Consider the following 225,689-nt stretch of genomic DNA (forward strand, 5'->3'; position numbering starts at 1 on the left):
CCGTGGCCACCCGGCCGCCGCTGCTGCAGCTGGTCAAGACGGCCGTCGCGACCGTCGTCACCTGGGGCATCGCGGCCGCGGTGTTCCCCGGCACGCTGCCCGTGTTCGGCGCGATCGCGGCGCTGCTCGTCGTCGCGCCGAGCGTGAACCAGTCGTTCGCGAAGGCGCTCGAGCGCAGCGTCGGGGTGATCCTGGGTGTCGTGCTCGGCTCGGTGATCGGGACGCTGTTCGGCGGCGAGAGCGTGATCGTGCTGATCGCGATCGTGGCCGCGATCGCGGTGGGCTGGGCTGTGCGGCTGACGCCGGCCTCGGCGGTGCAGATCCCGATCAGCGCGATGCTCGTGCTCTCGGTCGGCGCGGTCACTCCGAACTACGCGTTCGACCGCATCGTCGAGACGCTGATCGGCGCGGCGGTCGGAGTCGTCGTCAACGGGCTCCTCGTGCCGCCGGTCGCGCTGGGGCCCGCCGAGAGGGCGGTCGGCGACCTCACCGCGCAGCTCGCCGCGGCGCTCGACGACCTGGCCGACGCCCTGCAGGCGCCGGTGCAGCGGCGGCGCCTCGACGAGCTGCTGATCAACGCGCGGCTGCTGCAGACCATGCAGGGGAAGGCCGAGGCGGCGATCGTCACGGGCGAGGAGTCGCTCCGCCTCAATCCGCGCCGCTCCGCCCACCGCGACCGTCTCGCGGCGCTCGACTCCGTCACTCCGCGGCTCGGCCGGATCGTCACACGAGTGCGCGGGATGACCCGCACCGTGCACGACCTCTACGACGTGGAGCTGGTGCGCGAGCCCACCATCGCCGACATCGCGGTGCAGCTGCACCGGGCGGCGCACGACCTGCGGCTGCTCGTGCAGTCGGCGGTCGACGTGCCGGAGCCGGAGGCGATCACCGACGAGCTGCCCGCGCTGACGGCGCCGCTGGTGATCGCGACGCCGCACCCCGAGCACTGGATCCTCGTGGGGGCGCTCGCCGAGGACCTGCGCCGGATCCGCGAGGAGATCGTGGGTGAGGAGTCCTGAGCGGCCCTAGGCGTCGTCGCGCAGCGCGGCCGGATCGGTCGCCTCGGCGTGCTGGGTCTTGCCCTCGGCGATGAGCGAGTCGTCGTCGGTGAGGATGCCGACGAGCTCGGTCACGCGGCCACGGGCGGCGCCGAGCGGATCGGCGATCGGAGCGTCCTCCTCGGAGCGGTCGATCTCGGCGTCGGGGTAGCGCTGGAGCTCGGCCTCGTCGCGATCGGGCTGCGGAGCGCGGGCGTGCTCGACGCAGAGCCTCGCCACCTCCTCGGCGTGCGCGTGCATGACGGAGTGGGCGGCGCCGGGGATCTCCCACGCGCGGGCGTGCGGCATCGACTCCGCCAGCTCCTCGATCCACTCCCGGGGCACGAGACGGTCGTGCTCGCCGCGGATGAGGAGGGCGGACGCGCGGATCCGCGGCACCGTGTCCTCGATCGGGTAGTGCATCATCTCGGGCAGCACGCGCGAGAACCAGCGCGGACCGCAGAGCAGGTAGGCGCCGACGGCGAGCAGGGCCACCCGGCGGGGCTCGCGCAGGCTCGACTGCGCGAAGCGGAGGCCCGCGATCGGGACGCGGCGCTCGTGCCGGTTCATCACGGGGCCCAGCAGCACGATCGTCGTGAGCTCGGGGCGCTGGGCGGCCAGCTCGGCGACGACCTGCGTGCCCATGGAGTGGCCGAGGACGACCGGGTCCACGAGGCCCAGCTCGTCGATCACGCGCCCGACGAGCGCGGCGTAGTCGGGGATGCTCATGTGCCGGGCGTGCGGCGGGTGCGGGACGCCGCCGAATCCGGGTAGATCGAGGGCGTGCACGGGGCCGAACTCGTTGAGCGCGGGCGCGAGGCGCTCGAAGTACGTGGCCGCGACTCCGATGCCGGGGACCAGCACGAAGGTGCGCTCGCCGGTGCGGCCGACGGTGCTGACCCGGGCCCAGACGTCCTCGTGGCGGACGCGCTGCACCGAGACGTCGGTGCGCTTGTAGCGGCGGCGCGGATCGCGGCGGCGGGACCGGGCGGTGGCGAACGCCTCGCGCACGCGGGTGCGGGCACCGAGGGCGAGTGAGCGGAGGCCTCGGGGCACGGAGCGCCTCCTTCGATCGGGGGTGAGTGGTCGGAGCGAGCCTAGAGGCTCGTCCGAGCGCTCAGATCAGCATGTCCTCCGAACGGTGGAGGATCAGCCGGGCCGGGCCGAGGTGGAGGACGCCGTTGCCCAGCGGTGCTGTCCGCACGCCGCCGCGCCGTCGCAGCGCCTTGTGAGCGCCGGGGGCGAGCGCGACGTCGAGCCACGCGCAGGGGTTCGCCGGACGGCCGCCCTGGAACTCGATCCGCTGGTCGTCCTGCTCGAGTGCGAAGGTGCGGCCGGCGAGCGCGTCGACGTCCGCTCCGCGCAGGGTGATGTTGCGGCGTGCATCCGCCGGATCGAACGGCGCCGCCCGCAGCTCGGCGGCCGCGTGCTCGAGCGACTCGATCGCGAACAGGGTGATCGCGGCGGTGCGATGGGCCCGCTGCGCGAAGTAGCGGTCGCCGACGATGCCGAGCCCGGCGCGGATCTCGATCCGATCGGGCTGCTCGTTGCCCTCGAACGGGATCGCCCCGTCGGCGGGCCGGCCCTCGTAGCGGTGGAGCGGCGACACGACGAACCGCACGATCTCGATCGAGGCGGCTTCCATGCGCTCCACGCTACGCGGGCTCGACCCGCCGGTGGCTCACGCGAGGTACACGCCGTCGACCCGACGGGGGACACCCAGCGGGTTGCCCTCGCGCAGGGCGAGCGGCAGCAGGCGCTCCGGAGCGTCCTGGAACGCGACCGGACGCTGGAAGCGGCGGACCGCCGTCGCTCCGACCGAGGTGTGCTGCGAGGTGGTCGCCGGCCACGGCCCTCCGTGCTGCTGCGCCCACGAGACGGCGACACCCGTCGGCCAGCCGGCGAAGAGCACCCGACCGCTGCGGTCGACGAGCGCGGCGAGCACGTCGTCGACGTCGTCGTCGGCCTCGGAGTGGAGGGTCGCCGTGAGCGAGCCCTCGAGTCCGTCGAGAGCGGCGAGCAGGTCGTCGCGCTCGCCGTAGCGCACGAGCAGCGTGGCCGGGCCGAAGACCTCGGCGCCGAGCACCTCGTGCTGCTCGACGAACACGGCGCTGTCGACGGCGTAGACACCGGGGCTGCCGGCGCCGGAGGAGGCGAGCAGCGTCTGCACGCCCTCGACCCCGGCCAGCGCGGTGGAGCCCTGGACGAACCCGTCGGCGATCGATCCGGTCAGCATGGTCGCGGCCGGCGTGGTGACGGCCGCGGGCAGTGCCTGCTCGAGAGCGGAGCCCTCCGGCACGAAGACGATGCCCGGCTTGGTGCAGAACTGGCCGACCCCGAGTGTGAAGGAGCCCGCGAGTCCAGCCGCGAGCTCGCCTCCGCGCGCCGCGTCGGCCGCCGCGGTCACGACGACCGGGTTCGCGCTGCCCAGCTCGCCGAAGAACGGGATCGGAGCCGGTCGCGCGGCGGCCCGGTCGGCCAGCGCGCGGCCTCCGCGGACGGAGCCCGTGAACGCCGCGGCGGTGATGCCGGGGTGCTCGACGAGGTCGATCCCCTCCTGGTACCCCTCGATCATGCCGAAGAGCCCGGCCGGAGCGCCCGCGGCGGCGAGCGCCTCCGTGACGATCGCGGCCGTGCGGAGGGACGTGCGCGGGTGGCCCGGGTGCGCCTTCACCACGACGGGGCAGCCGACGGCCAGGGCCGAGGCGGTGTCGCCGCCCGCCACCGAGAAGGCGAACGGGAAGTTCGACGCGGCGTACACCGCGACCGGACCCAGTGGCACGAGCACCCGTCGCAGGTCGGGGCGGGGCGGGGTGGTCGTGGCGTCGGCGTGGTCGACGACGGCCTCGAGGTACGAGCCCTCCTGGACGACCGACGCGAACAGCCGCAGCTGCGCGGTGGTGCGGGCGACCTCGCCGGGCAGGCGCGGCGAGCCCAGGTGGGTCTCGGCGTCGGCCAAGGCGACGAGCTCGGCCGAGGCGGCGTCGAGGGCGTCGGCGACAGCGACGAGCCAGCCCGCGCGCTCGGCGTCGGAGGCGCGGCGGGCCGCGGGGGCTGCAGCGACGGCCGCCCGGACGGCGGAGTCCACGGCGCTCACGCGACCATCTCCCGCGCGGTCTCGAGCAGCCCGGAGAGCACCGACAGCTGCGCCGGCGACGGATCCACGAGCGGCGCGCGCACGGAGCCGGCGTCGATCCCGCCGAGCCGGACTCCCGCCTTGATCAGCGAGACCGCGAAGCCCGGGGTGGTGTCGCGCAGCTGGATCAGGGGTGTGTAGAAGCCGTCGAGCAGGCGGCGCTGCACGGCGACGTCGCCGTCGCGGTAGGCGGCGTAGAAGGCGAGCGCGATGTCCGGCGCCATCGCGAACACGGCGGAGGAGTAGAGCGGCACGCCGATCGCGCGGTACGCGGCCTGGCTGGCCTCGGCCGTGAGCAGTCCGTTGAAGAACTGCACGTCCTCGCGGCCGACGCGGGCGGCCAGGTTCACGAACTGCTGGGCGAGCGCGATGTCGCCGACCCCGTCCTTGATGCCGACGAGGGTCGGCAGGGCGAGCAGGCGCTCGGCGGTGCGGAGGCTGAAGGCCGCGGTGCCGCGGTGGTACGCGATCAGCGGCAGCGAGGTGGATGCGGCGAGCTGCTCGACGTAGCGCGCGATGCCCTCCTGCGGCCCCCGCACCAGGTACGGCGGAAGGATCAGCAGGCCGTCGACGCCGCTCTCCTCGGCCGCGCGGATGCAGGCGCGGGCGTGGCCGAGCGGGCCGCCGACTCCGGCGATCACCGGCACGCGACCGGCGGTGGCCTCGACACCGGTGCGGACGGTCGTGGCGTACTCGTCGATGCCGAGCGCGTGGAACTCGCCCGTTCCGCAGGCGATGAAGACTCCGCCGGCTCCGGCCGAGACTCCTCCGCCCACGTGCGCGGCGAGCGCCTCGACGTCGACGCGGTCGTGCTCGTCGAACGCGGTGACGGGGAAGAAGAGGACGCCGTCCAGAGCGCGGACGCCCCCGGGTGCCTCGGTGGTCGCGTCGGTCATCGGGGTGCTCCTCGTGAGGGTGGTCATCAGAACCTCGGCAGGGTGGGGTCGTAGGTGGGATCGATGCGGCGCATGTAGCCGGTGTCGTCGCGGCGGCTGCGTCCGGACTCGAGGAAGACGCGGTGCTGGCGCTCGAGCGCCTCCTCGTCGAGCTCGACGCCGAGGCCGGGACCCCTGGGCACGACGATGTCGCCGTCGACGATCTCGAGGGCTCCGGGCCGGACGATGTCGTCGCCCCGGTTCCACGGGTAGTGGGTGTCGCAGGCGTAGCTGAGCTCGGGGCTCGCCGCGGCGACGTGCGTCATGGCGGCGAGCGAGATGCCGAGGTGCGAGTTCGAGTGCATCGACATGCCGATGCCGAACGTCTCGCAGATCGCGCCGAGCTCGCGGGTGTGCCGCAGTCCGCCCCAGTAGTGGTGGTCCGAGAGCACGATCTGCACCGCGCCCTTCGCCACCGCCTCGGGGATGTGCTCGAACGCGACGACGCACATGTTGGTCGCGAGCGGGAGGCCGGCGCCCGGGGCGACCGCGGCCATGCCGTCGATGCCGAGGACCGGGTCCTCGAAGTACTCGAGCACGTCGCGCAGCTCGTCGGCGACGTGGAGGGCGGTCTCGACGGTCCACGCGCCGTTGGGGTCGATGCGGAGCGGGTAGCCGGGGAACGCCTCGGCGAGCGCGCGGATCGCGGCGATCTCCTGCTCCGGGGCGAAGACGCCCGCCTTGAGCTTGATCGAGCGGAAGCCGTAGCGGTCGATCAGCTGCCGGGCCTGGCGGACGATGCCGTCGGGATCGAGCGCCTCGCCCCACTCGTCGGCCGGGACGTCCCTCCCGCCGTCGAGATCCGGATGCGCCGCCCACTTGTAGAAGAGGTACGCGCTGTAGGGCACGCGGTCGCGCGCCGCTCCGCCCAGGAGGTCGACGACGGGCAGGCCGACGAGGTGCCCCTGCGCGTCGTGGCAGGCCACCTCGACGATCGAGAAGACGGTGCGCTGCTCGCGCCGGGCGAGGTCGGGCTCGTCGTGCAGCAGGGCGGTGCTGATCGCGCGCTCGATGCCGACGAGGTCGAAGACGCTGCGGCCGATCACGGCGGAGCGCACGCGCTGGAGCCGGTCGAGGACGACCGCTCCGCCCGTGCCCTCGCCGAGGCCGATCACTCCGCCGTCGACGACGAGCTGGAGGATCGTCCGCAGCGCGAGCGGCTCGTGCACGCCGTCGGAGTTGAGGAGCGGAGGATCGCGGAAAGCGATGGGGGTGATGAGGAGATCGCGGATGATCACGGCGGACTAGCCCTTCGTTGCGCCGGAGGTGATGCCACGGATCAGCGACTTCTGCATGAGCAGGTAGATGACCAGGCTGGGGAGGAGTGCAAGGAGTGCGCCGACCAGGAGGACGCCCGTGCCGACCTGCGCATCGACGCGCAGGATGCTCAGGGCCACGGTGAGCGTGTAGTCGTCCGGGGAGTCGGCGGCGATGAGCGGGAGCAGGTACTGGTCCCAGATCATCATGAAGCCGAAGATCGTCACGACGCCGAGCACCGGCGTGCACAGCGGCAGGATGATCTGCCACAGCATCCGGAGCTCGCCGATGCCGTCCAGGCGGGCGGCCTCCTCGATCTCGTCGGGGATCTCCTTCATGAACTCGGTCATGAGCAGGATCGAGAAGCCCCAGACGGCGACAGGGAGGATCACGCCGAACGGAGTGCCGCGGAGGCTGATGCCGAGCAGCGGCACGTCACCGATGACCTGCGAGAGCGGCACGGCGATGACCTCCTCCGGCAGCATCATCGTGAGCAGGAAGAGCAGCAGCACGAACGACTGACCGCGGAAGCGGTGCCGGGCCAGCGCGTACGCGGCGAGGATCGACACGGCGATCTGCAGGACGAGGCCGCCGCCGACGATGACGAGCGAGTTGAGGAAGTAGCCCCACACGCCCTTCTCGGTCGCGACGCGGAACGGCTCGAGCGAGGGCGCGGCCGGGAACAGGCTGAGGCTCGTGGAGTCGGCGTTGGAGTCGAAGGCGCCCGACAGGATCGTGACGAACGGCACGGCGAAGATCACGACGACCAGCGCGCAGAGCACGAAGCGGACGACGTTCGAGACCGAGAAGCCCGGGCGCCAGCCGATCGCGCTGTCGAACTGGGTGTTCTGCGCGGTGCTGCGGGCACGGCGCGGCGAGAGGGCGGTCATGCGGACGCCTTCCGGTTCGAGAGGGTGCGGACCACGACGGTGAGCACGAGAGTGGCGACGAGGAGCAGGACGGAGGCCGCCGAGGCGACGCCGAGATCGTTCGCCTGGAAGCCGAGCGAGTAGACCCGGGTCATCCAGACCTCGGTGCTGCCGGCCGGACCGCCGCCGGTGAGCACGTAGACCTCGGTGAAGGTGCGCAGGCTCCGGATGGCCGCGAGGGTGAGCACCACCGAGACGGCGGGCCGCAGCGCCGGCAGCACGATGAAGCGCAGGCGCTGGCGCACGCTCACCCCGTCGAGGGCGGCGGACTCGTAGAGCGTCCGGTCGATGCCGGTGAGCCCGGCCAGGATGATGACCATGTTGTAGGGGGCGCCGGTCCAGATGCCGACGACCGCGATGTAGCCCAGCGCCGTGGACGGATCGCTGAGGAACTGCTGCGGCGGCACTCCGATGAGCCCGAGGGCCTGGTTCAGGAAGCCCGACTCCGTCGGGAAGTAGAGGATGCGCCAGATCTCGCCGACGACCGCGAGGGCCGTGACGACCGGGAGGAAGACCGCGGTGCGGACGAACCACAGGCGGCGGGCCTGGCCCTCGAGCAGGAGGGCGAGCACCGCTCCGAACACCAGCGCGCCGATCGTCTGCACGAGCCCGAGGACCACGGTGTGGCCGAGCGCATCGCGGAAGCGGCTGTCCGAGAGCACGCGGACGTAGTTGTCCGCGCCGACGAAGATGTCGCCGAGGAACGGCTGCACCTTCACGGTGCTCATCCGGAAGCCCTCGATCATCGGGTAGAACTTGAAGACCAGGCCCAGCAGCAGGCCCGGCGCCAGGAACGCCCAGGGGATCAGCGACCGGGCGGTCCAGGGGCGGCGGCGGGCCGCGGGCCGCCCGGCCCGGGAGCGCTGAGGCTCCCGAGCGGGCGGTCCCGTGACCGCGCCGGTGACGAGGGGGGCTGTCACTTCACGAGGTCCTGGGCCTCGAGCTGCGCCTGGAACTGCTCGTCGATGGTGGCGAGGCCCGCGGGGATGTCGCTGTCGCAGTCCGCGACCATCGCGTTCATGTTGTCGGCGAGGATCTGGCGGAACGCGGTGAAGTCGATGTTCCACGGGAACGTCTTCGAGTCGTTCGCGTAGTCCTCGGCCACGATGCTCCACCGGTCGTCACCGGTCACCGCCGCGACGTCGACCTGGTCGTTGACGGGGAGGCGGACGACCGGCTGGGAGGTGACTCCGGCCGCGTTCGTCTCGATCTTCATCGCGATCTCCTGCGCCTCGGGCGTGATCAGGAACTCGGCCAGCTGCTTCTGCAGGTCGGCCTTCTCGGAGCTGGCGCCGAAGTAGATGTTCTCGCCCTCGGCGAAGGTGGTGCTGCCCTCGGGGCCGGACGGCATCGGGATCACCTCGACGTTCTCGGCACCCACCGCGGCGTCGAACGAGCTGATGTTGTAGGGGCCGGTGAGGTAGATGCCGGCGGTGCCCTGCGCGAAGAACGGGGTCTCGGCGGTGGTCAGGTTGACGGAGCCGGGGACGATGTTGCCGGGGGTGCAGAACTGGTCGCGGATGAAGGTCATCGCCTCCTCGGCCTCGGGGGAGTCGATGACGGAGGCGTACGTGCCCTCGCCGTCCTCCTCGAGGATGTCGGCGCCGGCCTGCCAGAGGTAGGAGTTGCCCCAGCGGGCGATGTAGCCGTTCTTGGCGCTGCCGGGGACGACCATGCCGTAGGTGTCGGCCTGCCCGTTGCCGTCGGGATCCTGCGTCGCGAAGGCGTTCGCGAGGGCCGAGAGCTCGTCCCACGTGGTGGGGATCTCGAGCCCCAGCTTCTCGCGCCAGTCCTTCCGGATGATCGTGACGTTGGCCTGACGCGACCACGGCACTCCGTAGGTCGCGCCGTCCAGGCCGACGTTCTGCTCCCAGGTCTCGTCGGCTATGTCGCCCTGGCCCTCGATCGAGTCGCGCTCGATCGGGAGGATCAGGCCCTGCGCCACGTAGGTGCCGAGCGAGGACGCGTCGTTGATCAGCACGTCGGGGAGGTCCTTCTGCGAGGCGCGGGCCTGCAGCTGGGTGTCGAACTCGACGACGGGCTGGTAGTCGATCTCGACGCCCGTCTTCTCGGTGAAGGCGTCGAACACCATCTGGTAGGACGCGGCCGACTCCGCCGCGCTGCGGGTCCAGACCTCGAGGCTCTGCTCGCCCTCTGCGGCGTCGTCGGCGGGCTCGCTCGAGCAGCCGGCCACGGAGGCGACCAGGCCGGCCGCGAGGACCGCCCCGACGAGCCGCCGCGTTCGCATGGTGTTCTTCATCGAATCTCCATTCGCATATGCAAACCGTTCACATCCTTGTGAATGCGAGTGGTAGCGTATGTACGCATCGACGACGTTGTCAATGCGGAGCGGAGAGCCGCTCCCCGATCGAGACCAGGGAGTCAGGCGCATGCCGAACCGCATCCTCCTCACCGGCGCCGCGGGTGCCGCCGCCACGGGAATCCGGCCGCTGCTCGCCGCCCTCGGCCACCGCGTCGTGCTGCTCGACATCGCCCCGATCGCTGCTGCGGCGTTCAACGAGACCGTGGTGCAGGGCAGCATCACCGACGCCGCGGTCCTCGACGCGGCCCTCGCCGGTGTCGACCTCGTCGTCCACCTCGGCGGGTTCTCCCGCGAGCGGCCGTGGCCCGACATCGCCGAGGTCAACATCGGCGGCACGCAGCTCCTGCTCGAGCGGGCGCACCTCGCGGGGGTGACGCGCATCGTGCTCGCGAGCTCGACGCACGCCGTCGGCTTCCACCCCGTCGGCACGGCGGTCGACGTGATGCAGCCCCGTCCCGACACGTTCTACGGAGTGTCCAAGGCGGCGATGGAGTCGCTCGGCAGCGTCTACGCCGACCGCTTCGGCACGACCGTGGTCGCCGCGCGGATCGGCACGATCGAAAAGCGGCCCAGCGGGCGGCGCTCGCTCTCGACCTGGCTCTCGTTCGAGGACTTCGTGCGGCTGATCGGGGCGACGGCGACGACCGAGCGGAGCGGCTTCCACGTGGTCTGGGCCGTCTCGGCGAACACCCGCGGCTGGTTCCCGCTCGAAGCGGGCCTCGCGATCGGGTACCGTCCCGAGGACGACGCCGAGCGCTTCGCCCCGGAGATCGAGGCGTCGACGCAGGGGGAGCCGCCCGTGTCCCACGGACTGATCGGCGGCGCGTTCGCGGATGACGAGCATCCGCTGGGAGGAGTCTGGTGAGCGAGCGCGACGAGGCGGGGGCGGCCGCCGTCCGGGCGGTGAAGTCGTCGGAGCGCACGCTCCGCCTGCTCGAGGTGCTCGCCGCGCATCCGGGACCCCTCGCGATCACCGAGCTGCACCGGCTCACCGGCTATCCCCGCTCGAGCCTCCACCAGCTGCTGCACACCATGGCCGCGAGCGACTGGATCGCGATGACGGCCGACGGCGCGCACGCGGCCATCGGCTCCCGCGCCCTGATCGTCGGCACGTCGTACCTCGACCACGACCCCGCTCTGCCCTGGGCGGTCGCCGCCCTCGAACGGGTGCGCACGCAGGTCGGCTACACCGCGCACTACGCCCGGCTCACCGGCTCCGACGTGCTCTACCTCGCCACCCGCGAGGCCCAGGAGTCGCGTCGCCGGACCTCCCGCGTCGGCCGGTTCCTGCCCGCCCACGCCACCGCGCTCGGCAAGGCGCTGCTCAGCGAGCGCACGAGCGTCGAGCGGGCCGAGGCCCTCGGGCAGGGCGAGCTCGTGGCGCTCACTCCGCACACCATCACCGACCGCGCAGCGCTCGAGACGCAGCTCGACGAGGTGCACGCCCGCCGCTACGCCGTGGAGCGCGAGGAGAACACGCCCGGCGTCTGCTGCATCGGCGTCCCCGTGCGCTACCGGATCCCCGCGACCGACGCAATCAGCGTCTCGATCCCGCTCGACCGCGCGGGCGACGACGAGATCGCGCACGTCGCCGGGACGGTGCGCGACATCGCCGACGAGCTGGCGACGACCCTGCAGCGCTCGGGCGTGCGGTGAACCCGCTCACCCGCTTCTGCGCCTACTCGTGGGACCTCGCCGACGACCCGGCCGCCGCCGACCGGGCGCTCGCCGCGGGCGTCTCGGGCGTCGCGATCGCGGCCGCGTACCACTCCGTCCGCGCCGCGACTCCGCTGCATCCCCGTCACCGCGTCGTCGATGCGGCGACCGCGGCCTTCTACTTGCCGGTGCGCCCCGAGGCGTGGGGGAGGCTCGTGCCCCGATCGGCCGCACCGTGGGCGGGCGAGGACGCGTTCGAGCGCGCCGCCGCGACGGCCCGCCGCGCGGGACTCGACGTCGAGGCGTGGGTGGTGCTGACGCACTCGTCGGTCCTCGGCACCGCGCATCCCGAGCTCTGCGTGCGGAGCGCCGCCGGCGACGTCTACCCGTACGCGCTCTGCCCGTCCCACGAGGACGTGCGCGCCTACGCGGTGTCGGTCGTGACCGAGACGGTGCTGCTCGGCGGCGTCGACACCCTCATGATCGAGGCGTGCGGGCCGCTGGGACTCGGGCACCTCGGCCACCACGAGAAGACCGCGGGCGCCGACTGGTCCCGGGTCGACGAGGACCTGCTCTCGCTGTGCTTCTGCGCGGCGTGCCGAGCGTCGATACGCTCGCGCGGGGGCGACCCGGACGCGCTCGCCGCGACCGTGCTCGCCGCCGTCGGCACCGGAGCGACCCGGGTCGAGGACGCGCTGGGGGAGGCGGCGACGCTGCTGCTGGAGGTGCGCGACCGCTCCCGCCGACAGCTCACCGCCGAGGTGACGGCCGCGGCACGAGCGGCGGGCGCGCGCCGACTGCTGTTCCACGCGCAGGCGGACCCGTGGGCGACCGGGCCGTTCGCGGCGCTCCTGGACACGCCGGGCGCCGACGGCGTCGTGCTCCCGGTGACCGATCTCGCGCTCGACGGAGGGTGCCGTCCGGCGGTACCGCCCGGTGTCCGCGTCGGCGGCTACCTGCCCGCGCTCCCGCCCGTCGATCCGGAGGCGGTGCCCGGCTGGGCGGAGCGGCTCCGCGATCTCGACGACCTGTACCTCTATCACCTGGGGCTGCTGTCACGGCGGCGGCTCGACGCGGTGGGCGAGCTGGTGACGCGACTGCGCGCGTAGCCTGAACGCGACGCGGGAGGTGCCGGGCGGATGCACGACGAGACGGAGCGCGCCCGCGTCCAGCGCCGCACGCTGATCGTGGTCGTCGTCGGGCAGGTGCTCGGCGGGGCGGGCCTTGCGGCCGGAGCGACCGTCGGCGCGCTGCTCGCGCAGGACCTCTTCGGCGGCGAGGGGCTCGCAGGGCTGTCGACAGCGCTGCTCACGCTCGGATCGGCGCTCGCCGCGTTCCTCGTCGGGCGCACGGCGCAGCGCCGCGGCCGTCGGCTCGGGCTCGGACTCGGCTTCGCCGCGGGCGGGCTCGGCGCGGTGGGCGTGGTCGTCGCGGCGGCCACCGGCAGCGCCGCCCTGCTGTTCGCCTCGCTCGTCGTCTACGGCGCGGGCAGCGCCACCAACCTCCAGGCCCGCTACGCCGCGACCGACCTCGCCCTGCCCTCGCACCGCGGCCGCGCGATCAGCACCGCGCTGGTCTCGACGACGCTCGGAGCGGTCGCCGCCCCGGCCGTCGTCGAGCCCCTCGGCGTCGTCGCGACCGGCCTCGGGCTGCCGGCGCTCGCGGGGCCGTCCCTGCTCGCCGCGGCGGCCTACCTCTCGGCGGGAGCCGCCCTCCTCCTGCTCCTGCGGCCCGACCCGCTCCTGCTCGCCCGCCGCCTCGGCGCGACGGCGGCACCCGTCGCGGTGGCACCGGTGCGGCGAGGGGCGGCGCCCGTGGGGGCGACGGTGATGGTGCTCACGCAGATCGCCATGGTCGCGATCATGACGATGACCCCGGTGCACATGCTCGCCCACGATCACGACCTCGGCGACGTGGGGCTGGTCATCGGGATCCACATCGGAGCGATGTACCTGCCGTCGCTGGTCACCGGTCCGCTGGTCGACCGCGTCGGCCCCACGGCCGTGGCGGGCGCCTCGGGGATCGTGCTCCTCGGGGCCGGAGCGATCGCCGCCCTCGCGCCCGGCGACTCCCTGGCCCTGCTGATCGCCGCGCTCGCGCTGCTCGGGCTGGGCTGGAACCTCGGCTTGATCTCGGGCACCGCCCTCGTCGTCGAGGGCACCTCGCCGGCCGACCGCGCCCGGGTGCAGGGGTCGCTGGACGTGCTGGTCGCCCTGTCCGGGGCGGGCGCGGGAGCCGCCTCCGGAGTGGTCGTCGCGAGCTCGGACTTCGCGGTGCTGAGCCTGGGCGGGGGCCTGCTGGCGCTGCTGCTGATCCCGGTGCTGGTGGTGGCGCGGGTGCGGCGGAACGCGGTGTGAGGGAGGCGCTTTCTGTACAAAAGAATGTCGAGGACGTACGATCCGGGTATGTCGACCGTTTCCGTCTCCGAAGCACGCGCTCGTTTCTCCGAGGTCCTCGAGCAGTCCCGTCTCGAGGCCGTGATCCTCGCGCGGCACGGCCGGCCGGAGGCGGTGGTGGTCAGCCCGGAGCAGTACGAGCGGATGCGGGACGCGCTGGAGGAGCTCGAGGACGTCAGGGCCTTCGATGAGGCGCTCGCAGAGGAGGGCGAGAACATCCCCTGGGCCCAGGCCAAGGCCGACCTGGGCTGGGGATGAGCCGCTACCGGATCGAGCTGCGGCCGGCCGCAGTGAAGGCGTTGCGCCGGATCGACGCGAGGGACCGCACGCGGTTGCAGGGGGTGATCGCACTGCTCGGCGAGGATCCTCGACCGCCGGGTGCACGAGCGCTCCAGGGGCGTCCCGGCCTGCGGGTCCGCGTGGGTGACTACAGAATCCTCTACACGGTCGACGACGGCGTGCTCGTCGTCGTGGTCGTCACGGTCGGGCATCGCCGCGACGTGTACGAGCGCTGATCCTCGACGCGGAGCCTCTTCCCCTCCGGCGCACGGCGCCCCTACTCTGAGCGGCGAACCCGACCTCCGGAGGCTCCCGTGTCCCTCGTCCGCGTGCACAACTTCTCGATCTCGCTCGACGGCTTCGGCGCGGGGGAGGGCCAGACGCTCGAGGCCCCCTTCGGTCACGCCGGCCACCGGCTGATGGGCTGGGCGATGGGCACCCGGACCTTCCGCGATATGGGGCTGCCCGGCGACGGACCGGGCTCGCGCGGGGTGGACGACGCGTTCGCGAGCGCCTGGGGAGAGGGCATCGGCGCCGAGATCATGGGCCGGAACAAGTTCGGTCCCCAGCGCGGACCGTGGGAGGACGAGCAGTGGCGCGGCTGGTGGGGTGAGGATCCGGTCTTCCGCACGCCGGTCGTCGTCCTGACGCACCATCCGCGGCCGACCCTCGAGATGGCGGGCGGCACGAGCTTCCACTTCGTCGACGCCGATCCGGCGGCCGCTCTCGCGACGGCGCGGGAGCTGGCGGACGGCGGCGACGTGCGGATCGGCGGCGGCGTCGCGACGGTGCGGCAGTTCCTCGAGGCGGATCTGATCGACCACCTCCACGTGGTGGTCGTGCCGATCGTGCTCGGCCGGGGCGAGCGGCTCTGGGACGGGCTCGAGGGCCTGGAGGAGCGCTACTCACTCGAGGCGACGCCCTCGCCGTCCGGAGTGGTGCACCTGGTCCTGACGCGGCGGGCGCGCTAGCGGGACGGGCCGGATCCGACCCGCGCGACTACGCTGGGAAGCCACATGGCATCCGACAGCGAGTACCCCGTCACCCTGACCGACCCCCTCGAGGAGCGCCTGCGCGCCCAGGTCGCCCGACAGGGCGAGCAGACCGTGGCGCTGCGCTCCGCGTCGCTGCTGACGGGCGGCTACGAGGGCGAGTCGTTCCTCCTCACCGTCGGCGGCGAGCACGCCGACGGCGTTCTGAAGGGCGCGCCGTCGCTGTACTGGCCGGAGCTGTGGGGTGCTCGCGCCCTGCTCTACGTGTGGGACGAGCAGGCGGCCGACGCTGTCGTCGCGGGGCTCTCGAACGCGTCGTGGCGGGTCCGCGAGATGTGCGCGCGGGTCTGCGCCGAGCGGATCCTCGGCGGGCAGAAGAAGCTGTCGCGCCTCACCACCGACGAGCACGCCCGCGTGCGGAGCGCCGGGGCGCGGGCGCTGGTCGCCGTCGCGATCGCGGGCATCGGCTCCGGCCGGGACGAGAAGGGCGAGTTCGCGGCCAGCGTGGAGCAGACGCTGACCGCGATGCTGCGCGACCCCGACCGCGACGTCCGCCGCGCGGTGCAGCAGTCGCTCGAGACGCTGCGCGCAGCGCGCGCCTGACCAGCGGAGTCAGCTGACCCGCTCCGGCACCGCCTCGCTGACGACGGCCGCGGAGTCGGCGAGTAGCTGCTCCCCGCCCGCGACCTTCGTGAGGACGAGCGCCTCCGGAGCGACCGCCAGGAACTCCGCGAGGACCACGGGATCCAGCAGGCTCGCGCCGAAGCCCTCTCGGGCCGCGCGTGCGGTGTGGACGGGGAGGTGCGCGTCGCTGAACGCCGGGCCCAGTCGCGTGGCGACGTCCGACGCTCCGGACACCCCGAGGGCGACGAGGGTCCCGGAGTCCCGCGCGCGTCGTGCGTGCTCGAGCGGTCCGTCGAGGCGGCGGGTCTCGAGCCAGGAGCGGCCCCAGTTGATCGCGGTGCCGAGGCCGTGGCGGTCGGCCTCCTCGAGCTCGGTGCCGAGATCGAGGAAGCCCTTCACCGGGTCGGGTCCCTCGAGGGAGTCGCAGTGCTCGACGACGATCCGCACCCCGTCGGGGTTCCTCCGCGACACGTCGTCGAGACTCCGGGCGAAGGCGGCCCGCGCGGCGGAAGGGTCCGAAGTGCCGGCGGGCGCGGAGTGGACCAGCACGGAGTCGATCACGAAGCGCCCCTCGCGATCGTTCACCGCCGCCGCGGCCGCGAGCGCCCGGCGGGTCAGCGCGACGGCCGCGCCCCTCCGCCCCTCGTCCGCGCTCGCCAGGCCGACGCCGCGCTCGAGGACCGCCGGCAGCAGGGTGAGCACGTGCCTCCCCGAGCGCGCCAGCAGTCGCAGCATCGCCTCCTCCTCCGGGACGAAGGCGCTGCCGAACGGGATCTCGAACCCGGAGCACCCGGTGACGAGCGCGATCCGCTCGTGGAACGCGTCAAAGGCCGCCGCGTCGAGCCGGGCCCGCTCCGGCGCCGACGGGTAGGCCCCGACGATCACCTAGCGCGCGCCGTCCACCCGCGCCGACGCGGGCAGGGCGAGGTCGTGGATGTATGCGGCGAGGTCGAGCAGAGGCTGACCCTCGTGCGGTCCGATCCCCTCCGGCTTCCAGCGGCTGATCGGTTCGATCATGAGCCGAGAGCTGTGGCGGAGGTAGTACTTGGCCGACGTGGGGTAGCGCGAGTTGATCGTGTGCTCGGCCACCGTCAGGAGGCGCTGCACGGCGACGGCCTCCTCCGAAGGCTGGTCGTCGTAGTGCTCGCAGAGCCACGCCACGTGCTCGGGGTAGATGTTGGCGGCGTAGCCGCTGAGCCCCGCCGCGCCGAGGCGGAGGGACTCGGTCAGCGAGGAGATCTGCGCGTTGTAGAGCTTCATCGGCGTGCCCGCGATCGCCCTCAGCCGCTCCTGCATCGTCGCGAGCGAGTGCGAGGTGTCCTTGTAGAAGACGAAGCGCCCGGTGCCGGCCATCCAGGCCACGTTCTGGGTCGAGGGCAGCCGCTTGAAGGGCACCGGGCACTCGTAGACGCCGAACTTCGCCTCGGGAACGGCGTCGAGGATGTGCTGCACCATGGCGCGCCACTCCTCCTCGGTGGTGGTGAGCCCGCCGACGAGGGAGGAGATGAGGACGACCGCGTCGACCCCGGTCGCGGCCATCGCCGCCGCCGACGCCGCCTGCTCGTCGGGCGTCCCGGAGGAGACGGAGGAGGCGACGACGGGGACCCGGCCGGCCGACCGGTCGACGACGCGGCGCGCGAGGGCGAGCCGCTCCTCCTCGGTCAGGTCGTACATCTCGCTCGAGAGCGCGACGGTGAAGATGCCGGCGGCGCCGTTGTCGATGAGCCAGTCGGTCAGGGCGTCGACCTGCTCGAGATCCAGGGAGCGGTCGGGACGGAACGGGGTGAGCATGACGGGCCAGCCGCCGTCGGGCAGGGTCGCTCCGGCGGTCGTCGTGGTCGTCGGGGTGTCGGTGCTGGTCATGTCGGTCCTTGTCTGTCGAAGGGTCGGTGCGGAGGGGCGTCAGCCCTTGAGCGAGCCGCTCACCAGGTCCAGGCGCCAGTAGCGCTGCAGGAACAGGAAGAGCGCGATGAGGGGGATCGTCGAGATCAGGCAGCCCATGATCACGACGTTGTAGGTGTTGGGCTGGTCGTTCCCCTGGTTCATCAGCGAGTAGAAGCCCACCGTCAGAGGGAAGGTCTCGGTGCGCGAGAGCATGATGAACGGCAGAAGGAAGTTGTTCCAGATGCCGACGAAATGCAGCAGGAACACGGTGATCAGGCCCGGCACCATCGGGTAGACCGCGATCCGCGAGAAGATCCGCCACTCGCTCGCGCCGTCGATCCGGCCCGCCTCGAGCATCTCGGTGGGCACCACCGCGGTCGCGTAGATCCGGCACAGGTAGATGCTGAACGGGCTGATCATGCAGGGCAGCAGCACCGACCAGTACGTCCCGGCGATCCCGATCGAGGAGAGCAGCAGGTACTGCGGGATCGCGAGGATCACCCCGGGGATGAGGACGCCGATCAGCAGGAAGTCGAACACCAGCTTCTTGCCGCGGAACGAGTACTTCGCGAGGCCGTATCCGGCGAGGGCCGAGACGACGGTGCCGAGCAGCCCGCCGCCTCCGGCGAAGATCAGGCTGTTGAGGCACCACGACCAGAACGCGCCGTCGCCGACTCCGAGCAGCAGAGCGAAGTTCTCCTGGAACCCGCCGGTGAAGCTCGGCGCGAGCGAGAAGGTCGTGAACAGCTCGCCCGAGCGCTTCGTCGCGGCGGTGAAGAGCCAGACGACGGGGAGGAGGCAGTAGCCGGCTCCGATCAGCAGGACGGCGGTGGGCCAGAACGCGCCGCGCGGCCGGGTGACGGTCGGTCCGCGGCGGCGCGCGCGGACGGACTGCGCGGCGTGCCCGGGATCCTCGACGACGGGAGGCAGCTTCGTGAGGGTGTCGGTCATGATCAGTCTTCTCCGAAGGCGCGCGTCTGCAGGAACCGCAGCAGGCCGAGCGAGGCGATGAGGGTGAGGAGGGTGACCACGACCGAGGTCGCGGACGCCGAGAAGAGGTCGTTCGTGACGAAGGCGTCGCGGTAGATCAGCATCATCGGCACCCACTCCGAGCCGATCACCGTGGTGAGCGTCACGAGCGTGTTGGGCTCCGAGAACACCTGCAGCGCGCCGATGATCGAGAACAGGCCGGTCATGATGACGCCCGGGACGATCAGCGGCAGCTTGATGCGCAGGGCGAGCTGCCACTCCGAGCAGCCGTCGATCCGGGCGGCGTCGTAGATCTCGGACGGCAGTCCCCGGAGCGAGGTGTAGAGGATCACCATGTTGAAGCCGACCGAGCCCCAGATCGCGATGTTCGCGACCGAGAGGAAGACGGAGTCGGGGCCGAGGAAGACCGGCGCGGGAAGGCCGAGGGCGCTCGCCGCGTCGACGAAGGGGCTCACTCCCGGCAGGTAGAGGAACCCCCACATCAGCGCGGCGATCACGCCCGGCACCGCGTACGGCACGAAGATCGCGATCCGCGAGAAGCGGCCGAAGCGGGTCGAGAGGTTGTCGAGCAGGAGCGCGAAGGCGAGCGCGAGGATCATCGTGACCGGCACCGAGAGCAGCGCGTAGGTCAGCATCCGGCCGAAACCGGCCCACAGGGCCGGGTCCGACAGGGTGCGCGCGTAGTTGTCGAAGCCGACGAACGTCTCGCGCTTGACTCCGAGGCCGCTGCCGCTGACCGTGCTGCCGCGGAAGCTGAGCCAGACCGTGTAGAGCAGCGGGAGGGCGAGGAGCCCGACGGCGAGGAGCACCGCGGGGGCCACGAAGAGCCAGGGTGCGGCTCGCGGGGCGAGGGTCGAGGGGCGCCCGGGGGAGGGCGCGGTCGTGGTCGTCATGGGAACCTCACTGTTCGAGACGGACGGACGGGGCCCCGCGACGCGCGGGGCCCCGGGGCGCTACTCCGCGACGTCGTAGCCGGACTTCTCGAGGTCGGCGACGGTCGCCTCCTGGACGCTCGCGAGCGCCTCCGTGAAGTCGCCCTTCTCGTTGACCGCGGCGCTGAAGGCGTTGGTGAAGGCGTCGTAGGCGACCGAGACGTTGGGGCCCCAGGTCACCGACGCGGTCATCCGGTCGATCTCGTCCGCCGTCGCGTAGAAGTCGGTCTGCTCGGGCAGCAGGGCCGGGGCCTGCTGCAGCTCGGGGAGCTCGCGACCGGCGAGGGAGGCCGGCCAGATGCTGGCGTACTCGATGTACGCCTCGAGGGCCTCGGTCGAGGTGTTGAGCCAGAGCGCGAACTCGCGGGCCTGCTCCGGGTGGTCGGAGCCGGTGGTGACGATCGTGCCGCTGCCGCCCAGGACGCCCGAGCTCGGGTCCGACGGGGTCCACTGCGGGATCGGCACCGCGGCCCACTTCCCGATCGTGTCGGGCGCGTTGTTCTGCAGCAGCGGAGGGGTCCAGACCGCGCCGAGCCAGCTGGCCAGGGTGCCGTCGGCGAGGGCGGCCTGCCACTCCGGAGTGAAGGTCTTGAACGTCGCGAGACTGCCGTCGTCGACGAGGCCCTGCCAGTAGTCTGCGACCTTCTGCGAGGCGGGGTCGTCGATGGCGACGGTCCAGGTGCCGTCCTCCTGGCTCCACCACTCGGCGCCGGCCTGCTGGCTGAGACCGGCGAACAGCTGCGCGTCGTTCGCGGGGAACGTCGCGAGGTACTTCGTCGGATCGGCGGCGTGCAGCGCGCGGGCGGCGTCGGCGTACTCGTCCCAGGTGGTCGGGGCGGTGAGGCCGTTCGCCTCGAAGATGTCGGTGCGGTAGTAGAGGAACATCGGCGCGGTGCCCTGCGGGACGGCGTAGTTCACTCCGTCGAAGGTCGTGAGGTCCCAGGCAGGTCCGACGGTCTCGTCCTCGCGGTCGCCCATGGTCGAGGTGACGTCGGAGGCGATCTCGCTCGTGATCAGGTTCGGCAGGTTCTCGTAGGTGGTGTTCGAGAGGTCGGGCAGAGTGCCGGCCTGCTTCGCGGCGCTGAGCTTCGCGACGATCTCGGCGCCTCCGGTGGAGGTGTTGACCTTCACCTGGGTGTCGGGGTTGGCCTGGTTCCAGACGTCGACGATCTTCTCGATGTTGGGCGCCCACGACCAGTACTCGAGGGTGACGGGGCCGTCGGCGGAGGCGTCGCTCTCGGCGGCCGACTCGGTCGTGCCGGAGCAGCCGGCGAGGAGGGCGGCGGAGGCGAGGGCGGCCACTGCCGCGAGGGACCTGGGGAACTTCTTCGTTCTCATCGGAGTCTTCATCCTGACGTCGATCCTCCGCGGCTCTGCAGAGGGTGATCGGGTCGCCGTCCCGGGATTCGTTACCGGTAACGAAATGTGCGACAGCATCACAGTAGGGCGGGCGGGCATCCGCCGCAAGAGGTGTTTCGTTACCGCTCACTATTCGGGGACGGGTCGCTCCGATCCTGCGCCCGGATCGACGGCGGGGGACAGTGTCAGGCGGGAGGTGCCGTCGACGTCCGCACGACGAGCTCGGGCACCGGGTACTGCACGGTCTCGGTCGGAGCTGTCCCCTCGACCATCGCGATCAGCGAGAGGACCGCCGCGCGGCCCATGCCCTCGAAGTCCTGCCGGATCGTGGTGAGGGGCGGATGGAAGAACTCGGCTTCGGCGATGTCGTCGAACCCGACGACGCTGACGTCCTCCGGGATGCGCCGCCCTGTCTCGTGCAGGCGGAGGAGGAGCCCGAGCGCCATGCGGTCGTTCGCCGCGACGACCGCCGTGACCTCGGGATCGGCGACGAGAGCGGGCGCCGCGGAGTAGCCGGACCGGGACGACCAGTCGCCGTGCACCAGCGGCAGGGCGGGCAGGCCGGCCTCGGCCATCGACTCCTCGTAGGCGCGGGCGCGGTCCTGCGCCGAGATCCACCGCTCGGGGCCGGCGAGATGGGCGATGCGGCGGTGCCCGAGCTCGAGCAGGTGGGACACGGCGAGCCGGGTGCCGACGGCGGAGGCGCCGCTCGCGCGCGGACCGCCGCGGTCGATGTGCACCGGGATCGGCAGGTCGAGCGTGCGGAGGGCCTCGCCCACCTCGTCCGTGGGCGCCGTGGCGAGGATCCCCTCGAGGTCCCGGCTGCCGAGCGCGTCCAGTGCGTCGCGGAGCTCGGCAGGGTCGGCGGTGTCGACGCTGATGATGTCGAGGGAGTAGCCGACGCGGCGGGCGGCCTCGCTCGCTCCCTGCATCGTCTTGCCGGGAGCGGTTCCTGCTAGCTCGTGCACCAGGGCGCCGAGGCGGTGGGTGCGCCGGGTGGCGAGGGAGCGCGCGGTGGTGTTCGTCCGATAGTTCAGCGCATGCAGGGCCTCCTCGACCCGGATGCGGTTGGCGGGGCGGATGCCGCCCGTGCCGGTGAGGAATCGCGAGACGGTCTGGTGCGAGACCCCCGCCCTGCGAGCGACGTCGTAGATGGTGGCCGCTCGTGCAGGTCTGTCCGACATCCCCGCCTCCGTCCTCGTCGATCCGTCTGCGGCAACGATAGGGGAGCGTCGCAGTGGGGGCAGCGTGGGCCGGCGCCGCCCCTCGGCGAGCAGCCTCAAAAATAGAACTGTATGGTACAGTTCTGTTCGTGCAGCCTCCCGTGTCCGCCTACTCGCTCCGCCGCGCGGACGCGGTGCTCGAGGCGACGCTGGACGTGCTGGCCGAGGTCGGCTTCGCCCGCCTGACCGTCGACATGATCGCGACGAGGGCGCACGCGTCCAAGGCCACCATCTACCGGCGCTGGGCGACGAAGACCGAGCTAGTGCGCGCCGCCGCCGCGCTGGTCGAGGTCGAGACGGTCCCGGCCGAGGTCGACGCCGACGCCGCCGAGGCACTGCGCGCCGTCCTCGAGAGCCTGCGGTCCATGACCGTCGGCCGGCTGGGCCGCCTCGTCACCGCGCTGACCACCGCGGCGGTCGACGACCCCGACATCCGCGCGACGGTCCACGAGGAGCTCGTCGTGCCGCTGCACCGCGGCACCGCGGCCGCCCTCGACGAACTGCGCGACGCCGGAGTGATCGACGCGCACGCCGACACCGCGCTGGCCGCGCAGGCGCTGATCGCGCTGACGGTCGACCGCGCCGTCGCCACGGGCACCGCGGCGACCCCGGCCGAGCTCGAGGCGCTGCTCGCGGCGTGGGTGCTGCCGGTGCTGGCGCCGGCCGCGACGGGACGACGGACGAAGGGGCCGACGGCCGGACCCGGATAGCAGGAGCACCGCTCCCGCATCCCCGTCACCCTCTCCCGTCAGGAACACTCGTGCCCACGCCCTCCCGCGCGCCCGAAAGCGCGCGCCGCACTCCTCGTCGGGGCCGTCCCGGCCTCACCCTCGCCGCCGTCTCGTTCGGCCTCTTCATGGTCGGACTCGACGGCACCGTCGTCTCGATCGCCAACCCCGCCATCGCCGCCTCGCTCGGCACCTCGTTCGCCGAGCTGCAGTGGATCACCAACGCGTACCTGCTCGGCCTCGCGGTGTTCCTCATCCTGGGCGGCACGCTCGGCGACCGCTTCGGCCGCCGCCGCATGTACCTGATCGGCGTCGCCGCCTTCGCCGTCACCTCGGTCGCGATCGGCCTGGTCGGGTCCGCGGAGGGGGTCATCGCCTTCCGCGCCCTCCAGGGGCTGAGCGCCGCGCTGCTCATGCCGCAGACGCTCGCCCTGCTGCGCTCGACCTTCCCGAAGGAGAAGTTCGGCATGGCGGTGGGCATCTGGGGCGGCGTCTCGTCGGTCGCCATCGCGGCGGGCCCGATCGTCGGAGGGGCGCTCGTCGCGCTCTTCGGCTGGGAGTCGGTCTTCTTCATCAACGCCCCGATCGCCGTCGTCGGCCTGATCCTCGGCGGCAGCGTGCTGGCGGAGTCGACCGCTCCGACCCGCGGCCGCTTCGACGTCGCCGGCGTGGCCCTGCTCGCTCTCGGCCTCTTCGGCCTCGTGCTGGGCGTCGTCCAGTCGGAGTCGTGGGGCTGGACGAGTCCGCTGACGCTCGGCGCGATCGCGCTCGGCCTGGCGCTGCTCGCGGCCTTCGTCGTGGTCGAGAACCGCGTCGGGACGCCTCTGGTGCCGATGTCGCTGTTCCGCAACCCGACGCTCTCGGTCGGGGCCGTCGCCATCGCCGTCAACTTCTTCGCCCTGTTCGGAGCGACGTTCTTCCTGTCGCTGTTCCTGCTCAACCTGCGCGGCGTCGCGGGCGTGCAAGCCGGCGTGATGCTCCTGCCGCTCAGCGGGGTGTCGATCATCGCGTCGCCGCTCGGAGCGATGCTGGTCGCGAAGTGGGGCATCCGGCCCACGATGACGACGGGGCTCGGCCTGATCGCCGTCTCGATGCTCGGGCTGACCTTCCTCACGACCGACTCGGCCTACCTCGCGATGGCCGTGCCGTTCGTGCTGCTCGCCCTCGGGGTCGGCCTGGTCATGACCTCCGGAGCCGACGCGATCGTCGGCAGCGCACCCGTCCGCCTGGCCGGCGTCGCGGGCGGGCTCCAGGCCACGTCGCTGCAGCTCGGCGGCGCGCTCGGCACCTCCGTCTTCGCCGCGGTCGTCGCGGCGGCCGCGAGTGCCGGCACGAGCGGGCTCGGTCTCTCGGAGTCGGCCCGCGAGGGCGTCGCGCAGGGGCTCGTCCCCGCCGGCGCTGCACCGGACGTCGCGGCCGCGGCCGCCGACGCGTTCCTGAGCGGGCTGCACACCGCGTTCCTCGCCGCCGCGGTGGTCGCGGCGATCGCCGCGATGCTCGCCGTGGTGTTCGTCCGCTCCAGCACCCCGCATCACGACGGGGCGACGGTGCTCGAGGAGGTCGCCGCGGGCACGGCGGCCTGACGACGGCGAGGGCTCCCGTCGCGGGAGCCCGACGCTCAGCCGCCGACGCTCGAGCCGAAGCCCGACTTGCCCGTGCTGCCGAAGCCGCCCGAGAGGGTCTGCTTGGAGCCGACCGTCGCTCCGGCCGGCGCCTTCTGCACGACGTCGGGCTGCGTCGCTCCGCGCGCCGCGAATCCGCCGCTCTTGACGGGCGCCCAGCTGGTCGCGCGGGTCGAGTTCCACCGCGACGACGCGAAGATGAGCGGCCCGAGCCAGAAGCCGCCGGCGTAGTGGCCGCGGTACTCGTCGGTCGCCTCGCAGAGCTGCTCCGGATCGTCGGCCACGGTCTCGCCCTCGGCCTGCAGCTTCGCGATCTGCTCGCGGACGTCGGCCAGGCAGTCCTCGCGGCTGGCGTAGACCGGGCGCTCGGCGTTCTCGGGGATCACGTAGTCCTCGCCGTCGGCTCCGGTGGTCACGACGCCGTCGGACGACGGATCGCCCGCGCTCAGCGCGACGGCCAGGCCGATCGCCCCGACCGCGACGACTCCGCCGATGATCAGGCCGCGGCGCTTGGAGGCGATGCCGCTGATGCCCACGTCGGCGGAGCGGCGGCGGTCGGTGCGGACGGCGCTGTCGTCGTCCTCGGTGGCGGCGTCGCGGGGACGGTTCTCGGGGTCGGTCATCGGGTCTCCTCGTCCTGCGGGCGGTCGTCGCGGGCGTCCTGGGGGCGGGTCGGCTCGGGACTGCCGAAGGCGGGATCGCTCCGCCCGCCCTCGATGTAGTGGGGCACGAACTCGGCGAGATCGCCCGTGATCAGGCCGCTCGTCTCGCGCACATCGATCCCGGCGGGGGTCTCGCCGACGATCCAACTGCCGATCACGACCGTCTTGCCGTCGAGGCGGGCGAGCTCGGCGCGTGCCTGGTGGATGAAGCCCTCCTCGCCGTAGACGCCGCCGTTCTCGGCGACGACCGAGCCGTCGGCGTCGAGGACCGTGACGTTCGCGCCCTCCCGGCCGAGGCGGGGCTTGCGCACCTGGGCGGTGCCGACGAGCGGCTCGGCGGAGGCGGGGAGCAGGTTCGGGTGCCCGCGGAACATCTCCCAGAGCACGACGAGCAGCTGCTTGTTGCTGAGCAGGAGCTTCCACGCGGGCTCGACCCAGCGCGTGCGCTCGCGCCGGTCGAGCAGGAGCCCGCCGAACTGCTCGCCGAGCATCCACTCCCACGGGTAGAGCTTGAAGATGCGGCGGATCGGCTCGCCGTCGGCGTCGACGAAGCCCGCGCCGTCGAGCTCGTACCGGATGTCCTCGACGAAGATCAGCTTGGGGTCGAAGCCCGCCTGCGCCGCCGTCTCGGCCATGTAGGCGACGGTGTCGGCGTCCTCCACGATCAGCTCGCCGTCGCCGGAGTCGCGGAGCGACGCGAGGTGCAGCCGGGCCCCCTCGTCGAGTGTCCAGCGCTCGAGCCGGAGGTGGCGCCACTGCTCGACGAGCTGCTCGTGCAGGCTGTTGAACTGGTCGGCATCGGGCCCGTGCACGTCGATCAGCCACTGCCACTGGGCGGCGGCCGTCTCGACGAGCGAGGTCGGGGTGTCGGCGTTGAACTCGAGGAGCTTCACCGCGCCGCGGTCGTCGTAGGCGAGGTCGAAGCGGCCGTAGACGGTGGGGTCGTCCTCGTCCCAGGAGGTGCGCACCAGCTCGTGGAACCGCTCCGGGATGCCGAACTCGGCGAAGCGCCCCTCGCGCACGACCTTCTCGCACGCCTCCATGCAGAGGTCGAACAGCTCCTTGGTCACGCCCTCGAGCAGGTCGATCTCGGCCGGGGCGAAGCTGTAGGCCGCGAGCTCGTTCCAGTAGGGCCGGCCGCCCTCGGACGGCAGGTCGTAGAAGCTGAAACCGACCTCGTCGAGGCGGGCGCGCCACTCCGGACGCGGGGTCGAGGTGTGTCTGCGCATGGTGTCTCGTCAGTGTACGTCCGGGTTCCGACACCGGGCAGGGGGTTCCCGTGCGGTGCGGAGGCGCTCCACGCGGCAGACTCGACAGGAGAACGACGCAGGGGTGCGCAGGGCACCGCCCGAGCCTCCGAAGCCGTCGTCGGATCCGACCGGAAGGCAGTCCATGACCACCGCACCCCGCATCGCTCCGCTCGACGGGCTCCGCGTGCTCGAGCTGGGCAACTTCATCGCCGCTCCGACCGCGGGCCGCTTGCTGGCCGACTTCGGCGCCGAGGTGATCAAGGTCGAGCGGCCCGGCACCGGCGACGAGCTGCGCAAGTGGCGCCTGCACGCGGGCTCGACCACGTCGATGCTGTTCCACACCATCAACCGCAACAAGAAGTCGATCACCCTCGATCTGCGCACGGAGGAGGGCCGCGACGCCGTCCGCCGGCTGGCCGTCGAGTGCGACGTGGTGCTCGAGAACTTCCGGCCCGGCACCCTCGAGCGCTGGGGGATCGGGCCCGACGTGCTGAACGAGGCGAACCCCGACCTCGTGATCGGCCGGATCTCGGCGTTCGGGCAGACCGGCCCGCTGTCGGAGCGCCCCGGGTTCGCCGCGGTGGCGGAGGCGATGGGCGGGTTCCGCGAGCTCGTCGGCGACCCCGACCGGCCGCCCGTGCGCGTCGGCGTCTCGATCGGCGACTCCATCGCCGGCCTCTACGCGGGGTACGGAGTCATGATGGCGCTCTTCCAGCGCGAGACGCGGCGGGCGGCGGGCCTGGGCCCCGCACCGCTCGAGGAGCGGGTGATCGACGTGGCCCTGAACGAGGCGATGTTCTCGATGATGGAGTCGCTGATCCCCGACTACCAGGCCCACGGCGTCGTCCGCGAGCGCGTCGGCGGGCGGATGGAGGGCATCGCGCCCACCAACGCGTACACCTGCTCCGACGGGTCGAGCATCGTGATCGCCGGCAACGGCGACGCGATCTTCCAGCGCCTCATGGAGATCATCGGACGCGAGGATCTCGCCGCCGACGAGGGCCTGGCCTCGAACGACCTGCGCTGGCGGCGCCGCGACGAGCTCGACGCCGCGATCGGCGCGTGGACGGCGACCCAGACCTCTGCAGAGGCCCTCGCGGTCCTCGACGAGAGCGGCGTCCCCTCCGGCCCGATCTACACGGCGGCCGACATCAGCGCGAGCGAGCAGTACGCCGCGCGCGACATGATCCAGAAGTTCGACGTCGACACGGGCGCCGGCACGATCGAGGACGTCGGCTTCCCCGGCGTCGTCCCCGTGCTCGGCGGCCGATCGCTCCCGATCCGCACACTCGCCCCCGAGCTGGGGCACGACACCGAGGAGGTCCTGGCGATGCTCCAGGGCGCGACCCCCACCCCCCGCGCCGCCGAGGCGGACGCCCGATGACCGCGCGCCTGCGCGACGTGACCCTGCGCGACGGACTGCAGCTCACGGGCCGGATGCTGTCGACCGAGCGCAAGGTGGGCCTCGCCCGCGCGCTCCTCGCCGCCGGGGTGCCCGAGCTCGAGATCGGCTCGATGGCCCGCGGCGACGTGGTGCCTCCGATGGCGAACACGCTCGAGGTGATCGCGGCGCTGACGCCGGAGGAGCTCGAGCGGAGCTGGGTCTGGGTCGCGACTCCGCGGCACATCGAGAAGGCCGCGGCGGCCGGAGCGCGGAACTTCCAGTACTGCTTCTCGGCCTCCGACTCGCACAACCGCGCGAACATCGGCCGCCCCACCGAGGCGAGCCTGGACGCCATGCCGGAGGCGGTCGCGCTCGCCCACGGCGTCGGCGGGCGCATCCAGCTCTGCATCGCCACGTCCTTCACCTGCCCGTTCGAGGGGGCGGTGCCGGAGGAGCGCGTCCTCGCGATCGCGAACGACCCCCGGGCCGAGGGTGCCGAGGACGTCGTGATCTGCGACACCCTCGGTCAGGCGCATCCGGGGCAGGTCGCATCGCTCGTCGCGCGGGTCGCCGCCGAGACCCCGCCCCGCGAGATCGTGTTCCACGGCCACGACACCTGGGGCTCGGGCGTCGCGAACGCGCTGGCCGCCGTGCAGGCGGGCGCCTCGGTCGTCGACGGAGCGCTCGGCGGACTCGGGGGCTGCCCGTTCGCGCCGGGTGCGAGCGGCAACACCGCCTCCGAGGACCTGCTCTTCGCGATGCGACCGGAGTGGCTCGACACCGCGGCGTTCGCGGCGCTGGTCCGTCAGTCGGAGAGCCTGCTGGAGGAGCTCGGCGAGCCGAACCGGTCGAAGGCGCGGCAGGGTGCGCGGTCGCCCGCGAAGGCGTTCCCGTGGGTGCTGGCCGACTGAGGACCGCGAGCCCCGGTCCGTCGCAGCCAGAAGCGCGCTACTGTAAATAGTCAGCTAGCTGATCGATCGAGGAGCGACATGTCCGCCGCAGAGACCCCCACCCGCGCCGACCGGATCCGGCAGACGGTCGTCGCCGTCAGCGCCGTCCTGGCCCTCGTCGGCTCCTTCCTCGGCTCCGGCGCCGCCGGAGGCACGCAGATCGCCGACGCCGCCGGCGGCGCGCTCAGCGCCTCCTCGACCCCGGTCGCTCCGGACGGCCCCGCCTTCGCGATCTGGAGTGTCATCTACGCCGGACTGATCGCCTACGCGATCTGGCAGTTCCTCCCTTCCCAGGCCGCGCGGACCCGTCACCGCCGCCTCGGCTACTGGGCCGCGGCGAGCCTCCTCCTGAACGCCGCGTGGATCCTGGTCGTGCAGGCCGGACTGCTCGTGCTCAGCGTCGTCGTGATCGTCCTCCTGCTGGCGGTCCTCGCGCGGATCTTCGTCCTGCTGCGTACGACGCGCACCTCCGGGAAGGTCGACGCGGTCGTCACCGACGGCACCTTCGGCCTCTACCTCGGCTGGGTCTGCGTCGCGACCGTCGCCAACGTCACGGCGGCGCTCGTGGGCTCCGGCGTCGGAAGTGCGGACGGCCCGGGCGCGGACGTCTGGGCGGTCGTCGTGCTGGCCGTGGCCGCGGTGATCGGAGTGGCGCTCGCCGTGGCCGGACGCGGTCGCCTCGCTCCGATGCTCTCGCTGTGCTGGGGACTGGTCTGGGTGGCGGTCGGCCGGTTCGGCGGCGAGCTGATCTCGGTTCCGGCGGGGATCGCGGCGCTGGTCGCGGCGGTGGTGGTGCTCGTGGCGACGCTGGCGGTGCGCCTCGCGGCGGGGCGGCGCGTCCCCGCCTGACGCACCACCCGCCGCTCACTCCACGAGGTCCTTCAGGATCCGGAAGAACGCGCTCTTGCCCTCGAGGCCGATCCCCGGCAGCTCGCCCGGAGCGACCCGGCTGCCGTCGATCACGGCGTCGTCGGTGAAGCCTCCCGTCGGCTGGAACTCGCCCGGGTAGGACTCGTTGCCGCCCAGGTGCAGCGCGGCGGCGATGTGGAGGGAGAACTGGTGCCCGCCGTGAGGCACGCAGCGGCGCGAGGACCAGCCGTGCCGGGCGAGCTCCTCCTGCACGCGGAGGTACTCGACCAGCCCGTACGACAGCGCCGGGTCGACCTGGATGTAGTCGCGGTCGGGGCGCATGCCTCCGTGCCGGAGCAGGTTGCGGGCGTCCTGCATCGAGAAGAGGTTCTCGCCGGTGGCGATGGGCTTGGAGTAGTGCTCCGAGAGCGTGGCGTTCAGCGCGTAGTCCAGCGGGTCGCCCACCTCCTCGTACCAGAACAGGTCGTAGGGCTCGATCGCGCGGCCGTACTCGAGCGCGGTGGCGAGGTCGAACTTGCCGTTCACGTCGACGGCGAGGCGGGAGCCGTCTCCGCCCAGGACGTCGATGACCGCCTCGATGCGCTCGAGGTCGTCGGCGAGATCGGTGCCGCCGATCTTCATCTTCACGACCTCGTAGCCGGAGTCGAGGAAGCGGCGCATCTCGTCCTGCAGGTCGCGGGTGGTCTTACCCGGCGCGTAGTAGCCGCCGGCGGCGTAGACGAACACGTCGTCGTCGGGGGAGCCGTCGCCGTAGTGGTCCGAGATCCACCGGTAGAGGGGGACGCCCGCGACCTTCGCCACCAGGTCGTGCAGCGCCATGTCCACGACGCCGACCGCGACCGAGCGCTCGCCGTGACCGCCGGGCTTCTCGTTGGCCATCATCACGGTCCATGCCCTCGTCGGTGAGAACTCGCCGCTCTCGTCGTGCAGCTCGTCGTCCGAGGCGGCGAGGAGGCGGGGGAGCAGGCGCTCTCGGATGATCGGCGTGGCGTTGTAGCGGCCGTTCGAGCTGAATCCGTAGCCGACGAGCGGCTTCCCGTCGACGACGACGTCGCTCACCAGAGCGATGATCGAGCTGTCCATCTTCGAGAAGTCGATGTACGCGTTGCGCATCGACGAGCTGATGGGGATGGTTCCGACATGGGCGGCGACGATCTTCACGAGTTCTCCTCCAGTTGCTGGATGCATCTTATAAGATGCGAGCGCCACCGTATGCTGAGTGCCTCCGGACCGCAAGACAGGAAGCGAGAACCGTGACCGTCACCGTCTTCTCCAGCAAGGGCGACGTCGCCTACAGCGAGGTGCGCCGCCGCATCCTGATGGGCGATCTGGCCGCCGGGACCCGCGTGCCTCAGTACGAGCTCGCCGAGGACCTGAGCATGAGCATCACCCCCGTGCGCGAGGCGCTTCGGCGCCTCGCCAGCGAGGGCCTCGTGGAGCTCGACGCCCACCGCGACGTGCGGGTCGCCGGGCTCGGCGCGGAGGAGGGGCGCGAGCTGTTCGAGGTGCGCCTCGCCCTGGAGCCGGCCGCGACGGCGCTCGCCGCCGAGCGCCGCACCGAGGAGGACCTCGAGCGGATGCGCGAGGCCGCCGCCGCCCTCCGACCCGTCACGCGCGAGGAGGGGGAGGAGGCGATCCTCGCCCACTCCGCGTTCCACCGCGCCGTGTACCGGGCCTCGCACAACTCCGCGCTGGTGCGGCTCCTCGACGACCTCTGGGCGAAGTCCGACCGGTACCGGCGGAGGGGGCTCGAGCTGCCGTCGGGGGACGAGCCGCGCACCGTCGACCACCGCCAGCACGGCGAGCTGCTCGACCTGGTCGTCGCCGGCGACGTCGAGGGAGCCGCGGCCCTGGCGCGGGCGCACATCGAGGAGAGCCTGACCGGAGCGGTGCTCGAGGTCCTCGACGCGGACTGACTCCCGGCGCTCAGACCGAGCGCGACTCCACGCTCTCGCGGCTGCCCGAGAACCAGCGCGGCGCCTGGAAGCCGTACTTCAGCACCGGGAGGTCGCGGGTGAGGCGCCAGTAGCCGAGCGCCGCCGCGACCGCGACGCCGCAGACGATCAGGGGCACGGCCGGCCCGATGGCGTCCAGCCAGCGCTGCCCCTCGAAGAGCAGCAGGAAGCTCGTGGTCAGCGAGACGAACAGCACGTGCACCACGTAGACCGGCAGGGTGTTGCGGCCGATGTACGTGATCCAGTCGGCGGCGCGCACTCCCGAGAGGAAGCGCGCGAGGACGAGGCCGGCGAGGACCGCGAGCACGCTCACGAGCACGAGGCCCACGGTGAGCAGCGGGAACGGTCCGCGGGCGACGAGGATGCCGGCCGCGGCCACCAGGAAGAGCACGCCGAAGCCGATCCCGCTCAGCAGTCCGCGGCGCTCGACGAACGCGAGGATCGCCGTGCGCAGGTGCAGCCCGATCAGGAAGAACATCAGGTAGCGGGACATGCCGTCCCAGGCGATGTTGCCGGTCCCCTCCGACGTCGTGGAGCGGATCGCGTACCAGGCCACGGCGATCGCGGTCGCGATGCCCACCTGCACGCGCCAGTCGACGCGTCCGTCGGCCAGCTTCGCGAGCACGAAGAAGATGGTGAGGGCGTAGAGGAACCAGAGCCCGTTGTGCGGCATGAGCGGCGACAGCAGCAGGTCGATCGGGTTCGTCTCGTCGGTTCCTCCGGGGTTCGGGACCACGGTGAAGAAGAGGAAGCGCACGAGCGTCCACAGCAGGAACGCCCAGACGAGGAGGCTGAGGCGCGAGCGCCAGAGCTCGCGCCACGAGCGCTTGAGCACCGAGCCCGCGAAGAGCCCGGAGGCGAGGAAGAACAGCGGCATGCGGAAGACGATCAGCAGCAGGTTGATGTCGTCCCAGGCCCGCGGGGCGATGCCGGCCGAGATCGTCCACTGCACCGAGTGCGCGAGGGCGACCAGGATGATGGCGATCCCCTTCGCCGTATCCACCCAGGTGATGCGCGTGCGTGCCATGGTCCCTCGTCCGTCGTGATCTTCGATGACAGTGGCGTCGGTGCCGAGCAAGTGTTGCACGGCTGTGGGGCCCCTGAAAGTGGTTCAGCGGCTCGGTGCGTTACGGGCATGTGACAGTCGGGCCCGGTGCGGGGGAGTGCCGAGCACGCGCCCCCCGACGGGGGCGGAGGCGTCACCGGCCGACTCCCGTGCCCGATGATCGTCGTATGACTCGCGCGACGCCTCCGACCGGCGGCGGACGACGCCGACGTCCCGTCCTCCTCGTCCTGCTCGGCATCCTGCTGCTCGCCGTAGTCGCGGGGGTGGTCGTGGCCGTCACCGTGCCGAGGGACGGGGCGACCTCGTCGCGCTCGACGGTCGACATGGAGGAGCGCGTCGCCGCGATCGCGGAGCGCTTCCCCGACGGCTATCCGCAGCACAGCATCCTGCTCACGGGCAGCTCGTCGTTCGGCCGGTGGACGACGTCGAAGGAGGACCTGCGCCCCCTCGAGACCTACAACCTCGGCATCGGCGGCACCACCGTGGCCGATCACCTGGCCCACCTCGACAGCATGATCGCGCCGTTCGATCCGCGCGCGGTCCTCGTCTACGTCGGCGCGAACGACATCAGCGGCGACGCCGACGGGCTCTCCGGTGCCGAGACCGCCGATGCGGTCGTCGAGTACCTCGGCCGGCTGGAGGAGGTCGCGCGGGACGCCGAGGTCTTCTACGTCGAGATCGCCGAGACGCCGGCGCGCGAGGCCGTCCGGGAGGAGGTCGAGACCGCGAACGACCTGATCCGCGCGTACGCCGACACCGACGACCGGGTCGTCTTCGTGCCGACGGCCGAGGCTCTGCTCACCCCGGAGGGCGCGATCGATCCGTCGCTCTTCGTCGAGGACGGCCTGCACTTCGACGACGCCGGCTACGACCGCTTCGCGGAGGCGATCCGCTCGGTCGTGCTGCCCGCGCTGGAATAGTCGGATCCCTCCGCGGTCTTCGAGGGGCTACTCGTCGGCCTTGTAGACCTTCCGGAACGCGTCCTTGCGCGCGATCCTCCCGCCGCGGAACTCGTAGATGTCGCAGCCGCGCGTGACCTGGATCTCGCCGTCGGGCCCGGTCCCGGTGAAGGACCACGTGCCCGCACCGCGGGTGCCCGCGATGAGGGGCTGCGCGTCCTCGTGGCGCTCCTGCCCGGTGTCGAAGGCGAGCATGAGCGCGAAGCCCTCCCGCACCTGCTCCCGGCCGGTCCAGGTGCGGCCGGGCTCGGGACCGACGGACGCGCTGTAGACGCAGTCGTCGGTGATGTGGCTCATCAGAGCCTCGAGGTCGTGGCGGGCCCAGGCATCGCTGAACGCCGCGAGGATCTCGGGCGTCATCTCACTCGCGCTGGTCTCGGTCGAGGAGGAGTCGTTCATGAGCCGGTCCTTCGAGTCGGGGGACCGTCGTCGGTCGCTCTGCGAACCCTGGCAGGTGCGCGGTCGCGGTGGCAACAGCCTCTAGCGGTCATGTCCGGAAGCGGGCGGACGAGGGTCCCTCGCCCGCGACGCCCGGATCGCCCCTCGCGCACGGCCGCCGGGCGGCGAGGGAGTCCGTCCTCGCAGGTACCACCGCGGCGAGTGCCCCTCGGGTGGTGCTTGCGCGGTAGCCCTCGGACAGGAATACTCAAAACCGCATGTTGCTAGGTTTCACGCGTCGACGAGGCGCAGCGGCAGCACTCGAGGATGAGGGGAGTTGGACATGACCGGTCTTCAGGCGGCTCTCCGACCGCTCGACGAGACCGACGCCCTCCCGCGGATGCGCGCCACGCTGGTCGACGGCGTCGTCGCCTCCGCGAGCGTCCGAACCGGCGACGGATCGCGCTCCGCTGTCCGCCCGGCGGCGACGGTCCTCGGCGCCCCCGTCGTCCTCCCCTTCAGGAAAGTCCGATAGACCGGGTCGGTCCGCCTGATCCGGACCGGCTGCTCCACCCTACGAACGAAAGCGGTACCGACCATGACCCTTCCTCTGGCCTCCGTCCAGCTGTACACGCTGGCCAAGCAGTTCTCCGACGACCCGAACGGGTCGCTCGACAAGCTCGCCGCCATCGGCCTGAAGAACGTCGAGGCGTTCGACTTCGTGGGCCGCCCCGCCGAGATCCGCGCCGCCCTCGACGCGAGCGGCCTCGCCGCTCCGACCGGGCACGCCCCGCTGCTCTCGGACGAGCTGTGGACCCCGGACGGCTCCATCCCGACGCCCGCGCCCGAGGTCGTCTTCGAGGCCGCCGCGCAGATCGGCATCCGGACCGTCATCGACCCCTTCGTCCCGGTCGAGCGCTGGCTGACCGAGGACGGCGTCGCCGACATCGCCGACCGCCTGAACAAGGCCGCCGAGATCGCCGCGACCTTCGGCCTCACGGTCGGCTACCACAACCACGCGCAGGAGTTCATCGCCTCCTTCGACGGTCAGACCGCGTACGAGCGCTTCATCGCGAGCACCGACGAGCGCGTCGAGATCGAGCTCGACCTGTTCTGGGCGCTGACCGGCGGCCAGGACGCCGCGGCGCTCGTCTCGGCGCTGGGCTCGCGCCTGGTCGCCGTGCACGTCAAGGACGGCGTCGCTCCGGCCGAGAACCCGTTCGCTCCCGGCGCCGCCGCGTTCGGCTCCGACACCCTCGACCAGCGCCGCCCGGGCGAGGGCGACGTGCCGCTCGTCGAGGCGCTGAAGGCCGGCGAGGGTTCGATCAAGTACGCCGTCATCGAGTACGACAACGCCCCCGGCGACGTCTTCGCCGACATCCAAGCGAGCTACGACTTCCTCGTGAAGGGCGGGTACGCGGCATGAGCGGCCCCATCGGCATCGGCGTCATCGGCGTCGGAGTCATCAGCGACACGTACCTCGAGAACCTGGCCTCCTTCCCGGACGTCGAGGTGCTCGTCGTCGGCGACCTGATCCTCGACCGGGCGAAGAGCCAGGCCGAGAAGCACGGCATCCCCGCCTGGGGCTCGGCCGAGGACGTCCTCGCGCACCCCGACGTGCAGGTCGTCGTCAATCTGACGATCCCCGCCGCGCACATCGAGGTCTCGGCCGCCGCGATCGCCGCCGGCAAGCACGTCTGGAGCGAGAAGCCGCTCGGTCTCGACCGCGCCGGCGCCGCGCAGCTGCTGCAGGACGCCGCCGCGAAGGGTCTCCGGGTCGGCTCCGCGCCGGACACCGTCCTCGGCCCGGGCTTCCAGACCGCGAAGCGCGCGATCGCGGAGGGCGTCATCGGCGAGCCGATGTTCGCCTCCACCACGTTCCAGACCGTCGGACCGGACCTGTGGCACCCGAGCCCCGCGTTCCTCTTCGCCCAGGGCGCCGGCCCGCTGCTCGACATGGGCCCGTACTACTTCACCGGCCTCGTCAGCCTCTTCGGACCGGTCGAGCGGGTCGCGGCCCTCGGGCGCAAGAAGCTCGAGGAGCGGGTGATCCGCTCCGGCCCCGATGCCGGCACGACGTTCCCGGTCGAGGTCCCCACCTCGCTGCAGGTGCTGACCTCGTTCGCCGCGGGCCAGCAGGCGGCGAGCCTCCTGAGCTTCGACTCCGCTCTCGAGCGCCACGGCGTCTTCGAGATCCACGGCACGGAGGGGTCCCTCGTGATCCCGGACCCGAACCAGTTCGAGGGCCGCACGGCGTTCGTGAAGGCCCCGACCTCGATCGCCGACGGCGCGTGGGGCGAGCAGGAGTGGACCGAGATCGAGCAGAAGGGCACGGTCGTCGGCCGCGGTCTCGGGCTGCTCGACATGGTCCGCGCCATCGCCGAGGACCGTCCCCACGTGGCCACCGGCGAGCTCGGCTTCCACGTGCTCGACGTCATGCTCTCGGCGCAGGAGTCGGCCGAGAACGGCGGATTCGTCACGGTCGACAGCACGCTGTCGGCGCCGGTGCCGGCGGTGCCGGTCGACTTCGACCCGTTCGCGCAGACGCTCTGACGCACTCTCGACACCAACGGCCCGCGACTCCGCTCATCAGGAGTCGCGGGCCGTTCGCGCTCTCCCGTCCGCCGAGCATTCGGTGAGGGCGCGCTCGAGCAACGGCTCGCCGCCGTCGTCCGTCGTCGTGCAGGGTGTGCCGGCCCAGGTCCTGTGGCCGGTTCCGTCAGATCGACACGGTGAGGTCGTCGGGTTCTGCGCGCCAGCCGCATCCGGGTCCGTTGGGCTCGTCGGTGAGGGTCCAGTCGATCGTGTGCTGCTGCTGGTCGAGGGTGCTGCCCGCAGCGTCGAGGAAGGTGAGGTGCACGATGCCGGGGTGGTGGTCTCCGAGATCGTAGATCCAGAGGTCGGGGACGGCGGAGTGGTGCGTGACCCAGTAGCTGCGGCCGGTGGGCGGCGCGGCCTCGATCGAGGGGTAGGTGCAGATCTCGTCGGCGCACAGTCGCACCTCCGCGATCCGGGTGCGGTCGTCGCCTGTCGCCGTGACGCGCAACTCGTTGCGGTAGCCGATCTCGGTGCACCCGAAGCTGCAGCAGGAGAGCGCGATCGCCCCGGCGACGCCGAGCGTCGTCAACCCCAGCAGACGCAGGCGAACCCGGACGCGGCTCGGCACGGTCACGCGGTCCTGGTGTCGTGCTTCGGTCGCCGTCCCACGGCGCGGTCGGACTCCGTGCGGCCGTTCGTCGTGGCATCGTGCACGACCTGCTCGGGATCGGAGTCGGCCGTCAGGACCGGCATCATGCACCGCCGACGAGACGAACGGGAGCCCGAGCCGTGCTGGTCGTCTCGTAGTAGCGGTCGGCGGGAACCGTTCCCGTGCGCACCACGAGGATGCAGCACGCGAGGATCCCCACTCCCATGCCGGCGAGGAGGGCGTGTCTCGACCGCTGGTAGGTGCGCTCGGAGACCGCGGAGGTGGCGGCCGCCAGGGCGAGTGTCGCCAGCACCGCGACGGACAGGTCCGGCCAAGGGACGGCGAAGCCGGTGCACTGCGGCGGGATCGGCTCGTTGCACGCCAGCGCGACCCCGTCGAGAACGAACGCCAGCCCCACGACCGCGATCACCGCGGCGCCGACCATCAGCGCGGGCATCCTCGGAGACCATCGAGCAGACACGAGGAGATCGTCACCGATCAGGATGAACGATCGGTTTCACTGCGATCAGTCGTCACGTTCGCCCGCAACCACGGACGGCTCGCCGAAGGGGGCCCCGGAACCGTGGAGAACCCGCCGAAGTGGGCCCCTGGAACACGGAAGGCCCGCCGAGGCGGGCCTTCCGGCGCTCTCGCGAGTGGCACTTGCGTGCACTGCACTGTCTCGACCAGCACTCGTCGGCCCCGCCGTCTCGAGGCCGCCCTCTCGTCGACGACGGGCTCTCGTGGCGGTGACGTCAGGTGCGGACGCGCAGCGAGTCCATGCCGCCGTCGACGGCCAGCGCGGTGCCGGTGATCGACGACGCGGTGCGGCCGGCGAGGAAGAGGACTGCTTCGGCGACTTCGCGAACGGTGATCATCCGCCCGATCGGCTGGCGGCGGTTCAGCGCGTCCAGCTCCGCCTCGGGATCCGCGAACGCGCGCAGGTTCTTCTCGACGAAGCCTGTGTGCACGGTGCCGGGGTTCACGCAGTTCACGCGGACCCCGTCGGCGACGTGGTCGGTCGCCATCGCGAGGGTCAGCGCGTGCACGGCGCCCTTCGAGGCGGAGTAGACGGCGCGCTGGGGGAGTCCGCTGGTGGCGGCGACGGAGCAGAGGTTGACGATCGAGGCGGCTCCGGAGGTGCGGAGCGCGGGCAGAGCCGCCGCACTCACGCGCGCGATGCCGATCACGTTGACATCGAGGACGCTCCGCCAGGTCTCCTCGGTGCTCTCCTCGATGGTGCCCACCGCTCCGATGCCGGCGTTGTTCACGACGACGTCGAGGCGTCCGAAGTGCTCGAGGACGGCCTTCACCGCCGAATCGACCGAGTCGCGGTCGGTCACGTCGCAGGGCACCCCGAGCAGGTCCGCGGGCACACCCTCGACGCTCCGGTCGAGGACGGCGACCTGCGCGCCGCGGTCGGCGAGCAGGGCCGCGCACTCGGCGCCGATGCCCGAGGCTCCGCCCGTGACGATCGCGACGAGGCCCTCGACCCCGTCCGCGGCGATCATCGCTCCTCCGCCTGCGCGAACGTCTGCTCGGCCTCGCCGAGACCCTCGATCGAGAGGCGGACCACGTCGCCCGCGCGGAGGTAGGGGGTGCCGGGCAGGCCCAGGGCCACGCCGGACGGGGTGCCGGTGTTCACCAGATCGCCAGGGTGCAGCACCATGAAGCGGCTGAGGTACCAGACGATGAAGGCGGGATCGAAGACCATGTCGGCGGTCGTCCCGTTCTGCCGCGCGACGCCGTTCACCGAGAGGGTCAGCCGGAGGTCGGAGGTGTCGACCTCCTCGGCCGGGACGAACGACGGGCCGAGCGGGTTGAAAGTCTCGCAGCTCTTGCCCTTGTCCCACTGACCACCGCGCTCGAGCTGGAACTCGCGCTCGGAGACGTCGTGCGAGAGCACGTAGCCGGCGATGCAGGCGCGGGCCTCCTCGGGTGAGGCGAGGTAGCGCGCCTCGGCGCCGATGACGACGCCCAGCTCCACCTCCCAGTCGGTCTTCACAGAATCGACCGGGATGAGCACCTCGTCGAACGGACCGACGATCGTCGAGGGGTCCTTGAAGAAGACCACGGGCTCGTCGGGCACGGCGGCGCCGGTCTCGGCGGCGTGGTCGCGGTAGTTGAGCCCGATGCAGACGATCTTGCCGGGCCGCGCGATCGGCGCACCGACCCGCGCGCTCTCGGTGTCGATCCGCGGGAGGCTCCCGTCCGCGAGGGCGTCGCGGACGCGGTCGAGGCCGCCCGACGCGAGGAAGGGGCCGTCGATGTCCGTGGTGAGACTGCTGAGGTCGTAGGAGACGCCCTTCTCGACGACGAGCGGGCGCTCCTCGCCTCGAACGCCTGATCGTTGGATGTGCATCGTGTCCTCTTCTCGCCGTGACAGGGTCGCAGCGAGCGTACATCAGATGTTAATGGCCGCAAAGGGCGCCAAACAGCGTGTACCGCCCCACATGGTGCCGATACATCTGATGAAAAGAGGGAGCGTCAACCAGCACAGCTACCATCGGGACATGCCGCACTCCGAGACTCGCGCCCCGGCCGTCCGCTCGCAGACCGACGTCGTGGTGCACGGGATCCGCGAGCTCGTCGTCCGCGGAGCGCTGCGCCCCGGCGACCGCCTCCCCATCGAGAAGGAGCTCGCCGCCGAGCTCGGCGTGTCGCGAGGGTCGCTGCGGGAAGGCGTTCGTGCACTGGCTCTCATGGGAGTCCTCGAGACGCGGCAGGGCGACGGCACGTACGTGACCGCACTGGACGCGTCGCTGCTGATCGCGCCGATGGGCTTCGTCATCGACATGCAGGCCGATGGCCAGAGTGCGCACATCGCCTCGGTGCGACGGGTGCTGGAGGCGGAGGCCGCCGCGATCGCCGCCAGGTCGTTCGATGCCGAGGGGATCGCCGGCCTGCGGGAGATCCTCGCCCTCATCGCGCCCCTGCTCGAGGACCCGAGCGAGGAGGACCACGAGCGGATGCTCGAGGCGGACATCGCCCTGCACGCGGCGATCGCGCGCACGGCGGGGAACCCGGTGCTCGAGGCGTTGATCCAGGCGCTCTCGAGCCGGACGCTCCGCACTCGCCTCTGGCGCTCGGTCTCCGAGGAGGGCGCCATCGCGAGGACGTTCCAGCAGCACACCGCGATCGTCGACGCGCTGGAGACCGGGGATCCCGACCGCGCGCGGACCGCGATGAACGCGCACCTCTACGACGTGCAGGAGTTCGCGGCCTCGCGCTCCGTCGAGGACGCGCCCAGACCGTAGACGCGGGTCGCCGTCCCGGCGAGGACCGCGTGACGCTCGACGTCATCGAGCCCGGCGACGAGCTGCCGCACGGCCGAGAGCGCCCTGCCGTAGCCGCCGGCGAGCTCGCAGACCGGCCAGTCGCCGCCGAACATCAGGCGCTCGGGCCCGAGTGACTCGAGTGCGGCGTCGACGACGGGTCGCAGCTCCTCGACACTCCAGTCGGAGGCGTCCGCGCGCAGCGATCGGAAGCCCGAGAGCTTCGCGCTGACGGTGGGCAGCGGAGACATCCTCCTCAGCGCGGCTTCCCACTCGCCCTCCCGCCACGGCCCGAGCGCGCCGATGGGGGGCTTGCCCAGATGGTCGATGACGACGCGGAGCGAGGGGTGGCGCTCGACGAGCTCGGGGACGAGGGCCAGGTGCCGGGGCAGCACCGCGGGCACATCCAGCACCAGTCCGGCCCGCTCCACCAGATCGAGGCCGGCACGGACAGCCGGGCGGAGGAGCCAGTCGGCGTCGGCGCGGTCGTGCACGAGCACGCGCACGCCCACGACCAGCGGCTCCCCGCGCAGCTCCTCCAGACGCTGAGCGGTGCGCTCGGGGTCCTCGAGCGGGAGGTGCGCGACCACTCCGACCAGCTCCGGGTGCTCGCGCGCCGCGGCCAGCATCGCGTCGGTGTCCTCGGCGGTATCGGCCGCCTGCACCAGCACCGCTCGGTGCACTCCCTCGGACCGCAGGACGCCGAGGGCCTCCTGCGCCGTGACCACGCGGTCGATCGGAGCGTGCTGCGGACCCAGCCAGGCGTAGCGGTGCCGGACCGGGTCCCAGACGTGCAGGTGAGCGTCGACGATCACAGGGTCAGACCGCGGCGCTCGAGGCGCCCGCCCAGTACGACCCGTCCGGGAAGCGGAACTCCTCGATCGTCGTCTCGTGGATCTGGGCGGAATAGCCGGGCTGAGAGGGCACGACGTAGGCGCCGTCGCGCACGACGCACGGATCGACGAAGTGCTCGTGCAGGTGGTCGACGAACTCCGTGACGCGGCCCTCGAGAGATCCCGAGACGGCGACGTAGTCGAACACGGACAGGTGCTGGACGAGCTCGCAGAGTCCGACTCCGCCGGCATGCGGGCACACCGGCACATCGAACTTCTGCGCCATCAGGTAGACGGCGAGGATCTCGTTCACGCTGCCCAGTCTCGCGGAATCGAGCTGGCAGTAGTCGATCGCCTCGGCCTGGAACATCTGCTTGAAGAGCACCCGGTTCATCCCGTGCTCTCCTGTCGCGACGCCGATCGGCGCGACCGCCGCGCGCACGGCGGCGTGGCCGAGCACGTCGTCCGGGCTGGTGGGCTCCTCGATCCAGAGGGGGCGGAACTGCGCGAGCGCCTTCGTGTGGTCGATCGCCTCGGGCACGTCCCAGACCTGGTTCGCATCGATCATCAGGGCGACGTCCCAGCCGATCACGTCCCGCGCGATGCCCAGGCGGCGCACGTCGTCCTCGAGCGAGCCGCCGACCTTCAGCTTCACGTGCCGGTACCCGGCATCGACGGCCTCCTGGCAGAGGCGGCGCAGCTTCTCGTCGGAGTAGCCGAGCCAGCCGGCGCTCGTGGTGTAGCAGGGGTAGCCGGAGCCTTCGAGCTCGGCGATCCGCGCGCTCCGCGTCGGCTGCTTCTCGGCGAGGATCGCGAGCGCCTCGTCCCGGGTGAGCGCATCGGACAGGTACCGGAGGTCGGCGGCCGCGACCAGCTCCTCGGGCGACATCTCGGCGAGCAGGCGCCAGAGGGGCTTCCCTGCGCGGCGGGCCGCGAGGTCCCAGACCGCGTTCATCACCGCGGCCAGTGCGAGGTGCACGACGCCCTTGTCCGGTCCCAGCCAGCGGACCTGGGAGTCGGACTGCAGCTCGCGGTAGAGGCCGCCGAGGTCGGAGACGATCTCCTCGACGTCGCGGCCCACGAGAGCGGCGCCGCGGAGGCGCGCCGCGAGCACGCAGAGCTCGTTGCCGCGCCCGATCGTGAAGGTGAAACCGTAACCGCTGAGCGCGGGGTCGTCGGTGTCGAGGCGCACGTAGGCGGCGGAGTAGTCCGCATCCTTGTTCATCGCGTCCGAACCGTCGGCGCTGAGCGAGGTCGGGAAGCGGAGGTCGGTGACGGTCACGGCCGTGATCCGGGTCATGAGGAGAGCCTTTCGGAGTCGGGACCCTGGAGGTCCCGGATCGGGGTCCCGCTCTCGAGCAGACCGAGCTCGAGGAGCTCGGTCCAGAGGGCGGCCGGGGGAGCGGCCCGGAAGCGGGCGACGTTAGAGGAGACCTGCTCGGCCGTGCGCATGCCGAGGACGACCGAGGCGACGGCGGGGTGGGTCAGGGGGAAGGCGGCGGCGGCGTCCGGCAGTGTCGATCCGTGCCGCTCGCAGACCTCGGCGATCGCGGTCGCCCGCGCGATCATCGCGGCGGGGGCCGGGGCGTAGTCGAACCGGGCATCCACTGCCGGGCGCCGGCGCGAGAGCAGCCCGGAGTTGTAGACGCCGGCGGCGATGATCCCGACACCGCGCTCGAGCGCCGCGGGGAGCAGATCCTGCAGGGCGCCCTGGTCGAGCAGCGTGTACCGGCCGGCGAGCATGACCAGGTCGAGGTCGCTCTCGCGGACGAAGCGGGTGGGAACGGCCGACTGGTTCATCCCGACCCCGACGGCGGTGATCACTCCTTGCTCGCGCAGCTCGATCAGGGCGGGCAGAGCGGAGTCGAGGGTCTGCTCGACGTGGTCGTCGGGGTCGTGCACGTAGACGATGTCGAGCCGGTCGAGTCCGAGGCGGTCGAGACTGGCCTCGATCGAGCGCAGGACGCCGTCCCGTGAGTAGTCGAGCCGCCGTCGCACGGTCGCGGGGACGGCGAAGCCCTCGTCGTCGAGGGCGCCCTCGGCAGCGTCGACGGGTTCGAGGAGACGGCCGACCTTGGTCGACACGACGACCGAGCCGCGGTCCACTCCCGCGAGGGCGGCGCCCAGTCGTCGCTCCGAGAGGCCGAGGCCGTAGTGCGGCGCCGTGTCGTACATCCGGATGCCGCACTCGAGGGCGCGTGCGACGGCCCCCGACGACTCCTCCTCGGTCGTCTCGCGGTACAGATTCCCGATCTGCGCCCCGCCGAAGGCGAGTGCGCCCGCTCGGAGCGCCGTGACGGTGCTTCTCATGCTGTTCTCCCTGGGGTCTGCCTGGTCGTGCTCTCCGCGGCGCCGACGATCCGATCGACCGCTCGGGCCGCACGCTCCACCGAGATACCGGTGTCCGCTCCCTCGTGCACGACGCTCTGGACCAGTCGGCCGAGGACGGCGGTCAGTTCGGGCAGTCGGGGGTGCACGGGGAGCGGGCGCGAGCGGCGGTACGCCTGCTCGAAGATCCGGAGTGCGGGGTTCCGCTGCAGGAGGGCGGGGTGGCACCACGTGCTGCGACGGACCCCCGTCGATCCCGCGTCCGTCGTCGCACGGTCTCCCGCGGCCGTGGCGCACTGCTGGAGGAAACGCCATGCCGCTTGGGGTCTCGACGAACCGGCCGTGATCGCCAGGGCCCAGAAGGCGTTGACCGTCTCGACTCCCGGCACCGCGACCGCGCCGATGCGCTCGTCGCCCAGCGCCGCGTAACCGGCCCAGTTGACCATCAGGGCGACACGGCCCTCGGCGAACGCACGCCCGGAGTGGACCGAGTCCCAGTTCCTGGCCGCCGGGTCGACAACGGTGTCGAAGCTGTGGCGGAGACTCCGGAGGGCCGCGGCCCCCGCCTCGTCCTCGAAGCCGTTCGAGCGGCCGTCCGCGGTGAGCACATCGCCGCCGGCCAGCCGCATCCTCAGGACGAGGTCGTAGACGTTGCTGTGCCCGTCCGGGGCGCCGGCGAGCACCGTGCCGTACAGACCTTCCTCGGGTCGGGTGAACCAGGCGGCGTGGTCGTCGATGTCGGCCCAGGTCGACGGGGGGAGCAGGGGTCGGCCGTGCACGGCGGCGAAGCGCTCGCGTTCCTGGGGGTCCTCGTAGAGGTCGCGTCGGTAGAGGACGAGCTGGGGCCCGCAGTGGAAGGCCGAGCCCCAGAGGCGGGCGCCTCCCCCGGCGTCGAAGACGAGGGAGTCGTCGAACGCGCTCGTCCGCTCCGTGCTCCCGCCCGGCAGGGGAGAGCGCGTCGCCAGGTCGTCGAGGGGGCGGATCGCTCCCGCTGCGGCGAGGCTCGGCAGGAGATCGGCGGGGACCAGCACCAAGTCGACGGATCCGTCGGTGCACGCGGGCGTGTGCAGGAGCGCCTGCTCGAGTGCGGGCAGGGGCAGCCAGCGGCCCAGGACCTGGGCGTCCTGTGCCTCCACCGAGGCCTCGAAGGCGTCCCCGGCTCGTCCGAGCAGCGTGATCCGGTGCACGGCGGCTCCCTTCGTCGGTCAGCGGAGACTGAGGTATTCGTCGGACCATACCAGAGGGTGGAGGCTCCCGATCGGGCCGAAGCGAGGCTATGGAGTCGCGGCGGCGACTATTGATCCGATCAATCCGTAACAAAACGGTTACATGCAATCACCGCTCCGACCTTGTGCCGGGGTTAGTTAGTTCCACATACTTTCGAAACCGCACCGCTGCCGTCGACCGAGAGGAGAGCACGTGCCGAACCACTCCCGTTCCCGCCGCCGCTCCACCCTGATCGCCGCCGGCGTACTCGGCTTGGCCGTGCTCGGCGCCGGAACCGTCGCGCTCGCCGTCGACCACGCCGACCGTCCCGTCTCCGTGGTCGACGGCCGGGCGATCTCGGCCGACGAGATCCGCTTCCAGATGGCGCTGCTCGACGACGCCGTGTCGAACGCCGTCCGGACCGGCGCTGTTCCCGCCGCCGACGCGGACGACGAGCTCCGGGAGCGCGCACTCGAGCAGTCGCTCCGCGATGCGCAGCTGTTCGGCCTCGCCCGCGACCGCGGTCTGATCGGCTTCGACGACTTCGACGGCTTCCTCCGCTCGCTGGAGGAGGAGAACGACTCGCGCGCTGCCGCACTGGCCGCCGGTGAGATCGTCTACGGGACCACCGAGTTCTCGGCTCCGGAGTACTACTCCCGGACGACCACGCTGCTGCGCACCGAGCTCACCGACGTGCTGTCGGAGGAGGGCGGACCGCTGCACGTCACGGACGCCGACGTCCGCGCCTACTACGACGCGAACGCGGCCGACTGGGCAGCGGAGGCGAGCACCTGGAGCGTCCGCTCGCTCAGCCTCCCCGCCACCGCGGCCGAAGACGCGGTCTGCGCTGCAGCGCTCGCCGCAGCACCGCCCTCGCTCGGGGCCGTCGAGACCGCCTGCGGAGCGACCGCGACGGACTCGACCCTCGACGGAGCCGCTGATCTCCCCGCCGGCTCACCCGCAGCCGAGGCGCTCGCCTCGGTCCAGGGTCTCGAGGCGGGAGGCACCTCCGCCCCCGTCGTCGCCGACGGAGAAGTCCACCTGTACCAGCTCGTCTCGATGTCGGTCGACTCCGACGCCGCCTACGAGCTCTACGCCGACCGCATCCGGTCGGTGGTCGTCTCGGACCGTCTCGACGGGTACCTCGACGACCTCATCTCCACCGCCTCACCCGTCACGGACGAGGCGCTCCTCTCGACGATCGAACCGAAGGACTAGAAGATGACCCGACACTCCGGAACGACGAGGCGGCTCCCGCTCTCCCTCGCCGCCCTCGGCACCGCCGCGCTGGTAGCCCTCGGCTGCCTCGCAGGCGCACCCGCGGCGACCGCCGCGGAGCCCTCGACGGGCTGGGCGGGCAACACCGCGAACAGCCTCGGCGGCACCGACTACTTCGTCGACGCCACGGCCGGCGACGACGCCGCCGCCGGCACCTCGCGCGCTACCGCATGGAAGTCGCTCACCAAGGCCAGCACGATGACGTACTCCGCCGGCGACCGGATCCTCCTCAAGGCGGGCGAGACCTGGAACGGTCAGCAGCTGCTGCCCAAGGGCTCCGGCGCCGCGGGCCGCCCGATCGTGATCGACGCCTACGGCGACTCCGCGACGAAGCCGTCCATCGCCACCGACGGCCGGGTCGCCAGCCCCTTCCTCCCCGGCACGCAGACCAAGAACCCCGAGACGGTGGGCATGACCGGAGCGATCAGCCTGCGCAACCAGCAGTACTGGGAGATCCACGACCTCTCGCTCAGCAACGACGACGACTTCGCGACCGACATCACGACCGGATCCATCGTCCGCGACGGGGTCAGCATCTCGATCAACGCCGACAAGCTCACGGGCGACGACTCGGTGATGGACTACTTCCGCATCTCCGGGCTCGACATCCACGACATCGACGGCCCGAGCACGTGGCAGCGGATCCACTACGGCGGCATCAACTTCCAGGTCTTCGGCTCGAAGCAGTACACGGAGTACGGCACGGGCGGGCACCACTTCGAGGACGTCCGCATCGAGGACAACACCTTCACCAAGGTCGAGCTGCACGCCGTGCAGTTCGCGTTCAACTGGTTCGGCGACGCCCAGGGCCAGACGGACGAGACCGGGAAGTTCCACGAGGGGTGGGAGCAGGCCTGGGTCCGCGACCGCGACCTCTACAGCCGCAACGTCTACATCGGCCACAACTACGCCTCCGACACCGGTCAGGGTGCGATCCAGCTCGCCGACACCAAGGACATGGTCGTCGAGTACAACGAGGTCAACGGCTTCCTCCGCCGCTACAACCAGGTCTCGGCCGGGCTCTACCTCTGGGCCGGGGCCGACTCGGTGATGCGCTTCAACGAGGTCTACGACGGGCCGGCGAACGAGTACGACGCCACTCCGCTGGACCTCGAGTTCACCAACTTCGACGTCACCTACGAGTACAACTACACGCACGACAACAAGGGCGGGTGGATGTCCTACATGGGCAACAGCTCGAACTCCGTCGCGCGCTACAACCTCAGCGTCAACGACAACGGCGTGCTCGTGAAGAACATGCTCTCGACGAACTACTCGCCGACGTACTTCACCAACAATATCTTCGTCTACGACGGAGCCGCGCTGCACCAGGTCCACGACGAGGTCTTCAAGAGCCCCGTCTACTTCCTCAACAACGTGTTCTACAACACGTCGACGACGACCCCGACGACGTGGTTCCGGAAGCCCGGCGCGCTCGACAACGCGCGCTTCTCGAACAACGCCATGTTCGAGGCCTCCGGCACGCACTCGCCGCAGGAGCCCGCCGATGCGGGCAAGGTGACGGCGGACCCGCAGTTCGTCTCTCCCGTCTCGTCCTACTCGACTCGCGCCGGAGTGGAGAACATCCTCACCTCCGCCGCGAAGTTCCAGGTCTCGGACACCTCGCCGTTGATCGACGCGGGACGCTACAACGTCCATGTCGGGCAGAAGGACTTCTTCGGCACCGACCTCTACTACGGCGCCGGCATGGACATCGGCATCCAGGAGAAGCGGATCGGCGCTCAGGTCGCGAACCCCGTCGACACCGACCCGATCGAGCTGGAGGGGATCGACACCCGGACCAACCTCGCGATCGGCTCCACGGCGACTGCGAGCTCCACCCACCCGCACCAGAACTTCTCGCTGAACGCGTCCAAGCTGGTCGACGGCGACGCGACCACCCGCTGGGCCGCCGCCGACGACGCGACCTACCCGCTGACCGTCGACCTCGACTTCGGGAAGACCGTCGTCTTCTCCGAGGTGCAGCTCTCGGAGTTCCTCGACTCGGGCACCGGCCCGCGCATCCAGGACTACGACCTGCAGAAGTGGGACGCGGCGACCTCCTCGTGGAGCACTTTCGCCTCGCACACCGACGGAATCGGCTCCTCGAAGACGATCACCGGATTCGGCGACATCACCTCCAGCAGGCTGCGCCTCTCCATCACGGCGAAGGTGGCGGGGGAGGCGTACTCGCCCTCGATGACCGAGATCCGGGTGTTCGGCCCGACCTCTCCGATCGCCGCCGACCCGCAGGTGACCCCCGCAGCCGGCGCCTTCGACAAGAACGCCTCGGCCGCCGCCCTCCCCGGCAACTCCGTCTCGTACGACGTCGCGCTCGACGGCGACACCCTGTCGACCGTCCGGTACGTCGGACCGGAGGGCAACGTGCTCGGCAGCCTGACCCAGGGCACCGACTACACCGCCACGACGACCGACGGCAGCACCCGGATCGCCCTCTCGAGTTCCTTCCTCTCGGGACGGATCGTCGGCGAGTCGGGACTGCGCTTCGAGTTCGCCTCCGGCGCCACTCGCGACGTCGATCTGACGATCGTCGACACGACCGACCTCGAGGCGGCACTCGTCCGCGCTCGGGCGGTCCCCGTCGCCGCCACCCCCGGGTACACGGCGCTGAAGACCGAGATCGACGAGGCCCAGGCCGTGCTCGACTCCGCCAACCGCACCGTCACCGGCACCGGCAACGCGACCGTCACGCCTGCCACGGTGCAGACCGCGACGAGCGAGCTGACCGCGGCGACCGCGGCCTACACCCCGCCCGTGCAGCAGGCGATCACCTCGGTGACCGCCCCTGCGATCACCGGCACGGCGAAGGTCGGCTCGACTCTGCGGGCGAGCGCCGGCACCTGGAGCGAGGCGGGCGTCACGCTCTCCTACTCCTGGCACCGCAACGGCACGGCGATCCCGACCGCGACGACGTCCTCGTACCGCCTCGTGAAGGCGGATGCGGGAGCGTCGATCACGGTCGTGGTCACTGCGTCGAAGACCGGCCTCACGAGCGCCTCGGCGACGAGCAGCCCGGTGGCCGTCCCCGCGACCGTTGCGAAGACCGCGACGACGACGAAGGCGACCGCCACCGTTCGCGGATCGACCATCACCTACACGGTGCGCGTCACCGCGAAGAACGGCTCCGCGATCACCGGCGGGACGGTCACCGTCCGGGACTGGGGCACCACGACCGTGACGAAGGCGATCACCTCCGCCGATGGAACGGTCACGATCACGCTGCCCCGATCGGCCAAGGGCCTCCACCTCCTCACGGCGTCGTACTCCGGCACGCTGAGCGCGGCGGGCTCGAAGAGCGCGACGTCGGCCGCGTACGTGCGCTGACCGACACCCCACACCGACCGGCCCTGCGACCTCGGAGGAGGACACGATGAACACCGAGCTCACCCTCGCCCCCGGCGAGCCCGACGGGTCCTCGTCGACGTCGCAGGGCCGGAAGGCCAGCCAGCGCGACACCCGTCACCACAACCGCGGCCTCGTGCTCCGGACGCTGTTCGCGCAGGACGGACTGTCCCGGGCGGACATCGGCCGGCTGACCGGGCTGACCAAGGTGACCGTCTCGGACCTGATCGCCGATCTCATCGAGGACGGCATCGTCGAGGAGGTCGGCCAGCGTCCCGGCTCCAGGCCCGGCAAGCCGGCCACGGTCCTCGGAGTGGTCGCCGCAGGACGCTGCGTCGTGGCTCTCGACCTCTCCTCCTCGACCCACGTCCGAGCCGCGCTCGTCGATCTCCGCGGCGAGGTCGGCGCGGTCGTCCTCAGCGAGCTGGGCACGCCCGCGGAGTCGGTGGACCGCGTGATCGCAGCGGCCCTCGAGGTCGTCGCGTCGGCGACCACGGTGGTCGTCGGGATCGCGGTCGGCACGCAGGGCACAGTCCTCCCCGACGGGACCGTCGCCGAGGCGCCGCGTCTCGGCTGGCGCTCCGTCCCCCTCCGGGCACTGCTCGAGAAGGCTTCCGGGCTGCCGGTCGTCGTCCAGAACGACGCCGACAGCTCGGCCCTCGCCGAGCAGCGCTACGGCGGTGGCGACGACACTCTCGTCCTGCTCCAGATCTCGAGCGGAGTCGGTGCGGGCGTGCTGATCGAGGGCCGCGTCTACTCGGGGCGCTCCAGCGCCGCGGGCGAGATCGGCCACGTCGTCGTCGAGGACGGCGGACGCGCCTGCACCTGCGGGAAGAACGGCTGCCTCGAGACCTACGCGGCGGCGATCGTCCTGGAGGAGCAGATCACCCGTGATCCGGCCAGGACGGCCGAGATCCTCGGCGAGGCCGGCGGGCGCATCGGATCGGCGCTCGCTCCGATCGTCGGCATGCTCGACCTCTCCGAGATCGTGATCGCCGGCCCCGCCGCACTCGTCGCGGGTCCGCTCCTCGCGGCGGCGGCCGCGACCGTTCATTCCCGGACCCGCTCCTCCTTCAGACCCGACGTCCGCCTGCGCGTCTCCCGCCTCGGCGAGGAGGCCGTGCTGCTGGGCGCCGGCGCGCAGCTGCTCCGCGAGCAGCTCGCCCTCTACTGACCCACCGGTCCGTCCCCTCGGACCCTTCCCCTCCCGAATCACCCACCCTGCACAGAAGGACACCTGACAATGACGAAACGAGCCCTGAGCCTCGCTGCCCTGGTCGCCGCCTCCGCGATCGCCCTGAGCGGCTGCAGCGCCGGCACCTCCGGATCCACCTCCGGTGGCGACTCCGGAGGCGTGCTGAAGATCGCCGCCCTCGAGGGCGGCTACGGCGCCGACATGTACGACGAGGTCGCCGCGGCCTACGAGAAGCTCAACCCGGACATCGACGTCCAGGTGCAGACCAGCAAGAGCATCGAGGACGAGCTGACCCCGAACCTCCAGGCGGGCGACTACCCCGACCTGGTCGTGCTCGGCCAGGGCCGCCAGGCCGGACTCACCGAGACGCTGATCAAGGACAAGGCTCTCGAGGACGTCTCCGACGTGCTCACCACGACGGTCCCCGGAGAGGACGTGACCGTCGGCGACAAGCTCGTCGACGGCGTCGTCGGCAACCTCAACACCGACCCCTACGGCGACGGCAAGACCTACCTGATGCCGATGTACTACTCGCCGACCGGCCTCTTCTACGACACCAACCTCCTGGAGTCCAAGGGCTGGGCCGTTCCGACCACCTGGGACGAGCTCTTCGCGCTCGGCGACAAGGCCAAGGCGGAGGGCCTGTCGCTCTTCACCTACCCGACGGCGGGCTACCTCGACGGCTACTTCTTCTCCCTCCTGGCCGACGTCGGGGGAGAGGACTTCTACACCGACGTCATGACGTACAAGGAGGACGTCTGGGAGACGCCCGAGGCCCGCGAGGCGCTCGAGCTCACCGCGAAGCTGCTGTCCTACGCCGCACCGACCACCGTCGGCTACGCCAACCAGCAGGACTTCACCAAGAACCAGCAGTCGATCCTCGACGGCACCACCCTCTTCATGCCCAACGGCACCTGGATCGTCGGCGAGATGGCCGATGCGCCCCGCACCGACGGCTTCGCCTGGGGCCTGACCCCGCTGCCCGCCGTCGAGGCGGGGGACGAGCGCTACATCACGACGTCCGTCGAGTCGGCCTGGATCCCCGCGGCCGCCGAGAACAAGGACACCGCGAAGGACTTCATGGCGTACCTGTACTCCGACGAGGCAGCGAAGATCTTCGCCGCTTCCGACGCGATCCAGCCGATCACCGGCCTCGCCGACTCGCTCGACGGCGACACGAAGGAGTTCTACTCCGTCTACTCCGATGAGGGCACGAAGGCCCTGGTCGGCGGATTCGCCAGCACCGCGCCCGTCGAGGGCGTCGACATCAAGACGACGCTGCTGAACTCGGCCGACTCGATCATCTCGGGCGACCTGAGCGTCGACGAGTGGCAGGCCGAGCTCAACGAGGCCAGCAACCGCCTGGGCGCTGCGAGCTGATGACCGAGAGCTCGACGGTCCTGCCCGTCACCCCCCAGACCACGCACGCGGGCGGGTCCGTCGAGACCGCGGCCGCCGTTCCGGGACTCCGGTCCCGGCGGCGGCCGCCCCGGCGGGCCGGGCACCAGAAGGGGCTGCGGCGCTTCCTCGTCGCCTGCCTCGCCCCCGCGTTCCTGCTGTACATCCTCTTCATGATCGTGCCGACGATCGACGTGTTCCGCATGTCGCTGTTCCGCACGAGCAGCCTCTCGAACACCTCGACCTTCATCGGCTTCGAGAACTTCGTGCTGCTGGCGTCCGATCCGGCGTTCCTCCGAGCGTTCCAGAACACCGTGCTGATGCTCGTCGTCGTGACGATCGTCACGATGGGCTCCGCGCTGGTGCTCGCGGCCGTGATGACCCGGCAGAACCTGCCCGGCCGCAACGTCTACCGCTTCGTGCTGTACGTGCCCAGCGTGCTGTCGATCGTCGTGATCGCAGCGATCTTCTCCGCCGTCTACGACCAGTCGAACGGGCTGCTCAACTCCGCTCTGGGCCTCCTCGGCGGCGGTCAGGGCCCGGTCTGGCTCGGCGACCAGTCGCTCGTGATGTTCAGCATCGCGATCGCAATGGTCTGGCAGTCGGTCGGCTACTACCTCGTCCTCTACATGGCCTCGATGTCGGCCGTGCCCGAGGACCTCTACGAGGCGTCCTCCCTCGACGGAGCGAGTCCGGTGCGGCAGTTCCTCGAGGTCACCCTGCCGATGATCTGGCCGAGCATCCGCACCAGCCTGACCTTCTTCATCATCAGCTCGGTCAACCTCAGCTTCGTGCTGGTGCGGGCGATGACGGGCGGCGGTCCGGACGGCGCCTCGGAGGTGCTGCTGAGCTACATGTACCAGCAGGCCTACACGAACTCGTCCTACGGCTACGGCATGGCCATCGGAGTCGTCATCTTCGTGTTCTCGTTCACGCTCGCGCTGATCGTCAACCGCGTCACCAAGAGAGAGGATGTGGAGTTCTGATGGCTCTCACCATCGCTTCCCCCCGCCGCGGCGACGCCCGTCGCGCCAGGCGCCTCGGGAAGGTGCTCACCAGCGTCGTGCTGGTGGCCGCCTCCCTCGCGATCGCGATCCCGGTCGTCTGGGTGCTCGTCGCCTCGCTCAAGCAGAAGGGCGAGTTCTACGGGAGCCCGTGGACCCTGCCGGAGACGGCGTTCTGGCAGAACTTCGCCGACGCCTTCATCGACGCCGAGATGGGCCGCTACTTCCTGACGTCGATCCTCGTCGTCGCCCTCGCGCTCGTGCTGTGCCTGGTGATCTCCGTCCCCGCGGCCTACGCTCTCGCCCGGTTCGACTTCCGCGGCAAGGCGATCCTCGAGACGCTGCTGCTCGGCGGGCTCTTCGTCAACGTCAACTACATCGTCGTGCCGATCTTCCTGATGCTCATCGGGTGGGACCGCGCTCTGCGCGGGATGCTGCCGGGCGGCTTCTTCATCAACAACCCGGTGATGCTCGCCGTCGTCTACGCCGCGACGTCGATCCCGTTCACCGTGTACCTGCTCGCGACCTACCTCCGGACGGTGCCGGTCGTATACCAGGAGGCCGCGGTGCTCGACGGTGCGTCGCGACTGCGGATCATGGTGTCGGTCATCATCCCGATGGCCCTGCCGGCCATCAACACGGCGATCCTCTTCAACTTCCTGTCGTTCTGGAACGACTTCATCATCTCCCTCACCCTGATGCCGGGCGAGAACAAGACGATCCAGGTCGGACTGCTGAACCTCTTCACGGCGCAGAAGGCCGCTGCCGACTACGGCCGCCTCTACGCGGGCATGGTGATCGTGATGGTCCCCGCCCTGATCCTCTACGCCCTCGTGCAGAAGCGCCTTCTCCAGGGCGTCTCGACGGCGGCCGACAAATGAACGGAGCATCTCGCATGACCCCCCGGACCCCCGGACGCTTCACGATCCCCAGCGAAGAGGACTTCGCCGACGAGACCGCGCGCCTCGCGCGCCTGTGGGGAGCCGACGCGATCCGCAACAGCGACGGCACCCGACTCGACGACGCGGTGGTCGACCTCGGTCTCGCCGTCTACGGCGCCTACTTCCCTGTGCGGGGCGACAACGCCTTCATCCGGGAGCACCTCGAGGAGCGACCGCAGATGTTCCTGCAGTCGGACCGCGTCCTCGCGCGCACGGCCGAGATCTCCCTCGGCTACGCCGACGGCTACTTCGCCCAGCAGCTCGAGCCGAACCGCGACGAGGAGGCGCTGCCCTACTGGGAGGTCGTCGACCGGACGACGGGAGCGCTCGTCCCGCGCGAGCAGTGGACGCTGAGCGCGGACGGCTCGGCCGTCGTGCTCACGGGCGCAGAGCTCTGGCACGAGTACACCGTCGCGTTCCTGGCCTACGTGGCCTGGGATCCGGTGGAGATGTACAACCACCTCACCAACGGCTGGGGCGACCGCGAGCACGAGATCCCCTACGACCCGCGGCACCCGGCGACGGCCGCTCACCTCCGCTCGGCGATGACCCGATGGCTCGAGGAGAACCCGAAGGTGGACGTCGTCCGCTTCACCACGTTCTTCTACCAGTTCTCGCTCGTGTTCGACGAGCAGGGCCGCGAGAAGTTCGTCGACTGGTTCGGCTACGGCGCCACGGTCTCACCGCGCGCGCTGCGGGACTTCGAGTCCGAGAAGGGCTTCGCGCTGCGCGCCGAGGACTTCGTCGACGAGGGCTACTACAACTCGTCGTTCCGCGTGCCCTCCGAGAACTACCGTGCCTGGACCGCGTTCGTCCGCGCCTTCGTGCAGTCGACCGCGGCCGAGCTCGTCGCCCAGGTGAAGGCCGACGGGCGCGAGGCGATGATGTTCCTCGGCGACCAGTGGATCGGCATGGAGCCCTACAGCGAGGGGTTCGCCGACATCGGCCTCGACGCGGTCGTCGGCAGCGTCGGCGACGGCACGACCCTGCGCATGATCTCCGACATCCCGGGCCTGCGCTACACGGAGGGCCGGTTCCTGCCCTACTTCTTCCCCGACACCTTCTACGAGGGCAACGACCCCCGCGACGAGGCCCTCGACAACTGGCTCCAGGCCCGACGGGCGATCCTCCGCTCGCCGATCGACCGCATGGGCTACGGCGGCTACCTCAGCCTCGCGGCGAAGGCGCCCGAGTTCGTGCGCACCGTGGAGGAGATCGCGGAGGAGTTCCGCGGACTGCACGAGCGGATCGCCGGCACCGCGCCGCGCAGCTCCCTCGTCGTGGCGGTGCTCAACCACTGGGGGGCACTGCGCTCCTGGCAGGCCTTCACGGTCGCGCACGCGCTGCACTCCAAGCAGGCGTACTCGTACTACGGCGTGCTCGAGGCGCTCAGCGGCATGCCCGTCGAGGTCCGCTTCCTCTCCTTCGACGACGTCCTCGAACGGGGGATCGACGCTGACATCGACGTGATCATCACGGCGGGTGCCGCCGACACCGCCTTCTCAGGCGGAGACGTCTGGCGGAAGCCCGAGCTGGTCGCCCGCCTGCGCTCCTGGGTCGACGCGGGCGGCGGACTCGTCGGAGTCGGCGAGCCGACCGCCACGAGCCACCAGGGCCGCTTCTTCCAGCTCGCCGACTGCTTCGGAGTGGACCGGGAGCGCGGTTTCAGCCTCTCCTCGGACAAGCACGACTGGTCGGTGACCGGCGAGCACTTCATCACCGAGGGCATCGACCTCGGCTCCTTCTCCTTCGGCGAGCCGCTGCCGGACGTCTACGCGATCTCGCCCGAGACCGAGATCCTGCACCTCTCGGACTCCCGAGACGTGCACCTCTCGGCGCACGCGTCGGGCGGAGGCCGCGCGGTCTACGCGACGGGCCTGCCGTACAGCCCGATCGCCGCACGCCTGCTCTCGCGCGCCCTGCACTGGGCAGCCGGGAAGGAGGAGGAGCTCGACCGCTTCACGAGCAGCAATCCGGTCTGCGAGGTCAACGTCTACCCCGACTCCGGCGTGTACTGCGTCGTCAACAACACGCGCGATCCGCAGAGCACCACCGTCGTCCTCGAGGACGGCACGACGGTTCCGCTCGACATCGAGGCCGCCGGTCTCGTCTGGAAGGAGCTCCGATGAGCGCCGTCGTCCGATCGACCCTGACCACCGCCGTGGTCCTCGGCGTCCTCGCGGGCGCGATCGTCCTGGTGGTCGTCGGCCACGCCGCCGACGGCTGGGGTGCCCTGGGCCTGATGCTCGCGGGTCTCGCGCTGCTGCTCGTCCTGCTCGCCGGCTACAACCGGAGCAGGCGATGATCCCGGCGCCGGCGCAGGATCCGCGCTATCTCGCCCACGTCGCCCCCTCCGCGAGGCAGCTCGCCTGGCAGCGCCTCGAGTTCTACGGCTTCCTCCACTTCGGCATGAACACGATGACCGACCGCGAGTGGGGCGACGGCACCGAGTCGCCCGCCCTGTTCGATCCGGCCGACGTCGATGCGGACGAGTGGGTGCGCACCTGCCGCGACGCGGGGATGAGCGCGGTGATCCTCACCTGCAAGCACCACGACGGCTTCGCCCTCTGGCCGACGGCGGTCAGCGAGCATTCCGTCGCCTCGAGCCCCTGGCGCGACGGAGCCGGCGACCTCGTCGCCGAGGTGGCCGAGGCCTGCCGTCGGCACGGGCTCGCGTTCGGCGTCTACCTCTCGCCCTGGGACCGCGCCGAAGCCTCCTACGGCTCGGGCCGCGCCTACGACGACTTCTACGTCGCCCAGCTCACCGAGCTGCTGACCGGCTACGGAGAGATCTTCTGCGTCTGGCTCGACGGGGCGAACGGCGAGGGGCCGGACGGCCGCAGGCAGCTCTACGACTGGGACCGCTACTACCGGGTCGTCCGGGCCCTGCAGCCCGAAGCCGTGATCAGCGTCTGCGGGCCCGATGTCCGCTGGTGCGGCAACGAGGCGGGTGAGACGCGGAGCGACGAGTGGAGCGTCGTGCCGTGGGAGCTCCGCGACGCGGAGGGCACCGCGTCCCGCTCGCAGCAGGTCGACGACGGCGAGTTCTCGCGGGCGGCGGCCCGGAGCGACGAGGACGACCTCGGCAGCAGGGCGGCCCTCGCCGACTACCGCGGCGAGCCCGTCTGGTACCCGGCCGAGGTGAACACCTCGACCCGCCCCGGCTGGTTCCACCACGACGCGGAGGACGACCAGGTGCGCAGCGCCGAGGAGCTCTTCGCGATCCACCAGCGCGCCGTCGGTGGCAACTCGACCTTCCTGCTCAACATCCCGCCGCGGCGCGACGGCCGGCTGAGCCCGGCCGACATCCACTCCCTGCGTGGTCTCGGCGAGCTCCTCCGGAAGTGGAACGCGGCCGACATCGCCGCGGAGGCGGAGATGGTCTGCTCGTCCGGCGTCGCGGGTGAGATGCGCGCCGGCGGCACCTGGTCTCCGGACGTCACCGACACCGCTCCCTCCGTGCTGCTGCGCTTCGACCGTCCCCGGACGGTCCGCGCGGTGGTGCTGGAGGAGGAGATCGCCCTCGGCCAGCGGATCGAGAGCGTCGAGGCGGCGGTGATCGTCGACGGCCGACGGACCGTGATCGCCCGCGCGTCGAGCGTCGGCTACCGCCGGGTCCTCGCCTTCCCACCCGTCGTCGTCGAGGCGATCGAGATCGTCGTGACCGCGTCGCGTGCTCGACCCGTGCTCGCGGCGCTGCGCGTGATCCGCGCGCACGAGGGGGAGGAGCTCGCGTGAGGGTCGGCATCGACATCGGCGGGACGAAGACGCACGCGATCCTCCTCGAGGAGGGCGAGATCGTCGACGAGCTCGTCACCGTCTCCGGCCGAGGTGAGGAGGGAGTGGTGCGCGGCACCCTCGACGTCCTCCGGGCCCTCGCGCAGCGGCACGGTTCCGCGCTGGACGGCTCCGCCTTCCGCACGATCGGCATCGGAATCCCCGGAACCGTCGACGTGGGCACCGGTGTCATCACCCACGCGGTGAACCTCGGGATCCGCGGGGCCGGTCTGCCCCTGCGCCAGCGCCTGCGCGAGGCCACCGGGATCGAGGTCTCGGTGGACAACGACGTGAAGGCGACCGCGCTGGGGGCTGCGAGCACCCTCGGGCTGCTCGCCCACCACGACGTGACCTACCTGAACGTCGGCACCGGAGTCGCCGCGGCGACGACCCTCGACGGCGCGATCCTGCGGGGAGTCGGCTCCATGGCCGGTGAGATCGGTCATCTGTCCGTCGACCCCCAGGGCGAGAAGTGCATCTGCGGTCAGACGGGCTGCCTCGAGACGATCCTCGGCGGCGGGAGCATCGAGCGGCGCCTGCGCGCGGTGGACGAGGACCTGACCCCCACCGACCTCTTCCTCGACCGCCCCCGCATCCCGGGGCTCGCGCGTGAGCGCGAACGCGTCGTCGGAGCGCTCGCGCACGCCTGCACGCTGCTGGCGACCACCTACGGAGCCGACACGATCGTGCTCGGCGGCGGAGTCATCCGGCACGTCGACGGTCTCGTCGAGGCAGCCGTCTCGCTGCTCGAGCGCCGGGCGGAGCAGTCGCCCTTCCTGGCGGCCCTCGCGGTGGCCGAGCGCCTCGTCACCGTCCCGTCCTCCCTCCCGATCGCCGCGCTCGGCGCCGCGGTCGTGGGGATCCCCGAGGGTGAGCGCCGCCGGACGGCCCTCCCCTCCGCCCAGACCAGGAGTCGTCCATGACCGTCACCGTCCACATCGAGACCGACGCGCAGGCTGTCGCCCGCCGCGCGGCGCTCGTCGTCCTCGACGACCGAGCCGGACGAGAGCGCTACACCCTCGGGGTGGCGACAGGGTCGAGCCCTTCGGGTCTCTACCGCGAACTCGCCGAGGCCGTCGCACGCGAGCCGAGGCTCCTGGCGGACATCCGCGCCGTCGCCCTGGACGAGTACGTCGGCCTGTCCCCGGAGGACCCGCGCAGCTACCACGCGACCGTCCGGAAGGAGGTCGTGGAGCCCCTCGGGCTCGATCCGGATCTCGTGAGGGTGCCGACCGCGCTCGGCGCCGAGGAGTACGACGCGACGATCGCTCGGGACGGCGGTGTCGACCTGCAGATCCTCGGCATCGGGTCCAACGGCCACATCGCGTTCAACGAGCCGGGCTCGTCGCACGACTCGGCGACGAGGATCGTCGCCTTGACGGAGGCCACCCGACGCGACAACGCCCGCTTCTTCGGCAGCATCGAGGAGGTGCCGACGCATGCGGTCACGCAGGGCATCGGCACGGTGCTGCGCGCGCGCAAGCTCCTGCTGATCGCCCAGGGTGCGGTCAAGGCCGCCGCGGTCGCCGCGGCCCTCGAGGGACCCGTCAGCGAGGATCTCCCCGGAAGCGCGCTCCAGCGTCACGGCGATGTGACGGTGGTGCTCGACTCCGCCGCGGCCGGCCTGCTCGGAGAGAGCCGGTCGTGAGCGGGGCCGACTCCTTCGTTCTGCACAGTGCGAGGAGGGTCGACGCGTCGGGGATCGAGACGGACGTCTGGCTCCTCGTCGAAGGCGGCGTCGTCGCGGCGGCGGGCCGCGGAGGGGACTGGCCGCGGCGGTCCGACCTCGCCGTCGTCGACGCGCGCGGCCTCACGGCGACCCCCGGATTCGTCGATCTCCACGTTCACGGGGGAGCGGGCGAGTCCTTCGAGGACGGAGCTGACGCGATCCGCGACGCGCTCCGTCTGCACCGGTCGAGGGGCACGACCCGGTCGCTCGTGAGCCTCGTCTCGCAGCCGCTCGAGGCCCTCGAGGAGTCGCTCGCCACCGTCGCCGCCCTCGCCGCCGAGGACCCGCTCCTGCTCGGAGCGCACCTGGAGGGACCCTTCCTCGCGCCGTCGCGGCGCGGCGCCCACGACCCGTCCGCTCTCACGGTGCCCGACGACGAGTCCGTCTCCCGCCTCCTCGAGGCGGCGGACGGCACGCTCCGCCAGATCACGCTCGCTCCCGAGCTCCCGGGGGCAGCGGCGGCGATCGAGCGCTTCACCGCGGCCGGCGTCGTCGTGGCCGTCGGCCACACGGCCACCGACGCCGAGGGGGCGCGGGCGGCCTTCGACCGCGGCGCCACGCTGCTCACCCACGCCTTCAACGCGATGCCCGGGATCCACCATCGCGACCCGGGGCCCGTCGTCGCCGCCTTCGAGGACGAGCGGATCACTCTGGAGATCGTCCTCGACGGCGAGCACGTCGATCCGCGCGTCGCCGCCCTCGCCTTCCGTGAGGCTCCTGGCCGGATCGCACTGGTGACCGACGCGATGGCTGCGGCCGGCTCGCCCGACGGCGCCTACCGCCTCGGCGCACTGGACATCGACGTGTCCGGGGGCAGGGCCGTCGTCCGCGGCTCGAGCACCCTTGCAGGATCCACACTGACGCAGGACCGAGCCCTTCGGATCGGTCTCGCCGCAGGCCTGGACGAACGAACCCTCGTCGAGGCGATGACCGCGACGCCGGCACGGGTGATGGGCCGCGCTGATCTCGGCTTCCTGGCGCCCGGGTACCGTGCCGACATCGTGCTGCTGGATGCGGCGTCCGAGGTCCGCGCGGTGTGGGCGGAGGGGCGACGCGTGGCGGATCGATGACACCGCCGTCTGCACCCTCCACCCGCTCGTCGACACTCTCGCGCCCTCGCCCCGACGGAGGGAACGCGCGTCCGGGATTCGCGTGTCAGCGGGTCCAGTCCGGCTCGGGGTTCCGCTTCTGGAGCTCGGCCGCCCGCGCCCGGGTCAGGTGGACGGAGTCGCGCACGCGCGTGGGCATCGGTACGAGGTGCTCTCCGGGCTCGTGCTGGTCGTCGAGGAGCAGGCGGACGGCCAGGGCGCCCATCTCCTCGAACGGCGCGGCGGCCGTGGTGAGCATCGGGTGCAGGTACACGGCGATGTCGTCGTCGTCGAAGGAGACGGCGGCGACGTCCCGGCCGACGGTGAGGCCCGCTTCGGCCAGCGCGCGGTAGGCCCCGAAGGAGAGCCGGTCGTTCAGGCAGACGAGTGCGTGAGGGGTGACGCCGGCGGCGAGGAGGTCGCGCACCGCCTCGTATCCCGCCTTGACGGACCACGGCTGACAGGGCAGCTGCGCGATCGGACGGACGTCGTGCGCACGCAGCGACTCCCAGATCCCGTCGAGACGACGCCTCACGGCGAGGGTGAGCCACTCGTCGTCCGGCTGATCGACGGAGCGGCCGACGACGACGACTCCCTCCGAGTGCCCCGCGTCCAGCAGGAGGTCGACGATGTCCTTCGCTCCGGCGTGCTCGTCGGGGAGCACGCAGTCGAGCGCGCTCTCGGCGACGGCGTTGAGCATGATGACGGGCGTGCTGCCCACGCGGGGCGTCAGCTGCAGAGCGTGCGGTCGGGTCGCGGCGTAGATGATGCCGTCGACCTGCCGGTCGGTGAGCGCGTCGACCGCCTCGTCGAGGGCGTCGGCCTCGCCCTCGGTCTCGGCGATGAAGAGCACGTGGTTCTGCTTCTTCGCCTCGCGGAGGGCGCCGCGGATGAGGCCGCTCGCGAGACGGTCGACGGTGACCGGCGTGCAGGTTCGGTCGATCTCCGACGGCATCGACCCGTCGACGTCGACCGGCCGGCTGATGCTGAACATGCTCGCCACGCTCGCGGAGTACGAGCGGGAGCTGATTGTCGAGCGGGTCAACGCCGGTATTGCCGCTGCCCGTGCGAGTGGGACTCGTTTCGGCCGGCCTCTCTCGGATCCGGCGGTGATCGCCGAGAAGCTTGCGATCGTCACCGATGCCCGAGCTCGAGGACGAACCGCTGTGGACGCTGCTCGTCTCGTCGGCTGGAGCCGAGCAACGCTGTACCGTCACCAGGCCGAGGCTGCACGTCGAGCGCAGACCGCTCCGTAGCCTCCGGCCGTCCCTGCGGTCGTGCTTCGCGGATGGTGCTCGTGGCACATAGCTCGCGGACACGGGCGGTGGAACTTAGCTCGGCGGCCGGAGAGTGGATCAGCGCGGGTATCGCATGAACCTTCGTCTGCGGACATCGGGTGAAGGCGCCGGTGCACGGCCTCGATTCCCGGCGCCAGATCACTCAGCAGAGCATGAGATGACCGGCGGTTCAGGGGGAGGGCGTCGTCTCCGTGTACCGTGCTCCGCAGGTCAGGTTCCCGCGCGTACGTCTGAGTGTGCTCGCTCGGTGTTCTGTGTGGAAGGAACTGGCTCGATGGCTGTTGGACGAACGAAGGCCGCGGTGAAAATCGATGCGCGAAAGAGGGCGCGCGAGCGGGCCGCCGCCTTTCGCGAGCGGAACGAGAAGCTCGAGAGCCTCGCGGCCGACTACTTCACTGCCTCTGAACGTGAGGACGAGGTCCTTGCCGAGCTCAACGAGGAGATCCGGAAGCTTCAGGCGCGTGCAGATGAGCGCACCGCCAGTGCTCGGGAAGATGCAGCCGCCGCGATCGTGAGCATGTCGGCGCAGGCGTCACAGGCGGAGATCGCGGAACGGCTCGGCGTGGCCACGGCGGTCGTTCGTCAGGCGCTTCGGGCGCCGGGGAATGCTGACACGACTCCTGTGGTCGGCTCCACCGACCTTGGTGGAGAGCCGGGGGCTGGCGGGTTAGAGGTGAGTGACGAATCCGATGACCGTCTCATCGAGCACGATGGCGAGACGATGAAGCAGTAGGTCGCCCTGCCGTCTTCGTGGTCTCCGACGGAGCTCCGTCCTCAGAACGTGAGGCCGCGTCGATGCTCGGGCGAGTCGGTCTGGTCAAAATGGAGGTCGCGACGGATGCGAGCCGCCCACTGCTGGAAGCGGGCCTGTATGCCTTCCAGTTCCGTCTCGTTCACTCCGTACTCGGCGACACGATCGGGCGTGAGTCGCACTGCGCGGTCGAGCTGCTGAGCGAACATCGCGGCGTCGAATCCGGGGTCGCGCTCGCGTGCCGCGACGAGGAGTCGCTGGTCGGTGAAGTGCCCGGATGCGCGGATGGAATCGACATCGAGGAAGTCACGGGCTTCGGCACGGCTGTAGAGGGCGCTGACCTTGTTGCCGATCGCGTCGTCGAGGCTGAGGACGGGGCCGACCTGAAGACGAACCGGCTCGGTGTCGCGCCAGTCCATGCCGAGGTCGACGTCGACCTGTTCGCCGGTCGAGGTGCGAACGTGAAGGCGGGCGAACTGCTCCGTGACGCGGACTCGACGAGCGAGTACCCGTGATCGCGCAGCCCGGCGCGCACCAGGTCGAGGGAACGGCGGAACTCTCCGGGGTCGGTGTTCGAGGTGAACAGGTCGACGTCCTCGGTCACTCGGTCGATGACGCCGTGCTCTCGGATGGCACCGGAGCCGGCGAGAGCGAATGCGGTGCCCTCGAGTGCGTCGAGCGCCGCGCGGGTGATCTCGCGCTGAAGGTCTTCGTTCCGGCTGCCCATGTCAGGTTCGATCCTTGCCGACGTGAGGGGACGCGGTCGACGCTGTCGCAGAATCGGCATCTACCGCCCGCGCCGAGCGAGGAGCAGTTCACCCGGCGCTGCTCACCGGTCCGGCCCCGATCGGAAGCACGCTGCGCTCCCGGCCCTCGCCGAGGAGCTCGGGGAATCGGTCCTCCCACAGGAGCCGAACCCGGTCGGGGAGAGTCAGGACGGGCCAGACGGCGAGGAGGATCTCGCGATTCAGCAGTGCGGTTTGGTCCGTCGCAGTGCCCTCGTTGAGCAGCGCTTGGTAGGCCTTCGTCACGCCGCCCGTTGTGTCGAGATCGACGGTCGAGTCGGGTCCCCAGTAGATGTGATGGGGCAGTTCGAGGAGCCCTGTCGATGGGCCGATCAGCTCATCCAGCGTGCCGGGGATCTCGTACGGCTTGACGTCACGGAAGAAGACCCGCCGCTCGGGCTCGGCCGTCTGCGGCGTCTCCTTGCCGAGCGCGCGGGCGACGGAGGACTTGCCGACTCCGAGGACCTCGGCGATCTGGGCGAAGCTGCGACCGGCCTCGCGCATCCGTCGCGCTTCGCGCAGACGAGCGGAGGTCATCACCGACGGGCGGCCACCGACGCGGCCCTGAGAGCGTGCATGATCTAGACCGAGCCGAGTGTTCTGTCGGATCGTGTCCACTCGCAGTTGTGCGAAGACGGCAACGATGCCGAACAGTGACCGTCCCATCGACGTCGTCGTGTCGATCAGCGGCTCGGTGAGGCTCCGTATGTTCACGCCCCGGCGTTCGAGGTCGTTGATCGTCTCGATCACGATCCGCTCGGTTCCGCCGAGTCGATCGAGACGGCGAAGGAGCAGAATGTCTCCTTCGCGCAGGAAGTCAAGGCACGCGAGCCACTGCGGCCGATCAGCAATCCGGCTCGACTCCCCGTGATCGACGAAGACCCGGACCGCACCTGCGGCGTGGAGTTCAGCTTCCTGAGCCGCCGGGTTCTGGTCGCGGCGGGAGACACGGGCGTAGCCCACGATGCTGCTCAACATGATCCCTTCCCGCCGTGGCCAGCGTATCCCGAGAACGGGTGTGAAAGCGTTCTGGCACGATTTGGTTGCGGGTCGGGGTTTCGGGACGCAAGCGAACGGCGTGTCCGGTTCACCTGGCGCCTCTGCCTCTAGCGTCCCGGAAACGGTTGTTGCCGGTTCCTCTGGCCTCGCTGGTCCCTGAGCAGGGACGGCGTCGCGAAAGCGCGTCGCTCCTCGTTCGCCTTGGTGAGAACAGACGGATAGCTGGAAGCCTCGGGCGCACGAGGTCACTGGCGCCGCGACCCGTCCGGGCTCGGGAGCCCAACTGGTGGGACTGATTCGCATCCGTTGCGCACGGAAGCGTCACACTCACTCTCAGCTGCGGCGGTCGACACGACGGGGGCTGCCATCAGCGATTCCGCTTCATCCTCATCGAGCATCACGCTCGAACGCTCCACTGGGACCTCCGGCTCGAAGGCGAAGGGGTCCTGCTCAGCTGGGCGCTCCCCAAGGGGGTACCCGTGCAGCTCGGTGAGAAGCGATTGGCGGTGCGGACAGAGGACCACCAGGTCGCGGTCCTCGATTTTGAGGCGGTGAGAGCACAAGCAGGGGCGGCTGGGTTCTCAGTAGTGCTGAGGGACAGCGGCGGATTCGAGCGAGCGACCTGGCTCCCCGACTCCCGCATCGTCGTCACGTTGCACGGCAGATATTGGGGACTCGACGTATCCGTCTGATCCGCACGTCGAGGGCCGGACGGAACGGCGCGTGGCTGGCGCAGCGGCTTGATTCGATGGACTGAGGACCCCTTCGGCCGCGACCGTGTTCCGCGTGTCGCGGGCCATCTGCTTCGCGCGCAGCGAGTGACGGCAATCAAGCTCGGTCCGACCGCAGTACGGAAAGGAGTCGGATCCCATCCGGAGCGTCGTCGCCCGCTTCGCCCGAGCACTTCCGCCGGTCCTGTGCGCTGGAATGCGAGGGGTCGGGCTCCCTCACGAAGCCGGAACGCGGCTACGCCGATTCCCGGAGCACGAGCGAGATCTGCGGCCCCGACTTGCGGGCAGGCGGAGGTGTTCCGGCCGCCGCGCTGAGGGCGAGTTCCGCGAAGTATCGGCCCAGGCCTGCGTCGTCGACGTGGACCGACGTCAGCGAGGGGACGAACATCTGCGCGAGGGGGGAGTCATCGTGTCCGATGACTGCGAGGTCGTCGGGGAGGGCGAGCCCGCTCCTGATCGCGGCTCCGGCGACCAGGGCTGCGATGTCGTCGTTGTACGCGATCACGCCCGTCACTCCCGCTCGATGCCACTCAGACACGAGCTCGGCGACCGGGGTGGACTCCACCTCTGCTTGGTCGAGGAGGTCGAGGCCGTGCTCGCGGGCTGCTCGAGCGGCCACCGCGTACCGCGAGGACACCAGGTCGACGAGTCGAGGGTCGGGGGAGGACGCGAAGACGAGGCGTCGGTGCCCCTGGGCGACCAGGTGCTCGACCTGGAGCCGGGGACCGTCGCTGAACGAGAGGTCGTCGTTCCGGGGTGCGTCGTCGGGGGAGGGGATGACGGCGGGGACGCCGGCGGCGCGGATCTCCTCGTAGCGCTCCCGGGAGAACGGCGTCATGCCCATCACGACGTCCGGCTGCAGAGTCTCCCAGAGCGGTCGTGCGCGGCCGCCCGCATGGGGGGTCATCGTGACGAGGGAGTAGCCGGCCTCGTCGAGAGCTGTCGACGCCTCGTCGACATGGCGGCGCATGCTGTACTCCATCGGCCAGTCGGGGAGAACGAGAAGGACGATCCTGCTCCGTCCGCTAGCGAGAGCCTGGGCGGCGAGGTGTGGGCGATAGCCCAGGCGCCGAGCGGCTTCCAGGACCTTCGTGCGGGTCGCCTCCGAGATCGTCTGCCCGGCGGTGTCGTTCAGCACGAAGCCGACCGTGGCGCGCGAGACGCCGACCTCGCGGGCGATGTCGACCGCGGTCACGCGCCGTGCGGGTGCTGTGCTCGTCATGCTGCGGTCTGCCTCCGTCTCGCTGACGAGGGTATCGCTTGTGCGCGCTAGCCCTCGTCCAGTGAGTGTTCGCGAGTCGCTTGCGCGCGCTAGCAACGCTCAGCTACTCTCTCGTCAGCTAGCTCGCGCTAGTGCTACCTTCGCGGCATTTCTCGACAATGGAGTCCTTCATGGCCACACATCCCGGCGATCTTCCCGCCGCCCCGCCCCCGGCCCCGCAGCCGATCCCTCCGGTCCCGGCGGCCTCGGACGAGGTGCTGCGCACCGAGGCCCCGGTCGAGGGGAAGGCCAGCACCTCCTACATCTGGTTCCAGGTGCTCGGCCAGTTCGGCGTCTTCGTCGCCTTCATCACCCCTCTGGCGATCTCGCTCTCGATCCGCCTGTCGACGCTCGCCCCCGGCCGCGAGGAGTACCTCGGGTACATCACCGGCTCGGGAGCGCTCGTGGTGATGCTGACGGCTCCGCTCTTCGGCGTGCTGAGCGATCGCATGCGGACGAGGATCGGGCGCCGCCGCCCGATCATGATCGTCGGCATGCTCGTCGGCGTCGTCTCGCTGCTCGTCATGGCCACGGCGCCCACCGTGCTCCTGCTCGGCCTCGGCTGGATCCTCGCCCAGGTCGGCTGGGGCCAGGTGCTGCAGAACCTGCAGACGTCGATGGCCGACAAGCTGTCCGAGACGCAGCGCGGCAAGGTCGCCGGTCTGACCGGCTTCGCGACCCAGGTCGCCCCCGTCTTCGGAGTCGTGATCGCGGGCAGCGTCGCGGGCGACCCGCTCCTGCTCTTCCTGCTCCCCGGAGTGGTCGGCGTCGTCTTCGTGACGCTCTTCGTGCTCTTCACGAGAGAGGCGGACACCCGCGGCGTGCGGTTCGACGAGCGCCTCTCGCTGGGCACCCTGTTCAGCAAGTACCTCTACGACCCGCGCAGCCACCCCGACTTCTCGTGGGTGTGGCTCGGGCGCTTCCTCTTCTACTTCGGCCTCACGCTGAACACCACTTTCACGGCGTTCTTCTTCGCCTCGCGGCTCGGCGTCGACGTGACCGAGGTCGCGCCGATCATCGCGACGCTGGGACTGTTCGGCATCCTCGCCACCACGCTCGGCGCCATCGGCGGCGGGTTCCTCTCGGACCGCCTCCGACGCCGACGCACCTTCGTCCTCGGCGGCGCGGTCCTCTTCGCGATCGGCGCCGTCGTGATGGCTCTCGCGTCGGACGTTCCGGTCCTCATTGCCGGATCGCTCATCACTTCGGTCGGTATCGGCATGTTCGCCGCGGTCGACCAGGCGCTGATCCTCGACGTGCTTCCCGAGAAGGCGACCGCCGCCGGTCGGTTCATGGGGATCATCGGCTTCGCCGTCTCGATCCCGCAGGCCGTCGCTCCCTTCGTCGCGCCGCTCTTCCTGGCGATCGGGGCCGCAGGGGATGACGAGAAGAACTACACGCTCCTGTACATCATCGCCGCCGCCTTCACCGTCTTCGGCGGGCTCGTCGTGATGCGCGTCCGCTCCGTCCGCTGATCCCGTTCCTCACTTCACAGGAGTCCTCCGTGACCGCAGTCCTCATCACCCCCGTCGCCTCGACCGGGGACGCCGGCGAGCCCGCCGCCTACCTCCGCCGCTCGTTCGACGTCGCCGAGCGGCCCGTTCGCGCGACGCTCCGCTCCACCGCCGTGGGACTCGTCGAGCCGCACCTCAACGGCGCGGTGGTCGGCGACGAAGTGCTGGCGCCGGGCTGGACCTCGTACCGCCACCGCCTCGTGGTGAGCAGCCACGACGTCACGGACCGGATCGAGGTCGGCGCCAACGCTCTCGGCGCGGTCCTCGGAGAGGGGTGGGCGGTGGGGCGCCTGGGCTGGGAGGAGAAGCGTCGGCACTACTCCGCCCGGCCCGCCGCGTGGCTCGAGCTCGAGCTCGAGTACGCCGACGGCCGCCTCGAGACGATCGCGAGCGGGAACGGCTTCCGCGCCGCCCAGGGCGGGGTGCGGGCGAACAGCATCTACGACGGCGAGGAATTCGACGCCCGGCTCGAACCGCTCGGCTGGGACGGCCCCGGCTTCGACGACTCCTCGTGGAGCGCGGTCGAGGTCCTGGACTGGCCCACCGAGGCGCTGGTCGACCCGATCGCACCCCCGATTCGGCGGATTGAGGAGCTGGCTCCGGTCGAGGTCCTGACGACTCCGGCGGGGCGCACGGTCGTCGACTTCGGTCAGAACATCTCCGGCTGGGTGCGCGTGAGTGTCTCCGGGCCGGCCGGCACGACCGTCGTACTGCGCCACTCCGAGGTTGTGATCGATGGAGAGGCCGACTTCGAGACGACCCGCACCGCGGCGGCGACCGATCGGTACACCCTCCGCGGAGGGGAGGTCGAGACGTGGGAGCCGCGCTTCACGTTCCACGGGTTCCGGTACGTCGAGGTCGACGGCTGGCCCGGAGAGCTCACCGCCGAGTCCCTCCGCGCCGTCGTGATCCACTCCGACATGATCCGCACCGGCTGGCTCGAGACGTCGGACCCACTTCTGAACCGGCTGCACTCGAACGCCGTCTGGTCGATGCGGGACAACTTCGTGGGCGTGCCCACCGACTGCCCGCAGCGCGACGAGCGGCTCGGCTGGACCGGCGACATCAACGCCTTCGCGCCGACCGCCGCGTTCCTCTACGACGTGCGCGGCGTCCTCGGATCGTGGCTGCGCGACCTCGCGGTGGAGCAGCAGGAGAAGGGGTACGTGCCGTGGGTCGTCCCGGACGTGCTCTCGACGCCGTCCTCGCCGACGGCGCTCTGGAGCGACGTCGCCGTGAGCCTGCCCTGGGCGCTCTACCGCGAGTACGGAGACGAGCGGATCCTAGCCGAGGCGTACGACTCGATGACCGCCTTCCTCCGCCAGGTCGCCGACCTGCTCGATGAGAACGGGCTCTGGAGCAGCGGATTCCAGTACGGCGACTGGCTCGATCCCGACGCCCCTGACGACAACCCCGCCGGCGGCAAGACCGACCGGCACCTGGTGGCCGCCGCCTACCTCTGCCGCACCACCCGCGAGACCGCCGACACCGCGCGGATCCTCGGGCGCACGGAGGACGCGGAGGACTTCTCGCGCCTGGCCGAGCGGGTGCGCACGGCGTTCCTCGACGAGTACGTCTCCCAGCGCGGCCGGGTCGTGAACGAGACCGCGACCGCGTACGCGCTCGCGATCACGTTCGGGATCCTCGACGACGACCAGCGGCAGCACGCGGGCGACCGGCTCGCGGCGATCGTCGCGCGATCCGGGTACCGCATCTCGACCGGGTTCGCCGGGACTCCGCTCGTCACCGACGCTCTGTCGTCCACGGGACACCTCGCCGAGGCGTACCTGATGCTGCTGGAGAAGGGCTGCCCGTCCTTCCTCTATCCCGTCACGCAGGGCGCCACCACGATCTGGGAGCGCTGGGACTCGATCCGACCCGACGGCACGCTCAATCCCTCCGGGATGACCTCGCTCAACCACTACGCCCTCGGCGCCGTCGTCGACTGGATGCACCGCACCATAGGCGGACTCAGCGCGATCGAGCCCGGGTACCGGAGGATGCGCATCGCGCCGCAGCCGGGAGGGGGTCTGACCTCGGCGACTCTGCGTCACACGACCGTGCACGGGGAGGTCCTCGTCGCCTGGAGCCTCGCGGACGACGAGATGGACGTCACCGTGCGGGTGCCGGGCGGCACCTCGGCCGAGGTCGTTCTCCCGCTGCATCCTGGATCCGCCGCGCTGCACGTCGAGCCGGGGGAGCACCGCTGGACCTACGCCGTCGAGCGTCCCGCCGGCCCGACGTCGTTCGATCTGAGCTCGACACTCGGCGAGGTCGCCGCCGACCCCTCGGCCTGGCGCCGCTTCCTGGACGTCTTCGGCCGCAACTACCCCGGCGTCCCGCTCGACGGCGCCTCGCCCGAAGCGGCCGCGATGCCCATCACCACCCTGCTCGACTACATCCCCGGTGCCTCCGCCGAGTTCCGCGTCGAGCTCGCCGGCGCCCTCACCGCCGACACCGACGGAGCCTCCGCATGAGCCACGACATCAGCACCCTCACTCTCGAGCAGAAGGCGTCCCTGCTGTCGGGCGGTGGCTTCTGGACGACGAAGGCCCTTGACGAGGCCGGGATCCCCTCGATCCTTCTCACCGACGGCCCTCACGGCATCCGCCGGCAGGACGGCCCCGCCGATCACCTCGGCATCAACGACGCGCTCCCGTCCACGTGCTTCCCGCCCGCGGTCGCCGTCGGCTCGAGCTGGGATCCCGAGATCGCAGCGCAGGTCGGCGCCGCGGTGGGTCGGGAGGCTCTCGCTGCGGGCGTGGCCGTCGTGCTCGGCCCGGGCGTGAACATCAAGCGCTCCCCGCTCTGCGGCCGCAACTTCGAGTACTACTCCGAGGATCCGCTCCTGTCGGGAGTGCTCGGTGCCGCGCACGTCTCGGCGATGCAGGAGGTCGGCCCCGGAGCGTCCGTGAAGCACTTCGCGGCCAACAACCAGGAGACGGAGCGGATGCGCATCAGCGCCGACGTCGACGAGCGCACGCTGCGCGAGATCTACCTCCCCGCCTTCGAGCGGGTGGTGAAGGAGGCCGCGCCGGCGACCGTGATGGCCTCGTACAACAAGGTCAACGGCACCTACGCCTCCCAGAACCGCTGGCTGCTCACCGACGTGCTGCGCACCGAATGGGGCTTCGAGGGCGCGGTCGTCTCGGACTGGGGCGCGGTCAGCGACCGCGTCGCCGGCGTCGAGTCGGGCATGGATCTCGAGATGCCGGCGAGCGGCGGTGCCACCGATCAGCGGATCGTCGACGCCGTCCGCTCCGGGCGGCTGTCGGAGGAGGCCGTCGACACGGTGGTGCGCCGCGTGCTCGCACTCACCGAGCTACCCCACGAGCCCAGCGGAGGGGTGGACGTCGACGGCCATCACGCACTCGCGCGCCGTCTGGCCGCGGACTCGGCCGTGCTGCTCAAGAACGACGCCGGTGTCCTGCCGCTGCACTCCGCTCCCCGCCTGGCGGTCATCGGCGCCTTCGCCGCCGAGCCGCGCTTCCAGGGTGGGGGGAGTTCGCATCTGACCCCGACCCGGGTCGACACGGCGCTCGACGCGATCCGCGAACTGGCCCATGAGCGCGGCACCACCGTCGAGTACGCCGACGGCTTCCTCGTCGGGGCCGACGATCCGGACGAGGCCGAGCGTCGCACGCGCGCGGTCGAGGTCGCCGCTCGCGCCGACATCGCGATCGTGTTCGCGGGACTCGGCGACAGGGAGGAGTCCGAGGGCTTCGACCGCAGCTCCCTCGAGCTCCCGGCTGCGCAGGTCGAGCTGCTGGGCGCGGTCGCCGCGGCGGCCCCTCGCACCGTCGTCGTGCTCTCGAACGGCGGAGTCGTGTCGCTCGAGGGCTGGCACGACGACGTCGACGCGATCCTCGAGGGCTGGCTGCTCGGCCAGGCCGGCGGATCCGCGATCGCCGATCTCCTCTTCGGAGTGGTGAACCCGTCCGGGCGCCTCGCCGAGACGATCCCGCTGAGGCTGCAGGACACCCCTAGCGTGCACACCTTCCCCGGGGAGCAGGGCCACGTCCGCTACGGCGAGGGCGTGATGGTCGGCTACCGCCACTACGAGACGGCCGCCGCTCCCGTCCGCTACCCGTTCGGCCACGGCCTCGGCTACACGGCCTTCGCCACGTCTGACCTCCTGGTCGAGAAGACGGGAGACGACTCCGCCCGGGTCGAGCTCGTCGTCACCAACACCGGAGCCGTCGCCGGCCGGCACGTCGTGCAGGTCTACGTCTCCACCGACGCCGGACCGGTGCGCCGACCGAGACGGGAGCTGCGCGCCTTCGCGAAGATCGGCCTCCGGCCGGGCGAGTCCCGGACGGTGTCGCTGGAGCTCGACCGGCGCGCGTTCGCGTACTGGGACATCGAGCAGTCGGATTGGATCGTGCCCGGAGGCGAGTACGCGGTCCAGATCGGCGAGAACGCCTCGCGGATCGTGGCTGAGAAGGCGATCGTGCTCGCCGGAGACGTGCTGGTGCGTCCGCTGACCCTTGACTCGACGGTCGGAGAGTGGTTCGCGCACCCGGTCGTCGGACCCGCCCTGCGGCAGGGCCTGGCGGCGGGAATGAGCGAGGAGCAGGCCCGCGAGGCGGAGGCGAACGAGGACGGCCTGAAGATGGTCGAGTCGATGCCGATGCAGCAGTTCGTCGCGTTCACGGGCGGCGCGTTCCCGCCCGAGGCGCTCGAGCAGCTCATGGCGCTGAGCACGGCGGACCCGGTGCCTGCGTGAGCGCCGCGTTCGAGGTGCCCGCCTCCGTCGAGGTGACGGAGGACGAGGTCATCGGCCGGCACGGGAGCATCCCCGTGCGGCGCTACCGCGGGCGCGTGGCGCGGGGCGACTCCGCTCTGCTCGTCTGGGCGCACGGCGGAGCGTTCGCCTGGGGCGGTCTCGACCAGCTGGAGGCCCACGCCGTCGCGGCAAGCACGGCGGCGGCGGGTCATGAGGTGGTCTCGGTCGACTATCGCCTGGCGCCTCGTTTCTCATGGTTCCTCCCGCCGTCCCGCCGCGCATCGGCCCGGGGGCACCGCGCTCCGGTGCCGATGGAGGACCTCGTCGACTCCTTCTCGAGCATCGCCGCCTCGGCCGCGCAGCCCGTGGTCCTCGGCGGTGCGAGCGCGGGCGCCTGCCTCGCCGCGGCCGCCGCGATGCGGCTCCGGGACGAGGACGCCACGCCGCCCGCCCGGCTGGTGCTCGCCTACGGCACCTTCCACGCCGAGCTGCCCCCGATCGACGCCGCCCTGCGCTCCCGCACCCGGGGACGCCACTCCTTCACCCAGTTCAGTCCGAGGCTGGTCAGGCGCATGAACGCGAACTACGCCGGTGACGCACCGCGCCCGGTCTTCCCCGGCGACGGCCGCCTGGCCGGTCTGCCGCCGACGACGATGATCGACGCCGACCGCGACACGCTCCGCGCCTCGGGCGCCGCGTTCGCCCGCGGACTCCGCGACACGGGAGTGACCGTCGACTACTCCGTCGTGCCGGAGGCACCGCACGGGTTCCTCGATCGGCCTGATACCCCCTTCTTCGCGGACGGCGTCGACCTGCTCCTCGGTGCGCTCGACCGAGCGGCCGCCCCTCGCTCAGGATCGGACACTCGATGACCCGCAGGACTACCGCCCGCCGACGTGTGTTCCTGACCGGAGCCGCGGGCAACTGGGGGCGCCGCGTCCTCGACGCCTTCCGCGAGCGGGCGGACGACTTCGAGGTCGTCGCGCTCGTCCTCCCGACGCCCAAGGACCTCGCTGTGATCCGGAGGTACGAGGACATGGAGAACCTCGAGGTCGTCTTCGGCGACATGACCGACTACCCCGCCGTCGAGCGCTGCGTTCGCGGAGCGGACGTCGTGCTGCACATCGGCGCTGTCGTCTCGCCTTTCGCCGATGACCACCCCGAGCTGGCGCACCGGATCAACGTCGGCAGCATCCGCACGATCATCCGCGCGGTCCGGGCTCAGGCCGACCCCTCGAGTATCGCCGTCGTCGGAGTCGGCACGGTCGCGCAGACGGGCGACCGCACGCCCCCGCACCACTGGGGCCGGGTCGGGGATCCGCTGCGGGTCTCGCACTACGACGAGTACGGGCAGAGCAAGGTGATCGCCGAGAAGGAGCTCGTCGACTCCGGGCTCCCGAAGTGGGTGCAGCTGCGCCAGACAGGCATCCTCCACCCCGGCATGCTCGAGATCCGGGACCCGATCATGACCCACTCCACGCTCGGCGGGGTCATGGAGTGGGTCTCGGCAGAGGACGCCGCGCGACTCGCGATCGCGGTCTCCGAGCGCGACGTTCCGGACGAGCTGTGGGGCGGGATCCACAACATCGGGGGAGGGGACGCCTGGCGCCTGACCAACTGGGACATGCAGCTGCGCATCTCGCGTGCCCTCGGGGTCCGCGATGTGCGCGGCTGGTACGAGCGCGACTGGTTCGCGACCCGCAACTTCCACGGGCACTGGTACACCGACTCCGACCGCCTGCACGAGCTCGTGCCGTTCCGGCAGGACACGCCGGAGGACGCCCTGCGGCGCGCAGTCGCGGCGAATCCGGCCCTGCGGGTAGCCGGCCGGCTGCCGGCGGGCCTCGTCAAGAACCTCGTGATGAAGCCGCTCACCCTGCGGCACCGCGGAACGATGGACTACGTCCGGCGCGGCGACCTCGAGGCGGTGGCGGCCTACTTCGGCTCGCCCGCTGATCGCGAGGCGATCGGAGGCTGGGACACGTTCTGGCCGCCGCGCCCGGGCCGCGTCCCGACGCTCCTCGACCACGGCTACGACGAGTCGCTCCCGACCGCGGAGTGGGACGGACCGCTGCTCGGAGAGGTCGCCCGCCACCGCGGAGGACGACTGCTCACCGACGTCGTCGTCACCGGGGACGTCACGACCGCGCTCTCATGGGAGTGCGCGTTCGGGCACCGGTTCGCAGGCAGCCCGCGCCTGATCCTCCGAGCGGGACACTGGTGCCCGGAGTGCGTGCGCGACGTCGCCGGGTACCCGGCGCAGGCCGAGCGCAGCCCGTTCCTGGCGCAGCTCGAGCCCGCGCCGATCACGGCCTGATCGTTGCGGAAGAGGGCTGGCCTAGCGCCTTCTCAAAGAAACCGCTGATCGTGTCGAACGGGATCAGATCGGTCCGGTCGTAGAGGTCGATGTGACGGGCCCCGGGGACCACGACCAGCGACGTCGGCCCGGTCGCCTGCGCCAGGGCGTCGTCCGTGAAGTATCGGGAGTGCGCCCGGTCTCCCGTGATGAACAGGATCGGGCGCGGTGCGACGTCCGCGAGATGACGCAGCGCACCGAAGTTCACGTGCGCGACGCTGCTGGTGATCGTGAACGCGCCGATCGATCTCTCGTGGTGCCCTCGATCGGTGACGTAGAACTCCTGGAACTCCGCCGTGATCGGATCGAGTGCGTCCGGTTCGTAGGCGTCGGGGAAAGCAGGGGAGAGTGCGGCCGAGCCGCTGTCGACGTCGCGCCAGCGCTGCTCCGCGAGCGACTCGAGGGCTTCGCGCCGATCGTCGTCGGTGGACGAGCTCTGCCAGCCGTCGCGTGAGATCCCGCTGATGTCGTACATGGCCGAAGTCACGACGGCCTTGATGCGGGTGTCGACCTGAGCGGCGCTGAGGGCGAATCCGCCGCTCCCGCAGATCCCGAGAACCCCGATCCGGTCGCGGTCGACGTAGGGAAGGGCTCCCAGGTGATCGACGCCGGCGCTGAAGTCTTCGGCGAACAGCTCGGGAGAGGTGAGGTGCCGGGGCTCGCCGCTGCTCTCGCCGTTGTACGAGGGATCGAAGGCGAGGGCGACGAGGCCGCGCTGCGCGAGCTGCTGCGCGTAGACGCTCGGACCCTGCTCCTTGACCCCGCCGTGCGGTGGGCCGATGACGACGCCAGCCCGCTGGATCGTCAAATCGAGTTCGGTGGAGACGTAGAGGTCGGCCGCGATCTCGATGCCGTACCGGTTCCGGTAGCGGACAGGAGTGCGCCTCACGTCCGGCGCGAGCACGGAGATGTAGCCGTTGGAGTGGTGGGGCAAGGTTCCTCTTCTCGTGGGTTCGGGGGCTCAATGGACGGTATGCGGCTGCGGATACGGCGTGAAGGGTTCTGACAGCACCTCCCTCGTCGTCGATGGAGAGGCGGAGACGACACAGGTCTCCGCGGTGGACTCGATGCCCGTCCAGCGCTGCTGTCGGCGCGGTCGGGGCGGACCGCCGCTCGCAGGGCGGCCCACCCCGGCGTCGGGAAGGCAGCCGAAGGAAGAGGGCCTACTCGGCGTTCGAGCGCTCGTACGTCACGCGCCATCCCTCGGAGGGGTCCGCAGGAGTGAGGACCAGCGTGTCCCCGTCGACCTCGAACCTGCGTTCCAGGGTTTGTCCGACGAGGTCGCGGGCGAGGGCGTTCTCCACTTCGACGGTGAAGCTTCCCTCGTCCTCGTCGACGTCCACAAGGCCGTAGTAGGCCTCGTAGCCGCTGACCGTGTATGAGGTGTCCGGCGCCGCGACGTCCGGGTTCGAGGCTTGCACCGAGAAGAGTTCGCCGTCGAAGATCACCTGTCCGGAGTACGGGACTTCGAGATAGTTCCCCTCTCCTCCTGCTTCAAGCGACGTCATGCGCCACTGGCCGTCAATCGGGGCGAGTTCGTCGCCGGCCGGCTCTGCTGAGCAAGCGGAAAGGGCGAGTAGCAGGCCTGCGCCGAGAGCGACGGCACTGCTGGAGGTCTTGATCGTCATGGTTCACCTAGGGATAGGAGCGGGCGGTAGGGGAGCTCGGAGCGTATGTCCGCATCGGAGGAATCAAGGAGGTCCTGTCCGAGCCCCCCAGCGAGGTCGATCAGGTAGGTACGACGGCAGGGCTGAACGTGCCCTGGGAATACGCGGCAGCGATCATGTCTGGGCAGGCGCCCTCCGTGTCGCCCGTAGCGCCGCTATTGCCGCGATCGGCGGGTCGGCGACGAGAGGGGTCCTGTCGGAACCCGTTTCGACGGACCCCTCGCTGGCGTCCGTCATTGCGACTTCGGTGGGCTCCGTGCAGCCGATGCTCTCGGCCGCCCGGCACGACCGGTACCTCCCCCCCACTGCCCGTCCCGACGATCTCCGAGGAGACACCATGACCGACACCACGACCACCGGCACTTCCCCCGATCCCGACCGGGATGAGACGCGGGGCCTGAGGCGGCGGCACCTGCTCGCTCTGGCCGGCGCGGGCGGTGCCGCCGCTGTCGGTGCCGTCGCGCTCGGGAACCTGTTCAGCGAGGACGCCGGCGAGGCGGACGAGCGCACCGCCACCGGCGAATGGGACAAGACCTTCCCTCGCGATCCGACCGTCGATCACGAGAAGATCACGTTCACGAATCGGCTCGGCCTCACCCTCGTCGGCGACCTCTACTCGCCTGCCGAGGCCAGGCGGTCCCTCCCGTCCCGCGCCCTGATCGTGGGTCATCCGTTCGGCGGCGTGAAGGAGCAGACCTCCGGCCTCTACGCCCAGACGATGGCGGCTCGCGGTTTCGTCACCCTGGCCTTCGACGCCTCCTACAACGGCGAGAGCGGAGGAGAGCCCCACTTCATCGCGTCCCCCGAGGCCTTCGTGGAGGACTTCAGCGCTGCGGCGGACTACCTCGGACTGCACCCTCTCGTCGACGCGGAGCGACTCGGTGTTCTCGGCGTCTGCGGAAGCGGGGGCTTCTCGATCGCCGCCGCTCAGACCGACACCCGGATGAAGGCCGTCGCGACGGTCAGCATGTACGACATGGGGCGCGACCGGCGCCAGAGCCTCGGCGACACGATGACGGAAGAGGAGCGTCGCCAGCAGGTAGACGCCATGAGCCGACAGCGGTGGGCCGAGGCGCGTGGCGGGGAGACGGAGTACGTGGTCGGCACTCCGGAGACGATCACCGCCGACTCGCCCGCGGTCGCTCGGGAGTTCTACGACTACTACCGCACGCCGCGCGGGCAGCACCCGCGGTCGACGACCGAGATGTCGCTCACGAGCAACGGGGCGCTCATGCGCTTCCACCCGTTCCAGAGCATCGAGTGGATCTCGCCCCGGCCGATCCTCCTTGTGCATGGGGAGATCGCCAACTCGCGCTACTTCAGCGAGGACGCGTATCAGCGTGCTGCAGAGCCGAAGGAGCTCTACATCGTGCCGGGAGCGGGCCACGTGGACCTCTACGACCGCGCCGATCTGATTCCGTGGGACAAGCTCACGGAGTTCTTCACGCAGAACCTCTGAGCCCTCCTCGTTCCCGTGTGTGCTCCGTGGTGGGTCGATCCGAGCGCCGGGGTTCGAGATGCGAGGAATGCCGAGCAAGTGTTGACTAAGTCCCACAATGCCGGATATTGTTGTTCCTACCGCAGGACCGAAGCAACGACGCTCTCCTGGCGTCGACGCGTCCCCCTTGCGCTCCACCACCCGACTCCTCTCCTCGATCACGACGTGATCGAGCGATCGACGACGTCGTTCCCGCTCCGGGAGCCGCTGGCGCTGATCCGGAGACGGCCGGTGGATCGCGGGGCCGGACTCATCGACGAGGACGACGCTCGAATCGATGAGGAGAGAGCCCATGCCTATCACGCAACGCGCCGCAGACGATCGCCCCGGCACTGCCGCGACCGGCATGGTCGCCACCCAGACCCGAGAGGACCGGATCGAGGCGAGCCGGCGGTCGAGCGCTCGCACCCGGCGTCGCACTCGATCGGTGGCCTGGGCCATGGTCCCGCCGCTGGTGTTCCTCGCGATCCTCGTCGCGTGGGCGGCGGTCGTCGAGATCTTCGCCATTCCGACGTACCTGCTCCCCGGACCCGTCGATGTCTTCACCAGACTGTTCGAGGACGCGGACAGCCTCTGGCGGCACACTCAGGCCACCCTCACGGCCATCGTCGTCGGCTTCGTTCTGAGCATCGCGATCGGCATACCCCTCGGTCTCGTCATCGCTCTTTCCCGCGCCGCGAAGCAGACGCTCTACCCGCCGGTGATGGTCCTGCAGCTGATCCCGAAGATCGCGATCGCACCGCTGCTGCTGGTCTGGCTCGGATTCGGGCCCGAGACGAAGATCGTGCTGGTCGTCCTCATCACGTTCTTCCCCGTGCTGCTGGCCAGCGTCAGCGGATTCTCGATCCTGGACGAGCGCCTGCTCTACCTGACGAAGTCCATGGGAGCCAGCCGCTGGCAGACCTTCTGGTCGCTGCGGTTCCCCGCCGCCCTCCCCGTGATCTTCTCGGGGATCAAGACGTCGGCGACGCTCGCCATCACGGGTGCTCTGGTCGCCGAGTTCCTCGGGTCGAACAGCGGACTCGGTTACGCCCTGCTGCGAGCCAGCAGTGCCTTGGACACCGAGTACATGTTCGCGACTCTCGTGATCCTCACGGTGATCGGCATCGTCATCAACTACCTCCTCGAGTTCATCGAGTGGCTGCTGACGCCCTGGCAGCGCGGAAGCCTCGAGAAGTAGTCCTCGCGACCGGAGCCGTTCCGGTCGCGTCTCCCCAGAAGCTCAGGCACCGATCGAGGCGGGTGGTCCCGCCCGCTCCGGATGCCGACGATGAAAGGTCTTCCCATGCGACGAAGCATTCCCAGCCTGGCCGCAGCAGCGGCGGCGGCGCTCTTGCTCGCCGGCTGCTCCGCGAGCACGCCCGCGGACGACTCCGGATCGGGCGGTGACGCGCCGGAGCCGACCATGTCGGCCAGTCTCCAGCTGCACTGGGCCTGGTCCGCCTCCACGGCGGGGTTCGCCCTTGCCGAGACGGACGGCCTGTACGAGGACGCCGGACTCGATCTGCAGGTCGAGCAGGGCACCGGCTCGGGTACCGCAGTGCAGCTGGTGTCCAGCGGCCAGGCCGACGTCGGTGTCGCCGACGCGACAGCGATCGCCCAGGCCGTCGCTCAGGGTGCCCCGCTGGTCGTGGTGTCCACGATCAACCAGGTGACCAACACCGCACTGCAGGCTCTGACGGACGAGGGCATCGAGTCCGTCGAAGACCTCCGGGGCAAGACGGTCGCCGTGCCGCAGGGCGGTGCGTTCTCGTTCCTCTTCCCGCTGTTCCTCGAGCAGAACGGTCTGTCCGAGGACGACGTGACGATCGCGAACGTGCCCTTCGAATCGATGGTCCCGTCGCTGCTCCAGGGCAACGTGGACGCCATCGTCGGCGGCCAGGACTCGAACGTCTCGCTCACGAACCTCGACGCCGACTTCGACGAGTTCCTGTTCGGCGACTACGGTGTCACGCTCGTGGCGCACTCGATCTTCACGACGCAGAGCTTCCTCGACGAGCAGCCCGACACCGTGCGGGCCGTCGTGGCCGCGAGTCTCGACGGATGGGGCGAGGCGCTCGACGACCCGCAGCGCGCGCTCGACGCGATCCAGGAGCTCCAGCCGGACAGTGTCGAGGAGAACGCGCGCGCCGAGCTCGAATTCCTCCTGCCCCTGCTCTGCGCGGCCGAGGCGACGCACGTCGGTGAGGCCGCTCCGGAGCGCTGGACGACCAGCAACGAACTGATGGTTCGTGCGGGTCTGCTCGACGCACCGCTCGATCCCGCCACCTACACGAGCTACGACTACCTGCCGGCGGAGGACGACCTCCGCAGCTGCGAGTAGAGCACTCGACGGTGGCCGCGAGACGCGGAGCGCCAGTGAGGCGCAGCTCTCGCGGCCACCGGCCCGGTTCCCCGACTTCCCCGCTCCTGCAAGCAGAAAGGCTCAGCTCGTGACCTCACCCTCCAGCACCTCGACGACCGTCGGTCTCCCGATCTCGATCGAGGGCGTCTCGAAGACCTTCGGCCTCGATTCGGCGAAGCCGTTCCAAGCTCTCGACACCGTCTCCGTCGACATCGGGCCCGGGGAGTTCGTCTCCATCGTCGGGCCGTCCGGATGCGGCAAGAGCACGCTGATGCTGATGGTCGCCGGGTTGCTCTCGCGCTCGAACGGCGAGATCACGATCGGTGGCGCACCGATCACGAAGCCGTTCACCGACGTCGGGATCGCCTTCCAGGACCACCTGCTCCTCGATTTCCGCACGGCGATGGACAACGTTCTGATCCAGGCCGACGTGCGGCACCTCGACAAGGCCGCGCAGCGCGAGAAGGCCACGGAGCTGTTCAAGCAACTGCACATCGAGAAGGCGATGGGGAAGTACCCCAAGCAGCTCTCCGGAGGCATGCGCCAGCGCGTCTCGCTGATCCGCACGATCGTGCACGACCCGTCGGTCCTGCTCCTCGACGAGCCGTTCGGGGCACTGGACGCTCTCACCCGCCTGCAGGTCCGCGCCGACCTCGAGGAGCTGTGGCTGCGCAACCGGCCCACTGTCCTCTTCATCACGCACAGCGTGGAGGAGGCGGTCGGTCTGTCCGACCGGATCCTGGTCATGAGCCCGAGCCCGGGACGGATCGTGGATGAGATCATCGTCGACCTGCCGCGACCGCGCCCGCTCGCGCTGGTCGAATCGCCCGACTTCGCCACCTACGTCGAGCGCATCTACGACCACTTTGAGCGCATGGGCGTGCTGCACGGGATCACGGTGCCCGGTCGGGGATAGCGATCCGCGTCTCCTCACGAACGGCCGCTCCTCCTCGCGAGGGGCGGCCGTTCTGTGTGCCGTGGGAGCGGAGCCCGAGGAGGCGACGTCGCCTCGGATCCCGTGCGGTGCCCGCGTCGAGTGGACGCGGAACAGGCCCCGCCCGCTCTCGGGAGTCCTGCTCGCGTCGCCTTGTCGCCGTCGGCAGTAGCGAGTGGACGCGACCGGGTGCTCAGCTGGTGCAGATACCGCTAGGCGCCCACTCGCAGACGGGAGGATCTCCCTGTGCCCGCTGCGCGACGTCCGGCCCGGGGCGCGGCCAGCCGGTCCGCTCGCTGCTGCCGGCGGGTCGATGGTCCGGCGGAGGGTGGCGACGGACGCGGGACACTCGGCCGTCGCCACGAGACGACGGCATCGCCGCCCCGCCGCCCCGTCGCCCGGGCGCAGAGGCCGGAGTCGGAGGCGGTGGTGAGGAGGCCGTGATCGGAGGCGTGCGTGCCGCCGGGCCGGATCGGCGGCGCGGGTCGCACGGCGGGGGAGGGCCGTCGCTCCGATCCCGCCGGTCGGCCTTCGATGGTCGGGAGAGCCGTCTCGCGAGGAGAACGGAGTGCTCAGTCGGTCTCGGGTCCGCGGCAGTAGTCGCAGTCCGGTGCGCACGGCGCCTGTGCCGACGGCCGATCGGCAGCGCGTCCGATGGGCGTCGGCCGGATCGGCGGTGCCGGCGCGAGTCGAGCCGGCGCCACAGCAGTCGGCACAGCCGGGGCGCCCGTGCTCATCTGCGTGCCCGTGCGCGAGCGAGGACCGCGTACAGGGAGATCGCGACGACCAGGATCGCTCCGTTCACCATCTGGGAGACCGCCGGCGGCACGTTCAGGAACGGCATCGCGTTGTTGAGGAGGGAGATGAAGATCGAGCCGAGCAGAGCTCCGATGAAGGAGCCGCGCCCGCCGGTCATCACCGCGCCACCGAGGAACACCGCGGTGAAGCAGGCGAGCGAGTAGCTGCTGCCGACGGCGTTGGACCCGACTCCGGTTTGCGAGGCGAGGAAGACGCCGGCCACGACGGCGCCGAGGGCGCAGAGGATGAGGGCACGCGAGCGGATCGCGTTGACGTTCCAGCCGATCCGGCTGCTGGCCTCGTCGTTGAAGCCGACGGCGCGCAGGGCGAGTCCCGAGGTGCTCCGGGTGAGCCAGATCTCGAGGCCGATCGCCACGGCGACCAGGACCGCGAACGGGGCGGGGACGAAGGCGACTCCGAGGCTCACGAGCGATCCGAGGTCGGGGGCGATGATCCCGCCCGACTGGGGACGCAGCACGATGGCGGTTCCCGCGACGATGCCCAGCGTCCCGATCGTCGCGACGACCGAGTTGACCTTCAGGCCGATCACCATGACGGCGTTGAGCCCGCCGATGGCCAGCGCGATCGCGAGGAGGACGAGCACCGTGACGAGGATCGGACCGCCCTCGAGGCTCGGCAGTGTGAAGGACATCGCCACGACGGTGAGACTCATCGTCGATCCGATGGAGATGTCGAATCCGCCGGAGAGGAGAGCGAGCTGCTGACCGAGGGCGACGATCGCGAGGGGGAGGGTCGCGAGAAGGAGGTTCGCGAGATTGCGGGAGCTCCAGAAGACGTCTGAGTTGGCGCCGGTGTAGATCGCGACCACGGCTAGGAGGGCCACGAGTATCAGCACGGGCACGTTGATGGGCAGCCGGGCCTTCCACTTCTCGAAGAAGGTCGGCTTCCTGATCGTCCGGGTGGCCGCGGTGTCGGTGGTGTTGACGAAGCTGCGCACGATCGCGGCCTCGGACGGCGGGTCGACGATCTCTTCGACGATCTGCCCGCGCGACATCACGTAGACACGGTCGCAGAGTCCCGCGAGTTCGCCGGCATCGGAGGAGTTGACGACGACGGCGACGCCCTCCTCGGCGGCGCTGACGAGCATGCGGTAGATGTCCATCCGGGCCAGGGCGTCGACGCCCTGCGTGGGCTCGTCGACGATGAGGACCTTCGGCTTCTTCAGTGCCGGACGGGCGAGGACCGCTTTCTGCTGGTTTCCGCCGGAGAGTGCGCCGATCGGCTGGTAGGGGGAGGCGGCGACGATGTTCAACTGCTTCGACGCTGCCGCGAACGCCGTGCGGAGGCGGCCTCCAGGCGCGGTGCCGACCGGGCCGGCGTCGGAGCCGAGCTGAGTGGTGACGTTGTCCATGACCGAGAGCGGGGCGAAGACGGACTCGATCGCCCGATCGCCGCTCTGGAAGCTGATCCCGGCCTTGAGGGCGGAGGAGGGGCTGGGAGAGGACAGCTCCGAGTCGTCCACGAGGATCTCGCCGCTGTCGTACTCGAGGCCGATGACCCCGCGGAGCAGGGCGCGCTGCCCGTTGCCCTCGGCGCCGGCGAAACCGACGATCTCGCCCCCGCGCACCGTGAACGACACGGGGCCGTATCCCGGGCCCGTGAGCTCGCGTGCCTCGAGGCGGTTCTTCTCACTCGGGACCGCCAGACGGTCGGGGAACTTCAGGTCGGCGGGAACGCCCACCATCAGCTCGACGATCGTGTCGACGTCCCAGTCGTCGGCGTCGTAGGTGCCCTGGATGACGCCGGAGCGGATGACGGTCAGGCGGTCCGCGAGACGACGGACCTCGGCTAGCCGGTGGCTGACGTAGATGATCGCCATGCCCTCCTTGCGGCAGAGCTGGATGAGGTGCTCGAGGTGCGCGGCGAGGTTCATGTCGAGCGCGGCGGTGGGCTCGTCGAGGATCAGCACGTGCGGCTTCTGGATCATGGCCCGGATCACCTCGAGCAGCTGCCGGGAGCCGGGGCCGAGGTCGTCGACGATGTCGGACGGCGCGAAGGGTGCCGCGTACGTCCCGAGGATCGACACGAGATCATCGGGGCAGGGCTTCCCGATAGCGTTGTACGACAGGGCGATGTTGTCGGCGACCGAGAGCTCGTGCACGAGCGAGGTGTCTTGGTAGGCGGTACCGAGTCCGAGGATCCGGGCGCGCTTCACGCCGCTCCCGGTCGAGACCTCCCCGCCGATGCGCACCTCTCCCGAATCGGGGGTGAGCACGCCGGACGCGACCTTGATCAGGGTCGACTTGCCCGACCCGTTCTCGCCCACCAGAGCGTGGACCTCGCCGGGACGGCACTCGAAGTCGACCTGGTCGAGGGCCTTCACGCCCGGGTAGGTCTTCGTGACCCCGCGGAGGGAGAGCGCCGGGACCGTGAGGTTCGGCGTTGCCTGCAGCGGTGTCGACAGGGTGTCGGCCATGGGCGGGACCTTTCAGGAGGACGTGGTGGTCGAGGACCGGAGTGGGGTGGTGCGGGGCCCGGGGATTCAGGACCCCGCACCAGGGGAGTGCAGGTGACGCCCGGTCAGTTGGCGGCGAGCGCCTGCGAGATCTGGTCGTTGGTGAGCAGGCTCGAGATGATGGCGTCGGCGGGGATGTCCTGCCAGTCCGTCTCGAGGATGTCGCTCGTGGGCGCCATCGGAAGGTCGATGGTCACCTCCGCGGGGACGTCCTCGCCGTGCGCGAGCTGCATCGCGGCGGTCACCGCGAGGCGGCCGAACCAGACGTGTCCGTTCGAGACCCAGGAGTCGAGCTGCACGCCCGCGTCCTGGGCGTTCTGGACGGTGGTGAGCCAGGCGTAGGTCGAGACGCCCGAGATGACGGCCGGCGGGGTCTCCCCGGCGTCGATGAACGGCTGGACGAGACGGTCGGCGGAGAAGTCGTACACGATCGCACCGGGGACCTGGCCGGAGGCGCGGAGGGCGTTCGCGGCCTGGGCCTCGCCCTGCGAGTTCCAGTTGGTGAATCCGCCGGGGAGCTCTGTCCAGCCGGCCGCGTTGAAGGCCTCGCGCGCGCATGGCTGCCAGGCGCCGGCGTTGTCGTTGCCGGCGATGCCGGTGAAGAGCATGTACGTCGACGGCTCGGTGATCGAGCTCGTGAGCGCCTCGACGCCGTTGGTGTAGGTCTGGCAGAGGCCGGTGGGGAAGTCGGTCGTCAGTAGTGTCGACGTGTCCTCGGACACCGGCGTGTTGACGTTGACGATGGTGATGCCCGCGTCTGCGGCCTCCTGCAGCGCCGAGTTCATGGCTCCACCGAGCGCGAGGTCGACGATGATCACGTCCACGCCCTGGGTGATCAGGCTCTGCACGTTCGAGATCGACGCGGCGATGTCTCCGTTGGAGATGGAGTAGTGGATCTCGCTGACCTCGGGGTAGGCGAGCAGCTGCGCGGTGGTCTCCGCACGGTTGACGTTCGTGTAGGCGTTCGCGGTCACGAAGATCGGAATGCCGACCTTGAGCGATCCGTGACCGGTCTCACAGACCGGCTGACGCAGGCACTCCTCGAAGAGGGCCTGGTTCTCGTCGCTCAGCGGCTCGGAGGCGACGGCGAGGGCATCGGCCACGATCGGGTCGAGATCGGAGACGGGGACATCGGTGAGGAACGCTTTGCGGATGGTGGCCGCGAACTGCTCCTGGTCGACGTTCTCGGGGGTGATCGTCGTGGTCTCGTCGGACAGCTCGGCGGATCCGCCGCCGCCGCCACTGCTCGTGGTGGTCGAGCAGCCGGTCAGGATCAGGGCGAGCGCTCCGCCGAGGGCGAGGGTGCTCAGGGCGAGGCGACGGCTGCGTCGTACCTGCCCGAGAGAGGTGAACTTCATTGTCGGGTCTCTTCTCTAGAGGGGAGGGGGTGTCGTGGTGCAGGAGGCGAGGGTGATGTCCCGCGAGGTGCGGACCTCAGGAAGTCGTGCGGCGCAGGCGCCCGAGTCGGCGTGCTCCCGTGTCCAGCGCCCGCCAGATCGCGATCGCTGCGACGGCCACGACCAGGGATACGCCCTGGAAGATCGTCCCGACTCCGGTGGGGAGCCCGGCGATCGCGATGACCTGGTCGAGGAGCTGGAGGAAGACGCTCGCGGCGATGACCGGGGCGACGCTGCCGGGGCCTCCGTTCATAGCGACTCCGGCGATCGCGGCGACCGTGACGGTCGCCAGCTGGTAGGGGGTTCCGATCGAGGTGTCAGGGGTGCCGATGAACGAGGCGACGAGGACGCCGGCCGACCCGTAGAGCAGTCCGGCGAGTGCGAAGACGCCGAGCTCGATCGCGAGGACGTGCACGCCGAGTGTGCGCGCGGCGCGCCGGTTGGCGCCGACGGCGCCCACCATGCGTCCTGCTCGAGTGCGGGAGAGGCCGAGTCCGAGCAGCACCGCGACCACGATCGCGACGAGGAAGCAGACGTTGACGGTGAAGAAGGAGGTGCGGGCGAAGTCGGTCAGCGCGGCCGGTGCGGCGCCGGTGATCGAGAAGGAGACGCCCGTCCACAGCCCGATCCCACCTGACGCGATGCCCAGGGTGCCGAGCGTCACGATCAGCGAGTTCAGCCGGAGCAGGGAGATCAGCACGCCGTTGACCAGGCTGAAGGCGACAGCGACGGCCAGGGCGAGGACGATCACGACGGGCAGGTTCGCGCCGGGGACTCCGTAGCGCACGATGATGCCGGCCGAGATGGCGACCATGGCCGGCACAGAGAGGTCGAGCCCGCCGATCATGAGGATCAGCATCTGGCCGAGTGCGGCCAGGGTGAGGATTCCCGCGAGCGCCGTGACCACCGAGATGGACGGTCCGCGCATGCTCGACGGTGCGAAGGCCGCGGCGACGACGACCAGGAGCGCCAGGGCGGCCCAGGCGGCGAGGTAGCGCGTCGGGAGGCGGTACTTCAGGTCGGTCAGCCAGCGCTGGTTCGTCCGGTGGACGGTCGGTACCGTAGCCAGCTCGATGTCGAAGCTGCGATCGTTCTCGGCGAGTGGCACCGGTGCCTCCAGCGGTCTGAGGGGATCCGCCCCCTCGGACGAGGGCGCGGGGTGAGGTCTCTGCGCAGCATGATCGGCTGCGTCCGGTCTCCCGGTCACCGCGAAGCTCCACTGCTTGAGAGTGAAGATATCCCGCACTGTGGGACTTGTCAACGTCCTTGGTTCGGAGGGTGAGAGGAGATTCCTGGGAGGACGCGCTGGGTCGATCGAGGGTCGGCGCTCGGCAGCGCTCCCCGCAGCAGGGCGGCCCTTCGGCCTCACCTCCCCCGCGGGGAGCGACGGTCATCTTGCGCCGGGACGATGCGTCAGAGTGCTGACGACCGTTGCGAGGGATCCGTCGTCGCCGACATTGCCCGCGAACACGACATAGGGGATTCCTGTGGCTGGTCCGTCGGCCGGCTCCCAGAGCGACACCAGACCAGGAAGCATGGGGCCGCGGACGATCGCATGGCGGATCGAGAGACCGAAGGCGGCCACGTCGCTCGATGTGATGCCGCCCTTCGCGATCACGAAGCGCGGCGCGCGGGCCTCGAGGACCCGCTGCACGACCAGGACCACCGCAGCGGAGACCCGGCGGGAGATGTCCAGGCTCTCCTCCGGGTCGTCCGTCCGGACGAGGGTGCGACTCGTGTGGACGACGACGTCTCCCCGACCGAGGGCGTCGCTCGCACTGCTCACGATCGCGTCGACGTGATCGTCGACCCGGTCGGGGTCGAGCACTGCCGCGATGTCCACCTCGAGCGTCGCCTCGATGTGCTCGCTGCGCCCCAGAGCGGCGAGTTGCCGCGAGGTCAGTCCGACGTGGGAGCCGACCACGATCAGCCCTCCGACGGCGTCGCTTCCCGCGGAACCGTAGACATCGTCCGATGTCAGAGGCGCATGGACCTCCTGACCCACCCGGGCGCGCACGAACGGAGGGCCGACTCGGTACAGCAGGTCGAGCCCCCTCTGCTCGGCGCGTTCGAGTCCCAGCGCGAGTGAGCGGAGATCGTCCTCGGTCACGATGTCGACGACGACGTGAGTCCTCCCGGTCAGCCCCGCCAGTCCTGCGGCGACAGCCTCGGGTCCCGACCTCACCGTCGTGAGATCGAGCAGGACGACGTCCTCGGCAGCCGTGCGGCCCTCGGTCTTCTCGGCGACGTAGTCGCGGAGATCGGAGCTGCGGTACCCGAACGTCGCATCGCGGGCGAACTCGGTCTCGGCGATCGGAAGGAGGCCCTCGGCGCTGCGCATGTAGTGCATGCCGCCGATCGTGATCCGCCCCGCATCGGGGAAGGCGGGGACCAGGATGATCGCGTCGATCTCCGTGCCCGTGAGCTCTCGAAGGCTGTCCGCGATCACGTCCGTCTCGAGCGGGAAGTGACCTCGGAGGGTGGAGTCGCCCCGGCTCACGAAGGCGAGCCGGAGTCCGAGCTCTGAGGCGGCGAGGCTCGCATTGCGCACGATCTCGCGAGTGCGGCGAGCGGTGGTGGCGGCGTCGAGGCTCCGCGTGTTCGTCAACACGTACACGGCGGGACGTCCCAGGCCCAGAGCCCAATGGAAGTCGCTCGTCTCCCACTGCATGAGGACGGGCAGGTCGGCGACCGACTGGGTTCCGGTCGGGTCGTCATCGAGGACGACAAGCACACGGCCAGACGCCTCGACCGCGCTCCTCACCTCCTCCGCGTCCACGGGCGAGTTCGCGGGGTAGCCGGCGAGCGCTGCCGATTCGGTGATCATGGTCATTCCTTCGAACTGAGGACTGCTGAGAGGCTGGATCAGCGCACTGCGCTGATGTGGACCGCCGAGATGACGCACGGCTGGTCGCTCCGGTTGCTCCACGCGTGCTTGACGCCGCGGATGACCGTGGTATCGCCCGCCTGCAGGAGCTTCTCGCCCTCGTCGACGAGCAGGTGCACCTCTCCGGAGATCACCGAGACGATGTCGATCGTCTCGGTGGTGTGCATGCCCGGCGCATCGCCCGGCTCCGGCGTCACTCCGGACTGCGCGAGGAGCCGCGCGTATCCGGCCTCGTAGTCCCACTCGCTGTCGGGGGCGAACGCGGTGATGTCGTAGCCGTAGCCGTTCGGGGGCGGGGGGATCACCGAGGCGTCGCCGGGACCGTTGGGTGCTGTGACCGGTGTCGGGACCTCGAGCCCCTGCCACAGCTGGTTGCGGGTGTAGCCGTCGCCGACCAGGCGGTCGCTGGTCGGCTCATCGCTGAGGAACACCGACCGGCCGTCGTCGTCCACGCCGGTGACGATCAAGCGGGAGCGGAGTGAGCGGTGCGAGCCCGCGTCGAGGGTCGCGGCCCGAGAGGCCCGGAGCTCCTGGAGGAGCGCTTCGTCGACCCGTGCGTTATCGACGAAGATCCGCTGGTCGGTGAACCGCCCGTCGACGATCGTGATCCGCGACGCGGCCTTGACCTCGAGGATCACGCCGTTGTGCAGCGTCCATCGTCCCATTGACTCGAAGAAGACGACGCCGTCGTCCTCCTCCCAGGCGTTCACGAGATCGTGGCCCAGCGAGACCACCCGGTCGAGCATGGCGCTGAAGGCCGACATGATGCGCTCCCGTCCTCGGATCTCGGGGTCGCTGTTGAAGGTCAGCGTCATGTCGTCGGCGTAGTAGGAGCCGAACCGCTCGGGATCGTTCGCCTCCATCGCCGCGTAGTACTCGGTCAGCAATTTCGTCGTTTCCGGACGCGCGCGCACGGTGACCCTGCCTTTCAGGAGTGGGAGAGCTGGCGCTCGAGGGGGAAGGACGTGTACACGAAGGTCGCCGCCTCGCCGGAGGTGTTGCGCAGGTCGTGCATGCTCGCCGGCAGCACGATGCTGTCGCCGGGGGCCAGCGAGACATCGCCGTCCTCCAGCACGATGTCGAGCAGGCCCGACGTCATCGTGATGATGTGGAGGGAGTCGTCGTAGTGCAGGTCGGCGACCCACTCCGTCGACGGTCCGCTGAAGGGCTCGATCGTCAGGATCCGCACCACGGCTCCGTGCGGCGGTGCCGGGAGTGCGCCCTCGCGCCTCGGGTCGGTACCGTCGTCGAGGCGCGCGGGAACGGAGTCCTGCCGCCACACCTCCTGGAGCTCGACCGTCGAGGACGGGCGGACGATCGGCAGATCGGAGGCATCGGCGACCACGGTCGACCGGCCGCTCGCGTCGAGTCCGACGATCACCCGGCGGTTCGGCGACGAGCTCCGGTCCGCCATCAGATGCCCACCGTCTGGCCGCCGTCGACGACGAGCGCGTGCCCGAGCGTGAAGCCTCCGAGATCCGAGCACAGCCAGAGGATCGCCGAGGCGATCTCCTCGGGTCGCCCCATCCGGCCGATCGGCTCCTGCGCTATCACGCGGGCCCGACCCTCGGGCGTGCCACCGGAGAAGCGGTCCATCATCGGGGTCTCGATGATGCCGGGGCAGATCGCGTTGATCCGGATGCCGCGTGCCGCGTAGTCGAGCGAGGCCGCCTTGGTCAGGCCGATGAGCCCCCACTTGGTCGCGCAGTACGCGGCCTGACCGCTGATGCCCACGACTCCGGCGCCGGACGAGATGTTGACGATGGCTCCGCCGCTCTCGCCCATCGCGATGACCTCGTGCTTCATCGAGACGAAGACGCCGCGGAGGTTGATGCTCATGAGGCGGTCCCACTCCTCGTCGCTGGTCTCGGTGAGCGAGGAGGGCGCCTGCTCGACACCCGCGTTGTTGATGCCGTAGTCGAGGCGTCCCAGTGCGGCGACGGTCGAGTTCACCGCGCTCTCGACGGAGGCGCTGTCGGACACGTCGCAGAGTGCGGTGTGCGCGCGGCGGCCGGTGGCCTCGATCAGGGTGGCCGTCTCCCGCAGCGACTGCTCGCTCCGGTCGGCGATGGCGACGTCGGCGCCCGCCTCTGCGAAGGCGAGAGCCGTCGCCCGGCCGATGCCCGACCCTCCGCCCGTGATGAACGCGACGGTGCCGCTGAACTGCTCTGACGTGGTCATGGGTGTGCCCTTCTTGGAACGGGAAGCACTCGCGCGGCTGTGCGCGGCGCCGGGAGGTCGAGGCGACGTCGGATCAGACGGCGAGTTCGGAGACGCGCTGCGCGAGGTAGTCGACGCCCATGCGCGGGCTCGAGAGCACCGTCAGGCCGGTCCTCTCCTCGAGTACGCCCGCGAGGCGCGACATCGACGCCTGCGCCAGGACGATCAGGTCGACCGACTTCGCGAGGTCGACGGCCTGCTCGATGATCAGGGCGTCGTGCGCGTCGCGGTCGCCCGACATCAGGATCGCGAAGGCGCCGTCGCAGAGGCGCTGCTCGATGGTGATGCTCCGCTCGATGCCGTCGGCCGCCGCCTGGATGAGGTCGGAGGTCGGCCCCAGTGTGGTCGGCACCGTGGCGAGAACGCCGATGCTGGTGCCCTCGCGGGCGGCTCGCAACGCCATCGCCTCGTCGATCTTGACGACGGGCGTGTGCACGTTCTGCGCGGCGATGTCGAGCGCCGGGCCGAGGGAGGAGCACGCCGAGAAGATGATGTCGGCGCCCGCCTCTTCGGCGGCCTGAGCCAGGTGCACCATGCGGGCCTCGCTCTTGGGGGAGATGCCCTGCTCGCGGACGACTGTGGCGAGGACGTCGGAGTCGACGAAGTGCATCACCTCGGCGTCCGGGATCAGCTCGGCGATCAGGTCGTTGATCACCGGCTCCACGGAGACGAACACGAAACTCGTGTGCAGGATTGCGATCTTCTTGGCCACGGTGATCTCCTTTGATTCACGACGGGATAAGAATATCCCGCAGTATTGGATTTTACAATTCCGTGAGCGCTCAGACCGATCCGACTGACGGCGGACGTGCCGGCCCTCGCGAGGCGGGTCAGAGCTGGATGTAGACGCTCTTCGTGTAGAGGTAGGTGTCGAGGTGCGCAGCGGTCCCCTTCGCTCCGTACCCGCTGGTCTTCGTGCCGCTGAACCCCACCATGGGGTCGACGAGTCCATAGCAGTTCACCCACATGGTTCCGGTGTGCACTCCGCGGACGACGCGCAGCGCGGTGGAGATGCTCTGGGACCACACCGCTCCGCCGAGGCCGTACTCGCTGTCGTTGGCGATGGCGACGGCGTCGTCGACGTCGTCGAAAGGCAGGATGGACAGCACCGGGCCGAAGATCTCCTCCTGCGCGATTCGCATGCTGTTGGATACTCCGCCGAACACCGTCGGCTCCATGAAGTAGCCGTTCCCCAGTCCTTCCGTCAGGCGGTTGCCTCCGGAGAGGAGCTCGGCTCCCTCCGCGACGCCGATCTCGACGTAGGACAGCACGGTGTCCAGCTGCGACTCCGAGATGACCGGCCCGAGGGCGGCGGAGTCGTCGAGGCTGTGCCCGACGCGGAGGCCCTTGACGTAGGCCAGCAGCCGCTTCGTGAACTCGTCCACGATCGAGCGCTGGACGAGCACGCGGGTGCCGGCGTAGCAGATCTGCCCGGAGTTCGCGAAGACGCCCATGGCCACGGCCGGCACGGCGGTGTCGAGGTCGGCATCGGCGCAGACGATGTCGGCCGACTTGCCGCCCAGTTCGAGTTGGAGCTTCTTGATGTTCGAGGTGGACGCCTCGATGATCCGCCGCCCCGTCTCGGTCGAGCCGGTGAAGGCCACCCGGTCGACGTCCAGGTGCGCCGCGAGCGCGGTGCCCGCCTCGCTGCCTCGGCCGGTGACGACGTTCACGACGCCGGCGGGGACGCCGGCCTCGAGGAGGATCTCGGCCACCCGCAGCACCGACAGCGACGCGTACTGCGCGGGCTTCAGCACGGCGGTGCAGCCGGTGGCGAGGACCGCGCCGATGATCCAGAGCTGGCTGTTCAACGGTCCGTTCCACGGAATGATCCCGCCGATCACGCCGACCGGCGCCTTGAAGGTCATCGTGGCGACGTCGCCCGGTAGACCGTTCATCAGCGTCTCGCCCGAGATCGTCAACGCCTGGGCAGCGAAGAAGGCGAGCATCTTCTTCATGGTCGCCTTCGAGGCCCGCACCCGCGCGATCGGCGAGCCCATGTCGAGCGACTCGATCTGAGCCAGCTCCTCGAACCGCTCCTCCAGTGTGGCGGCGACTCGGTGGAGGAGCTCCTGGCGCTGGTAGGGGGTCCAGGTGCTCCACTCGCCCTCGAACGCGGAGCGTGCGGCCGCGACCGCGCGATCGATGTCGGAGGCGTCCCCCGACGAGAAGCGCGCGAGCACCTCTCCGCTCGAGGGGGAGACGGTGGACAGAGTCTGCCCCGACGCCGCGGGGACCAGTCGGCCGTCGATGACGAGGAAGTGCTCGGGACGCTCGAGGAAGCGGCGAGCCTCGTCGCCGAGGGGGAAGTCGCCGTGGGTGGTGGTCATGACAGTCCTTTCGCAGTGATCGGGAACCTCGTTCAATCGAAGAGGAAGACGCCTTTGCCGATCTGGCGGCGGTCGAAGAGGTCGTAGGCGCGCTCGGCGTCCGCCAACCGGAAATCGTCGGTGAAGAGCGATTCGACGTCCAGGCCGCGCTCGGCGACGAAGAGCGCGCACTCCTCCTGCTGGTTCTTGCTGAAGGTGAGAGAGCCGAGGACCGTCTTGTGCCGGTGGATCAGCTCGTCGCTGTCCAACTCGAACGAGCCGAAGACGCCGACCATGCAGGCGGTGCCCCAGGGGCGCACCGACTGGATCGCCTGACGGCGCACGGCCGAGACGGCGCTGCACTCGATCGCCTTGTCCGCGCCCGCGCCGTCGCGCGTGAGCTCGCGGATCGCGGCCACGGCGTCGGTCGCGCTCGAGTCGACCAGGTGGTCCGCGCCGAACGACGCGGCCATCGCCAGGCGGGAGGCGTCGACGTCGACCGCGATCACCCGAGCGCCGAGCGCCTTCGCCAGCATCGTGCAGCTGAGCCCGACGGGGCCCTGCCCGAAGACCACCACCGTCTCGTCGGCGCTCAGCTCAACGCGTTTCAGGGCGCCCCAGGCGGTTCCGGTGCCGCACGAGATCGCGGCCCCGGTGGTGAAGGAGAGCGAGTCGGGAAGGCGGATGAGCGTGTGCGCGGGCACCTTCATGAGGTCCGCGTGCGCGCCGTCGCCGTCGAGACCGCCGAACACGGTGCGTCCGTTGGTGCAGTACTGGGTCCAGCCCGAGCGGCAGAACCGGCAGGTGCGGCAGCCGTCGTAGTGGTGCACCATGACGCGGTCGCCCACTCGGGCCTCGCTCGGCCGCACTGCGTCGCCGACGAGCTCGACGACCCCGCACGGCTCGTGGCCCTCGATGACCTGCTCGGCGGGGGAGCGGCGCGGGCCGCGGAGGTGGTGCAGGTCACTCCCGCACATCCCCGACGCCTTGATGCGGAGGACGACCTCGTCCGGCCCGGGGACCGGATCGGGGTACTCGCGCAGCTCCAGCTCGCCCTCGCCGAGGAACACGACGGCCTTCATGCGCAGATCTTCTCGGTCATCATGTGATCTCCTTCGATCGGACGGGAAGCGGTCACGCCGGGACGGCGTCGCGGTAGAGGCCGGCCGCGCGGGCCCGCTGGGTCGCGAGCTCGACGACGAGCGAGAGGGCGGGGGTCTCGACCCCCGCGAGATCGGCGAGCTCGAGGGGGACGCGGAAGAGGGCGTCCACCTCCATCGCGCGATCGGACAGCAGATCCTGCACGACGCTCTGCACGTGGTGCGAGGTCTTCAGCCGGGCGAGTCCCTCGTCGGTGTCGCCCGCATCGCAGCCGAGTGCGCGCGCGAGGGCGCGCGCCTCCGCGGCCATCGTCTCGGCGAGAGCGGCGACGGCGGGGGCGGCGAGGGCGTCCTGCATGGCGGAGGCGGTGAGCACGCCCAGTGACCCTCCGATCATGTTCATCACCAGCTTGCCCCAGACCGCGTCGCGGATCACCGGTGTGGTCGACACGTCGAGACCGCTGCCGTCGAAGGCCGAGGCGAGTGCGGTCAGACGTGGATCGTCCTGGCCGTCGGGGCGGCCGATCAGGAGGCGGTTGCGCGGGTTCTCGGCGCGGATGACGCCCGGAGCGACAGTCGTGCAGGCGGTGTACGCGACCGCTCCGGCGACCTGCTCGGCGGCGAGGCGCGTGCCGAGAACGCCGTCCGGATCGAGACGGGGGAGCGGCGTCCCGTCGAGGGGGCCGCCGTGCGAGCGGAAGTACCACCACGGCACCCCGTTCGTCACGAACAGCACGAGGCCGTCGCTCGCGAGCAGGGGCGCGAGCTTCTCGGCGATGCTCGGCAGCGCCGGGGCCTTCACGGCGACGACGACGACGTCCTGCGGCTCCAGCTGCTCGGGCCGGTCGGTGGCGAGCGGATGCGACAGCAGAGTGCCGTCGCGCGTCTCGACCCGCAGTCCGTTCTCGCGGATCGCGGCGAGGCTCTCGCCCCGCGCGATCAGCGAGACCACGGCCGAGCTCGAGGCGAGCCGACCGGCGATGTGGCCGCCGACCGCTCCCGCGCCGTAGACGCAGATCTTCATGCGCGCGCTCCGCCGGTCATGCCCGGTCCTCGAACTGCCGGCGCTTTGCGGTCGCCGCGCCGAGGAGGAACGAGATGTCGTTGCCGGTCGAGACGTAGCTCGCACCGAGACCGAGGTACTTCTCGATGAGGTCCGGCCATCCGCCCAGTCCGCCGATGCCGATCGCGGTGCCGGACGCCGTGCAGGCGGCGATCACCCGGAGGTAGGCCTCGTGCACCGACGGGTGGTCCATCTGCCCGGCGACGCCGAGCTCGACGCTGAGGTCGTTCGCACCGACCAGCAGCATGTCGACGCCGTCCACGGCCGCGATCTCCTCCACCGCCTCCAGGCCCGCGCGCGACTCGATCATCGCGACCACGAGGGAGGCGCTGTCGAGCTCGCGGATGACCTGCTCGGGCGGGAAGGCCCGGTAGTTCAGCTGCGGAGCGGCACCGGCCAGCGAGCGCTCGCCGACCGGCACGTGCTTCACGGCGCGCACCAGCGCGCGCGCCTCGTCGGCCGACTGCACGCCGGGCAGGATGATGCCCATCGCGCCCGAGTCCATGACCCGGGCGATGAGGGGGGCGTCGAGGCCGGGGACGCGCACCAGCGGAGTGACTCCGAGGGCGTTGCAAGCCATGCAGATCTGACCGGCGTCCTCGAGCGAGACGCTGCTGTGCTCCAGGTCGATGTAGATCGAGTCGAAGCCGGCGGTCGAGGCGATCGAGGCGATGTCGACGGTCCGGACGAGCCGGACGGTCATCGAGTAGACCGTCTCGCCCCTGGCGAGCTTGTCTTTCGCGCGGTTGACGAGGATGCGGGGGATGGCGTCGTTCATGATGGCTGCTCTCCTGGTGGGGTCTGTCGTTCAGCCGAAGGGTGTCGGCAGGGTCTGCGCTTCGTCGTCGAATCCGTACTCGGACTTGACCTCGAGGTACTCCTCGAACCCGAAGCGGCCCATCGAGCGGCCGATCCCCGACTGCTTGTACCCGCCCATGGGCGCGTACGAGTCGGTCGCCGCGCCGTTGTAGCTGATGCGGCCGGCGCGGAGGCCGTTCGCGATCCGGCGGGCGTCCTCCGCTTCACCGGCGAAGACGAAGCCGGCGAGTCCGTAGGGGGAGTCGTTGGCGATGCGTACCGCCTCCTCCTCGTCCCGGTAGGGGATGACGGCCAGCACCGGGCCGAAGATCTCTTCGCGGGCGATCGTCATCTCGGGCGTGACGTCGACGAACACCGTGGGCTGCACGAAGTAGCCGCTCTCCAGGCCCTCGGGGCGGTCGAGGCCGCCCGTGACGAGCCGGGCGCCCTCGTCGAGGCCGCTCTGGATGTGAGCGCGGACGGAGTCGCGCTGCGCCGCGCTGACCATCGGACCCATCGTGGTCGACTCGTCGAGCGGGTCGCCGAGGGTGAAGCGGCGGGCCTCGTCGACGAGGAACGGGACGACCTCGTCGATCTGGCTCTCGTGCACGAGCATCCGCGTCGGGGCGTGGCAGGACTGGCCGGCGTTGAAGAAGCCGCGCTGGATGTTCCAGCGCGCGGCCTTCTCGAGATCGGCGTCGGGCAGCACGATGTTGGCCGACTTGCCGCCGAGTTCGAGGCACACGCGCTTCACCGTCGCGGAGGCGGCGGCACCGACCTGCGCACCGGCGGCCGTGGATCCGGTGAACGAGATCATGTCGACGTCGGGGTGGCGCGAGAGCGTGTCGCCGACCTCGCGGCCCGGGCCGTTGACGAGGTTGAAGACGCCCGCGGGCACGCCGGCCTCGTGCATCACCCGGGCGAGGAGGGCTCCGCTGGCGGCGGAGACGACGCTGGGCTTGGCGACGATGGTGCAGCCGGCGGCCAGGCCGTAGATCGTCTTGATCACGCCGGTCTGCACCGGCCAGTTCCACGGTGAGATCAGCGCGCAGACGCCGACGGGCTCGCGGCGCACGATGGCGCGCCCGACGCGGGACTCGAAGGGGTAGTCGCGGAGGATGTCGCGCGCCACCCGCATGTGCTCGGCGGGGCCGGCCACCTGGGCTCGGTTGCCGACGGGGATCCCGACCTCGCGGGCGATGAGCTGGGAGAACTCGTCGGCGTACGCCTCGTACACGTCGATGATGCGGTCGATGAGGGCGATGCGCTCCTCGACCGTGGTGAGCGAGTAGGTCTCGAACGCGCGCCGGGCCGCGGCGATCGCGAGCTCGGCGTCGGCGGATCCGCCGAGGGCGACCCGTGCGAAGGGCTCCTCGAGCGTGGGGTCGATGAGGTCGGTGGTGCGCGGAGTGATCGGCTCGACCCAGCGGCCGTCTATGTAGAGATGCGGGTAGTGCTTCATGAGCGGGGTCCTCCTCGGGCCGGGCGGGACAGGTCGGGGTCTTCGGCAGCGGGCGGTCAGCTGCTGTGGGTGTAGCCGCCGTCGCAGGCGATGGTCTGCCCCGTGATGAAGGCCGACGCCGGGGTGGAGAGGAAGATCATGATGCCGACGAGGTCGGTGGGCACCATGCCGCGGGGGATGCACTGCCGAGAGGCGGCGCGCTCGCGCACGGCGACGGTCGGGTTGACGGTGCGCTCCACCTCAGTGGCGACGCTCCCCGGACGGATGCAGTTGACCGTGACGCCCGAGGGTCCGAGCTCGCGTGCCAGGGAGTTGGTCATCCCGATCACGGCCGACTTCGAGGTGACGTAGTGCAGGTAGTCGACGGTGCCGTTGGTGACGGCGTCCGAGGAGACGTTGATGATGCGTCCGAACCCCGCCTCGCGCATCGGCGCGGCCACGGCGCGGGCGCAGAGGTACGTACCGGTGATGTTGACGTCGAGCACCTGGTCCCACTTCGGGAGGGGGATCCGATCGAACGGGCCCTTCTCGATGGTCGCGAAGATCGAGGCGTTGTTGATGAGCACGTCGACCCGCCCCCACTTCTCGAGGACCGAGGCGACCATCGCGGTCACGGAGGGCTCGTCCGAGACGTCGACGCGGACCGCGAGGCCGCTGCCACCGGCGCCCTCGATCTCGGCGACGACCGACTCCGCCTTCGCGAGGTCGAGATCCGCCACGACGCTGAACGCGCCGGCCGCGGCGAACTGGCGAGCGAGCTCCCGGCCGATGCCCTGGGCGGCGCCGGTGATGATCACGATGCGGCCCTCCACGCTGAAGTCGCGGGCGGAGGCGGGGACGCCTGAGTCCTGAGGGGCGTGAGTGAGCGGAATCGTCGTCATCGTCAATCCTCGGAGGGCTGGTGTGCGGATAGGAGAGGTCCTGAGCGCCGTCCCGCTCCGCGCCGCGCCTCCGAGAGGGAAACGGTTCGGAAGCGACCTCGCTTCTGGCATTGAACATATCCCGTTATCTGGGATACTGTCAATCAACGGCTCGTCGCACTCCAGGAGTACGAGGGCCGCACACTGCAGACCGTCGGCTCTCGCCGGGGGGTGCATCGATTCGTGAAGGAGCAGACATGCGCGTGAGCAAAGCAGCGGACACCGACGTCGAGAAGGTCGGGACCATGCGCGAAGGAGTACTGGAGCAGAAGCACCTGCTGTTCGGCGAGGACGGCTCGCCCAACAACTACGACCTCAACATGGGTCAGACGGGCGGCGGCGGATGGCGCACCCCGCGGCACCGCCACACCTTCGACCAGATCCGCTACGTGATCAAGGGGAAGCTCCCCTACACCGAGACCGAGGTCCTCGAGGAGGGCTGGGTCGGCTACTTCCCTGAGAGCGTCCACTACGGACCTCAGGAGCGCGCCGAGGGCCTGCGCACGATGGTGCTGCAGAGCGGCGGCGCCAGCGGCGGCGGCTACCTCAGCGTCGCTCAGCGCGAAGCCACCAACGCCGAGCTCAACGAGAAGGGCGAGTTCAAGAAGGGCCTGTACTACTACACCGACGAGAACGGTGTGGAGCAGAGCATGGACGGCTCGCAGGCCATCTTCGAGCACGCGATGGGCCACCCGCTCGAGTTCGCATCCCCGCGCTACACCGACGTCATCGCGATGGACCCCGAGGCCTACGCCTGGACTCCTCAGGGCACCGAGGGCGTCGAGGAGAAGTGGCTCGGCCGCTTCACCGAGCGCGACCTCCGCATCGGGTTCATCCGCCTCGAGGCGGGCGCGGTCTACGAGGCCGGTCAGTTCGACTCGATCGAGATCCTGTTCCAGATCGACGGCAAGGTGACCGCCAAGGGTGAGACCTACGGCCCCGAGACCGGATACGAGTTCCTGGCCAACGAGGGCCCCGTCCCCCTCGAGGCCGTCGAGCCGACCACCTTCCTGCGAACGGTGCTGCACCGCTTCTGATCAGCAGACGGCCGATGCCGCGGGTTCTCACGAGCCCGCGGCATCGACGTGCGCGCCGGACCGAGCGATCAGGGGACGACAGCGCGGAGCTGTGTCAGAGCAGCGTCTCCGCATCGGGCAGCCGCGACGAGATGACCGCCGCCGCCTCCCGGACTGCGACGATCGCCTGCTCGACCTCGACGTCGCGTCGCTCGTTCTCGTCCCACGCCACGCCGACGCTGCCGACGACGGTCTTCCGATCCGTCAGGATGGGGGCAGCGCAGCCCCACACCCCCGGGTTGAACTCACCCCGCGTCACGAGGTAGCCGTCCTTCTTGATCTGGCCGAGTGCGGCTCGGAACTCGCTCCAGTCGCTCCCGAGGCCCGCCGCCTGGATCTGCTCGCTCTGGCGCGGGTAGATCGCCTTGAGGCGATGGTGTGGGAAGTGGGCCATGATCACCTTGGACACGGCGCCCTGGAACAGCGGACGCCGCTGTCCGCGGCTGAAGCGGTTCGCAGGACTCAGGGGAGCTCGGAACTCGCCCACGCACAGGACGGCGTCCCGGAAGGCGGTGCAGAGAAGGGCCGAGTGGCCGATCTTCTCGACCAACTCCTCGAGGACGCCGTGACTGGCCAGCAGAAGCGGATCGGTCTGGCGGATCTGCAGATCCAGCTCGATGATCCGCGGCCCCAGACGGTAGTAGCCGTTCTTCACGGCTGTCAGAAGGCCGGCGTCGTGCAGAGTCTTGATGTAGCGGTACCCGGTCGAGCGCGACGTGTCGAGCGCGGTGATCAGGTCCGCGGTCGACCACACCGACTGCTCCTCGGTGTAGAGCTCGAGGATCGCCAGCATTCTGGCCAGGCTCCCCGCGCCATCGGAAGCGTCGGGAGCGACACCGGTCGGCGGAGATGCCTGAGTCATACCGGTCTCTCTTCCTGCCAGGATAGGGCGATACTGCGATCGACGAGAAGTCTCACAGTATCGGATGCGATGACCGCTGGTCGGATGACGATGTCCGATGGCGGGGCGGGATCCGCCGTTCACAAGGCCGCTTCCGCACTGTCCGATTCGCCCTCAAGATGCCGATATCTCAAAGTATGGGATTATCTCGATACGGGTCGTTGACGATCCGCGAGCGGGAGGACCACATGGCCTGGCAGCAGAATTGCTACCGGATGTTCATCGGGGGGCAGTGGTGGGCGCCATCCTCCCCTGCGATCGTCCGTGTCATCTCCCCGGTGACCGAGCAGGAGATCGCCTCCGTGCCGGCGGCGGACGCCGAGGCGATCGATCGGGCTGTCGGAGCGGCACGCGCCGCGTTCGACGCGGGCCCGTGGCCGCGACTCGCCCTCGCGGACCGCGTAGCGGTCCTCCGTCGGCTCGAGGAGGGGCTGCGTCGACGGGGCGAGGAACTGGCCCGGCTGATCACCGACGAGATGGGATCGCCCATCACGCAATCGCGTGCGATCCAGGTCGGCAACGCGAGTGCGGTGATCGCCGCCTTCCTCGACCTGGCGGACACCTACCCCTTCGAGGTCGAGCGGACGACCAGTCGCACGCGAGCGCTGGTGACGCGGGAGCCGGTCGGAGTCGTCGCGGCCGTCGTTCCGTGGAACATGCCCCTGGTCGCCGCGATCCAGAAGGTCGTTCCCGCGCTGCTGGCCGGGTGCGCGGTGATCCTCAAACCCTCACCCGAGACCCCGCTCGACGCGTACCTGCTCGCCGAGCTGCTGAGCGACGCGGGGCTGCCGGCCGGAGCCTTCAACGTGTGCGTCGCCGAGCGCGAGATCAGCGAGTACCTCGTCACCCACCCCGGTGTCGACAAGGTCGCCTTCACCGGGTCCACCGCCGCCGGTCGGCGCATCGCGTCGCTGTGCGGTCGGGCGCTGCGCCGGGTGACGCTCGAGCTCGGTGGCAAGTCGGCGGGGATAGTCCTCGACGACGCCGATCTCGACCGCACCGTCGAGAAGCTCCGTCTCGGATCGTTCCGCAACAGCGGCCAGGTCTGCAGCCTCAAGACCCGCCTCCTGGTGTCGGAGCGGCGCCTCCCTGAGTTCACCGAGCGGCTGGTCTCGATGATCGAGTCGATGCCCGTCGGCGACCCCCTCGATCCCACCACTCAGATCGGGCCCCTGGTCAGCCGTCGGCAGCGGGACATCGTCGAGTCCTACATTGAGAGCGGGCGCGAGCAAGGTGCGAAGCTCGCTCTCGGCGGAGGGCGGCCGGCCGGTCTCGATCACGGGTGGTACGTCCAGCCGACGGTCTTCACCGGTGTCGATCCCGGTCTGCGGATCGCGCGGGAGGAGATCTTCGGCCCGGTCCTCGCCGTCATCCCCTACGCCGATGAGGAGCAGGCCGTCGCTATCGCCAACGACTCCGTATACGGGCTGAACGGCGCCGTCTACACGGACGACGTCGAGCGCGGCGTCGCCGTGGCCCGGCGCCTGCGGACCGGCACCGTCGAGGTCGACGGCAACCCGGTCGGCGTGGTGTCGCCCAGCGGCGGCTTCAAGGCGAGCGGGATCGGGCGGGAGAACGGAAGGGAGGGTCTGGACGCCTACACCGAGATCAAGTCCATCGGCCTCCCGCTCCGGGGCTCCGCCGGATGACTCCGGCGCTGGAGGGCGATCTCGCGCAGCATTTCGCCCATCTCGCCGCCCACGTCGATCCGGCCACCCTGCCGGAGGAGGCTTCCGAGGCGGCGAAGAAGAGCATCCTCGACACGCTCGGAGTGAGCCTCGCCGCCTCCGGTCTCGAGCCCGCCGCGCGGAGCGTGCTCTCGCTCGTCCGCGAGGGCTCCTCGTCTGAGGCGACGGTGCTCGGCTACGGTGGGCGGGCTTCGGCGGCCGATGCCGCCTTCGTCAACGGGGCGCTCGCCCACGCGCTCGACTTCGACGACCAGACGCCGTGGGGCCAGCACGCGGCGAGCTCGATCGTGCCCGCCGCGCTCGCTCTCGCGGAGAGGGTCGGCGGCGTGTCCGGCGGCACGCTGATCGCGGCAGTCGCGGTCGGCCAGGATCTTTTCGCCCGTCTGCGCAGGCACGTGGGCTGGCGGAAGGACTGGAACCTCTCGTCGGTGCTCGGCGTCTATGCGGGGACGGTCGCCGCGGGCCGGGTACTGGGGCTCCCGGCCGACCGCATCGAGAGCGCGCTGGGCATCGCGAGCATGCACTCGAGCGGGGTGATGAACATGGTCGCCGGCACGGGGAGCGATCTGCGCGGCATGTACGCAGCGTTCTCGGCCCGTGGCGCGGTCACGTCCGCCCTGCTGGCCGAGCGGGGTCTCTCCGGTGTCCCGGAATTGTTCGAGGGCGAGACCGGGGTTCTGGCCACGTACTTCCACGGGGAGTACGACCGCCACGCGATCCTCCACGACCTCGGCTCCGATTTCCGCGGAGCCGGGACGCTGTACAAGCTCTGGCCGTCGGTGGGGACCTCGCACAGCCACATCCATGCGACGCTGAAGCTGATGGAGGAGCTCGGCATCGCGGCCGACGACATCGAGTCGCTGCGAGTGCATGTGGGCGACTACCACGCCGTCATGTGCCGGCCGCTCGCCGACAGGAGGACTCCGGCATCGGGCGCCGACGCGAAGTTCAGCCTGCCGTTCCTGGTCGCCCTGGCGGCGGTCAGGGGCGGAGTCGGTCTCCACGATTTCACCCCGGCGGGCCTCGACGACGCAGCGGTCCTCGCGCTGGCGCAACGGGTGCAGCCGATCCCGAATGCCGGGCTCGACTGGACGGACGTGCTGCCGCCCGGGCGGGTCGAGATCCGCACGCGCGACGGGCGCACGGCGACCCGGGTCGGCACGGGCGTCCCCGGGAACGGCGGGAACCCGCTCACGTGGGATCAGCTCACGGCGAAGTTCGTCGAGTGCGCCGGGGCCGCGGCGGCGCCGCTCGATCCGATGCGCGTCAGTCGCGCGGCGGGGCTGATCCGCCGCCTCGAGACGGTGTCGGACGTGCGCGAGGTCGTGGACCTGCTGGCCGACTGATGCCGACGCCATCCGATCCACTCTCCGAGATATTAGTGAAGTCCCACAATGTCGGATAGACTCAACGTTGTTCTTGATATCGGCACCTTCGCTGCGGCGCCCTGGCGGACCTCCGGGATCGCCGTCCCCGGCGCTGCTGGAGGCGAGGCGTCCGAGTCCGGATGCAGAGACGACGACGTCCGTCGACCCGGTGGCGTCCGTGGGAGCACCCGCGGTACCGGGCCCGACTGCGGCGACCGCGTGCCCTCGGGCACTTGACGATGGAGACGACGATGTCGAACACGATGACGAACGAGGCGCCCACCCGGATCGGGATCATCTCCGCCCGCGGCGTGAGCGTGCCCGACGGGGGTTTCACGATGGAGATCCTCAACCCCGCCACAGGCTCGGTGATCGGCACCCTCCACGAGGCAGATGCCTCGGAGGTCGACGCGGTCGTGGCGGGAGCGAAGGAGGCGTACGAGACGATCTGGCGTCGTACGGCGCCCGACGTGCGCGGCCGCATGCTCGCGGCGTGGGCCTCGGCCATCGCCGACCACCGCGAAGAGCTCGCCGACATCGAGGTCGCCGACGTCGGGCATCTGCGGCGCGAAGTGACCGCAGACCTCGACTCGTGTGTGCGCATCCTGCGCTACTACTCCGGTCTCGCCGACAAGCTCGAGGGCCGCACCTTCGCCCAGCTCCCCGATCGCCTGTCGTACGGGCTCGACGAGCCGTTCGGTGTCGTCGCGGGCGTCAGCCCCTACAACGGCAATGCCAACTTCCTCGCGCTCAAGGCGGGACCGGCGCTCGTCGCCGGCAACTGCATCGTCATCAAGGCGCCCGAGGTCGCGCCGCTGCTCAACTACCGGCTCGTCGAACTCGCCCTCGAGGCGGGGCTGCCGGCGGGTGTCGTCAGCGTCGTGACCGGCCGCGGCGAGACCGTCGGACCGCTGCTCACCGAGCACCCCGACATCGGCATGATCGCCTTCACCGGCGGACCGGACTCGGGGCGCGCCATCATCCGCCAGTCGGCGGCCAACATCGTGCCCACCTTCCTCGAGCTCGGGGGGAAGAGCCCGGCGATCGTCCTCCCGGACGCGGACCTCGACATCGCGCTCCCGTCGCTCCTGCACTCCAACTTCGCCAAGAGCGGGCAGAGCTGCGTGACGGGCTCGCGGATCTTCGCGCCCGACTCGATGTACGCCGAGATCAGCGAACGGCTCGGGCAGAAGGCCCGGACCGTCCGCGTCGGTCTCCCGACCGAGGAGTCCTCGCAGATGGGCTCCCTGATCACGCAGCGACACCGCTCCAAGGTCGACGCCCTCGTGCAGCGCGCGGTCGCCGCCGGCGCAGAGGTGCTGGCCGGTGGCGCCCCCGCCGAGGACGGCGTGCTCGCCGACGGCGCCTTCTACCGGCCGACGGTTCTCGGCGGCGTTACCGACGACAACCCCGCCGCCCTCACCGAGGCGTTCGGACCGATGGCGAGCGTGCTGTCCTACTCCGACGTCGACGAGGTGCTCGCGCGGGCGAACTCGTCGGAGTTCGGCCTCAGCGCCCAGATCTGGGGCAACGACGCGCGGACCCTCCAGTTCCTCGCCAAGAATCTGATCGCCGGCACCGTCTGGGTGAACACGTACCGCTCCTTCCACCCGACGGTCCCGTTCGGCGGGATGAAGCAGAGCGGGTTCGGCAAGGAGAACGGCTTCGACTCCGTCGCCATGTACACCCGGCGCAAGGCCGTCGTCTGGGATCTCACGACCGAGCGCGAGCTCCCGTACTCCTGACCGGTCTCCTCCGGCCCGCCGCGGACCCGGCCGCGCGCCCCGCCTCCGCCTCCTAGCGCGACGACAGCACCAGCGCACTCGAGCAGAAAGACGACGACATGACCACGAACGACCACGCACCGGCGCCCACCGGACGACTCGCCGGGCGCCGGATCATCATCACGGGCGCCGCCTCCGGGATCGGACGGAGCACGGCGGCGCTCTTCGCTCGGGAAGGGGCCTCGGTCGCACTCCTGGACCGTGACCGCGACCTCGTCCTCCGTGCCGCCGGGGAGATCGGCGGCCGGGCGTTCGCAGTGGACGTCACCGACGACGCCGCGGTCGTCCTCTCGGTCGCCGAGGCCGCGGAAGCGCTCGGCGGGATCGACGGTGTCGTCCACGCCGCCGGGATCATGTTCCGCGGTCGGGCCGTCGATGTCGCGCCGCGGGACTGGCAGCGCGTGATCGACGTGAATCTCACGGGGACCTACACGGTGATCCGAGCGTGCGTGCCGTTCCTGACCCGTGAGCCGGCGGCGACGGTCGTCACGATCGCCTCAGCGGCGGGCCTGCTGCCCAACAGCCCCGGCTACACCGCCTACGCGGCGTCCAAGGGCGGAGTCATCGCCCTGTCGAAGGCGTTCGCCGCCGAGCTCGCGCCGACCGTGCGGGTGAACACCGTCTGCCCCGGCATGGTCGACACGGCCATGGCCGATGGGTTCCGCGAGAACGCCGTGAACTACGCTCTCGGGCGGCTGGCGGACCCGGTCGAGATCGCCCACTCCCTTCTCTTCCTCTCGAGCTGGGACTCCTCGTACATCACCGCCTCGACGCTCGCGGCCGACGGCGGCCGGACCTTCCATTGACCGCGCACGGAGCACAGTCGTGACGACCGCCGTTGAGAGTCGCGGCCGCGAGCTCATTGCCCTGCACCGCGCCCCCGAGATCCTCAGCGTCGTGAACGTCTGGGACGTGATCTCGGCGACCACCGTCGCCGCCCTGCCCGAGACGAGGGCGCTGGCGACCGCGAGCCACTCGATCGCGGCGACCTTCGGCTACGAGGACGGCGAGCGGATCCCGCTCGACCTGCACCTCGACATGATCGGCCGGATCTGCGCGGCCGTCGACCTCCCCGTGTCGGCCGATCTAGAGGCGGGCTACGGCGCGGCGGGCGAGACCGTGCGGAAGGCGATCGGCGTCGGGGTGGTGGGCGCCAACCTCGAGGATCAGGCGAAGCCGCTCGCGGACTCCCTCCGAGCGGTCGAGGCCGCCATGCGCGCCGCCGAGGCGGAGGGTGTCCCGTTCGCGCTCAACGCCCGCACCGATGTGATCGCGCACGCCGGCGACGACCTGGGCGACGAGGTCGTCGCCGACGCGATCGAGCGCGGTCGGGCGTACCTCGAGGCCGGAGCCACCTCGGTCTTCGTCGCCGGACGCCTCTCGGACGACACGGTCGTCCGCCTGGTCCAGGGACTCGGCCGGCAGCGGATCAGCGTGATCGGACTGATCGGAACGCAGTCGGCGACCCGCTTCGAGGAGCTCGGCGTCGCGCGGATCTCGTACGGGCCGTGGACGCAGCGCGTCGCTCTGACGGCTCTCCAGGACACCGCCGCCGTCCTCTACCGAGGGGGAGTGCTGCCCGAGGGGACTCGTCGCCTGACGTGATTCCCGCCGGTCCGGTCGAGCGGTGCCTTGCCTAAACAGGTTCCAGCAGAACCCTTCACGTGCTTGTCGCCTCGCCATACCGTTGCCGACATGGATCACCGAGCAGAGGTACGCGAGTTCCTGGCGTCACGCCGTGGACGCAGGACTCCGGAGCAGGCCGGCATCGAGCCGGGCGGTGGACGTCGCCGGGTCACGGGCCTCCGCCGCGATGAGGCGGCTCGTCTCGCCGGGGTGAGCATCGACTACTACACCCGTCTCGAGCGGGGCAACCTCGCCGGGGTGTCCGACTCGGTTCTGGACGCGATCGCTCGGGCCCTCGCCCTCGACCGTGCCGAGCACGACCACCTGTACGACCTCGCCCGCACGGCGAACGAAGCGGGCGTGCGCTCGCGCCCGCGACCCAGGGTCGCGAAGACGATCCGACCCGAGCTGCAGTTCCTCCTCGACGCGATCACGGAGGCTCCGGCTTTCGTGTCGAACACCCGGATGGACATCGTCGCCGCGAACACCCTCGGATTCGCGCTCTACTCCGAGATGTACAAGAGCCCGGCGAGACCGGCCAACCACTCCCGCTTCATCTTCTTCGACCCGCGCGCGTACGTCTTCTACCCCGACTGGGAGCGAGCCGCCGACGTCAACGTCGCGATCCTCCGCCGCGACGCGGGCCGGAACCCCCACGACAAGCAGCTCGCCGAGCTCATCGGAGAGCTGTCGATGCGCAGTGACGACTTCCGGACCCGGTGGGCCGAGCACAACGTGCGGCGCCACTACACGGGTCTGAAGCAGTTCAACCACCCGGCCGTCGGCCTGATGGAGCTGACCTTCCAAGCGATCGACCTGCAGGACGACCCGGGGTACTCGATGACCGTCTACCCGGCGGTGCCCGGCAGCCCGACGGACGAGAAGCTCCGCCAACTCGCCACCTGGGCCGCGACCGAGGAGATCGCGCGCCTCACCACCACCAGCTCCGCGAGCTGACCCCTCCTCCCCTCTACTACGGCCGATGACGGCGCGGCTCCTGCATCCCGCGGCGCCGCCCTGAGCCTCGAAGGATGCCATGACCTCCACCATGCCCGTGTTCCTCCCCGACGCGAGCGATCGAGCCGAGCCGCGGCGGATGCCGTGGCTGGCCCTCGCCCTGCTCGCCACGATGGGGTTCATCCTCGTCGCCGCCGAGACGATGCCGGCGGGTCTGCTGCCGGTGATCGCCGAAGGGATGGGGACCACCGAGGGGACTGTCGGCCAGTTCATCAGCGTCTGGGCGCTCGGAACCGTCATCGTGACGATCCCGGCGATCAGCCTGACCCGGGGCTTCCGCCGAAAGCCGCTGATCCTGGTCACGATCGCACTCCTGGTCGTCGCGAACACCGTCACCGCGCTGTCGAGCGATGTCGTCGTGTCGCTCGTCTCGCGCTTCTTCGCGGGAGCGTTCACCGGTGTCATCTGGGGCATGCTCGCCGCCTACGGACGCCGGATCAGCCCTCGCCGCCGCGCCGGTCTGGCACTGTCGATCGTGTCGGTCGGCGCCCCGGTCGGCTTCGCGCTCGGCACTCCGCTGGGGGCGTGGCTCGGAACCACCTTCGACTGGCGCTGGTCGTTCGGCGGGCTGAGCCTGATCGCGCTCCTCACCCTGGTGCTGATCGCCCTCTTCGTCCCGGACGCTCCCGGCCAGTCGGCGTCGGCGAAGGGGAGCCTGCCGCTGATCAAGGTCTTCGCGATGCCGGGCGTCGCGATCGTGTGCCTGACGATCTTCGTCTGGATGCTCGCGCACAACACGATCTACACCTACATCGCTCCGTTCCTCCGCGAGGGAGGCTCAGGCCTCGGCCCCGACCTCGTGCTGCTCGTCTACGGCGTGTCCTCGATCGTCGGCGTCGCGATCACCGCGGCCGTCATCGACCGCTACCCCCGTGCTCTGCTGCACCTGAGTCTCGCGGTGTTCGTCCTCGCCGGCCTGATCCTGATGGTGGGTCGCGGTGCTCCCGCGGCCGTGGTGGTGGCGAGCATCCTGTGGGGCATCACCTTCGGTGGCGCCGCGCCTCAGCTCCAGTCGGCGCTCAGCAGATCGGGTCGCGAGAACTCCGACGTGGCCAACTCCTTCCTCCCCGTCGCGTTCAACCTCGCGATCTTCTCGGCGGGCGTCCTGGGCGCGGTGCTGCTCGAGAGGTTCGACACCCTCGTTCTCGCCGGCCTCATGGCGGTGCTCGGCGCGATCGCCCTCGTGATCACCTTCTACGGCCGCCGCACGGCCTACACCGTCGACCACCTCGACGCGCACTGAGCGCCCGACCACAGGAGTTCCGGATGACCGCCACCTCAGAACCGCCGACCGCGATCGTCCTCGAGATCGACGGCGTCGAGATCCCGGGCCGGCTCGAGGGCGGTGCGACGAGCGCATCCCTCCTCGCCCGCCTGCCGCTGACCCTTCCGTTCCGCGACATGGGCGGGCAGGAGAAGCTGGCGGATCTCGGCGAGGCGCTGGACCTCACCGGAGCGCCCACGCGCAGCGATGCGCAGCCGCGGACGATCGGCTACTACGGCCCCACCCGCAACCTCGTGCTCTATTACGAGTACGTGGGCACGTTCTCGGGGATCGTCCCTCTCGGTTCCTTCGACGACGTCGGTCCGGTCGAAGACCTCGCCGACGGCATCCCCGTCACCCTCCGACGCGCGGACTGACCCCGTCCGCCCGTCACCCGCACAGAACAGGAAATCCTCATGAAGGCTGCATACATGTTCGGCGCCGGCGATGTCCGCATCATCGACGTCCCCGATCCCGTCCTGCAGGAGGCGGCCGATGCGGTCGTGCGCATCGTCCGCGCCTGCGTCTGCGGGTCCGACCTGCACCCATACCACGGCATGGAGAAGAGCTCCGACGGAGTCTCGATGGGCCACGAGTTCATCGGCGTCGTCGAGGACATCGGAGCCGACGTCCGCACCCTCGCGGTCGGCGACCTCGTCGTCTCGCCGTTCTCCTTCTCGGACGGCACCTGCGAGTTCTGCCAGGAGGGGCTCTACACCTCCTGCGTGCACGGCGGGTTCTGGGACATGCCCGGCATGGGAGGCGGTCAGGCAGAGGCCATCCGAGTGCCTCTCGCCGACGGCACCCTGGTGAAGATCCCCGGCGTCGACGAGTCGTCGCCGCTACTCACCTCGCTTCTGACCCTGTCGGACGTGTACGGCACGGGATGGCACGCCGCCACCAGCGCGCACGTCTCGCCGGGCGACTCCGTCGCAGTGATCGGCGACGGTGCCGTCGGGCTTATGGCCGTGCTCTCGGCCAAGCAGAAGGGCGCCGAGCGCATCATCCTGATGGGCCGCCACACGGTTCGCACCGACCTCGGCATCGAGTTCGGAGCCACCGATGTCGTCGCCGAGCGCGGTGAGGAGGGCATCGCGAAGGTGAAGGAACTCACCGGCGGCGTCGGAGTGCGGAAGGTGCTCGAAGCAGTCGGCCACATGCCCGCCTACGAGCAGGCGTACCGGATCGTCCGCCCCGGCGGCGTCATCAGCCGCGTCGGCGTCCCGCAGTACGAGGACGCTCCCGTCGGCTTCGGCAGCCTTTTCGGAGGCAACATCACCCTGACCGGCGGGCCCGCGCCCGTTCGCGGCTACATCGAGCAGCTCATGCCGGCGATCCTCGACGGGAGCATCGACCCCGGCAAGGTGTTCGATCGGACCGTGGCGCTCGACGACGTCCCCGAGGCCTACCGCGCGATGGACGACCGTCAGGTGCTCAAGGCGATGATCACCTTCTGATCCGCCCCGCCACGCCGCACCGCGCGGACCGGATCCCGCGGCGCATTCCCCGAGGAAAAACCTGAGGAAGAACCCGAGGAAGAAGGAGCACACCGTGAACATCGAGCCCTCCCGGCCCACGACGAAGAACCCTCCCGAGCAGTTCGCCGGCGACGTCTGGCTCGACATGATCGCCGTCCCGCACGAGGACGGCCAGCACATGACCGTCGCCACCGTCCGCTTCGCCCCCGGCGCCCGGACCGCCTGGCACTCGCACGCCCGCGGGCAGTACCTCCGCGTGACGGAGGGCGTCGGCCGCTTCGGCACCCGCGACGGTGTCGTGATCGAGGCCCTTCCCGGTCAGACGGTCTACACGCCTCCGGGCCAGGAGCACTGGCACGCAGCGCCCGCCGACCGCTTCATGGAGCACGTCGCCATGACCGAGAACGGGGACGATCCCGCCACGACCACGACGTGGCTCGAGCACGTGACCGATGCCGAGTGCTCTGGCACCGATGCGTGAGCGTCGTGGACCCGCTCACCGGAAGGACACCGTCATGACCACCCACGAGGACGCTCTCGCCGAATTCGCGACCTTGTTCCCCGCACGACCCGACCCGGACGGCATGTCGCTCGGCGCGACCGACCCGGATTTCCTCGCGCTCTACCGGGACTTCGCGTTCGGAGAGACGCTCGGGCACGTCGACCTCGATCGTCGCGAGCGGTTGCTCTATCAGCTCGCGGCCAGCATCGCCGTCGGGGCGGCGAGCGAGTTCCGCGCGCTGCTGGGCGCCGCACTCGAGGTCGGCGTCCGCCCGATCGAGGTGAAGGAGGTGACCTACCAGGCCGTCGCCTACGTCGGCAGTGCGCGGGCGATCGAGTTCATCGTCCTGAGCAACGAGGTCTTCACCGCTCACGGGATCGCCCTGCCCCTCGAGGGGCAGTCGACCACGACTCCCGAGACGCGGCGCGACACCGGCCTCGCCGTGCAGACGGAGATCTTCGGGGCAGGGGTGGTCGACGGGCTCTTCTCGGGCCCGGCCGATGCGCGTCAGTTCTCGGAGTTCCTCGCCGGCAACTGCTTCGGCGACTACTACACCCGCTCCGGTCTCGACCTCAGGCAGCGCGAGCTCATCACGTTCGCCCTGCTCGCCGCCCTCGGGGGCGCCGACCTCCAGGTCAAGAGCCATGTCACCGCCAATCTCGCCGTCGGGAACACTCGGGCCGACCTCCTCGCCGTCCTCACGGTGCTGGTCGCCCTCATCGGCTACCCCCGGACCTTGAACGCGCTCGCGCAGGTCAATGCGGCGGCACCCGCCTCGGACTGACGCGCATCCAGGGGGTCCTGCTGGAACCCGTCACGCTAGACCCCTGGCTCGCCCGCGTCGGATGCTCTTGCCTGGAAGGAGCACGACACGGGCAGCACCTCCGGGGCACTCGCACCGCCTCGAGCGGGGAGGGTGAACCGGATGCCCGGGCCGCAGGGACGACACGATCGTCGTTGCGGATCCAGCTCGCGGGTGTCGATCCCGCTCCCGCGACCGCGGGAACGCCATCGCCGCTCGCCCATCCGAAGGAGAAGAAGACCATGACAGACGTCAGCCGTTTCGAACACTCGTCCGCATTCGTCACCGGAGCCGGTACCGGCATCGGCAAGGCCGTGGCGACCGCTCTCGCCGCAGAAGGTGCCCGAGTCGTCGTCGTCGACCTGCCCGGCGCGGGTCAGGCCGAGACCGTCCGGGCCATCACCGAGGCGGGCGGGGAGGCGCTCGCCGTCGACTGCGACGTGCGCAGCAGGGCCGAGGTCGCCCGCGCCTTCGATCTCGCAGTCGAGGCCTACGGTCGCGTCGACGTCGCTTTCAACAACGCGGGCGTCGAGCAGTCCCAGACGACCCTTGTCGACCTGGACGACGACGAGTGGACCCGCATCGTCGACACCGATCTGCACGGGGTGTACCACTGCATGACGCAGGAGATCCGCCTCATGACAGCGTCGGGCGGAGGCGCGATCGTCAACACGTCCTCGGGTGCCGGAGTCATCGGCATCGCCGGGCAGGCCGGGTACGCCGCGGCGAAGCACGCGGTCATCGGACTCACCAAGTCGGCCGCCCTCGAGGCCATCGGCGACCGGATCCGCATCAACGCGGTGGCTCCCGGGGTGATCGACACGAAGATGATCGAGCGTGCCACCGGCGGCACCGAGGAGGGCTACGACGCGATGATCTCGCAGGAGCCGATCGGGCGTCTGGGCACGGTCGAGGAGATCGCCTCCGCGGTGCTGTGGCTGCTGTCGCCCGAGGCCGCCTTCACGGTGGGCCACGTCCTCGTGGTCGACGGCGGGCAGACGGTCGGCTGATGAGCGTCTCCGCCTCCGGCCCCGGACGAGGCTCAGCCGTCCTCGCCTGCGCTGCTTCTCTGCTGCTGTCTGTCTCCGGGTGCAGCGTCGCGGGGCAGGGCGCCGAGTCGCCCTCCCGCACGAGCACCCTGTCGCCGACGGAGGCGGCTCCCGCGGCGACAGCACCCGCGACTCCCGAGACGACAGCACCCGTCACTCCCGAGAGGTCCTCTCCGGCGGCGGAGGACCATGCAGGCCCTGCGTCGATCGCGCTGCAGTTCGGCGATGTCGTCATCACCGGGACCGTGGAGGACACGGCCGCGGGCCGCTCGCTCCTCGCCCAGCTCCCGATCGAACTCGACTTCCGCGAGTACGGCGGGCAGGAGAAGATCGCGACGCTCCCCGCTCCGCTCGACCTCGACGGCGCTCCGGAGAGAGCCGCCGCACCGGCGGGAACGCTCGGCTACTACGCGCCCGATCAGGGCCTCGTCCTCTACTACGACGATGTCGGCTCGTATCCGGGGATCGTGCCGCTGGGCACGTTCGGCGATGTCGAGGCGCTGCGAGACGCGGCGGAGGGGCCGGTGACGGTCCGGAGGGAGTGAGACGCGCGGTGAACCGCGCCTCCCTCTCCCTCTTCCCCTCCTCAGCAGAATCGAGCAGTTCCATGACTCCTCCGATCACCCGTTCCGCCGTCGTCCTCACCTCCCTCGCTCTTGCGGCCGTCCTCTCGTCGTGCACGGCACCGGCGGCCGAGCCGCGCGAGAGCGTCCTGTCCTCGCCGACGACTCCTGCCGGCACCGGTGCCGCCACCGCGGTGCTCGACGGGAGCTCCGTCGTCACCGCGGGCCTCGAGGCTCCCTGGTCGATCGTGTTCCGGGGCGGCACTCCGCTCGTGAGCGAGCGCGACAGCGGACGGATCCTCGAGCTCGCCTCCGACGGATCGACCCGTCCGATCGGCACCGTCGACGGAGTCGTGTCCCGCGGCGAGAGCGGACTGCTCGGTCTCGCGGTCGACGACGAGGGACGCCTGTACGCCTACTCGACCGGGTCGGACGGCAACCGCATCCAGCGCTTCGACGTGACGGGGGAGCCGGGTGCGCTCGCGCTCGGCGGATCCGAGACGATCCTCGACGGCCTCCCCTCCGCGAGCTACCACGACGGCGGGCGGATCGCGTTCGGCCCGGACGGGATGCTCTACGCGACCGTCGGCGACGCGGGCCGCACCGAGCGGGCGCAGGACCTCGACTCCCTCGGCGGCAAGATCCTCCGCATGACGCCCGACGGCGCTGTCCCGGAGGACAACCCGTACCCCGGCTCCCTCGTCTACAGCTCGGGCCACCGCAATCCGCAGGGCCTCGCCTGGGCCGAGGACGGCACCCTCTTCGCGACCGAGTTCGGTCAGGACACCTGGGACGAGCTGAACATCATCCGGCCCGGCGAGGACTACGGCTGGCCCACGGTCGAGGGCGCCGCCGGCGACGACCGCTTCGTCGACCCGGTGCAGCAGTGGACCCCGGACGAGGCGAGCCCGAGCGGCATGGCGGAGGTCGACGGAACGCTGTTCCTCGCGAATCTCCGAGGTCAGGTGCTGCGCGCCGTGCCCGTCGCCGACCCGACCACGTGGACGGACCACGCGGTGGGAGAGTTCGGCCGCCTGCGCGATGCGGCCGAGGCGCCCGACGGGAGCCTGTGGGTCGCTACGAGCAACACCGACGGCCGCGGCGACCCCGGAGACGACGACGACCGCATCATCGGCTTCGACGTCGCCTCCGCCGGCTGAGTCGTCGGAGGACGACGTGGTGAGCGGGACCGCTGCTCGCAGCGGCCCTGCTCGCGACGACGAGGCGGCAAGGGGGGTTCGAGCAGACCCTCTCAGACGCGGGAACCGCCGATTTAGCGTTGACCGCGCTGCACCGGAACACTCGAGAGGCTCACGACCATGACGACCACCCCGACGACATCGCCGCACCGGTCCCGACGCGGACCGATCTCCGCGTTGGCTGCTGCGGCGACGACGCTTCTGATCGTGCTCCCGGCGGCGCCGGCATCCGCTCACCACGGCTGGGACGGTTTCGAGACCGACCGGCTCGTCTACCTCGCGGGCACCGTCTCCACCGAGGGCACGTGGGGCGAGCCGCACTCCCTCTTCGAGACGACGCTCGACCGCACTCTTCCCGCTGACACCCCCGAGCTCGAAATCCCGGAGGACCTGCAGGATCCGGAGGACAGCACCCGGGTCGAGGCAGCGCTCGCGTACAGCGGTCCTCACGAGGAACTCGAGGTGATCATCGCTCCTCCGGCTTGGTCCGGGAGGTGGGGTCTGGGCCGGGCGCTCGAGGTCGGAGAGCGCTTCCAAGGAGTGGGGTACATCAATCGGGACGATGACGGCCTCTTCCGCCCGGTGGTGTTCTGGTACGGCGACGACGACGTGCCCGTCAACCAGGTGCTCGGAAGCACCCTGCCCGTCCGCGCCCCGCTGCCCGCCGCCGCCGCTCCCTCCGCCGGGAGCAGCGCGGAGCAGACGCCTGCCGAGACCGCAGCGGATCCCCTGGAGACCCCTTCTCCGACGACGGGCGAGAGCACCTCCCCGACGGCCGGTGCCGAGGGCGACCCGGGCAGCACCGCGGGCGTCTGGACGGTGTTCGGGTTCGTCGTGCTCGCCGCTCTGGCTGGGGGCTTCCTCTACCTGCGACGCGCGACCCGGCGGAGCTGAGCCCCGATGCCCGAGTGGATCCTCCTGGTCTCGAGCTGGCTGCAGGACTCAACGCTGGGCGCGGCCGTGCGGGGCACCCCGTTCCTGTACCCCACCCTCGAGAGCGTCCACATCCTGGGGATCGCCGCCCTGATCGGTCCCGCCTTCGCCTTCGACCTCCGCCTACTCGGGATCGGGCACCGGATCGCCGCCGTCACCACCGCCGCGCGCGTCCTGCTGCCGATCTCCCACGTCGGTCTGGTCGTCGCTCTCGCCACCGGAGCCGTGCTGCTGACCGCGCAGGCTCCGGTGGTCGTCTCCTCGGGCGCGGCGCCGTGGAAGCTTGGACTGCTTCTCGTCGCCGCGGCGAACATCCTCGTGTTCCACCGCGGGGTGTACCGGAACGTCGAGAAGTGGGCGGACGCCGCCGCGACTCCGCTCGCGGCGCGCCTCGCCGCGATCGTCTCGTTGACCGCCTGGACTGGAGTCGTCTTCGCCGGGCGCTTCCTCGCCTACACCTGACCCCGTTCCCACCGACCGATCCTCACCGACCCTTCCACCACATCACGAAGGACACCATGCGCACTGTCACCGCCTACGCGGCACCGTCGGCCACCGAGCCGCTGATCACGACCATGATCGAGCGCCGCGACGTCGGCTCACAGACGTCATGATCGACATCACCTACGCCGGCATCTGCCGCTCCGGCATCCACGTCCGATGGCGGGCCGAAACCGCCTTATCTCCATGACGTCCACGCTAGGTCGCCGCCGTCGATCCCGGGATGCCCTGTGAGTACACGGACAACCGCTTCCTCCCGCCGGGGGGAGTCGTGGCAGATGGCGCCGGCCCGACTGACTCCACGTCCGCAACCGCCGGGAGCTCGTGCCCGCGATCGCAGCACGTCACCTCCACCGTCCGCGCGATCACTCGTGCCCGCTCAGCGCTCCGCTGACGACGGGAGGGGTGGGGCGACCCGATGACCGCCCCACCCCTCCCGGCTGCTCTGAGCTATTCGAAGAGCGAGAGAGTCAGCGTCGCGGAGTAGTCGCCGGCGGCCACGGTGGGCTCGGTCTTGAGGACGAGGTCCGCGGTGGCCGTCCACTGCCCTTCGGTGCTCACGGCGGCCCAGTCGTCCGTGATCGCCAGGAACTCCTGGTCGACGAGTCCGAGCGAGTCGTCTCCGGTGTCGAGCACGGTGTTCACCTGCTCGCCCTCGGCCACGAGTCCGCTCTCGCCGCCGTCGAGCAGTCGTGGAGTCCAGCCGAGGTGATCGGCTCCGATCTCGGGCTGGCCGTCCGAGCCGACGAACGCGGTCGCAGATCCGACGACGTACCAGCCGGCTCCTTCCGGGACGTCCTCGGGAGCACGGGTGTCCGTGACGGTGACAGTCGGGAGCTCGCCCGTGAATTCCCTCACCAACGCGGTCGAGCCGTCCTCCGTCAGGACGGTGCCGGATCCGCCGACGGTCATCGAGAGTGCGCCCTGGGTCGGGAGCGGGGCGATGTCGACCGAGACGTCGACGGAGTCGTTGCCGAGCTCGGTCTCGGCGGCTGCTGCGGTGGCGGCCGTGCCGAGCAGGAGGAGCGCACCGATCGCGGCGGCGGCGGTTCGGGTGAGCACGTGGTTCGTCTTCATGATTCGTCCTTCGGTCTGCATGGTCGGCGTCGTCACCGGCCGGATGGTGGGAGCGCTGCTGCGTCGGCCGGTCGTCGGCCCGGGGTAGCAGAGCGGAGTTTCGCGTGATCGCCCCCTGTTCCTGGTCAGGCAGGACCGTGCGGAGGTCGGCGCGGGCGCCGCGCCCGTGATGGGAGTTCTGTCGACCGTCGCTGTATCGACGACCGCGGCTGAGGCTTCGGTGGGTGCGGGGCCGTGGCCGGCCCCGCACCGGGATCAGCACACTCGCGCTGTGTACGGCGTGGTCGTCGTCGTGGTGACGTTCTTCCCGCCGATCACGGCCGTGGCCTCGACCGTCGCGGTGCCCGCGGGCATCGACTTCAGGCGCGTGGTGTAGGCCGTGGTACCGAAGGCGCCGGGGGCGACATCGGTGTGGGTCTTCACTCCGTAGGGGGTGGTGACCTTCACGGTGATCGGAGCCGCGTGCTCGTTCTGCACCTTCACGGTGAGGACCGACTTCGCCGAGACGCATCGGCTGGACGTCGTCGTGACCGTCTCGACGGTGGGCGTCGGCGCGGTGGCGTCGATCACGAACGGAGCGAACTCGATCCAGTCCACGTCGGGTGCGATGGCGTAGCCGGGCAGGACCCGGTCGTCGTCGGTGCTGCCGGTGGGGCCCTCGTCGATGTAGAGCGTCTCGCGAGTGTTGCCGAAGGTGATCGGGGCCGAGTCCGTCCCGAGTGCCATCGACATGCGCGCCTCCCAGAAGTTCGTCGCCAGGTACGTGTACCGGAACGTCGAACGGCCGACGAGTGCGCTGCTGCCCTGCTCTGTCGCCTGCAGGCCGGCATCGACGACCTGCGGGTTGTAGGAGTGGGTGCCCTCGATGTCGTCGTTGGAGTAGTGCACCGTGACGTCGTACTCGCCCGCCTTCGCGAAGCTGCCGGAGCGCGGCACGGTCAGGGTGCCCTGGTTCGCCTTCACGGCGTCCGTGATGCCCAGACCGGTGACGTACCCGGTGCCGGACCCGTTGGTCGCGAGTCCGTCGGTGGGGCCGGTGCCGAATGTCTTGACGACGGCCGTGCCTCCCCGGGTGATCGTGCTGCTCTCGGCTTCGATGCGGGTGATGGCCGCGTCACCATCGACCGCGCGGGTGGTGCGGATGCTGTCGACCAGGGCCCCGGTCGAGCTGCGCAGCTCGAGCTCGGAGATGCCCTCGGGCAGGTGCACCCGGACGGTCGAGGTGGTCGCGTTCGCGTCCTTCGCGGTGAAGGAGGCGGCGACGCGGCCGTTCACCGTGAGCTCGAGTTTCGCGGCTGCGGCGCCCTTCCAGGAGACGGCGACGTCGTAGTAGCCGGACTCGTACGCCGCCGGGTAGGCGTCGACGCGACCGGTGCTGCCGATCTTCGCCCAGCCCGCGGTGGCGGGGGCGGCGAAGTCGAGGGCGGCGCCGCCGAAGAGGCGCAGGCTCGAGGCGGGGTAGTCCTGGCTCTCGGTGTTGACCGTGTCGCCGACGCGGGTCAGGTCGAAGCGGTCGAGGGTGACCCCGCTCGCGTTGTCCCGGCTGTAGCCCGCGTTGGGCAGCAGGGTCGTGCCGTCCTGGCTGGTGCGCAGTCCGAGGACGTGCGTGCCGGCGCTGAGCTGCACGAGCACCTCCGCGCTGCCTCGGGCGACGGACTGGACGTTGAACGGCTTCATGGCGCTGGCGCCCCACTGGACCTTCTGGTTGAAGGCGCCGTCGATGAACAGGGCGTGCTGCACGGGGACTCCGGGCGAGGCGCCGAGGACCTGCAGCCGGTACAGACCAGGCTTCGCGACCGCGACGGTCCACTCCGCCTTCGAGCCGACCTTGTCGAATCCGCGGACGTCCTTCTCGTTCGAGGCGCGGTAGCCCGAGGGCGTGCGGATCTCGGCGGAGGTGAGGGCCGAGTTCTCGGCCTCCATGACGTAGTGGTCGGCCTGCGCCGACTTCTGCGCGGTCACGTCGCGCGCCTGGCTGGGAGTGAAGACCAGCTGGTAGACGCTGCTCGCGGCGGAGGACGGGACGCGGACGGCGAGGGTGCCGTCGGTGATGGCGGCGTTCTCGATCGCGGTGACGACCGGGGGAGTGCCCGAGACGCCGTCGACGCCGTTCACGTTCGCCTCGCGGACCTCAACGTCGACCGAGGTGCCGAAGACGGCCGGGTCGATGCCGTTGATCGTGACGGAGGCGTCCTTTCCTGCAGTGGTGCCGCCGAAGAGGACCTGTCCGCGCTTCTGGACCTTGTCGAAGGCCGCGATGGCCTTCTGCTCACCGGTGGTGACCTTGGCGGTGGTGGATCCGGTCATGTCGCCGTACCACTTGAACAGCCACCAGCCTCCGTTGGCGTCGTTGACCTTCGCCTGGTTGTCGGACAGGGTGCCCGAGGCGGTCCAGTACGCCGTCTGGGCGTCGACCTTGGCGGCCTCGAAACCCGAGAACCAGCGCAGCAGGTTGTACGGCGAGCTCATGTCGGTGCTGGCGCCGTACTCGGTGATGTTGATGGACGGCGCCTTCTCGGCGGGGATGCCGGCGGCGAGGAAGTCCTGACGGGCCTCGGCCGCGCGCTGGGGGAGCCAGACGTAGCCGTTGAGTTCGTGCCAGACGAAGACGTCCGGAACGGTGCCTTGGGCGACGGCGGCCTTCAAGAAGTACCGGTTGCGCTCGGAGCCCATCCAGATCGAGTCGCCGGGACCCGCGATGCGGGGCTTCTGCAGTCCGTGCTTCGCGTAGACCGCGGTGATGACGTCGTGCGCCGCCTCCCAGTCGCCGATGCCGCCCGGGGTGAAGCTGTCGGGCTGCTTGCCGTCGATGAGGTACTTGTTGCGCTTGTCGCCGGAGTACCAGATCCAGTCGGGCTCGTTGAAAGGGATCAGGACGTACTTGTCGGGGTCGTCGGCGTTCGCCGCGATGCGCTCGGTGACGACCTCGAGGATCTCGAGGTAGTCCCAGACGCCGTTGCCGCCCTGCGTCTTCGCGCCGGTCAGCACGCCGTCGGCTCCGCGGGTGAAGGTCAGATCGTCGCCGGGCCGCTGTCCGCCGAAGTACGGCCAGTCGGGGTAGTAGTCCTGCGTGTAGACGTACAGCTCCTTGCCGTTCTTGGCGAAGAAGGTGTCCTCGATGTCGAAGACGTCACCGCCCGGGTGCTGCGTGCCCAGCGGCGGCTTCTGCGACGTGTTGGTGATCGCCGCGCCGTTGACGAGTGCCTGGGTGGGCGACTGCTCGTCACCGAATCCGTAGAGGGTCCCGGAGGCGCCTCCGCGGAACTGCCCGGTGGGCTGGGCGAAGTCGGCGACGATCGACTCGGTCTGGCGCTCCTGCACGGTCACCCGTGTCGTGAGCGGGCCGGTCCATCCGGGGACGGCGCCCTTGACGTCGAAGCTCGTTCCCGCTGTCTGGTACTGCGCCGCGGGGATCGGGTCCCACGTGATGGGCAGCTGCGCTGTCATCCCCGAGGAGTACGTGGCCTGCAGGTTCGCGGGCAGGGCCGGCTGCACTCCGACCGGGGTCGTGACGGCCCAGGTCGACTGGGAGACCGAGGTCACGTCTCCGGTGTAGCTGCGGTAGAGCTGCCCGACCTGGTCGGCGCTCAGCGCCTCGCGGTAGATCGAGAAGTCGTCGAACGCGCCCGGGAAGGTCGCGGCGAACGGGCCCGACCACGGGACCCTGCCGATCAGGCCCGATCGGGTGCTGCCGCCGCTGGTCAGGCGGCTGAAGTCGATGTTCACGGCCTCGGTGCGCACGAGTGCGCCGTTGAGGTAGTACGACATGCTCGTGCCGTTGAGCGTCGTCGTGATGAGGGTCCACTTGTTCGCGGGGAGCGGGACCTGGTCGTCGGCCTTGACCTCGGTGCCGGAGTTCGCAGTGGCACGGGACTTCCCGTCCTCGCTCGGCGTGAGGTAGGTGCCCCAGTTGTCGGCGGGCAGTGCGTCGCTGCCGATGATGTAGGCCCACGGGTTCTGGTTCGCGTACTGCCCGTCCCACTTGATCCAGGTCGAGACAGACAGGGCGTTCGCGCCGGTGAAGACGCCGTTCGGCACCTCGAGGTAGGGGGCGGTGGTCTGCCCCTGCGGAGCTCCCGGCAGGACTCCGGAGGCGCCGCTGGCCGGGGTCGCGCCGGTGCCGCGGGCCAGGGTGGTGGCGTTCTTCAGTCGCGCGTTCAGCGCGGATCCCGCGGTGCCGCTGTTCGCGATCACGGAAGTGCTCACGTCGTTGAAGTCGTACTTGACCGCGGGCTGGGGCACGGTCACGTCCGCTGCCTGTGCGGCTCCGGCGCCCAGGGTGACGAGCATCGGCGCCACGAGGGCGGCTGTGACCAGGCGGGCGAGGGCTCTGCGGAACGATGCTCCTGGGGAAGTCGCGGCCAGTGGAGACACCGCCCCCGATCCTGGCTCTCGCTGCCCCTCTCGGGACCCGCGCGCTCTGAAAACTGTGATCATGGTTGCTCCTCATCGAACAGTGGCTGCCCTCGTGCCGGGATGACCGGACGAGCGTCTCGTCGTCGGCGGGTCCTGCGACCGGCGCTCGACAGCGCAGGTCGCGGACGGTGCCAGGCGAACAGGGCGACTGTAACGCCGATTCGGAGCGATGAGAAGGTTTTCAAGAAACCGTTATCAGAGTCCGGCGTTACCCGACATCTGGCGCGGAGGAATGTGTGGACAAGTCTGAGTTCTCGGGCTTGCTTTCTGTTGAAATCGGTATCAAGATCGGTGTCGTTCGCTCGTAAGAACCGTTTCCTGCACACTCGGTGACGATGAGGAGGCGTATGCCCGAATCGGCCGCCTGGAGAAGCCAGGACGGCTCCGACTGACCTCCGGCCGCTCGGGCGAAGCCTCATTCGTCGTGGTCGTCCTCGAGTTCCGTGTGTTCAGCTCGAGTCCACGTGCCCCACTCCAACTTTCGAGATCGGCGCGCGGTCACCGGCCACGGTCCTCCGAGTTCCGTCCTTCCTGCTCGTCCCGACCGCCCGCGGCTGCACCAGCTGCGGCTCTTTGTGACGGTATCGGGCGTCTGCTCCGAGCCGGTCAGTGGTGCGGAACGGGTCGCGGTTGAGTGCTTCGTCGGAGGGGGGACTAGCGCGACCGTGACCGTGCGTGTCTTCGGTGGCGCCGCGGAAGGCGCCTCGTTTTTTTACAGGAGGATCTGCCGCGACGGATCCGGCTGCGGCAGAAGGATCCATGGCAAGGGTCGCGGAGCGATCCGCGGCAGCTCCATCCTCATCGCGTTCATCCAGCTCCAGGTGTCGAGATCGCCGAGTCCGTCGAATTCAATGTCAGCCTGACAGGTCGGGCTCCAGCCCGACGCGTTCTGCCTCAACGGCGAAGATCGTGAGCAAGCCGGGCGCGATGTCCTCGTCGACCGCCGAGTTCCGGTCGCGGACGAACTCGACAACACCTTCGATTCACCACTCCCCGTGCTCGGCGAACTGGCTCGGACTCATTAGACGTGCGTCGACTCGCACCTCACCAAGGACGACGTCTCGAGAGTGACCGGCTGCGATAGGGAAGGCCCAGTCTCCAGATTCGAGGCGAAGAGGAGGTGCGAGGATCACCGCCCGGATCAGGATGTCTGACGCAGGAGCGTCCAGGTCGAACCGCGTGCCGAATGTAAGGATCATAATAATATCCTAGAGTCGCTCGTCGCTGGCTGCAGCGGTTCCGGGAAACTTGGCGTGTGACAACCCGAGATTCCTTCGAACTCCCCGACGACGTCCTTGCGGCGTCGGATGCGTTCGGCAACCGGGTCCGGTTGGCGATCATCGACTTCCTGGTGCAGAGCGGGCCGTCGACCAGGGGAGCGATCGCAAGCGCGCTCAGCGTCAATTTGAAGACCCTCCAGTTCCACCTGGCCGGGCTCAGAAGCCTCGGCATCCTTCGCGTACGCGCGCTTCAAGCCTCGACGGGTGATTGGCACCGGCAGGAGTACGTCCTGGATCGCGCTCGACTCGACGTCCTGGTGCTCGCCCTGCAGGAGTGGTCCGCGCCACCGCAGTCGTGACGTCGCTGCCCACGAGGACGGTAAATGGTGTCAGTCGTTCATCTACGGACTCGCTGCACTACTGCATCACGTATCTGCTGAGCTAATGGTGATCCGTCCCCGGCGAGCTCGATGAGAGCCCGGATGACCTCTACTTGATGCACTCGGGGTCGTGCTAGCGCGGCCGCCAGGTCTTGCGTCAGCGCGTTCAGGGTTCGATAGGTACTCGGCGGCAGATCCGCCGTCACCCTGATCGGTTTTGTCCGGATCGGGGGCCCTGCTGGTTGTGCGCGCGTCGGCTCGGCGGTCGCGGAAGGTGTGCGAGCGGCGTCGCGAAGTCGCTCTGCCAGTTGCTGCGCGGCCGAGTTCACGGCGACTCCAGTAGTTCAGCGACCTCGCGCGCAACGGCCTCGAATACAGAACCGAATGCGACTCGAGACCCGAAGGATTGTGCGACCACTTCTCTTCGAGCTACTTCCGACTCGAGAACTTGATGTCCGAGCTCGGTGATGATTTCACGGTACATCCGCGTCGATCGAGCGTTCGTGACTGTTCGGTTCAGTAGCACGACTGTCCTCGCGGCTGCAGGTCGGTCAGCACGCTCGAGTTCGATGAGTGCTGAGACGTATTTGAATCTTTCAAAATCGAGCAGCGTGGGCGCCATGGGGACGACCAGGACATCGGCACTCCGGATCGCTGCCGCGGTGATACCTCGCTGGTCATCGGTCGGTGGAGTGTCCACGACGACTATCTCTACACCGGGCGGCACGATGCCGCCGAGGCGAGAGTCCAAGTTCCGGACCGGCAGTGCAATCGTCGGGATCGCCCATGCCGCACTCTCGCTCCATCGAAGAAGAGAGCCCTGAGGGTCCGCATCTACCATCAGGACGGCGCGATCGGTGCTGGCGAGTTGATGAGAGACGAAAGCAGTCGACGTCGTCTTCCCCGTTCCGCCTTTCAGGTTGACGAATGCCAGCGTCTTGTGGCTCATGTGCAAGTACTCACTTCAGTAGGTCCTTCATCAAGTAGTGCGGTAGCTACTGCATGCCGCCTTCGGTCCGGTCCTCGAGCCGCCTATGGGCGGCCCCCGCTTCGTCAGCGGTCGTTGACAGCGTGGGCCTGCGCCTGAAAGCCTTGGAGGGTGCTCTCGCAAGCAGGGCAGGAAACCCAGACGTCACCCGAACGCACTAGTCGCGTCGTCGAGTCGCATCCGCCGCACCAGGGGGACTGGGCGCTGCATCGTCGGCACCAGCCGTGCCTTTCCCAGAGGTGTCCTGTCGTGCCACAGAGCGTGTTCATCGTCTCGCGAGGGGCCGAGTGCTCGCGGTCGTCGGTCGCTCGAAGCCACTCGTACGGGCTTGCTTCGATTCCCGCAGCCACGAACGCGACTGGGTCGACCACGGTCGCTCGTGCTCTGCCGAGGATGGCGCTGGAAGCCTGAAGAAGATCAATCATTTGAACGCTGTTGTGAAGGAGACCAGCGGAACGCAGCTCGAGCAGTTTCTTCTCGAGTCGCGATCGATTCAGCCTGGGATGCAACTGACGCAGCAGTTCGGCCGTCTCGTCGGTGTACTCCAAAGTGGGCGCAGGCGCATTCGATTGTCGAGGTGATGATGTTCTCCTCGAGGGGTGTTCTTGGGAATGGTCTTTCTTAAGGGCGGGATAGCCCGTTGTCGGGTGCACCGCGGCGGGTGACCGGACTTCGGTCGATCCGGGTGCGGGTATTCCTCCTCGGCTAACAGCTTTCGGAAGATCGTCGTCCGTGGATCGTGCGCTCGGCCCAACCGACCCCGACTCGTCCGGCTGGTCCGCCGAGAGAATCGAAGTCCGCCCCGTTGACGGGTTTCCCTCCCTGGCTCGGTCCGCGTCGTGGTCGGCGGCTGGTTCAGGGTCCAGCACGTGGAAGACGAGCTTCCGGGGCTGGCCGCCGATCTTCTTGCCGGCCTCATCGACGGACCCTGCCGGCCAGCGAACGGTCTCTGCGCGGAGGTATCCAGCACTCTCAAGCCGCCGTCGCGCTGCCAGGAACGCGTCCTTGCCAAGCCCGAGGTCCTGCTGCGCGCGAGCTTGTGTGATCGCGTAGTCGCGGCGGTGGCTCAGGAGGTACAGATAGATGCTCAGGGCATTGCCGACGACTCGCCGGTCGCGGGTCCACCAGTTGCGGTACTGGCCGAACTCGCGCTCGAAGGTCAGCTCCGGTCGGACGAACTCGGACTCAGCGGCCATGGTGAGCTCGGGGTCGATCGGCGGATGGCTGCTGACCGTTCTGCTTCTGACGTAGGTGTAAGCATTCGTTACGCATGAGCCAGACGGTAGCGCCAAGGTGGACAATCCTCACTTTCTCGGCGAGAGTTGGCGCATGAGCAACGTTTTCAGCATCCCGGGCGGTGACCACGCCGCGACCCCGGAGCGCATCACGCTCCTGGCGTTCCGACGACGTATGACGATGGCATCTCTCGCGCGGGCGTCAGGTATCCAGCGCACCTACCTGAGCCAGAAGATGCACGGGAAGACGCGGTGGTACCTCAAGGATGTGGAGGCAATCGCAGCCGCGCTCGACACGACCATCGCGTTCCTGACCGGCGAGACCGACGACCCGGAGCGCATGACCGGCGGCGTCTTCGTCCCATCCGAGGAGTACCGGGCGTTCTGCGATTGGCGCGAAATGTACGCCCGCAACGAAGAAAGGCCCGCCGAAGCGGGCCTTCCAGCACTCTCGCGAGTGGCACTGTCTCAACCAGTACTCGGTGGCTCCGAACCACCGAGTGGTCTGGATTCCGAGTGCGCCCGGAGGGATTCGAACCCCCAACCTTCTGATCCGTAGTCAGATGCTCTATCCGTTGAGCTACGGGCGCAGTCCATCGCGTGACCCCGGGGGGCGCACGCAACGAGGTACGACTATACACGCCGGCGGGTCCCTCCGCGAATCGGCGTCCGGGCGGAGGGGGGGTGCTGCTCCTCCGCCCGGTCGGCGCTCAGTCGACCGCGGTCATGCGCGCGCCCAGGCCCTTGAGTCTCGCGACGGTCAGGGTGCCGACCGCCTGCGGAGCGCCCTCCGGCGAGAGCACGAAGGCGTTGCGGGCGACGTACAGAGCGCCGTCGCGCAGCTCGATCGCGGCCGGCGACGTCACGGCGAGTCCCGTGACCGGCGTCGACGTGCGCGGCAGGATCAGGGCGACGCGGCCGGTGCCCTGCGGTCCTCCGAACAGCTCGGTCACCGCGATGGTGCCCGTGAAGCGGTCGACGGCCAGGCCGGTCGCGCTGATCAGGCCCTTCGCCACCGTGCGGACCTCACCGGTGCCGGGGTGGATCTTCAGGACCGAGCCGCGGGCGCCGAGGCTCGGGTCCTCGGGGCCGCCGGGCAGCGAGGTGACGTACAGCCAGCCTCCGGGGCCGACCTCGATGTCGGTCGGGACGGGCTCGAAGGAGTAGCCGTAGCCGGCGCTGCAGGCGGGGAAGCCGAAGGCGGCGGCGGTCTCGGCGGTGATCGTGACCGGTGCGGTCGGAGGCAGGACGGCCACGGTCGAGACGTCCCCTCCGGGCGCGACCTTCACGATCGCGTTGCCGGCGGCGTCGGCGACGTACACGCCCGCGCTCGTCGCGGTGGAGGCGTACGGATGCACGTCCACGACTCCGGAGTAGGAGGCGGGGCCCGCGACCGACGGATCGACCTGGGCGGCGCACTCGGCCGGCAGGTCCACGAAACCGTAGGTGTTGCCGGCGTCGGGATTCGCGGTGGCCTCGTACTCGCCGAGGTCGGCGAGGGTCGTCGGCGAGCCGCCTCCGGTCGGCGCGGAGCGCAGGAGCGCCGTCCCCTCCTCCTGGACCCCCTCGGTGTAGTAGACGGTGGAGCCTCTGACCGACACCGCGCCGATCTCGGAGCCCGGGGCGGACGCGGCGACCGAGGTGGTGCCGTCGGGGGCGACGCGGGTGAGCAGGCCGGCGAAGTTCTGCGCGACGAAGGCGGTGCCGCGGGCGTCGACGGCGAAGCTCAGCGGAGAGAACAGACCGGTGGCCCGGTCGGTGATGGAGACGAAGGAGAGGGGGGAGGGGGCGGCCTGCGCGGCGGGGGCGAGGCCGAGGGTGGTCACGGCGACGGCTGCGGTCGCTGCGACGAGGAGGCGTTTGTTCACGAGGTGCTCCTTTGCACTCGGGGTGCGGGCGGAGCGAGGGGCGGATCATGCGGTCCGCTACTCCGACCGCGACGGCGGGGATTCGCCGATGGGGGCAGAGTAGGACGCCCCCGGGCCGGTGTCCAGGTGGCGGGCGTGCCGCAGCAGGCGCTCCTCCGTCGCGGACGGCCGTGCGCTCAGGCCTGAGCGCGGTGGTCCGCCCGGTACTGCGACGGGCTCGTGCCGTTCACGGCGCGGAACTGGCGCGAGAAGTAGAAGGCGTCGGAGTAGCCGACCGCCTGCGCGATCTCGGCGACGGTGTCGTCGGTGGTGATCAGCAGCTCGCGGGCGCGGGCGCTGCGCAGCCGCTTCACGTACTCCACGGCTCCGAGGCCCGTCGCGCGGGTGAACAGGGCCGAGAAGTGCGAGGGGCTGAGGCCGGCGAGGGCGGCGAGCTCGGTGATGCTGGTCGGCGACGCGAAGTGCTCGCGGAGGTGCTCCTGCGCCAGGCGGATGCGGTCGCCGGACTCGACGGGGCCGCGGGAGCGGTCGGCGGCGAGCTGCGCGAGGAGGTGGAACGCCGCTCCGCTCGCCGAGTAGAGGCTCGCGGCGGTCTCGTCGCGCTCGAGCGCGAGGACGGCCTGCTCGATCAGGGCCTTGGCGGCGAAGGCGTCGCCGACCGGCACGACCGGGCCGGTGGCGTCGCCGAGAGCGGCCGAGACCAGCGCGGGCACGTCGGCGCCGCGCACGTGCAGCCACCAGACCGACCACGGCTCGGCGGGGTCGGCGCCGTAGCGGTGCGGGGTGCCGGCGGGCAGCACGACGGCCTGCCCGGACGACACCACCGTCGTCGCTCCGCCCGCGTGGACCGCGCCACGGCCGGCCGTGCACAGGATCACGATCGCCTCGTCCGCGCCGTGGGGGCGACTCCGGCTGTGGGACGCCGCATGCGGGAAGTGTCCAGCATCGGTCACGAGGAGCCGGTCGGTGATCGGCTCGGCGAGGGCCCGCTGCACCAGCGGAGCCGGGAGCACTCGCAGTCTCTGCCCGAGGAAGCCGTCCGTCATCGCCACGTCGTCGAGTGTACGAGGAACGGAGGATCGTCCAGCCGGTCCGTCGGATCCGCCATGGGAACGGCGCGGCGCGCTGCCTAGGCTGGCGCGATGACGGCCCAGAACTCCGCAGCCCAGAACCCCGCAGTCCGGAACCGCGCACCCCTCTACCCCGACTCCCGCTACGTCCCGGTCCCGCTGCCCGCCCATCTGCCCGAGACGCTGACGATCACCCTCTGGGACTTCTCCTGGTACGTCCGCACCGGCCCCGGCGAGCCGTTCGAGGACCTCGACGCGGCCTTCGCGGGCGCCGTCGAGCGCGGGTACAACACGATCCGCATCTGCGCGATGCCGTTCCTCCTCTTCGGCTCGGGACTCGACACGCGCGAGCTCCGGCTCGGCCCGCTGGGCGGCGCCTACGGGCAGCGCGTGCGCTGGTACGACGTCAAGCAGGAGACGGTGATCGACGGCCGCGCGCACCTGCTCGCGCTGTTCGAGGCCGCGCGACGGCACGGCGTGTTCGTGATCGTCTCGTCGTGGGAGTACCAGCAGTCCTCGTCCTTCGCCTTCGAGCGCGACTGGTTCGACGCCCTGACGGCCGTGGCGCCGGAGGAGCGGGCCGAGCGGCTCGCCGAGGCGCAGGCCGCGCTGGTGGCGTTCGTCGCCGAGCACGGTCTCGACGACCGGATCGCCTACGTCGAGCTGCACAACGAGGTGCAGGCGGGGCACCTCACCGACGGGCTGGACGTCGACCTGACGGACATCGACGCGGCGACCGTCGCCCTCACTCCGCGCCTGACCCGGGGGATCGACCGGTTCCACGAGCTCTCGCCCGGGGTGCCGTGCGCCGTGAACTACGCGCACGTGCCCGTCGGCGGGATGCGCGGGATCCCGTGGAACTCGGACGTGCTGGCCCTCCATCCCTACATCTACGGCGTGCTGAACGAGATGATCAGCGAGTTCGGCCTGCGCGGACCCCTCGAGGGGTTCGAGCAGGAGCGCGCCGAGCGGGCGTTCCTGCTCGAGGGCGCCCCTCCGATCGCCGAGTGGACCCTGCCGCCCGAGTCGCAGTGGAAGCTGACGGCCACGATCGTGGGCCGCGGCGAGATCTACGCGCACGACTGGGGCGACGCCTCCGCCATCGACCGCTGGCTCGAGGAGCACTACGCCCGGCACCACCTCGAGATGCGCTCGACGCTGCGGCAGTGGATCGCCGTCGCGGCCGATCACGCGGCGCTGCGGGGCGTCCCGCTCGTCTTCGGCGAGGGCTGGGTCGGCTACACGCCGCTCGAGGGCCGCTTCGAGGAGGGCGCGATCGGCGCCGAGTACTGCCGCCTCGCGATGACGGAGTCGCGGCGCGTCGGCGCCTGGGGCTCGATCGTCTGCTCGAACGCGGCTCCGCAGCACCCGATGTGGGACGACGTCGCGCTGCAGCTCGAGTGCAACGCGCTCTTCACGGGGGAGTGAGCTCGCACCGGGAGCGGGCGTCCCTCACTCCCGGTGGAACAGCAGCAGCTCGGGCAGGCTCGTCGCGAAGTAGTCGGTCGATCCGTCCTCGCGCACGGCCGCCGGTGCGGTGAAGGCGGGGCGCGCCTCGCCGAGCGATGCGGGAGGGGTGCCGAGCGGCAGTCCGAGGGCCGCGCGTGCCGCGTCCCAGGCCGCGAGCGCGCGTCCCTCGCCTCCCTCCCAGGGCTGGAACGGGCGCGATTCGAGCAGGTCGAGCGCCTCCGCGGCCCGTCCCGCGGCGGTGAGCAGCTCGGCGTACCCGACGGTGAGGTCGTCGCGCGAGAGCACGAGCGGCAGCTCGCTCTCGAGGCGGGCGAGCCGGTCGTCGTGGCCGAGGCGCGCGGCGAGCTGGTCGAGCTCGTAGAGGATCCGGGCGTCGTCGGGAGCGAGCTCGCGGGCGCGCAGGTAGGCCGACCACGCCGCGTCGTCGTCGCCGGAGTCGTTGTAGGCGGCGAGGCCGGCGTTGCGGTGGGTGACCGCGTCGGTGCTGCCGCCGGCGATCGCGCGTCGCCAGTGCTCGGCGGCCTCCCCGCGGCGTCCGGCGTCGTAGAGCAGCATCCCGAGGAGCGCGTGCGCGCGGGTGTCGGCTGGATCGGCGGCGACGGCCGCGACGAGCGCGTCGTGCGCGTCGAGGCCCGCGGGGAACGCCCGGACGGCGTCGACCGAGGCGGCGTCGCGACGGACGGCGGCGGCGTCATCGCGTCGGCCCTGCCGCTCGAGGAGGTGGGCGAGCAGGTAGCCGGCGGGCGCGGCGGCGCTGCCGGCCCCCTCCGGAGCGGGCGCCCCGTGCAGCACCGACGCGAGCAGTCGCTCCGCCTCGGCCGTCTCGCCGAACGAGGCGAGGTCGAGGGCCGCGTCGATCCGCGCGAACGGATCGGCGGGGTCGCGTCCGTCCAGGGTCCGGGCGAGCTGGTCGAGCGGATCGAGCGCGAGGGTCTCGCCGAGCAGCCGCGCCGCCTCCTCCGCACGCCCGAGGGCGCGGAGGCAGACGACGGCGAGCGCGCGGGCGCGGAGGTCGTCGGTGTCCAGGCGCAGCGCGGTCCGCACGTCGTCGAGGGCTGCGGAGTGGTCGCCGTCGGCCGCGAGGAGGCACGCGCTCTCGACGAGCGCGGCGTGCGCCCACTTGCCGTCCCACGCGGCCTTGCCGAACGCGGCGGCGGCCTCGCGCCGGCGGCCCAGGCGCACGAGGATCAGCCCGCGCAGGTGCAGCGCCTCGGTGTCGGCGGGGTTGGCGTTGTGCGCGGTGAGGCGGCGGAGCGACGCGTCGCAGTGCTCGAGCGCCTCGTCGTACTCGCCGCGGCCGTACGCGTGCTCGGCGAGCGCGAGGTGGACGCGCGCGTCCCCGGGATCGCGCCGCAGGGCCTCGCGCCAGTAGGGCAGCGGCGAGCGGGTGGGGTGCCGGTACTGCGCGAGGTGCACGCCGGTGAGGTACAGCTCGTCGACGGAGGCGGTCTCCCGCGGCGACGGCGGCTCGGTGGCCGTCTCCGGCTCCTCCTGCTGCACCCTCGCGGGCACCTCGTAGGCGAGCAGGGTCGCTCCGCCGGAGCGGACGACGACCGCCAGCCCCGCCGGATCGGTCCGGGAGGTGGGGACGTCCGCGACCAGCGGAGCGCCCGGTCCGAGGTCGACGGTCCACTCGCGCAGGACGGCGCCGTCGTCGAGGAGCTGCACGGTCGCGGCCGGGTGCCGACGCGTCGTCGCGACTCCGATCCGGATGCGGCCGCCCTCGACGTCGAGGTGCACCGCCGTCTCGCGGGTCGCCTGGTGCGCGACTCCGATGCCGCGGATCGGGTACCAGTACTGCGTGAACGTCTTCGTCTCGCCCGGCATCAGCCACGAGAAGTCGGGCTGGTTGTCGGTGAAGACTCCGGCCATGAGTTCGACGTAGGGGCCGTCGGAGTCGGTCAGCTGCGCGTCCCAGGCGTGCCCGAACGGCGCGTCCCCCCAGGTCCACTGCTTCTTGCCGGGCGCGACGCGGCGGTCGGCCCAGTGCACGAAGCCCGCGCCGGCGCGGTGGTCGTAGCCGCCGAAGAAGGAGTCCTCGGTGCGGACGACCATGTAGGAGGTGGGGACCGGGATGCTGCGGTAGAAGTCGAGGCGTTCCGCGCCCGGATCCTGCTCGGCCCGGGCGGGGTAGTCGACTCCGTAGTACGGGCGGTCGGCCGCGGGGAACGCGGTGATGGCGCGCCGCGCGTGATCGGCGACGTGCTGCACGTCGCGCGGGAAGAAGGACTGGTAGTCGTCGTGGACCCGGGCGGCGACGTTCGCCCACCAGAGGAAGGTGCGGCGCTCGCGGGTGCGGTTGTGCAGCCGCACGTCGAGCTCGACGAGGCTCGAGCCGGGTCGCAGGCGCACGCCGTGCAGCCCCTTCATGCGGCTGAGTGGGTCGTGGTCGCAGCACCAGACGACCACGGAGCCGTCCTCGTCGCGCCCGATCTCGTGGTCGGTGGGCAGGAAGGTGCCGGGGCGGTGGTGCTGCGGCCAGTTGAACTCGACGCCGCCGCTGACCCAGGGTCCGGCGAGGCCCACGAGGGCCGGCTTGATGACGGAGTTGCGGTAGAAGAAGTCGTAGCCGGTGGTCTTGTCGCGGCCCGAATGGATGCGTCCGCCGAGATCCGGGAGGACCACGACCTGCACGAACTCGTTCTCGAGCACGACGGCCCGCCATTCGCGGTCGACCGGCTCGGGCGCGATCCGGTCGATGAACGGCAGCGGGTACACCCGGCCGCTGGAGCCCTGGTAGACGCGGCGGTCGAGGAACATCGGCAGGCGGCTGGGCTCCTCCGGCGCGTAGGTGGGCAGGATCAGCGCGGTCTCCCAGACAGCGGCACCGCCCTCGGCGAGCACGGCGGCGGCCTCGGCGGGCGCGGCGAGGAGGGAAGAGGAGGCGGCGGTGGATCCCATGCCCCGAGGGTAGGGAGGAGGGGTGCGCGGGGGAATGGCGCGGTGACCTGGACGATCCTCCGACCGCTACCCCTCCTCCCCACGACCTCGTCCGGTGAGTTCTCCACAGTGCTCCGCGCCTGCCCTCCGCCCACATGCAGATGGTCACTACTCTCCTCGCACGGGGCTGAAGCGGACCGTCGCCGGCGCGGATGCGCACGAGCGGCTGAGGAGAGGACTACGGATGAGTCGAACGGAACGATCGGGGCCGGCTGATCGTCGGAGGGGCGGCCTCCGGGCGGCGGTCACCGCGGCGACGGGCTGCGCGCTCGTAGGCGGGCTGCTCGGCGGGGGAGCCCTGGCGCTGCCCGCGGCGGCGGCGGGCGACCCTCCGCGGACCACGCTCGACAACACCCTGCTGCACGGCGGAGCGACCAACGGGGGCGTCACGACCGTCTCGGCCTGGCTGCGCGCGGGCGAGGTGCTGCAGGTCGACCTGCATCCGCTGAAGGGCGGCTCGGGGTCGGGCGAAGGGGAGAGCGGCGGAGGGACCGCGGCGGTCACCGCGCCCGACGGCACCGTGCTCGACACGCAGGTGTTCCCGCGCGGGGCGCCGCCGAGCACCGCCGCGGGCGGATCCTTCGTCGCCGACGCGACCGGCGTCTTCCGGGTGAGCGTCACCGACGACGACGTGGCCGCGCCGGTCAACCTCGTCTGGAGCATCGGCGTCTCGTCGGCCGAGGGGGAGGCGATCGCGGGCCGGGTCTGGTCGACGTCCTACGGGATCCAGTCCGGAGCGCGCGAGAGCTACCCCCGCGCCGAGGACCGGCGCTCCACTTTCACGCTGCACGCCGTCACCGAGACGGGGGCGCGCTACGACATGACGCTGCGCGACTACGACGGAGTCGCGTCCACGCTCCAGGCGACGAACAAGGGCAACGTGCGGGTCGGCTCCTCCGATCCCTCCTACCTCTCGGTGCCGATGCCGCAGTCGACCGAGGCGGGAGGCGTCGGAGCGCAGTTCCTCCAGCCGTCGGGCCGCACGGGAGTCGACGGACTGCAGACGTACAAGCTGTTCCTCGATCCTCCCTCGGCCGATCTGCCCGCCTCGATCGCGCCCGCCTACGCCGCGCCCACCATCGCCGACCTCGCCTACCGGCGCTCCGGCTCGGGTTCGAACGCCGGCTCGCTGACCGGAGTGCTCGGCACCCAGCCCGGCACGGTCGGAGTCGACATCGACGCCGACGGCGACGGCCGCTGGGACGGCGAGCGCGACGTCCACCTGACCGAGATCGTCGCCGCGCCCGGGCCCTTCGCCGTCGCGTGGGACGGTTTGGACGGCCGCGGCGACGCCGTCGACACGACCGACCCCGACGTCCGGTTCCGGGCCGCGATCGGCCGTACCAACGAGTTCCACTTCACCCGGGTCGACGCCGAGACCTCGGTCGGCGGCGTCTCGATCGTGCGCTCCACCGGCGGCGGCGGCGATCCCGCGGCGATCCACTGGGACGACTCGCTGCTCGAGGAGTCGAACTCCGAGCGCTACTCCGTCACCTCGCGTGTCTCCTCCGGTGCCGAGGGGGTCGACTCGAGCGCAGGGGTGCACCGCTGGCGCAGCGACGACACCGACCAGGACCGGACGCCCAACGCGAACGACTCCGTGCACGGCTCCTACGGCGACCTGCGCGCCATCGACGACTGGGCCTACGGAGCCGACGGGGCGTCCGCCGAGGCGGGCCTCGGGGCGCTGGCCCCGCACGTCACGATCGGCAAGACCTCGTCGGTCGCCTCGGACGCGCCGCTGACCCCCGGAGCCCGGGTGCCCTACCGGGTGACCCTGACCTCCGACGGCACCGGCGACGCGGTGGACGCCTCGGCCGTGGACTTCCTCGACGAGGGGGTGCTCGACGACGCCGATCTGGACGAGGCCTCGATCCGCACCTCGCACGGCTCGGCGGCGGTCGATCCCGCGACCGGGCGGATCACCTGGGCGGCGGGGACCCTGCCGGTGGGCACGGTCGCGGAGCTCCTCTTCGACGTCGTCCTGCATGTGGGCGGCGACGGGGACCGCTCACTGGTCAACACGGCCTGCCTCGCGTCGGCGCCCTTCCAGCCCTCCGAGTCGACCGTCGGCACCGATGCGAACCCCTGCGCGACGGTGCCGCACACCGTCGGCGAGGCGCGGCTGTGGCTCCGCAAGACGGCCTCGCAGCCGTCGGCCGCGCACGGCGGCGCGGCGGGCTTCGACGTCGTCGTGGGCAACTCCGGCACCGTCGACGCGTCCGGAGTGACGGTCACCGACGTGCCTGCATTCGAGCACCTCCTGGACGCGACGATCGAGGACGGCGCCGGAGGAGTGCAGCCCGCGACCGAGCCGGTCACGGGACTCGGCATCCCGGCGGGCGGGCAGATCGCCCTGCACGTCAGCGGCCGGGTGGCCGACGGCTACGACGCGCTCACGGTGCGCAACCGCGCGACGATCACCGAGCAGCCGACCGGCTTCGAGCCTCCCCTCGTCGAGAACGCCTGCGCCGACGAGCCCACCGCCTCCTGCGCCGAGATCCCGGTGCCGCCCCTCGAGGGCCGGCTCGAGATCGTCAAGACCGCCCTGACCGGGACGGTCGCGCACGGTGGTCGGGCCGGCTTCGAGATCGCGGTCCGCAACACGGGCGATCGACCGGCCGGAGGATTCACGGTCGTCGACCTGCCGACGCTCGCGCACCTCTCCGACGTGACGATCTCGCAGGACGGCGGCCCGGAGTCGGGGGACCTGTCGGTCGAGGGCCTGAACCTCGCTCCGGGAGCGTCGACCGTGTTCCGCGTCACCGGCACCGTCGCGGACGGCGTCGACGCGTGGACGATCCCGAACCGCGCCTCGATCGACGACCTGCCCGAGGGCTTCGCGCCGACCGTCGTGGGTAACCCGTGCGCCGATGACACCGCGGCGTCCTGCGCAGAGGTGGTCGTGCCGCCGGTCGGAGTGGTCCCGACGGTGATCGCGACCACCGCGACCCTCGCGTCGACCGGGGTCGCCGGTGGAGCGGGCGTGCTCGGCGCGGGGACGCTGCTGCTGGCCGGCGGCGGCCTGCTGCTGGTCCGACGCCTCCGTCCGAGGTCCGGCCGCGCGTGATGCGACCGTGGGTCCCCGCTGCCGACCGGCGCGGGGACCCGCACCCTCTTCCTCTCAGACCGCCCCGTCTCCAGCGGGCCCCGACCCAGAAGGCGCTGTCCATGACGTCCCCCTCCGATCTCCCGCTCCACGTCACGGAGCGCTTCGCCCTGCCCGGCGGACTCACCGGTGTCAGCACCTGGTCGGCTCCGGACCCCGAGCGCCTGGAGCAGCTGCTGCGCACCCGCGCCGGCCACCCGCACCCCGACCGCGAGCCGCCCCGGCGGCTCCACCTCGTCCCCGCCTCCCTCGTCCTGATCGAGGAGTCGCGCGGCGGTGTGCTCCACCGCCTCGACCCGCGGCAGGAGGCGCGCACCGACGTCCGCTGGGCGCGGGCGCTCCGCCGCTCGCGCCGACCCGCGTGGCTCCGCCGACTCGTCGGGCCCGCGGACCTGCCGGACCCGGGATCCCCTCGATCCCTCGGCCGCCGGACGGAGCGGGCGGAGGGGATCGGACCTTGACGGTCCGCACCCTCGCCGCCGTCGCGGAGCGCGACCGGCGCACGTGGCTCGTGAGCATCCCCGAGCTCGGCACCGCGGTGCGGGCGTCCACCGTCAGCGAGGTGGACACCGTGGCCCGCGCGGCGGCCGCCCTGCTCCTCGACCTCTCGGAGTCGGAGATCGAGGTCGTGTCGACCGTGCGCGTCACCCCGCAGGCCGGCCCGCGCGAGTCGGTCTCCCCGAACAGGCTGCCGCGCTCGTGACGGGGCGCGCATGACCTCCGGGCCCGTTTCGGATCAGCCCTTCACGGCTCCGGAGGTCATGCCGGCCACGATCTGGCGGTTGAAGAAGATGTACATCACCAGCGGCGGGATCGTGATGAGCAGCACGTCCATGAAGAGGAGGTTCCACGACGACACCGACTGCGACGAGAAGTTGTACAGCGTCAGCTGCACGGTGGCGTTCTCGTCGCCCGGCAGGAAGTACAGGGCGTAGGTGAAGTCGTTGAACACGGTCACCGCCTGCACCACGATCACCGTCACGATCACGGGCTTCAGCAGCGGCAGCACCACCGTGAAGAACAGGCGGAACGGTCCGGCTCCGTCGATCGTCGCGGCCTCGTCGAGCTCGCGCGGGATCGTCGAGACGAAGGCGCGGAACAGGAGGATGCAGAACGAGAGGCCGAAGGCCACGTGCACGGCGATCAGGCCGGGCAGTGTCTTGAAGAGCTCGAGGCCCTGCAGCACCCAGATCGTCGGCACGACCGCCGGCGGGATGATCAGGCCGGCGAGCACGAACCCGTTGACGAGCGGGTTCCACCTCGACCGGCGGCGCTGGAGGACGTAGCCGACCATCGCGGCCAGGACCACCATGATCGAGACCGACACGATCGTCAGCACCGCGCTGTTCACGAACGCCCGCAGCAGCACGAAGTTCCGCGCCGAGACGACCTCCTGCAGGTTCTCGACGAAGTTCCACTGCGTCGGCAGCGTGAAGCCGAGCAGCGACGCCTCCTGCTGCGTCTTGGACGCGGTCAGCACGATGAAGAGGAAGGGCACGATGAAGACGATCACGGCGAGGACGATCGCGGTGATGCCGCCGCCCCAGCGCCAGAGGCGCGAGCCGCGGCCGACCCCGCGCTGCCGCACCTTCGCGGCCGGAGGATCGAGAGGGGTCGTCGAGAGCGGAGTGGGGGTGATCGGTGTCGCGGTCACAGCTCCTTGTCCTTCCGGTTGAGCCAGGCCGAGAGCGGGAAGATCAGCGCCGCCACGACGAGGAAGAGGATCACGTTGCCGGCGGTCGAGAGGCCGTAGAAGCCCGCCTGGTACTGCTTGTAGATGACCGACGCGACCACGTCGCTCGTGAAGCCCGGCCCGCCCTTCGTCATCGCCCAGATCAGATCGAACGAGCGCAGCCCGCCGATGAGCGAGAGGAGGATCACGGTGACCGTGGCGGGACGCAGCAGCGGCAGAGTGATGTGCCGGAAGTTGTGCCAGGCGCCGGCGCCGTCGACGCGGGCCGCCTCGAAGTAGTCCTGCGGGATCGCGACGATGCCCGCGATGTAGATGAGCGTCGCGAGTCCGACGCCCTTCCAGACGTCGACCAGGGCGACCGAGAACAGCGCCCACTGCGGATCCGTCAGCCAGCCGGGACCGGCGATTCCGATCGCTGCCAGGCCCTGGTTCACGACGCCGTCGAAGGGGTCCAGGAGCACCTTGAAGGTGATGCCGATGCCGATCGTCGACACCAGCACCGGGAAGAACACGACGCTGCGCAGGAATCCGCGGCCGATGATCTGCGAGCTGAGCAGCAGGCCCAGCAGCATCCCGAGGACGATCTTGAGGCCGGAGGTGATCGCCGCGTAGACGAACGTGTTGACGAACCCGGTCGTGAGCGCCGGGTCCTGGAAGAACGCGACGAAGTTGTCGAAGCCGATGAAGGTCGAGTCGAACAGCGTCCAGCGCGTGAGAGAGAAGTAGAGGGAGGCCGCGGTCGGCACGAGGAACAGCACCACGTAGAAGACGCCGGCGGGCAGGTAGAACCAGGTCGGGTACGGGCTCTTCATCGCCCGGGGCCGCGCGGGCTTCTCGGGGGCGGGGGCGCTCGCCGGAGTGGGGCGCTCCTGCGTCAGTGCGGTCATCGGATCTCCGTCGATCGGGCGGGAAGGGGAGGGAGGGGCGGCGCGAGAGGCGCCGCCCCGGGGTGCGGGGCGAAGGCCCCGCCGGTCACCAGCCCTCGAGGCCGAGCTGCTGGGCCTGCTTGGTCACGTCGTCGTCGTACTGCTGGGCGCCCTCGGCGGCCGAGGTGATCCCGGAGCCGACGGCCACGGTGATCTGCTCGAGCGCAGGCCCCTTGATGGGCGAGAGGAACTCCAGCGCGGGCGCCGTGTCCCCGCTGTCGAAGTAGGGCTGCATGTCCGAGATCATCGCGGGGACGTCCTCGGGGAGGTCGCAGCCGTCGATGACGTACGGGCCCTGCACGACGGTCTGCTCGCTCTGGATGTCGCAGCTCTCGGGCGACACGAGGAACGCGAGGAAGTCCTTCGCGGCCTCGAGCTTCTCGCCCTCGACGGTCTTCGAGACGTACACCGCGCCGGGCTGCCAGACGGTGAGCGGGTTCGAGTCCGCCGACTCGCCGGGGAGCGGGAAGGTGCCGACCGTCTGCGCCGCGTCGGGGTAGTTGGCCACGAGGGGCTGCGACGCGAACGTCAGCATCGGGTACTGCGCTCCCTCGCCGGTGGCGACCATCCGCACGCCGTCGTCGTAGGTCGCCGAGGCGAAGTCCTCGTTGAACAGCCCGGCCTCGCCCGCCTCCTGCAGGTGCTCGAAGCCCGCCAGAGCGGGCTGGTCGACGTACTTCGCGTCGCCGGCCGTGTACTCGTCGGCCCAGTCCGGGTTCTCGGCGAGCACGTTGGCGAAGTCGCCGAGGACCATGAGCTGCGAGGTCCAGGTGTCGCCGTAGGTCTGCACGATCGGGGCGACGTCGCCGGCGGCCTTGATCGCCTCGCTGTTCGCGAGGAACTCGTCCCAGGTCTTGGGGACAGAGAGGCCGAGTTCGGCGTACACGTCCTTGTTGTAGAGCACCGCGCCGCCGAAGGACTGGCCCAGCGGAGCGCCGTAGAAGCCGGACTCGGTCGAGACGACGCGCTGGAAGTCCTCGGTCAGCGAGTCCTTCCACTCGACGTCCGAGAGGTCGGCGAGGTTCTGGTCCGGGTTCAGCGCCTGGAACAGCGATCCGGAGTTGTAGCCGAACAGGTCGGCCATCTCGCCCGTGGCCAGGCGGGTCTTCACGACGTTGTCGCCCTCGCTGCCGGCGGGGCGGGTCTCGACCTCGATCGTGACGTCGGGGTTCACCTCCTTGTAGGCGGTGACCAGGGCGTCCATCTGGGCGCCGGCGAGCTCCGTGTTGTCGATGAGGATCGACAGCGTCGATCCGTCGGCGGAATCGCCGCCGCCGGTGCTGCAGCCGGTGAGCGCGAGAGCGAGCGCCGCTCCTCCTGCGCCGAGGGCGAGCACTGCTCGCCGGTTCTGTCGGGTCGACATCCTTTACCTCCATGTAAAGACAACTGCGGTGTTGCGGGGTGCCCGGGGGCGGTCGGCCACCGGGGCCCGAGGGCCGTCCGGCGGGCCGCGCAGGGAGAACATACGTCGGCGCCGTGAAACGTGTCAATCGATCTACACGAATTCGTGGACCGATCTACAGAATCGTGCTCCAGGCGTTACAGTGGCGTTCGCGGCGTCGCTCCCGAGGCCGTCCGGCGGAGGACCGCCGAGCATCACGACGAGGGGACCGCGATGAGCGAGACCGAGCGCCGACCCCGTGGACCGGCCACGATCCAGGACGTCGCCCTGCGTGCCGGAGTGTCGCGCGCCGCGGTCTCGAAGGTCATCCGCAACGCCTACGGCGTCTCTCCGTCGATGCGCGAGCGCGTCGCCGCGGCGATCGACGAGCTCGGCTACCGGCCCAGCGTCGCCGCCAGGGCCATGCGCGGTGCCAGCTTCACCATCGGCGTCGAGGTGCCCCAGCTCGACAACTCCTTCTTCAACCGCATCGTCACGGGTGCCGCCGCCGCACTCGACGGCAGCCGCTACCAGCTGATCGTCGCCCCGGCGCAGAGCGACTCCCGCGAGGGCTTCCGGGCGATCGAGGCGCTCGTCGACCGCCAGGTCGACGGCCTGATCGCCGTCTCGCCGATGGTCGAGCCGTCGTGGCTCGAGAAGCTCGCCCTGCACACCCCGATCGTCATGCTCGGCCGGCACGACGACTCCGTCGGCTACGACACCGTCACCAACGACGACGTCTCCGGCACCGATCAGCTGATGGACCACCTGCTCGGACTCGGCCACCGGCGCATCGCGCACCTGACCGTGAGCGAGTACATCGTCCGCCGCGTCCTCGGCGCGCCGCACGCCGTCCGTCTCGCCCGGTACGAGGAGCGGATGCGGGCAGCGGGACTCGAGCCGGAGGTCGTCCATCTGGGGCCCGGCCAGGACGACGCCTACGCCCGCTCGCTCGAGCTGTTCCGCTCTCCCGATCGTCCGACCGCGCTGTTCGCGGGCAACGACGCTCTCGCGCTCGACGCCCTCTGGGCTCGCGCCGACGCCGGCCTGTCGGCCGAGCAGCTCTCGATCGTCGGCTACGACGACATCGAGGTCGCCGCCCATCCGGGCATCTCCTTGACGACGATCGACCAGTCCGGCGAGGACCTCGGCGAGCGGGCCGTCCGGCTGCTCCTCGAGCGTCTGGCCGGACGGACGGAGCCGACGCACTTCGAGGTCGAGCCGGTGCTGCGCGCCCGCTCCTCCTCCGCCCCGCTCGCCGGCGCGACCGACGACCCCACCACCACAGAAGGACGACGATGACCGACTGGACCGCCCGCTTCGCAGCCCCCGACGACGCCCTCGACGGCGCGCCCCTCCTCCGCAGTGAGACGGCCCTCGAGACCGGCCACGGCGCCGTCGTCTCGGCCGTCCTCCGGCTGTCGGCGCTCGGGATCGTCGAGGCCTGGATCGACGGCGTCCCCGTCTCGGACGAGCTCTTCACGCCCGGCTGGACCAGCTACGAGTGGCGCCTGCGCTACTCCGAGCACGACGTCACCGCCCTGATCGGCACCGACTCCGTGACCCTCGGCCTCGCCCTGGGCGACGGCTGGTACCGGGGCCGGCTGACCTGGGGCGAAGGAGCCGCGCCCTACGGCGACGAGATCGCGGGCTTCGCCGAGCTGCGCCTCCGCTTCGCCGACGGGTTCGAGCAGATCGTCGCCACGGGCGAGGGCTGGAGGGCCGGCGCGAGCGCGACCACCGCCGACAGCATCTACGACGGCCAGGACATCGACGCCCGCCGCGAGCCGCACGGCTGGAACCGTCCGGGCTTCGACGACTCCGGCTGGTCGGGCGTGCACGAGCTCGATGTCGACCTCGACCTCCTCGAGCCCTACGTCGCCCCGCCGGTCCGGCGCCTGCGCGAGGTCGCGCCGCAGCGGATCTGGACCAGCCCGTCCGGCCGCACCCTCGTCGACTTCGGCGAGAACCTCGTCGGCTGGCTGCGCGTCCGGGTGCAGGGTCCGGAGGGGACCGTCGTCACGGTCCGCCACGCGGAGGTCCTCGAGGACGACGAGCTGGGCGTGCGCCCGCTGCGCGAGGCGAAGGCGACCGACCGCTTCACGCTCTCGGGCGGCGAGGACATGTTCGAGCCGACGCTGACGTTCCACGGCTTCCGCTACGCCGAGATCGACGGCTGGCCCGGCGCCCTCGGGCCCGGCGCCCTCGAGCCCGGCGCCCTCGCCGCGGTCGTCGTGAGCAGCGACCTGCGCCGCATCGGCACCTTCCGCAGCTCCGACGAGCTCGTGAATCAGCTGCACGACAACGTCTACCGCGGCATGGTCGGCAACTTCCTCGACGTCCCCACCGACTGCCCGCAGCGCGACGAGCGCCTGGGCTGGACCGGCGACATCGCCGCGTTCGCACCGACCGCCGTGTACCTCGCCGACGCGCAGGACTTCCTCCGCGACTGGCTGCGCGACCTCGCCCTCGAGCAGACCCACCACGACGGCGCCGTGCCGTTCGTCGTGCCGGACGTGCTCAAGCGCCGCGCCGCCGGCACGGACTTCCCGCCGATGGACTCCACCGCGCTCTGGAGCGACGCCGCCGCCTGGGTGCCGTGGGCCGTCTGGGAGGCCTACGGCGACCTGACGGTGCTCGAGGAGTCGTTCCCGTCGATGGCTTCGCACGCCCGCCGCGTCCGCTCGAAGCTCTCGGGCACCGACGTCTGGGACACCGGCTTCCAGTTCGGCGACTGGCTCGACCCCGACGCGGCACCCGACGACCCCGCCGACGCGAAGGCCGACACCGGAGTCGTCGCCACTGCCTGCGCGTACCGCACCGCCCGGATCGTCACCGACAGTGCCGCGGTGCTGGGCCTCGAGGAGGAGCGGGCCGAGTTCGCCGAGCTGGCCGAGCGCCTGCGCGCGGGCTTCCGCTCGCAGTACGTCGCCGACTGCCGGATCGTCAGCGACTGCACGACCGTCTACTCGCTCGCGATCGTCTTCGGCCTCCTCGGCGACGACGAGCTCGGCTGGGCCGGCGACCGGCTCGAGGAGCTCGTGGCCGAGAGCGGCTACACGATCTCGACGGGTTTCGCCGGCACCCCGTTCATCACCGACGCCCTGTCGTCGACCGGTCACGTCGACGCCGCCTACCGCCTCCTCCTGCAGCGCGAGTGCCCGTCCTGGCTCTACCCCGTGACCATGGGTGCGACCACGATCTGGGAGCGCTGGGACTCGATGCTCCCCGACGGCACCATCAACCCCGGCGAGATGACGAGCTTCAACCACTACGCCCTGGGCGCCGTCGCCGACTGGCTGCACCGCGTCGTCGGCGGCCTCGCCCCGCTCGAGCCCGGCTACTCCCGCATCCTCGTCGCCCCCCAGCCCGGCGACCGGCTGCAGTGGGCGGAGTCGACCCTCGAGACCCCGCACGGCCTCGCGCGGGTGCGCTGGGACCGCACCACCGAGGGCGTCCAGCTCGCCGTCACGGTCCCGGAGGGATCGACCGCGGTCGTCCGCTCGCCCGGCGCCGAGGACCGCGAGCTGGCGGCGGGGGAGCACGCGCTGGTGCTCTGACCCGAGGGGCCACCTTTCCCCACCGACGCTGGGGGTCAGCCCCCCGCGATGTGGGTGCGCAGGAGCGACGTGACGCGTCCCGGCGGGAGCCCGGACTCCCGGAGCATCAAGCGGAGTCCGGGCGCTCCGGCGAGGCGACGGAGCACTGCCGCCGCGTCTCCCCGCGCCCCGGAGTCCGCGTCCTCGCCGATGCGCCATCCTCCGATGACGTCGGGGCCGTGCGCGTCCCTGATCTCGAGCAGGGTGACGAGATCGACGAGGTCCTTCTGTGCTCGTCGCGACCCGAAAGCGAGAGCTTTGACGATCACCGCACGCTCGACGCCGGGCACTCGCGTGGTGAAGGTCAGGACGGTTCCGTCCAGCAGTACCGCGGTGACGGCGAGCTCGAGCAGGTTCGTCAGGGCGAGGGAGAGGCCGGGTGCGCTGTCGAAGGCGCGTCCTCCGTACTCCATGGTCTCGAAAGCGCGGCCTGTCGCCGGAACGAGGACGTCGATCACCCGGTCGCCGAGGACGTAGTGGTTGCTCGTGAGAGGCGAGTAGCCGTCGGCTGTCAGCAGGGCGTGCAGTGTGCCGGCGGCGGCGATCACGGGGGAGACCGCCGCGTCGGCGTCCACGGTGCGACGGGTGGTCGCTCCGGCGGTCGGGAACGCGGCGGCGAGGAGTGCGACCATCTGCCCGCCGACCACGCAGGCGTCGTCGACCTGCGCGATGGCGCGGGAGGCGTCCTGCAGCGCCCGGAGTGCTGCGTCGTCGGCACGCGACGTGGAGGGGAGGGTCACGGATCTCAGTCCCGCCATGTCGGCACCTCCCGTCGGAGCAGGTGCTCCGCGGCGTCCTCCGCATCGGCGCCTCCGCTGGTCCGGAGATCCCAGGCGGCGACGAGAGGGTCCACGATCCCTCCGCCCGGATACCACGCGTGCGCAGTCGATCGGATGGTGCGGTCCGCCGGCACACTCACCCGCAGCGTCGCTTCGCGCGAATCGGTTTCGGCGAACCCGTCGTTCTCGAGGGGGAGGCTCTCCGGCGCTGAGATCATCGCCGAGCGGGGGATCCTCCAAGGGGCGAGTCGGTCGGCGGCACTGTCGCCGGAGAGCAGCACGTGTTCTCCGAGCGTCGCGGCGGTCTGCGCCTGCTCCGTGACCGGGGCCGTCGAGTACCAGGCCTGCACGAGGCCTCCCGGCCCGGGGTACTCCGCGAGGAATCGAGCCGCGAGGGCTCGCGGATCCACGGCGGTCCAGCCGCGACCGGTCCGGCGCGCCAGGTTCCCGTCCGCGGTGAGCAGCTTCGAGACGGTCATCTGCGAGACCCCGCACTCCGAGGCGAGCACCGCCTGGGATCGGGGAGCGCGTGTCCGGGCCAGTGTCCGATAGAGGGCGAACCGTCCGTACGACACCCTGCCGGGCCGATGCGCGGCGAGATCGTCCTTCTCGACCGTCAGGTCCTTCCCCGCGACGATGACGGTGCCGTCGTCGACGCCGAAGACGGCGAGTCGGGGATCCTCGAGAGCGAGGCGCCGACTGATGCTGTTCGAGCGGGACGTCACGAAGCCGATGGCGATCCCGTCCGGCGCCCCGAGTGCACGGTCGCGCATCTCCGAGGAGGTGGGCGGCCGAGTGAGCGGGACGAGTCGCACGGGGGTCCGGCTGCCGGACGGGGCCGTGAGCACCAGCTCGCGGGCGCTGACGATCCGCACCGCGACTCCGGCGTCGAGGAGCAGCTCGGTGAGCGATGTCGAATCGGCGGAAGGACTCACCCGACAATTCTAAAACCTAGAGAACCAATTCATTGAGAAGGTTTTAGAAACATCGCGGAACGACATTCTCCCCGGTCTCCTCCGCCGTGCCGAGCGGGATCGGTGCATCTCGTGCAAGAATGCACTCCATGATCGAGAGTGCAACGACCACACGTGCCCTCCAGGTCGCCGAGCGTCGCGCACAGCTCGCCCGCCGGGCGCGCGAGCTCGCGGTCGAGCGCGGGCTGCACGGTTTCACCGTCGACGAGCTCTGCGACGACGTCGGGCTCTCGCGGCGCACCTTCTTCAACCACTTCCCCTCGAAGGAGCAGGCCGTGCTCGGCCGCCCCGAGGACGGACTCGAGGGCGAGGCGGCCCAGCGCTTCCTCGCCGGCGGCGGCGAGGCCGGGCGCTTGTCCGACGACCTGCTCGACGCGCTCGCCGACCTCGCGATCGAGCACTTCGAGGCCATCGGACTCACTCCCGAGCGCGCGCACGAGCTCTTCGCGCTGCTCGAGCGCGAGCCCAGGCTGCTCGCCGCGCTCCTCCAGGTCGGCAGCGAGCGCGACCGCCTGCTCGAGCGCCTGTCGGTCGAGCGCGAGGGCCTCGAGCCGGGCGATCCGCGACTCCGCCTGGCCGTCCAGCTCGTCGGCACCGTCGCGCGCCTGGCCGTGGAGGAGGCGCTCACGTCCGAGTCCCCGGCCCCGTTCCCCGAGATCCTGCGCGCCCGCCTCGCCGAGGCCCGCGCCCTGTTCGCTCCCGCCACCCCCGCCGCTCCCGTCACCCCCGAAGAGGACCGATGACCACCGCCCCCGCCAAGCCGTTCCTGCTCACGCAGCGCAGGATCTGGATCATCTTCTCGGCGCTCATCGCCGGCATGCTGCTCTCGAGCCTCGACCAGACCATCGTCTCGACCGCGATGCCCACCATCGTGGGGCAGCTCGGCGGAGTCGAGCACCAGGCCTGGATCACCACGGCCTACCTCCTCGCCACCACGATCGTCATGCCGATCTACGGCAAGTTCGGCGACGTGCTCGGCCGGCGGAACCTGTTCCTGATCGCGATCGCGCTCTTCACGATCGCCTCCGTCGGCTGCGCGTTCGCGGGCGACTTCTGGAGCTTCGTGGTGTTCCGCGCCCTGCAGGGCCTCGGCGGCGGCGGGCTGATGATCCTGTCGCAGGCGATCATCGCCGACATCGTGCCGGCCAACGAGCGCGGCAAGTACCTCGGCCCGATCGGCGCGGTGTTCGGCCTCTCGGCCATCGCCGGACCCCTGCTCGGCGGCCTGTTCGTCGATCACCTCACCTGGCAGTGGGCGTTCTACATCAACATCCCGGTCGGCATCGGCGCGTTCGCGATCGCGTGGTTCGCGCTCACCCTGCCCAGCAGGAAGGCGCAGAAGCGGATCGACATCCCCGGAGTCGTGCTGCTCTCGGCCGCGACCACGTTCCTCATCTTCTTCAGCGACTTCGGCGGCGACGCGCAGCACGGCTGGGGCGCTCCCGAGACCTGGCTCTTCGGCGCCGGCCTCGTGCTCTCGGTCGCCGGCTTCATCTGGGTCGAGTCCCGCGCTGAGGACCCGATCATCCCGTTGAGCCTCTTCCGCAACCCGATCTTCCTCAACGCCACCGCGATCGGCCTGACCCTGGGCCTGGGCATGTTCGCGGCGATCGGATTCATCCCCACGTTCCTGCAGATGGCGTCCGGCACCTCCGCGGCCGCGTCGGGCCTGCTGATGCTGCCGATGATGGCGGGCCTGATGGGCACGTCGATCCTGTCCGGCATCGCGATCACGAAGACCGGCACGTACAAGGTGTTCCCGATCGTCGGCACGATCCTCACCGCGATCGCGATGACCGCGATGACCACGCTCGCCGCCGAGACCCCGATCTGGCTGATCTGCGTCTACCTGTTCGTCTTCGGCGCCGGGCTCGGCCTGATCATGCAGGTCGTGGTCCTGGTCGTGCAGAACGCCGTCCCGGCCGAGCAGATCGGCACGGCGACCAGCACGAACAACTACTTCCGCGAGGTCGGCGCCGCCCTGGGTGTCGCGATCTTCGGCACGATCTTCACGAACTCGCTCACCGAGAAGCTGACCGCGGTCTTCGCGGGAGCCGGCGACTCCGCCGCGGGCGCCTCGGCCGCCACCCTCGACCCGCAGACGCTGAGCACCCTGCCCGACGAGGTCCGCGACGGAGTGGTGACCGCCTACGCCGACTCGCTCGCGCCGGTCTTCTGGTACCTCATCCCGTTCATCCTGCTGGCCCTCGTGCTCGCGATCTTCCTCAAGCAGATCCCGCTGTCGGACCAGGCCGGCATGGTCGCGCGCGGCGAGGCCGTGGGCGGCGAGGAGGCGGAGCGCCTGTTCCGCGAGGAGAGCGGAGCGGCCGCGGACGCGACGCCGACGGGCAGCGTCTCGACGCGCTAGCTCAGGCGGCGATCCCGTCCTCGTCGGGCGGTGTCGCCGCGTCCTCGAGGATCTCGCGCACGCTGACCGGGGCGACGGGTCCGGCGAGCTCCGCCTCCAGGGAGAGCCGGGCCCGCTCGACGCCCGCGAGCAGCACCGCGAACGCCTCCTCGAGCGACTCGGTGTCGCGCAGCAGCACGCGCTCGCCGCTCGGATCGAGCCGGACGGTGCGGTGGACGGGGCGCCCCGGGTCGGTGTCGAGCGTGATGACGCCGACGACGGTGCCCGCACGGCGGGCGCGCGCGATCCAGCGGTTGGAGTGGGTGCGGAGCAGGATCATGGCCGGTGCCGTCCTCGGGTGACAGTGGTGCGCGGCAGGGGGAGTGGGTGGATCCTCTCCGAGCATCCTGCACGACGCCCTGCCGTGTCCTGTACTTGACATCAGAGCGTCACCCCACGACCCGCCCGCGCGCTCCCGCTGCGACCCGCAGCGCCCGCACGAACTCGGGCACCACCGGGTTGCCGGTGTCCGCCACCAGCACCCCGATCTCGCGCATCGCCCGCGGGTCGTCGATCGGGATCTCGCGCACCCCGTCGTCGATCGAGGACGGGCTCGCGGGCAGGATCGTCATCCCCAGCCCCGCTGCCGCCAGCCCGCGTGCGGCCCGGTAGTCGCCCACCTCGAACACCGGCTCCGGGTCGCGGCCGTCGTGGCGCAGGAGCCGCCGCGCCGACTCGTGCAGTCCGTAGCCCGCCGACAGCATGATCAGGTCGAGCCCGCGCAGATCCTCCACCGTCACCGAGCGGCGCGAGGCGAGCGGATGGCGGTGGTGCACCACCGCGAGCAGCGGCTCGGTGTAGAGGGTGGTCGTGGTGGTGCCGGGCAGGGTCGGCGGATCGGCGACGATCGCGAGTTCGGCCTCGCCGTCGGCCACCGCGCGAAGGCACAGCGCCCGCGACCCGTGCCGGAGGCCGAAGCCCACTCGCGGCCAGCGACGGCGGAAGCGGCGGATCACGTCGGGCACGTAGCTCTCGCCGAGCAGCGTCTGGAAGGCGATCGAGATCCGCCCGTCCTCGAGCTCGCCGGCCTGGCGCACCTCGGCGAGCCCCGTGCGGATGACCGCCATCCCGTCCTGCGCCGCCTCGGCGAGCCGACGCCCCGCCTCCGTCAGCACCACTCCGCGGCCCTCGCGGCGCACCAGCGGCGTGCGCACGAGCTCGGCCAGCCGCGCGAGCGAGCGGCTCGCCGTCGGCTGCGGCACCCCCAGCTCCTCGGCCGCGGCGGTGACGCTGCCGGTCTGGGCGACGGCCACGAGCACGGGCAGCAGCTTCAGGATCGCGGGCCAGTCGGCTTCGTCGGTCATGTCCGAATCGTATAGGTCGCGCCACGAACGCCATTGGTCATCCGTTCCGAGCCGACCTAGCCTCGCAGTCATGAGCACCGTCGAGCGTCCGCGGACGGCGGAGCGCACCGACCTCCGCATGACCCTCGCGCTCCTGGCCGCCGGAGTCGCCACCTTCGCCGAGTTCTACGCCGTGCAGAGCGTGCTCCCGCAGCTCGCCCGCGAGTTCGCGCTCACCCCGGCCGAGGCCGCGCTCACCGTCTCGGCCGCCACGCTCGGCCTCGCGGTGATGGTGCTGCCGTGGGCGTCGATCGCCGAGCGGATCGGCCGGCTCGAGTCGATGCGCATCGCCGTGCTCTCGTCGGTGGTCCTCGCGCTGCTCGCCTGCGTCGCGCCGTCCTTCGAGGTGCTGCTCGTGCTCCGCTTCCTCGGCGGAGCGGTCCTCGGGGCGGTGCCGGCCCTCGCCGTCGCCGCGATCCACGACCGGGTCGGCGGAGCGGTCGCCACGGCCGCCGCGGCGGCCTACGTCTCGGGGACCACGATCGGGGGAGCAGCGGGCCGCCTGATCGCCGGGCCCCTCGCTCCGCTGCTCGGCTGGCGCCCCGCGCTGCTCGTCGTGACGCTGGTCTGCGCCGCCGCCGCGCTCGCGTTCGCGCTCCTCGCCCCCCGAGGACCCGCGGCCCGGGCCGTCGCTCCGGAGCGGGGGAGCGGCTGGTCCAAGACCGTGCGCGTCCTGTGCGATCCGGTGCTGCTGGCGCTCGCCGTGCAGACCGTGCTCGTCGTCGGCGTGTTCGTCGCGGTCTACAACTACCTCGCCTTCCGCCTCGAGGCGCCGCCGTTCGCGCTCCCGCCCGCGCTGGTCTCGCTGCTCTTCGCGACCTACCTGGCGGGCACGGTCTCCTCGCGCCTCGCCGGCCGCTGGGCTCCGCGCATCGGACCGCGCACGCTCATGCGCGTCGGTATCGCCGCCATGGTCGTCGGCCTCGCGGTGATGCTCTCGGACGTCGTCGCCGTCGTGATCGCCGGCCTCGTCGTGCTCACCGCCGGCTTCTTCGCCGTGCACGCGACCGGAGCGGCGTGGACCGGCGCGCGGGCGGCTCCGGCCCTGCGCGGTCACGCCGGCGCGGTCTACACGATCGCCTTCTACGTCGGCTCCGGAGTGGGCGGCTGGCTCCTCGGCCTCGTCGTCGAGGCGGGCGGATGGCCGCTCTTCACCGCGGTGACGATCGCGCTGCTCCTCGTCGGGGCGGCCGTCGCGAGCCTCCCGTCGCGCGCGGCGGTCGCCCGCTGACGCTCGCTCCTCCGGCGCCCGTGGGGGAGGATGGGCGCGAACGCACGAGCCCGGGGGGACATGTGAGCGACGCACGCCGGACGCACGACACCGACGCGGGGACCGATCCGCGCTACCACGCCGCGTTCCAGCGCGGCTACGACGGTCCCGCTCCCGAGCGGGGCGCGAAGGCGGAGGAGCGGTTCCGCCGCCCGAGGCGCCGCGACGCCGCCGCGACCCAGCTGCGCACCACTGCGCTCCCGACGTCGGAGCCGGTCCTCGACCCGATCCGCACGCTCGGCTTCGAGCCGCAGGCGGAGCGCACCGCGACGGCGCCGGAACCCCTCCCGTCCCTGCCGCAGGACGACTCCGATGAGCGGCCGACCGAGCCGGAGGGCCGACCGAAGGAGTTCCCTGAGATGGTCGGCCGCGAATGGTCTGCTCTGGACGTGCGGGTTCCTCTCGCACTCGCGGTGTCAGGCGTGCTCCTCCTGGTGATCACGCTCGTCTTCGTCTGGTCCAGCTCCTCCGTCGTCTACGGAAGCTCCGGATCCCCGAGCGATCAGATCGCCATGTACTTCCTGAACTTCCTGCCGATGCCGTCGATCACGGTCGGCCTGCTCTCGATCGGTGCCGCCGCCGCGTTGCGGGTGGCGCGACGATGAGAGGCGGACGCTGGGCGGTTCTGATCGTCTGGACCGCGACGTGCTGGGGCCTCGCGCTCGGAGCTGCTTGGGGCATCGAAACGCTGCCCGACAACTGGTCCTACCGCGGCGATGTCCCGCCCGGCATGATTCTGCAGAACCTGCTCTTCAGTGTGGGCCCGGCGGCCACCACCGCCGCCCTCGCGATGACCGTCGCGACCGTCGCCCTCGCCGTCGCCCGCACGAAGCGCCCCGCCTCCGTCCCCGCGGAGGAGGACGACCCCTGGCAGCAGGACGCCGTCCTCCTCACCCGCTGACACCGCGCAACCGAGGGAACCCCGACCCGTCGAGGGAGCCCGCAGCAGCGGGACGTCTCGACGGTCCGGGGTTCCCTCGGTTGCAGCGCGCCCCTACTTCCCCAGTGCCGAGAACCGGAACAGGTACGTCGCGTCCAGCGTGTCCTCCAGGCCCGTCACTCCCGCCGCCGCCACGACCGTCTCGCGGCCCTGCAGCAGCGGGACGATCGGCGCGTCGGCCGCCGTCACGCGCTGCAGCTCCTGGATCGCGGCCGTGCGCGCCCCGAGGTCCGTGGCCGTCGCCTCCGTGTCGATCAGCGCGTCGACCTCGGCGCTCGCGTAGCCGTTCGCGACCGAGGAGCCGGTCGACGAGTACGCCGCGCGGAGGAAGTTGTCGGGGTCCGGGTAGTCCGGGAAGAAGCCGAGCTGGTACGCGGGGTAGCCCGACTCGGGCACCAGCTCGGTGACGTAGCTGGTCCACTCCGTCGACTGCAGGTCGACCGTGAACAGCCCGGACTCCTCGAGCTGCGACTTCACCAGCGCGTACTCCTGGGCCGAGTCGGGCCCGTAGTGGTCGCTCGTGTACTGGATCGGCAGTGCGACGGGCACCGGCACCCCGGCGGCGGCGAGCAGCGCGGCGGCCGCGTCCGGGTCGGGAGCCGCTCCGTAGGCGTCGGCGAACGCCTCCGTCGCGCCGGTCTGCCCGTCGAGCACGACCGAGTAGGCGGGTGCGTAGGTGCCGCGGTAGACCTGCTCCGCCAGCTCCTCGCGGTCGACGAGCGACGCGACGGCCTGGCGGATCGCAAGCTTCTGCTCCGGAGTGCCGCCCGGCTGCGTGGTCACGTTGAAGGTGAGGAAGCGCACCGAGCCGCCCGGGCCGTCGACGACCTGAAGATCGGAGTCGTCGCGCAGGTCCTCGACGTCGGTCGCGGTGAGCGAGCGGTAGGCCACGTCGACTCCGCCGTTCTCGACGTCCAGGCGCAGGTTCGTCGACGAGGTGTACGGCTTCAGCACGACCTGCGCGGTCACGGGAGCGTCGCCAGAGTAGGCCTCGTTCGCCGCGAGCAGCAGCAGTCCGCCGTCCTCGTAGCTCTCGACCGCGTAGGGGCCCGAGCCGATCACTTCGGCGTCCTCCAGCAGCTCGTCGGCCGGGTACACCTCCTCGTCCACGATCGGACCGGCCATGCTCGAGAGCACGTACGGCCAGGTCTGGTCGTCCGGTACCGCGAGCGTGAACACCACGTCCTCGCCGTCCTGCGCCACCGACTCCATGTTCGCGAGCAGGGGGGAGGGGCCGTTGTCCGCCGCGATGTCGACCACGCGCTGGAACGAGAAGACGACGTCCGACGCGGTCAGCTCGTTCCCGTTCGAGAACGTCAGCCCGGGCGCGATCGAGCAGCGGTACGTCGTCGGGTCGTCGAACCCGCACTGCTCCGCAGCCTCGGGCACCGGCGTGGTGTCGCCGTCCTCGTAGCTCAGCAGGTGCTGGTAGATCTGGTTCTGCGGAGTGAAACTGCCGCGGTCCCAGGCGCCGGCCGGGTCGAGCGAGACGATCGAGTCGGTCGTGCCGATCACGAGGCGGTCGGAGGAGCCGCCGCCGTCGCTCGCGCCGGTGCAGGCGGCGAGGAGGGCGGTCGTGCCGAGCAGGGCGAGGGCGCCGAGTGCGCGGGAGGAGTGCATGCTGCTGCTTTCGTCGGAGGGAAGAGGGACTCAGCCGAGCCGGAAGCGGGCCAGCGGCTCGCCCCCGTCGACCAGATCGGCGAGCAGGTCTCCGAGGACCGGCCCGAACTTGAAGCCGTGGCCCGAGAAGCCGGTGGCGAGCGCCACCCGCCCGACCCGGTCGATCACGAAGTCCTCGGTGGGGGTGGTGTCGTAGAGGCAGCTGATCGCCTCGGCGCTCGCCGCGTCGACGCCGGGCAGCCACTCCTCGAGGTAGGCGACGAGGCGCGCGTGCCGCTCGGGCTCGGGGCGGAAGTCGCGGTGGTCGGGGTCGACGACGCGTCCGGTGCCGTGCTCGCCGACCTTGACGCCCACGCCCGGGGTCGCGAGTCCGTAGATCACGGGCCGGTCGCCGCGGTGGTGCACGAAGCTCGGCCACGCGTGCAGCGGCAGCTCCGTCGTGACGTGCACGGGCTGCTCCTGGGTCACGCGCAGCGGAGGCAGGCGCCGGCCCGCCGCCTCGACCAGGCCGCCCACGAGCGCCGGGGTCCACGATCCGCCCGCCACGACGACGGCGTCGGCGGTGAGCGGGCCCTCGTCGGTGACGACCCGCACGCCTCCGTCGCGCTCCTCGATGCTCTGCACGCCCGCGCGCTCGCGGACGATCGCTCCGTGCGCCTCGGCCGACGCCAGCAGCGCCTCGATCGCGGCGGCCGCGTCGAGCCGCCCGCCCTCGGGGTGCAGCAGCACGTCGGTCTCGAAGCGCAGCCCGGGCCAGCGGAGCGAGGCCTCGGCGGCGTCGAGGCGCTCCACGGCGATGTCGTCGCGCACGAAGGCGTCCTCGATCCCGCGCAGGGCGTCGGCGTCGCCGTGGTCGATCGCTCCCGTCGCGGTGAAGAGGCTCCGACCGCTCTCGCGCTCGAGGCGGGCCCACTCGCGGGCGGCGCGGCCGGTGAGGGCACGGTAGTCGTCCTGCGGGTAGCCGCGGCGGAAGATGCGCGTCTCGCCGTGGGAGGAGCCGCGGTCGTGGCCGCGCTCGAAGCGCTCGAACACGATCACGCGGTCGCCGCGCTCGGCGAGGGAGCGCGCAGCGGCGGCTCCGACCAGCCCGGCGCCCACGACGACGACGTCGCGGCCGCTCATCGCGCCGCCTCCGCGTCGACCTCGCGCCGGGGCGGCATCGCGGCGAGCACGGCGGCCTCGTCGGCGAAGGGCTGCGGAGCGAAGCGGCCGGGCGCGTACCGGCTCGCGTCGCCGAGGCTGCTGCGGCCCTCGAGCACGAGCTCGGCGACGAGACGGCCGAGGCCGGGCCCGTGCGTCACTCCGCTCTCGTTGTCGCCCGCGGCGACGAACAGCCCGGGCAGCTCGGGGATCGGGCCGGCGAGGAAGCGCCGATCGGCGGTGTAGGAGACGACGCCCTGGGTCCATTCGGTGTCGCGCACCGCGTCGGCGGAGGAGGGGAGCAGTCGGGCGAGGATCGGTGCGAGGTGCGCGTCCATCCTCTCGATCAGGTCGGTGCGCTGCGGGCGGCGGTCGGCGGCGGCCTCGCCGAGCGCCTCGTAGCCGACGCCGTTGCCGTAGGTGAGGCCGCCGAGGTGCTCGCGCACCCAGAGGCCGTCCAGCTCGGGCAGCATCAGGGTGGGCAGCGGAGGGAGTCCGAAGGGCCGCGTGGTCAGCCGACTCGCGACGACCCGCGCCAGCGGCAGCCGACGCCCGAGCGGGGCGAGCAGCGCGTTCGTCCACGAGCCCGCGGCGAGCACGACCGCGTCGGCGTCGAGGACCCGACCGTCGGCCGTGCGCACCCCGCTCGCGCGCCCGTCCGCCGCGACGACCTCGGCGACGGCGGTGTGCTCGATCACCTCGACCCCCGCGGCGCGGGCGGCGGCGACGAGCGCGAGCCCCGCATCCGGAGCGCTGATCTGGATGCCGCCGGGGTGCACGAAGCCGCCCGCGACGGCCGCCGGGTCGAGACCGGGGACGAGCTCGGCCGCCTCGTCGGGCGAGAGCGACCGGGCTCCCTCGGGGCGCAGCGGATGCGCGGCGAGGGGTCCGAGGTGGTCGCGGACCCCCTCCTCCGTCACGGCGAGCCAGGCGCTGCCGGTCTCGCGCAGGTGGATCGGCCCGGCGAGCCCGCGGTAGAAGTCGATGCCGTACTGCTCGAGGTCGCGCTCGGACTCGTTCCAGTACCAGGCGTAGCCCGCGGCCCAGAGGCCGACGAAGCCGGCCCCCGCGGCGGTGGTGCCGTGCGCCGCGGCTCCGGAGTCGACCAGCACGACCCGCGCTCCCGCTCGCGCGAGGTGCAGCGCGGTGGCGGTCCCGAACAGACCGGCCCCGACGACGATGCAATCCCTACTCATGCTAGGTAGTGAAGCAGCCCGCCCGGCCGGGGTCGAATCGATGTGACTCCCGGTGTCAGCCCTGCCGCGCCTTCAGCCGCGGGTTCTGCTTGTTGATCACGAACACCCGGCCGCGGCGCCGCACGATCTGCGAGCCGGGCTGGTCCTTGAGGTTCTTGAGCGAATTGCGGACCTTCATGCGTTCCTCCGTGCTGTCGATGTTAATGAGAACAGTTCTCGATAGTAGGATATGCCCGTCCGGTGCCGACCGGGCCGGGAGGAGGACCCATGCCAGCCGAGCGCTCCGTCGTCTCGATCGTCAGCGACGGCGACCCGGAGCGGCGCCGCCGCATCGCCGCGCTGCTCGCCCTGCGTCTCGAGGGCCACGTCGTCGAGAACGACCGTCAGCTCGAGCCCGTGGAGGCGGCCGCGTTCGTGCACTTCTGCGGACCGGGCACCACCTCCGATCACGCCCCGCTCGAGCAGCTCGCCGCCCTCCTCGAGGACGGCTGCTCGCCGCTCTGCCTCGGGCACGTGGTGACGGTGGTCGAGCCGGCCGCCCTCTGGGTCGCGGTGCGGACCGCGGACGACTTCTCGGGTCCCGAGCCCGGCGTGACCGCCGTCGAGCGGCTCGTCGAGCAGCTCGAGTGGAGCACGCTCGTCGTCGTCGCGGGTCCGGCGGAGGGGCAGCGGGCCGCCCACGAGGCCGGTCTCGCACTGATCGCCCTCCTCGCCCCCTCCGCGTCGGCCGTCTCGCTCGCCGCGCTCACCGCCGGCCGCGTCGTGCCGCCTCCGGTGCCGGTCGAGGCGCTCCGGCGCGTGCGGCGCGCGCCCGGTTGGATCGGCGAGCTCGGCGGGCGCCGGGCCCTGCGCCTCTCGTCGGAGGTGCCGCTCGGCACCGTCGTCTTCCGCGATCCGCGGCCGTTCCACCCGGGCCGCCTCGGCGCACTCGTCGAGCAGTTCCCGCAGCGCGTCGGCGACGTCGTGCGCTCGCGCGGCTTCGTCACCCTCGCCACCCGCGCCGAGCGCGCCCTGTCGTGGTCGAGCGTGGGGGAGGTGCTCGGCCTCTCGCCGACCCCCGCCGACCTCGACCTCTCGGAGGTCGTCACCGGGCAGGAGCTGGTGCTCTACGGCCTCTCGCTCGAGGCGCGGCGGGTCACGTCGGCGCTCGCGGAGTGCCTGCTGACCCCGTCCGAGCTGCTCGCGGGGCCGCGGGCGTGGGCCCGCTACTCCGACCCGTTTCCGACGGGGGACTGATCGCTGCGTCTGGGTAGAGTCGAGCGCGCATCCGCTGTTCGAGGAAGGGGCCGCTCATGACCGACCTCGTGGTCGCCGACCTCGCCGCTGTCGTGTACTCGTCGGGCAAGGTCTTCGACGGCCTGTCCACCGGACGTCTCGACACCGAGAACTTCCTGCGGTCGGGCGATCTGACGGGCGTCACCTCGCGCTCGGACCTCGCGCTGCTGGAGGATCTCCGCGACGCGTCGCAGTTCATCATCGACACCCGCGACCGACCGATCGATGCCGCGTACGTCCGCGACGTGAACGCGCAGCTCACCCGCAGCGCCGCGCTGCATCCCGGGCGGTTCCGCCGCGACGACGACAGGATCGGTGTCAGCACGCCGTTCGGCCGGCACGAGCCCGCGGCCCCCGACCTCGTCGGAGTGCGGCGGATCGTCGATCGGGCCCTGGCGGAGGCCGACACGTCCGAGCAGGCGCTGGACCTGTTCGTGCACCTGGCGAAGGCCCAGCCCTTCATGGACGGGAACAAGAGGACCGCGATCCTCGTGGCCAACGCTCTGGTGATCCGCGAGCAACCGCCCCGCACGCTCACGGTTCCCGTGGACGAGCAGGACCCGACGGCGGCGCGCCGCTTCACCGAGTTGCTCGCGCGGGCCTACCTCTTCGACGAGCACGACGGCATCAAGCACCTGCTTCGCGAGCAGGGCTTCGCGCCCGTCGCTCCACACGGGTCGAACCGCTCCTCGTCCTGACGGGCCGCTAGGCCGGCCGCACCAGGAAGTCGACCAGCCGCCGCACCGACGCCGGCACGCTCTGCCGGCGGCCGACCGTCGGCAGGACGATCGCGCCGAGGATCGCGTAGCCGATCTCGTCGACCGGGGTGTCCTCGGGCAGCTGACCGGCGCGCACCGCGCTCGCGAACCGCTCCGACAGCGTCTGGTCGACGCCGAAGGCGTCGATGAGCCGCTCGCCGACCGCGGCGTCCTCGGAGCCGGCGGCGACGAGCGAGCGGATGAGGGTCGTGCCCTGCTCGGTCGCGGCGAGCTCCAGGATCGGCGTCAGCCAGTCCTCCAGGTCGCGGCGCAGGTCGCCCGTGTCGGCGATCTCGATCTCGATCGCGACGAGGCGGCCGTCGATCATGCAGTCGGCGATCAGCGCCCCGCGCGAGGGCCACCAGCGGTAGACCGTCTGCTTCGAGACACCCGCCTCCTTGGCGATGCCCTCCATCGTGAGGTGGTCCCAGCCCTGCTGAGCGAAGAGCCGCGCCGTCGCCTCGAGGACCGATTCGCGCGCCGCGACGCTGCGGACCGGGCCGCTCCGATGCTCCGTCATGTTCTCAGGCTACTCCCATTGCCTAGACGAGACGTACCGTATGATCTAGCGCGTCCCCCTTCCCCCGCACGTCAGGAGACCTCCGTGGCCACCCTGCTCTTCCGTCTCGGCTCGTTCGCCGCTCGTCGCGCGTGGGCGGTGATCGTCGCCTGGGTCGTGATCCTCGGAGTCTCGGTGGGCGCGTTCCTCGCGGCCGGCGGCACGCTGACCAACAGCTTCGACATCCCGGGCACGGCGTCCGGCGCGGTCACCGATCAGCTCGCCGAGAAGCTGCCCGACACGGCGGGCGGCACCGGCACGGTCGTCTACCGCACCGACGACGGCTCGGCCCTGACCGCCGAGCAGGAGGCCGCGATCTCGGCGCTCGCCGCCTCCGCCGCCGACCTCGACGGGGTGGCCGCGGTCGTCGATCCGTTCCAGGCGCGGCAGTCGCAGCTCGACGGAGCCGCGCAGCTGGCCGACGGCCGCGCGCAGCTCGAGGCGGGGGAGGAGCAGCTGGAGGCCGGGCAGGCGCAGCTCGACGCCGGCCGCGCGCAGCTCGACGCCGCGCAGCAGCAGCTCACCGCCGCCCGCGAGCAGGCCGTGGCGGCCGGTGCGCCGGCGCAGCAGCTCGCCGCGATCGACGCGCAGCAGGCGCAGCTCGATCCGCAGAAGGCGCTCCTCGACGAGCAGCAGGCGACCCTCGACGCCTCGCGCCAGGAGCTCGAGGCCGGCGCCGAGCCCCTCGACCTCGGCGAGGAGCTGCTCGGCTACGCCGACGGCATCGGGGTCGTGTCCGACGACGGCTCCACCGCCATCGTGAACATCTCGTTCACCGATCCACGCCTCGAGCTGTCCGAGGAGGTCAAGCAGGGTGTCGTCGACCACTTCGAGGAGTCCCCGGTCGCCGGCGCCGACGTCAGCTTCGCGACCGACCTCGCCCAGGGCGTCCCGCAGATCTTCGGAGTCGGCGAGGTCGTCGGCCTCGTGTTCGCGGCGGTCGTCCTCATCGTGATGCTCGGCTCCCTCGTCGCCGCGGCCCTCCCGATCGTGACCGCGCTGGTCGGCGTCGGAGTGGGCGTCACCGCTTCGCTCGCCTTCTCCGGCGTCATCGACATGGCGTCGGTCACCCCCGTCCTCGGCGTGATGCTCGGCCTCGCGGTCGGCATCGACTACTCCCTCTTCATCGTGAACCGGCACCGGAGGCAGCTGCTCGCGGGAGTCGAGGTCCGCGAGTCGATCGGACTGGCCAACGGCACCTCCGGTACCGCGGTCGTCTTCGCCGGCTCGACCGTCGTCGTCGCGCTGCTCGCCCTGAACATCACCGGCATCCCGTTCCTCGCGCTCATGGGCACCGTCGGCGCGATCTGCGTCGCGGTGGCCGTGCTCATCGCGATCACCCTCGCGCCCGCGATCCTCGGCCTCCTCGGCACGCGACTCCTGCGCCACAAGGCCCGCGCCGCCATCGGTGAGCAGAAGGTGCTCCCGCCCGCCCGGCCCATGTCGACCGTCCGCGCCGTCGTCACGGTCGTCGGCACGATCGTCGCCCTGCTGATCATCGCGATCCCGTCGCTCTCGATGCGCCTCGGCCTGCCCGACGGCTCCAGCGAGCCCGAGGGCTCGACCAGCGCCCGCGCCTTCGAGATCGTGGGCGACGAGTTCGGCGCCGGCGCGAACGGCCCGCTGCTCGTCAGCGCCTCCGTGCCGAGCGGAGTCGCCGACGACGACCTGCTGCGCACGCAGGTCGACATCGCCCGCACGATCTCGGAGCAGGACGACGTGGTCGCCGTCGCGCCCGTCGCCACGTCCGACGACGGCACCCTCCTGGCCTTCCAGGTGCTGCCCGCCGAGGGCCCCAACAGCGCCTCCACCGAGCAGCTCGTGCAGGACCTCCGCGACCTCCCTCCCGTGGGTGACGGCATCGTGCTCGGAGTCGCCGGCCAGGCCGCGACGAACATCGACATCTCGGAGGGGCTGAACGCGGTCCTGCCGACCTACCTGGCGGTCGTCGTCGGGCTCTCGCTGCTCATCATGATCATGGTGTTCCGCTCGCTGCTCGTCCCGGTCATCGCCACGGGAGGCTTCATCCTGTCGCTGTTCGCGACCTACGGCCTGATCACCGCGGTGTTCCAGTTCGGCTGGGGCGCCGACCTGATCGGCCTGCACGCCACCGGCCCGATCCTGAGCTTCCTGCCCGTGATCCTCGTCGGCATCCTCTTCGGGCTCGCGATGGACTACCAGCTCTTCCTCGCGTCGGGAATGCGGGAGGCGTACGTGCACGGCGCGAACGCCCGCCTCGCCGTGGCGCAGGGCTTCCAGGCCGGCAAGTCCGTCGTGATCGCCGCCGCGCTGATCATGGTGGCGGTGTTCGGGGGCTTCATCTTCTCGGAGTCGACCATCATCCGCTCGATGGGCTTCGGCCTCGCGTTCGGCGTGCTCCTCGACGCCTTCGTCGTCCGGATGCTGCTGATGCCCGCTCTGATGCACCTGCTCGGCCGCTCCGCCTGGTGGCTGCCCCGCTGGCTCGACCGGCTGCTGCCCGACGTCGACATCGAGGGCGCCTCGCTCGAGCGCACGCACCCGCACCCGCACGCCTGAACGACGGAACCCCGGCCCGTCGAGGGGTCCCGCAGCTGCGGGCTCTCTCGACGGTCCGGGGTTCCCTGGAGCAGGCGACTCCTCCTAGGAGGTGTACCCGGCCTGGATGGACTCGAGGACCTGGTCCGTGCTCGACCCGTCGACCCAGTCGACGATCCCCTTGAAGAAGCTGTCCGAGCCGACGGCCTTGGGCATCAGGTCGGACGCGTCGAAGCGGAACGTGGTGTCCTCGCTCTGCAGGATCGCGATCGAGTCCTTCAGCAGCTCACTGCTCGCGTTCTCGGGGTCGAGGCCCTTGTTGGCCGAGATGACTCCGCCGAGCGCGACGCGGCTGTTGGCCCAGTCGGCGCTCGCGAGGTACTCCTGCACCTTCGCGGTGTCCTCGTCATCGGCGAACGCCGCGACGAACTCGCCACCGCCGGTCACGGCCTGGTCGTCCTCGGCGCTGATCGGCGGAGTGAGGAACGCCCACACGTCGCCGTCCTCGGCCACCGTCGCGTCGGCGCCGATGATGAAGCCCTCGAAGAACGACGCCTGGTGGGTCAGCGCGCAGGAGTCGTTCGCGATGTTCTGCGCGACGTCGCCGAACGCGGTCGAGTTGATCGACGAGACATCGCCGTAGCCCGCGTTGACGAGCGTCGGGTCGAGCAGGATCGAGCCGACGGAGTCGAACGCCGCCTTGATCTGGGGGTCGGTGAAGGGCACATCGCCCGAGACCCACTGGTCGTACACGTCGGGGCCGGCCTCGCGCAGCACCGCGTCCTCGATCCAGTCCGTTCCCGGCCAGCCCGACGCGGCATCGGAGGCGAAGCCGGCGCACCACGACGGCCCGCCGCTCTTCTCCGCGATCGTCTTCCCGAGCGCCTCCATCTCGTCCCAGGTCGTCGGCACCGAGACGCCCCACTCCGCGAACTTCGCCGGGGAGTACCAGACGTATACCTTCACGCTCGCCATCAGCGGAGCGCCGTACTGCGTCCCGTCGACCTGGCCGTACTTCTGCCAGTCCTCCGACCAGTTGTTCTGGACGTTCGTCAGGGCGCCCTCGGGCAGCTCCTTCACCTTCCCCGAGGCCACCGTGTCGGCCAGCAGCCCCGGCTGCGGGAAGATCGCGAGGTCCGGAGTGTCGCCACCCTGCACCTTGATGCCGATCTGCTGCTCGAAGCCCTTGTCGCCGGTGTACTTGATGTCGATGCCCGACTCCTCCTCCCAGTCCGCCCAGGACTCCTCGAGGAGCGTCGCCTCATCGCCGTTGATGGTGCCGTAGACGTTCACGACCCCGTCGGCCGTCCCCACCGAGCCGCCGCCGGAGCCACCGCCCGCGTTCGGATCGTTCGGGTCGCTGCTGCTCGAGCAGCCCGCGAGCGCGAGGCCGGCGGCCGCCAGAACGGCGACCGGAAGGGTGAGACGGCGGTGCAGGGACGATCGCATGGGTACTCCTCAGTGAGTGGGATCGGCGGGCCGGTGATCGGCGAGTGGAGGATCGGCTGGTCGCGGAGGCGGGCCGTCGCGGCGTGCCTGGCCAGGATAGACCGGAAGAGAGCGCTCTCTCGGTAACGATTCGGTACTGGCGGGGATCGCCTGGCGTGACCGTTCGGACCAAGCCGGCAGCCTCGTGATGTTCAAAGGAGGCTGAGCAGGAAGCGGCCCCCCTCACGCTCGCCGAGCTGTAATTCGAAGCATGCTCGTCTTCGTCGAGCGGATGGTGGTTCTAACACGAGCGATATTCGCCGGCGTTCGAATCCGCTCTTCGTAATGTCGGGCTCATGCCCACCCTCACCCCGGCCGATCTATCACTCGAGCTCGGAGTTCCGCAGAAACGAATTCGCGACGTTCTCCGAGAATTCTTCGGAACTCTCGACATCGGCACGACGCGCTGGGAACTCAGCGATGAGCAAGCGGATGCTGTTCGCGATCGCCTCCGGGTGGAACCAGTCGAGATCCCACGGTTCTCCCTTTCCGTCGGTGACCAGGTGCTGCGTCGCGCCGTTCATCGAGCGTATGGAGGCCAGCAGCAGGGCGGAATCTCCACTCCGCGATCTCTCGGTGAGATCTTCATCTTCACTGATCCCGCGAAAGGCGCACGGCACGGCTACGACAGGTTCGAAGGCCTGCGGGAGGACGGTTCCTACTCCTACACGGGTGAGGGTCAGGTGGGAGATCAGGTGTTCCTTCGCGGAAATCTTGCCCTCCGGGATGCGGCCAAGAATGGTCGAATCATCCGGCTTTTCACGGTCCAGAACACCCGCGTCACGTATATCGGAGCGTTTACAACAGGCCTTCCGACCTATCGCTACGAGATCATCCCGGACAACGAGGGAACGTTGCGCCGGGGGATCATCTTCAATCTGCTCCCGGTCGATGCCGACGTCACGACGCTGCCCGCTTACGGCGGTGCGAAGCCCGCCGATGCTCACGTCAGCGAGTGGGCAGCTCCCGCCTATTCCGACATCGTCGTGGCAGGAGAGGAGTCAGCACCGATCGACGAGCGAGTTGTCTCCCGTGTCGAATTCGAGCTTCAAGCGGCCTTCGGCGAATGGCTGACGAGGAATGGAACTCCTCCCAGTCGACTGACACTTCCCGTTGGTTCTTCGCGCATCGAGCCGGATCTCTACGTGACGACCAGTGGCTGGATCGTGGAGGCGAAGAAGTCGACCGCGCGCTCGTACGTGCGAACGGCAATCGGGCAGGTCCTCGACTACGCCCATGTCGCCAACGAGAAGGGGCTCGCGGCTGTTCCGGTCATCCTGCTTCCTGGCCATCCCGAGGCGGACCTCCAGCAACTCATCACGAGCTTGAACATCATTACGGCCGTGCGGCACGGCGAGGAGTTCAAGCTGATTGAGGCTTAAACCTTTGCGGTGAGCTTCGCCACAGCAGGAAGATCCGGGGTGGCCCACTCGAGGGTAGGCAACTCGTCCCGAGTCAGCCAGCGAAGCCCATCGTGATCCGTGCTCGTCAACGGCGGGTCACCGCGCAAAGTCGTCCACCAGCAGCTCAACCGGATGATGCGAGTGCCTACTGCGGTGTCGTCAACCGTCAGCAGGTCGCCTACGGCGACGACGACTCCGAGCTCTTCCGCTATTTCCCGCTCGAGTGCCTGCTCAGGCGTCTCCCCAGGTTCGATCTTCCCGCCCGGGAACTCCCACAGACCGCCAGCCGATTTCGCAGGCCTGCGTCGGCAGGCGAGGATGCGATCCCCGTCGGTGATGACGGCGGCTACGACCTCGAGAATCTCCATCCGACGATCATGGTCGCCGACAGGCTGGGCCTCGTTCACCCCTTCAGCGGGTCGTTCCCCCAGTTCATCAGCGAGTACCGCCACTTCGTCTCCGTCACGTCCCCGTCCGGACGCTGCGCCGAGTGCCGGTGCACGTAGCCGACGACCTTCTTCATGTGCGCGTAGTCGTCGTCGTTGAGGTCGGCCTGCTTCGTGCCGAGGATCTCGATGATGCGGCGGCCGCTGTGGTGGCCGACCGATTCGCCGCCGCCGGACTTCTGGCCGACCTCCTTCGACTCGTCGGTCTCGAGCCAGCTCTCGATCTCCTTCGCCGTCATGTTCACGGCCTCGTGGAAGTCGTCGCGGATGCTCCGCTGCTCGTCCTGATCCGGCATGTCGCTCCTCCTGTCGCGGGCGCCCGGCGCCCTCGTGCTCCTACCAGAGCGTCTGCGCGGGGAGAGGTCAAGCCCCGACCGCACACCCCCGCCCACGCGTAGCGTCGCCCGTATACGGGGGCCAGAGCTCCCGCCTGTCGACTGAGAAGAGAAGAGACACGCATGCCGTCACGGAACACGCTCGTCCGCAGCCTCCACGACCTCGGCGCCGCCGCCTGGTTCGGCGGATCCCTCATGGGCGCCGTCGGGCTGAACGGAGCCGCCGCGACCTCCTCCGACCCGTCCGAGCGCCTCCGCGTTGCGTCGGTCGGCTGGGCCCGCTGGAGCCCGGTGCAGTTCGCCGCGATCATCGCCCACGGCGTCGGAGGCATCGGCCTGATCCTCGCGAACAAGACCCGCCTCGCGAACCAGCAGGAGAGCCGCACCAACACGATCATCAAGACCGTCGTCACCGGTCTCGCCGGCGCCGCATCTGTCACCGCCGCGATCGCCGGAGCGACTCAGGCCAAGCACATCGACGAGGGCGCCGAGGGCGTCACCGAGGCCGCGCCGCAGAACTCGGCTGAGCTGACGACCGCCCTCCGCGTGCAGAAGGCCACCCAGTGGCTGATCCCGGTGCTGACCTCGGTCATCATCATCCTCGGCGCCCAGCAGGGCGAGCAGCAGCGCCCGGTGAAGGGGCTCTTCGAGACCACGGCGCGCATGTTCCGCAAGTAGCGCCGGCCGTCGCACGACGAAGGACGGATGCACCGGAAGCCGCGGCGATCCGTCCTTTGTCGTGTGCCGGGCACGTCCCGCCCGAATCCGTGAGAATTAGTGCGGGCCGGCGCGGCCCCGAGGCGCCCGACCCTGTGGTCGCATCGCCCGACGAGCAGGGGAGTCGCCGTGTCTCTCGACCCCGTCGATCCCTTCACGGATCGCCCGCAGCGCAGCCGTCGTCCTCCCGGCGGTATCTCCGCCCGGCTCGCGAGCAGGATCGAGGCGGTCCTGCTCCTCGTCCTCCTGCTCGGCCTCGGGGTCGTCCTCTTCGTGCTCCTCCTTGGGCAGCAGCTCGGCATCGACGCGTGCAGCGGGAACCCCGACGGGTGCGACTCCGCACTCCTGTCCGCCGCGACCTGGATCATCCCGGCCGTCGTCGGCCTGTTCGCGGTGCTGACGATCACCGCCGCAGCCCGCCGATCGACGACCGCTCGGCGCATGAGGGCGATCCCGCTTCTCGGCGCGGCGGCCACCGTCGTCGCGTTCCTCTTCGCCTCGGCGCTCGTCGCGATCGCGCTTGCAGGGGTGAGCACGTGACCGTCCCGGAGTGGAGGGACGAGTCGCTAGCGCCTCGCGAGGTCTCCGACCAGCTCGGCAGCGAGATCCGCCACCTGGCCGAGAAGCTGTTCTGGCGACGCTGAGACGTCCAGTCGGCGGACGTGGATCTCGACCGCTGCTCCGCGCACCGAGTAGGAGGAACCACCGCGGCCGATCGAGATCAGCCAGCCCTCGCGGAGCCCCAGAACCGTGCAGTACGCGTGCATCTGGTAGAGGTCCTCCACCGGAGAGGCGCCGGTCTTGTACTTGGCGTCGGCCACCATCACCGGGCGCCCCGAGCGCACGTGCACGATGTCGGGCCGCACAGCCTGCCGGCCGCCCTCGTCGAGGGTCGTCGAGTACTGCGCGAGCGTGACGCCCGACGAGAGCGGAGCGAGCGACTCCCGCAGCGCCGTGGTGACGAAGCTCTCGAAGAGGCCGGCCATGTCGACGACGAACGAGGCGAGCGGGGACTCGCCGGCGGTGCTCGACGGAGCGCGGCGCTCGAGGATCAGGTCGGCGAAGACGAGCGCCGGAACGTAGTGCGCGGTGAGCCGGCTTCGGCGCCACGGGGGCACGGCTGCCCCGCGGCGTAGGCGCTCCACGCCGTCGAGGCGCCCGTCGAGATGGAGGAGACGCCGCCGCAGCGCGTCGCGGAGGCGGGGCAGCGTGAGCAGTGCACCGATCGCCGCCCGGAGGACGATGTTCTCGGCGATGTCGACCGTGTACTCGTCCACCGTCAGCTCGACCGGCAGCAGGCGACCACCGCGAGCGACCTGATCCGACATCCGGATTCGTCCGCGAACGGTGACGGCGGTCTCGTCGTAGGTCCGGTACCCCTGCAGAACACCGCGCGCCAGCGCCCGCTCGGCCAGCCGCACGAACGTCTCGGCGATGGCGGGTGCGAGATCGTCGTCAGGGGAGGCGTCGACGTCCTCCGGGCGGAAGCCGGGATCGCGCGCGTAGCCCAGCAGGAACAGCAGCGACCCCAGCGGAGTCTTGGGCTGCACGACGATCTCGTCCTCGCCCGAGCGCACCGCTCCCACCCTGTTCGATGCGGCCGCCACCTCGATCCCGACGCGACCGAGGCGTGACTCGATCAGCCCTGCCGTCGTCGCCGCGGCGACAACATCCGGAGCGAGCAGGCACGGCCGCCAGCCGCCGTTCTCCTCCAGGGAGAAGCGCGTCACGACTCGTCGATCTCGTCGACCACCAGCGGCGTCGTCAGGTCGAGGGCGTCCAGACCGAACCGGGCGCGGATCTCCTCTCGGGACAGCCGGCCGTAGTAGTGCTCGTCGAGCAGGGGCAGGATGTCGTGCTCCCAGATCCGGACGAGCCCGTCGTCGGTGCGGGCGCTCACCCGCAGGAGGTAGGACGGGCCGATCTGGAAGTCGCGGTCGGTCTCTCCGATGCGCTCGTTGAGGGTGTCGAGCAGCGCACCCCGCCTCGTCGTGCGGCCCTCCACCCGGTGGATCAGGCCGTGCACGGGCCGTTGCGCCGGGTGCAGCTCGAAGAAGGCGAAGCGGCGGCGGATCGCCGCGTCGACGAGCGAGATCGAACGGTCGGCCGTGTTCATCGTGCCGATGACGAACAGGTTCTTGGGCAGCGCGAACGGCTCCTCGGGGGAGTACTGCAGCGACACCTGCTCGTCGCGGTACTCGAGGAGGAAGTACAGCTCGCCGAAGATCTTCGCCATGTTGCCGCGGTTGATCTCGTCGATGATCAGCACGTGGGGGACGGCCGGGTTGCGCACGGCGGAATCGGCGAGCAGTCGGAGGGGCCCCTTCGCGAGGCGGAACACCGCGGATCCGCTCCCGTCGGTCGCGGGACGGAAGCCCTCGAAGAAGTCCTCGTAGGAGTAGGAGGGGTGGAACTGCACGATCCTCACGGCGCTCGCGGGGGCGGCGAACCGGGCCAGGGCCCGCGCGACGAACGTCTTCCCCGTGCCGGGAGGGCCGAACAGGATGATCTGCCTCCGCTCCTCGAGGACCGCGGTCACGTCGTCGAGCCAGGCGCGGTCGTAGTGGAGGCCGGCGGCGAACTCGGCAGTGGGACGCGGAAGGCGGAGGTCGGTCGGCGTGGGTGTGGGCATCGACAACGGTTCGACCCGGATGAACGCGTCGTCACGGGACAGCGCGTCGAGGACCGCCTGCGGCAGAGCATCCTCGGGAACGCGATCCTCCTCCCACCGCACCGAGCGCTGAGCGCGGTCGCCAGGCATCCACCGGCCACTCCGGAGTGTCCCCACCCGGATCCCTCGGTCGTCCCGCACCAGGATCTGCTCGCCCGGACGCATCCCGCTCAGCACGGCCGCGGTCGAGTCCACCCTCTGCAGCAGCGCGGAGATCGGCTCCGCTCCGTCCCAGCGGGCCAGAGCCGTCGTGCGGATCGCCGCGCGGCTCGCTCCGAAGTCGGCGGTGATCGCCCCCGGAAAGCCGATGGTGTCGCCGAGCACGGCCCGACTCGGAACGCACCAGGCCGCGAGCGCGTAGTCACGGTCCGCGCCGCGCCACTCCGTGCTCCACGGCGGCAGATACCAGTCGATGTCGAGGTACCCCTGCGGATCCAGTCGGTCGCGCAGGTGCAGCAGATCGCGGTCGAGGTCGCCGGTCGGCCCCGACGACAGTACGGGAGCGAAAGTGTCGCGGATCTTGGTCTTGTCTGCGGTCGACACGATCCGCTCGAAAACGCTCGGCCAGGTCAGCGCGAGCAGGGAGCTCTGAATCGCCGGGGAGGCGGGATCGACGGCGACGGTCTGCTCGCGGAACAGCCACGGGTCTCCGAGCGCTGCATCTCGCGTCTCGGCGTCGAGTCCGTCCCAGTGCTCGATGAAGGAGCAGAGCCACTGCAGATGACGGGCGATCTGCGGAGTGAAGCCGGCGCCGCCGCTGAACGTGCCGCGGACGTCGAACGCGGCCGCAACCGCCTCGGGGAGGGCCGGCGCGTCGGGGAGCAGTGCCAGGATCTCGCGCAGCAGCTCGCGCTTCGTCCCGGCGCCGACGTTCGTGAGCGGAAGGCGCTGGACGAAGCACAGCTCGGCCGCGAGCAGGACGACGTCCCGCGATGCGTCCGCCAGCTGCTGCAGCAGCCGCCCCCGGAATCCGCCGGACGCATCGGGCAGCGAGTCCAGAGCACCGCGAAGAGCCCGAGCGGTGGGCGCGGTCCAGGTGCGCACGGTCGCGTCCAGTGCCGAGGCAGCCCCGCTCAGTCCGGGAGTCAGGATCACGCCGGCTGCCGCGGCGATGGCGCGGCGCTCGGCGCTGCCGGTCGGTGACGACTCCTCCGAGCGCGTCACCTCCTCCTCGAGCCCGCGCACCAGGAGGCAGTCGGAGCACCAGCCGGGCGACGTCAGCTCACGCGGATCGGTGTCGGGTGCTGCGAACCACGCGTCGAGGACCTCGGCCTCGGTCCAGGAGCGGCGCGGCTGGGTGACGCCGTGACGACAGGTCGGCACGTGCAGGCGCCCGGATCGAGCTTCGAGGTAGTCGTCCTCCGAGGCGGCCAGGCTCCAGTTCACGCTCTCGAAAGTGCGCTGCGAGCTGTCGAGCGGGGTGCGGGCTGCCAGGTCGCCTTCGACGGCGAACCCCAGCTGCGCGAGGACGCGCTGCGCCTTGCCGGAGTCGAACGGCTTCGTCGTCAGCCCGGTCGCGACCGCGAGAACCTGCTTCACCGGCCACCGCCGCCCGAGTGCCTCGACCGAGTACTTCGTCACGGCGGCGGGTTCGACCGCGCCGAGCGCAGCCTCCACCGACTCCCGCGTGAGCTCGTAGGGATTCCCGTCGATGGTGAACTGCAAAGCGCCTCCCGCTGTCAGGCCGATTCTGTCGGGCTCCACCGACACTGACCGGCGGGCGCGCGGGTCACTTCGACGTGCCCATGCAGAACGCCGCAGCGAACGCGCCGGTGCTCGTCTGCTCCGCGATGACCTCGCCGTCGAGGGTGATGCGGCAGGTGATCGCGCCGGTGTCGTCGGCGCCGGTGGTCGCGGTGAGGGACTGGACCTGCACGGCGAACTCGCCCGCGGCCGGCACCTGCACCTCCTTCGTGAAGGGGAGGGGCTGATCGGCGGCGGCCGCGGTGCCGTCGGCGAGGTCGCTCGAGGTGGCGTAGCCGATCGAGGCGTCAGGAGCGTCGCCGGTGACCTCGAGGAGGAGGGTCCGGGTGGGGCCGGCCGGTTCGGTGCTCTCCGTCAGGGGTGCGCGGCTCGACTCGGCGTCCTCGACGGCGTTCGTGACGCCGGTGACGAAGCCGGCCGTGTAGATCACGGCGAGCACGATCGACAGGATCAGCGCCACCAGGTTCAAGGCCGTGCCGGCGATCGCGGCCTTGCGGGTCCGGTTCTTCAGGAACAGGGCGATCACTCCGAGCACCAGGCCCACGAAGGCGACGAAGCCCGAGACGTAGTTCACGATCGGGATCGCGGCGCCGATGAGCGCGACGATGCCGATGATGAGGGACGCGAGACCGAGTCCGTTCCCGGTCTTCCGCCCGGGCGGGGGCGTCGACGGGCCGGGAGCGGGCTCGGGGAAGACGGCGGGGTTGTACAGGGTCATGCCGCCAGTCAACCAGCAGTGGCATTGACCGGGCCATCTCTACATAGCTAGATTTGCGCCATGATCCCGCTCGCCCGCCTCACGCCCGCCACGGTCGACGTGCTGCGCGTCCTCCTCGACGACGGCGCCTCCGTCTGGGGGATGCTCGTCATCAAGCGCACGGGACGCCCGGCGGGCAGCGTCTACCCGATCCTCGAGCGGCTCGAGGGGGCGGGCTGGGTGGCCTCGTCGTGGGAGCCGGACACCGACCGCAGCGGTCCGCGGCGGCGGCTGTACGAGCTGACGGGCGACGGGGCGCAGGCCGCTCGCTCGGCGGTCGAGCGCTTCGACGCGGCAGCGGTGGCGAAGGCATCCAAGGCAAGCCGGTCCGCCCCGGCCGCCGTCCGTCTCTCCGGAGCGGAGGCCCGCGCGTGATCGACCTGCTGCTGCGCCTGCTCGCCCGCCTCCTCCCTCCTCTCGCCCGTGAGCGCTACCTCGAGGAGTGGCGGGCCGATGCGGCCGGCGCCGCCGAGGCGGGTCTGCCCCGCCGCGACGTCGTGCTCGGTGCCCTCGTGCTCAGCGCCACCCTCGACCGAGCGCTGCCGGCGCACTCGGGGGAGCCGCGGTTCCTCCGCCCGCGCCGCCTCGCCCGCCGCGGGCTCGGGCTGCTGACGGCCACCTCGGTCGTGCTGATCGGCTTCTCTCTGACCGCCGGCGGCATCGTGCCCGAGAACGCTCCGGAGGGTGTCGTCGCCGCCACGCGGGCGGTCGGTGGGCTCGTCGTCGCTCTCGCGCTTCTCGCGGGGGTCGTCGGAGTCGCGCACCTGATCGGAGCCGCCCGCTCGGCCGAGACCCGCACGGCCCGGGTGTCGCTGCTCCTGGCGGTCGTCGGGCCGCTGACGGTCGTGCTCGGCACCCTCCTCCCCGGGGCGCCCTGGTGGCTGACCCTGCTCGGCTTCGTGATCGTGCTCGCCGGCCTCGCGACCGGTCTCGCCGTCATCGGAGGCACGCGACCGGTCGCTCTCGAGCACCGCGTCCCGACCCGGAGGCAGCGTGTCCCGGTCGCGGTCGCCGGTGCCGCGCTGATGCTCGCCGTCATCGTGCTCGGCTCGATCGACCTGCTCGTCTGGAACCCGCTCGCCAAGGTGCCCGGCACCGAGCTCTCGACGATCTACGCGCTGATGGCCGAGCGCGACGGGTTCTCGCTCCAGCCCACGCTCGTCGCGCTCGTGATCTGGGTGGTCTTCTGGACGGTGCCCGCCCTGCTCGTCGCGACACTCGCCGTGCATCGCGCGGGAGGCGCGCTCACTCCTCGACGGCTCGCGATCGTGATGCTCTCGATGGTCGGCGCGGCGATCTTCTGCCGCTTCTTCACCGGATTCGGCATCGGCATGTCGATCGCCGACACTTTCTCCACCTCCGGCGGCGACGGCTCGGTCGTCTCGGCGGCGCTCGCGATCGTGAGCCAGCTCTCGCTCGCAGCGGCCGCGATCCTGCTGGGCTGGGCTCCGCGGGTCGTGGTGCGGCCGGCCGAGAGCGCGGTGGCCGCGTAGCTCACGCAGAACATCAGCCGGTGAGGGTGTCTCTCGGCTGTCAGCCGTCAGACACCCTCACGGGCCGATGTTCTGCACGCAGAAGCGGGGCCGACTCGCGTCGACCCCGCTCCGATGCGCCGCGCTTGCAGCCGAGTCGATCTCGGCGGCGCGATCGATCGCCGTGCTCAGCCGCGGTCGAGAAGCACCGCGAGCGCCCCGCTGGTTACGAGGCCCCAGCCCACGAGCAGGGCGGCGCCGACCGCCCCGAGCAGGATCGCGACCGCGCGCCGCTCGCTCCGGGTCACCGCGCGGCCTCGGGAACGGGGAGTTCCTCCGGAACGAACGTCAGGATGTCGCCCGGCTGGCAGCCGAGCACCGAGCAGATCGCGTCGAGCGTCGAGAAGCGGATCGCCTTCGCCCGCCCGTTCTTCAGGATCGAGACGTTCGCCGTCGTGATGCCGATCGCTGAGGCCAGCTCGGTCACCGACATCTTCCGCTTGGCGAGCTCGACGTCCAGCTGCAGCACGATCGCCATCAGACGATCTCCGCCAGCTCGCTGCGCTGCTCGACCGCGAGGTGCAGGAGTCGCCGCATCACCATGACGAGAAGGCCCAGCGTCGCGCTCGACACCGCGACCAGCCCGAAGGCGAGCGCGGGGATCGGAGCGGGCACCACCGCGAGGACCGCGACCGCTCCGCCCGCTGCGAGGACGGCCCCGAACAGGAACGCGCCGATCGCCAGATCGACCCACAGGTCGGAGCGGTGATCGCCGGCGAAGAGCGCGTCGTCGCGCACCAGCGACACCAGCCGCCAGACCGCGACGAGCACGGCCTCGACGCAGAGGACGCCCGCGACGAGGACGGCGACGAGCACCCCGTCGATCGGACCGCCGTCGAGCGCGGTCGCGGCGACCGGGCCGACGGCGACCTGCACGACGACGCAGCCGAGCAGCAGCACGGCGAGCAGGGCGCGGAGTGCGACGAGGAGTGAGCGGGGCATCGAGATCCTCTCGGAGGGTGCGGCGTATCGAAGATCGAGCGATTCGTATCGACAATCGATACTGCCAGTCCAGAGCGGGGCCCGGCAAGACCCTCCGCGCGACGTGTCAGCGTGGGAAGTCCTGCACAGATGAGGCTGAGCGCCGCGAGTCGCCACGATCTCGCCGGATCGACCCTCTCAGCCTTATCTCTGCAGGAGCAGCGCCCCTCAGGCCCCGCCCGTCCCCGCTCCGAACACGTCCTCGTACAACCCGGTCAGCTCCGGCGAGCTCGGCCCCGTCAGCCCGCAGCCCAGCAGCGCGTTCTCGTCGGCCGCGAGCAGGTAGTCGGTCCCCGTCTGCCAGGTGACGCCCCGGCCCTGCGTCACGGTGACGCTGTCGCCGACCTCCCCGGCGAACCGCTCGAGCACCCTCAGCTCGACCGTGCTGTCGTCGATCGAGCGCACCTCGGCCCGGAACGCGACCTGCGCCGAGGCGAGCGCCGCCGCGGGATCCGCGGGGCAGCCGTTCGTCGCTCCCGACAGCCGTGCCGAGGACGTGGCCAGGGCGAACGCGAGCGGCAGGAGGAGGGAGGCGATGGCCGCGACGGCGAGCGCGCCCACTCCCGCGATCAGCCACGGCGAGCGGCGGCGCGGCGGGGCGTCGTCGCGGTCGGTGCCCGCGAGGACCACGGCCAGCTCGCGGTCCGAGAGCGGAGGCAGGCTCGCGGCCGGATCGATCGCGCGGAGGAGCGCGCGCAGATCGCCGTCCCTCTCGGGCGATCCCCGCAGGAGCTCCTGCCCGATGCGGCGGCGTCCGCGCTCGAGACGGTCCGTCGCGTCCTCCTCGGGCATGCCGAGCACGATGCCGATCGCGTGCGCGTCGAGGCCGTCCCACGCCCACAGGCGGAGGGGCTCCGCATCCGATTCCGCCACGCGCGAGAGGGCCAGGCGCACCCGGTCGTGCAGTCGCCGCGACTCCTCGTCGGTCTGCAGCTGAGGCGGCTCGACCAGCGTGAGCCGCTGCGAGAGGAGGGACTGCCGGCGCTGACCGCGGAGCGCGTTCCGCAGCAGGGCGCGGGCGATCGCGAGCGCCTGCGCGACCGGATCGGGCGGGGCGATCCTCCGCTCGCGCAGCACGGTGATCGTCAGCGCGAGGACGTCGTCGGCGGTGCCGGCGTCGGCGCGGCGCCACAGGTAGCGGCGGACCGGGTCGGCGACCGTGGCGGCGAGCACGGCGAACCGTTCGGGGTCGGCGAGAGGATCCTGCATGACCTCATGGTCGCCCCTCGCGCGCCGGATCGCACATCCGGGGTCTCGAGGGGCCGGTGGCGATCGGGGCCGGGGCGCGGGAGGCTGGACTCATGGATCACGACGGACGCCTGGCCTCCGCCCGCCCGGTCTCGCTCGCCGCGGTGGCGAGCTCCGCTCTCGGCCTGGTCGCGCTCGTCGCGTTCCCGGTTCCGCTGCTGTCCGCGGCCGCGGGTCTCGTGGCGGTCCTTCTCGCCCGCTCGTCGCGGGAGCAGCTGCGCGCCGAGCCGTCGCTCCGCGGGGCCTGCGCGAGCCTGCTCGGCTTCGTGCTCGGGGTGGCCGCGCTGGTCGTGGGCGCGGCGCAGGTGCTGGCGCCGTACGTGCTGATGGTGCTGTTCTTCCTGTAGTCGCGCGTCTTCTACGACGTCAGCGTCCCGATCACTGCGATGACCTGGATCGCGGTCAGGAGCCAGCCCACGATCACGGCGTAGGTCGCGAACCCCCAGCCCGCGCGCCCCGACCGGCGGATCCGCGCACGGCCGAGCAGGCCGCAGACGATCGCGGCGGGTCCCACCAGGAACGCGAGCACGAACCCGGCGATCGCCATCGGCTCCACGGCCGGATCGGTGACCAGCCCCGCGTCCCTCCGCGCCCGCCCCTGCGCGTACGAGACCGGCACGGCGATCGCGAGCACGATCACCGGCGAGAGCACGAGCAGGATGATCGCGATGTGCCATCCGACGAGTCCGTAGAACATCCGGCGAGCCTACGGACGAGGACCGGCGGAGTCGTCACCCACGCGGGGGAGCCCGCTCGCTAGCCTGTACCCCGGCGATCCCGCCCCGCCCCCTTCCCGCCCGAGGAGCCTCATGCCCACCTGGTCCCTGCACGGAGACGGCCGCACCGTCGAGCCCGGCGCCGTCGTCGCCCCCGACGAGCGGCTCAGCTGGCCCGCGACGATCGCGATCGGCATCCAGCACGTCGTCGCCATGTTCGGAGCGACGTTCCTCGTCCCCGTCCTCACGGGCTTCCCCGTCGCCACGACCCTGCTCTTCTCGGGTGTCGGCACGCTCCTCTTCCTCCTGATCACACGCAACAAGCTGCCCAGCTACCTCGGGTCGAGCTTCGCGTTCATCGCTCCCGTCACCGCCGCGACCGCCGTGGGCGGAACGGGGTCGGCGCTCGCCGGGATCGTCGCCGTCGGCCTCCTGCTCGCCGCGGTCGGCGTCCTGGTGCAGTTCGTCGGCCTCGGCTGGATCGACCGCCTGATGCCCCCGGTGGTGTCGGGTGCGATCGTGGCCCTGATCGGCTTCAACCTCGCTCCCACCGCCTGGGACAGCTTCGAGAAGGCCCCCGTCACGGCGACCGTCACCCTCGCCGCGATCATCCTCGGCGGAGTGTTCTTCCGCGGCTTCCTCGGCCGCGTCTCGATCTTCGTCGGCGTCGTCATCGGCTACGTCGTGGCGCTGCTGCGCGACGAGATCGACTACTCCGCGGTCGGCGACGCCGCCTGGATCGGCCTGCCGCCCTTCTCCTTCCCCGACTTCGCGTCCGGATCGACGTGGTCGGGCATCGCGATGTTCCTCCCCGTCGTGCTCGTCCTCATCGCCGAGAACGTCGGCCACGTGCGCGGCGTCGCGACCATGACCGACTCCTCCGTCAACGCTCACACCGGCCGCGCGCTGATCGCCGACGGCGTCGCGACCGCGGTCTCGGGCACGTTCGGCGGCTCGGGCACCACGACCTACGGCGAGAACATCGGAGTGATGGCCGCCACGCGCGTCTACTCGACCGCCGCGTACTGGGTCGCCGGCGTCACCGCCGTGCTTCTCAGCCTCTCGCCCAAGGTCGGCGCGGTCTTCAACTCCATCCCCGCGGGCGTCCTCGGCGGCGCGACCACCGCGCTCTACGGCCTCATCGGCGTCATCGGCATCAAGATCTGGGTCGACAACCGCGTCGACTTCTCGCGCCCGGTCAACCAGTACACGGGCGCCGTCGCCCTGGTCATCGCGATCGCGGGCTTCCGCTTCTCGTCGGGCGGCTTCGAGCTCGGCGGCATCGTGCTCGGAGCGGGAGCGGCGCTGGTGATCTACCACCTGGGCAACGCGATCGCGCGCTGGCGCCGGACGGGCGCTGACGACGGCGGGCCGCTGCCGGCGATCGGGCAGCTGGGCGGGGACGTGCAGAAGTAGGGGAGGGCGAGGGGGCAGCGTCAGGCTCCGACGAAGAACGTGAAAGCTCCGGAGTCGACGAGCGAGGAGATTCGCCACGTGCCGCCGGGGATGTCGTTGATCGGAGCCTGAGCGCACGCGAGGAGATCCACCTCCGCACCGCCGTACATCGTTCCTACGTCCGAGAGCGCGCCCGGGGCCGGTAGCACCACGTTGCAGGACGTCGCGTCGAAACTGTTGCCGGCGGCCGTGACGTACTCGATCATGAACGACGACCACGGGTCGGCGCCGTCCACTGCCGCCTCCGGGTCTTCGATGGACACGTGGACCGGCGCCGTCACATAGGTACGGGCGGTGGCGGGCTGCTCGTTGTACTCGTTCTCCGCCGCGATCTCGGGTTGCGCGTCCGCGTCGGTGGCGCCGACGGAGAACGTCCATATCGAATCCTCGGCGTACTTCACCGGCACGTTCACCGGAGTCGGGTTCGCGCGTGTCCCGGACTCGGGTGGCGAGGTCGGCTCTGCAGCGGGAGTCGCTGCGACGGGCGATGCGGTCGAGGTGACGGCAGTGGCCTCGGACCCCGTGTCGGCGGGAGCGTCCGCGGTGCATCCGACCAGTGCAAGTGCGGCTGTGCCTGCAACCAGAAGCGTAGCGACGCGGGAAAGCTGCACGAAGGACCTCGTTCTCTCGAAAGCCTGAGAGTAAGGCCGATGCGACGCAGGCGGGAAATCCTCCGAGTGGAATTGCGTGGTCCTGAACAGGGCGCGACTATGTTGTCTTCTCCCCAGATGAGCCGAACTCGTGTTCGAATGTCGGTGGTCGCTGGCATCATCCGTGTATGGCTACGATCGACCCGTACACAGCACCCTCCGAGGGCGTTCCCTCGGTGAACGCGTGCTTCGAGGAGGCGTACGGCGGCGCCATCGATGCGGCCGGGGCGCTGCGGCGGTTCCGGGGGCGGATCGACGGTGAGCAGGCCGAGCTGATCGAGCTGTCGCGGCGCCTGGCGATGGCGGTGCCGGAGGCGCTGGTCGACGCCGGCGTGCTCGGCAGGGGCGAGCGGATCGAGGCGGCGGCCCGTGCGCACGTCGCCGAGATCGCCACGTCGTTCCGGCTGTCCGAGGCGCACGCCGGAGCCCTCGTCGAGGAGAGCCGCCTCCTCGTGAACGAGCTGCCGGCGACGCTCGCCGCCCTGAAGGAGGGGGCGTGCGCCGCCGAGCACGCGCGGGTCGTGGTCGCCGAGGCGGCGACCGTGCCGCCGGAGGCACGCGGTCGGTTCGACGAGGAGGCGGCGGTCCTCGCCGCGTCGTGCACGCCTCCGCAGCTGCGGCGTCGGCTCCGAGCGCTGCGCGAGCGGCTGCACCCCGAGACGCTGCGCGAGCGCCACCGCCGCTGCCGGGAGGATCGCGCCGTCTGGGTCGACGGCGAGCTCGACGGGATGGCGACGCTGCACCTCCATCTGCCCGCTCAGGACGCGTTCGGCGCCTACGACCGGATCGATCGTGCTGCCCGCTCGGTCCGGGAGGCGGGCTCCGGAGCGACGCCCGCCGAGCGCGACGTGCGGAACCTCCGGCAGGTCCGCGCCGATGTGGCGACGGCGCTGCTGCTCGACGGCGAGACCGTGACCGCTCCGGAGGAACCGGACGGCACCCGGAACCCGCTCGCCGAGCGCCCTCGCGCCGCCGTCCCGCGCGGCATCCGCGCCGTGGTCGCCGTCACCGTGCCGGTCCTCACTCTCCTCGGTCGCTCCGACGAGCCCGCGATCCTCGACGGCTACGGGCCGGTCGACGCCCAGACGGCGCGCGAGCTCGCTGCCTCCGCCCCGAGCCTCACCCGGATCCTCACGGATCCGCACACCGGAGCGACGCTGGGCGTCGGCCGACGCAGCTACCGCCCGCCCGCCGAGCTGCGTCGGGCGCTCGCGCACCGAGACGAGACCTGCCGGTTCCCGGGGTGCCTCCGCACCGCCCGCACCGCCGAGATCGACCACACGGTCCCGTGGCAGCACGGAGGCGCGACCGACGCCGCGAACCACGCTAGTCGCGAATCCACCCCCTTCCCCCCCCAGACGCGACGGCCGCCGGGGCCGCTAATCTACGATGACCCCTACGACTCAAAGGCGGCGTTCATGAAGGTTTTCATCAGTTGGTCCGGGGCAACAAGCCGCTCAGTCGCCGAAGCGCTATCAGCTTGGATACCTAAAGTAATTCAGGGCTTGGAGCCATTTGTCTCCGCGAAGGACATTGATAAGGGTGCGAACTGGACCGTAGAACTCGCAAGGGAGCTCGAAGATGCGGAGTTCGGCATTATTTGCCTAGCTCCCGACAACTTGCTGTCCCCCTGGTTGAATTACGAGGCCGGCGCGATCGCCAGGTCAGTGAATTCGAGAGCCTGTCCCGTGCTTTTCGAGGTGGAGAAGGAGCAGGTGAAACCACCCATCTCTCAACTGCAGATGACGTCGATCAGGATCGATGAATTTCTCCTGCTTATGACCTCATTGAACAAAGCTTCGGGCCTACCGCTAAGCTCCGAGGCCCTCAAAGAAGCGCTGGAAGTTTGGTGGCCGCGACTAAAGGAAGAAATTGATCTGATACCGAAGCCGGAGACACTGAAGCGGACAAAGGCCCAGGGTGCGGGCGAGCATACTGCAGAGCTGGAGCCGGAAAAGCCAAGCGCAGAGATTGGAGAAATGATCGAGGAAGTACTTCATCGGATCCGTTCTGTTGATGATCGCGTCGAACGCCTCGAGCGTCGCGATCGGTTGTCGGGCGCGTTTAGTGAAAGAACTGGACTTGCCAGGCGCGATGCTAAAGGTAGCGGAATGAAGGATGCGCATCATCGCCTGCTCTCCGTGGCCAAAGCCTCTGGACTTCCTGCTATCGCCGCGGCGAGCGGATTATCAAGCTTGGACGTGAGCATCGCTGGAGACCTACCCGAAACATTGCCACCCGACCTCTATGTGGCTGCATATGAAGTGGCGCGAGATCTCAATGCGCGCGTTCGCCTCGTTGGAGAGAATCGGGCCGCAATTTTTGAGAAGGGCGGTCAAACCGAGGAGATGCCATTCTGACGAAAGCCGCGCCGTAGCCCTCCACTCTGCGGCACCTCGGCTGAACCAAAAATGCTGGCCGCCTCCGTCCGTGCGCGGGGCCGGCAGCCACAACCGGAAACGGCAGTACAGAAGCACCGCCCATGGCTAAAACCTCGCTACTCCTGGAGCCCACCTTTCTTTCTGGCAAGTCCAGCGCCATACTGAACTCGTCTCATCCCCCTGATTGGAGCACCATTGGTCAAGCATGCTTTCCTGTCGTTCGTCGAGGAAGACCTCGAAACCGTGCGGATGTTCCGCGGACAGGCGAAGAACAAGAATTCGCTGCTGTCGTTTGATGACTACTCGGTCAAGGTTCCATACAACAGCACTGACGCAGCCTACATCCGAACGCAGATCACTGGAAAAATTCGTGCCGCATCGGTCACAATTTGCCTGATCGGCCCCACCACGTATAAGAGCAATTGGGTGGACTGGGAGGTTCGTAAGAGTGCGGAGCTTGGCAAGAAGGTCATCGGAGTGAAGCTTTACTCGGGACAGTCCTGCCCCACGCCGAAGTCTCTCACTGACCTGCGTGCACCGGTACTCGCCTGGGACATCGACGCGATTGTTCGAGCCATCGGTTGAGCGACCCTCTGTATGACGGGGGATACCCCGCCTTCTACGAGTCGGCAAATGCCGCTTCGCTGTTGGGCCAGAATCACTACCTCGTGGCGATGCGGATTCGGCTGGGCGGGCTTGTAATAGGCACCATTGGCGGTAGCGTATTGGTCTCGGCAGGAGCAGTTAGCCTCGGCGGATGGATGGCTCTCGGCGGCTTTTTAGTCGCGTTGCTCGCGGAGATTTGGAACGCCGTCGAAAAACCAGATCGAGCTTGGTACGAGGGTCGGGCCGCAGCCGAGTCCGCCAAGACTCTTGCATGGCGATATGCCGTGAAGGGTGAGTCCTTCGAGGAAGGCACGGACGCTGACCGGGAGTTGGTAGCTCGCGTGACCGAACTGCTTCAGGATCTGAAAGACGTCGACTTGCCCTCGCCCTCGGCGACCACGGAGCAGGTCACGTCGATCATGCGCGAGATCCGCGGCGGAACGTTCGAAGAGCGCCGTAGCGCTTATCGGGAGGGCCGGGTCGAAGACCAGCGTCGTTGGTACGCCAAGAAGGCTGATCTGAATCGGAGGGCCTCACGTTCCTGGACGCTGTTCCTCTTCGCCTTCGAGTTCCTCGGCCTGATCGGCGGAGTCCTGCTAATCACTGGCGCCGTGACAGTGGACCTACTGGGGCTTTTCGCTGCGCTCGCAGCGACGGTGACGGCATGGACGCAGGCGAAGCAGTTCAAGACACTTGCAACCGCTTATGGCGTGACCACTCAGGAGCTGTCGGGGGTGAAAAATGAACTGGACGGGGTCGAGAGCGAGTCGGAGTGGGCTCATTTTGTCGGCCAGGCTGAGGAGGCGATCTCACGCGAGCACACGCTGTGGAGAGCATCGCGAGGCATTCGAACCAGCGGGCCGCGTAGCGGCCGGGCTTGACTTGAATTAGCAACATAACTCGTCGTCCCAACCATGGTCCCGGTGGCAAGGGTCGGGCGCTTGCGCCCGACCCGCGGCAGCAGCACCTCAGCCCTGAGGTAGCGCTTTGTAAGCGGACCAAGCTCGTTTGAGCGTCTCGGCCTGGCTGAGGAGCGAGGCAGTCGCTTCTTGGTGCCGGCCGGTCTGACGCAGCCACCGTATGTCGCGTATCGACCTCTGCAGCATCCAGTCCACGCCCGTCTGCCAGTGCGCCGAGTCGATGACGCCGGATGCCTCGCCCAGGTCTGTGGTGCGCCGTAGTACGGGCTCGATCCGGGTTTGCAGGTCGAGGAGAGTAGCCGACAGGTCGTGGAGGGCTCTGCTCTCGCCGCGCTGGACGACGGGCTCAGTGAGCCACTCCTGGACTGCCTGCTCGAAGCGGAGGTTGCTCGTCATATGCCCGGAGCCTAGGCGACTGCTGGTTCTGGTCGCGGGCGCTGGTGGCGGGTTGTGCTGGGAGCTGGTAAAACTGTCGCAACTCCAATCAAGGACGGCGACCCAGGGTCCGGTGGAGACAAAGAGACACGTAGAGGGGCCTTTCCTGGGAGGGCTCGGACGGCACGTTTGAAGGCAGTGCCCCCGTCCGGAAGCTATTGAGCTGAGCCGAACCGGTGGAAGTCCGGGAGCTGCTCCGGCCTGCCCGCACGAGCCCATCCCGGCTGTGTGGTGCAGGTGCCAGGTCCAGCGGTTCCGTGTCGGCTTCGCTCAGTAGGTTCCCCGTGTCTTCAGCTGTTTCACCTCTCGTCCTGCCTGCCTATCCTGTTTTCGATTGGCGGTTCACGCTCTACCCGGACGCGGGCGAGGGCGGTGGTACCTTCCGCTCCTCCGTCCGCAAAGCGCCGACCTACGTCGCCCGGGGGCAAGCTGCTGATCCTGAGAGAGCGCTCGCGGAGGCCGGCCGGCGTGCGCGGTCTCGGCTGCGCCGCTACTGCGCGGCCAATGGGCTGAATCGTCTTGGGACGCTCACCTACGCCGGGGCGGGCTGCCACGAACCGGACGTGCTGCGCAGCGATCTGGCGCGGTTCTTCCGCAACCTGCGCCAGGCGACGGGCGGGGCTGCATTCCCCTACGTGTGGGTGCCAGAGTGGCACAAGTCCGGACACGGACTGCACGCGCACTTCGCGGTAGGCCGATATTTGAAGCGGTCGCTGATCGAGCAGGCCTGGGGCCACGGCTTCGTCCACATCAAGCTGCTCGGCGACCTGCCTGTGGGATCCGGCCGGCTCGCAGAGTCGCGCAAAGCGGCTGGATACCTCTCCAAGTACGTCGCGAAGACCTTCACGGACCCGACAATCCGCCAGCTCGGCCTTCACCGCTACGACGTTGCTCAAGGGTTCAAGCCGCGGCCACTGGCTCTCGCGGGTACTTCCGCCTGGGACGTGATGACGCAAGCAACCGAGGCGATGGGTGGAGTCCTGCCGTCGATCCAGTGGTCGTCCTCGCAGGAGGAGGAGTGGGCGGGCGCTCCTGCGATCTGGGCGCAGTGGAACATCTGATGCCGATTAATCCAGAAGAGTTGGCGCGGTGGGTGCAGCGCTCGTGCGCCGATCAGGGCTTGCCGGTCACTGTGACGGATGCCGCTGTCGTCGCTCGGATTGGCGTGCTGATGAACGGGAGCGCCACCGCGGGGAGGCCCCCGCAGGGGGCGACCGCGGGGGCGGTCCGCTCACAGCTGCCAAGTGGGCACGATCCGGCTCGGGTCTAGCGAGCGAGCACCTGGCGTCCCCGGAAGGATCGTCGCGTAGTCGAGCACCGAGCGGATGATCTGAACCTGTCGCTCCAGGTTGAGCTCGGCCCACTGCGCGCGAAGGGATGACCCCGAACCGATCAGTGAATCGACAGTGCCGGTTCCCACGATCTGGTCGAGTCGACGCTGCGCTGTGGTCGCCCTCGCCTCGAGAGAGTCGCGTGCGGCTTTCCACTCAGGTCGCGACACGTCGCCGGCCGCGAACATCTGTCCCAGCTCGAGCATCCTGGACTGGAGCGTCTCCAGCTCCGCGACAATTCCGGCCCGCCGTTCGTCGGCCTGCACACGACCGGCGAGCACATCGGCCATCGCAGGCGTGTCCAGCCGGAGAAGCACCGCGGCGGCGATCCATTCCTCGACCGGTGCGGCGACGACAGTGAGTTTCCCGCAACCGCCATGGTCTGGTCCTGGCGAGCAGACATAGCGACGGGTGGTAGCACGCGGCGAGCTGAAGAGCCGATTCCCGCACTTGCCGCACCGCAGCAGCCCAGACAGCAGATAGCGGCGTGGCGAGCGTCGCCCAGACACCTTCTTGGACGCGAAAACGGCCAGAATCTGGCGGTGTTCCTCGTCCGTGATGATCGCCGGCCACACTGCTTTCGCCGCAGCCACCCCGTGATGGTCCCGCATCCCGGCAATACGGCCAGACGTGAGAAGCGCCCGTAGCGTCGGCGTTCGCCACTCCTCCGCGTTGCCCGTCGTCGGGATGCCTCGCCCGTTCAGCCAGAGCGCAAGCGACCGGACCGACTCACCCGCGAGAAATCGCGGCACGATCTCGCGAATGACCTCGGCCTCTGACTCCCGCACCGTGATCTTGTCCGGCTCGTAACCGAAGGGACGGATCGGGCCACCATTGGGCTTGCCCGCTTCCACGTTCTGCTGGATCTTCCGCTTGACCCGCTCGGACTTCCGCGCCGACTCCTTCGCGGCAAAGGCCGCGACGACGCGCGCCATCAGCAGGCCGTCCTCAGTCCCGAGGTCAAGGTCAGCACTCACTGTCGCGACGTTGCGCACCCCGGCTCGGTCACACACTTCGCGGAACTGCTCCAGCTCGATGGGACGACGGGTGAGCCGATCGAGGTTGTACACGATCACGGCATCGAGCAACCCGGCGCCGATGTCCGACAGCATCCGTTCGTAGTCGGGCCGCGTCTTGCCCGAGTAGGCCGAAATGTCGTTATCCACGTACTCAGTGGCTACCCGCCAGCCGCGCTCCTCGGCGAGCTTCCGACAGTCCTCCAGCTGGCGCTGCACCCCCAGCGCCTGACCGGTGGGGTCGGATGAGATGCGGGCGTAGATCGCGGCGGCACGCGGCAGAGGCATGGGGTCACACTAACGTCGCGTCGACAACCTCGCCCACCTCTGCGCGTCCCACCACCGACTCCGGCACCTCAGCACCTGGAGTCCCGAGAACCTCGGCGACGGCGGCGTCCGCTGGAGCAGCCCGGCGGGACGAGTGCTGACAGTGGAACCGCCGGGGCCACCGCTGCCGGGGTCGCCGCCGTCGGGGCCACCGCTTTCTGGGCCACTGCTGCCGCGGCCACTCCCGTCGAGTCGCGAGAAGGTGCCGTTCTGAGTGCGGGGGCGAACGGCCGGAGCCGACCTGCGGATCCTCCAGCGCGCCTTCTTCCGAGTTCCGCCATCGCGCCCCACCGAGCCCGAGTTCCTCAGGACCCCGAGCCCCTCACCCCGTCGCGCCCCTCAGATCTCCACCGTGCACAGCGCCTGCACCGCACTCCGGAACTCCGCCTGCATGTCGAGCGAGTCGCGCTGGAGCAGCCACTGCACCTGCAGCCCGTCCATCGTCGCGATCGTCCGGATCGCCGCGCTGCGCGGGTCGACACCGGGGAGGAGCTGGCCGCGGGTGAGCATGTCGCCGAACGCGTCGGTGAACAGGTCGATGATCACGCGGTACCGCTCGGCGAAGTACCCGTGCGCCGGGTGGTCGGCGTGCGTCGCCTCCGCCGAGAGGGCGCACTGCAGCTCGATGAGTCCGGGGATGCACGTGTTGTACGCCACGAGGTCGACGAGGGCGCGCACGGTGTCCACCCCCGGGATCGTCCCGCCGTTCGGCACCCGCGCGATCGACCTGTCGTCCCGCAGGGCCAGCACGGCCGAGAGCAGCTCCCACTTGTTTGCGAAGTGGTGCAGCACGCCGGCCTGGCTGAGCCCGACCTTCTCGGCGATCTCGCGGAGGGATGCGGCGTGGTACCCGCTCGCCGAGAACACCTCGAGCCCGGCGGCGACGATCTCGGCACGCCGGGCGGCGGTCTTCGCGTACTGGCCGCGCGGTCGCCGCGGAGGAGAAGTGGGGAGTGCCAACGTGTGCCTCCTGGCGCTTCGGTGCGGTGGTGAGGGGCGGACGGTCGATGCGGGATGCGCTGGTACGCGGTCCGAGAAACCTAACTCCTCGTGGTTTCTCCGTCAAAGCCCCAGGGGTGCCCTGGCGGAACCACCCACTCCGACATCCTGCACGGTCCCTCCGCGCCCTTCCCTGGTAAACCGAGCGGTGCTAGGTTTTCTGGGACGGTCGTCCGCCGCCCCCTTCAGCGTAGAAAGAGACCCCTCGTGACCGACAGCTCCACCGCCTCTCCGACCGGCACCGCCCTCTCCTCCGGCACCGCCCCGCGCCTCAGCGCCGAGGGCCCCGACGCCGACGCCCGCTTCACCGAGCTCCTCGGCCGACTCACCCTCGAGGAGAAGGTCCAGCTGCTCACCGGCCGCGACTTCTGGACCACCTGGCCGATCGAGAAGATCGGCCTGCGCCGCATGCTCGTCTCGGACGGCCCCTCCGGTGTGCGCGGCGAGGTCTGGGACGAGCGCTCGCCCTCGCTGAACCTGCCCTCGGCGACGGCGCTGTCCTCCTCCTGGGACCGCTCGATCGCGAAGCGCTACGGAGCCGCCGCCGCGGTCGAGGCCCGCCGCAAGGACGTCGACGTCGTCCTGGGCCCGACCATCAACCTGCATCGCTCGCCGCTGGGCGGCCGCCACTTCGAGGGCTTCAGCGAGGATCCGGTCCTCACCGCCGACCTGGCCGCGGCCTACGTGAGCGGCGTGCAGGAGAACGGCGTCGGAGCGACTCCGAAGCACTACATCGCCAACGACTCCGAGACCGACCGCTTCACCGTCGACGTGCGCGTGGGCGACCGCGCGCTGCGCGAGCTCTACCTCCTCGCCTTCGAGCGCGCGATCGTCGAGACCTGCGCCTGGCTCGTGATGAGCTCCTACAACTCGATCAACGGCACGACCGCCACCGAGAACGACCTGCTCGAGACCCCGCTCAACAGCGAGTGGGGCTTCGACGGCGTCGTCATCAGCGACTGGACCGCGGTGCGCTCCGTCGACAGCGCCCGCGCGGCGCAGGACCTCGTCATGCCCGGCCCCGACGGGCCCTGGGGAGCCGCGCTGGTCTCCGCGGTGCGCGCGGGAGAGATCGAGGAGTCGGTGATCGACCGCAAGGTGCGCCGCATCCTCCGCCTCGCCGCCCGCGTCGGCGCGCTCGAGGGCTTCGAGCCCGCCGTCGCCGAGCCGGTCCTCGTCGAGGACGGCCGTGCATTCGCGCGCGAGGCCGCCGCGGCCGGCAGCGTGCTGCTGCGCAACACGGGGGAGCTGCCGTGGGACGCCTCCGCCCTCACCTCCGTCGCCGTCATCGGCCACAACGCCCGCGACGCCCGCACGCAGGGCGGCGGATCCGCGACGGTGCTGCCCGAGAAGGTCGTCACTCCGCTCGACGGCGTCCGGAACGCCCTCCCCGGCGCCCGCGTCGACTACGCGCTCGGCGCGGTCGTGCAGGACGGAGTCGCGCCCCTCGCGCTCGAGACCATCACGAACCCCGCCACGGGCGAGCCCGGCCAGCGCGTGCGCTTCCTCGACGCGGAGGGATCCGAGCTGTTCGTCGAGGACCGCCGCGCCACCGCGCTCGTCTGGTTCGGCGGCAGCGCGCCGATCGCGGCGTCCGCTCGCGTCGAGTTCTCCACGGTGCTGACCCCCGAGGCCGACGCGACCGTGCGCCTGGGCTTCGCGGTCGTGGGCACCGCGCGGATCTTCGTCGACGGCGACCTGTTCCTCGAGGAGACCCTCGCCCCGGTCGGCGCCGACCTCGGAGCCGCGCTCCTGGCGCCGCCGTCGGTCTCGGGCCCGCTGCAGGTCACCGCGGGCACGCCCGTCGACATCCGCATCGAGTACGACATCGTGCACACCGACGGCGAGCTCGAGGGCGCCCTCGGCTTCACCTACGGCATCGAGCCCGAGGACACCCCGGCCGAGCAGCTGATCGAGGAGGCGGTGGCGCTCGCCCGCGACGCCGACGTCGCCCTCGTGGTCGTCGGCACCAACTCCGCCGTCGAGTCCGAGGGCTACGACCGCAGCTCGCTGGACCTCCCGGGCGAGCAGGACTCCCTGGTGCGCGCCGTCGCCGCGGCGAACCCGCGCACGGTCGTCGTCGTCAACTCCGGATCGCCCGTGCTGCTGCCCTGGCGCGACGAGGTCGCCGCCGTGCTCGTCGGCTACTTCGGCGGCCAGGAGATGGGCGACGCGGTCGCCGACGTCCTGCTCGGCACCGTGGAGCCGGGCGGACGCCTCCCCACGACCTGGCCGGCCGCGATCGAGGACGTCCCCGTGCTGTCGACGCTGCCCACCGACGGCGAGCTGCACTACGACGAGGGCATCCACATCGGCTACCGCGCGTGGCTCCGGAGCGAGGTCGAGCCGGCCTACGGCTTCGGCCACGGTCTGGGCTACACCTCCTTCGACCTCGTCTCGGTCGCCCCGGTCGCGCCGACCCGCGCCGGCGAGGACGCCGAGCTGCTCGTCGACGTGATCAACACGGGGGAGCGCGCGGGCAAGATCGTGCTGCAGGCGTACGCCGAGCGCCGCGACTCCGCCGTCGAGCGCCCGGTGCGCTGGCTGGTCGGGTTCGAGAGCGCGCAGATCGAGGCGGGAGCGGCGGCTCAGCTCACCGTGACCGTGCCGACGCGCCTGCTCGCGACGTGGAACGACGGCTGGGACTACGAGGCCGGCGCCTTCACGATCCGGATCGGCACCTCGCTCGAGGACGTCCCGCTGACGACCCCGCTCCAGCTGCTGGTCTGAGACCGGAGCGGGACTCCCGGGCCGTTCCTGGGAGTTCCGCTCCGCCTTCCTGGGAGCGGGGTCCGGAGCGGGTTTCTATCACGTTCGGGTCATCCCGCAACCCGGTGCGCTCCCAGGCGGCTCGCGCTTAACGTCGAGGAAGCCGGCCGCAAGAGCGGACCGCCGCACACCGAGTGAGACAGCAAGGAGCACCACCGTGCCGCAGATCATCGAGACCGTCGACGTCAACGTCCCCGTGTCCGTCGCCTACAACCAGTGGACCCAGTTCGAGGAGTTCCCCAAGTTCCTCGACGAGGTCGAGTCGATCCAGCAGGTCACCGACGTCCTCACCGTCTGGAAGGTGAAGGTCGGCCCCGTCGAGCGCGAGTTCGAGGCCAACATCACCGAGCAGCACCCCGACGAGCGCGTCGCGTGGAACAGCACCGGAGGCGAGACCGACCACGCTGGTGTCGTCACCTTCCACAAGCTCTCGGACTCCGAGACCCGCGTCACCGTGCAGCTGGACTGGGAGCCCAAGGGCTTCCTCGAGTCGATCGGCTCGCTCGTCGGCGCCGGCAGCCACGCGGTCAAGAAGGACCTGAAGAACTTCAAGGAGTACATCGAGTCCAAGGGCACCCCGGACGGCGCCTGGCGCGGCGACGTCGAGGCCTGAGCCGTGTCCGACAACGGCACGACCCTCAACGACTCCGAGGGTGAGAAGAAGGACGGCGGCCTCGGCGACGAGGGCACCATCCCCGACTCCGAGTCCGGCCTCGCCGTCGGCGTCTCGGGCGACTCCCACTTCAACCCCGAAGAGGACGCCCCCGCCGAGGACGAGTTTTAGGACCCATCCGGGTCACCACCCCGCGAGATGCCACTCGTGCCCACGCCTGACGGCGTGTTGCAGACGCGAGTGGCATCTCGCGTTTCCGCGCCCGGGGATCACTGAGCCCTCAGCGCCAGGCGCGCGCGTACTGCGGCGGCACGACGGAGCCGAGGTCCGCCCCCAGCTCCTGCGCCATGCGCGAGGCGGCGTGCGGATCGCGGAGCAGCTCCCGGGCGAGCAGCACCACGTCGGCCTCGCCCGCCGCGAGCACGCCCTCGGCCTGCTCCGCCGTCGTGATCAGGCCCACCGCTCCCACCGGCGCACCGGTCGCCCGGCGCACCGCGCTCGCGAACGGCACCTGGTAGAGCGGGGCGACCGGGATCTCGGTGCCGCGGACCAGGCCGCCGGTCGAGACGTCGAAGAGGTCGGCCCCCGCCTCCCTCGCCCAGTCGGCGACCACGACGGTCTCGTCGAGGTCCCAGCCGCCCTCGGCCCAGTCGGTCGCCGAGAAGCGCACGAGCAGCGGCAGCTCGCCGATCTCGGCGCGCACCTCGCGCACGATCTCGAGCAGGAGCCGCGCGCGGTTCTCGAGGGAGCCGCCGTACTCGTCCTGGCGCCGGTTCGACAGCGGCGACAGGAACTGGTGCAGCAGGTAGCCGTGGGCGGCGTGCAGCTCGATCACGTCGAAGCCCGCCTCGACGGCGCGGCGAGCGGAGTCGCAAAACGCCTGCACGAGGCCGGGCAGCTCGTCCGCCGCGAGGGCCCGAGGCGCGGCGTAGCCCTCGAACGCCACGGCGGACGGAGCGACCGTGCTCCAGCCGCCCTCCTCCGCCGGCACCGTTCCGCGCCCGCTCCACTCGCGGTACGTCGACGCCTTGCGGCCGGCGTGGGCGAGCTGGACCCCGGCGAGGGCGCCCTGCTCGTGCACGAAGTCGACGATCGGCGCCCACGCGTCGCGCTGCTCGTCGTTCCAGAGCCCGGTGTCCCAGGGGCTGATCCGCCCCTCCGGGACCACTCCCGTGGCCTCGGCGATCACCACGCCCACGCCTCCGCGGGCGATCGAGCCGAGGTGCACGAGGTGCCACGTGGTGGGCACGCCGTCGCGGGCCTCGACCGAGTACTGGCACATCGGAGCCGCCCACAGGCGGTTGCGGGCGGTGCGGGAGCGGAGGGTGAGGGGCTGGAAGAGAGCGGGAGCGGTGGTCATCCAGGGGACAACCGCTCCCGCCCGCGGATTATGCCGGGAGCCGTCAGCTCGGCCAGGTCGAGCCGGGCGCCTCCTGCCAGACGGCGCTCGAGGGAGCCAGCGCCGCGAGCTCCTCGAACAGCGAGTCCGGGATCGCGAGCGCGTCGTCCGCGACGAACTCGTCGAAGTGCTCGGCGGTCGTGGCGCCGACCACGGTGGTCGTGATCCGCTCGTCGCGGGTCGAGAACTGCAGCGCGGCCGCACGGAGCGGCACGCCGGCGCGGTCGCACGCCTCGCCCATCTCGGTGACCGCCTGCACGATCTCGGGCGGCGCGGGGCGGTAGGCGTACGTCTCGACCGGCTGGGGCCAGCGCGCGAGCGCCCCTCCTCCGTAGACCGCCGCGTTCACCACGACGACGCCGCGGTCGACCGAGACGTCGATCAGCTCGTCCGACGAGCGGTCGACCAGCGTGTAACGGTTGTGGGTGATGACGGCGTCGAAGAGCCCCGTCTCGACGTAGTGCTGCAGCATCGGCGCCGGTCCGCCCGAGATGCCGATCGAGAGCGCGACTCCCGCCTCCTTCATCGCGACGAGGGCGCGCACGGGGCCGTCCTCGGCGAAGGCCTCCTCGTACGAGATCCGCTCCGGGTCGTGCAGGTAGAGGAGGGGGAGCACGTCCATGCCCAGGCGCTCGCGGCTCTCGTCGAGGCTGCGCCGCATCCGCTCGCCCGAGTAGCTGCCGGTCTCGGGATCGCGGTCGAGCTTGGTGACGACGGTGATGCCCTCGGGCACGCCGCCGTGCGCCCGCAGGGCCTCGCCGATCAGGCGCTCGCTGTGACCCTGGGCGTACTCGTTCGAGGTGTCGATCACCGAGACGGCGCGGTCGGCGGAGGAGTCGAGCACGCGTTCGAGGGCGGGCACCCGCTCGAGGTCGCGGACGCGCTCGGGCTTCCACGACGTGCCGAGGGTGAGGCGCGTGACCTGGGCGCCGGAGGGCCCGAAGGGGCGGAGGAAGGGTGAGGCGGGAGTCGAGGACTGCGATGTCATGGCACCCAGCTTGTCAGTGCGCGCCTGTCAGTGCGGAGCCGTGCCCTCAGGTGCCCGCAGCTCCACGATCGCCTCGGCGACCCGCGACACCAGCTCCGCCGGCAGCTCCCGGTTCCACGGCAGCGCCACCGTGTCCTTCCCGGTGCGCAGCGCCGCGAGCTCGTGCTCGAGCTCGGGCGACAGGCGCGGCACCGGATGCAGGCCGACGTGCGTCTTCCACCCGGCCCAGTGGATCGCGTAGCGCACGCCGAGCATCACGGCGGGCATGCCGTAGCGGATGCGCTCCTCGGCGTCGGGGACTGCCTGCAGGAGCAGGCGCCGCACCTCTTCCAGCCTCGCCCGCCGCTCGAGCGGGAACGCGGCGAGGTACTCCTCGACGGTGGCGACGGAGGCGCTCATGGCGCCATTCTGCTCCTCGCCGACGCGATCGGGAACTGTCAGGATCGCGAGCATGGCCTCCGCCTCCGCCTCCGCCTCCGCCTCCGCCTCCGCCTCCGCCTCCGCCTCCGCCTCCGCCTCCGCCTCCGCCCCCGCGCATGTCCTCGACGCCCTCGTGACCCCCGCGCTCGTCCTCGACGAGGCCGTCCTCGACGCGAACGTCGCGGCGACCGCCGATCGGGCCCGCGAGCGCGGCCTGGCGTTGCGCCCGCACGCCAAGACGCACAAGTCGCTCGAGATCGCGCGCCGCCAGCTCGCGGCGGGCGCCGTCGGTCTCACGGTCGCGACGGTGGCCGAGGCCGAGGTCTTCGCCGCGGGCGGCTGCGACGACCTCTTCATCGCCTACCCGCTCTGGCTCGACGCCGAGCGGGCCGGACGCCTGCGCCGGGTCCTGCGGACCGCGCGCGTGCGCATCGGAGTCGACTCCGCGGAGTCCGCCGAGCGCGCGGCCGCGGCGATCCCGGCCGCCGAGCGCGAGCGCCTCGAGGTCGTCGTCGAGGTCGACTCGGGCCACCACCGCAGCGGAGTCCCCTCGCAGGAGACGGGCGGCGTCGCGGCCGCCGCCGTCGCCGCCGGGCTCGACGTGGTCGGCGTCTTCACGTTCCCCGGGCACAGCTACGCGCTCGAGGCGCGCGCCGCCGCGGCCCGCGACGAAGCGGAGGCGCTCGCCGCGGCCGCCGCGTCGCTCGCGTCGGTCGGCGTCCAGGCCCGCGTGATCAGCGGGGGATCGACTCCCTCCGCCGACTTCGCCGATCCCGGCGTGCTCACCGAGCTGCGACCGGGGGTGTCCGCCCTCGGCGACGCGCAGCAGTGGGAGATGGGCACGATCGGCCCCGAGTCGATCGCGGTCACGGTCCTCGCCACGATCGTCTCCCGCCGCGCCGACCGGCTGATCGCCGATGCCGGGAGCAAGGTGCTCTCCTCCGACCGCGGCGCCGTGTCGAGCGGGTTCGGGCGCCTGCCCGAGCACCCGGAGGCGCGGGTCACCGTGCTGTCCGAGCACCACGCCACGATCACCGGGCTCGACCTCCCGGTCGGATCGCGCGTGCGGATCGCTCCGAACCACGTCTGCGTCGCGGTGAACCTCGCCGACGAGTACCGCGTGCTCACCAGCGACGGCGGCGCTGCCGTCTGGCCCGTGGACGCCCGCGGGCGTAACAGCTAGAGCGCGCGGCCCCGCGGGATCCGCAGCCCGACCAGCGCGGTGAGCGCGAGCAGCACGAACGCCGAGCCGAACGCGGCGGTCGGCGAGGCCGCGTCCGCCAGCGCTCCTGCGAGCAGGGGCCCGATCACTCCGCCCAGGTCGGACGCCGCCTGGAACACCGAGACGGGCCGCCCGCCGCGATCGCCCGCCGCGTCGCCCACGAGAGCGCCCGGCGCCGTCCCCATGAAGGCGGCGGCCGCTCCGTAGAAGCAGAGCAGCAGCACGAGCAGCCAGAGCTCCGACACCAGCGGCATCGCGAGCATCGCGAGCGCCGCGACCGCGAATCCGCCGATCAGCGCCGGGCGGCGACCCACCGTGTCGACGAAGCGACCGGCCGGAGCGAGCGCGACGGTCTGCACGACCGCGGCGATCGCGAAGGCGATGCCGGTCCACGCCGGGTCGTCGCCGAGGCCCTCGACCACGAGGACGGGCACGAGCGTCGCCCGCACCCCCATCGCCGACCAGCCGAGCGCGAAGTTCGCGAGCACAGCGCTCTGGTAGCGGCGATCGCGGATCACCTCGCGCATCGGAGTGACGACCGCGGCCTTCGCCGCGTCCGCGTCCCGCTCCGGCCGGCGCAGCAGGACCAGGCCGACGAGTCCGGCCACGGCCAGCGTGCCGGCGTAGAAGAAGAACGGCGCGGTCAGCGAGATCGCCGTCAGCACGCCGCCGACGGCGGGCCCGGCCATGCCGCCGAGCAGGAACCCGCCCTGGTAGAAGCCGATCGAGCGGCCCCTCCGCTCGGGCGCCGCCGTGCGCAGGAGGAGCGTCATCGCGGCGACCGAGAACATCGCCGAACCGATGCCGCCCGCGCCGCGCAGCAGCAGCAGGTGCGCGTAGTCGCCCGCCAGCCCGACCAGCGCGCTCGAGAGCGCCACGATGCCGATGCCCGTCGCGAGCACCACGCGCTCGCCGAGGCGGTCGACGAGCGGTCCGACGAACGGATTCGCGACCAGCCGCATCAGCGCGAACGCCGACACCACCGCTCCGACCTCGACGTAGCCGACCCCGAAGCTGCGCACGTAGACCGGCAGCACGGGCACGACGACGCCGAAGCCGAGCATGACGAAGAACGCCACGATCCCGAGGACGAGGACGTCGCGCGGAAGCCTCTCGCGCCCGCCCCGGTCCTGCCACGGAAGTCTCACCCCCCGACGTTACCGGGGATGTCCCCCATGCGGGGACGAGCCACGAGGAACGGAGCGGGGTCCCGTCAGCCGGCCAGCGGCACGACGGAGGGCAGGATGCCCGGGTAGCTGACGTAGTAGAGGACGCCGTCGCTGTGCAGCACGCCGCGGCCGGGGTAGCTCTCGTCCTCGACGTCGGGTCCGTTGAGGAATCCGGGAGCCGAGGCGTCATCCGCCGTGAAGCCCTCGGACAGGAATCCCTCCCGCGCGGTCGGCCACTGCTCGTCGCTCAGGGCGAGCTGGCCGACGACCACGTAGACGTCGCCCTGCCCGGTCCACCGGCAGAGCAGGCCGGCCTGCTGCATCTCCTCGACGATCGGGTAGTCGAAGTACGTGGCGGGCTCCGGATTCAGCCGCAGCCCCTCGGACTCGAGGTCCGCGAGCTCCGCCGCGGTGAGCAGCTCGGGGCAGGGAGTGAGGCCGCCGGCGACCGGGGCCGCCGGTGCCGGTGGTGCTTCGGCTGCGGGTGCTTCCGCGGCAGGTGCTTTCGCAGCGGGAGTCTCGGCCGCCGGCGCCGCCGTCTCGCCCGTCGGCGACTGCGCGGTCGGAGTGGCAGCCGCGGCGGTGGCGGTCGGAGTCGCGGCGGGAGCGCGGGTGGCCGTCGTCGTCGCCGACGGAGCCACCGTGTCGACCGGCGCGGGCTCCGTGCACCCGGTCAGAGCGAGCACCAGCAGGAGGCCGAGGCCCAGCGGCACCGTGCGTGTCCGCATCGTGCTTCGTGTCGGCCCGATGCTGTCGCTCGTGAACCGGCTCATCGTCGTCCCCCTTCGTCGCGGGTGCTGCCCCTGCGCCGAGGCTACCCGCGACGCCCGGGTCCCGCACCGATCGACCAGACCCGCGGAGGAAGTGCCCCGGTCACGGAGTGATCGCCGACGATCCGCGCCTTGAAGACCCACGGGTTGTGGCTGGCGGCGGTGCGCGCGTTGCGCCAGTGCCGGTCGAGGTTCTTCGAGGTGCTCACTCCGGAGGCACCGAGCGCGTCGAAGACGTCGGAGGTCGCGCGGGTGGCGAGCTGCGTCAGCACGATCTGCGCCTGGGCCGTCTCGAGCTCCGCGAGGTCGTTCAGGTGCTCCTCCTGCACGAGATCGTCGCCGGAGGCGGCGTCGTGCGCGAGCTGCAGGGCCTGCGCGGCCTTCTCGACGATCGCCGAGCCCGCCCACGCGGCCGCCGAGACCTGGCCGACGACCTGCAGGATCTGCGGGTCGGCCGCATAGGAGTCGGCGTTGCCGTGCGAGTAGATGCGGGTGCGGGCGCGGACCGCTTCGGCGAGCTCCCGCTCGGCGGCGGCGATCGACCCCGCGAGCACCGACAGCAGCACCGCCTGGTAGAACGCGGTCTGGTAGCGGAACCGGGTCCCGAAGTCGATCACGTCCTCGGCGGCGACCTCCGCGTCGACGAAGGTGCTCGTGCCGGAGCCGGTGGTGCGCTGGCCGAAGCCGTCCCAGTCGTCGGCGTGCGTCACTCCGCTCTGGTGCGCGTCGACGATCGCGATCACCGTCGCACCGGTGTCGGAGCGCTGGGCGAAGGTGTCGATCCAGTCGGCGAAGATGCTGCCGGTGGAGTAGTACTTGGTGCCGTTCACGCGGAACCGGGTCGGGTCGCCCTCGATCGGGCTGACCTTCGTGTTCACGTCGCCGATCGCGACGGTGCCGATCTCGGTCCAGGCGTTGCCGCCGAGCTGCCCGTCGGCGAAGCGCGACAGCCAGCGCTCGCGGGTGCCGTCGGTCGCGACCAGGCGGTCCTCGACGAGAGCGAAGTGGCCGCGCAAGGCCTGCGGGATGTTGGAGTCGGCCGCCGCGAGCTCGGTCAGCAGGCGGAAGAGCTGGGGGAGCGACGCCCCCGCTCCTCCGTTCTCGATCGGGACGCGGACGGCGCCGAACCCGGCCTCGGCGAGGGCTCGGATCTGCTCGGCGGGCAGCACGTGGTCGCGCTCGCGGGCGGAGGCGCCCACCGCGATCTCGGCGAAGAGCGGCCGGAAGCGCGCGGCGAGGGTCTCGTAGGGGACCTGCTCGGTCGTCGCGGTGGGTGCGGCGGTGGTGGCGACAGGCATGTCGGCTCCTCTCGATCGGCGCGCCGGAGTCGGCGGCACGGGTGCGACGGTAGCCGCCGGCGGTGGCGGGCCGCCGTCTGTGTCCAGGTGTTACGGGGAGGGAGGAACGGACGAGTCGCCTGGGGAGGAAGGTCACGGCGGGACCCGGCAGGGAATGCCTCGCGGCGGTCGGCGTTGCCCCTGGGGATGACTTCGACGCACCCGTCCACCCCGTCCACCTCCTCCACCCCGTCCATCTCCTCCGCCACTGCCTCCGACTCCGACGCCGCCGCGACCGACCGCCGCGCCCTCGTCGTCGGTGCGACCGGCATCGGCGGCTCCGCCCTCGTCGACCTGCTGACGGAGCAGGGCTGGCCCGTGACCGCACTCTCCCGCCGGCCGATCGCCGAGCGGCCCGGTGTCCGCCCCCTGTCGGCCGACCTCCGCTCGGCCGAGGACCTCGCCCGCGTCCTCGCCGAAGAGCGCCCCACCCACGTCTTCTTCACCGCCTGGTCGCGCCAGGAGACGGAGGAGGAGAACATCGCCGTCAACGCCGGCATGGTCCGCGACCTCCTCGCAGCACTGGCGCACGCGCCGCTCGAGCACGTCGCCCTGGTCACCGGGCTCAAGCACTACCTCGGACCCTTCGAGGCCTACGGACAGGGCGCGATGCCCGACACCCCGTTCCACGAGGAGGAGGAGCGCCTGGACGCTCCGAACTTCTACTACGCGCAGGAGGACGAGCTCTTCGCCGCCGCCGAGCGCGCGGGCTTCACCTGGTCGGTGCACCGCTCGCACACGGTGATCGGCCACGCGGTCGGCAACGCGATGAACATGGGACTGACCCTCGCGGTCTATGCCTCGATCCAGCGCGAGCTCGGAGAGCCGTTCGTGTTCCCGGGCTCGCTCACCCAGTGGAACGGCCTCACCGACATGACGGATGCCACCGTGCTCGCCGCGCAGATGGTGTGGGCCGCGACCTCCGAGGCCGGCCGCGACGAGGCGTTCAACGTCGTCAACGGCGACGTGTTCCGCTGGCGCTGGATGTGGACGCGCCTGGCCGAGTACTTCGGCGTGGAGCCGGTGGGCCCGGGGGAGCAGCCGCAGCCGCTCGAGCAGCAGATGGCCGACGTGCAGCCGGTCTGGCAGCGCCTGGTCGAGCAGTACGGCCTGATCGAGCCCGACCTCGCCCGCGTCGCCTCCTGGTGGCACACCGACGCCGACCTCGGCCGCGGGATCGAGGTCGTCACCGACATCAGCAAGTCCCGCCTCGCCGGATTCACGCTGCACCACCGCACGGTCGACTCCTTCACCGCGCTGTTCGACCGCTACCGCGCCGAGAGGCTGATCCCGTAGGGCGGGTCCCGGCGCCCCTCCCCGGTCTCCCGACCGTCGCCGTCCCGTCGTCTCCGCGTCACTCCGATGACACCGACCGCCCCTAGCGTCACGGCATGGCGGCGGCGGTGAGCGGAGCATGATCGAGCGGGTCGACCCGTTCCTCGGCACGGAGCCCACTGACCTCCCGGATCCCGTCGGCCTCGCCGCGACCTGGTGGTCGCCGAAGCCGCAGATAGGCAACACGCATCCGGGCGCGACGTACCCGCTGGGCATGGTCTCGGCGTGCTCCTACTCCGGGGCGTACCCGACGGGCTACGGACGCTACGACCTGGCGCTGGAGGGAGTCCCTCCGCGGATCCGCGAGGGCATCGAGGCGTCGGGCTTCAGCCATTTCCAGCAGTCGGGCACCGGCGCGATCCGGAAGTACTACAACTACCTCCGCGTCACGCCGATGATCGAGCCGCTCGACGAGCTCGGCCGCAGCTGGGACGTCGTCGACGAGGTCGCCGAGCCGGGCTACTACGCCGCGACCCTCTCCTCGGGAGTGCGCGCTGAGCTCACGGTCGGCCCCGCCTCGGCGGTGCACCGCTACACGTTCCCGCGCCACCGCAGCGCCCGCGTCGTCGTCGACCTGTCGCTCGGCGGCCTCGCGATCCCGAGCGGAGCGACGATCCCGCTGCGCGCGCAGCTGCGCTCGATCTCGCCCGGCGTCGCGAGCGGCGAGATCGTGATGGAGGGCGCTCCGCTGGCCGTGCACCTCGAGTGCGACGCGCTGCAGTGGCGCCAGATGCTCTGGTACGACCGCCGGCTGATGCCGGGCGGCACGCGGCTCGACTTCGACCACATCCGGCCGACGACCCTCCGCCCGTTCGGCCTGATGTGGGCGGGACCGAGCGAGCCCGGCACGACCGTGGAGCTCCGGATGGGCTTCTCCCTCCGCGGCACGGAGCGCGCCCGCGAGAACCTGCACCGCGACGTGCCGCCGACCGGCACCGGCTTCGACCAGCGCCGCGACCGCACCCGCAAGACGTGGCGGAAGCACCTGCGCCGGATCGCCGTCGACACGACGTCCGTCGACCGCGAGACCGTCTTCTCGACCGCGCTGTACCACTCGCTGATCAAGCCGTGCCTCGCTCCCTCCGAGAGCCCGTTCTGGCCGACCGACGGTCCGTTCGTCTTCGACATCAGCACCATGTGGGACATCTACCGCACCCAGCTCCCGCTGCTCACGGCGCTGCTGCCCGAGCGCGCCGTCGAGATCGCGGCGGCCCTGCTGACCATCTGCGAGGAGGAGGGCAACTTCCCGGTCGGCTACCGGATGGCGAAGGGCAGCGACCGTTTCTCGCGGCAGGGCAGCGCCCTCGCGCACACCTTCCTCGCCGACCTCTGCCGACTGGGTCTGCCCGGCATCGACTGGGAGGCGGCCCTCGTGCACATGGCGGAGGACCTCAAGCGCACCTACGGCGAGGAGTTCCTCGCGGCCGGCGAGGCGCATCCGATCAGCCACACCCTCGACCTCGCCCACGGCTACTGGTGCACCGCGGTCGTCGCGCGTCACGTCGGAGACCGGGTGCTCGCCGAGCAGCTCGAGGAGCGCGCGGCGCAGTGGGTGAACGCCTTCGACCTGCGGACGGGCCTGCTGAAGGACTCGACCTACTACGAGGGCACGCGGCACAACTACTCCTTCCGCCTGCTGCACGACATGGCGGGGCGCATCGCGCTGAGCGGAGGGGACGACTCCTTCGTCGCGCAGCTCGACGAGTTCTTCGGCTACGGCGCCGAGCCGGTGCGCCAGCCCGGACTCCGGCCCGACCGCGCCGAGATGCTCGCGGGTGCAGCGCTCGGGCGCTTCGAGGGGCTCAACAACGAGCCCGACATGGAGTCGCCGTGGGCCTACCACTACGCCGGCCGGCCCGACCGCACGGCCGAGATCGTGCACGGCGTGCTGCACCAGCGCTTCGGCACCGGCCGCGGCGGACTGCCCGGCAACGACGACTCCGGAGGCCTGAGCTCCTGGTACGTCTGGGCGGGTCTGGGCCTGTTCCCCGTCGCGGGGCAGGGGCTGCTCCTCGTGAACGCCCCCGCGTACTCCCGCGTGTCCGTGGCCGTCGGCGGCGCCGACTTCGAGATCCGCACGACCGGTTTCGTCGAGCCCGTGCCCGGGGGGCAGGTGCAGTACGTGCAGTCGGCCGAGCTGAACGGAGCGCCGCTCGAGGCGAGCGTCCTGAGCGCCGCCGAGCTGCACCGCGGCGGCGAGCTCACCCTGCACCTCGGGCCCGAGCCGTCGGAGTGGGCGACCGCCCCGGAGCACCGGCCGCCGTCGCATCCCGCGCGGCTCGCCGCCATGACCACCAGCACCATCCAGCCCAGCATCATCCAGCCCTAGGAGGAGACCATGGACCAGAGCACTCACGCGAGCACCGTGCAGAACCGGCTCGTGATCGTCGTCCGGGCGGATCCGGTGATCTGCGGCCACTCGGTCGAGGCGCGCAACCTGGCCGAGACGGCTCGCGAGAGCGGCTTCGACGAGGTCCGCATCGTCACCTGGCCGATCGAGCGCCTCGAGGCGGCGGGCCTGCCGCTGAAGCCGCTGGACGCGGTGCTGCCCTACAGCGACGGCATCATCGTCGAGCGACCGGCCCCGGTGGGCGACTACAAGGTGCCGGACGGCCGCTACCTCGCCGGCATGATCGGCCGCCTGGTCGAGCTCTTCACCGACGGCGTGCCCACCGTCTGCCTCTCGCTCTACCTCAGCCCCCACACGATCGCGGTGGCGGATGCGCTGCGCGCGGCCTGGAGCACCGGGCTCCCCGTCGACGTCACCACGGTCGCGGAGGCGGTCGGCTCGGACGTCACCAACGTCGTCCGCCGGGCCGTGGAGGAGGGGCGCCTGGGCGCCGCCGCCCACATCTTCGCCTCCTACCTCTCGCAGGACCACTGCGTCGCGGTGTCGGAGTACACCCGCGACCTCATCGTCGAGGAGGCCGAGCGGATCGACGCCGCGCACGGCACCCGCTTCGCCGAGCAGTGCCGCGCCCGCATCGAGATCTCGTACCCGGCGATCGACTCCGACGCCTACTCCGACCTCGACCCGGTCGCCCTCGAGGACCTCGTGCGCGCCCGCGGACTGCGCAAGGACGGCTACGTGCTGTTCCTCTCCCGCCTCACCGAGGCCAAGGGAGTCGAGGACCTCATCGCCGGCTACGAGCGCAGCCGCGTGCACGAGCAGCACGAGCTCGTCATCGCGGGACGCGGTCCCCAGGAGGCGGAGCTGCGCCGGATCGCGGCGGCGTCACCGCTGGCGCACCGCATCCGCTTCCTCGATGACGTGGGCGACGCCGAGAAGCCCTACCTGATGGCCGGATGCTCGGCCTTCGTGCTGCCCAGCAAGCCGCGCCCGGAGTTCGTCGAGACCTTCGGCATCGCGCTCGCCGAGAAGATGCTCGCCGGAGGCGGCCCCGTGATCACGACGCTCACCGGCGGGATCGGCGAGGCGATCGGCGAGCACGCGTTCATCACTCCCGTCGAGGACCCGGATGCGATCGCCGCTCTGCTGGACCACGCGATCCTCGAGCTCGACGACGCCGAGCGGGCACGCCTCGCGGTGGCTGCGCGCGAGTACGCGTTGCGCTTCGACCGCCGGGCCGTGTTCGACCGGCTGTTCGCGCGGCTGCCGCTGTCGGTGCGACCGGAGCCGGCGCTCTAGCGGCGCCGAGGTCAGCGCCGGTCGCGTCGCTCCAGCGCCTCCTGCGACTCCGGCGCGATCTCGGACGGCAGCGAGAGCCGGTAGCGCACGAAGCGGAGCGTGAAGCTGCGGCGCTCGGTCCCGGCGGGACTCGCGGTGCCCTCGAGGCGTTCGGCGAGCACGCGGATGCCGAGGACGGCGACGATCCGCCACTGCTCGAGGCCGCCCGAGGTGACGGCGGTGAACACCGCTCCGGGGTGCGCGAGGTCCTGCGCGGGCGCCGCGGCGGTCTGGTCGACGGCACCGCCGTCGGTGCCGTCGGTGCTGTCCGTGTCGTCGGTGTCCGTGTCGTCGGTGCTGCCGCTCGTGCGGGAGGTGGTGTCGAGGGTCATGTCGCCGGGCTCCTGAGGGGTGGCGGACCTGATCACGGCGCGTCGGATGCGTCTCGAATCCGGGCGCCGGCCTCGGGCAGGGGGACCCGGGCCGGCGACCGGCCATGCGTGCGGTGCGAGGACGAGCCCGCCGGAACGTCCCCTGCACCGCCCTCGAAGTGTAGGGCTCGTCATTACCCGGTGGCGGGAAATGTCAACCACCTTCGAGCGAATTGCGAGGAAGAGCGATCCGTGCTGTACCCGGACGCGACGAAGGCCCGCTCCAGAGAGGAGCGGACCTTCGTGGGTGCTGCTGCCGGATCGGCTCGTCGATCGGGAGTCGTCGGATCCGGGGGAGTGGTGGCCGGTGGGGCTAGGCGGCGGGCTCGGCGCGGCGCAGCGGCACGGCGGCCTGCGTAGCGGGCTCGGGCACGATGCGCAGGCCCGCTCCGCTGTTCGCCCGCTCCATCAGCGACTCGACCCACTCCGGGTTGATCGTGGGCTGGCGGCTGCCCTTGAACTCGAACTGGATCGGGATGGTCGGGTGCATCCAGACCCCGCGGCGGCCGGTGCCGGCCTGGGGGGAGGCGTCCAGGGTCAGCAGGAAGCGCTCGTCACGGCGGAACTTGTTGATGATCACGATCTGGAGGTGGGCGAGAGCCCGGTCCTCGACCTCGATGGCGGCGGGAGGCGTTCCGTACAGGATGTTGCCCATGATCTTCTCCGATCAGACGAGTGGGTGCGGTCCGATCAGCATATCGCTAGACAGGCTTCCTACTAGTCAAGCTAGCTAACAGCACCAGGGGGATTGACCGGATGCCGCTCCGCCGATAATGCCCCGCCCCGTGTCGAAGAGGATGCGCCAGGCCTTGTGCGCACGACGGATCGACGGTATCGCCCGGAGGTGAACGGAGATCGAGAACTCCGAGTCGGCGGAGCGGGGTCGCGGGCGACCTCAGGCGCGTCGGCGCTCCTGCGTGCTGTCCACGAGCTCGTCGGCGAAGGCCTGGTCGGCGAAGGCGATGTCGGCCGTCTCGGTCGGGTTCTCGACGATGTCCCGCATCGTCTGGAGGAAGCGGATGATCGTCCCCGCCTCGGTCGCGTCGAGCCTCTCGGCCGCTTCGAGCATCCGGCGGTGCATCTCGTCGAGCGTCTCGCGCACCTCGCGGTGGGAGGTGGGGGTCGCGACGATGCGGATCGCGCGGCGATCGCTGGGGTGGGGCTGTCGCACGACGTGACCGCTCTTCACGAGCCGGTCGATCAGCACGGTCGTCGACGCGGAGGAGATGCCGAGGTAGGCGGCGAGGTCCTTCGGGCTCACGTGCTGGCCGGTCTGCTGACGGCGCATCAGGAACTGCACCGCGAGCAGGTCGTTCTCGCCCATGCCCATCGATCCGCGCGTGCGGCGGCGCATCGCGGTCTCGGCGGTCCGGAAGGCTCGCATCGCGGCGAGGACCTCGACGGCTCCGGGCTCGCTCGTCTCGCCCGGGAACCAGAAGGCTCCGGGTCGAGGGGTCGCGACGTCGTCCATGCAGGACAGTCTAGACAGTCGTGTAGCAAGAACATCTAGTGATCGGGAACCCCGGGCGACCGGCTTGTGCGGGAGCGGTCCGTACCGATAGAACTCTCATAGCTAGTTAGACAAGCTAGCCATTTCGGCGGAGGGCGGTGCGACGTGATCGAGACGGTCGACCTCCTGCCCCCGGGCACCGTCGCGGATCCGCTCCTCGGAGCGACCCTGGCCGGGCGCTACCTGGTGCTCGAGCGCATCGGCGAGGGCGGCAGCGCCACCGTCTACCGGGCCCGTGACCAGCGCCTCGCCCGTCCCGTCGCCGTGAAGGTGCACCGCGCCGTCGCCGACACCCCCAACGAGCGCTCGCGCCGCGAGCGCGAGATCCGCCTGCTCATCGACTCCCGCCACTCGGCCGTCGTCGAGATCCTCGACCAGGGCGAGATCGCGCACGAGGAGGGCGAGCTGTCGTACCTCGTCCTCGAGTACTTCGACCCCGCCGACCCGGCCGCCGCCTGGTTCTCCTCCTCCGACGAGCGGATGATCGCCGAGGTCGGCGCTCAGGTCGCCGACGCGCTCGCCCACCTGCACGCCCGCGGAGTGCTCCACCGCGATGTGAAGCCCGAGAACGTCCTCGTGCGCTCGCGGCCCGTGCCGGCCGGCGCCTCCCTCCGCGAGGCGAAGCTCAGCGACTTCGGCATCGCCCGCGCAGTCGACGACGCCCGGCTGACCCGCCCCGACCTGCTCGTCGGCACTGCCGGCTACCTGAGCCCCGAGAGCGTGGGAGCCGGCCCCGTCGGTCCCGCCTCCGACGTCTACTCCCTCGGTCTCGTGCTGCTCGAGGCGCTCTCGGGCCGCCGCGCCTACGAGGGCACCACGCTCGAGATCTCGTTGCAGCGGATGCACCACGCACCGGTGGTGCCCGCGAACGTCCCCGAGCGCTGGCGCCCGCTGCTGGCCGCGATGACCGCGCTCGACCCGGCCGAGCGGCCCTCGGCGTCGGCCGTCGCCGACCAGCTCTGGACCGGGCTGCAGGGCGGACCGGTCACGGCCCCGGCGCGGATGCGCCTGCACGGGCTGCTCGCGACCGTCGCCGCCGTCGCGGTGGGAGCGCTGTCGGCGCTGTCGCTGACGCACGTCCTGGGCTGATCCAAGGTCCGGGCTGATCCGCGGTCCGGACCTATCGGCGTCCGGCTCAGGTCCTCCGGAGCCGGGGTGCCGTAGTCTCCCGGCCATGAGCCCCCGTCGACTCTTCCGCGTCCTCTCGATCGTCGAGGCGGTGACCTGGACCCTCCTGATCGTCGGCATGCTGCTGAAGTACGCCGTCGGCGTCGGCGACTGGCCCGTCAGCGTCGCCGGTCCGATCCACGGCTTCGCCTTCCTGGCCTACGGCGCCGCCGCTCTCGTGCTCTCGGTCAACCAGCGGTGGTCGATCGGAGCGACGGTCCTCGCGGTCGCCAGCGCGGTGATCCCGTACGCCACCGTGCCGCTCGAGCGCGGCTTCGAGCGCCGCGGGCTCCTCGAGGGCGGCTGGCGCCGGGTCGCCGGCGACGACCCGCGCGATCAGCGGATGACGAGCAGGCTGCTGCGCTGGGCGCTCGTGCGGCCCGTGCTCGCCGGGGCGCTGGTGCTCGCGGCCGTGGCCGTCGTGTTCACGGCGCTGCTGATCGTCGGTCCGCCCGGGGGCGGCGAGGCGTAGGGATCCGCGGTCAGGCCGCTCGGCGCGCTTCGGCGTCGATCAGCACGACGGCCGCGCGGCGCGCCTGCAGGGCCGCTTCGGGCGTCCCGGCGATCGCGGCGGTCGTCTGCGCGCCCTCCGCGAGGATCGCGAGCTGCGCCGCCAGCTCGGCGTCGCCTCCGATCTGCTCGGCGAGCTCGGCGAGGAAGCGCTGGAACGACGCCTTGTGCTCGCGGGCGAGCTGCGCCACGGCCGGATTCGAGGAGCCCAGCTCGCCGAAGGCGTTGATGAACCCGCAGCCGCGGAAGGTGTCCTCCGAGAACCAGTCGAAGAGGAAGTCGTAGATCGCGAGCAGCTTCTCGCGCGCGCCGTCGGATCCGGCGACCCGCGCGGTGACACCGGCGGTCCAGGCGTCGTGCCGGCCGTGCAGCACGGCCACGACGACGGCCTCCTTGCTCGGGAACTCCGCGTAGAGGCGCTTCAGCGAGACGCCCGCGGCGGTGCGCAGCTCGTCCATGCCCACCGACAGGATCCCGCGCTCGTAGTAGAGGCGGTCGGCCGCGGCCAGGATCGCTGCGCGCGGGGACGGGATCGCTGCGCGCGGAGACGGGGCCTCGGCGCGCGACGAGGTCGTCGTGACGTCGGGATCGGCGGTGGGCGCGGGCATCCTCCCATCGTACGCGCCGAGGGAACGCGCGTTCTCGGACCGACGGGAACCGGCTGCCGCGATGTCGGCGACCGGTGCTAGCGTCGGCCGCGCCCGGGCCTTCCCGGGCCGCGATCCCGGAGGGGGAACGGCATGGTCCTGGCGATGCAGGCTGACGACTACTCGGGCGCCTCGCTGCGCGCGGTCGAGGTGGAGCTCGGCGAGCCGGGGCCCGGAGCGGTGCGCGTGCGCGTCCGCGCGGCGGGAGTGAACCCCTCCGACGCCAAGCTGCTGCGGGGCGTCTTCGGGCAGGGCCGCACTCCGGTGCGCCCGGGCTCCGAGGTGTCGGGAGTCGTGACCGCCGTCGGCGAGGGCGCCGTCGGCCCGCTCGGTCCGCTGCACGTCGGCGACGAGGTCGTGGCCTTCCGCGTCGCAGGTGGCTGGAGCGAGGAGCTGATCGCGCGGGCGTCCTCCGTCCTGCCCAAGCCCGCCGGGCTCGGCTGGGAGGCGGCGGCCGGGCTCCTGCTGACCGGCACCACGGCCGTGCACCTGCTCGAGGCGGTGCGGGTCGCCGCCGGCGAGACCGTGCTCGTGCACGGGGCGAGCGGAGCGGTGGGGAGCCTGCTGGTGCAGCTCGCGGTCGCCCGTGGCGCGCGGGTGCTGGGCACGGCGGGTGCCGGGGGTGAGGCGGTCGTCCGGCGCTTCGGCGGCGAGCCGCTGGCCTACGGGCCGGGTCTCGAGGAGCGCGTGCGGGCAGCGGCTCCCGGCGGCGTCGACGCCGCCCTCGACACCGCGGGGACCGACGAGGCCCTCGACGTCTCGGTCGCCCTGATCGCCGACCGCTCCCGCATCGCCACCATCGCGGGCTTCGAGCGCGCCGAGCGCCTCGGCGGCGTGCTGCGGCTGGGCGGGGGAGCCGGCGCCGATCCCGGCACCGCGCTCCGCGACTCCGCCCGCGCCTCCCTCCTCGACGCGGCGGGCCGGGGGGAGCTCGAGGTCGTCCTCGCACCCTCGTTCCCGCTCGCCGAGGCGGCCGCAGCCCTCGAGCTCGTCGCCTCCGGCCGCGCTCGCGGCAAGGTGGTGCTGGTCCCCTGAGCGAGGTGCGCACCCTCGAGCTGCGGGCGAACGGGCCGGTCGACCTCCCGGCGACCGCGAACCTCCTCCGGAACCACGCGCTGCCCGGAGCCGAGCGGGTCGCCGACGGCGGCCGCCGGCTCGAGCGGCTGCTGAGCATCGGCGGTCGCCCGCGGCTCGTCGGGCTCGAGCCGACGGGCTGGGGCGCCCGCGTCACCGCCGAGGCCGACGCCCTCGACGCTGCGGCGGCGCTCGTGCGGGCCTGGCTCGATCTCGACTCCGACGTCGAGGCGATCGGCCACTCGCTGTCCGTCGATCCGCTGCTCGCGCCCTCCGTCGCCGCGCGGCCGGGGCTGCGCGCCGTCCGGTATCCCGAGGCGCTCGAGGCCGCGGTCGTCGCGGTGCTCGGCCAGCAGGTGTCGGTCGCGGCGGCGCGGACCTTCGGCGGCCGGGTGGTCGCGGCCTTCGGCGGTGCCGGCGAGGCGGGGCTGCGGTCGTTCCCGACTCCGGACGCCCTCCTGTCCGTGCCGCTCGAGGAGCTGCGCTCGGCCGTCGGAGTCACGAACGCCCGAGCGCGCACCGTGCGGGCCGTCGCGAGTGCGTTCGCGGACGGGCTGGTGCTCGACCCCGACGCCGACCTGCCGCAGCAGCGGCGGGCGCTGCTCGCGATCCCGGGGATCGGCCCGTGGACGGCCGACTACCTCGCGCTGCGGTTCCTCGGCGACCCCGATGCGTTCCCCGCGGGCGACCTCGTGCTGCGGCGCGCCCTGGGCGGGGTGACGACCGCGGTCGCCGACGCGCTGTCGGAGCAGTGGCGGCCGCATCGCGCGCACGCCGCGTTCCACCTGTGGGCCTCGACCGGGGCGATCTGAGGGCGGCGCGCCCGGCGTCCTCTAGCTCAGGTACTCGACGTCGTCGTAGTGGAACGGCGCGTCCTCGGCGTCCGGGTCCTCGGCCGGCACGTCCTCGTGCTCGAGGATCACGGCGACTCCGGGGGAGACCAGGACGCAGACCTCGCGCTCGCCGGCGACGGTGAAGCTCACCATGTCGCCGTGATCGCGGACCGCCTGGACGAGGCGCTTCTCGAGGGCCTCCGTGTCGAGCTCCAGGCTCAGCAGGAAGCGGCGTCCGTCGATGCTGAGGACCGTGCGTCTCATCGTGTCCTCCTGCTCCGCTCCGCCACCGCGCGACGAGCGACCGGGGGTGACCGCCTTGACGCGCAGCGAGGCGGCGTGCATCCGGATGACGGCGTTCATGTGCTCTCCGGCCGGGACTCGTGGTGACGGCGGCCCGCCGTTCGACGGTCCTCCTTCATCTCGGACTCGAAGAGGTGGCGGCGGCCGTCGGCGAGCTCGTCGCGGGCGGCGCGCTCCTGCTCGCGGAACGCGCTGTAGTAGGTGTCGTCGTAGTCCTCGACGATCTGGAAGGTCCAGCGGCCCTCGATGACGTTGCGGCCGACCAGCTGCGACTCGAGGCGTTGGGCGACGTCGTCGTGCCCCGCCTCGCGGAACGCGTCGACGGCCTCGCCGAGCGCGAGGTCGGCGGCTCCGGTCAGGCGGTGGAAACCGTAGAGGAGGCCGCGGGCGTGCTCGACGGTCTCGAGCGCCTCCGAGAGCTTGCCCAGTGCGGCGACGGTGGCGTCGTCGAGCCCGGCCGGGCGGAGGTGCGCGGTGTCGGGGTTGTCGTGCGAACCGGTCATCTCAGTGAGCTTAGGCGGACCATACTTCGCTGCCACCCCCTTGCGCCGGGCTCGCGAAACGTCCCGGAACGAGCGCGCGGGGGTTCGTCAAGGCCCTCCCCGAACCCGACGGGCGTCGCTTAGCGTCGCGTCATCGGGCCCCCCGAGCGACGACGTGGTCGCGGGGTCCGGCGATCGGGAGGCACCGTGCTCGGCTTCGGAATCGAGGAGGAGTTCGTCCTGCTGGACGCCACCGGCCTGCATCCGCTGGACCTGGGGAACGCGGTCTACTCCGAGTTCTTCGGCGACCCGAACTTCGGCGGGTGCCTCGGCCGCGAGTTCCTCGCCTGCCAGCTCGAGTTCACCTCGCCGGTGCTGCGGAGTCTCGCCGAGGCGCACTCCTGCCTGTCGAGGTTCCGCTCCCGGCTGACCGCGACGGCCGCGGCGTTCGACGCTCTCGCGGCCGGCGTGGGGGTGCCGTTCGCGTCGTCGGGGCAGCCGGCGCTCTCTCCGGAGCCGCGCTACCGAGCAGTAGGGGAGCGGATGGGCGCGCTGATCGACGAGCACCGGGTGCAGGCGCTGCACGTGCACGTCGAGGTCCCCGGCCGCGACGCGGGAGTGGCGGCGCTCAACCGGCTCCGGATCTGGCTGCCGACGGTGCTCGCGCTGTCGGTCAACTCGCCGTTCCGCTCGGAGGCCGACACCGGCTTCGGCAGCTGGCGGAGCGTGGCGCTGCGCCGGTGGTCGACCGCCGGATGCCCGCCGCGGTTCGCGAGCGCCGACGACTACGACCGCCGCGAGCGCGCGCTGATCGGCCTCGGGGCGACGGTCGACCGCGGAGCGATCGCCTGGCAGGCGCGGCTCTCGTCGCGCTACCCGACGCTCGAGATCCGGGTCGCGGATGCGCAGCTCGATGCGGCCGACGCCGTGCTGATCGCGGGGATCTGCCGCGCTCTCGTGCGCTCGGCGCTCGACCGGGCCGAGGGCGGGGAGCCGTGCTCGCCGATCGCCCCCGAGCTGCTGGACGCGGCCCTCTGGCACGCGGGCCGGTTCGGTCTCGACGGCACCCTGCTCTCGCCCGGCGAGGGCCGCGCCCTGCCGGCCGCCGAGGTCGTGGCCGAGCTGCGCGAGTGGATCGACGGGGCTCTGCACGACCTCGGCGACGCGGAGGCGGTGGACGACGGACTGGAGCGGCTGGCGCGTCTCGGCACGGGCGCCGCTCGGCAGCGCCGGGCCTTCGCGGAGGGGGGCACGCGCGGGCTGAGCGAGCTGCTGGGCACACCGGGCAGCCCCGCACCGCGGAGCCTGCTGCGCGAGCTGTCGAGGAGGCGGGACTAGAGGGACGGTGCGGTTCGCGGCACGGCCGGTGCCCGCGGCGGCAGCTCCACGAGCCGGACGTCGTGCAGCGCGCCGGCCTCGGCGACCGCGGTGAGGTAGGTGCAGGCCGGCTGACGGCGTCGATCCGTCGGCGAGCCCGGATTGAGCAGGCGCAGGCCTCCCGGGCTCACCGAGTCCCAGGGGATGTGGCTGTGGCCGAAGACGAGCACGTCGGCGTCGGGGTGCGCGGCGTCGGCCCGCGCCTCCCGGCCGCTCGCGGCGCCCGTCTCGTGGATCACGGCGACGCGCAGACCGCCGACGACCGCGTGGGCGACCTCGGGCAGGCGGGCGCGCAGCCCCTCCGGATCGTTGTTGCCCCAGACGGCGAGCAGCCGCGGCGCCCGGGCCTCGAGGGCGTCGAGGCTCGCCTCGTCGACCCAGTCGCCCGCGTGCACGACGAGATCCGACTCGTCGACGGCGCGCCAGACCTCCTCGGGCAGCTCCTTCGCCCGCTTGGGCAGGTGCGTGTCGGCGAGCAGCAGGAGGCGGACCGGTCCGTCGAGGCGCGGGGGAGCGCCGGTGGCGTCCGGGACGAAGAGGGCCATCAGCGCCCCGGGGTCGGCTCGACCCCGCCCTCGGCGCCCGGCTGGTCGGGACTGATGGTGCGGTCCAGGCGCTCGTCCAGAGCGTCCAGCGCCGGCACGAACCAGAGGTGGTCGCCGCCGTTGGACTCGACGACGAAGTCGTGGAAGGCGCTCGACTCCGAGACCGCCGCCGTGATGTCTCCGACCACCACGAGGCGCTTGCGGTAGTCGACGAGTGTCTGCACGAAGCCGCCCGCGATCCCCGAGCGCAGGTGGAAGAACTCGGGATCCAGACGCCCGACCGGCACGACGACCGTCTCGACCTCGACCTCGTAGCTGCCGCCGACGAGCGCGAGCGCGTCCTCGGGGGTGGAGAGGGCGGGACCGTCGTCGTCGACGAGGAGGAGGGGGACGCCCTGACGGGTCTCGGTGCGCATCGTCCCAGTCGATCACGGCGGAGTCGGGAGCGCCAGGGTCCGCCGGCGGGCACCCGGCCCCTGTGCTCAGCCCTGCGCCCGGAAGCCGCGCAGGCGCAGGCTGTTGAGCACCACGAACACGCTCGAGAACGCCATCGCCGCGCCGGCGACGAGCGGGCCGAGCACTCCGGCCATCGCGAGCGGGATCGCCGCGACGTTGTACGCGAAGGCCCAGAAGAGGTTGCCGCGGATGATCCCGAGGGTCCGCCGGCCCAGCCGGAGCGCGTCGGGCACCCGGGCGAGGTCGTCGCCGACGAGCGTGACGTCGCTCGCCTCGATCGCGGCGTCGGTCCCGGCGCCCATCGCGATGCCCAGATCGGCCGCGGCGAGGGCTGCCGCGTCGTTCACTCCGTCGCCCACGAGCGCGACGCTGCGGCCCTCGGAGCGCAGGCGCTCCACGACCGCGAGCTTCTCCTCCGGGAGCACGTCTGCGATCACCTCGTCGATGCCGACGGCCGCGGCGGCCGCTGCGGCCGCGCGGGGGTTGTCGCCGGTGAGCAGCAGCACGCGGAGCCCGCGGGAGCGGAGCGACGCCACGGCGCGGGCGGCCTCGGGTCGCGGCTCGTCGCGCAGCACCGCCAGACCGCGGAGCTCGCCGTCCCAGCCCACGCCGACCACGGTCCCTCCGCTGCCTCCGGCCCGCTCGGCCTGCTCGGCGAGCGCTCCGGGCGCGAAGCCCCACTGCTCCTCGAGCCAGCGGAGGCGGCCGGCGACCACGAGTCGGCCCTCGACGCGGGCGCGGACGCCGAAGCCGGCGCTGGCGCGGAACCCGCTCGCCTCGGGCACGTCCAGGCCGCGCTGCTCGGCGCCCCGGACCAGTGCCGCCGCGAGCGGGTGCTCCGAGCCGCGCTCGACGGCGGCGAGCATCCGCAGCGCTTCGTCGCCGCTGGACTCGACGACCTCGAAGGCGCCGGTGGTCAGGGTGCCGGTCTTGTCGAACACGACCGTGTCGATCTTGCGGCCGGCCTCGAGGACCTCGGGTCCGCGGATCAGGATGCCCAGCTGCGCGCCGCGGCCGGTGCCGACGAGCACCGCGGTCGGAGTGGCGAGGCCCAGCGCGCACGGGCAGGCGACGACCAGCACGGCGACGGCGGGCGAGACGGCCGCCGCGAGGTCGGCGCCGGTGAGCAGCCAGCCGACGAGGGTGGCGAGCGCCAGTACGACGACGACGGGCACGAAGACCGAGGAGACGCGGTCGGCGAGCCGCTGCACCCGCGCCTTGCCGGCCTGGGCCTCCGAGACGAGGCGGCCCATCCGGGCGAGGACGGTGTCGGAGCCGACGCGGTCGACCCGCACGGTCAGCACGCCGTGGGCGTTGAGCACGCCACCCGCGACGACGACGCCCGGGCCCACCTCGACCGGCACGCTCTCGCCCGTGAGCATGCTCGCGTCGATCGCGCTCGAGCCCTCGAGCACGGTGCCGTCGGCCGCGACGACCTCGCCCGGCCGCACGCGGATCCTGTCGCCGACCGCGAGCGACGCCGCGGCGACCCGCTCCTCGGAGCCGTCCGCGGAGAGGCGCACCGCGTCCTTCGCGCCGAGGTCGAGAAGGGCGCGCAGCGCCGCTCCGGCGTCGCGCTTCGAGCGGGCCTCGAGGGAGCGGCCCGCCAGGACGAAGACCGGCACCGCGGCCGCGACTTCGAGGTAGATCTCGTCGTGGCCCGAGCGCGAGCCGAGCAGCTCGAACGGCATGCTCATCTCCGCTCGACCCGCATCGCCGAGGAAGAGGGCGTACAGCGACCAGCCGAACGCGGCGAGCACGCCGAGGCTGATCAGCGTGTCCATGGTCGTGGAGCCGTGCCGCAGCGCCGTCACCGCGTTCCGGTGGAACGGCCAGGCGCCCCAGACGGCCACCGGGGCCGCGAGCGCCAGGCACAGCCACTGCCAGTTCGCGAACTGCAGCGGAGGGATCATCGACAGCAGGACGACGGGCGCGGCGAGCAGGGTCGAGACGCCCAGGCGGGTGCGGAGGGTGCGGCGCTCGAGGTCGGCGGGGTCCGAGGCGGCCGGCTCGGCGCTCTCGCGGGCGGGCACCGTGGCCGTGTAGCCCGCCGCCTCCACCGCGGCGATCGCGTCGGCGGCCGTCATCCCCGCGGGAAGCACGACCGTGGCGCGCTCGAGCGCGAGGTTCACGGTGGCCGTGACTCCGGGCAGTGCGACGAGGCGCTTCTCGACCCGGGCGACGCACGACGCGCAGGTCATGCCGCCGATCGCGAGCTCGAGCGCGGCGGGAGCGGTCGTGCCGGACGATCCGGGCGCGTCGGGCGAGGGCACGTCAGGAGAGGGGTGCGAGGCGGTAGCCGGCGTCCGCGACGGCGGCCGCGATCTCCTCGCGGCCGAGCGGGCGGAGCGAGCCGACGGTGACGGACGAGACGCCCTCGGGGGAGAGCGAGACGTCGACGCCGGTGACCTCGGGGTACGCGGCGAGCTCCTCCGTGACGCTGCGGACGCAGTGCTCGCAGGTCATGCCGGCGACGCCGAAGGTCTGCACGGAGGGGGCGGCCATCGAGGTCGAGGCGCCGCGCGATCCGCCGTGGCCGCCGCAGGCGCAGCCGCCGGTCGCGCCGCAGCCGCAGGAGCCGCCGGACGGCGCCTCCGCGGTCGTCTTGGCGGTCAGGCCGAGGTCGAGTCGAGTGGTCATGCCGGTGCTCCTCGTGGTGACGGCGGGGTCGGCGCCGTAGTGATCAGATACCCCAGGGGGGTACCCCTATCGTAGGTCGGAGCGGGCTCCCGGGCAAGACGCGGGGCGGCGGGGGAGAATCGGGAGGGACAGCGCAACCGGAGGAGGGGACGTGGACGCAGGTGCACCGCCGCCGTGGGGCGCTCCGCCCCGGGAGTCGACCCGGGGTCCCGTGCGGGCCGCGCCGCTCCCGCCGCGCACGCGGTTCGAGCCCACCGGGCTGCTCACCTCGCCCGGCGAGCTGCTGCGCCTGCGCGAGAGCGTCCGGGCACGCATCCACCACGCCGCTCCCGCCCGGCAGCGCCGACTCGCCGAGCTGGCCGACGTGGGCGAGGGCTTCACGATCCTGGGCGCCCGCGAGCTCGAGCGCTCGCTGCGCCGGGCCGCCGCCCCCGCCGCCGCGAGGCGCCCCGACCCGGTCTCGGTCGTCGTGCTGGGCTCCGACGGGCCGGCGCTCGCCGCCGAGCGCTCCGACTCGCTCCGCATCGCGCTCTGGGAGGACGTGGTCTCGGTGCAGGTCGCGACGGTCGCCCTCGGCGCCCGGCGGGTGCGCGCCCTCGCCCTGGGAGTGCTCGCCCCGGGCCGCCGTCGCCGACGCACCGTGCTCGTGCCCCTCGTCGTCGCCTCGCCCGGTCCGCTCGGCTGGACCGTCGCCGACGACCGCTCCTTCCTCCGCGCCCACGACCGCCTGCTCGCGGCCCGGCCCGGGAGCGGCCGGTGAGGGCGCGGGCGCCGTACCTGCTCGCCGCCGTGGCGGCCCTGGCGCTCGGCCTCGCCCTCCGCTTCCTCCTCGTCGGGCTGCCGGCCGATCTGGCGGGCGGGGTCCTCTACGTCGTCCTGATCGCACTCCTGGTGGCGGCGTGCCTCCCGCGACTCGCGGGCGTGCCCGCCGCGGGCATCGCCCTCGCCTGGTCGATCGCGATGGAGCAGCTGCAGGCGATCGGAGTCGCCGCGCGGCTCGTCGAGCAGTGGCCGCCGCTGCGCCTGGTCCTCGGCACGACCTTCGCCTGGCTCGACCTCGTCGCCTACGTGCTCGGCGCGGTGCTCGCGGCGGCGGTCTTCACGGCGCTCGGCCCCCGGAGGCGTCCCGATGTCGACCGGACCCTCGTCTAGGGTGAGCGGGATGGAGGCCCAGCAGAGCACCGTCGAGAACAGCGGCACCGTCGAGCAGAGCGGCACCGGCGAGCAGAGCGGCCGCGACCGGCACCCCCGCGACCGGCACCACCGCGATCGCCGCACGGACCGCCGCATCCCCGAGCCCGTCGACCGCTTCGCCACGGGCGAGGACTTCCCCGAGTACCGGGTGGACCTCGAGCGGATCCGATTCTCGCCCTACTTCGCGCGGCTCTCCGCCGTCACCCAGGTCATCTCGCCCTCGGGGGTCGGGCAGGTCGTGCACAACCGGCTGACGCACTCCATCAAGGTCACCGCCGTCGCGCGGGCGATCGCCATGCAGCTCACCACCACCGATCCCGGCCAGCGCGACCTGGTCGAGCGGCTCGGCGGCTGCGACCCGGTGGTCGTGCAGGCCGCGGCGAGCGCGCACGACCTGGGGCACCCTCCGTTCGGCCACCTCGGCGAGCAGGCGCTCGACCGCCTCGCGCGCGAGCGGCTCGGGCTCGAGGAGGGCTTCGAGGGCAACGCGCAGTCCTTCCGGATCCTGTCGGAGCTCGACGTCTGCGAGACCGTCGAGGCCGGGCTCAACCTGACCGCCGCCTCCCGCGCCGCGGTCCTCAAGTACCCCTGGGGCAGGACCGTCTGCCGGCCCGACATCGCGTCGGCCGACCCCACCGAGCTGCCGCGCGGCTCGACCGCGAGCCGGTGGGAGACCGCGCCGCCCAAGTTCTCGGCCTACACGCTCGATCTCGACGACCTGCTCGATGCGCGGGGCGTCTTCGAGGCCATCGCCCCGTGGCAGCAGACGCTCGAGTGCTCGGTGATGGACGTCGCCGACGACATCGCCTACTCGCTGCACGACCTCGACGACTTCTACCGGGCCGGAGTGCTCCAGCAGGCCGCGGTCGCCGTCGAGTTCCGCGCGTTCCTCCGCGAGCAGAACGCGCTCGCCGCCCTCGACGCGGGCGAGCTCTGGGCCCGCGCGCCCGGGCACTCGCTCGAGATGCTGCGGCGCCGGCTCGTCGCCCGCGACCCGTGGATCGCCAGCGACGAGCACTTCCGCTCTTCCGTCGAGCGGGTGTCGACCGAGCTCGTCGAGGGACTGCTCGCGGTGCCGTTCGACGGCTCCACCCGCACGGAGCGGGCGATCGAGGCGTTCGTGTCGTCCTGGATCGGCCGACTGCAGCGCTCGGTGCTGGTGCTCGCCGAGCCGAACGTCCGCTCGGGGCACGTGTCGCTGCTCCCGGACGCCTGGCACGACGTGGCGGTGCTCAAGTTCGTGCACACCCGCTTCGTCATCGACCGCCCCGACTTCGCGACCTACCAGCGCGGGCAGTCCCGTGTGCTCGAGACGCTCGTCACCCACCTCGACGACTGGCTCGACGACCCGCGCGACGGCTCGCGCGCGCCGCAGAAGCTGCTCGACCTCATCGAGCTCGCCACCGACGGGTACTTCCGCCTGCGCGCCGACCGGCCCGAGTGGCTGCCCGCGGGGGAGCGCGGGAGGCCGCGCGTGGATCCGGAGTCGCTGCAGCGGCTGGGCCGCGCCCGCGGCATCGTCGACTACGTCGCCACGCTGACCGACGAGCAGGCGATGGCGCTCGCCGCACGGCTGCGGGGCGACCGCGAGCCGTGGGCGATGGGCACCTGAGCCGTCGCGTCCGGGGAGGTTGACAGCGGGCTCCCGGTGTGGCCGTCGGCCGCGATCCGCGCGGGGACGGGGGAGAGGCGGGTCGGAGGGGGTTCCCCTCGCACCCAGCCGCCGTCCAGGATTCACGGAGTGAACGAAAGCGTAAAATCATCGCGGCACCTGCCACGATCGACAACTCGACAGGGAGTTCCGTTGGACGGAAACGCAACGACCACGCACCGCAACGTCGCGTTGCTGTCCGTCGCGACCACGATCGCTCCGAACGTCACGACCTCCGAGGAGATCGACGCGCGCCTGGCGCCGGCCCTGAAGCGGCTGCGGCTGCCCACCGGCCTCCTCCAGAGGGTCGCCGGAGTGCACGAGCGCCGCAATTGGGGCGCCGGCCAGACCTTCGACGCCGCGGCGATCGACGCCGGCCGTCGCGCGCTCGAGGAGGCGGGGGTGCGGCCGGACCAGATCGGCCTCATCATCAACACCTCCGTCACCCGCAAGCACCTCGAGCCCTCCGTCGCCGTGCGCCTGCACCACGGCCTCGGCCTGCCGTCGTCGGCGATCAACTTCGACATCGCCAACGCCTGCCTGGGCTTCGTCAGCGGCATGACGCTCGCGGCGCAGCTGATCGACTCCGGCCAGATCCGCTACGCGATGATCATCGACGGCGAGGACGCCGACGAGATCCAGGTCAACACCATCGAGCGCCTGAGCCGCGACGGAGTCTCGCGCAAGGACTTCATGAGCGAGTTCGCCAGCCTCACCCTCGGGTCGGGCGCGGCGGCCGCCATCCTCGGCCCCGCCGACGCGCACCCCAAGGGGCACCGCCTCCTCGGCGGCATCACCCGCGCCGCGACCCAGTTCAACGAGCTCTGCGTCGGCAGCGTCGACGGCATGTTCACCGACGCGAAGGCCCTGCTCAAGGGCGGCATGGAGCTCGTCGTCTCCGCCTGGAAGGAGGCGAAGCGCGACTGGAAGTGGAGCGGCATGGACCGCTACATCATGCATCAGGTGTCCGAGGTGCACACGAGCGCGCTGGTGAAGGCCGTGGGCCTGGACCGCGATCGCGTCCCCACGACCTACGCGACGCTCGGCAACGTCGGCCCCGCCTCCATCCCGATCACCCTCGCGCAGGAGTCGAAGACCCTGCAGCCCGGCCACCGCGTGCTGCTGATGGGCGTGGGCTCGGGCATCAACACCGCGATGCTCGAGATCGCCTGGTGACCCCGACCGCCGGCACCCATCCGGCCGCGCGGATCCGCTCCGCGCTCGGCTCCACCGCGCCGGCGCAGCTGCCGCCGCCCGGGCTGGAGGGGCTGGACCCGTCGTGGTCGCGGCTCGTCGACGCTCCGGACGCGCACGGCGCGACCCGGCGCTGGCACCTGCTCGACACGCTCGACGCCCTCGGCACCGAGCCCGTCGGCACGATCCTCTGCGTGCACGGCAACCCGACCTGGTCCTACCTCTGGCGCCGCCTCGCCGCCGAGACCCTCGAGACCGCACGGAGCGGCGGGCCCGCCTGGCGCGTCGTCGCCGTCGACCAGCTCGAGATGGGCTTCTCGGAGCGCTCGGGCGCGCTGCACACCCTCGCCGACCGCGTCCGCGAGCTCTCGAACCTCACCGACGTGCTGGGCCTCGACCACGACGTCGTCACCCTCGGGCACGACTGGGGCGGAGTCGTCTCGCTCGGCTGGGCCGTCGACCACCCCGACGCGCTCTCGGCCGTGATGCTGCTCAACACCGCCGTGCACCAGCCCGACGGCGAGCCGATCCCCGCGCCGCTGCGCCTGGCCCTCGCGTCGGGGATCCTCGGCGCCTCCACGGTCGGCACTCCGGCGTTCCTCGAGACCACGCTCGCGATCGCGCATCCGGCCCTCCCCGCCGCCGTGAAGGAGGGGTACCGCGCCCCCTACCGAGGAGCGGAGCGACGGGGCGGGGTCGGCGGATTCGTCGCCGACATCCCGGTGGACGCCGTGCACCCGAGCCACGGCGAGCTGACCCGCATCGCGGGCGGTGTCGCGGAGCTCGCCGTCCCCGCGCTGATGCTCTGGGGCCCGCTCGACCCGATCTTCTCGGACCGCTACCTCGACGACCTCGTCACCCGCCTGCCGCACGCGCAGGTGCACCGCTTCGAGGGCGCCGGCCACCTCGTCGCCGAGGACGTCGACTACGCCCCGGCCGTGCTGACCTGGCTCGGCGACGCCTTCTCCGAGACGGGAGCCGCTCCGGACGTGCGTCGTCCGACGGCGCCGATCGAGCCGCTCTGGCGCCACCTCGAGACGCACGCCGACGACGACGGTCTCGCGCTCGTCGAGATGGCCCCGCCGAGCGGCGACGGCCCGCGCCGCGTCTCCTGGCGACTGCTCTCGCGCCGGGTGCACGAGCTGGCCGCGGGGCTCCGCGCCTCGGGCGTGCGCCCGGGCGACCGCGTCTCGCTCCTGGTGCCGCCGGGTGCCGATCTCACCGCTCTGCTCTACGCGTGCCTGCGCATCGGAGCCGTCGTGGTCGTCGCCGACGCCGGGCTGGGCCTGAAGGGCCTCACCCGCGCCGTCCGCGGTGCCTGGCCGGATCTCGTGGTCGGCGCGCTCCCGGGCCTGACGGTCGCGCGCGCCCTCGGCTGGCCGGGCGGACGCGTCTCGACGCAAACGCTCCCGCGCGCGTCCGCGGCGGCCCTCGGCGTCGACTCCTCGATCGGCCAGCTGATCGAGCTGGGCCGCGCCGAGCTCGCCGCCGATCCCGAGCTGCTGGCCGAGGCGCCCGCGGCCGACGACGTCGCCGCGATCCTCTTCACCTCGGGCTCGACAGGGCCTGCGAAGGGCGTCGTCTACACGCACCGCCAGCTCGCCGGCGTCCGCGACGCCCTTGCCCGCCAGTACGGCATCGGCCCCGGGACCGGGCTCGTCGCCGGGTTCGCCCCGTTCGCCCTGCTGGGCCCCGCGCTCGGCGCCCGCTCCGCAACTCCTGACATGGAGGTCACGGCACCGCGCACGCTCACGGCCACCGCGGTCGCGTCGGCCGCCGCGCAGGTCGAGGCGACCGTCGTGTTCCTCTCGCCCGCGGCGCTCGCGAACGTGGTCGCCACCGCGGAGGAGCTCACCTCCGACGACCGCCGGGTCCTCGCGGAGGTGCGGACCTTCCTCTCGGCCGGAGCACCCGTGTCCGAGGGCCTGCTCGCGCAGGCGCAGGCGCTGATGCCGAACGCGTCGGCGCGCACCCCCTACGGCATGACCGAGGGGCTGCTCCTCACCGACGCGTCGCTCGAGGGCATCCGCGAGGCCGCCACCGACGACGACCCCCGCGGCGGCGTCTGCGTGGGCGTGCCCGCGGCGGGCGTGCGCGTGCGCATCGCTCCGCTCGACGCCGACGGCCGCGCCGCCGACTCCTTCGACGAGCTGGTCGGCACGACCGGCGAGATCGTGGTCTCGGCCGGGCACGTCGAGGACCACTACGAGCGGCTCTGGCTGACCGACCGGGCCGCGCGCATCGGCGCCGTGCCCGGTGAGCGCTGGCACCGCACCGGCGACGTCGGGCGCGTCGATTCCGACGGCCGGCTGTGGGTCGAGGGCCGACTGCCGCACGTCGTCGTGACCGCCGAGGGCGTCGTCACTCCCGTCGGCCCCGAGCAGCGGATCGAGGCGCGCGTCGCCGCGGTCGCCCGCGCCGCGATCGTCGGCGTCGGCCCGCGCGGCACCGCGCAGCTCGTCGCGGTCGTCGAGCGGAGGGACGCCGTCGCGCGCACGCGCCTCGCCGATCCGGCGCTCGCCGCCGACATCCGGGCCGCGGTCGGCGCTCCCGTCGCCGCCGTGCTGGTCGTGCCGGCGCTGCCCACGGACATCCGGCACAACTCCAAGATCGACCGTGCGGCGCTCTCGCGCTGGGCGGGTGCGATCCTCGCCGGCGGACGGATGACGGCACCGTGACGGTCCTGGTCACGGGAGCGAGCGGGCTGCTCGGAGGAGCGGTCGCCGCCCTCCTCGCCGCGCAGGGTCACGAGGTCCGCACCTTCCAGCGCCGCCCCTCCGGAGTCGCCGGGGTCGAGGACGCGCGCGGCTCGCTGACCGACCCCCGTGCGGTGGCGGAGGCGCTCGAGGGCGTCGACGGCGTCGTCCACCTGGCCGCCAAGGTGTCGCTCGCCGGCGACCCGGGGGACTTCGACCGCGTGAACGTCGACGGCGTGCGCCGCCTCCTCGCCGCCGCCCGACGGGCCGGAGTGGTGCGCTTCGTGCAGGTGTCGTCGCCGTCGGTGGCCCACGCGGGCTCCTCCATCACGGGGGACGACGCGGAGCCGGCCGACCCCGAGCACGCGCGCGGCGACTACGCCCGCACGAAGGCGCGGGGCGAGCTGCTCGCCCTCGCCGCCGACGCTCCCGGATTCGCCGTGGTCGCGGTGCGGCCGCACCTGGTGTGGGGTCCCGGTGACACGCAGCTCGTGGCCCGCATCGTCGAGCGGGCGCGTGCCGGGCGCCTGCCGCTGCTGGGCGACGGGCAGGCCCTGATCGACTCGACCTACCTCGACAACGCCGCCTCGGCGATCGTCGCCGCCTTCGACCGGGCCCCCGAGGTGCACGGGCAGGCCTACGTGGTCACGAACGGCGAGCCGCGCCCGGTCGCCGAGCTGCTCGCGGGCATCTGCCGCGCCTCCGGAGTCGAGCCGCCGCGCTGGTCGGTGCCCGCCTCCGTCGCGCGCGTCGCCGGCTCGCTCGTCGAGCGGATCTGGGCGGTGCGCCCGGGCGAGGACGAGCCTCCGATGACCCGGTTCCTCGCCGAGCAGCTCTCGACCGCGCACTGGTTCGACCAGCGCCGCACCCGCGCCGATCTGCGGTGGGCGCCGGCCGTGACGCTCGACGAGGGCCTCGCCCGGCTGGCGGACGCGGCCCTCTGACGCCGAGTCCGGTCAGTCCGCGAGGATGAGGTACAGCGCTCGGCGCGCCTCGTCCAGCTTCTCGGAGGCCGCGGCGCGCTGGGCGTCGCTCGCCCCGCGGAACTGCTGGATCACTTCCATCAGCTTGCCGACGTTCTCCATGAACGCGCGGGCGCTGTCGCTTGCACCGGGAGTCGCCTCCCACGCGGCGGCGAGCTCGTCGGCGTGCTCGCGCACGTAGGTGCCGCCCGCGTCGGTGAGCTGGTACTCCGTGCCGCGGCCCTCGCCGACGGCCGTGATCAGGCCCTCGTCGACGAGCTGCTGGAGGGTGGGGTAGACGGAGCCGGGGCTGGGGCGCCAGGCGTCGCCGGTCTTCTCGGCGATCGCCTTGATCAGGCCGTAGCCGTTCGAGGTCGTCTCGGCGAGGAGGGAGAGGAGGGCCGCGCGGACGTCGCCGCGGCGGGCGCGTCCTCCGCCGCGGCCGGGGCCGCCGAAGGGGCCGCCGAAGCCGGGGCCGAAGCCGAAGCCGGGACCGAAGCCGCGTCCGTGGCCGCCGGGGCCGCGGCGCTCACGGCGGCCGGGGTGGTCGTGGCCGGAGCGGCCGGAGTCGTGCTGCGCGCCGTCGTGGCGCGGGGAGTCGTGGTCGGGGAAGAAGTTCCTGGGGTGCATGTCTGCTCTGCTCTCGGTCGTGTGGACGCCTTCCGGAATCCGATCGCCCGTCTCGGAGCGAGTGCTCTTCGATCTGTCGGCGATGCAGTAAAGATATATCGCTACTGTTCGGTAAGTCAACACCCGATATCCTGGCGACGATGCGCACCGACGATCCCGACCTCGCCGCCGTCCTCGACTCCACCCTCCTGACCGGGGCCGTGCTCACCGACCGCTCGAGCAACCTCGGCAACCTGCGCAAGCTCGCCGCGCGCGATCCCGCCCACCTGTACGGCGTCGACGTCGCCGAGCACTGGGACCTGCCGCAGCTGCTCGCGCTGATGGGCGAGCGCGTCGGCATCAGCACGGACCCCGCGTTCGAGAGCGGGCAGGACCGCATCGACGCGACCCTCACCGTCGCCCGCCTCGACGCGTACCGCCGCCGCTTCGCCGAGTCCGTCCGCCGCGGTGACCTGATCCTCTTCGCCACCGCCCACCCGGCGACCCTGATGGACCTCTACCGGCGGCTGGCGTCGGCCGCGACCGAGGCGGGCGCGCGCGTCCTCGACGTCAACACCCTCCCGTTCGCGGCGGCCGACCGCATCCGCGTGCCGCTCGCCGACGAGCACCAGTTCCTCTGGTGCACCGGCGGCGTCACCTGCGTCTACCGCGGCGGCAGCCTGATGCACACGCACTCGCCCGAGCCGATGAACGCGCTGCTCGACCGCCTCGACGCCCTCGGCATCCGCCCCGACCTCGTCGTCGCCGATCACGGCTGGGCGGGCGCCGCCGGCCGCCGGGGCCTGCCGACGATCGCGATCGCCGACTGCAACGACCCCGCGGTGTTCGTGGCCGAGGCGCAGGGCTCGATCGAGGTCGTCGTCCCGATCGACGACGGGCTCGCCGTCCACCTCTACGAGCCCGTCCTCCGCTACGTCCTGGCAGCCCTCTCCGAGCCCCGTCACGGTTCCGACTCGTAGACTCGTCACCTTCCCCACCTCTTCTGCAGTCGGAGCATCCGTGACCCAGCCCCAGGACGGCGTCCTCCCGCGCTTCGCCGTCGGCGTCGACATCGGCGGAACGTCGATCAAGGCGTCCCTCGTCGACGTGACCACCGGAGAGAGGGCCGCCCGCCGCTTCGCCGTCGCGAACCCGCTGGGCAAGGAGCCCGAGGACTTCGCCGCGGCGATCGCCGGCATCGTCCGCGACGTCTCGCCGATCGCGGGGACGCCCGTCGGAGTCGGCTTCCCCGGCATCGTCCGCGGCGGCGTCGTCCGGCAGACCACCCACGTCTCGCAGCGCTGGGTCGGCCTCGACGCCCAGGCCCTGCTGTCCGAGGCGACCGGGGTCGACGTGGTCGTCGTGAACGACGCCGATGCGGCCGGAGTCGCCGAGCGCGAGTTCGGCGCGATGCGCGACCGCGAGGGCCTGCTCCTGCTCACCACCCTCGGCACGGGCATCGGCACGGCGCTCGTGCACGAGGGCGTCGTGATCCCCAACTCCGAGCTCGGCCACGTGCACATCGACGGTCCCGACTTCGAGCCTCGCGTGGGCTTCTCGGCCGTCCGCCGCGAGGGCATCACCCTCGAGGAGTGGGCGGGCCGCCTCAGCGTCTACTACCGCCACCTCGAGATGCTGCTCTCGCCGCAGCTGTTCGTGATCGGAGGCGCCGCCGCGCACGTCTTCGACGAGTTCGCCGGATTCCTCGACATCGGCACCGAGATCGTCCCGGCCCGCTTCGGCAACGACGCGGGCTTCACCGGCGCCGCCATGGTCGCGGTCTCGCCCGGCCGGCTCGCCCCCTGGTACCACTCGACGAGCGGCGCCCGCCTCGATCCGGGCACGGTGCCGGTCGTCGACTAGCCGGACCTAGCGGATCAGCCCGCGGTACAGCGCGTCGAGCTGCCCGGCCGCCGCGCCCCAGCTGTGCGCCGCCGCCCAGGCGACGCCGCCGCGGCCGAGCCGCTTCCGCTCGTCGGGGTCGGCCAGCAGCTCGCGGATCCGCTCGGCCCACTCGCCCGGGTCGGCGGAGTCGATCAGCACGCCGCTCCCCGCGTCGCGCACCGCGTCGACCAGCCCGGTCGTCCGGCGGGCGACCACGGGCGTCCCCGACGCCGCGGCCTCGAGTGCGATGAGCCCGAACGTCTCGGCCGCCGAGGGCACCAGGGCCAGGCGGGCGCGCCGGAGCCGCTCCGCCACCCCGTCGCGGTCGGCCACTCCGTCGAAGCGGACGCTCGCGGCGACGCCCAGCTCGCGCGCCGCCTCCTGCACCTGCGTCAGGTAGCCCTCGCGGCCGGGCGCGGGCCCGCCGACGATCCGGAGGAGGGGCCGCTCGGCGACCGGGATCCGCGCCAGCGCCTGCACCGCGAGCAGCTGCCCCTTGAGCGGCTGCACCCGACCGACGAGCACGATCTCGTCGGCGCGCTCGCCCTTCCCTGGCCGGAACCGAGGATCGACCCCCGGCGGCACGACGACGACGCGCGACGGATGCACGCCGTAGCCGCCCTCGACGTCCGCCCGCTCGGCCGCACCCGCGACCACCACGGCGTCGGCCGAGGCGAGCACCGAGCGCTCGGCCTCGATCCGCTCGGGCGGCTCGGGGGAGTCGCCCGGAGCGAGGCGCGCGTTCTTCGCCAGCGAGCTCGAGTGCATCGAGTGCACGTGCGGCAGCCCGGTCAGCGCTCCCGCCAGTCCCGAGACCCAGTAGTGCGAGTGCACCACGTCCGCACCCGCCGCGGCTCGCGCGAACACGGGAGCGGCCTCCGCCAGGGCGTACTTGTCGCCCGCCCCGACCGGCACGCCCACGACCTCGACGCCCGGAGCGAGCGGGCCGGACTCCTCGCCGCGCGTCAGCACCACCACGTCCCAGCCCCGGAGGGCGAGCTCCGGCAGCACCGCGGCGAGGTACACGTTCATCCCGCCCGCGTCCCCCGTCGACGGCTGCTCGAGGGGGGAGGTGTGCGCCGAGACGACGGCCAGACGGGGCATCCGACCATCGTAGGCAGGCTCCGCGCCTCCACGGATCCCGGCCCGCGGCTCGCAGCGGCTCCGGAATCGGGTTGAATGGACGGATGCGCTTCGATCGGAGCGCGGAGAGCGTGAGGTTAATGGCCCGCCGGAGTCCCTCGAGCGACGCGCAGCCCTCGGCCGCGCCCGCCCCGCAGGAGACCGCCGAGGCCGCGGAGACCGCCGCGCAGGAGCCGTTCTCCGAGCAGGACATCCGTGCGCTCGTCGGCACCGCCGCGTTCGAGAAGGGCACCGTCTACGCCGACGAGGGCCGGGTCGGCGAGCTGCAGTGGTTCGGCGGCCGAACTCGCCTCTTCGGCCAGGTCCGCGGATCCGCGCGCTCGCCCTACGCCGTCAGCGTGCAGCTGCGCGAGGACGCCGGCCGCTCGATCCTCCTCGGCGGCGCCTGCAGCTGCCCGGTCAAGCACGAGTGCAAGCACGTGGCGGCGGTGCTCGTCGAGGCCCTGCGCCGCGAGCGCGAGGGCGGCCTCGCCGGCCCGTTCGCGGGCGAGACCGGCGCCGACGCGGTCCCGGAGTGGCGCAGCGCGCTGGCACCGCTGCTCGCGGGCATGGAGCGGGCGCGCTCCGGCATCCCGCTCGGCCTGCAGTTCGAGCTCCTCCCCGGCGAGCCCGTGCGGCGCCCGCCCGGCCGTTACAACAGCTACCGGCCGCCGCCCGAGCCGCGCCCGCGACTGGGCGTGCGCCCGGTGCGGATGGGCGACCGCGACCGCTGGGTCCGCACCGGCACCAGCTGGCGCGACCTCGGCTACCTGCACTACAGCCACGACTACGACGAGCGCCAGATCGACGTCGTCCGCGAGATCCAGGGGCTTCTCTCGGGGCACAGCGCCTCGAGCTACTACTCGCCCGACACCTGGCTCTACCTCGACGGCTGCCGGAGCGAGGCCATCTGGGCCGCTCTGCACGGCGCGGTCCGCGCGGGCATCGGCCTGGTCATGGGCGACCGCGACCAGACCCCGCTGCGGATCCTCGACACCACGGCGACCGCCTCCATCGACGTCACCCGCACATCGACCGGCCTCGAGCTGCGCTCGCTCGTCGCGATCGGCGACAGCCCCGCACCCGAGGAGTTCGGCTTCATCGGTGACCCCGCGGTCGGCCTCTACCTCTGGGAGCCCGGCGACGAGCTGCGAGCGCGCCCCGTCACCCTCGTGCCGTTCGCGGCTCCGCTGCTCTCCTCCGCCCGCACGTTCCTCTGGAGCCGCGAGCCCATCCGCATCCCGGCGCAGGAGGAGGCGGCGTTCCTCACCGAGCACTACCAGCGCCTGCACCGCCTGTTCGCGATCGTCTCGCGCGACGACTCCTTCGAGGCCCCCGCGGTGCCCGAGCCGCGCCTCGGCCTGACGCTCGAGCACACCGACGGGGCGGGCCTGCGCGGCTCGTGGTGGTGGCGCTACGGCGTCGAGGGCGCCCGCGGCGGCGACGCCGAGCGCCTGCCGCTGCGGCTGGACGACGAGACCGGCTACCGCGATCCCGAGGCGGAGCAGCGGATCCTCGACTCGCTCGGTGCGGCCGGCATCGACCCCGAGGCGACTCCCGCCCTCGTCTCGCCCTCGAGCAGGCGGCTGCGCCCGACCTTCGACCTGCGCGGCATGGCCACCGTGGGCTTCCTCACCGGCGAGGTGGAGCGCCTGCGCGAGCTCGGCACGGTCGAGATCGAGGAGATCGGCGAGCGCGTCGAGTACCGCGAGGCCGAGACCGCGCCCGTCGTCGCCGTGCAGACCGTGGCCCAGCCCGACAGCCGCGACTGGTTCAACCTCGAGATCTCGGTCACCGTCAACGACGAGGCCGTGCCGCTCGCCGAGATCTTCCTCGCCCTGGCCCGCGGCGACGAGTACATGGTGCTGCCCAGCGGCGTGTACTTCGCCCTCGACGATGAGCGCTTCGGGCGGCTGCGCGAGCTCATCGCCGAGGCGCGCGAGCTCTCGGACGACCCGGGCGAGACGCTGCGCATCAGCCGCTTCCAGTCCTCCCTGTGGGACGAGCTCGTCGAGCTCGGTGTCGTCGAGGCGCAGGCCGCCGCGTGGCGCCGCGCCGTCGA

Annotated in this window: 208 protein-coding genes, 1 tRNA gene and 1 pseudogene (2 of these 210 running past the window's edge); 109 read left to right on the forward strand and 101 right to left on the reverse strand. The window is 71.3% G+C overall.

Annotation, left to right across the window (positions count from 1 at the left end; genetic code table 11):
• Positions 1–1,019: the 3' portion of an FUSC family protein gene (locus LRG51_RS13580; protein WP_230673201.1), read on the forward strand. Its footprint begins 22 nt before the window's first position; 1,019 of the gene's 1,041 nt are visible here — the last part of the coding sequence; the start codon falls outside the window, past its left edge; its stop codon occupies positions 1,017–1,019.
• A 6-nt stretch (positions 1,020–1,025) separates the two neighbouring features.
• On the opposite strand, the gene LRG51_RS13585 is transcribed toward LRG51_RS13580, so the two are convergent.
• The 8 genes from LRG51_RS13585 to LRG51_RS13620 all read right to left on the reverse strand — a co-directional run bounded on the left by LRG51_RS13585 (position 1,026) and on the right by LRG51_RS13620 (position 9,554).
• Positions 1,026–2,093 (reverse strand): alpha/beta fold hydrolase, encoded by a 1,068-nt coding sequence (locus LRG51_RS13585; protein ID WP_157603114.1) that lies wholly within the window; start codon positions 2,091–2,093, stop codon positions 1,026–1,028.
• Between the two features lie 61 nt (positions 2,094–2,154).
• On the reverse strand, positions 2,155–2,682 hold the full coding sequence (locus LRG51_RS13590) for an MOSC domain-containing protein (protein WP_055789888.1): 528 nt from the start codon (positions 2,680–2,682) through the stop codon (positions 2,155–2,157).
• 36 nt (positions 2,683–2,718) lie between these two features.
• On the reverse strand, positions 2,719–4,134 hold the full coding sequence (locus tag LRG51_RS13595; protein WP_230673202.1) for an aldehyde dehydrogenase family protein: 1,416 nt from the start codon (positions 4,132–4,134) through the stop codon (positions 2,719–2,721).
• A complete protein-coding gene (locus LRG51_RS13600) occupies positions 4,131–5,069 on the reverse strand; it encodes a 5-dehydro-4-deoxyglucarate dehydratase (RefSeq protein WP_230673203.1) in 939 nt (312 codons plus the stop codon). Before LRG51_RS13600 ends, LRG51_RS13595 begins: the two co-directional genes overlap by 4 nt.
• A 26-nt stretch (positions 5,070–5,095) precedes the next feature.
• Positions 5,096–6,346 (reverse strand): glucarate dehydratase family protein, encoded by a 1,251-nt coding sequence (locus tag LRG51_RS13605; protein WP_230673204.1) that lies wholly within the window; start codon positions 6,344–6,346, stop codon positions 5,096–5,098.
• 6 nt (positions 6,347–6,352) lie between these two features.
• On the reverse strand, positions 6,353–7,255 hold the full coding sequence (locus tag LRG51_RS13610; protein ID WP_055789898.1) for a carbohydrate ABC transporter permease: 903 nt from the start codon (positions 7,253–7,255) through the stop codon (positions 6,353–6,355).
• Positions 7,252–8,214, reverse strand: a complete 963-nt coding sequence (locus LRG51_RS13615) for a carbohydrate ABC transporter permease (RefSeq protein ID WP_230673205.1) — start codon at positions 8,212–8,214, stop codon at positions 7,252–7,254. The genes LRG51_RS13610 and LRG51_RS13615 overlap by 4 nt, the downstream gene beginning before the upstream one ends.
• Positions 8,211–9,554 carry a sugar ABC transporter substrate-binding protein gene (locus LRG51_RS13620; RefSeq protein ID WP_230673206.1) on the reverse strand — a complete coding sequence of 448 codons (1,344 nt, stop codon included), beginning with the start codon at positions 9,552–9,554 and terminating at the stop codon, positions 8,211–8,213. The genes LRG51_RS13615 and LRG51_RS13620 overlap by 4 nt, the downstream gene beginning before the upstream one ends.
• Before the next feature lie 130 nt (positions 9,555–9,684).
• Here LRG51_RS13620 and LRG51_RS13625 point away from each other — a divergent pair, with 130 nt between their 5' ends.
• The 8 genes from LRG51_RS13625 (at position 9,685) to LRG51_RS13660 (ending at position 15,543) form a co-directional block, all read left to right on the forward strand.
• Positions 9,685–10,482, forward strand: a complete 798-nt coding sequence (locus LRG51_RS13625; protein WP_230673207.1) for an NAD-dependent epimerase/dehydratase family protein — start codon at positions 9,685–9,687, stop codon at positions 10,480–10,482.
• Positions 10,479–11,273 (forward strand): IclR family transcriptional regulator, encoded by a 795-nt coding sequence (locus LRG51_RS13630; protein WP_230673208.1) that lies wholly within the window; start codon positions 10,479–10,481, stop codon positions 11,271–11,273. The genes LRG51_RS13625 and LRG51_RS13630 overlap by 4 nt, the downstream gene beginning before the upstream one ends.
• Positions 11,270–12,382, forward strand: coding sequence for a hypothetical protein (locus tag LRG51_RS13635; RefSeq protein ID WP_230673209.1), 1,113 nt, complete (start codon positions 11,270–11,272; stop codon positions 12,380–12,382). The genes LRG51_RS13630 and LRG51_RS13635 overlap by 4 nt, the downstream gene beginning before the upstream one ends.
• 30 nt (positions 12,383–12,412) lie before the next feature.
• Positions 12,413–13,630: an MFS transporter gene (locus LRG51_RS13640; protein WP_230673210.1), complete on the forward strand. Its 1,218-nt coding sequence runs from the start codon at positions 12,413–12,415 to the stop codon at positions 13,628–13,630.
• 48 nt (positions 13,631–13,678) lie between these two features.
• The gene (locus tag LRG51_RS13645; protein ID WP_055789909.1) at positions 13,679–13,927 is read left to right on the forward strand and encodes a type II toxin-antitoxin system Phd/YefM family antitoxin; all 249 of its coding nucleotides are present in this window, start codon (positions 13,679–13,681) and stop codon (positions 13,925–13,927) included.
• Positions 13,924–14,184 (forward strand): type II toxin-antitoxin system RelE family toxin, encoded by a 261-nt coding sequence (locus LRG51_RS13650; protein ID WP_055789912.1) that lies wholly within the window; start codon positions 13,924–13,926, stop codon positions 14,182–14,184. The genes LRG51_RS13645 and LRG51_RS13650 overlap by 4 nt, the downstream gene beginning before the upstream one ends.
• 78 nt (positions 14,185–14,262) lie before the next feature.
• The gene (locus LRG51_RS13655) at positions 14,263–14,919 is read left to right on the forward strand and encodes a dihydrofolate reductase family protein (RefSeq protein WP_230673211.1); all 657 of its coding nucleotides are present in this window, start codon (positions 14,263–14,265) and stop codon (positions 14,917–14,919) included.
• 45 nt (positions 14,920–14,964) lie between these two features.
• Positions 14,965–15,543 (forward strand): HEAT repeat domain-containing protein, encoded by a 579-nt coding sequence (locus LRG51_RS13660; protein WP_230673212.1) that lies wholly within the window; start codon positions 14,965–14,967, stop codon positions 15,541–15,543.
• A gap of 9 nt (positions 15,544–15,552) precedes the next feature.
• Here LRG51_RS13660 and LRG51_RS13665 read toward each other — a convergent pair whose 3' ends face one another.
• The 6 genes from LRG51_RS13665 to LRG51_RS13690 all read right to left on the reverse strand — a co-directional run bounded on the left by LRG51_RS13665 (position 15,553) and on the right by LRG51_RS13690 (position 21,913).
• Positions 15,553–16,449, reverse strand: a complete 897-nt coding sequence (locus LRG51_RS13665) for a DUF4862 family protein (protein WP_230673213.1) — start codon at positions 16,447–16,449, stop codon at positions 15,553–15,555.
• Positions 16,450–17,427, reverse strand: coding sequence for a dihydrodipicolinate synthase family protein (locus LRG51_RS13670; protein ID WP_230673214.1), 978 nt, complete (start codon positions 17,425–17,427; stop codon positions 16,450–16,452).
• 39 nt (positions 17,428–17,466) lie between these two features.
• Positions 17,467–18,399: a carbohydrate ABC transporter permease gene (locus LRG51_RS13675; RefSeq protein WP_230673215.1), complete on the reverse strand. Its 933-nt coding sequence runs from the start codon at positions 18,397–18,399 to the stop codon at positions 17,467–17,469.
• 2 nt (positions 18,400–18,401) lie between these two features.
• Positions 18,402–19,331, reverse strand: a complete 930-nt coding sequence (locus tag LRG51_RS13680) for a carbohydrate ABC transporter permease (RefSeq protein WP_230673216.1) — start codon at positions 19,329–19,331, stop codon at positions 18,402–18,404.
• Positions 19,332–19,391: 60 nt separating this feature from the next.
• Positions 19,392–20,708, reverse strand: coding sequence for an ABC transporter substrate-binding protein (locus LRG51_RS13685; RefSeq protein WP_230673217.1), 1,317 nt, complete (start codon positions 20,706–20,708; stop codon positions 19,392–19,394).
• 206 nt (positions 20,709–20,914) lie between these two features.
• Positions 20,915–21,913 (reverse strand): LacI family DNA-binding transcriptional regulator, encoded by a 999-nt coding sequence (locus LRG51_RS13690; RefSeq protein WP_230673218.1) that lies wholly within the window; start codon positions 21,911–21,913, stop codon positions 20,915–20,917.
• Positions 21,914–22,041: 128 nt separating this feature from the next.
• On the opposite strand from LRG51_RS13690, the gene LRG51_RS13695 reads away from it, so the two are divergent.
• Both LRG51_RS13695 and LRG51_RS13700 read left to right on the forward strand, forming a co-directional pair.
• A complete protein-coding gene (locus tag LRG51_RS13695) occupies positions 22,042–22,662 on the forward strand; it encodes a TetR/AcrR family transcriptional regulator (protein WP_230673219.1) in 621 nt (206 codons plus the stop codon).
• A gap of 50 nt (positions 22,663–22,712) precedes the next feature.
• On the forward strand, positions 22,713–24,263 hold the full coding sequence (locus LRG51_RS13700) for an MFS transporter (protein ID WP_230673220.1): 1,551 nt from the start codon (positions 22,713–22,715) through the stop codon (positions 24,261–24,263).
• 35 nt (positions 24,264–24,298) lie between these two features.
• Here the strand turns inward: LRG51_RS13700 and LRG51_RS13705 are convergent, their stop codons facing one another.
• Both LRG51_RS13705 and LRG51_RS13710 read right to left on the reverse strand, forming a co-directional pair.
• Positions 24,299–24,925 (reverse strand): hypothetical protein, encoded by a 627-nt coding sequence (locus LRG51_RS13705; RefSeq protein ID WP_230673221.1) that lies wholly within the window; start codon positions 24,923–24,925, stop codon positions 24,299–24,301.
• Positions 24,922–26,193, reverse strand: a complete 1,272-nt coding sequence (locus LRG51_RS13710) for a glutathionylspermidine synthase family protein (RefSeq protein WP_082481161.1) — start codon at positions 26,191–26,193, stop codon at positions 24,922–24,924. Before LRG51_RS13710 ends, LRG51_RS13705 begins: the two co-directional genes overlap by 4 nt.
• Before the next feature lie 163 nt (positions 26,194–26,356).
• On the opposite strand from LRG51_RS13710, the gene LRG51_RS13715 reads away from it, so the two are divergent.
• From LRG51_RS13715 to LRG51_RS13725, 3 genes are all read left to right on the forward strand, one after another.
• Positions 26,357–27,598, forward strand: coding sequence for a CaiB/BaiF CoA transferase family protein (locus tag LRG51_RS13715; protein ID WP_230673222.1), 1,242 nt, complete (start codon positions 26,357–26,359; stop codon positions 27,596–27,598).
• A complete protein-coding gene (locus tag LRG51_RS13720; RefSeq protein WP_055789930.1) occupies positions 27,595–28,509 on the forward strand; it encodes a hydroxymethylglutaryl-CoA lyase in 915 nt (304 codons plus the stop codon). Before LRG51_RS13715 ends, LRG51_RS13720 begins: the two co-directional genes overlap by 4 nt.
• Before the next feature lie 78 nt (positions 28,510–28,587).
• Positions 28,588–29,397 (forward strand): tryptophan-rich sensory protein, encoded by an 810-nt coding sequence (locus LRG51_RS13725; RefSeq protein WP_055789932.1) that lies wholly within the window; start codon positions 28,588–28,590, stop codon positions 29,395–29,397.
• Between the two features lie 15 nt (positions 29,398–29,412).
• Here the strand turns inward: LRG51_RS13725 and LRG51_RS13730 are convergent, their stop codons facing one another.
• Entirely contained in the window at positions 29,413–30,579 is a 1,167-nt protein-coding gene (locus LRG51_RS13730; protein WP_055789935.1) for a mandelate racemase/muconate lactonizing enzyme family protein, read from the reverse strand.
• Between the two features lie 92 nt (positions 30,580–30,671).
• Between LRG51_RS13730 and LRG51_RS13735 the strand changes: the two genes are divergently transcribed.
• Complete coding sequence (locus LRG51_RS13735; protein ID WP_230673223.1) at positions 30,672–31,334, forward strand: GntR family transcriptional regulator; 663 nt, start codon at positions 30,672–30,674, stop codon at positions 31,332–31,334.
• A gap of 10 nt (positions 31,335–31,344) precedes the next feature.
• On the opposite strand, the gene LRG51_RS13740 is transcribed toward LRG51_RS13735, so the two are convergent.
• A complete protein-coding gene (locus tag LRG51_RS13740) occupies positions 31,345–32,400 on the reverse strand; it encodes an acyltransferase family protein (protein WP_055789941.1) in 1,056 nt (351 codons plus the stop codon).
• Positions 32,401–32,606: 206 nt separating this feature from the next.
• On the opposite strand from LRG51_RS13740, the gene LRG51_RS13745 reads away from it, so the two are divergent.
• Positions 32,607–33,359, forward strand: a complete 753-nt coding sequence (locus LRG51_RS13745; RefSeq protein WP_230673224.1) for a GDSL-type esterase/lipase family protein — start codon at positions 32,607–32,609, stop codon at positions 33,357–33,359.
• Positions 33,360–33,386: 27 nt separating this feature from the next.
• On the opposite strand, the gene LRG51_RS13750 is transcribed toward LRG51_RS13745, so the two are convergent.
• Positions 33,387–33,797: a nuclear transport factor 2 family protein gene (locus LRG51_RS13750; RefSeq protein ID WP_230673225.1), complete on the reverse strand. Its 411-nt coding sequence runs from the start codon at positions 33,795–33,797 to the stop codon at positions 33,387–33,389.
• Between the two features lie 322 nt (positions 33,798–34,119).
• On the opposite strand from LRG51_RS13750, the gene LRG51_RS13755 reads away from it, so the two are divergent.
• From LRG51_RS13755 to LRG51_RS13765, 3 genes are all read left to right on the forward strand, one after another.
• Entirely contained in the window at positions 34,120–34,311 is a 192-nt protein-coding gene (locus tag LRG51_RS13755; protein ID WP_230673226.1) for a hypothetical protein, read from the forward strand.
• A 63-nt stretch (positions 34,312–34,374) separates the two neighbouring features.
• On the forward strand, positions 34,375–35,202 hold the full coding sequence (locus LRG51_RS13760) for a sugar phosphate isomerase/epimerase family protein (RefSeq protein WP_230673227.1): 828 nt from the start codon (positions 34,375–34,377) through the stop codon (positions 35,200–35,202).
• Entirely contained in the window at positions 35,199–36,329 is a 1,131-nt protein-coding gene (locus LRG51_RS13765; protein WP_230673228.1) for a Gfo/Idh/MocA family protein, read from the forward strand. Before LRG51_RS13760 ends, LRG51_RS13765 begins: the two co-directional genes overlap by 4 nt.
• A 166-nt stretch (positions 36,330–36,495) precedes the next feature.
• On the opposite strand, the gene LRG51_RS13770 is transcribed toward LRG51_RS13765, so the two are convergent.
• From LRG51_RS13770 to LRG51_RS13785, 5 genes are all read right to left on the reverse strand, one after another.
• Positions 36,496–36,948 carry a hypothetical protein gene (locus LRG51_RS13770; protein ID WP_230673229.1) on the reverse strand — a complete coding sequence of 151 codons (453 nt, stop codon included), beginning with the start codon at positions 36,946–36,948 and terminating at the stop codon, positions 36,496–36,498.
• Positions 36,945–37,070, reverse strand: a complete 126-nt coding sequence (locus LRG51_RS19545) for a hypothetical protein (RefSeq protein WP_268966602.1) — start codon at positions 37,068–37,070, stop codon at positions 36,945–36,947. The genes LRG51_RS13770 and LRG51_RS19545 overlap by 4 nt, the downstream gene beginning before the upstream one ends.
• Positions 37,067–37,420 carry a hypothetical protein gene (locus LRG51_RS13775; protein ID WP_230673230.1) on the reverse strand — a complete coding sequence of 118 codons (354 nt, stop codon included), beginning with the start codon at positions 37,418–37,420 and terminating at the stop codon, positions 37,067–37,069. The genes LRG51_RS19545 and LRG51_RS13775 overlap by 4 nt, the downstream gene beginning before the upstream one ends.
• A gap of 298 nt (positions 37,421–37,718) precedes the next feature.
• Entirely contained in the window at positions 37,719–38,474 is a 756-nt protein-coding gene (locus tag LRG51_RS13780; RefSeq protein ID WP_230673231.1) for an SDR family NAD(P)-dependent oxidoreductase, read from the reverse strand.
• Entirely contained in the window at positions 38,471–39,325 is an 855-nt protein-coding gene (locus tag LRG51_RS13785; protein ID WP_230673232.1) for a fumarylacetoacetate hydrolase family protein, read from the reverse strand. Before LRG51_RS13785 ends, LRG51_RS13780 begins: the two co-directional genes overlap by 4 nt.
• A gap of 151 nt (positions 39,326–39,476) precedes the next feature.
• On the opposite strand from LRG51_RS13785, the gene LRG51_RS13790 reads away from it, so the two are divergent.
• Positions 39,477–40,220 (forward strand): FadR/GntR family transcriptional regulator, encoded by a 744-nt coding sequence (locus LRG51_RS13790; RefSeq protein ID WP_230673233.1) that lies wholly within the window; start codon positions 39,477–39,479, stop codon positions 40,218–40,220.
• Here the strand turns inward: LRG51_RS13790 and LRG51_RS13795 are convergent.
• From LRG51_RS13795 to LRG51_RS13810, 4 genes are read right to left on the reverse strand one after another with little or no spacing between them, the layout of a single operon-like run.
• The gene (locus LRG51_RS13795; RefSeq protein ID WP_230673234.1) at positions 40,163–41,053 is read right to left on the reverse strand and encodes an amidohydrolase family protein; all 891 of its coding nucleotides are present in this window, start codon (positions 41,051–41,053) and stop codon (positions 40,163–40,165) included. The genes LRG51_RS13790 and LRG51_RS13795 overlap by 58 nt on opposite strands.
• Before the next feature lie 4 nt (positions 41,054–41,057).
• The gene (locus LRG51_RS13800) at positions 41,058–42,371 is read right to left on the reverse strand and encodes an L-fuconate dehydratase (RefSeq protein WP_230673235.1); all 1,314 of its coding nucleotides are present in this window, start codon (positions 42,369–42,371) and stop codon (positions 41,058–41,060) included.
• Positions 42,368–43,381, reverse strand: a complete 1,014-nt coding sequence (locus LRG51_RS13805; protein ID WP_230673236.1) for an aldo/keto reductase — start codon at positions 43,379–43,381, stop codon at positions 42,368–42,370. The genes LRG51_RS13800 and LRG51_RS13805 overlap by 4 nt, the downstream gene beginning before the upstream one ends.
• Positions 43,378–44,586, reverse strand: a complete 1,209-nt coding sequence (locus tag LRG51_RS13810; protein WP_230673237.1) for an extracellular solute-binding protein — start codon at positions 44,584–44,586, stop codon at positions 43,378–43,380. The genes LRG51_RS13805 and LRG51_RS13810 overlap by 4 nt, the downstream gene beginning before the upstream one ends.
• Positions 44,587–44,818: 232 nt before the next feature.
• Here LRG51_RS13810 and LRG51_RS13815 point away from each other — a divergent pair, with 232 nt between their 5' ends.
• The 12 genes from LRG51_RS13815 to LRG51_RS13870 all read left to right on the forward strand — a co-directional run bounded on the left by LRG51_RS13815 (position 44,819) and on the right by LRG51_RS13870 (position 60,360).
• Positions 44,819–45,823, forward strand: a complete 1,005-nt coding sequence (locus tag LRG51_RS13815; protein WP_230673238.1) for a peptidyl-prolyl cis-trans isomerase — start codon at positions 44,819–44,821, stop codon at positions 45,821–45,823.
• 3 nt (positions 45,824–45,826) lie between these two features.
• Positions 45,827–49,228 carry an Ig-like domain repeat protein gene (locus tag LRG51_RS13820; RefSeq protein ID WP_230673239.1) on the forward strand — a complete coding sequence of 1,134 codons (3,402 nt, stop codon included), beginning with the start codon at positions 45,827–45,829 and terminating at the stop codon, positions 49,226–49,228.
• Positions 49,229–49,274: 46 nt separating this feature from the next.
• Positions 49,275–50,420 carry an ROK family transcriptional regulator gene (locus tag LRG51_RS13825; RefSeq protein WP_230673240.1) on the forward strand — a complete coding sequence of 382 codons (1,146 nt, stop codon included), beginning with the start codon at positions 49,275–49,277 and terminating at the stop codon, positions 50,418–50,420.
• A 69-nt stretch (positions 50,421–50,489) separates the two neighbouring features.
• Entirely contained in the window at positions 50,490–51,821 is a 1,332-nt protein-coding gene (locus tag LRG51_RS13830) for a carbohydrate ABC transporter substrate-binding protein (protein WP_230673241.1), read from the forward strand.
• The gene (locus LRG51_RS13835) at positions 51,821–52,825 is read left to right on the forward strand and encodes a carbohydrate ABC transporter permease (RefSeq protein ID WP_230673242.1); all 1,005 of its coding nucleotides are present in this window, start codon (positions 51,821–51,823) and stop codon (positions 52,823–52,825) included. Before LRG51_RS13830 ends, LRG51_RS13835 begins: the two co-directional genes overlap by 1 nt.
• A complete protein-coding gene (locus LRG51_RS13840) occupies positions 52,825–53,724 on the forward strand; it encodes a carbohydrate ABC transporter permease (protein WP_230673243.1) in 900 nt (299 codons plus the stop codon). Before LRG51_RS13835 ends, LRG51_RS13840 begins: the two co-directional genes overlap by 1 nt.
• A gap of 14 nt (positions 53,725–53,738) precedes the next feature.
• Positions 53,739–55,913, forward strand: a complete 2,175-nt coding sequence (gene gnpA, locus LRG51_RS13845; RefSeq protein WP_230673244.1) for a 1,3-beta-galactosyl-N-acetylhexosamine phosphorylase — start codon at positions 53,739–53,741, stop codon at positions 55,911–55,913.
• Positions 55,910–56,089 (forward strand): DUF6903 family protein, encoded by a 180-nt coding sequence (locus tag LRG51_RS13850; protein ID WP_230673245.1) that lies wholly within the window; start codon positions 55,910–55,912, stop codon positions 56,087–56,089. The genes gnpA and LRG51_RS13850 overlap by 4 nt, the downstream gene beginning before the upstream one ends.
• Positions 56,086–57,522: an alpha-L-fucosidase gene (locus LRG51_RS13855; RefSeq protein ID WP_230673246.1), complete on the forward strand. Its 1,437-nt coding sequence runs from the start codon at positions 56,086–56,088 to the stop codon at positions 57,520–57,522. The genes LRG51_RS13850 and LRG51_RS13855 overlap by 4 nt, the downstream gene beginning before the upstream one ends.
• Positions 57,519–58,484: an ROK family protein gene (locus tag LRG51_RS13860; protein ID WP_230673247.1), complete on the forward strand. Its 966-nt coding sequence runs from the start codon at positions 57,519–57,521 to the stop codon at positions 58,482–58,484. Before LRG51_RS13855 ends, LRG51_RS13860 begins: the two co-directional genes overlap by 4 nt.
• The gene (locus tag LRG51_RS13865) at positions 58,481–59,209 is read left to right on the forward strand and encodes a glucosamine-6-phosphate deaminase (RefSeq protein ID WP_230673248.1); all 729 of its coding nucleotides are present in this window, start codon (positions 58,481–58,483) and stop codon (positions 59,207–59,209) included. Before LRG51_RS13860 ends, LRG51_RS13865 begins: the two co-directional genes overlap by 4 nt.
• Positions 59,206–60,360 (forward strand): N-acetylglucosamine-6-phosphate deacetylase, encoded by a 1,155-nt coding sequence (locus tag LRG51_RS13870; RefSeq protein WP_230673249.1) that lies wholly within the window; start codon positions 59,206–59,208, stop codon positions 60,358–60,360. The genes LRG51_RS13865 and LRG51_RS13870 overlap by 4 nt, the downstream gene beginning before the upstream one ends.
• Positions 60,361–60,445: 85 nt before the next feature.
• Here the strand turns inward: LRG51_RS13870 and LRG51_RS13875 are convergent, their stop codons facing one another.
• On the reverse strand, positions 60,446–61,372 hold the full coding sequence (locus tag LRG51_RS13875) for a substrate-binding domain-containing protein (protein ID WP_329958739.1): 927 nt from the start codon (positions 61,370–61,372) through the stop codon (positions 60,446–60,448).
• Here LRG51_RS13875 and LRG51_RS13880 point away from each other — a divergent pair.
• Together LRG51_RS13880 and LRG51_RS13885 are read left to right on the forward strand one after the other, a co-directional pair.
• Positions 61,302–61,634: pseudogene (locus tag LRG51_RS13880) on the forward strand (recombinase family protein); the annotation flags it as partial. The gene LRG51_RS13875 and the pseudogene LRG51_RS13880 sit on opposite strands and share 71 nt — an antisense overlap.
• 316 nt (positions 61,635–61,950) lie before the next feature.
• The gene (locus LRG51_RS13885) at positions 61,951–62,409 is read left to right on the forward strand and encodes a hypothetical protein (RefSeq protein ID WP_230673251.1); all 459 of its coding nucleotides are present in this window, start codon (positions 61,951–61,953) and stop codon (positions 62,407–62,409) included.
• Between the two features lie 41 nt (positions 62,410–62,450).
• Here the strand turns inward: LRG51_RS13885 and LRG51_RS13890 are convergent, their stop codons facing one another.
• Positions 62,451–62,846: a nucleotidyl transferase AbiEii/AbiGii toxin family protein gene (locus tag LRG51_RS13890; RefSeq protein ID WP_230673252.1), complete on the reverse strand. Its 396-nt coding sequence runs from the start codon at positions 62,844–62,846 to the stop codon at positions 62,451–62,453.
• 396 nt (positions 62,847–63,242) lie between these two features.
• The gene (locus LRG51_RS13895) at positions 63,243–64,190 is read right to left on the reverse strand and encodes a recombinase family protein (RefSeq protein ID WP_230673253.1); all 948 of its coding nucleotides are present in this window, start codon (positions 64,188–64,190) and stop codon (positions 63,243–63,245) included.
• A gap of 410 nt (positions 64,191–64,600) precedes the next feature.
• On the opposite strand from LRG51_RS13895, the gene LRG51_RS13900 reads away from it, so the two are divergent.
• Positions 64,601–64,903, forward strand: coding sequence for a DNA polymerase ligase N-terminal domain-containing protein (locus tag LRG51_RS13900; protein WP_329958746.1), 303 nt, complete (start codon positions 64,601–64,603; stop codon positions 64,901–64,903).
• Between the two features lie 274 nt (positions 64,904–65,177).
• On the opposite strand, the gene LRG51_RS13905 is transcribed toward LRG51_RS13900, so the two are convergent.
• The gene (locus LRG51_RS13905) at positions 65,178–66,164 is read right to left on the reverse strand and encodes a LacI family DNA-binding transcriptional regulator (protein WP_230673254.1); all 987 of its coding nucleotides are present in this window, start codon (positions 66,162–66,164) and stop codon (positions 65,178–65,180) included.
• A 170-nt stretch (positions 66,165–66,334) separates the two neighbouring features.
• Here LRG51_RS13905 and LRG51_RS13910 point away from each other — a divergent pair, with 170 nt between their 5' ends.
• From LRG51_RS13910 to LRG51_RS13930, 5 genes are read left to right on the forward strand one after another with little or no spacing between them, the layout of a single operon-like run.
• Complete coding sequence (locus tag LRG51_RS13910) at positions 66,335–67,678, forward strand: MFS transporter (RefSeq protein ID WP_230673255.1); 1,344 nt, start codon at positions 66,335–66,337, stop codon at positions 67,676–67,678.
• Positions 67,679–67,707: 29 nt separating this feature from the next.
• Positions 67,708–70,194, forward strand: coding sequence for an alpha-L-rhamnosidase (locus LRG51_RS13915; RefSeq protein ID WP_230673256.1), 2,487 nt, complete (start codon positions 67,708–67,710; stop codon positions 70,192–70,194).
• Positions 70,191–72,443, forward strand: coding sequence for a glycoside hydrolase family 3 C-terminal domain-containing protein (locus LRG51_RS13920; protein WP_230673257.1), 2,253 nt, complete (start codon positions 70,191–70,193; stop codon positions 72,441–72,443). The genes LRG51_RS13915 and LRG51_RS13920 overlap by 4 nt, the downstream gene beginning before the upstream one ends.
• Entirely contained in the window at positions 72,440–73,315 is an 876-nt protein-coding gene (locus LRG51_RS13925) for an alpha/beta hydrolase fold domain-containing protein (RefSeq protein ID WP_230673258.1), read from the forward strand. The genes LRG51_RS13920 and LRG51_RS13925 overlap by 4 nt, the downstream gene beginning before the upstream one ends.
• A complete protein-coding gene (locus LRG51_RS13930; protein WP_230673259.1) occupies positions 73,312–74,760 on the forward strand; it encodes an NAD-dependent epimerase/dehydratase family protein in 1,449 nt (482 codons plus the stop codon). The genes LRG51_RS13925 and LRG51_RS13930 overlap by 4 nt, the downstream gene beginning before the upstream one ends.
• On the opposite strand, the gene LRG51_RS13935 is transcribed toward LRG51_RS13930, so the two are convergent.
• Both LRG51_RS13935 and LRG51_RS13940 read right to left on the reverse strand, forming a co-directional pair.
• Positions 74,750–75,733 (reverse strand): alpha/beta hydrolase, encoded by a 984-nt coding sequence (locus LRG51_RS13935; RefSeq protein ID WP_230673260.1) that lies wholly within the window; start codon positions 75,731–75,733, stop codon positions 74,750–74,752. The two genes, LRG51_RS13930 and LRG51_RS13935, sit on opposite strands and share 11 nt — an antisense overlap.
• Positions 75,734–75,962: 229 nt before the next feature.
• Positions 75,963–76,427: a lipocalin-like domain-containing protein gene (locus tag LRG51_RS13940; protein WP_230673261.1), complete on the reverse strand. Its 465-nt coding sequence runs from the start codon at positions 76,425–76,427 to the stop codon at positions 75,963–75,965.
• A gap of 376 nt (positions 76,428–76,803) precedes the next feature.
• Here LRG51_RS13940 and LRG51_RS13945 point away from each other — a divergent pair, with 376 nt between their 5' ends.
• The 4 genes from LRG51_RS13945 (at position 76,804) to LRG51_RS13960 (ending at position 81,224) form a co-directional block, all read left to right on the forward strand.
• Positions 76,804–77,925, forward strand: a complete 1,122-nt coding sequence (locus LRG51_RS13945) for an alpha/beta hydrolase (RefSeq protein ID WP_230673262.1) — start codon at positions 76,804–76,806, stop codon at positions 77,923–77,925.
• A 331-nt stretch (positions 77,926–78,256) separates the two neighbouring features.
• Positions 78,257–79,144, forward strand: coding sequence for an ABC transporter permease (locus tag LRG51_RS13950; protein ID WP_230673263.1), 888 nt, complete (start codon positions 78,257–78,259; stop codon positions 79,142–79,144).
• A 105-nt stretch (positions 79,145–79,249) separates the two neighbouring features.
• On the forward strand, positions 79,250–80,287 hold the full coding sequence (locus LRG51_RS13955; protein WP_230673264.1) for an ABC transporter substrate-binding protein: 1,038 nt from the start codon (positions 79,250–79,252) through the stop codon (positions 80,285–80,287).
• A 109-nt stretch (positions 80,288–80,396) separates the two neighbouring features.
• A complete protein-coding gene (locus LRG51_RS13960; protein ID WP_230673265.1) occupies positions 80,397–81,224 on the forward strand; it encodes an ABC transporter ATP-binding protein in 828 nt (275 codons plus the stop codon).
• Positions 81,225–81,975: 751 nt separating this feature from the next.
• Here the strand turns inward: LRG51_RS13960 and LRG51_RS13965 are convergent.
• The 14 genes from LRG51_RS13965 to LRG51_RS14030 all read right to left on the reverse strand — a co-directional run bounded on the left by LRG51_RS13965 (position 81,976) and on the right by LRG51_RS14030 (position 98,633).
• Entirely contained in the window at positions 81,976–84,477 is a 2,502-nt protein-coding gene (locus LRG51_RS13965) for an ATP-binding cassette domain-containing protein (protein WP_055790055.1), read from the reverse strand.
• A gap of 104 nt (positions 84,478–84,581) precedes the next feature.
• Positions 84,582–85,874: a substrate-binding domain-containing protein gene (locus LRG51_RS13970; RefSeq protein ID WP_055790058.1), complete on the reverse strand. Its 1,293-nt coding sequence runs from the start codon at positions 85,872–85,874 to the stop codon at positions 84,582–84,584.
• Between the two features lie 76 nt (positions 85,875–85,950).
• Complete coding sequence (locus tag LRG51_RS13975) at positions 85,951–87,021, reverse strand: ABC transporter permease (protein ID WP_055790061.1); 1,071 nt, start codon at positions 87,019–87,021, stop codon at positions 85,951–85,953.
• A gap of 282 nt (positions 87,022–87,303) precedes the next feature.
• Positions 87,304–88,740 (reverse strand): four-carbon acid sugar kinase family protein, encoded by a 1,437-nt coding sequence (locus LRG51_RS13980; protein ID WP_055790065.1) that lies wholly within the window; start codon positions 88,738–88,740, stop codon positions 87,304–87,306.
• A 38-nt stretch (positions 88,741–88,778) separates the two neighbouring features.
• Positions 88,779–89,714, reverse strand: coding sequence for a nuclear transport factor 2 family protein (locus LRG51_RS13985; protein WP_157603122.1), 936 nt, complete (start codon positions 89,712–89,714; stop codon positions 88,779–88,781).
• Positions 89,715–89,728: 14 nt separating this feature from the next.
• On the reverse strand, positions 89,729–90,214 hold the full coding sequence (locus LRG51_RS13990; RefSeq protein ID WP_055790070.1) for a cupin domain-containing protein: 486 nt from the start codon (positions 90,212–90,214) through the stop codon (positions 89,729–89,731).
• Positions 90,214–90,981, reverse strand: coding sequence for a glucose 1-dehydrogenase (locus tag LRG51_RS13995; protein ID WP_055790073.1), 768 nt, complete (start codon positions 90,979–90,981; stop codon positions 90,214–90,216). Before LRG51_RS13995 ends, LRG51_RS13990 begins: the two co-directional genes overlap by 1 nt.
• Before the next feature lie 73 nt (positions 90,982–91,054).
• Positions 91,055–91,732, reverse strand: a complete 678-nt coding sequence (locus tag LRG51_RS14000; protein WP_055790076.1) for an aspartate/glutamate racemase family protein — start codon at positions 91,730–91,732, stop codon at positions 91,055–91,057.
• A 118-nt stretch (positions 91,733–91,850) separates the two neighbouring features.
• Positions 91,851–93,350, reverse strand: coding sequence for an aldehyde dehydrogenase family protein (locus LRG51_RS14005; RefSeq protein ID WP_082481176.1), 1,500 nt, complete (start codon positions 93,348–93,350; stop codon positions 91,851–91,853).
• Between the two features lie 32 nt (positions 93,351–93,382).
• A complete protein-coding gene (locus tag LRG51_RS14010; protein ID WP_055790080.1) occupies positions 93,383–94,411 on the reverse strand; it encodes a zinc-dependent alcohol dehydrogenase family protein in 1,029 nt (342 codons plus the stop codon).
• A 52-nt stretch (positions 94,412–94,463) separates the two neighbouring features.
• Positions 94,464–95,453, reverse strand: a complete 990-nt coding sequence (locus LRG51_RS14015) for a ketopantoate reductase family protein (RefSeq protein WP_055790083.1) — start codon at positions 95,451–95,453, stop codon at positions 94,464–94,466.
• 16 nt (positions 95,454–95,469) lie between these two features.
• A complete protein-coding gene (locus LRG51_RS14020) occupies positions 95,470–96,270 on the reverse strand; it encodes an HpcH/HpaI aldolase family protein (protein WP_055790086.1) in 801 nt (266 codons plus the stop codon).
• Between the two features lie 30 nt (positions 96,271–96,300).
• Entirely contained in the window at positions 96,301–97,752 is a 1,452-nt protein-coding gene (locus LRG51_RS14025; RefSeq protein WP_230673266.1) for an aldehyde dehydrogenase family protein, read from the reverse strand.
• A 56-nt stretch (positions 97,753–97,808) separates the two neighbouring features.
• Complete coding sequence (locus tag LRG51_RS14030; RefSeq protein WP_055790092.1) at positions 97,809–98,633, reverse strand: SDR family NAD(P)-dependent oxidoreductase; 825 nt, start codon at positions 98,631–98,633, stop codon at positions 97,809–97,811.
• A 236-nt stretch (positions 98,634–98,869) separates the two neighbouring features.
• Here LRG51_RS14030 and LRG51_RS14035 point away from each other — a divergent pair, with 236 nt between their 5' ends.
• Positions 98,870–99,709 (forward strand): hypothetical protein, encoded by an 840-nt coding sequence (locus tag LRG51_RS14035; RefSeq protein ID WP_055790096.1) that lies wholly within the window; start codon positions 98,870–98,872, stop codon positions 99,707–99,709.
• Positions 99,710–99,803: 94 nt separating this feature from the next.
• Here the strand turns inward: LRG51_RS14035 and LRG51_RS14040 are convergent, their stop codons facing one another.
• Complete coding sequence (locus tag LRG51_RS14040) at positions 99,804–100,541, reverse strand: IclR family transcriptional regulator (protein WP_055790099.1); 738 nt, start codon at positions 100,539–100,541, stop codon at positions 99,804–99,806.
• 296 nt (positions 100,542–100,837) lie between these two features.
• Between LRG51_RS14040 and LRG51_RS14045 the strand changes: the two genes are divergently transcribed.
• The 16 genes from LRG51_RS14045 to LRG51_RS14120 all read left to right on the forward strand — a co-directional run bounded on the left by LRG51_RS14045 (position 100,838) and on the right by LRG51_RS14120 (position 116,383).
• Positions 100,838–102,298, forward strand: coding sequence for an aldehyde dehydrogenase (locus tag LRG51_RS14045; protein WP_230673267.1), 1,461 nt, complete (start codon positions 100,838–100,840; stop codon positions 102,296–102,298).
• A complete protein-coding gene (locus LRG51_RS14050; protein ID WP_230673268.1) occupies positions 102,295–103,683 on the forward strand; it encodes an MmgE/PrpD family protein in 1,389 nt (462 codons plus the stop codon). The genes LRG51_RS14045 and LRG51_RS14050 overlap by 4 nt, the downstream gene beginning before the upstream one ends.
• A 272-nt stretch (positions 103,684–103,955) precedes the next feature.
• On the forward strand, positions 103,956–105,449 hold the full coding sequence (locus tag LRG51_RS14055; RefSeq protein WP_055790108.1) for an aldehyde dehydrogenase family protein: 1,494 nt from the start codon (positions 103,956–103,958) through the stop codon (positions 105,447–105,449).
• A gap of 98 nt (positions 105,450–105,547) precedes the next feature.
• Positions 105,548–106,294, forward strand: a complete 747-nt coding sequence (locus tag LRG51_RS14060) for an SDR family NAD(P)-dependent oxidoreductase (protein ID WP_230673269.1) — start codon at positions 105,548–105,550, stop codon at positions 106,292–106,294.
• Positions 106,295–106,313: 19 nt separating this feature from the next.
• Positions 106,314–107,093, forward strand: a complete 780-nt coding sequence (locus LRG51_RS14065) for an isocitrate lyase/PEP mutase family protein (protein WP_230673270.1) — start codon at positions 106,314–106,316, stop codon at positions 107,091–107,093.
• Between the two features lie 90 nt (positions 107,094–107,183).
• Positions 107,184–108,071 (forward strand): helix-turn-helix transcriptional regulator, encoded by an 888-nt coding sequence (locus LRG51_RS14070; protein ID WP_055790118.1) that lies wholly within the window; start codon positions 107,184–107,186, stop codon positions 108,069–108,071.
• A 79-nt stretch (positions 108,072–108,150) separates the two neighbouring features.
• The gene (locus LRG51_RS14075; protein ID WP_082481178.1) at positions 108,151–109,374 is read left to right on the forward strand and encodes an MFS transporter; all 1,224 of its coding nucleotides are present in this window, start codon (positions 108,151–108,153) and stop codon (positions 109,372–109,374) included.
• A gap of 23 nt (positions 109,375–109,397) precedes the next feature.
• Entirely contained in the window at positions 109,398–109,772 is a 375-nt protein-coding gene (locus tag LRG51_RS14080) for a cyclophilin-like fold protein (RefSeq protein ID WP_055790122.1), read from the forward strand.
• Positions 109,773–109,811: 39 nt separating this feature from the next.
• The gene (locus LRG51_RS14085; protein ID WP_230673271.1) at positions 109,812–110,852 is read left to right on the forward strand and encodes an alcohol dehydrogenase catalytic domain-containing protein; all 1,041 of its coding nucleotides are present in this window, start codon (positions 109,812–109,814) and stop codon (positions 110,850–110,852) included.
• A 94-nt stretch (positions 110,853–110,946) separates the two neighbouring features.
• Positions 110,947–111,354: a (R)-mandelonitrile lyase gene (locus LRG51_RS14090; protein ID WP_055790129.1), complete on the forward strand. Its 408-nt coding sequence runs from the start codon at positions 110,947–110,949 to the stop codon at positions 111,352–111,354.
• A 34-nt stretch (positions 111,355–111,388) separates the two neighbouring features.
• A complete protein-coding gene (locus LRG51_RS14095) occupies positions 111,389–112,159 on the forward strand; it encodes a carboxymuconolactone decarboxylase family protein (RefSeq protein ID WP_230673272.1) in 771 nt (256 codons plus the stop codon).
• A gap of 260 nt (positions 112,160–112,419) precedes the next feature.
• The gene (locus tag LRG51_RS14100; RefSeq protein ID WP_230673273.1) at positions 112,420–113,187 is read left to right on the forward strand and encodes a glucose 1-dehydrogenase; all 768 of its coding nucleotides are present in this window, start codon (positions 112,420–112,422) and stop codon (positions 113,185–113,187) included.
• Complete coding sequence (locus LRG51_RS14105) at positions 113,187–113,771, forward strand: cyclophilin-like fold protein (protein WP_055790132.1); 585 nt, start codon at positions 113,187–113,189, stop codon at positions 113,769–113,771. The genes LRG51_RS14100 and LRG51_RS14105 overlap by 1 nt, the downstream gene beginning before the upstream one ends.
• Before the next feature lie 62 nt (positions 113,772–113,833).
• Positions 113,834–114,949, forward strand: a complete 1,116-nt coding sequence (locus LRG51_RS14110; RefSeq protein WP_055790135.1) for a PQQ-dependent sugar dehydrogenase — start codon at positions 113,834–113,836, stop codon at positions 114,947–114,949.
• Between the two features lie 159 nt (positions 114,950–115,108).
• Positions 115,109–115,882: a hypothetical protein gene (locus LRG51_RS14115; RefSeq protein ID WP_200931003.1), complete on the forward strand. Its 774-nt coding sequence runs from the start codon at positions 115,109–115,111 to the stop codon at positions 115,880–115,882.
• A gap of 6 nt (positions 115,883–115,888) precedes the next feature.
• The gene (locus LRG51_RS14120) at positions 115,889–116,383 is read left to right on the forward strand and encodes a hypothetical protein (protein WP_055790138.1); all 495 of its coding nucleotides are present in this window, start codon (positions 115,889–115,891) and stop codon (positions 116,381–116,383) included.
• Positions 116,384–116,872: 489 nt separating this feature from the next.
• Here the strand turns inward: LRG51_RS14120 and LRG51_RS14125 are convergent, their stop codons facing one another.
• Positions 116,873–117,499, reverse strand: coding sequence for a hypothetical protein (locus LRG51_RS14125; RefSeq protein WP_230673274.1), 627 nt, complete (start codon positions 117,497–117,499; stop codon positions 116,873–116,875).
• A 255-nt stretch (positions 117,500–117,754) separates the two neighbouring features.
• Complete coding sequence (locus LRG51_RS14130) at positions 117,755–121,747, reverse strand: LamG-like jellyroll fold domain-containing protein (protein WP_230673275.1); 3,993 nt, start codon at positions 121,745–121,747, stop codon at positions 117,755–117,757.
• A gap of 1,423 nt (positions 121,748–123,170) precedes the next feature.
• On the opposite strand from LRG51_RS14130, the gene LRG51_RS14135 reads away from it, so the two are divergent.
• Positions 123,171–123,494, forward strand: a complete 324-nt coding sequence (locus LRG51_RS14135; protein WP_055790154.1) for a winged helix-turn-helix domain-containing protein — start codon at positions 123,171–123,173, stop codon at positions 123,492–123,494.
• 346 nt (positions 123,495–123,840) lie between these two features.
• Here LRG51_RS14135 and LRG51_RS14140 read toward each other — a convergent pair whose 3' ends face one another.
• Both LRG51_RS14140 and LRG51_RS14145 read right to left on the reverse strand, forming a co-directional pair.
• Entirely contained in the window at positions 123,841–124,464 is a 624-nt protein-coding gene (locus LRG51_RS14140) for a ParA family protein (protein WP_230673276.1), read from the reverse strand.
• A 104-nt stretch (positions 124,465–124,568) separates the two neighbouring features.
• Positions 124,569–125,699, reverse strand: coding sequence for a hypothetical protein (locus tag LRG51_RS14145; protein WP_230673277.1), 1,131 nt, complete (start codon positions 125,697–125,699; stop codon positions 124,569–124,571).
• Positions 125,700–125,913: 214 nt separating this feature from the next.
• Between LRG51_RS14145 and LRG51_RS19640 the strand changes: the two genes are divergently transcribed.
• A complete protein-coding gene (locus LRG51_RS19640) occupies positions 125,914–126,297 on the forward strand; it encodes a helix-turn-helix domain-containing protein (protein ID WP_442965574.1) in 384 nt (127 codons plus the stop codon).
• Here the strand turns inward: LRG51_RS19640 and LRG51_RS14150 are convergent.
• The 3 genes from LRG51_RS14150 to LRG51_RS14160 all read right to left on the reverse strand — a co-directional run bounded on the left by LRG51_RS14150 (position 126,256) and on the right by LRG51_RS14160 (position 128,652).
• Positions 126,256–126,328 (reverse strand) — tRNA-Arg (locus LRG51_RS14150). The genes LRG51_RS19640 and LRG51_RS14150 overlap by 42 nt on opposite strands.
• 120 nt (positions 126,329–126,448) lie before the next feature.
• Positions 126,449–127,606 carry a ScyD/ScyE family protein gene (locus LRG51_RS14155; RefSeq protein WP_230673278.1) on the reverse strand — a complete coding sequence of 386 codons (1,158 nt, stop codon included), beginning with the start codon at positions 127,604–127,606 and terminating at the stop codon, positions 126,449–126,451.
• Between the two features lie 176 nt (positions 127,607–127,782).
• Positions 127,783–128,652, reverse strand: a complete 870-nt coding sequence (locus LRG51_RS14160) for an AraC family transcriptional regulator (protein WP_055790160.1) — start codon at positions 128,650–128,652, stop codon at positions 127,783–127,785.
• Between the two features lie 96 nt (positions 128,653–128,748).
• On the opposite strand from LRG51_RS14160, the gene LRG51_RS14165 reads away from it, so the two are divergent.
• Positions 128,749–130,104 (forward strand): cellulase-like family protein, encoded by a 1,356-nt coding sequence (locus LRG51_RS14165; protein WP_082481183.1) that lies wholly within the window; start codon positions 128,749–128,751, stop codon positions 130,102–130,104.
• 24 nt (positions 130,105–130,128) lie between these two features.
• Here the strand turns inward: LRG51_RS14165 and LRG51_RS14170 are convergent, their stop codons facing one another.
• Complete coding sequence (locus tag LRG51_RS14170) at positions 130,129–133,047, reverse strand: DUF5107 domain-containing protein (RefSeq protein WP_230673279.1); 2,919 nt, start codon at positions 133,045–133,047, stop codon at positions 130,129–130,131.
• 223 nt (positions 133,048–133,270) lie between these two features.
• Here LRG51_RS14170 and LRG51_RS14175 point away from each other — a divergent pair, with 223 nt between their 5' ends.
• The 3 genes from LRG51_RS14175 to LRG51_RS14185 all read left to right on the forward strand — a co-directional run bounded on the left by LRG51_RS14175 (position 133,271) and on the right by LRG51_RS14185 (position 136,898).
• Positions 133,271–136,156 carry a DUF11 domain-containing protein gene (locus LRG51_RS14175; protein ID WP_230673280.1) on the forward strand — a complete coding sequence of 962 codons (2,886 nt, stop codon included), beginning with the start codon at positions 133,271–133,273 and terminating at the stop codon, positions 136,154–136,156.
• Positions 136,157–136,257: 101 nt separating this feature from the next.
• Positions 136,258–136,656, forward strand: a complete 399-nt coding sequence (locus tag LRG51_RS14180) for a hypothetical protein (protein ID WP_055790168.1) — start codon at positions 136,258–136,260, stop codon at positions 136,654–136,656.
• Positions 136,653–136,898, forward strand: coding sequence for a hypothetical protein (locus LRG51_RS14185; RefSeq protein WP_230673281.1), 246 nt, complete (start codon positions 136,653–136,655; stop codon positions 136,896–136,898). The genes LRG51_RS14180 and LRG51_RS14185 overlap by 4 nt, the downstream gene beginning before the upstream one ends.
• A 33-nt stretch (positions 136,899–136,931) precedes the next feature.
• Here LRG51_RS14185 and LRG51_RS14190 read toward each other — a convergent pair whose 3' ends face one another.
• The 3 genes from LRG51_RS14190 to LRG51_RS14200 form a co-directional block, all read right to left on the reverse strand.
• Positions 136,932–137,729: a carbohydrate ABC transporter permease gene (locus LRG51_RS14190; RefSeq protein ID WP_230674069.1), complete on the reverse strand. Its 798-nt coding sequence runs from the start codon at positions 137,727–137,729 to the stop codon at positions 136,932–136,934.
• 116 nt (positions 137,730–137,845) lie between these two features.
• Positions 137,846–138,775: a carbohydrate ABC transporter permease gene (locus tag LRG51_RS14195; RefSeq protein ID WP_230673282.1), complete on the reverse strand. Its 930-nt coding sequence runs from the start codon at positions 138,773–138,775 to the stop codon at positions 137,846–137,848.
• Positions 138,776–138,860: 85 nt separating this feature from the next.
• The gene (locus tag LRG51_RS14200; RefSeq protein WP_230673283.1) at positions 138,861–140,177 is read right to left on the reverse strand and encodes an ABC transporter substrate-binding protein; all 1,317 of its coding nucleotides are present in this window, start codon (positions 140,175–140,177) and stop codon (positions 138,861–138,863) included.
• A gap of 252 nt (positions 140,178–140,429) precedes the next feature.
• Between LRG51_RS14200 and LRG51_RS14205 the strand changes: the two genes are divergently transcribed.
• Positions 140,430–141,497 carry a LacI family DNA-binding transcriptional regulator gene (locus LRG51_RS14205; RefSeq protein ID WP_230673284.1) on the forward strand — a complete coding sequence of 356 codons (1,068 nt, stop codon included), beginning with the start codon at positions 140,430–140,432 and terminating at the stop codon, positions 141,495–141,497.
• The gene (locus tag LRG51_RS14210; RefSeq protein WP_230673285.1) at positions 141,494–143,755 is read left to right on the forward strand and encodes an alpha-L-rhamnosidase; all 2,262 of its coding nucleotides are present in this window, start codon (positions 141,494–141,496) and stop codon (positions 143,753–143,755) included. The genes LRG51_RS14205 and LRG51_RS14210 overlap by 4 nt, the downstream gene beginning before the upstream one ends.
• A 35-nt stretch (positions 143,756–143,790) precedes the next feature.
• Here the strand turns inward: LRG51_RS14210 and LRG51_RS14215 are convergent, their stop codons facing one another.
• Positions 143,791–144,552, reverse strand: coding sequence for a hypothetical protein (locus LRG51_RS14215; RefSeq protein ID WP_055790180.1), 762 nt, complete (start codon positions 144,550–144,552; stop codon positions 143,791–143,793).
• Positions 144,540–145,508, reverse strand: coding sequence for a hypothetical protein (locus LRG51_RS14220; protein WP_055790184.1), 969 nt, complete (start codon positions 145,506–145,508; stop codon positions 144,540–144,542). Before LRG51_RS14220 ends, LRG51_RS14215 begins: the two co-directional genes overlap by 13 nt.
• 128 nt (positions 145,509–145,636) lie before the next feature.
• Between LRG51_RS14220 and LRG51_RS14225 the strand changes: the two genes are divergently transcribed.
• Complete coding sequence (locus tag LRG51_RS14225; protein ID WP_055790187.1) at positions 145,637–146,290, forward strand: TetR/AcrR family transcriptional regulator; 654 nt, start codon at positions 145,637–145,639, stop codon at positions 146,288–146,290.
• Entirely contained in the window at positions 146,287–147,915 is a 1,629-nt protein-coding gene (locus LRG51_RS14230) for an MDR family MFS transporter (RefSeq protein WP_230673286.1), read from the forward strand. Before LRG51_RS14225 ends, LRG51_RS14230 begins: the two co-directional genes overlap by 4 nt.
• 1 nt (position 147,916) lies before the next feature.
• On the opposite strand, the gene LRG51_RS14235 is transcribed toward LRG51_RS14230, so the two are convergent.
• Together LRG51_RS14235 and LRG51_RS14240 are read right to left on the reverse strand one after the other, a co-directional pair.
• A complete protein-coding gene (locus LRG51_RS14235) occupies positions 147,917–148,234 on the reverse strand; it encodes a hypothetical protein (protein ID WP_055790195.1) in 318 nt (105 codons plus the stop codon).
• A 109-nt stretch (positions 148,235–148,343) separates the two neighbouring features.
• Entirely contained in the window at positions 148,344–149,258 is a 915-nt protein-coding gene (locus tag LRG51_RS14240; protein WP_230673287.1) for a LysR family transcriptional regulator, read from the reverse strand.
• 70 nt (positions 149,259–149,328) lie between these two features.
• Between LRG51_RS14240 and LRG51_RS14245 the strand changes: the two genes are divergently transcribed.
• The 3 genes from LRG51_RS14245 (at position 149,329) to LRG51_RS14255 (ending at position 151,468) form a co-directional block, all read left to right on the forward strand.
• Positions 149,329–150,528: an MFS transporter gene (locus tag LRG51_RS14245; protein ID WP_230673288.1), complete on the forward strand. Its 1,200-nt coding sequence runs from the start codon at positions 149,329–149,331 to the stop codon at positions 150,526–150,528.
• A gap of 62 nt (positions 150,529–150,590) precedes the next feature.
• Entirely contained in the window at positions 150,591–151,172 is a 582-nt protein-coding gene (locus LRG51_RS14250; RefSeq protein WP_230673289.1) for a hypothetical protein, read from the forward strand.
• A complete protein-coding gene (locus LRG51_RS14255) occupies positions 151,169–151,468 on the forward strand; it encodes a hypothetical protein (RefSeq protein WP_230673290.1) in 300 nt (99 codons plus the stop codon). The genes LRG51_RS14250 and LRG51_RS14255 overlap by 4 nt, the downstream gene beginning before the upstream one ends.
• Before the next feature lie 93 nt (positions 151,469–151,561).
• Here the strand turns inward: LRG51_RS14255 and LRG51_RS14260 are convergent, their stop codons facing one another.
• The 4 genes from LRG51_RS14260 to ykgO are packed head-to-tail and all read right to left on the reverse strand — an operon-like array spanning position 151,562 to position 155,641.
• On the reverse strand, positions 151,562–153,127 hold the full coding sequence (locus tag LRG51_RS14260) for an ABC transporter substrate-binding protein (RefSeq protein WP_230673291.1): 1,566 nt from the start codon (positions 153,125–153,127) through the stop codon (positions 151,562–151,564).
• Positions 153,128–153,157: 30 nt separating this feature from the next.
• The gene (locus tag LRG51_RS14265; protein WP_230673292.1) at positions 153,158–154,249 is read right to left on the reverse strand and encodes an FAD-dependent oxidoreductase; all 1,092 of its coding nucleotides are present in this window, start codon (positions 154,247–154,249) and stop codon (positions 153,158–153,160) included.
• Positions 154,246–155,463, reverse strand: coding sequence for an NAD(P)/FAD-dependent oxidoreductase (locus LRG51_RS14270; RefSeq protein ID WP_230673293.1), 1,218 nt, complete (start codon positions 155,461–155,463; stop codon positions 154,246–154,248). Before LRG51_RS14270 ends, LRG51_RS14265 begins: the two co-directional genes overlap by 4 nt.
• Before the next feature lie 55 nt (positions 155,464–155,518).
• Positions 155,519–155,641: a type B 50S ribosomal protein L36 gene (ykgO, locus tag LRG51_RS14275; RefSeq protein WP_055790224.1), complete on the reverse strand. Its 123-nt coding sequence runs from the start codon at positions 155,639–155,641 to the stop codon at positions 155,519–155,521.
• An 89-nt stretch (positions 155,642–155,730) separates the two neighbouring features.
• Here ykgO and LRG51_RS14280 point away from each other — a divergent pair, with 89 nt between their 5' ends.
• Both LRG51_RS14280 and LRG51_RS14285 read left to right on the forward strand, forming a co-directional pair.
• Positions 155,731–156,699, forward strand: a complete 969-nt coding sequence (locus tag LRG51_RS14280) for a GTP-binding protein (RefSeq protein ID WP_230673294.1) — start codon at positions 155,731–155,733, stop codon at positions 156,697–156,699.
• Between the two features lie 56 nt (positions 156,700–156,755).
• The gene (locus LRG51_RS14285; protein WP_230673295.1) at positions 156,756–157,436 is read left to right on the forward strand and encodes a Fic family protein; all 681 of its coding nucleotides are present in this window, start codon (positions 156,756–156,758) and stop codon (positions 157,434–157,436) included.
• Between the two features lie 7 nt (positions 157,437–157,443).
• Here the strand turns inward: LRG51_RS14285 and LRG51_RS14290 are convergent, their stop codons facing one another.
• Entirely contained in the window at positions 157,444–158,016 is a 573-nt protein-coding gene (locus LRG51_RS14290; RefSeq protein ID WP_055790232.1) for a TetR/AcrR family transcriptional regulator, read from the reverse strand.
• An 84-nt stretch (positions 158,017–158,100) separates the two neighbouring features.
• Here LRG51_RS14290 and LRG51_RS14295 point away from each other — a divergent pair, with 84 nt between their 5' ends.
• Positions 158,101–160,593 (forward strand): MMPL family transporter, encoded by a 2,493-nt coding sequence (locus LRG51_RS14295; protein ID WP_230673296.1) that lies wholly within the window; start codon positions 158,101–158,103, stop codon positions 160,591–160,593.
• Between the two features lie 84 nt (positions 160,594–160,677).
• On the opposite strand, the gene LRG51_RS14300 is transcribed toward LRG51_RS14295, so the two are convergent.
• Positions 160,678–162,021, reverse strand: coding sequence for an ABC transporter substrate-binding protein (locus LRG51_RS14300; RefSeq protein WP_230673297.1), 1,344 nt, complete (start codon positions 162,019–162,021; stop codon positions 160,678–160,680).
• A 335-nt stretch (positions 162,022–162,356) separates the two neighbouring features.
• Between LRG51_RS14300 and LRG51_RS14305 the strand changes: the two genes are divergently transcribed.
• Positions 162,357–163,442: a hypothetical protein gene (locus LRG51_RS14305; RefSeq protein WP_230673298.1), complete on the forward strand. Its 1,086-nt coding sequence runs from the start codon at positions 162,357–162,359 to the stop codon at positions 163,440–163,442.
• On the opposite strand, the gene LRG51_RS14310 is transcribed toward LRG51_RS14305, so the two are convergent.
• Positions 163,439–163,831, reverse strand: a complete 393-nt coding sequence (locus LRG51_RS14310) for a (deoxy)nucleoside triphosphate pyrophosphohydrolase (RefSeq protein WP_230673299.1) — start codon at positions 163,829–163,831, stop codon at positions 163,439–163,441. The two genes, LRG51_RS14305 and LRG51_RS14310, sit on opposite strands and share 4 nt — an antisense overlap.
• 35 nt (positions 163,832–163,866) lie before the next feature.
• Positions 163,867–164,205 (reverse strand): DUF3140 domain-containing protein, encoded by a 339-nt coding sequence (locus LRG51_RS14315; RefSeq protein ID WP_230673300.1) that lies wholly within the window; start codon positions 164,203–164,205, stop codon positions 163,867–163,869.
• A 162-nt stretch (positions 164,206–164,367) separates the two neighbouring features.
• Between LRG51_RS14315 and LRG51_RS14320 the strand changes: the two genes are divergently transcribed.
• Both LRG51_RS14320 and LRG51_RS14325 read left to right on the forward strand, forming a co-directional pair.
• Positions 164,368–164,922, forward strand: a complete 555-nt coding sequence (locus tag LRG51_RS14320) for a hypothetical protein (RefSeq protein ID WP_055790249.1) — start codon at positions 164,368–164,370, stop codon at positions 164,920–164,922.
• A gap of 168 nt (positions 164,923–165,090) precedes the next feature.
• Positions 165,091–165,501 (forward strand): hypothetical protein, encoded by a 411-nt coding sequence (locus LRG51_RS14325; protein ID WP_230673301.1) that lies wholly within the window; start codon positions 165,091–165,093, stop codon positions 165,499–165,501.
• Positions 165,502–165,527: 26 nt separating this feature from the next.
• Here LRG51_RS14325 and LRG51_RS14330 read toward each other — a convergent pair whose 3' ends face one another.
• The 3 genes from LRG51_RS14330 to LRG51_RS14340 all read right to left on the reverse strand — a co-directional run bounded on the left by LRG51_RS14330 (position 165,528) and on the right by LRG51_RS14340 (position 170,054).
• Positions 165,528–166,691 carry an McrC family protein gene (locus LRG51_RS14330; protein ID WP_230673302.1) on the reverse strand — a complete coding sequence of 388 codons (1,164 nt, stop codon included), beginning with the start codon at positions 166,689–166,691 and terminating at the stop codon, positions 165,528–165,530.
• Positions 166,688–169,297 carry an AAA family ATPase gene (locus LRG51_RS14335; RefSeq protein WP_230673303.1) on the reverse strand — a complete coding sequence of 870 codons (2,610 nt, stop codon included), beginning with the start codon at positions 169,295–169,297 and terminating at the stop codon, positions 166,688–166,690. Before LRG51_RS14335 ends, LRG51_RS14330 begins: the two co-directional genes overlap by 4 nt.
• Positions 169,298–169,361: 64 nt before the next feature.
• On the reverse strand, positions 169,362–170,054 hold the full coding sequence (locus tag LRG51_RS14340; RefSeq protein WP_230673304.1) for an MmpS family transport accessory protein: 693 nt from the start codon (positions 170,052–170,054) through the stop codon (positions 169,362–169,364).
• A gap of 60 nt (positions 170,055–170,114) precedes the next feature.
• Between LRG51_RS14340 and LRG51_RS14345 the strand changes: the two genes are divergently transcribed.
• Both LRG51_RS14345 and LRG51_RS14350 read left to right on the forward strand, forming a co-directional pair.
• Positions 170,115–170,468: a PadR family transcriptional regulator gene (locus LRG51_RS14345; protein ID WP_230673305.1), complete on the forward strand. Its 354-nt coding sequence runs from the start codon at positions 170,115–170,117 to the stop codon at positions 170,466–170,468.
• On the forward strand, positions 170,465–171,586 hold the full coding sequence (locus LRG51_RS14350; RefSeq protein ID WP_230673306.1) for a hypothetical protein: 1,122 nt from the start codon (positions 170,465–170,467) through the stop codon (positions 171,584–171,586). Before LRG51_RS14345 ends, LRG51_RS14350 begins: the two co-directional genes overlap by 4 nt.
• Before the next feature lie 283 nt (positions 171,587–171,869).
• Here the strand turns inward: LRG51_RS14350 and LRG51_RS14355 are convergent, their stop codons facing one another.
• The 3 genes from LRG51_RS14355 to LRG51_RS14365 form a co-directional block, all read right to left on the reverse strand.
• Complete coding sequence (locus tag LRG51_RS14355) at positions 171,870–172,103, reverse strand: helix-turn-helix domain-containing protein (RefSeq protein WP_055790266.1); 234 nt, start codon at positions 172,101–172,103, stop codon at positions 171,870–171,872.
• The gene (locus LRG51_RS14360; protein WP_055790268.1) at positions 172,103–172,567 is read right to left on the reverse strand and encodes a DUF2975 domain-containing protein; all 465 of its coding nucleotides are present in this window, start codon (positions 172,565–172,567) and stop codon (positions 172,103–172,105) included. Before LRG51_RS14360 ends, LRG51_RS14355 begins: the two co-directional genes overlap by 1 nt.
• Before the next feature lie 207 nt (positions 172,568–172,774).
• Entirely contained in the window at positions 172,775–173,815 is a 1,041-nt protein-coding gene (locus tag LRG51_RS14365) for an RNA polymerase sigma factor (protein ID WP_230673307.1), read from the reverse strand.
• Positions 173,816–173,907: 92 nt separating this feature from the next.
• On the opposite strand from LRG51_RS14365, the gene LRG51_RS14370 reads away from it, so the two are divergent.
• Entirely contained in the window at positions 173,908–174,201 is a 294-nt protein-coding gene (locus tag LRG51_RS14370; RefSeq protein WP_230673308.1) for a hypothetical protein, read from the forward strand.
• 11 nt (positions 174,202–174,212) lie between these two features.
• Here the strand turns inward: LRG51_RS14370 and LRG51_RS14375 are convergent, their stop codons facing one another.
• Positions 174,213–174,551: a DUF4190 domain-containing protein gene (locus tag LRG51_RS14375; protein ID WP_107573499.1), complete on the reverse strand. Its 339-nt coding sequence runs from the start codon at positions 174,549–174,551 to the stop codon at positions 174,213–174,215.
• Between the two features lie 112 nt (positions 174,552–174,663).
• Between LRG51_RS14375 and LRG51_RS14380 the strand changes: the two genes are divergently transcribed.
• Positions 174,664–175,986 (forward strand): uracil-xanthine permease family protein, encoded by a 1,323-nt coding sequence (locus LRG51_RS14380; protein WP_230673309.1) that lies wholly within the window; start codon positions 174,664–174,666, stop codon positions 175,984–175,986.
• Between the two features lie 20 nt (positions 175,987–176,006).
• Here the strand turns inward: LRG51_RS14380 and LRG51_RS14385 are convergent, their stop codons facing one another.
• Positions 176,007–176,438 carry a hypothetical protein gene (locus tag LRG51_RS14385; RefSeq protein WP_055790281.1) on the reverse strand — a complete coding sequence of 144 codons (432 nt, stop codon included), beginning with the start codon at positions 176,436–176,438 and terminating at the stop codon, positions 176,007–176,009.
• Between the two features lie 365 nt (positions 176,439–176,803).
• On the opposite strand from LRG51_RS14385, the gene LRG51_RS14390 reads away from it, so the two are divergent.
• From LRG51_RS14390 to LRG51_RS14400, 3 genes are all read left to right on the forward strand, one after another.
• Complete coding sequence (locus LRG51_RS14390; RefSeq protein ID WP_230673310.1) at positions 176,804–179,035, forward strand: DUF222 domain-containing protein; 2,232 nt, start codon at positions 176,804–176,806, stop codon at positions 179,033–179,035.
• Positions 179,036–179,251: 216 nt separating this feature from the next.
• Complete coding sequence (locus tag LRG51_RS14395; RefSeq protein WP_230673311.1) at positions 179,252–179,641, forward strand: TIR domain-containing protein; 390 nt, start codon at positions 179,252–179,254, stop codon at positions 179,639–179,641.
• The gene (locus tag LRG51_RS14400) at positions 179,638–180,543 is read left to right on the forward strand and encodes a DUF4231 domain-containing protein (RefSeq protein ID WP_268966604.1); all 906 of its coding nucleotides are present in this window, start codon (positions 179,638–179,640) and stop codon (positions 180,541–180,543) included. The genes LRG51_RS14395 and LRG51_RS14400 overlap by 4 nt, the downstream gene beginning before the upstream one ends.
• 87 nt (positions 180,544–180,630) lie before the next feature.
• Here the strand turns inward: LRG51_RS14400 and LRG51_RS14405 are convergent, their stop codons facing one another.
• Positions 180,631–180,978 carry a hypothetical protein gene (locus LRG51_RS14405; RefSeq protein WP_230673312.1) on the reverse strand — a complete coding sequence of 116 codons (348 nt, stop codon included), beginning with the start codon at positions 180,976–180,978 and terminating at the stop codon, positions 180,631–180,633.
• A 323-nt stretch (positions 180,979–181,301) separates the two neighbouring features.
• Here LRG51_RS14405 and LRG51_RS14410 point away from each other — a divergent pair, with 323 nt between their 5' ends.
• Positions 181,302–182,078, forward strand: coding sequence for a rolling circle replication-associated protein (locus tag LRG51_RS14410; RefSeq protein ID WP_230673313.1), 777 nt, complete (start codon positions 181,302–181,304; stop codon positions 182,076–182,078).
• A gap of 170 nt (positions 182,079–182,248) precedes the next feature.
• On the opposite strand, the gene LRG51_RS14415 is transcribed toward LRG51_RS14410, so the two are convergent.
• Both LRG51_RS14415 and LRG51_RS14420 read right to left on the reverse strand, forming a co-directional pair.
• A complete protein-coding gene (locus tag LRG51_RS14415; protein ID WP_230673314.1) occupies positions 182,249–183,652 on the reverse strand; it encodes a recombinase family protein in 1,404 nt (467 codons plus the stop codon).
• Between the two features lie 378 nt (positions 183,653–184,030).
• The gene (locus tag LRG51_RS14420; protein WP_055790286.1) at positions 184,031–184,651 is read right to left on the reverse strand and encodes a TetR/AcrR family transcriptional regulator; all 621 of its coding nucleotides are present in this window, start codon (positions 184,649–184,651) and stop codon (positions 184,031–184,033) included.
• 447 nt (positions 184,652–185,098) lie between these two features.
• Here LRG51_RS14420 and LRG51_RS14425 point away from each other — a divergent pair, with 447 nt between their 5' ends.
• The 3 genes from LRG51_RS14425 (at position 185,099) to LRG51_RS14435 (ending at position 188,243) form a co-directional block, all read left to right on the forward strand.
• On the forward strand, positions 185,099–187,420 hold the full coding sequence (locus tag LRG51_RS14425; RefSeq protein WP_230674071.1) for a glycoside hydrolase family 3 protein: 2,322 nt from the start codon (positions 185,099–185,101) through the stop codon (positions 187,418–187,420).
• 196 nt (positions 187,421–187,616) lie between these two features.
• Entirely contained in the window at positions 187,617–188,072 is a 456-nt protein-coding gene (locus LRG51_RS14430) for an SRPBCC family protein (protein WP_055790290.1), read from the forward strand.
• A gap of 3 nt (positions 188,073–188,075) precedes the next feature.
• Entirely contained in the window at positions 188,076–188,243 is a 168-nt protein-coding gene (locus LRG51_RS14435; RefSeq protein ID WP_230673315.1) for a hypothetical protein, read from the forward strand.
• A gap of 109 nt (positions 188,244–188,352) precedes the next feature.
• On the opposite strand, the gene LRG51_RS14440 is transcribed toward LRG51_RS14435, so the two are convergent.
• The 3 genes from LRG51_RS14440 to LRG51_RS14450 are packed head-to-tail and all read right to left on the reverse strand — an operon-like array spanning position 188,353 to position 190,858.
• Positions 188,353–189,432 (reverse strand): NADH:flavin oxidoreductase/NADH oxidase, encoded by a 1,080-nt coding sequence (locus LRG51_RS14440; protein WP_055790293.1) that lies wholly within the window; start codon positions 189,430–189,432, stop codon positions 188,353–188,355.
• A gap of 43 nt (positions 189,433–189,475) precedes the next feature.
• Entirely contained in the window at positions 189,476–190,459 is a 984-nt protein-coding gene (locus tag LRG51_RS14445; RefSeq protein ID WP_230673316.1) for an aldo/keto reductase, read from the reverse strand.
• A gap of 27 nt (positions 190,460–190,486) precedes the next feature.
• Positions 190,487–190,858, reverse strand: coding sequence for an iron chaperone (locus LRG51_RS14450; protein ID WP_055791480.1), 372 nt, complete (start codon positions 190,856–190,858; stop codon positions 190,487–190,489).
• A 52-nt stretch (positions 190,859–190,910) separates the two neighbouring features.
• On the opposite strand from LRG51_RS14450, the gene LRG51_RS14455 reads away from it, so the two are divergent.
• Entirely contained in the window at positions 190,911–192,062 is a 1,152-nt protein-coding gene (locus LRG51_RS14455) for an alanine racemase (RefSeq protein WP_230673317.1), read from the forward strand.
• On the opposite strand, the gene LRG51_RS14460 is transcribed toward LRG51_RS14455, so the two are convergent.
• The 3 genes from LRG51_RS14460 to LRG51_RS14470 form a co-directional block, all read right to left on the reverse strand.
• Positions 192,059–193,249, reverse strand: a complete 1,191-nt coding sequence (locus LRG51_RS14460) for an MFS transporter (RefSeq protein ID WP_230673318.1) — start codon at positions 193,247–193,249, stop codon at positions 192,059–192,061. The genes LRG51_RS14455 and LRG51_RS14460 overlap by 4 nt on opposite strands.
• Positions 193,250–193,314: 65 nt before the next feature.
• A complete protein-coding gene (locus tag LRG51_RS14465; RefSeq protein WP_230673319.1) occupies positions 193,315–193,998 on the reverse strand; it encodes a hypothetical protein in 684 nt (227 codons plus the stop codon).
• 86 nt (positions 193,999–194,084) lie between these two features.
• Positions 194,085–195,338, reverse strand: a complete 1,254-nt coding sequence (locus tag LRG51_RS14470) for an acyl-CoA dehydrogenase family protein (protein WP_055790302.1) — start codon at positions 195,336–195,338, stop codon at positions 194,085–194,087.
• 186 nt (positions 195,339–195,524) lie between these two features.
• On the opposite strand from LRG51_RS14470, the gene LRG51_RS14475 reads away from it, so the two are divergent.
• The 3 genes from LRG51_RS14475 to LRG51_RS14485 all read left to right on the forward strand — a co-directional run bounded on the left by LRG51_RS14475 (position 195,525) and on the right by LRG51_RS14485 (position 200,361).
• Positions 195,525–196,673: an SDR family oxidoreductase gene (locus LRG51_RS14475; RefSeq protein WP_230673320.1), complete on the forward strand. Its 1,149-nt coding sequence runs from the start codon at positions 195,525–195,527 to the stop codon at positions 196,671–196,673.
• Between the two features lie 118 nt (positions 196,674–196,791).
• Positions 196,792–199,041 (forward strand): glycoside hydrolase domain-containing protein, encoded by a 2,250-nt coding sequence (locus LRG51_RS14480; RefSeq protein WP_230673322.1) that lies wholly within the window; start codon positions 196,792–196,794, stop codon positions 199,039–199,041.
• Between the two features lie 9 nt (positions 199,042–199,050).
• Positions 199,051–200,361 (forward strand): glycosyltransferase, encoded by a 1,311-nt coding sequence (locus LRG51_RS14485; RefSeq protein ID WP_230673324.1) that lies wholly within the window; start codon positions 199,051–199,053, stop codon positions 200,359–200,361.
• Positions 200,362–200,372: 11 nt separating this feature from the next.
• On the opposite strand, the gene LRG51_RS14490 is transcribed toward LRG51_RS14485, so the two are convergent.
• From LRG51_RS14490 to LRG51_RS14500, 3 genes are all read right to left on the reverse strand, one after another.
• Complete coding sequence (locus LRG51_RS14490) at positions 200,373–200,732, reverse strand: hypothetical protein (protein WP_055790315.1); 360 nt, start codon at positions 200,730–200,732, stop codon at positions 200,373–200,375.
• A 352-nt stretch (positions 200,733–201,084) separates the two neighbouring features.
• Positions 201,085–201,426 (reverse strand): DUF7882 family protein, encoded by a 342-nt coding sequence (locus LRG51_RS14495; protein WP_055790318.1) that lies wholly within the window; start codon positions 201,424–201,426, stop codon positions 201,085–201,087.
• A 240-nt stretch (positions 201,427–201,666) separates the two neighbouring features.
• Positions 201,667–202,242: a MarR family winged helix-turn-helix transcriptional regulator gene (locus LRG51_RS14500; protein WP_082481196.1), complete on the reverse strand. Its 576-nt coding sequence runs from the start codon at positions 202,240–202,242 to the stop codon at positions 201,667–201,669.
• Between the two features lie 144 nt (positions 202,243–202,386).
• Between LRG51_RS14500 and LRG51_RS14505 the strand changes: the two genes are divergently transcribed.
• Positions 202,387–203,370, forward strand: coding sequence for a serine/threonine-protein kinase (locus LRG51_RS14505; RefSeq protein ID WP_230673326.1), 984 nt, complete (start codon positions 202,387–202,389; stop codon positions 203,368–203,370).
• An 85-nt stretch (positions 203,371–203,455) separates the two neighbouring features.
• Positions 203,456–203,920 carry a DUF3817 domain-containing protein gene (locus tag LRG51_RS14510; protein ID WP_230673328.1) on the forward strand — a complete coding sequence of 155 codons (465 nt, stop codon included), beginning with the start codon at positions 203,456–203,458 and terminating at the stop codon, positions 203,918–203,920.
• 10 nt (positions 203,921–203,930) lie between these two features.
• Here the strand turns inward: LRG51_RS14510 and LRG51_RS14515 are convergent, their stop codons facing one another.
• Positions 203,931–204,566: a TetR/AcrR family transcriptional regulator gene (locus tag LRG51_RS14515; protein ID WP_230673330.1), complete on the reverse strand. Its 636-nt coding sequence runs from the start codon at positions 204,564–204,566 to the stop codon at positions 203,931–203,933.
• 132 nt (positions 204,567–204,698) lie between these two features.
• Between LRG51_RS14515 and LRG51_RS14520 the strand changes: the two genes are divergently transcribed.
• Both LRG51_RS14520 and LRG51_RS14525 read left to right on the forward strand, forming a co-directional pair.
• Positions 204,699–205,640, forward strand: coding sequence for an NADP-dependent oxidoreductase (locus tag LRG51_RS14520; RefSeq protein ID WP_230673332.1), 942 nt, complete (start codon positions 204,699–204,701; stop codon positions 205,638–205,640).
• 5 nt (positions 205,641–205,645) lie between these two features.
• Entirely contained in the window at positions 205,646–206,491 is an 846-nt protein-coding gene (locus LRG51_RS14525) for a DNA-3-methyladenine glycosylase family protein (protein ID WP_230673334.1), read from the forward strand.
• 21 nt (positions 206,492–206,512) lie between these two features.
• Here LRG51_RS14525 and LRG51_RS14530 read toward each other — a convergent pair whose 3' ends face one another.
• Together LRG51_RS14530 and LRG51_RS14535 are read right to left on the reverse strand one after the other, a co-directional pair.
• Positions 206,513–206,875 carry a hypothetical protein gene (locus tag LRG51_RS14530; RefSeq protein ID WP_230673336.1) on the reverse strand — a complete coding sequence of 121 codons (363 nt, stop codon included), beginning with the start codon at positions 206,873–206,875 and terminating at the stop codon, positions 206,513–206,515.
• On the reverse strand, positions 206,872–207,318 hold the full coding sequence (locus LRG51_RS14535; RefSeq protein ID WP_230673338.1) for a hypothetical protein: 447 nt from the start codon (positions 207,316–207,318) through the stop codon (positions 206,872–206,874). The genes LRG51_RS14530 and LRG51_RS14535 overlap by 4 nt, the downstream gene beginning before the upstream one ends.
• A gap of 186 nt (positions 207,319–207,504) precedes the next feature.
• Between LRG51_RS14535 and LRG51_RS14540 the strand changes: the two genes are divergently transcribed.
• Positions 207,505–208,635 carry a carboxylate-amine ligase gene (locus LRG51_RS14540; protein WP_055790332.1) on the forward strand — a complete coding sequence of 377 codons (1,131 nt, stop codon included), beginning with the start codon at positions 207,505–207,507 and terminating at the stop codon, positions 208,633–208,635.
• On the opposite strand, the gene LRG51_RS14545 is transcribed toward LRG51_RS14540, so the two are convergent.
• From LRG51_RS14545 to LRG51_RS14560, 4 genes are all read right to left on the reverse strand, one after another.
• Complete coding sequence (locus LRG51_RS14545; protein ID WP_230673339.1) at positions 208,632–209,219, reverse strand: metallophosphoesterase family protein; 588 nt, start codon at positions 209,217–209,219, stop codon at positions 208,632–208,634. The two genes, LRG51_RS14540 and LRG51_RS14545, sit on opposite strands and share 4 nt — an antisense overlap.
• A complete protein-coding gene (locus LRG51_RS14550) occupies positions 209,219–209,635 on the reverse strand; it encodes a DUF4180 domain-containing protein (RefSeq protein WP_055790338.1) in 417 nt (138 codons plus the stop codon). The genes LRG51_RS14545 and LRG51_RS14550 overlap by 1 nt, the downstream gene beginning before the upstream one ends.
• Before the next feature lie 66 nt (positions 209,636–209,701).
• The gene (locus tag LRG51_RS14555; RefSeq protein ID WP_230674072.1) at positions 209,702–211,876 is read right to left on the reverse strand and encodes a heavy metal translocating P-type ATPase; all 2,175 of its coding nucleotides are present in this window, start codon (positions 211,874–211,876) and stop codon (positions 209,702–209,704) included.
• A gap of 73 nt (positions 211,877–211,949) precedes the next feature.
• A complete protein-coding gene (locus tag LRG51_RS14560; protein WP_230673341.1) occupies positions 211,950–212,315 on the reverse strand; it encodes a heavy-metal-associated domain-containing protein in 366 nt (121 codons plus the stop codon).
• 151 nt (positions 212,316–212,466) lie between these two features.
• Here LRG51_RS14560 and LRG51_RS14565 point away from each other — a divergent pair, with 151 nt between their 5' ends.
• From LRG51_RS14565 to LRG51_RS14590, 6 genes are all read left to right on the forward strand, one after another.
• Positions 212,467–213,075, forward strand: a complete 609-nt coding sequence (locus LRG51_RS14565) for a hypothetical protein (protein ID WP_230673343.1) — start codon at positions 212,467–212,469, stop codon at positions 213,073–213,075.
• Positions 213,072–213,467, forward strand: coding sequence for a ribosomal maturation YjgA family protein (locus tag LRG51_RS14570; protein ID WP_230673345.1), 396 nt, complete (start codon positions 213,072–213,074; stop codon positions 213,465–213,467). The genes LRG51_RS14565 and LRG51_RS14570 overlap by 4 nt, the downstream gene beginning before the upstream one ends.
• Before the next feature lie 10 nt (positions 213,468–213,477).
• Positions 213,478–215,121: a deoxyguanosinetriphosphate triphosphohydrolase family protein gene (locus tag LRG51_RS14575; RefSeq protein ID WP_230673346.1), complete on the forward strand. Its 1,644-nt coding sequence runs from the start codon at positions 213,478–213,480 to the stop codon at positions 215,119–215,121.
• Positions 215,122–215,313: 192 nt separating this feature from the next.
• Entirely contained in the window at positions 215,314–216,336 is a 1,023-nt protein-coding gene (locus tag LRG51_RS14580; RefSeq protein ID WP_055790347.1) for a 3-oxoacyl-ACP synthase III, read from the forward strand.
• Positions 216,333–219,032: an alpha/beta fold hydrolase gene (locus LRG51_RS14585; protein WP_442966667.1), complete on the forward strand. Its 2,700-nt coding sequence runs from the start codon at positions 216,333–216,335 to the stop codon at positions 219,030–219,032. The genes LRG51_RS14580 and LRG51_RS14585 overlap by 4 nt, the downstream gene beginning before the upstream one ends.
• A complete protein-coding gene (locus LRG51_RS14590) occupies positions 219,029–219,994 on the forward strand; it encodes an NAD-dependent epimerase/dehydratase family protein (RefSeq protein WP_230673348.1) in 966 nt (321 codons plus the stop codon). The genes LRG51_RS14585 and LRG51_RS14590 overlap by 4 nt, the downstream gene beginning before the upstream one ends.
• A gap of 12 nt (positions 219,995–220,006) precedes the next feature.
• Here LRG51_RS14590 and LRG51_RS14595 read toward each other — a convergent pair whose 3' ends face one another.
• Positions 220,007–220,642 carry a PadR family transcriptional regulator gene (locus LRG51_RS14595; RefSeq protein WP_055790353.1) on the reverse strand — a complete coding sequence of 212 codons (636 nt, stop codon included), beginning with the start codon at positions 220,640–220,642 and terminating at the stop codon, positions 220,007–220,009.
• A gap of 140 nt (positions 220,643–220,782) precedes the next feature.
• On the opposite strand from LRG51_RS14595, the gene LRG51_RS14600 reads away from it, so the two are divergent.
• Both LRG51_RS14600 and LRG51_RS14605 read left to right on the forward strand, forming a co-directional pair.
• A complete protein-coding gene (locus LRG51_RS14600) occupies positions 220,783–221,601 on the forward strand; it encodes a phosphatase (RefSeq protein ID WP_055790356.1) in 819 nt (272 codons plus the stop codon).
• A 40-nt stretch (positions 221,602–221,641) separates the two neighbouring features.
• Complete coding sequence (locus LRG51_RS14605; RefSeq protein ID WP_055790358.1) at positions 221,642–222,484, forward strand: ROK family protein; 843 nt, start codon at positions 221,642–221,644, stop codon at positions 222,482–222,484.
• 6 nt (positions 222,485–222,490) lie between these two features.
• On the opposite strand, the gene LRG51_RS14610 is transcribed toward LRG51_RS14605, so the two are convergent.
• Positions 222,491–223,609: a glycosyltransferase gene (locus LRG51_RS14610; protein ID WP_082481201.1), complete on the reverse strand. Its 1,119-nt coding sequence runs from the start codon at positions 223,607–223,609 to the stop codon at positions 222,491–222,493.
• A 119-nt stretch (positions 223,610–223,728) separates the two neighbouring features.
• Between LRG51_RS14610 and LRG51_RS14615 the strand changes: the two genes are divergently transcribed.
• Positions 223,729–225,689, forward strand: the 5' portion of a protein-coding gene (locus tag LRG51_RS14615) for a DEAD/DEAH box helicase (protein ID WP_230673350.1). 1,483 nt of this gene lie beyond the right edge of the window; the window shows 1,961 of its 3,444 coding nt (coding positions 1–1,961); the start codon lies at positions 223,729–223,731; its stop codon lies off the right edge, out of view.

The sequence above is a fragment of the Rathayibacter sp. Leaf248 genome, assembly GCF_920939495.1.
Classification (GTDB): Bacteria; Actinomycetota; Actinomycetes; order Actinomycetales; family Microbacteriaceae; genus Rathayibacter; species Rathayibacter caricis.

What these genes read in the sequence shown, in the direction of transcription:
- LRG51_RS14045 (WP_230673267.1), top strand. Translation starts at nt 100,838, where the DNA reads ATGGCCTGGCAGCAGAATTGCTACCGGATGTTCATCGGGGGGCAGTGG.
- LRG51_RS13995 (WP_055790073.1), bottom strand. Translation starts at nt 90,981, where the DNA reads ATGACCACGTCAGAGCAGTTCAGCGGCACCGTCGCGTTCATCACGGGC.
- LRG51_RS13620 (WP_230673206.1), bottom strand. Translation starts at nt 9,554, where the DNA reads ATGAAGAACACCATGCGAACGCGGCGGCTCGTCGGGGCGGTCCTCGCG.
- LRG51_RS13920 (WP_230673257.1), top strand. Translation starts at nt 70,191, where the DNA reads ATGAGCCACGACATCAGCACCCTCACTCTCGAGCAGAAGGCGTCCCTG.
- LRG51_RS14610 (WP_082481201.1), bottom strand. Translation starts at nt 223,609, where the DNA reads ATGCCCCGTCTGGCCGTCGTCTCGGCGCACACCTCCCCCCTCGAGCAG.
- LRG51_RS14195 (WP_230673282.1), bottom strand. Translation starts at nt 138,775, where the DNA reads ATGACCGCACTGACGCAGGAGCGCCCCACTCCGGCGAGCGCCCCCGCC.
- LRG51_RS14170 (WP_230673279.1), bottom strand. Translation starts at nt 133,047, where the DNA reads ATGGGATCCACCGCCGCCTCCTCTTCCCTCCTCGCCGCGCCCGCCGAG.
- LRG51_RS14495 (WP_055790318.1), bottom strand. Translation starts at nt 201,426, where the DNA reads ATGGGCAACATCCTGTACGGAACGCCTCCCGCCGCCATCGAGGTCGAG.
- LRG51_RS13640 (WP_230673210.1), top strand. Translation starts at nt 12,413, where the DNA reads ATGCACGACGAGACGGAGCGCGCCCGCGTCCAGCGCCGCACGCTGATC.
- LRG51_RS14365 (WP_230673307.1), bottom strand. Translation starts at nt 173,815, where the DNA reads ATGCAGGATCCTCTCGCCGACCCCGAACGGTTCGCCGTGCTCGCCGCC.
- LRG51_RS14535 (WP_230673338.1), bottom strand. Translation starts at nt 207,318, where the DNA reads ATGACCGGTTCGCACGACAACCCCGACACCGCGCACCTCCGCCCGGCC.
- gnpA (WP_230673244.1), top strand. Translation starts at nt 53,739, where the DNA reads ATGACCCCCCGGACCCCCGGACGCTTCACGATCCCCAGCGAAGAGGAC.
- LRG51_RS14020 (WP_055790086.1), bottom strand. Translation starts at nt 96,270, where the DNA reads ATGAACGACGCCATCCCCCGCATCCTCGTCAACCGCGCGAAAGACAAG.
- LRG51_RS13650 (WP_055789912.1), top strand. Translation starts at nt 13,924, where the DNA reads ATGAGCCGCTACCGGATCGAGCTGCGGCCGGCCGCAGTGAAGGCGTTG.
- LRG51_RS14145 (WP_230673277.1), bottom strand. Translation starts at nt 125,699, where the DNA reads ATGGCCGCTGAGTCCGAGTTCGTCCGACCGGAGCTGACCTTCGAGCGC.
- LRG51_RS14040 (WP_055790099.1), bottom strand. Translation starts at nt 100,541, where the DNA reads ATGCTGGCGATCCTCGAGCTCTACACCGAGGAGCAGTCGGTGTGGTCG.
- LRG51_RS14015 (WP_055790083.1), bottom strand. Translation starts at nt 95,453, where the DNA reads ATGAAGATCTGCGTCTACGGCGCGGGAGCGGTCGGCGGCCACATCGCC.
- LRG51_RS13780 (WP_230673231.1), bottom strand. Translation starts at nt 38,474, where the DNA reads ATGATCGCCGCGGACGGGGTCGAGGGCCTCGTCGCGATCGTCACGGGC.
- LRG51_RS14555 (WP_230674072.1), bottom strand. Translation starts at nt 211,876, where the DNA reads ATGACCTGCGCGTCGTGCGTCGCCCGGGTCGAGAAGCGCCTCGTCGCA.
- LRG51_RS14165 (WP_082481183.1), top strand. Translation starts at nt 128,749, where the DNA reads ATGACGGCCCAGAACTCCGCAGCCCAGAACCCCGCAGTCCGGAACCGC.
- LRG51_RS13760 (WP_230673227.1), top strand. Translation starts at nt 34,375, where the DNA reads ATGACCCTTCCTCTGGCCTCCGTCCAGCTGTACACGCTGGCCAAGCAG.
- LRG51_RS13710 (WP_082481161.1), bottom strand. Translation starts at nt 26,193, where the DNA reads ATGCGCAGACACACCTCGACCCCGCGTCCGGAGTGGCGCGCCCGCCTC.
- LRG51_RS13865 (WP_230673248.1), top strand. Translation starts at nt 58,481, where the DNA reads ATGACCGTCACCGTCCACATCGAGACCGACGCGCAGGCTGTCGCCCGC.
- LRG51_RS14255 (WP_230673290.1), top strand. Translation starts at nt 151,169, where the DNA reads ATGAGAGGCGGACGCTGGGCGGTTCTGATCGTCTGGACCGCGACGTGC.
- LRG51_RS14005 (WP_082481176.1), bottom strand. Translation starts at nt 93,350, where the DNA reads ATGACCACCACCCACGGCGACTTCCCCCTCGGCGACGAGGCTCGCCGC.
- LRG51_RS13660 (WP_230673212.1), top strand. Translation starts at nt 14,965, where the DNA reads ATGGCATCCGACAGCGAGTACCCCGTCACCCTGACCGACCCCCTCGAG.
- LRG51_RS14115 (WP_200931003.1), top strand. Translation starts at nt 115,109, where the DNA reads ATGACGACCACCCCGACGACATCGCCGCACCGGTCCCGACGCGGACCG.
- LRG51_RS14355 (WP_055790266.1), bottom strand. Translation starts at nt 172,103, where the DNA reads ATGGCGATCGTGCTGCAGCTGGACGTCGAGCTCGCCAAGCGGAAGATG.
- LRG51_RS13680 (WP_230673216.1), bottom strand. Translation starts at nt 19,331, where the DNA reads ATGACGACCACGACCGCGCCCTCCCCCGGGCGCCCCTCGACCCTCGCC.
- LRG51_RS13940 (WP_230673261.1), bottom strand. Translation starts at nt 76,427, where the DNA reads ATGACGATCAAGACCTCCAGCAGTGCCGTCGCTCTCGGCGCAGGCCTG.
- LRG51_RS14290 (WP_055790232.1), bottom strand. Translation starts at nt 158,016, where the DNA reads ATGACGGAGCATCGGAGCGGCCCGGTCCGCAGCGTCGCGGCGCGCGAA.
- LRG51_RS13895 (WP_230673253.1), bottom strand. Translation starts at nt 64,190, where the DNA reads ATGTTGAGCAGCATCGTGGGCTACGCCCGTGTCTCCCGCCGCGACCAG.
- LRG51_RS14055 (WP_055790108.1), top strand. Translation starts at nt 103,956, where the DNA reads ATGTCGAACACGATGACGAACGAGGCGCCCACCCGGATCGGGATCATC.
- LRG51_RS13875 (WP_329958739.1), bottom strand. Translation starts at nt 61,372, where the DNA reads ATGTTCAGCATCAGCCGGCCGGTCGACGTCGACGGGTCGATGCCGTCG.
- LRG51_RS14010 (WP_055790080.1), bottom strand. Translation starts at nt 94,411, where the DNA reads ATGAAGGCCGTCGTGTTCCTCGGCGAGGGCGAGCTGGAGCTGCGCGAG.
- LRG51_RS14465 (WP_230673319.1), bottom strand. Translation starts at nt 193,998, where the DNA reads ATGCGGACACGCACGGTGCCGCTGGGCCTCGGCCTCCTGCTGGTGCTC.
- LRG51_RS13590 (WP_055789888.1), bottom strand. Translation starts at nt 2,682, where the DNA reads ATGGAAGCCGCCTCGATCGAGATCGTGCGGTTCGTCGTGTCGCCGCTC.
- LRG51_RS14105 (WP_055790132.1), top strand. Translation starts at nt 113,187, where the DNA reads ATGAGCGTCTCCGCCTCCGGCCCCGGACGAGGCTCAGCCGTCCTCGCC.
- LRG51_RS13675 (WP_230673215.1), bottom strand. Translation starts at nt 18,399, where the DNA reads ATGACCGACACCCTCACGAAGCTGCCTCCCGTCGTCGAGGATCCCGGG.
- LRG51_RS13610 (WP_055789898.1), bottom strand. Translation starts at nt 7,255, where the DNA reads ATGACCGCCCTCTCGCCGCGCCGTGCCCGCAGCACCGCGCAGAACACC.
- LRG51_RS14345 (WP_230673305.1), top strand. Translation starts at nt 170,115, where the DNA reads ATGATCCCGCTCGCCCGCCTCACGCCCGCCACGGTCGACGTGCTGCGC.
- LRG51_RS13885 (WP_230673251.1), top strand. Translation starts at nt 61,951, where the DNA reads ATGGCTGTTGGACGAACGAAGGCCGCGGTGAAAATCGATGCGCGAAAG.
- LRG51_RS14490 (WP_055790315.1), bottom strand. Translation starts at nt 200,732, where the DNA reads ATGACCCTCGACACCACCTCCCGCACGAGCGGCAGCACCGACGACACG.
- LRG51_RS13825 (WP_230673240.1), top strand. Translation starts at nt 49,275, where the DNA reads ATGAACACCGAGCTCACCCTCGCCCCCGGCGAGCCCGACGGGTCCTCG.
- LRG51_RS13990 (WP_055790070.1), bottom strand. Translation starts at nt 90,214, where the DNA reads ATGGCGGACCGGAGCTCGTCGCCGAACCGCCGGGTGATCGTCGGACTC.
- LRG51_RS14080 (WP_055790122.1), top strand. Translation starts at nt 109,398, where the DNA reads ATGACCGCCACCTCAGAACCGCCGACCGCGATCGTCCTCGAGATCGAC.
- LRG51_RS13775 (WP_230673230.1), bottom strand. Translation starts at nt 37,420, where the DNA reads ATGCCCGCGCTGATGGTCGGCGCCGCGGTGATCGCGGTCGTGGGGCTG.
- LRG51_RS14405 (WP_230673312.1), bottom strand. Translation starts at nt 180,978, where the DNA reads ATGACGAGCAACCTCCGCTTCGAGCAGGCAGTCCAGGAGTGGCTCACT.
- LRG51_RS14595 (WP_055790353.1), bottom strand. Translation starts at nt 220,642, where the DNA reads ATGCACCCCAGGAACTTCTTCCCCGACCACGACTCCCCGCGCCACGAC.
- LRG51_RS14510 (WP_230673328.1), top strand. Translation starts at nt 203,456, where the DNA reads ATGAGCCCCCGTCGACTCTTCCGCGTCCTCTCGATCGTCGAGGCGGTG.
- LRG51_RS14390 (WP_230673310.1), top strand. Translation starts at nt 176,804, where the DNA reads ATGGCTACGATCGACCCGTACACAGCACCCTCCGAGGGCGTTCCCTCG.
- LRG51_RS14340 (WP_230673304.1), bottom strand. Translation starts at nt 170,054, where the DNA reads ATGACCCTGTACAACCCCGCCGTCTTCCCCGAGCCCGCTCCCGGCCCG.
- LRG51_RS14370 (WP_230673308.1), top strand. Translation starts at nt 173,908, where the DNA reads ATGGATCACGACGGACGCCTGGCCTCCGCCCGCCCGGTCTCGCTCGCC.
- LRG51_RS13950 (WP_230673263.1), top strand. Translation starts at nt 78,257, where the DNA reads ATGCCTATCACGCAACGCGCCGCAGACGATCGCCCCGGCACTGCCGCG.
- LRG51_RS14025 (WP_230673266.1), bottom strand. Translation starts at nt 97,752, where the DNA reads ATGAAGCACTACCCGCATCTCTACATAGACGGCCGCTGGGTCGAGCCG.
- LRG51_RS13720 (WP_055789930.1), top strand. Translation starts at nt 27,595, where the DNA reads ATGACCGCGCGCCTGCGCGACGTGACCCTGCGCGACGGACTGCAGCTC.
- LRG51_RS14120 (WP_055790138.1), top strand. Translation starts at nt 115,889, where the DNA reads ATGCCCGAGTGGATCCTCCTGGTCTCGAGCTGGCTGCAGGACTCAACG.
- LRG51_RS14600 (WP_055790356.1), top strand. Translation starts at nt 220,783, where the DNA reads ATGCGCACCGACGATCCCGACCTCGCCGCCGTCCTCGACTCCACCCTC.
- LRG51_RS14180 (WP_055790168.1), top strand. Translation starts at nt 136,258, where the DNA reads ATGACGTCCCCCTCCGATCTCCCGCTCCACGTCACGGAGCGCTTCGCC.
- LRG51_RS19545 (WP_268966602.1), bottom strand. Translation starts at nt 37,070, where the DNA reads ATGATGCCGGTCCTGACGGCCGACTCCGATCCCGAGCAGGTCGTGCAC.
- LRG51_RS14315 (WP_230673300.1), bottom strand. Translation starts at nt 164,205, where the DNA reads ATGCCGGATCAGGACGAGCAGCGGAGCATCCGCGACGACTTCCACGAG.
- LRG51_RS19640 (WP_442965574.1), top strand. Translation starts at nt 125,914, where the DNA reads ATGACGATGGCATCTCTCGCGCGGGCGTCAGGTATCCAGCGCACCTAC.
- LRG51_RS13840 (WP_230673243.1), top strand. Translation starts at nt 52,825, where the DNA reads ATGGCTCTCACCATCGCTTCCCCCCGCCGCGGCGACGCCCGTCGCGCC.
- LRG51_RS13905 (WP_230673254.1), bottom strand. Translation starts at nt 66,164, where the DNA reads ATGACGAGCACAGCACCCGCACGGCGCGTGACCGCGGTCGACATCGCC.
- LRG51_RS13945 (WP_230673262.1), top strand. Translation starts at nt 76,804, where the DNA reads ATGACCGACACCACGACCACCGGCACTTCCCCCGATCCCGACCGGGAT.
- LRG51_RS13820 (WP_230673239.1), top strand. Translation starts at nt 45,827, where the DNA reads ATGACCCGACACTCCGGAACGACGAGGCGGCTCCCGCTCTCCCTCGCC.
- LRG51_RS13765 (WP_230673228.1), top strand. Translation starts at nt 35,199, where the DNA reads ATGAGCGGCCCCATCGGCATCGGCGTCATCGGCGTCGGAGTCATCAGC.
- LRG51_RS14550 (WP_055790338.1), bottom strand. Translation starts at nt 209,635, where the DNA reads ATGCGCACCGAGACCCGTCAGGGCGTCCCCCTCCTCCTCGTCGACGAC.
- LRG51_RS13930 (WP_230673259.1), top strand. Translation starts at nt 73,312, where the DNA reads ATGACCCGCAGGACTACCGCCCGCCGACGTGTGTTCCTGACCGGAGCC.
- LRG51_RS13805 (WP_230673236.1), bottom strand. Translation starts at nt 43,381, where the DNA reads ATGAGAAGCACCGTCACGGCGCTCCGAGCGGGCGCACTCGCCTTCGGC.
- LRG51_RS14425 (WP_230674071.1), top strand. Translation starts at nt 185,099, where the DNA reads ATGCTCGTCTCGGACGGCCCCTCCGGTGTGCGCGGCGAGGTCTGGGAC.
- LRG51_RS14415 (WP_230673314.1), bottom strand. Translation starts at nt 183,652, where the DNA reads ATGCCTCTGCCGCGTGCCGCCGCGATCTACGCCCGCATCTCATCCGAC.
- LRG51_RS13965 (WP_055790055.1), bottom strand. Translation starts at nt 84,477, where the DNA reads ATGGCCGACACCCTGTCGACACCGCTGCAGGCAACGCCGAACCTCACG.
- LRG51_RS14520 (WP_230673332.1), top strand. Translation starts at nt 204,699, where the DNA reads ATGGTCCTGGCGATGCAGGCTGACGACTACTCGGGCGCCTCGCTGCGC.
- LRG51_RS14230 (WP_230673286.1), top strand. Translation starts at nt 146,287, where the DNA reads ATGACCACCGCCCCCGCCAAGCCGTTCCTGCTCACGCAGCGCAGGATC.
- LRG51_RS13645 (WP_055789909.1), top strand. Translation starts at nt 13,679, where the DNA reads ATGTCGACCGTTTCCGTCTCCGAAGCACGCGCTCGTTTCTCCGAGGTC.
- LRG51_RS13890 (WP_230673252.1), bottom strand. Translation starts at nt 62,846, where the DNA reads ATGGACTGGCGCGACACCGAGCCGGTTCGTCTTCAGGTCGGCCCCGTC.
- LRG51_RS14240 (WP_230673287.1), bottom strand. Translation starts at nt 149,258, where the DNA reads ATGACCGACGAAGCCGACTGGCCCGCGATCCTGAAGCTGCTGCCCGTG.
- LRG51_RS14515 (WP_230673330.1), bottom strand. Translation starts at nt 204,566, where the DNA reads ATGCCCGCGCCCACCGCCGATCCCGACGTCACGACGACCTCGTCGCGC.
- LRG51_RS14125 (WP_230673274.1), bottom strand. Translation starts at nt 117,499, where the DNA reads ATGAAGACGAACCACGTGCTCACCCGAACCGCCGCCGCCGCGATCGGT.
- LRG51_RS13740 (WP_055789941.1), bottom strand. Translation starts at nt 32,400, where the DNA reads ATGGCACGCACGCGCATCACCTGGGTGGATACGGCGAAGGGGATCGCC.
- LRG51_RS14480 (WP_230673322.1), top strand. Translation starts at nt 196,792, where the DNA reads ATGATCGAGCGGGTCGACCCGTTCCTCGGCACGGAGCCCACTGACCTC.
- LRG51_RS13755 (WP_230673226.1), top strand. Translation starts at nt 34,120, where the DNA reads ATGACCGGTCTTCAGGCGGCTCTCCGACCGCTCGACGAGACCGACGCC.
- LRG51_RS14030 (WP_055790092.1), bottom strand. Translation starts at nt 98,633, where the DNA reads ATGACGACGATTCCGCTCACTCACGCCCCTCAGGACTCAGGCGTCCCC.
- LRG51_RS14160 (WP_055790160.1), bottom strand. Translation starts at nt 128,652, where the DNA reads ATGACGGACGGCTTCCTCGGGCAGAGACTGCGAGTGCTCCCGGCTCCG.
- LRG51_RS14200 (WP_230673283.1), bottom strand. Translation starts at nt 140,177, where the DNA reads ATGTCGACCCGACAGAACCGGCGAGCAGTGCTCGCCCTCGGCGCAGGA.
- LRG51_RS14265 (WP_230673292.1), bottom strand. Translation starts at nt 154,249, where the DNA reads ATGAGCGGCCGCGACGTCGTCGTCGTGGGCGCCGGGCTGGTCGGAGCC.
- LRG51_RS14100 (WP_230673273.1), top strand. Translation starts at nt 112,420, where the DNA reads ATGACAGACGTCAGCCGTTTCGAACACTCGTCCGCATTCGTCACCGGA.
- LRG51_RS14070 (WP_055790118.1), top strand. Translation starts at nt 107,184, where the DNA reads ATGGATCACCGAGCAGAGGTACGCGAGTTCCTGGCGTCACGCCGTGGA.
- LRG51_RS14110 (WP_055790135.1), top strand. Translation starts at nt 113,834, where the DNA reads ATGACTCCTCCGATCACCCGTTCCGCCGTCGTCCTCACCTCCCTCGCT.
- LRG51_RS13600 (WP_230673203.1), bottom strand. Translation starts at nt 5,069, where the DNA reads ATGACCGACGCGACCACCGAGGCACCCGGGGGCGTCCGCGCTCTGGAC.
- ykgO (WP_055790224.1), bottom strand. Translation starts at nt 155,641, where the DNA reads ATGAAGGTCCGCAATTCGCTCAAGAACCTCAAGGACCAGCCCGGCTCG.
- LRG51_RS14320 (WP_055790249.1), top strand. Translation starts at nt 164,368, where the DNA reads ATGCCGTCACGGAACACGCTCGTCCGCAGCCTCCACGACCTCGGCGCC.
- LRG51_RS14245 (WP_230673288.1), top strand. Translation starts at nt 149,329, where the DNA reads ATGAGCACCGTCGAGCGTCCGCGGACGGCGGAGCGCACCGACCTCCGC.
- LRG51_RS14235 (WP_055790195.1), bottom strand. Translation starts at nt 148,234, where the DNA reads ATGATCCTGCTCCGCACCCACTCCAACCGCTGGATCGCGCGCGCCCGC.
- LRG51_RS14475 (WP_230673320.1), top strand. Translation starts at nt 195,525, where the DNA reads ATGACTTCGACGCACCCGTCCACCCCGTCCACCTCCTCCACCCCGTCC.
- LRG51_RS14285 (WP_230673295.1), top strand. Translation starts at nt 156,756, where the DNA reads ATGACCGACCTCGTGGTCGCCGACCTCGCCGCTGTCGTGTACTCGTCG.
- LRG51_RS14280 (WP_230673294.1), top strand. Translation starts at nt 155,731, where the DNA reads ATGCCAGCCGAGCGCTCCGTCGTCTCGATCGTCAGCGACGGCGACCCG.
- LRG51_RS14085 (WP_230673271.1), top strand. Translation starts at nt 109,812, where the DNA reads ATGAAGGCTGCATACATGTTCGGCGCCGGCGATGTCCGCATCATCGAC.
- LRG51_RS13790 (WP_230673233.1), top strand. Translation starts at nt 39,477, where the DNA reads ATGCCGCACTCCGAGACTCGCGCCCCGGCCGTCCGCTCGCAGACCGAC.
- LRG51_RS14060 (WP_230673269.1), top strand. Translation starts at nt 105,548, where the DNA reads ATGACCACGAACGACCACGCACCGGCGCCCACCGGACGACTCGCCGGG.
- LRG51_RS14575 (WP_230673346.1), top strand. Translation starts at nt 213,478, where the DNA reads ATGGAGGCCCAGCAGAGCACCGTCGAGAACAGCGGCACCGTCGAGCAG.
- LRG51_RS13750 (WP_230673225.1), bottom strand. Translation starts at nt 33,797, where the DNA reads ATGAACGACTCCTCCTCGACCGAGACCAGCGCGAGTGAGATGACGCCC.
- LRG51_RS13690 (WP_230673218.1), bottom strand. Translation starts at nt 21,913, where the DNA reads ATGTCGGACAGACCTGCACGAGCGGCCACCATCTACGACGTCGCTCGC.
- LRG51_RS14175 (WP_230673280.1), top strand. Translation starts at nt 133,271, where the DNA reads ATGAGTCGAACGGAACGATCGGGGCCGGCTGATCGTCGGAGGGGCGGC.
- LRG51_RS14470 (WP_055790302.1), bottom strand. Translation starts at nt 195,338, where the DNA reads ATGCCTGTCGCCACCACCGCCGCACCCACCGCGACGACCGAGCAGGTC.
- LRG51_RS14205 (WP_230673284.1), top strand. Translation starts at nt 140,430, where the DNA reads ATGAGCGAGACCGAGCGCCGACCCCGTGGACCGGCCACGATCCAGGAC.
- LRG51_RS14035 (WP_055790096.1), top strand. Translation starts at nt 98,870, where the DNA reads ATGCGCGTGAGCAAAGCAGCGGACACCGACGTCGAGAAGGTCGGGACC.
- LRG51_RS13715 (WP_230673222.1), top strand. Translation starts at nt 26,357, where the DNA reads ATGACCACCGCACCCCGCATCGCTCCGCTCGACGGGCTCCGCGTGCTC.
- LRG51_RS14440 (WP_055790293.1), bottom strand. Translation starts at nt 189,432, where the DNA reads ATGACCACCGCTCCCGCTCTCTTCCAGCCCCTCACCCTCCGCTCCCGC.
- LRG51_RS14560 (WP_230673341.1), bottom strand. Translation starts at nt 212,315, where the DNA reads ATGACCACTCGACTCGACCTCGGCCTGACCGCCAAGACGACCGCGGAG.
- LRG51_RS14215 (WP_055790180.1), bottom strand. Translation starts at nt 144,552, where the DNA reads ATGGCGGGACTGAGATCCGTGACCCTCCCCTCCACGTCGCGTGCCGAC.
- LRG51_RS13745 (WP_230673224.1), top strand. Translation starts at nt 32,607, where the DNA reads ATGACTCGCGCGACGCCTCCGACCGGCGGCGGACGACGCCGACGTCCC.
- LRG51_RS14095 (WP_230673272.1), top strand. Translation starts at nt 111,389, where the DNA reads ATGACCACCCACGAGGACGCTCTCGCCGAATTCGCGACCTTGTTCCCC.
- LRG51_RS13785 (WP_230673232.1), bottom strand. Translation starts at nt 39,325, where the DNA reads ATGCACATCCAACGATCAGGCGTTCGAGGCGAGGAGCGCCCGCTCGTC.
- LRG51_RS13800 (WP_230673235.1), bottom strand. Translation starts at nt 42,371, where the DNA reads ATGACCCGGATCACGGCCGTGACCGTCACCGACCTCCGCTTCCCGACC.
- LRG51_RS14455 (WP_230673317.1), top strand. Translation starts at nt 190,911, where the DNA reads ATGGCCTCCGCCTCCGCCTCCGCCTCCGCCTCCGCCTCCGCCTCCGCC.
- LRG51_RS13625 (WP_230673207.1), top strand. Translation starts at nt 9,685, where the DNA reads ATGCCGAACCGCATCCTCCTCACCGGCGCCGCGGGTGCCGCCGCCACG.
- LRG51_RS14305 (WP_230673298.1), top strand. Translation starts at nt 162,357, where the DNA reads ATGCCCACCCTCACCCCGGCCGATCTATCACTCGAGCTCGGAGTTCCG.
- LRG51_RS14050 (WP_230673268.1), top strand. Translation starts at nt 102,295, where the DNA reads ATGACTCCGGCGCTGGAGGGCGATCTCGCGCAGCATTTCGCCCATCTC.
- LRG51_RS13835 (WP_230673242.1), top strand. Translation starts at nt 51,821, where the DNA reads ATGACCGAGAGCTCGACGGTCCTGCCCGTCACCCCCCAGACCACGCAC.
- LRG51_RS13830 (WP_230673241.1), top strand. Translation starts at nt 50,490, where the DNA reads ATGACGAAACGAGCCCTGAGCCTCGCTGCCCTGGTCGCCGCCTCCGCG.
- LRG51_RS14380 (WP_230673309.1), top strand. Translation starts at nt 174,664, where the DNA reads ATGCCCACCTGGTCCCTGCACGGAGACGGCCGCACCGTCGAGCCCGGC.
- LRG51_RS13685 (WP_230673217.1), bottom strand. Translation starts at nt 20,708, where the DNA reads ATGAGAACGAAGAAGTTCCCCAGGTCCCTCGCGGCAGTGGCCGCCCTC.
- LRG51_RS13670 (WP_230673214.1), bottom strand. Translation starts at nt 17,427, where the DNA reads ATGACCAGCACCGACACCCCGACGACCACGACGACCGCCGGAGCGACC.
- LRG51_RS14360 (WP_055790268.1), bottom strand. Translation starts at nt 172,567, where the DNA reads ATGCCCCGCTCACTCCTCGTCGCACTCCGCGCCCTGCTCGCCGTGCTG.
- LRG51_RS14445 (WP_230673316.1), bottom strand. Translation starts at nt 190,459, where the DNA reads ATGACATCGCAGTCCTCGACTCCCGCCTCACCCTTCCTCCGCCCCTTC.
- LRG51_RS14500 (WP_082481196.1), bottom strand. Translation starts at nt 202,242, where the DNA reads ATGGACGACGTCGCGACCCCTCGACCCGGAGCCTTCTGGTTCCCGGGC.
- LRG51_RS13970 (WP_055790058.1), bottom strand. Translation starts at nt 85,874, where the DNA reads ATGAAGTTCACCTCTCTCGGGCAGGTACGACGCAGCCGTCGCCTCGCC.
- LRG51_RS14375 (WP_107573499.1), bottom strand. Translation starts at nt 174,551, where the DNA reads ATGTTCTACGGACTCGTCGGATGGCACATCGCGATCATCCTGCTCGTG.
- LRG51_RS13910 (WP_230673255.1), top strand. Translation starts at nt 66,335, where the DNA reads ATGGCCACACATCCCGGCGATCTTCCCGCCGCCCCGCCCCCGGCCCCG.
- LRG51_RS14270 (WP_230673293.1), bottom strand. Translation starts at nt 155,463, where the DNA reads ATGAGTAGGGATTGCATCGTCGTCGGGGCCGGTCTGTTCGGGACCGCC.
- LRG51_RS13705 (WP_230673221.1), bottom strand. Translation starts at nt 24,925, where the DNA reads ATGACCGACCCCGAGAACCGTCCCCGCGACGCCGCCACCGAGGACGAC.
- LRG51_RS14545 (WP_230673339.1), bottom strand. Translation starts at nt 209,219, where the DNA reads ATGGCCCTCTTCGTCCCGGACGCCACCGGCGCTCCCCCGCGCCTCGAC.
- LRG51_RS14075 (WP_082481178.1), top strand. Translation starts at nt 108,151, where the DNA reads ATGACCTCCACCATGCCCGTGTTCCTCCCCGACGCGAGCGATCGAGCC.
- LRG51_RS13850 (WP_230673245.1), top strand. Translation starts at nt 55,910, where the DNA reads ATGAGCGCCGTCGTCCGATCGACCCTGACCACCGCCGTGGTCCTCGGC.
- LRG51_RS13980 (WP_055790065.1), bottom strand. Translation starts at nt 88,740, where the DNA reads ATGATCACCGAATCGGCAGCGCTCGCCGGCTACCCCGCGAACTCGCCC.
- LRG51_RS14210 (WP_230673285.1), top strand. Translation starts at nt 141,494, where the DNA reads ATGACCGACTGGACCGCCCGCTTCGCAGCCCCCGACGACGCCCTCGAC.
- LRG51_RS13725 (WP_055789932.1), top strand. Translation starts at nt 28,588, where the DNA reads ATGTCCGCCGCAGAGACCCCCACCCGCGCCGACCGGATCCGGCAGACG.
- LRG51_RS14530 (WP_230673336.1), bottom strand. Translation starts at nt 206,875, where the DNA reads ATGAACGCCGTCATCCGGATGCACGCCGCCTCGCTGCGCGTCAAGGCG.
- LRG51_RS14485 (WP_230673324.1), top strand. Translation starts at nt 199,051, where the DNA reads ATGGACCAGAGCACTCACGCGAGCACCGTGCAGAACCGGCTCGTGATC.
- LRG51_RS14310 (WP_230673299.1), bottom strand. Translation starts at nt 163,831, where the DNA reads ATGGAGATTCTCGAGGTCGTAGCCGCCGTCATCACCGACGGGGATCGC.
- LRG51_RS14450 (WP_055791480.1), bottom strand. Translation starts at nt 190,858, where the DNA reads ATGAGCGCCTCCGTCGCCACCGTCGAGGAGTACCTCGCCGCGTTCCCG.
- LRG51_RS13955 (WP_230673264.1), top strand. Translation starts at nt 79,250, where the DNA reads ATGCGACGAAGCATTCCCAGCCTGGCCGCAGCAGCGGCGGCGGCGCTC.
- LRG51_RS13855 (WP_230673246.1), top strand. Translation starts at nt 56,086, where the DNA reads ATGATCCCGGCGCCGGCGCAGGATCCGCGCTATCTCGCCCACGTCGCC.
- LRG51_RS14140 (WP_230673276.1), bottom strand. Translation starts at nt 124,464, where the DNA reads ATGAGCCACAAGACGCTGGCATTCGTCAACCTGAAAGGCGGAACGGGG.
- LRG51_RS14300 (WP_230673297.1), bottom strand. Translation starts at nt 162,021, where the DNA reads ATGCGATCGTCCCTGCACCGCCGTCTCACCCTTCCGGTCGCCGTTCTG.
- LRG51_RS14225 (WP_055790187.1), top strand. Translation starts at nt 145,637, where the DNA reads ATGATCGAGAGTGCAACGACCACACGTGCCCTCCAGGTCGCCGAGCGT.
- LRG51_RS14260 (WP_230673291.1), bottom strand. Translation starts at nt 153,127, where the DNA reads ATGCACTCCTCCCGCGCACTCGGCGCCCTCGCCCTGCTCGGCACGACC.